Genomic DNA, 183,255 nt, shown 5'->3' on the forward strand with positions numbered 1-183,255 from the left:
CGTCCGCGTCCCGGTACAGCAGGGCTTCGGGCCGGCGCGCAGCCGAGGGCTTGCGCAGATTGTCGAGACGGCACAGCTCGCGGTTCGCCACCTTCAGCAGCTGCATCAGGCCGCGCGCGCTGCTGCCCTCGGCCCGGGCGCAACTGTCGAAGCGCGATTCCATATAGATCTGGCAGACGATCAGCTCGGTACTGAGGCAGGACTGGTTGTTCTCCTCGACCAGCTTGCGGATCGCCCGCAGGCGCGCCAGCTGCTCGTTTCGCGTATCCATGTTCGGCTCCTTGCAAACCCGGCAGTGCGATGGTCTCGCCGTCGGCGCCGGGCACGCTTGAGCAGACGCAAAGGCATGCGATATGGGTAAAACGCAAGACCTCGCCGTCCATTGCTCGCCCTCAAAGGAGGCCTGAATTCTCCTCCATTCATTTCCCCTTGGAATATTCTTATGGAGCCAAGCCGCGTCCGACCTTCCTGTCGGGTAATATCCGATCAGCGCTTTACTCAACCACACAACCGCCATGCCCCTCGACCTCACAGACACCCTCGTCGTCGGTATCTCCGCCACCGCCCTGTTCGACCTGGCCGAAGCGGATGCCGTCTACAAAGCCAAGTACGCGAAAAACCCGCAGAACGCCCTCGATGAGTACCGGGCCTACATGCTGGAGCGCGAAAACGAACCGCTGCGCGACGGCACCGGCATGCCGCTGGTGCGCGCCCTGCTCGGCCTGAACCGCTTTGCGCCATCGGAATCGAAGCCGTTGGTGGAGGTCGTGGTCATGTCGCGCAACAGCCCCGAGACCGGGGTCCGGGTCTTCAACAACATCCGCTCGCGCGGACTGCCGATCTCGCGCCACGCCTTTACCGGCGGGACCTCGGTGGTCGATTACCTGGATGCCTTCGCGGTCGACCTGTTCCTGACCACGAACGTCGAGGACGCGCAGCGCATCATCGACGCCCAGGCCTGCGCCGCCGCCGTACTCAAGCCGCCGCCGCATTCGGGCGATGCGCCGCTCGAAGACCAGGTGCGCATCGCGTTCGATGGCGACGCCGTGCTGTTCGACGATTCGAGTGAGCTGGTCTACAAGACCGAGGGCCTGGGCCGCTTCCACACCGTCGAGGACGAGAAGCAGAACGAGCCGATGAACGACGGCCCCTACGCCATCCTGCTGCGCAAGCTGGCCAAGCTGCAGGAGCGCCTGCCCTTCGGCGCGGATGCCTCGCCGGTGCGCATCGCCATCGTCACCGCGCGCAGCGCGCCGGCCGAGATGCGGGTCATCAATACCCTGCGCCACTGGGGCGTCTACGTGAACGAGATCTTCTTCCTGGGCGGGGTGCCGAAGTCGAAGGTGGTGAAGGCCTTCCGCGCCCACATCTTCTTCGACGACCAGGACCTGCACCTCGATCCGGTGGCCAGGCACGTGCCCTCGGGCCGCGTGCCCTACCGTTCGGACTCGCCGCTGTTTTCGCCGCTGCCGGCGTCCCTGGACATGACTGGCCTGGCCGACGATCCGCCGCTGCTGGTCGAGAAGGTCGAGACCAGCTGAGCGTTTGCGCGCACCTCGAAACGGGCGCTCGCCAGCATGCGCCCGTCCTGTCCCACCAGCTTCAGTTCATGCTTGCCCGGCACCGGCGCCCAGCCGCCGTCCACCGCGGCCTGCCCCACTTCTTCGCCGTCCAGCACCCACACGAGTTCCCTCCCGCCCTGGGCTAAAAAACGCACGCGCTGCAGCGCTTCCGGGATGTCGGGATCGAGCGCGATCAGGCTGGAGTCGGCCGGGTACACGATCTTCGGCTGGCGCTGCGACGGCGCCAGCAGCTCCACCGATGCGGTCTCGCTGCCGCGCACGAACCACTCGCTGCGCGGCGCCTCGACGGCCGGCGTGAAGGCGACCGTCTGCCGCACCAGGCCTGGAGGCGCGGACGGCGCGCGGCTCGGGCTGTCGCGGTGCAGATAGTCCATCAGGTCGCGCCACACCGGGGCCGCGCCGGACACGCCGGACACGTCCCACATCGGCTGCCCATCGAAGTTGCCGACCCAGACCCCGACCGTGTAGCGGCTCGACCAGCCCACGCACCAGTTGTCGCGCATGTCCTTGCTGGTGCCGGTCTTTACCGCGCTCCAGAAGCTGGTGGCGAGCTCGTTGCGCAGGCCGAAGGTCACGCTGCGGGCGCCGCGGTCGGACAGGATGTCGCCGACGATGAAAGCGCCTTTTTCATCGAGCACCCGGTGCTTGCGTTCCGGGACGCGTGCACGCAGCGTGACGCTCCCTTGAAGACCGCCGTTCGCCAGCGTCCGATAAGCGTTGGTCAGTTCGAGCAGGCTGACGTCGGCCGAGCCGAGGGCCAGCGAGTAGCCGTAGAAGTCCGCCGCCTCGGTCAGGCTGGAGAGCCCGGCTTCGCGCAGGCGCTCGTGGAAGCGCTCCAGCCCCGTCAGCATCAAGGTGCGCACCGCCGGGATGTTCAGCGAGCCGGCCAGGCTGGTGCGCACGCTCGCCACCTCGTGGTAGCGGCGGTCGTAGTTCTGCGGGACATACAGGCCGCCGACGGTCGGGATGTCGACCGGCGTATCGTCCAGCAGCGAGGCGGCGTGCAGCAGGCCGCGCTCGATCGCCAGCTCGTACAGGAAGGGCTTCAGGGTCGACCCCGCCTGGCGCAGCGCGGCCACGCCATCGACCTCGCCCGCGCCGCTGTTGGCGACATAGGCCAGGATCTCGCCGCTGTCGTTGTCCAGCACCAGCACCGCGCCGTCGCCGACGTTGCGGCCGGCCAGCTCGGCCAGGTGGCGGCGCAGGGTCATGGCGGCAAAGCGCTGCAGCTGGCCGTCGATGGTCGAGCGCAGCACGCGCGGACCTTTGCCGCCGTCCAGCAGCAGGCGCGCGAGCCGGGCCGGCGGCTGCTGGAAGGCCGCGCCCTGACGGCTCAAGGCCACCTCGACCTGCCATTCGATGGTGGCGCAGGGCGATGCCGCCTTCAGCTCGGCCGCCAGCGCGCAGGCGCGCCTTGCGACTTCGCGCACGGAGGCGCCCGGCGCGCGCAGCAGGCTGGCCAGGATCGCCGCTTCGCCGGTATCCAGGCCGGACGGCGCCTTGCCGAACAGGCCGCGCGAGGCCGCGCCAACGCCCTGCAGCTCGCCGCGGAAGCTGGCCAGGTTCAGGTAGGCTTCCAGGATCTGCTGCTTGCTCCAGCCGGCTTCCAGCTCGCGCGCGGCGAGCGCCTGGTCCCACTTCTGGCGCCAGCTGCGGCCCGCCGCGCGCGAGGCCAGCGCCGGGTCCAGCAGGCCGGCCAGCTGCATGGTGATGGTCGAGGCGCCGCGCAGGCGCGCCTGGCCGCCGCGCACGCGGAACAGGTTGTCCCAGGCCGCCTGGCCGACCGCCTGCAGGTCGATGCCGCCGTGCTCCATGAAGTGCTGGTCCTCGGCCTGCATCACCGCACGGCCCAGGCTGGGCGAGATTTCGGAAAGCAGAACCCAGGGCTGGCGCCGCGCCGCCATGTCGATGCGCACGCTTTCCAGCGGCTGGCCGTGGCGGTCGAGCAGCTGCGCCTCCGACGGCTGCCAGGCCGCCCTGACTTGCGCCGGCGTCGGCACCGCGGCGATCGCCGGCGCCGCCAGGACCGCTGCAAGCAGCAGGGCGTACCGTTTATTCACGGCCCCACCGCCACCGCCGCATTCGGCACTTCGCCGAACATCTCCGGGTTGTACATCGCCTCGACCCGCGTCACCGGCATGCTGAAGCGGCCTTCGTTATTCAGGCGCACCGTGTACTCGACGCTGAAGCTGCCTTTCGGGACGAACTCGTAGTAGGAGCGGAAGGCGCTCTGCGTCCGTTCCTGGAAGGCCGGCCACACCCAGCCGCGGGCACGCTCGCCCGAGGCCGCGATCTGGCTGTCGCGTCCCAGGCCGGTGCCGAGGATGCTGGCGCCGGCCGGGATCGGATCGTCGACCACGACCCAGGTCATGTCGGCCTGGGCGTCGATGTCGAGGCGCACGCGGTAGACGTCGCCGCGCGACCACTGGCCCCTGGTCTTCTGTTCGACCGGCGTGATGCTGCGGCTGATGCGATAGCCCGAGGACAGCGGCGCCTTCAGGGGAATCGCCGCCAGGCTGCGCACCGTGGCCCAGGGCTTGCCGCTGCCCAGCTGGCGCAGCTTCAAGGTCGCCGGCCCTTCCGGCCAGGCCTGCAGCAACGTGGACGGCACCGTGCCGGTCCAGGAGGCCCCGCCCAGCGTCAGCTGCGCCTTGCCTTGTACCGGCTCGGCTTCGTACTTGCGCGAGAAGGCATCGATCGCCACCACGCCCCAGGCGTTGGCGGTGGTCGTCTGCCAGCGGCCGTGCTGCTGGCGGCCCAGCGCGCCGCGCGCCAGGCGGCCGATGTCGGCCTGCCAGAAGGGGTCGTTCATTGCCGCCAGCAGCAGGCGGTTGGCATTCGCGTCCGTGGACGCCATCAGCCACCACCATTCGTCGCTGCGCTCGGTCGAGAAGCCCATCGTCGTGCCCTGCAGGTTCATGCGCGCGCGCAGCACCTGGCGCGCCTGGGCGAGCGCCTGCTCGCGCTGCGGCAGGCCGGCGCCGCGCATCAGGATCTGGTACCAGTCGAGCACCGCGGAGGTCGGCCACAGGTTCGGCTGGACCGTGATCGATTCGAGCAGCGCCGGCGCGACCTGCCCGCTGCGCGACAAGGCCTCCAGCGCGGACAGCTTGCGCACCGTGAGCTCGCCGCTGGCCAGCAGCGGCGGACGCGCGATCCGTCCCTGCACGAAGGACGTCAGCCCCGCTTCCATGCGCTGCTTCAGGTCTTCCGGGATTTCGTAGCCTGCTTCGCCCGTCAGCGACAGCACATAGGCGGTCAGGACATCGCTGCCCTGGTCCATGGTCGCGAAATACTTGACCAGGCCGTCGGCGTCAAGGTGGGCCGGCAGGGTCGCCACCGTCGACTCCCACAGCGCCTTGTCGCGCAGCGCCACCGAGCGCGAGGTGCGCTGCTCGAAGCAGGTGTAGGGATAGGCCTGCATGTAGTCGCGCACGCCGGGCAGGTCGCCGCCGAGGCGCGCCGTGAGCAGGGTCTGGATGCCGCCGCGGCCCGGCAGCGCATCGCCTGGACGCTGCACCGGCAGGGTCTTTTCGCCGTCGAGCTGGATCAGCGTGGCCTGCAGGGTGCGCACCGGCACGGCGGGGCTGACTTGCTGGCGGATGCGCATGCGGTCCTGCGCGCCCTCGCCGGCTGCACCTTCGACTTCCCACTGCAGGGTCTTGACGCCCGCCGGCGCCTGCACCGTCCAGCCTACCTCGCGCGACTCGCCCGGCGCCAGCCTCAGGTCCAGCGGCGCCAGCGCCTGTCCCCTGGCGCCGTCGGCGGCCATGCTGGCGCTCAGGCGCACCGCCAGTTCGCGCTGGGAGGCGTTGCGCACCGTGAAGCCGGCGCGGAAGGCGTCGCCCTCGCGCACGCTGGCCGGGAGGCCGGACAGCAGCATCAGGTCCTGGGTGGTGCGGATGTCGGCCGTGCCGGTGCCGAACAGTCCCGCGCCGCCGGCAGCGACCGCGACGATCCTGAAACTGCCCAGCGTGTCGTTGAGCGGCACCTGCACGCTGGCCTCGCCGTTCGCGTCCAGCGTCACCTTGCCCTTCCACAGCAGCAGGGTCTCGAACAGTTCGCGGGTGGCGCTGCGCCCGCCCCCGCCGCCGTGCGGGAAGGCCTTGCGGCCGAAGTGGCGCTTGCCGATCACCTGCATCTGCGCGGTCGCGGTCTGCACCTGCAGGCTCCGCTCGCGCATCATGGCCTCCAGCAGGTTCCAGCTGGTGTTGGGCATCAGCTCCAGCAGACCGGCGTCCACCGCGGCCAGCGCCACCTCGGTTCCCGCCGGCAGCTTGCGGCCGCCCGGCGCTTCGACCTTGATCTTCACGCCCGCCTGTTCGCGGACTTTATACACCTGGCGCTCCGTGCTCACCTGCACCTTCAGTTCGTGCGGCGCCCAGCCGACCTTGATCGGCGCGATCCCCAGTTTATAGGCCGGCTTGCCGAGGTCGACCAGCGCGGCCGGCTGCACGCCCGCCACGCGCCCGCGCACGACGAAGGCGGACACGAACACATTCGGCGCATAACTCGCCTTGACCGGAATGCGCACCAGCTGCTCGCGACCGGACAGGCGCCGCACATAGCTGTCGAGGATGCCCTCGCGCTCGACCGTCACCAGCACGGTCGCGTTGCGGAAGGGGCTGCGCACTTGCAGGGTGGCGGTGTCGCCGGCTTCGTAGCGCTTCTGCGCCGGCAGCAGGTCGATGCGGTCGTGGTCGCCGCCCGCGAACCACTGTTCCTCGTCGCCGCCGATCCAGACCTCGCGCTGGGTCGCCGCCACCCGTCCCTGGGCGTCGCTGGCGCGGGCGCGCAGGATCAGGTCTCCTTCCGCAGGCGCCTTCACGTCGCACGGCAGCAGGCCGCGCGCATCGGTGACGCCGCTGCAGGCCTCGCCGAGGCGCTTGATCTCGCTGCTGTGTTCATAGGCGTAGAAGCCGCCGACCAGACGCCGCCGGTGCGAGGTGGTCTGGCGCACGAAGAAATCGACGCCGACCGGCACGCCGGCTACCGGCTTGCCCGCCACGTCCAGCACCACGGCCTGGAATTTCACGGCGTCCTTCTTCAGCAGCCAGCCTTCCGGTTTCAGGCCGACCACCCAGGCGGACGGCCACAGCGCCACGCGCGCGGCCACCGTCGAGGTCTCGCCGTTCGCGTCCTGGTAGGAGAGCTCGGCCAGCAGGCTTTTCGGCTTGTCGAGCTGCGGCAGCCTGTCGACCGCGATGCGGGCGCCGCCGGCACGGTCCAGGTTCAGGGACTGGGTGCGCGCGGCTTCCAGCTGGCTGCCCTCCTCTTCGCTTTCCGGCGCCGCGCCTTCGCCCTCGTCCTCCTCCCCGCCCATGCTGCCCTGCGCCACCACGCCTTCCCTGACGTCGCCCAGGCCCAGGCTGAACTCCTCGTAGCCGGGAAACTGGATGCCGGTATCCTGGACCACGCTGCGCAGCTTGACCGGCGCCTGGCCGGCCGGGCCGCCTGCTAGAAAACCGACCTGTGCATCGAAGCTGACGCTGGACGGCGCCACCTGGGCATCAAGCGGCGCCTTCAATATCGCCTTCATGGTCGGCACGCGGAACTGCTCGACGCGGAAGGAGCCGGACAGCAGGCCGCCGACCAGCACCTCGTACACGCCCAGCTTCGCATCCTGCGGAATCTTCCATTCGCCCTGGGCGGCGCCGTTCGCGTCCCAGGCCAGGGCAAGTTCCGTCTTCTCGCCGCTGCCCTGGTGGACCAGGAAGGCCTTGGCCGGCAGCGCGGACTTTTCGGCGTCGGCATCGGCGTCAGGCCCGCGATTGCGCCATGCCTGGCCTGCGTCCGGGGCTTTGTCGCCGGCGCGCAGCATGGCGAAACCGGCCATGGTCTGGCGGCGCATGAAATGCTTCATGTGGACGGTCTCGCCGGCGCGCAGCAGGCTGCGGTCGAATACGGTGGCGGCGATGCGGCTGTCTTCGAAGCGCCCGCCGGCCGGCAGGTTGAAGCGCCAGTTCTCGATGCCGTCGTGCCAGTCGGACAGGGTAAACGTGAAGTCCTCGCCGCTGCGCGCCGTGATGAAGTAGTTATCCTGGCCTTTGCAGCGCGAGGGCGGCAGCTCCTTGCGGATGCGCGCGATGCCCTGGGCGTCGCTGGCGCCGCTCCACAGCAGGCGCGCCGCGCAGTCGCGCACCTCGACCTGGGCGCCGGCCACCGGCCTGCCCTTGTCGAGCGACGTCACCCACACCAGCGAAGACTGGGCGCCCAGCTTGAAGTGGGCGGCCAGGTTGGTCACCAGGGCCGCGCTGCGCACCCAGGCGGTGCGTCCTTTCGGGTTGAGCGCGGCGCCCAGGCGCGGGCTCTCCAGCTCCACCACGTAAAAGCCGGGATCACGCAGCGGGATGCCGATGACCTCGAAGGCGCGCCGCCCGTTCGGCTTGGGCAGGGTGAACCGCTGCAGCGTCTCCTTTTTCACGGCGCCGCCGGCGAACACGGAGACTTCCAGCTGTTTGCCGGACGGCTGCGAGGGCATCCAGCCGCCCCAGGGGCCGGACAGTTTGTGCAGCCAGTCGATGATCTCCTTCTCGCGTCCGGCCTTGAGCTGCAGCGCCGCGCCGCTGCTGCGCATGGTGCCGGCCAGCTTCGCTTCGACATTGCGCACCGTGACCGGCAGCATGCGGTCCCCTTTCGCTTCGAGGATGCCGAAGGGCGCCGCGAACTTGACCAGGGGCGGCGCCTCGCCGGTGCGCACCGGCAGCGGGAAGCGCGCGGCATTCACCAGCGGACGCCCGGCATCGTCCTTCAGCCCGGCCGGCAGGTGCAGGGTCAGGCTGGCCTGCTGCGGGAACGGGCCGGGCAGGCTGACCGTGCCGACGGTATTGGTCCTGTCCGCCTCCTTGCCCAGCGCCGCCGGATGGCGCTTGCCGCCCGCCTCTTCCAGGTAGATCGCACGCGCGTCCGCCACGGCGATGGGCGCGCTGAAGTTCACCCGCATCGGCAGGAAGGGAATGCATTGGGCGCGCGCGCTGACCCGCTCGCAGCTCAGCCTGGCGCTGAAATCCGGCCGGGTTTTATAAGCGAGCATCTGGTCGGTGGTGGTGGCGGCGCCGTTGGCGGCGGCGATGCCCGCGCCCCAGGCCAGCGCCAGCTTCGTATCGGCCGGCAGCGTGCGCTGGCATTGCAGCACCAGGAAGCGCTCCAGCTTGCCGGCCTTGTCGTCGGCCCGCAGCTGCGCGAGCGTCCAGGGTTTGCCGGGCGCCCGCGTTTCTTCATCCTGCAGGGTCCGCTGCAGCAGCCCGCGGCTGGCGAACAGCGCCTGCGCGCGCGCCTCGCCTGCCAGGATGCGCACGCCGATCTTTTCGGCGATGCCGTCGGCCTGGCACCAGGCATGCGCAGTGACCGAAGCCGGCGTGGCCGGCGCCGACAAGCCCAGCACGAAGGCCTGGCGCTCGTCGATGGATCCGCTGCCGTCGTAGGGCTGGCTCTGCAGCACGGCGGGGCCGCCGGTCATCAGCAGGAAGTCGCGCTTGCCCTCGACCGGCTGTCCGGCCAGGTCGCGCAAGTCCTTGCGCAGCTGGAAGCGGCAGCGCAGGGCGCCGGGCAGGTCGCGCTCGAAGTCGTAGACCCAGGTGCGCTCGTCGACCCAGCGCCCGGCGCCGGGAACCGGACAGTCGACCTCGATCGGCGCCGGTGCGCGCAGGTCGCCGAAGGGCACCATCGCCGCGCTGAAGCGGGCGGTGGCCTGGCGCACCTCGCGCACCGCGCCTTCGGGCGTGAATAATTCGATGGCCGTGCGCGCAGGCGGCGCGGGCGGCGGACTTTGCGCCCAGGCGCCGGCGTACCAGCACGTCAATACCAGGACCAGCACCTTCAGCAAGCTCATGCCACGCATCTCGTCTCTCCCGTCCGAAGCCAGCCGAGTCTTGCAAGATTGAATAGTACTGTCAACAACATTTACAAGAGGACAGCAAACGCGCCGGGAAAAGCGGTGCTGTCATGCACGCCATGCATAAATCACTATAAAATGCGTCAGTTATATTTCCGGTACGCATATGAGCCTCCCACTGATCCTGAACCTGGCCATCGCCCTCGCCGTCTGCGCCCTGCTGTTCGTCATGCAGCAGCGCCACGCTTCCTTCACCAAGCGCGTGTTCACCGGCCTCGGCCTCGGCGTGCTGGTCGGCGCCGGCTTCCAGTTGGCTTACGGGCTCGATTCCCCCGTCATCGCCCAGACCAATGCCTGGCTCGACGTGGTCGGCAGCGGCTACGTCAAGCTGCTGCAGATGATCATCATCCCGCTGATCATGGTCTCGATCATCCAGGCCATCCTCAAGCTGCGCGACGCCTCTTCGCTGGGCAAGATCAGCGCGCTCACGATCGGCACCCTGATGGTCACCACGGCCATCGCCGCTTCGATCGGCATCCTGATGGCCAAGCTCTACGGCCTCACCGCGGTCGGCCTGACCTCGAGCGCGGCCGAAGTCGCGCGCGGCGCCTACCTCGAAGGCAAGCTGGCGACGGCCCAGCAGCTGTCGCTGCCGAACACCATCCTTTCCTTCATCCCGGAAAACCCCTTCCTCGACATGACCGGGGCGCGCAAGACCTCGACCATCGCGGTGGTGCTGTTCTCGATCTTCATCGGCGTCTCGGCGACGGGCATCGCCGCCAAGCACGCGGACGTGTTCGAATCCTTCGCCCGCTTCGTGCACGTGGCCCACGTGATCGTGATGCGCATGGTGAGCCTGGTGCTGCGCCTGACGCCGATCGGCGTGTTCGCACTGATCGCCCAGGTGCTGGACAGCTCCAGCATGCAGGACATCCTGAAGCTGATCAATTTCGTGGCGGCCTCGTACAGCGCGCTGATCCTGATGTTCTGCGTGCATCTGCTGATTGTCTCCGGCGTCGGCCTGAACCCGTTGCGCTACGTGAAGAAGATCTTCCCGGTGCTGGCCTTCGCCTTCACCTCGCGCACCTCGGCCGGCAGCATCCCGATGAACGTGCAGACCCAGACCGCGCGCCTCGGCACGCCGGAAGGCATCGCCAACTTCGCCGCCTCCTTCGGCTCGATGATGGGCCAGAACGGCTGCGCCGGCATCTACCCGGCCATGCTGGCGGTGATGATCGCCCCGACCGTCGGCATCGATCCCTGGACCAGCGGATTCCTGCTGCCGCTGATCGGCATCGTCACCATCGGCTCGGTGGGCGTGGCCGGGGTCGGCGGCGGCGCCACCTTCGCCGCCCTGATCGTGCTGTCGGCGATGAACCTGCCGGTGGCCCTGGCCGGCCTCTTGATCTCGATCGAACCGCTGATCGACATGGGCCGCACCGCCCTCAATGTGAGCGGCTCCATCACGGCCGGCACCCTCGCCAGCCGCGTGCTGGGCGAAACCGACATGCGCGTCTTCAACAGCGACGCCGCGATCAACCTCGACGGCGACGAACAGGTAGCCTGAGCCCCCGTCCGCGCGCCAGTCCCAGGGCCAGGCCGGCCGCCAGCAGGGCGAAGGTCGGCGGCTCGGGCACGGCCGACACCAGGTCGAGCCGGACCGCCTGGCAGACGCCCGCCCGGCAAGCCTGGGCGGCGATCTGCTGCAGGTCGTTGATGGCGTTCGCGTCCGTGATGGTCCAGCCCGAGGCCGGATCGATCAGCGTGTTCAGGTCGACCATTTCGCCGTCTAGATAGAGGAAGGCAAATCCGGCATCTGCGCCGCTGGCCCAGCCGACCACCTGGCCCAGGTTGTTGATGTCGTTGGCACCACTGCTCCAGTTCGCCGGCACGCCTTCCAGCATGTGCATCTGCCCGTTCTCGTACAGGAAGGCGGACCTCGGGTAGATGTCGCCGGGGTTTCCCGGAAGCGAATCGACGCCGAGATAGCCCACCACCTGCCCGTTGTCGTTGATCGAGTTTGCCGCGCTCCAGGGCCCGCCCAGGTTGCCCAGGCCGGTCATTACCCCGTTGTGGTAGACGAAAGGATCCTCCGGCCAGTTGGGCGCACCGTGGAACATGTTCGCGGCGGCGCCGACGACATCGCCATGGCTGTTGATGGCGAAGGCACGGCTGCCGTCGCCGTAGGACAAGGTGCCCAGGTCGGTCAGGCTCCCGTTCGACCAGGTGAAGCCATGCCAGTAGGTGTCGTCGGGCGTCCTCACGAGCATCGAACCGGCAATCGTGCCGCTGTTGTTGATGCCGTAGGCCTGCATGGAATCGCCGCCGGAAATCGCGCTCATCGTGCTGCCGCTGTAGATGAAGCCATGGGCGAAGCCGTCGGCGTTTTCGGCATTGCCGACGACCTGCCCGAGATCGTTGATGGCGTTCGCGCCGCTGTTCGCACCGCCGAAGGTGCCGATCTCGGTCAGGACGCCGCCGCCATACACGAAGCCATGATAGGCCGAGCCCGTATACATCGAGCCGACCACCTGGCCCTGGTTATTGATGTCGCGCGCCCAGCTGTCGGCGCCGCCGACCACGGTGACCGCATAGCGAGGATCGGCCGACGCCAGCAAAGGCGCCGCCAGCGCCGCCGCGGCAATCAGGGACTGTAGAAATCGGGTACGACGCATGGGAGCCTCCGCCTGATGAATGGATGCCGGAGTATGGCGTGCAGCCGATGCGTGCGGCATGAGCACGCTCAGCGCGGAAGCGGATGAGGCGCATTCCTACATGCCCTTTCTCGCACACTGCCGGCTTTCGTTTTCAGCCGGAATCGTGCGCAGACGTCTTGCCGAATCCGTCTATGATCATGTCATGTCAAAATCACAAACAGGTTGGTGATGGATCAAAAGTGGCCTCAGGAAATCTGGCTGGTCAGGCACGGGCAAAGCGCCGGCAATGTCGCGCGCGATGCCGCCGAAGCAGCTGCCGGCTTGCGTGTGGATATTGCCGAGCGCGACGTCGACGTGCCCCTGTCCGCACTCGGCATGCAGCAGTCGCAGGCGCTGGGCGCCTGGTTCGGCGCCCTTCCCGAGCACACGCGGCCGAACGTCGTGCTGTATTCGCCCTATGTGCGCGCGGTCCAGACCGCCAAGTTCCTGATGGAGCGCCTCGACCGCGAAGACCTGCTGGCCGTGCACGCCGACGAACGCCTGCGCGAAAAGGAATTCGGCATCCTCGACCGCCTGACCGTGCGCGGCATCGCCGATCAATTTCCCGACCTGTATGAACAGCGCCGCCACGTCGGCAAGTTCTATTTCCGCCCGCCCGGCGGCGAGAGCTGGTGCGACGTCATCCTGCGCCTGCGCAGCGTGCTGGACACGCTCACCCGCGAATACTGCCGCGAGCGCGTGCTGATCGTCGGCCACCAGGTCATCGTCAACTGTTTCCGCTACCTGATCGAGCGCATGGACGAAGCCACGATCCTCGAACAGGACCGCCTGGGCGACGTGCCGAACTGCTCGGTCACCTCCTACGCCTTCGACCCCTCGCTGGGCAAGCGCGGCAAGCTGGCGCCGCGGCTGGTCAATTTCGTCGCACCGCTCGAAGCAACGGGTACCCCCGTCACCACCGGCAAGGATGTGCCGGCGGCGGCGAAGGCTTGAGGCGCACTTCATGACGCTGCAATCCAACGCCCGTCCGCGTGACCTCGATGCAAGCATGCTGCGCAGCTGGCCGCTGCCGATCCCTTCCCACGACGCCGACAAGGAAGAGCGCGGCCACGTGCTGATCCTGGGCGGCTCGCGCGAAATGCCGGGCGCCGTCATCCTGGCCGCCGTCGCCGCCCTGCGCGCCGGCGCCGGCAAGCTGACGGTCGCCACCGGCAACAGCGTGGCCCAGCTGGTGGCGCTGGCGATACCCGAGTCGCGCGTGCTGGGCCTGGCCGAGAACGAAGCCGGCGGTTTCACGGTCGAAGCGGTGGCCGCGCTCGATCCGCTGGCCGACCGCATCAACGCGGTCCTGATCGGTCCCGGCATGCAGGACGAGGAAGCCACCGCGCGCCTGGTGCACGCGCTGCTGCCGCGCCTGCACGGCACCGACACCAGCATCATGCTCGACGCCAACGCGATGGGCGCGATCCTGCATCCACCGGCCGGCGTCAACCCGCCCTTCCGCTTCGACGTTCCTGTACTGGTGACGCCGCACGCGGGCGAGATGGCGCACCTGACCGGCATCGCGAAGGAAGAGATTTCCGCCGGCGACGACCGCCTGGCCCTGGACATGGCGCAGCGCTGGAACGCGGTGGTGGCGCTGAAGGGGGCGCGCACCGTGATCGCCACGCCGGACGGCGAACGCTGGCAGCACGAAGGCGGCAACGTCGGCCTGGCCACTTCCGGCTCGGGCGACGTCCTGGCCGGCATCATCGCCGGGCTGGCGGCGCGCGGCGCCGGACTGGCCCAGGCCGCGGGCTGGGGCGTGGTGCTGCATGCGCGCGCCGGCGAACGCCTTGCGGCGCGGCTCGGCAAACTCGGCTACCTGGCGCGGGAACTGGCGGACGAGGTCCCCGCGCTGCTCGAACAAGCCGCCGGCGATACCGCCGACACGGCGACCAGACCATCCGGCAGTTTCGCCGGTGGAACGAGAGTGGAACGCTGATGGTTCGGCTCTCAATGATAAAGGTGTGCAATTCGGGAACCGGGAAGCGCCATGTCAGGTCTACCGGAGTCGAATTCGTCCACCACAATGGGGCCGCGTTCTGCGTCGGTTCCACCATGGTTCCTTGAGAGGCCGAAAGGTCCTGTTGGAACTAACCTGGCGTCGTCGACCCTCCAGCGCCTCACCTGGAGACGGCGGCAAAAAAAGTAGACGTGAACGAGGAGTAAAACAAATGAAAGCTCTTAACAACGCATCGAAGATCCTGTTTGCCGCAGCCCTGATGGCAAGCCTGGCGGCTTGCAAGAAAACCGACACCACCAGCACGACCGGCACCGGCGACACGGCGGCCACCGCGCCGAGCAGCACCTCGGGCACCAGCGGCACCGGCAGCACCGGCGCGGCGGGTGACACCGCCACCGGCACCGGCACCACGGGCACGACCGGCACCGGCACCACCGGCGCTACCGGCACCATGGGCGATACCGGCACCGGCGCAACCGGCACCGGCGCCACCGGTACCGGCACCACGCCGCCGGTCGACGGCACCGGCACCGGCACCGGCGCTACCGGTACGGGCACGACCGGCACCGGCACCACGCCTGCCACCGGCACCGGCACCGGCCATTAATTGCAGTCAAGCACGGCGCATTCGCAAAGGGCCTGGAACGGGTCCTTTGCAGCGGCGAAAAAAAAGGCCTGCGCGAGCAGGCCTTTCCATTTGCGGCGGTGCAACCGTGCTTATGCGGCCGCAGTCCCCTCGCGGCGGCCGGTCGCAAAGCGGCCCGCCTTGACGATCATGCGGAACACGAAGCGCACCATCACGATGGTCAGGATCGCTTCCACGAAGGTCATCACGAAGGCCGGCAGCGCCGTGAAGCGCAGCGCGCGGCGGCGGAACTTGGCGCCCATGCGGTCCTTGGCGATCTCGATGCTGTCGTAGAAGGTCGGCACGACCAGCAGGGTCAGCATGGTCGAGGTGATGGTGCCGCCGATGATGGCGATCGCCAGCGGACGGTAGAACTCGCCGCCCTCGCCCAGGCCCATCGCCACCGGCAGCATGCCGGCGATCAGCGCGAAGGTCGTCATCAGGATCGGACGCAGACGGGCGCGGCCGGCTTCCATCAGCGCTTCCTCGCGGTCCATGCCTTCGGCTTCGCGGGAACGCGCCGCATCCAGCAGCAGGATCGCGTTCTTCGCCACCAGGCCCATCAGCATGATGATGCCGATCAGGCTCATCAGGTTGATCGTCGAATTGCTCAGCAGCAGAGCCACGACCACGCCGATCAGCGACAGCGGCAGCGACAGCATCACGCCGCCCGGCGCCGTGAAGGAGCCGAACTGCATCACCAGGATCAGGTACATCAGGCCGATACCGGACAGCAGCGCGATCACCATCTCGGTGAACAGTTCCTGCTGGTCCTGGCCCATGCCGCCCAGCTGCAGGCCATAGCCCGGCGGGAAGTCCATGCTCTTGGCCAGTTTCATGGCGTCGGCGGTGACTTCACCGTTCGAGCGGCCCTGCACGTTGGCGGACACGGCGATGATGCGCTTGCCGTCCTTGTGCTCGATGGTCGACGGGCCCTTGCCCATGGTGATCGTTGCGATCTGGTCCAGCGGCACCAGCATATTGCTGCCGGTAACGGCGATCGGCAGGCGCTCGATGTTCTCGGTCGCCACCCGGTCGTCCGGATGCAGGCGCACGGCCACGTCGCGGGTTTCGCCGGTCGGGTCGACCCAGTCGCCGACTTCGATGCCGGCAAAGGCCACGCGCAGCGCGCTGGCGGCGTCGCCGACCGAGATGCCCATCGAGTTCGCCAGGCCGCGGTCGAGCACGATCTGCAGCTCGTCCTTCGGGTCCTGCTGCGACAGGCTGACGTCGACCGCGCCCGGCACCTGGCGCAGCTTCTCCATGTAGGCGGTGGTCAGTTCCATCAGCTTGCGCGAATCCGGACCGGTGAACTCGATCTGCACCGGCTTGCCGCCGCCGTTGTTCAGGTCGTCCTGGACCACGAACTCGGCGCCGACCAGCGGCTTGAGGCGCTCGCGCAGGTCGGCCGCGATTTCGGCGGCGCTGCGGGTGCGCTCGGTGCGCTTGCCGATGTCGACGTAGACGCGGCCGCCGCTGGCGCCGATGTAGTCGTTGGTTTCCTTGGTTTCCTTGATGCCGCGGGCGATTTCGGCCGCTTTTTCCATCTTCAAGTGCGCATATTCGACCGACGAGGATGGCGGCGTGCGCACGTCGATGGCGATGTTCTGCTGGTCGGACTTCGGCAGGAAGGACGAGCCGCCGAATTTCATGTGCAGGGCGATCGCGCCGACGAAGCTGGCGACGGCGATCACGGCCATCGACTTGCGGTGATGCAGCGCCCAGGCGATCACGCGGCCGTAGCGGTCGGCCTGGTGGTCGAACCAGACGTTGAATTTCGCCAGCGCCTTCGACAGGCCTTTCTTCGGCGCGTGGTGGTAGCCCGGCGGGTCGCCCCAGAAGGCCGACAGCATCGGGTCGAGGGTGAAGGAAATGAACAGCGACACCGCCACCGAGGCCGTCACGGTCAGCGCGAACGGGCGGAACCATTCGCCGGACATGCCCGGCATGAAGGCCACCGGAATGAACACGGCCATGATCGAGAAGGTGGTCGAGGCCACCGCCATGCCGATCTCGGCGGTGCCTTCGAGGGCCGCGGTGCGGCGGTCGGAACCGTTTTCCATGTGGCGCACGATGTTTTCACGCACCACGATCGCATCGTCGATCAGCACGCCGATCGCCAGCGACAGGCCGAGCAGGGTCATGAAGTTCAGCGTGAAGCCGCACAGCCAGACCGCGATGAAGGCGGCCAGCACCGAGGTCGGCAGCGACATCGCGGTGATCAGGGTCGAACGCCAGGAGTTCAGGAAAGCGTACACCACGAAGATGGTCAGCACGGCGCCCAGCACCAGCGATTCGATCACGTTGTTCAGGCTGTTCTGGGCGTTCTTGCCGCCGTCGCGCACGACTTCGATACGCGTACCCTTCGGCAGATCCTTCTGGATCTCGTCGACCATCTTGCGCACCTTGTCCGCCACGGTCACCGTGGAGCCGTCGCGGGTACGGGCGATCTGGATGCCGACGTTGTCGTTGCCGCTGCGGATCGACAGGCCGTCGACGTCGGCGAAGCCGTCCTTGATCTCGGCCACCTGGTTCAGGCGCACGATCTGCTCGCCGTTGCGCTTGACCACCACCTGCTGGAAGTCGTCCGGATGCTCGATGCGGCCCACCAGGCGGATGCTCTTCTCGTCGAGCACGCCGCGCACCTTGCCTACCGGGGCATTGGTGTTCTGGCGCTGCAAGGCGCTGGTGACATCGCCGACCGACACGTTGTATTCACGCAGCTTGTCGGCGCGCAGCAGGACCGACAGTTCACGCTTGAGCGAACCGTTGACGGTCACGGTGGACACGCCGTCGATGCTGCGGAAGCGGTCCGCCAGCACGTCCTCGGCCAGGCGCGAGATCTCGGCCTTGCTCTGGGTGCTGGACGACAGCGCCACGTTCATGATCGGCTGGGCCGACGGGTCGAAGCGGCGCAGGATCGGCTCGCGCATCTCGATCGGCAGCTTGTAGCGCACCGCCGCGATCGCATTGCGGATGTCGTCCGAGGCTTCGATGATGTTGCGCTTGAACTCGAACTGGATCCAGAACTGGGCCGAGCCCTCGTTGGCGGTGGAGTTCATCTCGTGCACGCCGGGAATGCTCTGCATCGACTTTTCGAGGCGGTTGATGATCTCGCGCTCGACCGTCTCGGGCGACGCGCCCGGATACGGAATCATCAGCATGATCGCGGGCATCTCGACGTCCGGGCTCTCGTTGACGCGCAGCTTTTTCAGCGCGAGCAGGCCCAGGCACATCATCATCACGATCAGCACGATCGTGGCGATCGGCTTCTTGACGCTAAAGTTGGAAAGGAACATGGTGGTTCGCCTTATTTTCCTTGTGCGCCAGGATTGCCGACGCTGGCCAGCGCCTGGGCCTGGGCCTTGGGCGCCGCCATCACGATCGCCTGGCCATCCTTCAGGCTCGAATTCGGTGCGCGCAGCACCAGGTCGCCGGCGGCGAGGCCGGATTTGACTTCGTAGGCGCCGGTGCGCTGGTCGCGCGCGCCGATCCCCAGGTCGGCCTTGACCAGCGACTTGCCGCCGGCGCCGATTTTCCAGGCGTAGGTATGGTCGCCGGACTTCACCAGCGCGCTCTCGGGCACCATCAGGACCGAGCTGGTTTCGGCGTCGATGCGGCCTTCGGCGTACAGGCCGGACACGCGCGGCTGCTCGCCGGTCAGGCCGACCAGCACCTCGACCTGGCGCGTCACTTCGTTCGCGGCCGGGTCGATGCGCTTGACCACGCCGGTGAACTGGCGGTCGCCATAGCCGTTGATGCGGTAGCTCACCCGCTGGCCCACCTTGACGGTGCTGATCTTGTCGGCCGAGACGCGGCCTTCGTAGCGCATCGAGGTCGGGTCGATGACCTTCAGCAGTTCCTTGCCGATGGCGGCGGTGTCGCCGGCGGAAACCTTGCGGTCGGAGACGATGCCGTCGAACGGCGCCCTGACGACGGTGCGGCCGACCTGCTGGCGCGCCGCGGCCAGGCGCGAGCGCGCGGCCGAGACTTCGCTCTGGGCGGTGTTGCGGCGCACTTCGGCGTCGTCCAGGGCCTGGGCCGAGGTCATGCCGGAGGCGCGCAGGGTCTTCAGGCGGTCCAGCGCGCGGGTCGACTGCTCGAAGGCCTGGTCGGCGGCGCGGACGGAGGCCTCGGCCGACATCAGGCTGTCGCGGATCGAGGTCTCGTCGAGCTTGACCAGCACGTCGCCGCGCTTGACCGGCTCGCCGTTCTCCTTCAGCACCTGCAGGACCACGGCCGAGACTTCGGCGCGCAGGTCGGCCTTGCGTTCCGGCTGAATCGAGCCGGTGATCACGGGACCCGAAGCGAGCGCATTGCTCTGCACCGTCAGCACGTCTTCCGGCTGGACCAGCAGCTGGACAGGCTTGCCATCTTTCTTGGCATCCGCCTGCGCAGTCGCAGTGGCCGGCTTGGCGGGTTCCTTGTCACTTTTGCCGCAGGCGGCAAGCGCCGAAGCAATGGCAAGGACGAGTAGGGTTTTGCGCAGCATTTCGTGGTTCTCCCGAGTGGACTCGCTACCTGTAAATATAAGAATATAAAAAGCCAGCGCGCAGTATCCGTGAGCCTGACAGGGCAGTCAATCGGCGATCGGCGGAGCGTGGTTTTCGAGGGATGAACTGCGTTTTTTGGCGATGAACTGCAGTTGAGCGGGGGTGAAATGCGTCCGGATGCGGACAGTTGGCGGACAGTGCGGACAGTGATGACGCTAATGGCAGATCGCGCAACTTGGATTCCCGCCTGCGCGGGAATGACGAGCCAACACCGTCGTCCCCGCGCAGGCGGGGATCCAAGTTGACGTTCAGCTTTACTTCACAAACAAGTGATACACCAGGTTCCCCATCAAAATCCCGGTAAGGATCCCCCCGCCGATCTCGACCAGGGTATGCCCCATGCGCTCGCGCAGCTTGCGGAAGCCGTCCCTGCCCTCGGACAGGCGGTTGATGGCGGCGGCCTGGCGGCCGACGTGCTGGCGCAGGCTGTTGGCGTCGATCATGACGATGAAGCACAGGGTGACCGCGACGCCGAACGCCGGATGGCTGATGCCCTCGCGCAGCGCGATCAGGGTCGCCATGCTGGTCACGGTAGCGCTGTGGTTGCTCGGGAAACCGCCGTTGCCGACCAGGTTGAAGGCCCAGGCGCGCTGGCGCGCACTGTTGATCAGGAATTTGATCGGGCCGACCACCAGCCAGGTCAGCAGCGGGGTCAGCAGGTAAGTGAAGTCCATGTGAGTTCCAATGTGTTATTACAAACGTAATGCCGGGCAGCATTATCGCAGAAGCGATGCGCCTGCCATACAGGGAAACCAGTATTATCCCGTCCAGTGTGGTTTATTAAGCAAGCTAGTACATAAGGAGAATTGAATGCAACATTTCAAGCTGTCTTTCGCAGTGACGGTGGTCCTGCTGGCGCTGGCCGCCTGGTGGGGCTACAGCCACGGCGGCGCCGGCGGGCTGGTGCAGGCCCTGTGGATCGCGGCGGTACTGGGCGTGCTTGAAGTGTCGCTGTCCTTCGACAACGCGGTGGTCAACGCCACCGTACTGCGCAACTGGAACGCATTCTGGCGCAAGCTCTTCCTCACGGTGGGCATCCTGGTGGCCGTGTTCGGCATGCGCCTGGTGTTTCCGCTCCTGATCGTGTCGGTGGCGACCGGGCTGGGCCTGGTCGACGTCTGGCACATGGCCGTCAACACGCCGGACGAGTACGCGCGCCAGCTCACGGCCCAGCACGCCGAGGTGGCGGCCTTCGGCGGCGCCTTCCTGCTGCTGGTCTTCCTCAACTTCCTGTTCGACGAGGAAAAGCAACTCCACTGGCTGGGCTGGATCGAAGAAAAGGTCGGCGAGTTGGGCAGCGAGGGCCTGGCCATCCTGCTGACCCTGGTCGCCGTGTTCGGCTGCATGAGCCTGATGCCCGAGCCGCAAAAGCTGCCGGTGCTGGTCGCCGGCGTGGTCGGCGTGATCGTCTACGTGGGCGTGGACTGGATCAGCGGCCTGCTCGAAGAGGAGGAACACGATCCCAAGGTCGGCAAGCTGATCTCGCAGGGCAGCATCGGCGGCTTCCTCTACCTCGAGGTGCTGGACGCCTCGTTCAGCTTCGACGGCGTGATCGGCGCCTTCGCCATCACCAACGACGTCGTCATCATCATGCTCGGCCTGGCCATCGGCGCGATGTTCGTGCGCTCGCTGACGGTGTTCCTGGTGCACAAGGGCACGCTGGACGAGTTCGTCTATCTCGAGCATGGCGCCCACTACGCGATCGGCATCCTGGCCCTGATCATGTTCGCCAGCGTCGAATACGAGATCCCGGAATGGTTCACGGGCCTGTCCGGGATCGCCTTCATCCTGGTGTCGCTGTGGTCTTCGGTGCGCCACAAGCGCCGCGAACAGCTCGAAACCAGCACCTAATCAAAAAGAAAGGAACATCATGGCGATCAGTCTGCAAAAAGGCGGCAACGTCAATCTGTCCAAGGAAGACCCGAGCCTGAAAAAGGTCATCATCGGCCTGGGCTGGGACCCGCGCGCCAGCGACGGCGCCACCTTCGACCTCGACGGCAGCGCCTTCATGCTGCGCGGCGACGGCAAGGTGCGCGGCGATGCCGACTTCATCTTCTACAACAACCTGCAGTCGAGCGACGGCTCGCTCAAGCACACCGGCGACAACCGCACCGGCCAGGGCGAAGGCGACGACGAGCGCCTGCTGGTCGAGCTGTCGCGGGTGCCGGCCGACGTCGAGAAGATCGCCTTCGCCGTCACCATCCACGAAGCCGACCAGCGCCGCCAGAACTTCGGCCAGGTGGCGCGCGCCTTCATCCGCTGCCTGAATGCGGACGGCGAGCGCGAGATCGCACGCTACGACCTGTCCGAGGACAGCTCGACCGAAACGGCGATGATCTTCGGCGAACTCTACCGCTACGGCAGCGAATGGAAGTTCCGCGCCGTCGGCCAGGGCTACAACGGCGGCCTTGGTCCGCTGGCCCGCTCCTTCGGCGTCAACGTGTAGGCGCATGCGCTTTTGACAATCCGCCCGCTCATCGGCAGAATGGGCGCGACTTCATTCACGCCCATCACTCACGCCCCTACCCCATGCCCTCGACCATTCCACGCCGCGCCAGTGTCCTGATTGCCTCCGTCCTCGTCGCCGCGATTGTGCTGTTCGCGCTGTACACGGCGCTCGTGCTGCACTGGTCGTATTCCGAGGGCGAACGCGCCGGCTACCTGCAGAAGCTGTCGCGCAAGGGCTGGCTGTGCAAGACCTGGGAAGGCGAGATCCTGCTGTCGAGCATGCCGGGCGCCATCCCCGAGCGCTTCGCCTTCTCCGTCCGCGACGAAGCCGTCGTCAAGCAGCTGCAGGCCGCCATGGGCCAGCGCGTGCAGCTCAGCTACGCCCAGCACGTCGGCCTGCCGACCAGCTGTTTTGGCGAGACCAGCTATTTCGTCGAGAAAGCCGTGGTCGGCGGCAACAATCCGGCGGCGCCGAATCCGGGCACTTGATACGCAAAAAGAATCAATAGCCGAGTTATCGATACTTTTTCATATCAGGTGATGCCATGAGAGGACGGGCTGCGGGATGTCTGCTGGCGCTGTGCGGTGCGCTCGGCGCCGCCCAGGCCTCCACCATCGTCGACTACACGCTGCTGCGTCCCGAAGGCCGGCGCCACTACCTCGTGGTGGAGCCGGACCGGCTGGCGCGCAGCAACCGCCCCACCGTGATCCTGCTGCACGGCCATGGCGCCTCGGCCGCCTTCATGGTCGGCCTCGAATCGTTCGGCCTATATAAGGCTCAGGACTGGATCCGCCTCGCCGAGCGCGAGCGCGTGATGCTGATCGCGCCGGACGGCATCAAGGGCGCCGACGGCAAGCAGGCCTGGAACGATTGCCGTGCGGACGCCGCCAGCAATGCCACCAGCGACGACGTCGGGTTCCTCGCCTCCCTGATCGACACCGCCGTCAACGAACTGGGCGCCGATCCGGAGCGCATCTACGTGTTCGGCAGCTCGAACGGCGGCGGCATGGTCTACCGGCTGGGCATCGAACTGGGGCCGAAGCTGGCCGCGATCGGCGTGCAGAGCGCGCTGATGCCGATGCAGAGCCGCTGCAAGGCGCCGGTGTATCCGATCTCCGTGTTCGTCTCGCACGGCACCGCCGACGACATCGCGCCCTACTACGGCGGCAAGGTCGGGCACTGGCTGCTGCGCGACCGCGGCAGCGGCGTCAGCGCCGACGAATCGGTGGCCATGTGGCGCCGCGCCGCCGGCCTGCCGGAAGCGCCGATGCGCTTCCGCCTGCCGCACCTGCAATCCTCGGACCCGACCTCGGCCACGCGCTATGTCTGGGGCAGCGACCCGGCCCGGGTGCAGGTCGAGTTCATGCGCATCGACGGCGGCGGCCACACGCACGCCTCCAAGGCCGAGGAACTGCCGTGGATCCTGCGCAAGCTGGTCGGCAACATGAACCACGACCTCGACACCGCCGAAGAGGCCTGGAACTTCTTCAAGGACAAGCGGACGACGGGCGTGCGCTGAGGCGCCGGCTGCGCCGCCTGCTTACGCTAGAGGCAGGCGCAATTCGCAGGCGAAGCTGCCGTCGGCCTCGGCGCGCCAATGGCGGGGATAGTATTCGGTGCAGGGCCGCGTGAAGTCGGCCGACCGGCCGCTGGCCGGCAGCCATTCGCGCAGCAGCCATTGCCAGGCGCCCGGCACTTCCCAGGCCTGGCCCGAGAACGCGGCCACCGCGTTGACGCCGCCCGGCAGCAGGGTGATGAAGACGCCGGGCGGCGCCGTGAAATCGGCATCCACCTCGACGCCCGCATCGTAGCGGCAGTCCTGCGCCGGCGTGACGGCCGGGTCGTCGTGGCCGATGCCGTAGGTGGCCGCGCCGAGCAGGCCCTGTTCCCGCAGCCAGGGGCGGAAAGCCGCCATCCAGAAGCGGCCGATCTCCGGTCCGTAGGGCCCGGTCTTGCGCATGGTGGCGATGCGCACCGGCGGCAGCGTGGCGATGTCGACCTTCATTTCCGACGGCTCCTCAAGAAAGCGGTGAGCCCATTCTAGGCGCGCCGCGCGGGCGCCCCAACTGGAAGATCCTACAGGTGGGTCAGCCGGAACTCAGCTTTCGCCGCGCTGCCTGGCCACCGCCTCGGCCAGCCGCGCCGCCGCCTGCTGCGCCGAAGGCAGCTGCGAGAAGCGCCCCAGCACCTCGCGCGCCAGGTCGGCCGATTCGGCGCGCTGCTTGGCCTCGGCCTGCAGGGCGTCGACCTGTTCGCGCAGCGCGCCCAGTTCCGCCACCTGCTCTTCCTGGCGGCCGGCTTCCAGTTCCACCAGGCGGCGCTTGGCTTCCATCATTTCCTGGGTCGCCTGCAGGGACTTGCGCTGCATGTCGGCGGCCTGCTGGGCGTGTTCCAGCAACGACCGCTGGGCTTCGCGCTTGTCGATGGCCGCCTGGGCCGCGGCCTGCTCGGCCAGCTCGCGCATCTTCGCCAGCTGGGCGTGCTCTTCCTCGGCCTTGGCGCGCGCTTCGGCAGCGGCGACGGCCGCGTGCTCGGAGGCGATGCGCGCCGCGGCGGCCTCGCTGGCGCGGGTGTCGAGCGCGGCCTGCTGGCGCTGGGCCGACAGCTTCTGCTCGAGCAGCAGCAGGGCTTCGCGGGCGGCGTCGGCGCCCGCCTGCTCGGCCGCCAGCAGTTCTTCGGCCAGGGCCTGCTGGCGGGCTTCGTGGCCGGCGCGTTCCGCCTGCGCGCGCGCCAGCGCGGCCGCTTGCGCGGCCGCGGCCCCGGCGTGCTCGGCGGCGGCGGCCGCCTCATGCTGCTGGGCGGCGGCGATCGCCTGCTCATGCTCGACCTGGCGCGCCGCATCCATCACGGCCTGGCGCTGGGCCTCGACCGCCGCCTGCTGCGCGGCCAGGCTGCGCTGTTCGTGTCCGGCCTGGGCGCGCAGCAGCGCTTCCCGTTCCTGCTCGGCGGCGATCCTGGCTTCGGCGGCGGCGGCCAGCGCGCGCTCGGCTTCCTGGCGCTGCGCCAGCGCGGCCAGCGCTTCCCGCTCCACGTGCACGCGTTCGCGTTCGGCGGCCGCCAGCGCTTCGGCTTCCCGGGCGCGGCGCTCGGCCAGGCCGGCGGCTTCGCGCTGCAGTTCCGCCAGTTCCGCCTCGTGGGCGAGGCGCGCCTGTTCGGCCGCGTTCTCGGCGGCTTTCGCCTGGGCCGCGGCGGCCGACTGGGCCGCGCGTTCCTCTGCCAATGCCCGTTCGCGCCCCTGCTGCTCGGCTTCCAGCGCCGCCGCTTCCAGCGCCTGGCGGTCGGCATCGGCGCGCTGGCGCGCCTGCTCGGCGGCGACGCGCTCGGCGTCCAGCCGGGCCTGCGCCTGGGCGGCTTCGTCTTCCTCGGCCTGGGCGCGGGCCAGGGCCACTTCGCGCAGCTTGCGGTCGGCTTCGATGCGGGCCTCGGTCGCGGCCAGGATCCGCGTTTCGGCTTCGCGCCGCGCCTCGAGCGCAGCGGCGGCGCGCTCCTCCAGGCGCTCGCGGTGGACCGCGGCGTCGCGCAATTCCTTCTCGGTCTGCAGGCGCATGCGCAGCGATTGCGCGGCGGTGCGTTCGTACTCGGCCTGGGCCACGGCGATCGCTTCGCGCTCCTGCTCGATGTGGGCCAGCGCCCTCGCCTCTTCCAGCGCCCTGGCCTCGGCCGCGGCGCGCGCAAAGCTGGAGGCCAGCGCGACCTGGTCGGCGCGCTCGCGCTGCAGCGCCAGTTCGAGCGCCTCGGCTTCCGCTTCGGCCAGCTTCTCGGCGGTCAGGCGCGCGGCCTTTTCGGCACGCTCGCGTTCGCGGGCCAGGATCGCGACCCTGGCGTCGGCGCTGGCGCTATGGCTGACCTCCTCGCGCGCCGCGTGCACGGCGGCGACCCGCTCGGCGGCCTGCAGGCGCGCCTGTTCGGAGTGCTGGGCCAGCTCGTCGGCCTGGCGCGCGGCGTGTTCCGCCAGTGCGGCGTCGCTTTTCGCCTGCTCTTCGGCGCGCCGGCGCGCCTCTTCCTGGGCGCGGGCCCGCGACTCGGCCGCCAGGCGGATATGGGTGTCGGCTTCCACACGTGCGCGCAGCTCGGCGGTTTCCTGGCGCATCGCTTCCAGGCGCTCGGCCGCGGCCCTGGCGGCGGCGCGCAGGGTGTCGATGCGGTCGCGGTTGGCCTCGATCGCCTCTTCCGAAGCCTGGGCGTTGGCCAGCGCGGCGGCCGCGGCTTCGGCGTCGATCGCCGCCCGTTCCTCGGCCAGGCCGCGGGCGCGCGCCTCGGCATGGGCGCGGTTCTCGGCCGCCACCGCTGCCTTGGCCTCGGCCTCGACCCGCGCGATGCCTTCCTTGATCGCGCGCTGTTCCAGGTGCTCGCGCAGCGGTTCCCGCATCTCCTCATTGAGCGGGGCCGCATGCTCGTGGGAACCGGGCAGCATGTCGATGGTGAAATCGGCGTCGTCTTTGTGGTCGGGATGGTCGGTCATGGCTTTTCGAGGGCGGACTAGGGCTTAGCGTGATTATGCGTCACGGCTGGAAATCCTGTCACGCCGAACACAGCGGCGTTTGCCCGCCAATTCAGGCGATCAAACCGGCCACAGGGGCGGCTCATCCATTAATGAGATCTGTTCCCGCAGCTCCAGAATCCGGTCCTGCCAGTAACGCTGGGTATTGAACCAGGGGAAAGCCGCCGGAAATGCCGGGTCGTCCCAACGCATCGCCAGCCAGGCCGAATAGTGGATCAGGCGCAGGGTCCGCAAGGCCTCGACCAGATGGAGCTGGCGCGGGTCGAAATCGCAGAAGTCTTCGTAGCCGGCCAGCACGTCGCCCATCTGGCGCACCATTTCCTGGCGCTCGCCCGAGAGCAGCATCCACAGGTCCTGTACGGCCGGGCCCATGCGTGCATCGTCGAAGTCGACGAAGTGCGGGCCGTCGCCGGTCCATAGCACGTTGCCGGCGTGGCAATCGCCGTGCAGGCGCAGCAGCGGCAGCTCGCCGGCGCGGTCGAAACAGCGCGCCACGCCGTCCAGCGCCTGGTCGATCACGCTGGCGTAGGCGCCCAGCAGTTCGTGCGGGATGAAACCGTGGCCCAGCAGCCAGGCGCGCGGTGCGCGGCCGAAGGTGTCGAGGTTCAGCGCCGGGCGCTGCCCGAAAGCTTTCAAGGCGCCGACCGCGTGGATGCGGCCGATGAAGCGCCCGGTCCACTCCAGCACCTTGGGGTCGGACAGCTCGGGCGCCCTCCCGCCGCGGCTGGGGAAGACGGCGAAGCGGAAGCCGCCGAACTCGTGCAGCGTGCGGCCGTCCAGCACCTCGGCCGGCACCACCGGCACCTCGGCCCGCGCCAGCTCTTCGGTAAACGCGTGTTCCTCGAGGATGGCGGCGTCGCTCCAGCGCTCGGGGCGGTAGAACTTGACCACCACCGGCTGGCCCTCTTCGCGGCCGACCCGGTAGACCCGGTTTTCGTAGCTGTTCAGTGCCAGCAGGCGGCCGTCGCCGCGCAAGCCCACGCTGTCGACCGCATCCAGCACCATCAGCGGATCGAGACGTGAAAAAGGATGTGTTGCCGTTTGATCTTCCATGCCGCCATTGTAAGGCCGGCGGCAGATGGGCGCACCATGCATTCAGTTTTGCTGAATTTATGCATCAGCCCGTTTCAGAAGGCCATATTTTTTCTATAAGGCATCGAATCGAGAATAAATTTGCCGGTTTTGACAGGGATTGCGCTTGCAGTGTGCGTGGACGTACCGAGAAATCGCCGGCCCCCGGGTGTCATGGAGGCCTGAACCCATTCTGGAGAAAACATGACAAGGACCGCCTTCACACTGAGCGCGCTCGCCGCCGCCCTCGCCTGCAACGCCGCCATGGCCCAGGACGCCGCCCAGCCGCCCAAGGCCGAAGCCCATATGCAGAAGGTGCTGGACGCCCTGAAATCGCTGAACGGCAAGCCGATCGAAACCCTGAGCCCGGAGGAAGCGCGCAAGCAGCCGACCCCGGCCGACGCGGTCAGGAAGGTGCTGGCCGACGAGAAGAAAAGCACGGCGCCGGAAGCGGGCGTGACGGTCAAGGACATGACGGTGCCGGTCGAGGGCGGCAGCATCCCGGTGCACATCTTCACGCCCGAGGGCAAGGGCCCGTTCCCGGTGATGGTCTACTACCACGGCGGCGGCTTCGTGATCGCCGATACCAAGGTCTACGAGGCCTCGCCGCGCGCGCTGGCGAAGATGGCCAAGGCGATCATGGTCGCGGTCGACTACCGCCAGGCGCCTGAACACAAGTTCCCGGCCGCGCCGAACGACGCCTACGCGGCCTACCTCTGGACCATCCAGCATGCGAAAGAATTCAACGGCGATCCGGCGCGCGTGGCGGTCGGCGGCGAATCGGCGGGCGGCAACCTGGCCACCGTGGTGTCGATGATGGCGCGCGATAAAAAGGCGCAGATGCCGGTGCACCAGCTGCTGGTCTACCCGGTGGTCGACAACGACATGAACAATGCTTCCTACCAGCGCAACGCGAATGCCAAGCCGCTCAACAAGGCGATGATGGCCTGGTTCTTCAAGCACTACCAGGGCGACCCGGCCAACGCCTACGCGCTGCCGATGAAAGCGGCGACGCTGAAGGGCCTGCCGCCGGCCACCATCGTCGCCGCCGAGATCGACCCGCTGCTCACCGAGGGCAAGGCCTACGCCGACAAGCTCAAGAAGGACGGCGTGAAAGTCGACTACAAGGAATACAGCGGCGTGACCCACGAATTCTTCGGCATGGGGGCCGTGGTGCCGAAGGCTAAGGACGCCGAGCAGTATGCGGCCGACGCCCTGAAGAAGGCCTTCGACGTCAAGCACTGATAGCGCAGCACGCAGCGACATTCACAGGTTTTCCGTTTGCGCGCCGACGGCTTCATGGTCCGTCCGCGCGCTTTTTTACGCCAGCCCGCCGCCGCAAGGGTTAAACTGGCGCCTTCAAAGAACGGAATCACCTGGAACACACATGCAACTCGAACAGCCCCTCAGCGACAAAGAATTCGACGATCTCGACAACTTCCTGCTGTCCGAACGCAGCCCGGAAGGCGCGATGACGATGGATACCCTGCACGGCTACCTGACCGCGATCGCGATCGGCCCGGAATCCATCATGCCGGCCGAGTGGCTGCCGCGCGTCTGGGGCGAGGACGGCGCCGCGCCGAAATGGAAGAACCCGAAGGAAGAGCAGCGCATCGTCAACCTGATCATGCGCTTCATGAACGAAGTGCTGATCACCTTCGAGGTCGCGCCCAAGGAATTCGAGCCGCTCTACGTCGAGCATGAAGTCGACGGCGAGACCCTGATCGACGCCGAAGCCTGGTGCTGGGGCTTCTGGGAAGGCATGGACCTGCGTCCCGGCGCCTGGGACGAAATCTGGGACTCGGAAGCCGGCGCCATGATGCGCCCGATCTACCTGCTGGGCGCCGACGAGATCGAGGAAAGCGAACTGCCTGAAGTCGAGGACCCGCGCCTGGCCCACAAGCTGGCGCTGGACATCGAAGCCAACCTGCCCGCCATCCACCGCTTCTGGCTGCCGCGCCGCAAGGCCGCGGTCGAAACCGTGCGCCACGAGCAGCCGAAGGTCGGCCGCAACGACGACTGCCCCTGCGGCAGCGGCAAGAAGTTCAAGAAGTGCTGCGGCGCCGAGCAGGCCTGAGCTCCGCTTTGACTTCCACCCTGCCCGTCATCACCGGATGCAGGGTGCAGAGGTCGTCGACACTCTCCCCTGGCGCAGCACCTGGCGCCAGCTGCGCCCCGGTTTCAGCTCGCCCGACTTGATGCCCGCCGCGGCCGCGCCGCCGTCTGTGAGCGACTTGCTGGTGGTCTCCTAAAAACCGGGGTCAGAGCCCGATTTTTGGAAATATTTTCCGAGATCTTGCCAAAATTGGGGCTCTGACCCCGGTTTGATTTTACGCAGTGTCCATCAGCTTGCCCTCGAACAGCGCCGCCAGCAAATCCGATTGGCTGACCACGCCGGCGAAGATGCCGCGGGCGTCCACCACCGGGATGTGGTGCAGGCCGCGGTTGCTCATCAGGGGCACCAGTTCCGCGATCGGGTCGTCCACGGCCACGGTCTGGACCTGGCGGTGCATGATCTCGACCACTTTGGCGGGGCGCTCGCCGCGCATGGAGAACAGGTGGCCGACCACGCCGCGCAGGCGTTCGCCCAGGGTCTGGTAGTCGTCCAGGCCCAGGTGGTGCAGGAAATCGTTCTGGCCGACCACGCCGACCACGTGCCCGGCCTTGTCCAGCACCGGCAGCGCGTGCAGGGCATGGCGGCGCAGCAGGGTCCAGGCATCAGGCAGCGGCATGCCCGGCCGCACCGTCACCGCATCCTTCGACATGATGGCGCCGCAGGTCACGACGCCGAAGCGGCGCCCGTAGGCCTGGGCTTCGGTCTCCAGCAGGATCTCTTCGAGGTCGTCGCGGCTGATGTCCAGCACCTGGCCGTAGCGCGCCAGCGCAGCGTCCAGGTCTTCCTTGGTGAAGCCGATGCGCGCGGTCGGCACCGGGTCGCGCGTGGCGTGCACGTTATTCAGCATCGACTGCTGGGTGTGCGGATAGCGCCGCCCGGTCAGGTTGTTGAAGACCAGCGCCACCAGCACGATCAGGGCCGAGTTCAGGCACACCGGCACGAAGGCGAAGCCGAAGCCGGCGGCGTGCACGGCCGGGCCGCCCAGCACCGTGGTCAGCGCCACCGCGCCGCTGGGCGGGTGCAGGCAACGCAGCAGGAACATCACCAGGATCGCCAGCGAGCCGGCCAGCGGCGCCGCCAGCAGCGGATTGCCGATCGCCTTGGCGCAGGCGATGCCGACCAGGGCCGAGATGGTATTGCCGCCGATGACCGACCAGGGCTGGGCCAGCGGGCTGGCCGGCACGCAGAACAGCAGCACGGCCGAAGCGCCCATCGGCGCAATGAGAGGCAACTGCGGGGCCAGCGGCAGGGTCGCCGTGCCGAGCAGGTGCATGCTGAGACCGGCGGTCAGCAGCAGGCCGATCAGGGCGCCTGCCACGGAACGCATCCTTTCGTGACGCGGGACGGTATTACGTTGCGGGACGAAGGCGCGCAACCAGTTCAATGCGTGATCCAAGATGGGACTTCTTCAAAAAATACATCACGATATGATATATTATTCGGCTCCTCCCTGCCAGCACACCGCCAAGTGAAGAAGCCCCTCGCCAAATCCGATTTCGCCGCCCTCTCCGAATTCCGCTACCAGATGCGCCGCTACGAGCACTTCTCGGAAAACGCCGTCCAGGCGGAAGGCATCACGCCGCTGCAGTACCTGCTGCTCCTGCACATCAAGGGTTATAAAAACCGCGAGTGGGCGACCATCGGCGAGCTGGCCGAGCGCCTGCAGGCCAAGCAGCACGGCGTGGTCGCGCTGGTGACGCGCTGCGAGGAAGCCGGCCTGGTCGAACGCCGCGCCAACCTGGATGACCGGCGCCGCGTCGAAGTGCACCTGCTGCCCGCCGGCGAAGACATTCTCACGCGCCTGGCCGAAGTCCACCGCGCCGAACTGCGCGCCCTGCAAGGCGTCTTCACGATTCCCAACCTGCCCTGACCGAGTCACGAAACCCGACATGTCCGTACCCCATCACCATCTACCCGAACGCCGCGACTTTTCCGGCGACCTGCGGCTGCTGCGCATCACGGCGATCGCCGCCGTCATCGGCGGCCTTGCCGTGCTAGCCGCCCACGTGCTGCTGCTGCTGATCCGCTTCTTCACCGACCTGTTCTTTTACCAGCGCTTCTCGATCACCGACCTCTCGCCCGCCAACCAAACGCTGGGCGCCTGGGTGATCGCCGTGCCCGTGATCGGCGGCCTGATCATCGGCCTGATCGCCCGCTACGGCACCGAACAAATCCGCGGCCACGGCATCCCGGAAGCGATCGAGGCGATCCTGTTCAAGAACAGCGCGATGTCGCCCAAGGTCGCGGTGCTGAAGCCGCTGGCTTCCGGCATCGCGATCGGCAGCGGCGGCCCCTTCGGCGCCGAAGGCCCGATCATCATGACCGGCGGCGCGATCGGCTCGCTGATCGCCCAGCACTTCCACCTGACCGGCGGCGAGCGCAAGTCGCTGCTGGTCGCGGGCGCCGTGTCCGGCATGACGGCGGTGTTCGGCACCCCGGTGGCGGCGGTGCTGATGGCGGTCGAGCTGCTGCTGTTCGAACTGCGTCCGCGCAGCCTGCTGCCGGTGGCCGTGGCCTGCGCGGTGGCCGGCTTCCTGCGCCCGCTGGCGATGGAAGCGGGTCCCTTGTTCCCGCTGCAGACCATGCCGGTGGCGCCGGTCGCCCTGCTGTCCTGCCTCGTTGCCGGCCTGCTGTGCGGCGCGCTGTCGTGGACCATGTCGACCATGCTCTACCGTGTCGAGGACTGGTTCCACAAGCTGCCGATCCACTGGATGTGGTGGCCGGCGCTGGGCGCGCTGGCGGTCGGCATCGGCGGCTATTTCCAGCCGCGCGCGCTGGGCGTGGGCTACGACGTGATTGGCGACCTTCTGCATAACCACCTGGCGATGGGCGCGGTGCTGGCCCTGCTGGCCGTGAAGTTCGTGATCTGGCTGATCGCGCTGGCCTCCGGCACCTCGGGCGGCGTGCTGGCGCCGCTGCTGATGCTGGGCGCCGGCCTCGGCTCCCTGCTTGCGCCTTTCCTGCCGGGCGCCGAGCCGGCCCTGTGGCCACTGGTGTTCATGGCCGCGACCCTGGGCGGCATGATGCGGGCGCCGGTGATGGCGGTGGTGTTCGCCTTCGAACTCACCCACGATGCCAACGCCCTGCTGCCGCTGCTGGCCGCCGCCGCCGGCGCCTACGGCTTCACGGTGCTGGCGATGGGCCGCTCGATCCTGACCGAGAAGATCGCCCGCCGCGGCCACCACATCTACCGCGAATACGGCATCGATCCGCTCGAACGCCACAGCGTGGCCGAGGTGATGACGGCCCAGGTGCTGAGCGTCGACGCCGGCGCCACGGTCGCGAGCGTGCTGGCCTCGCACTTCGGCGCCGGGCAGAAGCACCGCGGCTTCCCGGTCACGCGCGGCGGCCTGCTGGTCGGCATGCTGGACCGCGATGCGCTCGAGGGCCAGGCGATGGACACCAAGGTCGGCCAGCTGTTCGGCATCAACAAGCCGCCGCATGCGCTGGCCGGCGAAACCTGCCGCATCGTCGCCACCCGCCTGGCCGTGCATGGCATCGAGCGCCTGCCGGTGGTGGCCAGCGCGGCCGAACCGCGGCTGTTGGGCATCGTCAGCCGCAGCGACCTGATCAAGGCGACCGCCGGCCTGCATGTCGAGGAGCACGAGCGCCGCGTGCTGCGTCGCGTGCCGTTGACAAAGCCGCGCTGAGCACTGCGCCGGCTCCAGCTTTTTGCTGAACAATCATGTACGATAGGCAACACGCGCATCCGCGCGATTGCCTATTTTCACTTGAGGACAAGAACATGATGAAACCGCTCAAGCGCACCCTTTCCGCCGTCGCCGTCGCCGCGGCGCTCGTTTCCGCCGCCCACGCCGCGGCGCCGATGGTCAAGACCCCGGCCCCCGGCTTCTTCCGCGTGATGGTGGGCGACGTCGAAGTCACCCCGATCAGCGACGGCACCGTCGACCTGCCGATGGACCAGCTGCTGCGCCAGAAGCCCGAGCAGACCAGGTCGACGCTGGAAAAGAACTTCCTGAAAGTGCCGACCGAAACCTCGGACAACGCCTTCCTGGTCAATACCGGCAGCAAGCTGGTGCTGGTGGACACCGGCGCCGGCGCCCTGTTCGGCCCGACCCTCGGCAAGTTCGTGCAGAACCTGAAGGCGGCCGGCTACCAGCCGGAGCAGATCGACGAGATCTACATCACCCACATGCATGGCGACCACGTCGGCGGGCTGGCCCGCGACGGCCAGCGGACCTTCCCGAACGCCGTGGTCCGCGCCGGCAAGGCGGACGCCGACTTCTGGCTGAGCCAGGCGAACATGGACAAGGCGCCGAAAGAGAAGAAAGGCTCCTTCCAGGGCGCGATGGCCTCGATCAATCCCTACGTCCAGGCCGGCAAGTTCAAGGCCATCGACGGCAACGGCGAGCTGGCGCCGGGCATCTCGGCGGTGGCGGAACCCGGCCATACGCCGGGCCACACGACCTATGTGGTGGAAAGCAAAGGCCAGAAGCTGGTGCTGATCGGCGACCTGATCCACGTGGCCGCGGTCCAGATGGACAATCCGCAGGTCACGATCGGCTTCGACAGCGACGAAAAGGCCGCCGCTGCCTCCCGCAAGAAGGTGTTCGACGACGCCGCCAAAAACGGCTGGCTGATCGGCGGCGCCCACCTGCAGTTCCCCGGCCTGGGCCACCTGCAGACCCAGGGCAAGGGCTACCGCTGGGTGCCGGTCAACTACACCCAGATGCGCTGATACTCAGGCCTTCGTGGCGGCGGCCAGGATCGCCGCCAGCTTGTCCAGGTCGACCGGCTTGACCATATGATGGTCGAAGCCGGCTTCCAGGGCGGCGCGGCGGTCCTGCTCCTGCCCATAGCCGGTGACCGCCACCAGCAGCATCGCCCGGGTGCAGGGCTCGAGACGCAGCCTGCGCGCCAGCTCGTTGCCGTCCATCTCGGGCAGGCCGATGTCCAGCAGGCCCACGTCGGGGCATTCCTTCTTCGCCAGCGCCAGCGCGCGCAGCGAATCGTTCTCCACCATCACCTCGTAGCCGCAGGCTTCCAGCAGCATCGACAGCGTGGCCGCGGCGTCGACGTTGTCGTCCACCACCAGCACCCGCAGCGGACTGCTGTCCTGGGCCACGGCGCCGGCAGCGCCCGGCTCGACATCGCCGCGCGCCGGCTGCCGCATCAGCGGCAGCGTCACGGCGAAGGTGCTGCCCCGGCCCGGTCCCGGGCTGCCGCACTCCACCGCGCCGCCATGCAGCTCGACCAGGTTCTTGACCAGGGCCAGGCCCAGTCCGAGCCCGCCCTGCGAGCGGTCGGATGAGCGCTGGGCCTGGGCGAACAGCTCGAACACGCGCTCCGTCAATTCCTTCTCCATGCCGATGCCCTCGTCGCGCACCGACAGCACCAGGCTGTCGGCGCCCGCCTCGGCACGGGCTTCGATCTCGATGCGTTTTTCCTCGGGCGTGTATTTCGACGCGTTGTTGAGCAGGTTGGCCAGCACCTGCACCAGGCGCGCCTTGTCGCCGAGGACCGTGGCCTCGGGCTCGACCAGCCTGACCGCCAGCGACTGCCGGCGCGTCTCGAACAGCGGCCGCACCTGCTCGATGGCTTCGTCGACGATGGTGCGGGCCGATACCGGCGCGCGCGCCAGCGTCACCAGCCCGCGCGTGACGCGCGAGACGTCCAGCAGATCGTCGACCAGGGACGTCATGTGGCGCACCTGGCGGCCGATGATGGCGCTGCTCTGGCGCACGCGCTGCTCGTCGAGGCGGCCGATTCTCAGGAGGTCGGCCGCGGCGCTGATCGGCGCCAGCGGGTTGCGCAGCTCGTGCGCCAGCATGGCCAGGAATTCGTCCTTGCGCTGGTCGGCCGCGCGCAGCTTTTCCTCGGCCTGCTTGCGTTCGGTGATGTCGAGGAAGAAGCTGACCAGCCCACCGCCGCTGGTTGGATAGGCTCGCACCTCGTAATAGCGCTCGCTGCCGTCCGCCATGCGGTGCAGGTATTCGGCGCTCCCCGCTACCCGCTGGTCCATGACTCGGCCGTACATGCGCCCGAGTTCGGTGTCCAGTGCTTCCGGCCAGATGTCCCAGTGCTTGTGACCGATCACCTGCGCAGCGCTGCGGCTGCCCAGCCGCAAGCCTTCGGCATTCATCTGCAGCACGGTCCAGTCGGGCGCGATCAGGCCAAAGCCCTCGGCGATCGAATCGAGGATCAGCTGGCTGCGGTCGCGCTCTTCGCGCAGGGCTTCGTGGGCGCGCGCCAGGTCCACCGCGCTCCACAGGCGCTCGGACATGCTGCGCGCCAGCGCGATCTCGGCCTCGCTCCAGCGGTGCGGCTGCGCGTGCCCCAGCGCCAGGAAGGCCAGCAGGCGCCCGGCTTTCACCAGCGGCACCAGCAGGCTGGAACACACGCCCATCGCCGACAGGTAGGCCTGCTGGTAGGGCATGGTGCGCGGGTCCGTGCGGACGTCGGTGATCGCGATGACCTCGCCCGCGCGCCCGCGCGCCGCCACGTCCTCGCCGAAGGCGGCGATCGAGAAGGTCTTGCCGGACAGGGCCGAGCTGCCGCCGGCGGTCCAGTCGCGCTGCACGTAGAAGCTGGCGCGCGCCTCGTCGACTTCGCCGTACATCACGTGTCCGGCGTCCAGCTCGCGGCCCAGCAGCGCGCTGGCGGTGGCGATCGCCGCCTCGCTGGAGGTCAGCGGCCGCAGCGCGTCGGCCAGCGCCAGCTCGAAGGCGGCGCGGCGCTCGGCCTCGACGCGGGCGGTGGTCTCGATGCAGGTGCAGTACACGCCCGTGACCCTGCCATCGCCGTCGTGCAGGGGCGAGTAGGAGAAGGTGAAGTACGTTTGCTCGGTATAGCCCTTGCGCTCCATGGTGAGCGGCATGTCCTCGAAATAGGAGGACTGGTCGGCCATGGCGCGTTCGGCGATCGGCTCGAGGTCGGCCCAGATCTCCCACCAGACGCGCTGGAACTGTTCGCCGAAGGCGGCCGGGTGCTTGTCGCCGAGGATGGGAACGTAGGCGTCGTTGTACAGGAAGACCTGCTGCGGACCCCAGACCAGGAACATCGGGAAGGTCGAGCTGAGGACCATGGACAAGGCCGTGGCCAGCTCGGGCGGCCAGGACCCGGGCGGGCCCAGCGGAGAGGAATGCCAGTCGCGGGCGCCGAGGAGGCGCCGCGTCTCGCTGTCGCCGAGCCCGGCGGTAATGCGCAGAATGTCAGCCATGGCGGAATTATTCCACATTTCTTGTGAAATAATTCACAATTTCCATGCTACATTGCCGTATTTACAGTTTGATGAAGTGCTCGCGGTAGTAGCGCAGTTCCTCGATCGATTCGACGATGTCGGCCAGCGCGGTGTGCTTCTGGGCCTTCTTGAAGCCCGAGGCCAGTTCCGGCTTCCAGCGGCGGCACAGTTCCTTCAGGGTCGAGACGTCCAGGTTGCGGTAGTGGAAGAAGGCTTCCAGCTTCGGCATGCCGCGCGCCATGAAGCGGCGGTCCTGGCAGATCGAGTTGCCGCACATCGGCGATTTATTGGCCGGCACCCACTGCTTGAGGAAGGCGATCAGCTGCTCTTCGGCCTGGGCTTCGTCCACGGTCGAGGCTTTCACGCGGTCGATCAGGCCCGATTTGCCGTGGGTGCCCTTGTTCCAGTTGTCCATCTTGTCGAGCGTTTCGTCGCTCTGGTGGATGGCGAACACGGGGCCTTCGGCCAGGACGTTCAACTCGGCGTCGGTGACGACCACGGCCACTTCGATGATGCGGTCGTTGTCCGGATCGAGGCCGGTCATTTCCATGTCGAGCCAGACGAGGTTCATGTCGTTGGGGCGCGGGGTGACGGTCGGGGTTTGGGTTTCGTTGGCTTGTGACATAATCTGTACTTTGGCTATATTCAGTCGAGGTCAGAGCACAAGCGTGAAAACCGTGCTCTGACCCCGAGGGTAAAGCTTGCATTTTCTCACAGGCACACGATGGTTTCATTCGGGTTTTCGGTTTTGTTCGTCATTTTTTTCATGCTGACCCTGGTGTTGCGGTACTGGCTGGCCAGCCGGCATGTCCGCCACGTCCTGCGTCACCGTGATCGGGTGCCGGCCGAATTCGCCGGCCGGATCCCGCTCGCCGCGCACCAGAAAGCCGCCGACTACACGGTCGCCAAGACCCGCTACGGCATGGTGCACGCGGTGTGGAGCGGCCTGGTGCTGGTCGGCTTCACGCTGCTGGGCGGCCTGCAGGCGCTGTCGATCGCGCTGCTGCAGCTGACCGGGCCGGGCATGGCGCACCAGATCGGCCTGGTCGTGGCCTATGCGGTCATTGCCGGCGTGCTCGACCTGCCCTTCTCGTACTGGTTCCAGTTCGTGCTCGAACAGCGCTTCGGCTTCAACAAGATGACGCTCAAGCTGTGGCTGCTCGATGCCGTCAAGGGCACGCTGCTGGGCGCGGTCATCGGCCTGCCGCTGCTGTGGGTCGTGCTGACCCTGATGGACCGCACCGGCGCGCTGTGGTGGCTGTACGCCTGGCTGGTGTTCAGCGGCTTCCAGCTCTTGATGATGGTGCTCTACCCGACCGTCATCGCGCCGATGTTCAACAAGTTCACGCCACTCGGCGACGAGAGCCTGAAAAGCCGCATCGAGGGCCTGATGGCGCGCGTCGGCTTCGCCTCCAAAGGCCTGTTCGTGATGGACGGCAGCAAGCGCTCCAGCCACGGCAACGCCTATTTCTCGGGTTTCGGCGCCAACAAGCGCATCGTCTTCTTCGACACCCTGCTCGAGCGCCTGGCGCCCAGCGAGATCGAAGCCGTGCTGGCGCACGAGCTGGGCCACTTCAAGCTGAAGCACATCGTCAAGCGCATCGTGGTGGCGTTCGCGCTGTCGCTGGTGTTCCTGGCCCTGCTCGGCTGGCTGAAGAACCAGGTGTGGTTCTACACCGGCCTCGGCGTGCTGCCGCTGCTGGGCCAGAACAACGACGCGATGGCGCTGCTGCTGTTCATGCTGGTGCTGCCGGTGTTCACCTTCCCGTTCGCGCCGCTCACGTCCATCACCTCGCGCAAGCACGAGTTCGAGGCCGACGCCTTCGCCGCCAGCCACAGCGACGCGCGCGAATTGGTCGCGGCCCTGGTCAAGATGTACGAGGACAATGCCTCGACCCTGACCCCGGACCCGCTGCATTCGGCCTTCTACGATTCGCATCCGCCGGCTTCGATCCGCATCCGGCGCCTGCATGAAGCAGGTGCGCTGGCTGGCGCCGCCGGCATGGAGCCCGCATGAACACCGCCCTGCCCTTGAACGAACGCCACTGCACCCACGGCGCGCCGGCGCTGGACGATGCCGCCATCGCCGCTTTGCTGCCGCAGTTGCCGGACTGGCAGGCCGACGGCAAGCGCCTGGTGCGCGAATTCCTGTTCCGCGACTACCACGAGACCATCGAATTCGTGAACGCACTGGCCTTCATGGTCCACCGCGAAGACCACCACCCGGACCTGCAAGTCGGCTACCGCCGCTGCACGGCCGCGTGGACCACGCACTCGGCCGGGCACAAGCTCAGCGAGAACGATTTCATCTGCGCCGCCAAGGCCGACGCACTGTACGCGGGGCGGGCCGGCGCATGAACAAAACCACTGAACTGACCGGCACCATCGTCGCCGCCCACGGCCGCCACTACCTGGCCGACGTCGGCGGCGCGGCTTCGTCCGAATTCCTGCAGTGCGTCACGCGCGGCAAGAAGACCAACGTCGCGGTCGGCGACATCGTGCACCTGAAGCGCACCTCGGACAACCAGGCCGTGATCGAGAAGATCGCCGAGCAAACGACCCTGCTCTACCGCTCCGACCAGTACAAGTCGAAGCTGCTGGCGGCAAACGTCACGCGCCTGTTCATCGTCATCGCCACCGAGCCGAGCTTCGCCGACGACCTGGTCTCGCGCGCCCTGGTGGCCTGCGAGGCGGCCGGCGTCGAGGCCCACCTGATCCTCAACAAGGTCGACGTCGAAGCGCCGCTGGCGCGCGCCCGCGAGCGCGCCGGCCTGTACGCGAGCCTCGGCTATCCGCTGCACGAAGTCTCGGCCAGGACCGATCCGGCAGGCGCGGTGGCGACCCTGATGCCGCTGCTCGAAGGCGAGTCCTCGATCTTCATCGGCCAGTCGGGCATGGGCAAGTCCTCGCTGATCAACCTGCTGGTGCCGGACGCCGACATCGCCGTGCGCGAGATCTCAGAAGCGCTGGACACCGGCAAGCACACGACCACCTTCACGCGCCTGTATCGATTACCAGGCAGTGGCGGCGGCCAGATCATCGACTCGCCGGGCTTCCAGGAATTCGGCCTCTACCACCTGACGGAAGGCATGCTGGAGCGCGCCTTCGTCGAGTTCAAGCCCTTCCTCGGCGGCTGCAAATATTACAATTGCCGCCACCTGGCCGAGCCGCAGTGCGCCATCCTGACGGCGGTCGACGAAGGCAAGATCGCGAAGATCCGGCATGAGCTGTATGCCCAGCTGCTGCACGAGTCGGCCCAAACCTTGTATTGATCGAATATAATCAGGCAGATTCCCGCATTCCCGACATAACATGGCTGTCCAGACCCCCATCAAGCACTTCCTGCAGTTCTCCGACTTTTCCCGCGACGAGTTCGAGTACGTGATCGAGCGCGCGGCCGTCATCAAGCGCAAGTTCAAGGCCTACGAGGTCTACCACCCGCTGGTCGACCGCACCCTGGTCATGGTGTTCGAGAAGAGCTCGACCCGTACCCGTTTGAGCTTCGAAGCCGGCATGCACCAGCTGGGCGGCGCGGCGATCTACCTGAACACCCGCGACAGCCAGTTGGGCCGCGGCGAGCCGGTCGAAGACGCCGGCCAGGTCATGAGCCGCATGTGCGACATCATCATGGTGCGCACCTTCGGCCAGGAGATCATCGAGCGCTTCGCGGCGAATTCGCGGGTCCCGGTGATCAACGGCCTGACCAACGAACACCATCCCTGCCAGGTGCTGGCCGACGTGTTCACCTATTTCGAGCACCGCGGTTCCATCGTCGGCAAGACCGTCGCCTGGATCGGCGACGCCAACAACATGCTGTACTCGTGGCTGCAGGCGGCCGAGGTGTTCGGCTTCCACCTGAACGTGTCGACCCCGAAGGGCTACGACATCGATCCGGCCATGGTGAATACCAGGAACTACACCTTCTTCGAGAGCCCGTCGGATGCCTGCCAGGGCGCGCACCTGGTCAACACCGACGTGTGGACCAGCATGGGCTACGAAAAAGAAAATGCCGAACGCCTGAAAGCCTTCGACGGCTTCATGGTGGACGGCGCCAAGATGGCGCGTGCCGCACCCGACGCGCTGTTCATGCACTGCCTGCCCGCGCATCGCGGGGAGGAAGTGGCGGCCGAAGTCATCGACGGCCCGCAATCGGTGGTGTGGGACGAAGCCGAGAACCGGCTGCACGTGCAGAAGGCGCTGATCGAGTACCTGCTGCTGGGCCGCATCGAAGATAAATAAGGCATCACCCCTAGCTTGATCGTCAGGCCGGGCCCGATGCCCGGCCGGCTGACCATAAATCCCCTCCTCTCTCAATCACTGGAACTCCCATGAGCGACATTAAAAAAGTAGTCCTCGCCTACTCCGGCGGCCTCGATACCTCCGTCATCCTCAAATGGCTGCAGGATCACTACAACTGCGAAATCGTCACCTTCACCGCCGACCTGGGACAAGGTGAAGAGCTGGAACCGGCGCGCGCCAAGGCCATCAAGTTCGGCATCAAGCCGGAAAACATCTACATCGACGACGTGCGCGAAGAATTCGTGCGCGACTTCGTGTTCCCGATGTTCCGCGCGAACACCGTCTACGAAGGCGAATACCTGCTGGGCACCTCGATCGCGCGTCCGCTGATCGCGAAGCGCCTGATCGAGATCGCGAATGAAACCGGCGCCGACGCCGTCTCGCACGGCGCGACCGGCAAGGGCAACGACCAGGTGCGCTTCGAGCTGGGCGCCTATGCGCTGAAGCCGGACGTCAAGATCATCGCCCCGTGGCGCGAATGGGACCTGCTGTCGCGCGAAAAGCTGCTGAAGTACGCGGAAGACGCCGGCATCGAGATCGACATGAAGCACAAGAACGGCGGCGCGCCCTATTCGATGGACGCCAACCTGCTGCACATCTCCTTCGAAGGCCGCCACCTGGAAAACCCGAGCGCGGAAGCCGAGGAATCGATGTGGCGCTGGACCGTGTCGCCGGAAGCGGCGCCGGACCAGGCCGAATACCTCGACATCGAATACGAGCGCGGCGACATCGTCGGCCTGAACGGCGTCAAGATGAGCCCTGCCCAGGTGCTGACCGAGCTGAATCGCCTGGGTGGCAAGCACGGCATCGGCCGCCTCGACCTGGTCGAGAACCGTTACGTCGGCATGAAGTCGCGCGGCTGCTACGAAACCCCGGGCGGCACCATCATGCTGCGCGCCCACCGCGCGATCGAATCGATCACCCTGGACCGCGAAGTGGCGCACCTGAAGGACGACCTGATGCCGCGCTACGCTTCGCTGATCTATAACGGCTACTGGTGGGCGCCGGAGCGCGTCGCGCTGCAGACCCTGATCGACCACACCCAGCAGTCGGTGAACGGCTGGGTCCGCGTGAAGCTCTACAAGGGCAACGTGATCGTGGTCTCGCGCGATTCGAAGACCGATTCGCTGTTCGACATGAACATCGCGACCTTCGACGAAGACGGCGGCGCCTACAACCAGGCGGATGCGGGCGGCTTCATCAAGCTGAATGCGCTGCGCATGCGGATTGCCGCGAAGGCGCGTGCCAAGCGCGGTTAATTCGCCTTGGGTCCCCGCCTGCGCGGGGACGACGTCTATTGGAAGTGGAAATTGGCCGTCACGCTGGCCCAGCGCGGCGCGCCTGGCGTGTAGCGGTAGCCGCTCTTGTTGATGGCCGCCACATAGCGTTTGTCGAACAGGTTGTACACGTTCAGGCGCAGGTCGAGCCAGCGGTTCACTGCGTAAGACGCCATCGCATCCGCCACCCAGTAATCCTCGGTGTAGGCCGGCGTGCCGACCGCACCGTCGGTGCCACGCAGCAGGCGGCCCGAGTAGCGCGCGCCGCCGGCGATCTTCAGGCCGGAGGGGAAGCTGTAGGTGGTCCAGCTGGTGAAGGCCGACTTCGGCGTGTAGGTCAGCGCATTGCTGCCGTTGGCCGCGGTCAGCTTGCCGGCTTCGACGCTGGTGTCCATCCAGGTATAGCCGGCGCTGAGCGACCAGTTGCGCGTGATCTCGCCGATCGCGCTCAACTCGATGCCCTGCACACGCTTGCGGCCGGTCTGGTAGTACTTCAGGTCCACCGGGTCCTGCTCGACTTCGTTCTTGACCTCGGTGCGGAACAGGGCCGCGTTCAGACCAAGGCGCTTCTGCATCAGCTCCCATTTCGCGCCCAGCTCCGTGGTGGTGCTCACCTGCGGATCGAAGATCGGGTTCGATGCGCTGTTCGCGCTGGTGCTCAGGCTCAGGTTGGAACCCGGCGGCTGCTTCGAGTTGGCCCACAGCGCGTACACGCTCGTATTTTCCGACGGCTTGTACAGCAGCGAGAGCTTGCCGCTCACCAGGCTGTCCGCCAGTTCGACGTGGGTCGGAACCGGGGTCCCCACGGGCAGGCTCGGATTCGCCGCCGCGGTCGACAGCGCCACCGCATCGTAGCTGGTGTCGAAGTGGTCGATCCGCGCCGAAGCGCCCAACAGCCAGCGCTCGCCGATGCGGACGGTATCCAGCAGCCAGGCGGCCGCGGTCGTGGTCTCACCCTGCGTGCGGGCGCCGCTGCGCACCAGATTCAGGCCCGTGACCGGCGATGATGGCTCGGGGCGATACAGGTTAGCCGGCAGCAGCGTGCCGCCGCCCAGGTAGCTCCAGTTGCTCTGCTTCTCGTTGGCGAGATCGAGGCCCGACACCAGCGTGTGCTTCAGCGCGCCGGTGCCGAACTCCGTGGTCAGCGTGGTCTGGTTGGCGAGGATGGTGTTTTCCTGGTCCTTGATGGTGCGGGTGGTACGCGCCAGCGTCCAGCCTGAGGGATCGGCCTGCGCCGGCGTCAGGATGTTGGCGGTGTTGCCCATGAAGGCGCTGAGCAGGTAGAACTGCTTTGTCTTCCCGTAGCGGGTGGTGTTCTTCAGGCGCATGCCGCGGCTGAATTCGTGGTCGAGGATGGCGGTGAACATGTCGGCCCGCACGCGGTCGAAGTCCGACAGCGCGCCATAGAAATTCTTCGGATCGACGGTTGCCGCGTTGGCCAGCCAGGGGCGCTTGGGATCGGGGCTGCTGTAGCCGGGCAGGCCGATGGTGGGCACGCCGCCGTCCGGGCGGTTGTCCTGCCTGACGTGCAGGTAGTCGAGATAGAGCTGGGTCGGACCGCGCAGGCCGAAGGCGACCGAGGGCGCCAGCGCCCAGCGCTGGTCCTTGACCGCGTCGCGCGCCGGGTTGCCGCTGTCCTGGTCCAGCACATTGAGGCGCATGCCGATGCCGCGGCGGTGGTCCAGTACGCGGTTGAGGTCGACGGTGCCGCGCTTGCGTTCCGCGCTGCCGGCAACCAGGCCGGCCTGGCCGAAATTCTTGAGCTGCGGCTGCTTGGTGGCCAGGTTGATCGAACCGGTCGGCGCGCTGCGCCCGGTGTCGGTGCCGGCCGGGCCTTTCAGGACGTCGATCTGCTCGATGTTGAAGACGTCGCGCGAGACCGAGCCGATGTCGCGGATGCCATCCACGAACAGGCTGCCCGAGCTGTCGAAGCCGCGCATGTAGATGGCGTCGCCGGTATTCGTGTTGCCGTTCTCGCCGAGGAAGAAGGTGCCGACGCCCGGCGTGTTGCGCAGCGCTTCGGTCAGGGTCACCGCGCCCTGCTGCTCGATCAGCTCCTTCTTGATCACGATGACGGTCTGCGGGGTGTCGACCAGCGGCTGGGTGTATTTGGCGGACGAAGCCTGGTCCGCCTTGAACTCGTTCTCGCGTGCGCCGTGGACGTGGACGCGCTGCGGCGAGCCGCCCTCGGCGGCGCCGCCGGTGGCGGTGGCGGCGCCGTCCGCGGCTTGCGCGGCGAACGGCAGCATCAGCATGGCGAGGGCGGCGGCGGGACGCGGGGTGATGCGGTGTTTGCGGCTGGTGATCGGCTTGTTCATGGTGTTGTCGCTTGGTGTTGTTATGAATGGGTTAATCGAACGCCAGCGACTTTAACAAAACTTTACATGGAAGTAAACGCGAATCATTCTCATTATCGTTAATATTCAATATCGGCTTGTCGTGAGAAATGTGACCAAATGTTGTTGCGGTAGCGCATCATTGTTTCCCCATTATTCGATCGGGATGTTACATTCGGAGCTGGGCGCTATTCCCGTTGCATTCGGCTGCTCGACGGCCGACAACGCCGGGGTCAGAGCCCACCCGAATGAACCGGGCTCTGCCCCTGCGGAAACCGACCCTGCGGCTGCCCCCTCCGGCTGACATCCACCATGCACAACCTGAATATCAAGAAAAAACTGATGATCGGCTTCAGCGGCGTCGTCGCGATCATCCTGCTCATGCTGGTCCTGGCCTATAACAACTTCGCGCGCCTCTCGGAGGCGCGCCAGTGGGATCGCCATACGCTTGAAGTGCTGCTGGAGATCGACCATGTCTCCACCGCGGTGCTGCAGATCCAGAGCGCGACCCGCGGCTACGTCCTGACCGGCAACGAGACCCTGATCGCGCCGGTCCAGAACGAACACGAAAGCGCCCGCAGCCACCTGCGCCGCGCGTTCGCGCTGACGACCGACAATCCGGCCCAGAATGACCGGCTCAAGCAGGTCGAACCGCTGCTGAAGGCCTGGATGGAACAGTCGGTCGGCCCGCAGATCGAAATGCGCCGCAAGGCCGGCAAGGGGGGGCTGGCGCCGGTGACGGCGCAGGTCGAGACGACGGTGTTGTCCGGCACCGGCCACGTCGCCACCATGCGCCAGGTACTGGGCGAGATCGAGGCCGAAGAGAACCGCCTGCTGGCGCGGCGCAGCGAGGAGTCGAGCGCGCTGCGGCGTTCGATGGACCTGCTCCTGAGCCTGGGCACGGCGGTGAGCGTGCTGCTGGCGGTCCTGATCGGCACCCTGCTGGTGCGCGCCATCTCGCGGCCGCTGGCCAGCCTGAGCGAAGCCGCGCGCAAGCTCGGCACCGGCGTCCAGGGCGCGCGCGCCGACGTGGTCTCGCGCGACGAGCTAGGCGCGGTGGCGCTCGAATTCAACCGCATGGCCCAGGCCATCGAGGACAGCCAGGCCAAGGAACTGGCCGCCACCAACGAATTGCGGGCCAAGGTCGACGCGCTGCTGGAAGTGGTCTCGAAGGCCGCGCGCGGCGACCTGACCGGCAACGTGACGATCCGCGGCGAGGATGCCATCGGCCGCCTCGGCGAAGGCCTGGCGACCATGCTGGGCAACCTGCGCAGCCTGCTGAACAACGTGCAGCGCGCCGGCATCCAGGTGGCCAGTTCGGCGACCCAGATCGCGGCCTCCGCGCGTCAGCAGGAAGCGACCGGCATCGAACAGGCCCAGACCAGCGTCGAGGTGCTGGCCACCACCAGGGAGATCTCGGCCAACACCGCCCAGCTGCTGCGCACCATGGAGGAAGCGACCGAGGTGGCCGACTACACCACCAGCGCCACCGCCGACGCCCAGGACAAGCTGAAGCACATGGACCACACCATGCAGCAGATGGTCAACGCCACCGATTCGATCGGCGCCAAGCTGGCCGCGCTGTCCGAGAAAGCCAGCAACATCAACAGCGTGCTGACCACAATCACAAAGGTGGCGGACCAGACCAACATCCTGTCGCTGAACGCCGCGATCGAGGCCGAAAAGGCCGGCGAGGCGGGCCGCGGCTTCTCGGTGGTGGCGACGGAAATCCGCCGCCTGGCCGACCAGACCTCGGTCTCGACCTGGGACATCGAGCAGATGCTGAAGGAGATGCAGTCGGCGGTGTCGGCCAGCGTGATGGGCATGGACAAATTCGCCGAAGAGATCCGGCGCAACGTCGGCGAAGCGCGCCACGTGGCCGAGCAGCTGTCCGGCATGATGGACCAGGTGCGCAAGCTGGCGCCGCGCTTCGACATGGTGCTGCAGGGGATGCAGTCGCAGGCCGTGGGCGCCTCGCAGATTTCGGGCACCATGATGCAGCTGTCCGACGCCACGCAGCAAACGGTGGACTCGCTGAAGGCCACCAGCGAAGCCGTGCACCAGCTGCAGTATGCGGCCGGTGACCTGCAGCAGTCGGTCGCCACCTTCGCCGTGAACGAGTAAACGCCCCATGAAGGTGCTGGTGTTCCACATCGGGCGCGAACGCTATGCCCTGCCCCTCACCGCGGTGCTGCGGGTGCTGCCGGTGGCGCGCCTGAAGCCGCTGCCGGGGGCGCCGCATTACGTGCCCGGCCTGCTCGACCTGCACGGCGAGCCGGTGCCCGTGATCGACCTGTCGCGCCTGGCCGGCAGTCCGCCGGACGCCGTGCGCTACGACACCCGCATCTTGTTGGTCGACGTGCCGGTCCTCGGCAAGCTGCGGCGCCTGGGCCTGAAGGCCGAGCATGTGGCGGGCGTGTCCGATATCGCCGCCGCCTTGCGCGAGGGCGGCGTGGCGGCCGCGCCCTGGCTGGGTGCGGTGGCGGCGGGCGGCGCCGGCGAAGGCGGCGGCATGCTGCAGCTGATCGCCCCGGAGCGCCTGCTGGCGCCCGAGGTGGCCGCGCTCCTGTTCGGCGGGGCCGCGGCATGAACCTGCACCAGCTGCTCAGGAACGACACCGGCCTGGTGCTGCCGGACGAGGCGGTCGAACGCGCCGTGCGCGAGCGCAGGCTGCGGCTCGGCCTGTCCACGCGCGAGGACTACGCGCCCCTGCCCCGCACGCCGGAGTTCGAAGCCCTGGTGGATCTCGTGACCGTGCCCGAATCCTGGATGTTCCGCGACCCCGAGGTGTTCGATGCCGCGCTGCGCTTCGTCCAGCGCCGCCTGCTCAGCCATCCGGGACGGCAGCTGGCGATCCTGTCCCTGCCCTGCGCCGGCGGCGAGGAGCCGTATTCGATGGCGATGGCGCTGGCGCGCGCCGGCATCTCTCCCGCGCAGTGCCGCATCGACGCGCTGGACCTGTCGCAGGCCGCGATCGCACGCGCGCGCCACGGCCGGTACACGCGCAACGCCTTCCGCGGCGCCGACCTGGCCTTCCGCGAGCGCTGGTTCGACAGCGACGGCGGCGGCTACGTGATCGGCGAGACGCCGCGCCGCTACGTGCGCTTCAGCCAGGGCAACCTGCTGGATCCGGCCGTGCCGGCGCGAAACGCCGGCCGCTACGACCTGGTGTTCTGCCGTAACCTGCTGATCTATTTCGACGAGCCTGGGCGCGTCGCGGCGGCGGCCGCCATCCGCGCATTGCTGCTCGACGATGGCCTGCTGCTGTCCGGCTGCGCCGAGGCGCCTGCGTTCTGCCGCGGTGGTTTTGCACCGCAATCGCTGGGCGCCGCTTACGCGTTGCAGAAGCAGGCGCTGGCGACGGTGCGGCTTCGTCCGCGGCCGCCGCCACCCGTTGCGAACGCCAAGCGCCCGCGCGTGGACATGGCGCCCACGCCCACCCCGCCGCAAGCCGCAAGCCCGGCCGCCGTCACGGTCGGCCGCTTGATCGCGCAAGCCCGGCAGCTGGCCGACGCCGGCCGCCTGCTCGAGGCCGACCAGGCCTGCCGGGCGGCGCTGGCCCTGCAGCCCGAGCTGGCCGAGGCCTGGTTCCTGCTCGGCCTGATCGGCGACGCCGGCGGCGAGCCGCGCGCGGCCGAACGCCACCTGCGCCGCTGCCTCTACCTGCAGCCCGAGCACTACGAGGCGCTGTGCAGCCTGGCCCTGTTGCACGAACAGCGCGGCGAGGCCCAGGATGCGGACCTGCTGCGCCGGCGCGCCGCACGCGTGCACGCGCGCGGTGGCAAGCAGGGCGCCACGCGATGAGAAAAGGGGCCATCTTCGACCTGGCCGGCGATGACTGCTGGCGCCGCATCGGCGTGGCGGGCGACCGCAGCTGCGCCGAGCTGGAACGCCAGGTCCACTGCCGCAACTGCGGCGTGTATGCGGCGGCCGCCCAGCGCAATCTGCAGCGCCCGGTCGAGCAGGACTACCGTGACGCCTGGGCGCGCGAACTGGCCCTGCCCGAACCCGCCCCGACGCCCACCGACGCCGCCGCCATGGTGTTCCGCATCGGCGCCGAATGGCTGGCGGTGCCGGTGGCGCTGGCGTCCACCGTGGCGCCGCCGGCGCCGGTGCACCGCCTGCCGCACCGCGCGAACGGCGCCCTGCTCGGCGTGGTGAACGTCGACGGGCGGGTGCTGCCGGCGGTCTCGCTGGCGCCGTTGCTCGGCATCGATACCGCCGGCGTGCCGGCGCCGAGCGGCCGCCACGCCTTCGAACGCCTGCTGGTGCTTGCGCTGTCGAGCCATGGGGTCGCGCTGCCGGTGGCGGAAATGCACGGCATCCTGCGCCATGCATCGAAGGCCATGCGTGCGCCCGCCGCCACGCTCGGCCACCAGCCCTCGCCCCTGCTGGCCGGCGTGATCGCCGACGGCGCCATCGAGGCCGGCTTGCTGGACGCCGCCCTGCTCGAGCAGGCGATCGCGGGGGTGCTGCGATGAGCATCGACCACTTCGGCCAGGACCTGAGCAGCTTTTCGATGCTGGACCTGTTCCGCATGGAAGCCCAGGCCCAGGCGCGCGTGCTCACCGACGGCCTGCTGCGCAGCGAACGCGCGCCGGACGCCGCCACGCTGGAAGCGATGATGCGCGCCGCCCACTCGACCAAGGGCGCCGCCGCCATCGTCGGCATGGCGCCGATGGTCGACCTGGCGCACGCGATGGAAGACGTGTTCGTCGCCGTCCAGCAGGGCCGGCTGGCGCTGGGCGGCGCCGGCGTCGACGTGCTGCTCGGCGCGGTCGACCTGATGCGCGCGCTGGCCGGCTTGTCCGAAGCGGAGATGTCGGACGCCGGCCCGCATGCGGCCCGGGTGGAGGCCGTGCTGGCGGCGCTGGTTGCGCTGCAGGCCGATGTGGCGGCGGCGCCGGCGGTGGCGCCGCTCAGGCCCGCCGCCCCGGCCCCTGCGCCGCCCCTTGCGACCACGCCCGCAGCGGCGCCGGCGCGCGAGGCGCCCGCGCAGGTGCCGCGCAACGAACTGCTCACGCTGGCCGGCCAGGCCCGCCTGCACGCCGGCCGGCTGCGGCCCTGGGTCGATTCCCTGCAACGCTACAAGCGCCAGCAGCGTTGCGCGTTCGGCGCGATCGAACAGCTGAAGGACGCGATCGCCATGAACGGCGATCCGCGCCTGCTGGAACTGGTGCGCCAGCTGGACGAGCGGGCCGCCACCCTGCCCGGGACCCTGCAGCGCATCATCCTCGACGCCGAGCACTACGAGCGCCAGGCCACCGGCGTGGCCACGCGCCTGGTCGACGAAGTGCTGGCGCTGCACATGTGCCGCTTCGGCGACGGCCTGCACGGCCTGCCGCGCATGGTGCGCGACCTGGCGCGCAGCCTGGGCAAGGAGGTGCACCTCGACCTCAGCGGCGCCGACACCCTGGTCGACCGCGCCGTGCTGGTGCGCCTGGAGGCCCCCCTCAGCCAGTTGCTGCGCAATGCGGTCGACCACGGCATGGAAACGCCGGCCGAACGCAGCGCCGCCGGCAAGCCGCGCGCGGGCACGATCCGCTTGTCCGCCCATCACCGCGGCGGCATGCTGTCCATCGAAGTCAGCGACGACGGCCGCGGCGTCGACATCGAGCAGGTGCGCCGCGCCGCCCTCGCGCGCCGCCTGGTCCCGCCGGGCATCGCGCAAGCCCTGTCCGGCGCCGAGCTGATGGAATTCCTGTTCCTGCCCGGCTTTTCGCTGAAGGAGGACGCCAACGCCATCTCCGGCCGCGGCGTCGGACTCGACGTGGTGCATGAGATGGTACAGGCCCAGAACGGCACGGTGCGGGTGGAGTCGACGCCCGGCGCCGGCTTCCGCACCATCATCGTGCTGCCGGTCACCCAGTCGATCGTGCGCGCCCTGGTGGCAGAGGTGGCGGGCGAAGCCTATGCGCTGCCGATCGCGCGCGTCGAACGCGTGCTGCGCGTGCCGGCAAGCAGCGTGCAGGCGCTGTCGGGCCGCCAGTACCTCGAACACGAAGGCGCCCACCTCGGCCTGGTGGCCGCCGCGCGGGTGCTCGAACTGGGCGAAGCGGCTGCATCGGCCGCCAGCGGCGAACTGGCGGTGATCGTCATCGGCGGCGCCCGCGAGCGCTACGGGCTGGTGGTCGACGATGTGCGCGGCGAACAAAACCTGACGGTGCAGCCGCTCGAGCCGATGTTCGGCAAGCTGCGCGACGTCGCCTCGGGCGCCCTGCTCGACGACGGCTCCCCGGTGCTGATCCTGGACGTGCCGGACATGCTGCTGTCGATCGCGCGCCTGCTGGACGCCGGCGACTCGCTGCAGCCGGCGGCGCACGCGCAGGCGGCAAGCCGCGCCGCGCAGCAGGCCGCGCGCCGCATCCTGGTGGTCGACGATTCGCTGACCGTGCGCGAAATGCAGCGCAAGCTGCTGGCGGCGCGCGGCTACCGGGTCGAGGTCGCGCTGGACGGCGTCGACGGCTGGAACAGCGTGCGCGCCGGCGCCTTCGACCTGGTGATCACGGACATCGACATGCCGCGCCTGGACGGTATCAAGCTGCTCGAACGCATCCGCCAGGACCCGCGCCTGCAGCGCCTGCCGGTGATGATCGTGTCCTACAAGGACCGCCCGGAAGACCGCGCGCGCGGACTCGAAGCCGGCGCCGACTACTACCTGGCCAAGGGCGCCTTCCACGACGCCACCCTGCTCGACGCCGTGCGCGACCTGATCGGCGAAGCCCATCCGGAGACGCCACCATGAAGATCGGCATTGCCAACGATGTGCCGATGGCCGGCGAGGCCCTGCGCCGCGTGCTCAAGGCCAGCGGCGAACACGAAGTGGCCTGGGTCGCGCGCACCGGCCTCGACGCCGTGCGCCTGTGCGCCGACCTGCGGCCCGACCTGGTGCTGATGGACCTCGACATGCCCCTGCTCGACGGCGTCGAAGCGACCCGCCGCATCATGGCCAACGCGCCCTGCGCGATCCTGGTGGTGACCGCGCGCCCGCAGGACAATGTCAGCCAGGTGTTCCGCGCGCTCGGCGCCGGCGCCCTCGACGTGGTCGCCACCCCGGTGCTGCTCGGCCGCGAGGACGGCGGCGCCGCGCTGCTGGCCAAGATCGCCACCATCGCCAAGCTGGTGAAAGGGAATCCGGCGCCGTTGCCCGTGCCGGTGCCGGTGAACACTGCGCAGGTGGCGCGCCTGGTCGCGATCGGCGCCTCGACCGGCGGCCCGGCGGCGCTGGCGCGCCTGTTCGCGGACTGGCGCCCGCCGCCTGATACCGCCGCGGTGGTGGTCCAGCACATCGACGCCAGCTTTTCCACCCAGCTGGTGAAATGGCTGGGCGAGCAGACCTCGGCGAACGTCGTCGCGATCGGGGACGGCGACCACCTGGCAGGCGGCGTGGTGCAGGTGGCCGCCACGTCCGACCACCTGCGCCTGGCGCCCAACCACCGCCTGCGCTACGACGCCCATCCGCGCGACGCGATCCACAGGCCCTCCATCGACGTCTTCTTCCGTTCGGTGGCGCAGTATTGGGAACGCAAGGCCACCGGCGTCCTGCTGAGCGGCATGGGACGCGACGGCGCCGACGGCCTGCTGGCCATGCGCAGTGCCGGCCAGGCGACCATTGCGCAGGACGAAGGCACCAGCGCGGTGTATGGCATGCCGCGCGCCGCCGCCGAGCTGGGGGCGGCCCAGTATATTTTGCCGATCGGCAAAATTCCGGCCGCTTTATCGGCGCGGAGCGGTGGGACTACCTGAAGGCGCGGCCCCAGGCGCGCGGCGTCCGGTCCAGCCCTTTGCTACCATCTTCGGGTGACCAAGCCTGGGGGGTGCGATGAAGGATCTGGACAGTTTTCCCGTGACACGAAAATGGCCGGCGCAGCATCCGGACCGCCTGCAGCTGTATTCGATGCCGACGCCGAACGGCGTCAAGGCGGCCATCATGCTCGAGGAAAGCGGCCTGCCCTACGAGGTGCACCGCGTCGCCTTCGAAAAGCAGGAACAGACCTCGCCCGAATACCTGTCCCTGAACCCGAACAACAAGATCCCGGCCATCATCGACCCGAACGGTCCGGATGGACAGCCGCTGCCGCTCTGGGAATCCGGCGCCATCCTGCTCTACCTGGCGGAAAAGACCGGCCAATTGCTCCCGCCCGACGCGGCCGGCCGCATTGAAACCATCCAGTGGGTGATGTTCCAGAACGGCGGCATCGGGCCGATGTTCGGCCAGCTGGGCTTCTTCCTGAAATTCGCCGGCAAGGACTGGGAAGACAAGCGCCCGCGCGACCGCTTCGTCGACGAAGCCAAGCGCCTGCTGGGCGTGCTCGACCAGCGCCTCGAGGGCCGCGACTGGATCATGGGCAAGCGCTACACGATCGCCGACATCATGACTTTTCCGTGGGTGAACGGCTTGCAGTCGCTCGACGGCGCGCGCGAGCTGGTCGGCTTCGACAAGTTCGGCAACGTGGGGCGCGTGCTGCAGGCTTTCCTACAGCGGCCGGCGGTGAGCAAGGGGCTCAAGATACCGGCCGCGCCGGACGCATCAGGATAAGCACGCAAGCCAGCAGCACCAGATGGGCAGCGCCGGAATAAAAGGGCGCGACTGCGGGCTGCACGACATCCGAGCGCGCAAAGGTATCGAGCAGGCCGTTTGCCAGATTCCAGCCCCAGTGCAGGCCCACCGCCGCCCACAGCGTGCCGGTGCGGTACAGCGCCGCTGCATACGCAAGGCCGAAACAGAAGATCGTCAGCCACTCGACAGGCCCCTTGTGCAGCCGGTAGATGTGGTTCAGCACGAACAGCGCGGCGGACACCAGGATGAATGTCCAGCGCCCTGCCAGTTGCGGGAAGGCGCGCATCACGAGGCCGCGCGTCAGTATGTCTTCGGCCAGGGACGCAATGAAGCTCGAGAAGGCAAGAAAGGCCAGCGAACCCGCCAGCGCCATGCCAGGCGCGGCGTCGGCCCAGGCAAGGGTGTACACGCCGGTACGCGCGCCGATGGCGACTGTCGTGAATTTGGCGGCGATCGCCAGCACCAGACCGGTGCCCAGGAGCCGCCACCAGCCCGGCCGCGCGTCCAGGTACCACGCGCGCATGCCGCTGAAGCCGAGGCTGCGCGAGGCCCACCATGCGGCGAGGGGGAAGAGCAAGCGCAGCTCGTACATCCCGATGCCCTCGGGCAGCTGGTAGAACAGGAAAAGTACGGCGGCCACCAGCAGCAGGCGCATCGGGCTGGCCTGGGCCCCGCTCGCCGCCGGCAGCGGGAATTCGTGAAAAGCCATTCGGTTGTCTCTGGGTGAAAGTGAATTCGGGACGATAACACCCGGCTCGCCCAGCCATCCTGCCTTTGCGACAAACCCGTCGAATCGGCGGACAAAACCGGTCCTGTCCAGATCGAAACGCCGGGCGATCGATCAGACCATCACCGGCTCCGGCTCCAGCAGCACCCCGAAACGCGCCTGCACATCGGCCTGGATCGCGCGCGCCAGCGCCAGCACTTCGGCGCCGCTGGCGCCGCCATTGTTCACCAGCACCAGCGCCTGCTTCGGATAGACGCCGGCGCGGCCCAGCGCCTTCCCCTTCCAGCCGCACTGGTCGATCAGCCAGCCGGCCGCCAGCTTTTCGCTGCCGTCGGGCTGCAGGTGGTGGACCAGGTTGGGCCACGATTGCAGCAGCTGCGCGCAGTGCTCGCTTGAAACCACCGGATTCTTGAAGAAGCTGCCGGCATTGCCGATCTCCGCCGGGTCGGGCAGCTTGCGGCGCCGGACCGCGATGACGGCGTCGGCCACCTGGCGCGGGGTCGGTTCGGCGATGCCCTCGAGTTCGCGCGCCAGCTCGGCGTAGCGCAGGTTGGGCGCCCAGGCGCGCGGCAACGCGAAAGTGACGTCCAGCACGGCCAGTTGGCGGCCTTCTTCGTGCTTGAAGATGCTGTCGCGGTAGGCGAAGCGGCAGGCGGCGGCGTCCATGGTCCGCGTGGTCCCGCCGGCGAAGTCGAAGGCCGTGAGCGAGTGGAACAGGTCCTTGGTCTCGGCCCCGTAGGCGCCGATGTTCTGGATCGGCGAGGCGCCCACCGTGCCCGGGATCAGCGACAGGTTTTCCAGCCCGCCCAGGCCCTGCTCCAGGGTCCATTGCACGAAGCCGTGCCAGTTTTCGCCGGCCTGGGCGCGCACCAGGATGGCGTCCGGCGTTTCGCCGACGATCTCCTTGCCCGCCAGCGCCATGTGCAGCACCAGCAGGTCGACTTCATCGTGCGTGATCAGGAGATTGCTGCCGCCGCCCAGCACCAGGCGCGGCAATGCGGCCAGTGCCGGATCGGCGGCGAGCTGCGCCAGTTGCGCGGGATCCTCGACCCGCAGGTAGCGTCTTGCGCGGGCCGGAATGCCGAAGGTGTTGAATTGCTGGAGGGCGATGTCGTGTGCGATGGGCAGTGCTAGCATGGCTGGGTCCGAAGTTGGCCCGCTGATTATAGTGGGAAACTCGCGCCGCCGCGGCAGCGGTCCGTTACAATATCGCCATCTGTCACCCTATAAAAAAAGGAATTACGATGCCATCGTTTGACGTCGTCTGCGAAGCAGACATGGTCGAAGTGAAGAACGCCGTCGAGAACTCGAGCAAGGAAATCGAGACCCGCTTCGATTTCAAGGGCACCTCGGCCAAGGTCGAGCAGAAGGACAAGGAAATCACCCTGTTCGGCGATTCCGACTTCCAGATCTCGCAGGTGAAGGACGTCCTGCTGAACAAGATGACCAAGCGCAAGGTCGACGTCCGCTTCCTGGACGAAGGCAAGATCGAGAAGATCGGCGGCGACAAGGTCAAGCAGGTGATCAAGGTGCGCAACGGCATCGAGAGCGATGACGCCAAGAAGATCACCAAGCTGGTCAAGGAAAGCAAGATGAAGGTGCAGGCCTCGATCCAGGGCGAATCCGTGCGCGTCACCGGCAAGGACCGCGATGTCCTGCAGGAAGCCATCGCCATGCTGCGCAAGGATGTCCAGGATCTGCCGCTGGCCTTCAACAACTTCCGCGATTGAGTACGAAAAGCAGGATCGTTACCGCACGACCGTGCGGTAAATGGCCCTCTGTAAAGCACCTCTCCTGCGTTAAAATGGCGGGCGATTAGTCTATGGCTGTTAAGGAATGCAATGAAACGTGTAGATGATTTCCGCCTGCGCTTGGGTGGCAAGGAATATGTGCCCATCATGATCGGCGGAATGGGGGTCGATATCTCGACCTCCGAACTGGCGCTGGAGGCGGCGCGCCTCGGCGGGATTGGTCACATTTCCGATGCGATGGTGCCCGATGTGTCGGACCGCAAGTTCGATACGAGCTTCGTCAAGGAAAAGACCAAGCTCTACAAGTTCAACATCAACAACATGGACAAGTCGGCGGTCAAGTTCGACCTCGACCGCCTGGCCGAGGCGACCCGCCTGCACGTGGGCGCGACCATGCAGGCGAAGAAAGGCGATGGCCTGATCTTCGTGAACTGCATGGAAAAGCTGACCATGAATGCGCCGAAAGAAACCCTGCGCACCCGCCTGTCGGCCGCGCTCGACGCCGGCATCGACGGCATCACCATGTCGGCCGGCCTGCACCTGGGTTCGTTCGAGCTGATCAAGGACCATCCGCGCTTCCACGAAGCCAAGCTGGGCATCATCGTGTCCTCGGTGCGCGCACTGCAACTGTTCCTGCGCAAGGTCTCGCGCCTGAACCGCAATCCCGACTACATCATCGTCGAAGGCCCGCTGGCCGGCGGCCACCTCGGCTTCGGCATCGACGACTGGCAGCAGTACGACCTGCACACCATCATGGACGAGATCCATGCGTACATGAAGGCGGAAAACCTGGACATCCCGCTGATCGCCGCGGGCGGCATCTTCACCGGCAGCGATGCGGTGGGTTTCCTCGAAAAAGGCGCCGGCGGCGTGCAGGTGGCGACCCGCTTCACCGTGACCCGCGAATGCGGCCTGCCTGACGACGTCAAGCAGGAATACTACCGCGCCAGCGAGGAAGACATCATCGTCAACGGCGTCTCGCCGACCGGCTATCCGATGCGCATGCTGAAGCAGACCCCGGCGATCGGTTCCGGCATCCGTCCGGGCTGCGAGTCCTACGGCTACCTGCTGGACGCGACCGGCAACTGCGCCTACATCAACTCGTACAACCGCGAGGTGCAGGCGAATCCGGGCTCGAAGGACATCAAGGTCTTCGACAAGACCTGCCTGTGCACCCACATGCGCAACTTCAACTGCTGGACCTGCGGCTCGACCACCTGGCGCCTGAAGGACACGACCCACAAGCTGGCCGACGGCAGCTACCAGGTCCTGTCGGCAGAGCACGTGTTCAAGGACTACCAGTTCAGCGTCGACAACCAGCTCGCCCTGCCCCCGGCCGCCGACGCCGCCGCCTGATATTCTTCGCGGAACGGTTCCCTCCAACTGCTGTCCAACAGCGGTTGGCCTTGCATGAGGGAACCCGATGTTCGACACCGACCCGCCCGCGCGCGCCGTCTTCCTGACGGACGACGCGGGCAACATCATCACCTGGAACGCGGGCTGCGCGGCCCTGTTCGGCCTGCCCGCCGATAGCGTCCTCGGCCGTCCCGTCACCGGCATGTTCGTCGCCAGCGCGCGCGACGCCTGGACCGCCGGCTGGGCCGCCCTGGTCCAGCATCCCGAAGGCGCCGAGCTGAACGCCGACCTGCGCTGCTGCGAAAATCGGGTGTTCTCCGCCAGACTGGCACTGGCGCCGCAAATCGACGCCGCCGGCCGGCCGCTCGGCTGCGCCGTCGCCGTCACCACCGAATTCGAGCGCGGGGCGCCGGAATCCGAACACGTCGCCCGCACCCCACTGTCGGCCGTGGTCGACCTTTTCCCCGGCACCTTCTACGCCCTCAACCGCGAGGGCCGCTTCGTGCTGTGGAACCATAACCTGGAGCGCCTGACCGGCATGGCGCCGGAAGAGCTGGCCGCCGCGCGCGCGGCCGACCTGCTCGACCTGGAACAGCGGCCGAGGCTCAATGACGCCATCCGCCGCGTGCTCGACGAAGGCGAAGAGGTGAAGCTGGAAGTCGAGTACGTGGCGCGCAGCGGCAAGGAGATTCCGGTGCTGCTGTGCGGCACCCGGGTGCACTGCAACGGCGGCCATTACGTGTTCGGGATCGGCATCGACATCGGCGAACGGCGCCAGCGCGAGGAGCAGCTGAACCTGCGCGAACGCGCCCTGCACGCGGCCAGCAACGGCATCGTGATCGCGCGCAGCGACGGCCCGGACAGCCCGATCGAATACGTCAACCCGGCCTTCGAGCGCATCAGCGGCTACTCGGCGGCGGAAGTGGTGGGCCGCGACCCGCGTTTCATGGCCGCGCCCGGCATGGACACGAACGAGCGCACCGAGCTGCACGAGGCGATCGAAGCGCAGCGTTCGGTCAACGTGGTGCTGCGCAACCTGCGCAAGAACGGCGAGCTGTTCTGGAACGACCTGAACATCACCCCGGTCCACGACGAGTACGGCACGGTCACCCACTTCATCGGCGTCATCAACGATGTCACCGCGGCCATGCTGCGCACCGCCCACCTCGAACACGAAGTCAATCACGACCCGCTGACGGGGCTCGCCAACCGCAACCTGCTGTGGGACCGGCTGGACCAGGCGGTGCACATGGCGCAGCGCCAGAAGTCGCTGGTGGCGACCGTGCTGATCGACCTGAACAACTTCAAGACCATCAACGACACCCTCGGGCACGAAGCCGGCGATGTGGTGCTGAAGGTGGTGGCGCGGCGCCTGCAGGCCTCGGTGCGCGACAGCGACACGGTGGCGCGCATGTCCGGCGACGAGTTCGTGCTGGTGCTGGCCAACCAGCCCTCGCTGCGCTTTACGCTGCGCATGGTCGAGCGGCTGCGCCAGAGCTTCGCGATTCCGGTGTCCTTCAACGGCCGCGAGATCGCGGTCGGGGCCAGCGTCGGCGTCGCGCTCTACCCGCACGACGGCACCACCGCCACCGAACTGGTGCGTGCGGCCGACGTCGCCATGTACCACGGCAAGGGCAACGGCCATAACGACGTGCATTTCTTCTCGGCCGACATGCGCTCGAGTAACGACGCCAAGCGCAAGCTCGAGGAAGACCTGAAGCACGCGCTCGAGAACGACGAGCTGTTCCTGCTCTACCAGCCGCACGTCTCGCTACGCACCGGCAAGGTCATGGGCTTCGAGGCCCTGCTGCGCTGGCGCCACCCGGAACAGGGCGTGCTGCCGCCGAGCCGCTTCCTGGCCGAGGCCGAGGAAAGCGGTGTCATCGTGCCGATCGGCCGGCGCGTGCTGGACCATGCCTGCACCTTCGCCGCCCGGCTGCGCCACGGCGGCGTGCATGGCGTACGGGCGGCCGGCGTGCAGGTGACCGTCAACGTGTCCTACCGCGAATACAGCCAGGGCGACTTCGTCGACAAGCTGGCAGCCATGCTGGCGCACCACACCCTGCCCGCCGACAGCCTGCAGCTCGACCTGCAGATCGACGGCCTGCTGCGCAATCCCGGCCTCGGCCGCGACGTCGCCCGCCAGCTGCGCGCGCTCGGCGTCTGCCTGTCGGTGGACGGCTTCGGCGCCGGCCTGTGCGACCTCGCCTACCTGCAGCAGCTCGAAGCCAGCCAGGTCAAGCTGTCGCGCCACACCGTGCACGGCATCGCCGACGGCACCGGCGCCCTGGTGAAAAGCCTGATCGACATCGGGCACAACCTGAACATGGAGGTGGTGGGGGAAGCGGTGGAGACACGGCCGCAGATGGATTTCCTGAAGTCGCATGGCTGCGACCAGTTTCAGGGGATCTGGTTCAGTGAGCCGCTGGATGCGGATGCGGCGCAGCAGATGCTGAGGAGTCACCAGCCGGCGTAACGCTGTACCGCTGCATTCGCACGTCATCCCCGCGCAGGCGGGGATCCAAGTTTGCTTGCGTTACGTCTGCTTATGCAGAACTTGGGTCCCCGCCTGCGCGGGGACGACGTGCACCTGCTAACCTTCACTGGTAATGCGTTGAATCAGCGCCCCCAGCACATCCTCCGCCATCTCATTCGACACCTGGCAAGTCCCCGCATTCTCATGCCCGCCCCCGCCATACTCCAGCATCAGCGCGCCGATGTTGGTGTTCGCGCTGCGGTTCAGGATCGATTTGCCGGTGGCGAACACGGTGTTCTGGTTCTTCAGGCCCCACAGCACGTGGATCGAGATGTTCGTCTCCGAGAACAGCGCGTAGATCAGGAAGCGGTTGCCGGCGAAGATCGTCTTCTCTTCGCGCAGGTCCAGCACCACCAGGTTCTTGTGCACCTGGGCGCAGCGGCGGATCTGCTGCCTGCACAGCGCGTTGTGCTCCAGGTACAGCGCGGTGCGTTCGCGCACGTCGGGCAGCTGCATGATCTGCTCGATGCCGAGGGTGCGGCAATGCTGGATCAGGTCCATCATCAGCTGATAGTTCGAGATGCGGAAATCGTGGAAACGGCCCAGGCCGGTGCGCGCGTCCATCAGGAAGTTCAGCAGGTTCCATCCCTGCGGGTCCAGGATCTCCTCGCGCGAGAATTGTGCGGCGTCGGCCTTGTCGACGGCGTCCATCATGCCGCGCCAGGCCGGGGGGAAGGCGCGCGTGCCGCCGTAGTAGTCGTAGACCACCCGGGCCGCCGATGGCGCCCGGGGGTCGATCACGTGGTTCTCGCGGCGCCCGCCGATGCGGATGGTTTCCGAAAGATGGTGGTCGAAGGCCAGGTGGGCTCCGGCCACGTAGGGCAGATTGGTGGTGATGTCGCGCTGGCCGATCGCGATCTTCCCGTCCTGCATGTCCTTCGGGTGGACGAACAGGATGTCGTCGATCAGGTCCAGGTGCCTGAGCAGGACGGCGCAGACCAGGCCGTCGAAGTCGCTGCGGGTAACGAGGCGGTAGCGTTGAGGAACGGCAGACATCGGCTTTACCCTTTCATTTCATGAAGAACGAATAATGGGCTGGCGCGGCCAGAGCTTGGTTCATCATACCTTGCAGTTTTGCATCTTTCAAAGCTGCATTTGCACACTGCGCTGCAATCCAGGCTGCCGATCCTGCAGGCTGTCGCATTCCCCTGGCCATAGCGGCGGCACGGAATTAAAGTTGCAACATCCCAACAGTGATGCTGGGTCTAAAGAGCGGATATTCCCCTCTCAGCGGTTACACTTGCCAATTACGTTTAATCAAGAAGAGCTCCATGCAGACCCGGCGTTCGACCCAGCAATCTTTTTCCAACACCCTGTCGTGGCTCTACCACGCGTTCGACGCGGTCGCGACCTGGGTGACGCGCCTGTCTTGGTGGAAGTTCTTCCTGTTCGCCGCGCTGATGCTGGTGGCCGGGCAGATCCTGCAGGACGAGCTGTTCTCGGGCGGCGAAGAAGATCCGGTGATCGAACGCAGCGCGCGCAAGTCCGAGCCGGCCATCACGATCGACGACAGCGGCATCCGCATCAGTCCGCGCGCCAAGCGGCGCGGCAACGAGGAGGACGCGGAAGCCCGGAAAGCCGCCGAAGCGGCCGCCGAAGCGCTGTCCTCGAACGCCCTGAAGCAGGCCGAGCAAGCCGGCAAGGCCGCGGCCGAAGCGGAAAAGAAGGCGAACGAAGCGGCGAGGAACGCGGACGAGCTGGAGAAGAATGCCGCCGACGCTGGCAAGGCGGCCGGCGAAGCACCGCCCGCGACGCCCGCCACGCCCATTCCACCCGTAAACGGCAAGGCCATCGGCGCCAAGCTGGTGCGCGGTGCGAACGGCGGCGAAGTCCACATCGACCTGCCGCCGCAGATCGGCGAAGCGCTGTCCGACGCGATCGAGGCGGAAGTCGACGATGCCGCCGAAGCCAAGGCGCGGAGCTACCACAAGCAGGCCTCGACCTGGTTCACCAGCTTCGTCTGGCTGCTGGTGATGGCCTTGTTCGGCACCAAGGCCCTGATGAGCGGCAAGAAGCGCGCGGAAGCCGAGATGCAGAGCGCAACCCAGGCGGCCGAGCGCGAATCGATGCAGCGCCAGTTGTCGGAAGCGCGGATGGCGGCCATGCAGGCGCAAGTCGAGCCGCACTTCCTGTTCAACACCCTGGCCTCGGTCGAGCACCTGATCGAGACAGATCCGCCGCGCGCCTCGGCCATGCAGCGCACCCTGATCCAGTACCTGCGCGCCGTGATCCCGCAGATGCGCGACGCCAACCTGACCACCAGCCTCGGGCGCGAGGTCGACATGGTGACTTCTTATCTGAACCTGCTCAAGATGCGCATGGAAGAGCGCCTGACGGTCGAGCTGCAGATCCCGGACGGCCTGCGCAGCGCCGCCTTCCCGCCGATGATGCTGCAGTCGATGGTCGAGAATGCGATCAAGCACGGGCTGGAGACCAAGCCCGACGGCGGTCATCTGGCGGTGACGGCGGAAATCGCCGACAGCAAGCTGCGCGTGACGGTGGCCGACGACGGCGTCGGCTTCGGCGTGGTGCCCAGCAAGGGTACCGGGCTCGGCCTGTCGAACATCCGCGAGCGCCTCAAGCTGCTGCACGGCGATGCCGGCCAGCTGCACATCGCCGCGAATATCCCGAGCGGCGTGATCGCCACCATCGAAGTGCCATACCAACTGGCCTCCATGTAAATAATTGGGTATTGCCTGCTACCCGATTTCATTGAATAATCGTCATTCTTTCTTTTTCCTCTAGCCGCCATGCCTACAGCAATCATTGCCGACGACGAAAGACTGATGCGCGACCTGCTCCGTACCCGCCTGTCCCAGGTGTGGCCGGAACTGGAAATCGTCGGCGAGGCCAAGAACGGCGATGAAGCCGTGCAGCTGGTCGCCGCCCTGAAGCCGGACCTGACCTTCCTCGACATCCGCATGCCGGGCAAGACCGGGATGGAAGCGGCGCGCGACATCGGCGACGCCAGCCAGATCGTGTTCGTGACCGCCTACGACCAGTACGCGGTGGAGGCCTTCGAGCGCGGCGCCGTCGACTACGTGCTGAAACCGCCGGAGCCGGAGCGCCTGCAGGTCACGGTCGAGCGCCTGAAGGAACGCCTGGCCGCGCCAAGCGGCGCCGGCGCAAGCGCCACCGCCAACGTCAGCGACACCGTTACCGCCATGCTGTCGCAGCTGGCGGAGAAGATCGCCGCGCCGAAGCCGAAATACCTGCAATGGATCCAGGCCAGCATCGGCCAGGACCTGCGCATGATCCCGGTCGAGGAAATCCTGTTCTTCCGCTCCGACGAAAAATACACCTGCGTGCAGACCGAGAAATTCGAAGCGCTGATCAGGAAGCCGGTGCGCGACCTGGCCGACGAACTCGACCCTTCGCTGTTCTGGCAGATCCACCGCGCAACCCTGGTCAACGTCAACGCCATCGAAGGCGTGACCCGCGACATCCGCGGCCGCCACCTGGTCCTGATCAAGGGCCGCCCGGACAAGCTCGAAGTCAGCCGCAGCTTCCTGCATTTGTTCAAGCAGATGTAAATCAAGTCCTGGCGAAGCGCTGCCGAGTAAGGTAGATGCCGGACCCGCATCGCGGGTTGTTTTTTACTGGCATCCATGAATCGACAGCGCCTTCGTTCGACCGCCTGGGCCGCGACCTGCTTCCTGATCGGGCTCGCGGCGGGCCGCCGGCTGGGCTGCGAACCCTCCGGAGATCCAGACACCGTGCCGGCCAGCCGCCAGATCGTCCAGGACGCCAACGATGCCATCGTCTCCGCCGACGGCAGCTATACCATCGTCATGGCCAACCCGGCCGCCGCCGCGCTGTTCGGCACCACGGTCGAGGCCATGATCGGCAGCCCGCTGGCGCGCTTCGTCGAGTCGGCCAAGGCCGAGCCGGAAGAGCTGCTCGACTATTTCCGCGCCGGCAGCGGCCGCGCCGGCCGCCGCTCCACCGATTACGCCGTCACCGGCCTGCGCGCCGACGGCCAGCGCTTCCCCATCGAAGGCTCGATCTCGCGCGCCAACGAAGGCGCGCCCTTCTACACCGTGATCATGCGCGACGTCTCCGAGCGCAAGCGGGTGCAGGAAAAGCTGACGCGCTCGCACGACCAGTTGCGCCAGCTGTCGGCCGCGCTGCAGACCATCCGCGAAGAAGAGCGCACCCATATCGCCCGCGAGCTGCACGACGACCTCGGCCAGATCCTGGCCTCGCTGCGCATGGACCTGACCCTGCTGCAGCAGGCCGACGGCACCTCCGAGGACAGCCTGCGCCTGATGGCCGGCATGGAGCAGAACCTGCTGACGGCGATCGCCTCGCTGCGCCGCATCGCCACCAACCTGCGCCCGCGCGCGCTCGACGAAGGCGGGCTGTATTTCGCCCTCAAAGGCCTGCGCGACGATTTCGTCGAGCGCTACAACATCCCCACCACCCTGCTCGCCGACGAAGCCGAGCTGCGCCTCGACGACAGCGCCAGCACGGCCATCTTCCGCATGGTGCAGGAGGCGCTGACCAACATCGCGCGCCACGCCGAGGCCAGCGCCGTCACCATGAACCTGTTCCGCTCGAACAGCGAGCTCCTGATCACGATCCGCGACGACGGCCGCGGCATCCGCCCGGAAGAAATGGAGAAGGCCGAGTCCCTGGGCCTGATCGGCATGCGCGAACGGGTCTGGGCCATGAACGGCGAGATCAGCATCACCTCCGACGAGCCGCCCGGCACGCGGATCGACATCGTCGTCCCGGTGCACGGGCATACCGTTTAATCAATCTTTCGTTCTGTCATCAAACCGACATATCTCTTCGATAAGATGCGACGCGTTTCGACCTGTTTCGTCATCTACTTGGAGAGTTCTGAATGCAAGCCAAACGCCTGGCCGCCGCGATCGCGGTTACCTTCGCCGCCGCCACCCCGCTGTTCGCCGCCGCCCAGACCAACGTGACCCTCTACGGTATCCTCGATGCCGCCATTTCGTCCCAGGACACCGGCGGTCCGGAAGGCCGCACCACCGTGGTCAACTCGGGCAACCAGTCGAGCAGCCGCTTCGGCTTCCGCGGCACCGAGGACTTGGGTAACGGCCTGAAAGCCATGTTCAACCTGGAAGCAGGCACCGCGATCGATACCGGCGCCGGCGACACCGCGCTGTTCGGCCGCCGCGCCGTGGTCGGCCTCGAAGGCGGCTTCGGCAGCCTGACCCTGGGCCGCGAATACTCGCCGATCGCCGCCATCGCCGGCGCCAGCGACGCCTTCGGCCAGGGCTTCTACGGCAGCAACCTGTCGGCCTTCACCACCAACCGCCTGACCCGCCGCCTGGCCAACTCGGTCAACTACAAATCGCCGTCCTGGAACGGCTTCAAGCTGCTGGCCGCCTACGCCGCCGGCGAAGTCACCGCCGCCAACACCCCGTCGGGCGACCTGAAAGGCGTCGGCGCCGAATACACGCTGGGCGGCCTCTACCTGGGCGCGGCCTACCACACCATCAACCGCGTGCCGGCCGACGAAGACAAGGAAACGGCATTCGGCGCCGGCTACAAATTCGACCAACTGGGCGGTTTCGAGATCAAGGGCAACTACCTGAGCGCCGACCGCGAGGGTTCGGCCAAGTACAAGCAGGCCAACCTGGGCGGTGCTATGCCCTTCGGTCCGCACCGCGTGTACGCCAACTACCAGCGCCAGGAACAGGGCAATGCCCGCGGCAACAGCTGGGCCCTGGCCTACACCTACTCGCTGTCGAAGCGCACCAACCTCTACGCCAGCTATGCTTCGCTGGACAACAACGGCAGCGGCGTGTTCGGCCTGAGCTCGTCCTCGGTCACCATCGCGCCGGCCGCGACCTTGCTGGGCAAGGATCCGGATGTGTTCTCGTTGGGCTTGCGGCACAGCTTCTGATCGCCTAGCCTGAAATGAACGCGGCGGCCGGGAGTGACCCCGCCGCCGCGTTTTTGTGCTGTTGTACGCGTGGGCTCGGGGAGCCCACCCTACAAAACTACGTAGGGTGGGCACCCCGTGCCCACGCGTCGATTACACCGACATCATTTGAACTTGCAGGTCGCCACCCAGAAATACTCCCAGCGCGCCACCCGGATTTCCTTCGCCGCATTCGCCAGACGCTTGCGCAGCGCGCTATCGGTCGGATAACTCATCGGGCGTTCCACCCGCTGGCCATCTTCCGTGGTCACGATTTCGTAGGTATTGCCCTGCAAATCGGTGCGCGCCACCGTATTGCTGGTGCCTTCCACATAGATCTCGTCGACCAGCACCAGCAGCGCATCCTTGCCGGACGCCTTTTTCAGCTTCGCCAGGAAAGCATCCTGCTCATCGCGCTTCAGGCGCGACCAGCAGAACTCGGCGACCACCGCGCCGCAGCCGGCGACGCCGTCCGGGATGGCCGGCAGCACGCCGTCATCGCCGGTCAGGGTCAGGGTCTCGAGGCCGTCGGTCAGTTGCGCGACCTGCTCGCGCACGTCTTTCAGGTCGGCGTCGCGGTCCGACAGGCCATCGTCCTCGTCGTCCTCGTAGTCTTCGCCGTCGTAGTCTTCGTAATCGTCGTGTTCGTTATGATTCATGTTACAGCTCGTAGTTGTCGCTGGTCCCGCGCATTGCCGACTCGACCATCTTGCGGTTGAGCACAGGCGCGAGCAGCTCGATGAAAGTATAAATATAGCTGCGCAAGTAAGCGCCCTGCTTGATGGCCACCCGCGAGACGTTCATGCCGAACAGCTGGCCGACGGGGATGGCGCGCAGGTTGCGGTCGCGTTCCGGATCGAAAGCCATGCCGGCGATGATGCCCACGCCCATGCCCAGCTCGACATAGGTCTTGATGACGTCGGCGTCGATCGCTTCCAGCAGCACATCCGGTTTGAGGTTGCGCAGTTGGAAGGCGTGGTCGATCTTGCTGCGGCCGGCGAAGGCGGCATCGTAGGTGATCAGCGGGTATCCTGCAATCTCTTCCAGCGAAATTGCTTTCGAGCGCGTCAGCGCGTGTTCGTGCGGCACCACCAGCACGTGTTCCCACTGGTAGCAGGGCAGCGTGATCAGGCCGTCGACGGCGGCGATCGATTCGGTGGCGATGGCCAGGTCGGCCTGGTCGTTCTTGACCATGTCGGCGATCTGGCGCGGATTGCCCTGCAGCAGGGACAGGCGGACCTTCGGGAATTTCACCATGAAGGCCTGCACCACCTTCGGCAGCATGTAGCGCGCCTGGGTGTGGGTGGTGGCGATGGTGAAGCTGCCGCTGTCCTGGGCCGCGTATTCCTTGCCGATCCGCTTGAGGCTGTCGATCTCCTGCATGATCAGCTCGACGGATTCGAGCACCAGGCGGCCCGGCTCGGTCAGGCCGCGGATGCGCTTGCCATGACGGGTGAAGATGTCGACCCCGAGCTCTTCCTCGAGCTCGATGATGGCCTTGGAGACGCCCGGCTGGGAAGTGAACAGCGCCTTGGCGGCGTCGGTCAGGTTGAAGTTCTGGCGGACCGCTTCCCGGACGAAGCGTAATTGGTGTAGGTTCATTGCCCTTTTTATCTTAGAAGAAGCCTTGGCGACATTTTACAAGGATGCTTATACCTCAGGCTCATATAAGCAAATAAATTCTCAGTAGTTTGGAATAAGACGCCATTTTATTAAGATTCCACATAGTCTACCGACCCTGCGGATCCCAAACATGTACCGTTACGACCAATACGACCACCTCATCGTCCGCGAGCGCATCGCCCAATACCGCGACCAGGTCCAGCGCCGCCTCAACGATGAGCTGACCGAAGAAGAATTCCTGCCGCTGCGCCTGCAGAACGGCCTGTACATGCAGCGCCATGCCTACATGCTGCGCATCGCCGTGCCTTATGGACTTCTGTCGACCAAACAGCTGCGCATGTTCGCCCACATCGCCCGTACCTACGACCGCGGCTACGGCCACTTCACGACCCGCCAGAACATCCAGTTCAACTGGATCGAGCTGGAGCAGACCCCGGACATCCTGAGCGACCTGGCCTCGGTGGAAATGCACGCGATCCAGACCTCGGGCAATTGCATCCGCAACACCACCACCGACCAGTTCGCCGGCGTGGCGGCGGACGAGATCATCGATCCACGCCCATTCTGCGAGATCATCCGCCAGTGGAGCACCTTCCACCCCGAATTCATCGCCCTGCCCCGCAAGTTCAAGATCGCCGTCAACGGCGCCGTCGCCGACCGCGCGGCCATCGCCGTGCACGATATCGGCCTGACCGCGGTGCGTAACGAAGCAGGCGAAGTCGGCTTCAAGTTCATGGTTGGCGGCGGCCTGGGCCGTACCCCCATCATCGGCAGCGTCATCAAGGAATTCGTGCCCTGGCAGCACCTGCTGACCTACACGCAGGCAGTCATGCGCGTGTACAACCAGTTCGGCCGCCGCGACAACAAGTACAAGGCCCGCATCAAGATCCTGGTGAAAGCCACCGGTCCGGAAGAATTCGCGCGCCTGGTCGAACAGGAATTCGCCGACCTCAAGGACGGCCCGGAAACCCTGACCCGCGAGGAAGTGGACCGCGTCGCCGCCTACTTCAACCCGCCGCCGTATGCCCAGCTGGACGCCATCGATCCGCGCGCCGGCCATGAGGACAACAAGGCTTTCGCCAACTGGCTGCAACGTAACGTCAAGCCGCACAAGATCCCGGGCTATGCCTCGGTCGTGCTGTCGCTGAAGAAGACCGGCGTGCCGCCGGGCGACGCCACCGCCGAGCAGATGGACTTCGTGGCGGACCTGGCCGACCGCTACAGCTTCGGCGAACTGCGCGTGACCCACGAGCAGAACCTGGTGCTGGCCGACGTCGAGCAGGGCAAGCTGTTCGAGGTCTGGCAGCTGGCGAAATCGAAAGGCCTGGCGACGCCGAACATCGGCCTGCTGACCGACATCATTTCCTGCCCGGGCGGCGACTACTGCTCGCTGGCGAATGCGAAATCGATCCCGATCGCCGCCGCCATCGCCCAGCGCTTCGACGACATCGACTACCAGCACGACATCGGCGACATCGAACTGAACATCTCGGGCTGCATCAACGCCTGCGGCCACCACCACGTCGGCCACATCGGCGTGCTGGGCGTCGACAAGGACGGCGCCGAGTGGTACCAGGTGTCGATCGGCGGCGCCCAGGGCAATGAAGCGGCGCTCGGCAAGATCATCGGCCCGTCGTTCTCGGCCCAGCAGATGCCGGAAGTGGTGCAGCGGCTGCTCGACGTCTACCTGCGCGAGCGCGTCGAGGGCGAGCGCTTCGTCGACGTCGCCCAGCGCCTCGGCGTCGCGCCATTCAAGGAACATGTATATGCCACGCCGATTCCGACCGGTGAACTGGCTGTCGGAGAGGATCAATATGCCTGATATTCAACACCACGCCCAGATCATCAAGGGCCGCGCCGTGGTCGCCGACGACTGGCGCGTGCTGCGCCTGCTCGATGCCGAGACGCCGGAAAGCGTCGAGGTCCCGACCGGCAAAGTCATCGTGCCGCTGACGGTCTGGCGGGCGCAGCGCGAAAGCCTGCTCGGCCGCGCCGGCGCGAACGGCGAGATCGGCGTCTGGTTCGCCTCGGACGAACTGGCCACGTCCGCAAAGGACGACCTCGACCGGTTCGCCCTGATCGCCATCGACTTCCCGAAGTTCAGCGACGGCCGCGGCTACTCGATCGCCTTCAACCTGCGCAAACGCCTCGGCTACACTGGCGAATTGCGCGCGATCGGCGACGTGCTGCGCGACCAGCTGTTCCAGATGCAGCGCTGCGGCTTCGATGCCTACGCGACGCGCCAGGATCGCAACATCCACGACGCGCTGAAGGGCCTGACCGTGTTCTCCGAAACCTACCAGGGATCGGTGGACCAGGCGCTGCCGCTGTTCCGCCGCCAGCAGCGCGACGTGCCGCTGGAGCACAGCGACGTCGGCGCGGGCATCTGAGGGCAAGGAAAGCACATGAGCGACCTGCACACACGCGTGGAAGAAACCGGCAACATACTGGCCCGCATCGCGCGCGATTTCTCGCCCGCCGTATTCGCCTCCAGCCTGGCGGCCGAGGACATGGTCCTGACCGACCTGATCCTGAAGGCCGGCCTGCCGATCGGCATCTTCTCGCTGGAGACCGGCCGCCTGCACAAGGAAACCCTGGAAGTGCTGGACAAGGTCAAGGCCCATTACGGCTATGAGATCGAACTCTACCGCCCGCAGCCCGAGGCGGTCGAGGCCTACGTGGCGCAAAACGGCCTGAACGCCTTCTACGACCGCGTCGAGATGCGCAAGGAATGCTGCCGCATCCGCAAGGTCGAGCCGCTCGGGCGCGCCCTGGCCGGCAAGCGGGCCTGGGTCACCGGCCAGCGCCGCGCCCAGTCGAGCACCCGCGCCGAGCTGGCCGTGCAGGAAGACGACACGGCCCACGGCATGGCCAAGTTCAACCCGCTGGCCGACTGGTCCGAGCAGGATGTGTGGCAATATATCCGTGATAACAATGTGCCCTTCAACAGCCTGCACGAGCGCGGCTACCCGTCGATCGGCTGCGAGCCCTGCACCCGCGCGATCCAGCCGGGCGAGGACGTCCGCGCCGGCCGCTGGTGGTGGGAGAATCCGGAGTCCAAGGAGTGCGGCCTGCACCTGGTCGACGGCAAGTTAATTCGAATCAAATCCGTGGCGGCCTGAGCGCTTCCACTGCAAAACAGGCACAGCCATCATGACGACTTTTACTGATACTCCTGGGACCCTTGGCGACGTGAATGCGCGCCACCTCGATGCCCTCGAATCGGAAGCGATCCACATCCTGCGCGAAGTGGCGGCCGAATGCAGCAACCCTGCCCTGCTGTTCTCGGGCGGCAAGGATTCCGTGGTGCTGCTGCGCCTGGCCGAAAAGGCCTTCCGCCCGGGACAATTCCCCTTCCCGCTGGTCCACATCGACACCGGCCACAACTTCGACGAAGTAATCGCCTTCCGCGATGCGCGCGTGGCGGAACTGGGCGAGCGCCTGATCGTCGGCTCGGTCGAGGACTCGATCAGGAAGGGCACGGTGCGCCTGCGCAACCCGGCGACGGACTCGCGCAACGCGGCCCAGGCCGTGACCCTGCTGGAAACCATTGCCGAGCACGGCTTCGACGCCTGCATCGGCGGCGCCCGCCGCGACGAGGAAAAGGCGCGCGCCAAGGAACGCATCTTCTCCTTCCGCGACGAATTCGGCCAGTGGGACCCGAAAGCGCAGCGCCCGGAACTGTGGGACCTGTATAACACCCGCGTCCACGCCGGCGAGAACATGCGCGTGTTCCCGATCTCGAACTGGACCGAACTCGACGTCTGGCAGTACATCGCCCGCGAAAAGCTGGCCCTCCCCCCGATCTATTATGCGCACCAGCGTCAGGTGATCCCGCGCAACGGCCTGCTGGTGCCGCTGACCCCGCTGACCCCGGCCCGCGAAGGCGAAACGGTCGAAACGCAAACGGTTCGCTTCCGTACCGTCGGCGACATCTCCTGCACCTGCCCGGTGGCCTCGACTGCCGCCAACCCGCTCGACATCATCGCCGAAACCGCCATCACCCAGATCACCGAGCGCGGCGCGACCCGCATGGACGACCAGACCTCGGAAGCGTCGATGGAAAAACGCAAGAAGCAAGGATATTTCTGATGAACGCCGTCACCTCGAACGAACTGAATCACGCCGCGGACCAGAGCGGACAAGCCTCGCTGCTGCGCTTCATCACCGCCGGCTCCGTCGACGACGGCAAGAGCACCCTGATCGGCCGCCTGCTGTTCGACAGCAAGGGCATCTTCGCGGACCAATTGGCCGCCGTCTCGCGCTCGAAGCACAAGCGCACCGTGGGCGACACGATCGACTTATCCTTGTTAACCGACGGCCTGGAAGCCGAGCGCGAACAGGGCATCACCATCGACGTCGCCTACCGCTACTTCGCGACGCCCAAGCGCAAGTTCATCATCGCCGACACCCCCGGCCACGAGCAGTACACCCGCAACATGGTGACCGGCGCCTCGACCGCGGACGCCGTCATCATCCTGGTCGACGTCTCCAAGGTCAAACTCGGCGACGACGGCTCGGTAGAGCTGCTGACCCAGACCAAGCGCCATTCGACCATCGCCAGGCTGCTGCAGATCGAGCACGTGATCGTGGCCGTCAACAAGATGGACCTGGTGAACTACGACCAGCGCGTCTACGATCGTATCGTCGGCGCGTACACGGAGTTTGCGCGCAGCCTGGGCCTGAAGGACATCACCGCGATCCCGCTGTCGGCGCTGGCCGGCGACAACGTGGTCGAGCGTGGCGACAAGATGGCGTGGTACCAAGGCCCGACCCTGATCGAGCTGCTGGAATCGGTCAGCGTCTACGACGAAGCCCACGACGCGCCGTTCCGCTTCCCGGTGCAGCTGGTGGCGCGCCACAACGGCCACGAAGCGAACGACTTCCGCGGCTACATGGGCCGCATCGAATCGGGCAAGGTCTCAAGGGGCGACAAGCTGGTGGTGCAGCCCTCCGGCGTCGAAGCCACGGTCAAGGAAATCCAGACCTTCGACGGCAGCCTGCAGACCGCCGTGGCCGGCCAGTCGATCACGCTGCTGCTGAACGAATACGTGGACGTCTCGCGCGGCGACGTGCTGGCCGGGGCGGCGCAGCCGGCCACCCTGCTCAAGCAGGTGAAAGCCGACGTCTGCTGGATGGCCGACGAGCCGCTGGACCTGCGCCGCAAGTACTGGATCAAGCACGGCACCCGCCAGACCATGGCCAAGGTGAAGGCGATCGAGAACATCCTGGACGTGAATACCCAGCAGCGCCATGCCGCCGAGGGCCTGAAGCTGAACGACATCGCGCGCATCGAACTGACGGTGCAGCAGCCGCTGGCGGCGGATGCGTATGAGGATATTCGGGCGACCGGGGCGTTCATCCTGATCGATGAAGTGACGCACCAGACGGTGGCTGCGGGTATGATTCGACTGGACGCGTAACCCGTCGGCCCGTGAAGCATGAACGTCGTTCCCGTGAAGCATGAACGTCGTTCCCGCGAAGGCGGGAACCCAAGTTCTGCATGAGATAACGAGACGCGTCCAACCTGGGTTCCCGCCTCCGCGGGAACGACGATATCGAAGGAAGCTATGCCAGCGCTGGGCAAGGTATATCTAATAGGAGCCGGTCCCGGCGCAGCCGACCTCATCACCGTACGCGGCGCGCGCCTGCTGGCGCAGGCCGAGGTCGTGCTCTACGACGCCCTGGTCACCCCCGACATGCTGGAACTGTGCGCCCGGGCCGAGAAGATCTCGGTCGGCAAGCGCTCCGGCCAGCGCTCCACCGCCCAGGTCCACATCAATGAACAGCTGGTCGAGTGCGCGCGGCGCTACAAGATGGTGGTGCGCCTGAAAGGCGGCGACCCGATGCTGTTCGGCCGCGCGGACGAGGAACTGCGCGCGCTCGAGGAAGCCGGCATCGACGTCGAAGTCGTCCCCGGCATCACCACCGCGGTGGCCGCGGCAGCAGCGACCAGGCAGCCGCTCACCAAGCGCGGCGTGGCGCGCAGCGTCGCCTTTTTCACTTCCAGCACCGCGCCGGACGAGCCCGAACATGCCGCGCTTCCCGCGACCGACACCATGGTGCAGTACATGGGCGGACGCGAAGCCGCCGCCACCGCCGAGCGCCTGCTGGCGCTGGGCCGCCGTCCCGAACTGCCGGTGGTGGTCATCGAAAACTGCAGCCGTCCCGACCAGCGCATCCTGCGCCTGACCCTCGCGGACCTGGCGCACGGCCTCGAGACCGCCCACGGTCCGGTACTGGTGATGATCGGCGAAGCCTTGCAACGCCGCGTGCACCAGCGCCCCGATTAAGGTACGGGGTGTCCACCCCACGATAAGTTTTAGCCCAGCCAGGGCGCATAGCCGATCCCGTGCTCGATCGCGCCGATCACCTGCGCCTGGTTTTCCACGCTTTCGCTGAAGTCGACCAGCACTTCGGCGCGCAGCGCGATCTGCATGGCGTGCATCCAGAATTCGTAGCCCGAGGCGTCCGGCGTGCGGTGCAGCACATTCTGGTAGAGCGCCGTCAGGTACTGGGCGTCGCTCGTATTCGCGCCGTATAGGCTGGCGAATTCCGCGCTGTCGACGAAGCTGTGCGCCACGTTTTGCAGGCTGTTGCCCTTGTCCAGCGCCTCGATCCAGTAGCCCAGGCCGGCCTTGTCCGGGGTGCGGTTGAAGGCGGCCTGGTACAGGCGGTAGGCTTCGCCGGCATTGCCGTCGATGTCCAGCGCCACGTTCTGGTCGCTGAACTGCAGGCGCTCGACATTGGCCAGCGTGGTCGTACTGCCGTTGCTGTAGTCGTAGACCGAGACCTTGGTGCCATCGTTGGACAGCGAATACAGGCTGCGCTGGCTGCCGAAGAGCACCGTGTCGATTCCCTCCTTCCCATCCAGCAGGCCGCCGGCGCCGCTTGCCGCCATCACGTTGTTGCCGGCCGTCCCGACCACGCTGGACTGGGCCGGCACGCTGGGCGAGGTCGCCACGGGCGTACTCGGCGCCGTCACGACCGGGGCCGTCACAACTGGGGGCGTCACCACCGGCGGGATCACCACCGGCGTGGTCACGACAGGCGCAGGATTGCCGGCGCTGCTGCCCGCGGCCGACACCTCGGTGCCGCCCTGTACCGGGCCGGCATCCGCGCCCGCAACCGGAGCGCCGGCCGCCGGAGCGCCGGCCGCCGGAGCGCCGGCCGCCGGAACGCCGGCCGCGCTGTACACGCGCGCTTCGACCGACACATTGCCGCCCTGGCTGTCGACCCAGGCCGCGGCAAAGCCGCCGTTGGCCAGGGCCACCAGGTCGGGCCCGGTCTGGTCGCCGGCGCGCATCTGGTTGATCGCGAATTCCTGCTGATCGATGGCGCTGCCATCAAAGCCGAAGCGGCGGCCGAAGATGCCGGCGCCGTCGTAGTCGCCGCTCTCCGCCTGCCAGGCGACCACGAAGCTGCCGTCGGACAGCGCCGTCACCGCCGCGTCATAATGCCCGCTGCCGCCTGCCAGGTTGGCCTGCACCGGGGCGCCCAGCGCGTGGCCGGCGCTGTCGTAGACCTGGAAGAAGACGTCGCTGCCGGCGAAGCCGAAGGGCGCGTTGACGTAGCTGTCCCAGGCGACGACGACGTTGCCGTTGGCGAGCGTGGTGGCGTGCGGCAGCGGCGCGGCGGTCGCCAGGCTGGCGGCATAGCCGTCGCCGTTGACGACGAAGGCCTGGCCCGACGCGCTGGTGGCCGCGTAGACGTTGCCGTCGTTGATCTCGCCCCAGGACACGATGTAGCCGCCTGCTTTCAGGGCGGCGATGCTCGGGCTGAAGGCCGAGGACAGCACGCCGTAGACCTGCTGGCCGCCCGTCAGGCTGCCGTCCGCCGCCGCCTGCTGCACGTGGACCGTGCCGCCGCTGCGCCAGCCGAGCGCGAAGGAGCCGTCGGCCAGGGTGGCGACGGTGGGCATGGCGGCGTCGCCGCTGGCGCCGTTGTCGAGCACGTGCTCGGCGCCGGCGCTGCCGTTGGCCTCGACCACGCGGTAGGCGATGCGGTTTGCGCCGCCCTCGTTGACGGAATAGGCGACCACGAAGCGGCCGCCAGACAGCGCCGCCACCGCCGGCTCGCCTTCGATGCCGGCGTCGCCGTTCGGGGTCAGCGCGAAGGCCGTACCGCTGGCCGCGCCGCTTGCGTCGCGCAGCTGGGCCCACAGGCCGGCGCCTGCGCCGCCCGCCACCGTATCGCTGCCCTGCCAGACGGCGACGAAGCCGCCGGTCGAGAGCCTGGCCAGCGCCGGATTGGCGGTCCAGGCATTGGCGGCCGCGCCCAGCTTGATGTCGTCGCCGAAGCCCGTCAGCTCGTGGGTGGCGCCGTCCTGCACCGTGTAGCCCAGGGTGCGGGTGACGCCCTGGCCGGCGATCGGGTTGCCGTTGGTGTCGAGCTGGGCGCGGTCGTAGTAATGGACCGTCACTGCTGCCGACAGGCCGGTCAGCGGCAGCTTGCCGGCGTCGGCGATGACCAGGCGCGCCGCGTTGTCGGTGGCCGGATTGTAGGCAATCGAGAACAGGCCGGGCTGCGACTGGCTGTCGATCACCCAGCGCCCGCCGGTCAGGGAGCCGGTATCGACCGGGGACAGCAGGTCGACCACGGCGCCTGCCTGGAGGGTCGAGAACATGGTGCTGTTCTCGCCGATCAGGCTGGCCGGCGGGTTATCCGGGATGACCGTGTTGTCGGCACTGACCACGCTGCCGTCCGCCAGCTTGTAGTGGGCGCTGAAGGTGTTCGGCGTCGCCGTGTCGGCGCTGTGGTCGAGGAAGCGCCACAGCGTGCCCGCTGCCGGGACGTAGGCGCCCTGGCCGTCGACCGCCACCGCATAGGCGTTCCAGGTCTTGCCGTTGTCGAAGCTGTACTGCAGCTCGCCGCGTGTCAGCTGCTGCCCGAGGATGCTCGTAACGTCGAAGGACACCGCGCTCACCGCGCTCGACGCGGCGCCGGACGGCATGGTGGCGCCGGCATAGGTCCAGGTGGCGATGCCCCAGCTGGGGCGGACGTAAATCGTGGTCGAGGGAGTGGTCATGGTCGTCATCGAGAGCTACCGCGCGGCGGCGCGCGCGGCTCATGGATGACCATGATTCCCTACGGCAACTTGAAATGCAATGAGGAAATTACTTCCCGCACAGAAATATCGCCTGGAAGCAACAAAAGATTAGCCTGGAAACAATGGAGTTTGCAGAAAGAATTGCATCTGAAACAACGGAGTTAACGAACACGATAAGCTGTTAATGCGGCAACGAAGAGACGCAGTAGGCCGCCATCGCCGCCAGCACGGCCGGGTCTTCGCCGACCGCGGGCACGGTCGAAAACGCGATGCCGGGATGCGCCGCATGCAGTTCGTCGAGCAGGCGCGGCAGGTCGCGCAGCAGGTGCCCGCCCTGCCCCAGGAAGATGGGAACGATGACGATTTCGCGTACGCCCTGCGCAACCAGGGCCGCCGCTTCGTCCGGCAGGCTGGGCGTCATCAGCTCGAGGAAGGCCAGCGAGACGGCCAGGTCCGGCCTTTGTTGGGCGGTCAGGTCGCGCAGGCGCTGGAAGGGCGCCGCCCAGGATGCGGCGCGGGCGCCATGTGCGAACAGGATCAGGGCGCGTTCCATGGTGGATTCCTAATGCCGCTCGACCCAGCGCAAGGCCCCGAGCCCGAGCAGCAGATACAGCAGGCTTGGCGCCGCCGCCGTCATGAAGGCCGGCCAGGTCGACAGCATGCCGATGTGCGAGAACAGATTGTCGACCAACATGAAGCTCACGCCGAGCATGATGCCGATGAAGATCTTGAAGCTGACGCCGCCGCTGCGCACCTGCAGGTAGCCGAAGGGCAGCGCCAGCGCCATCATCACGAAAATCGACAGCGGGGCGATCAGCTTGCGCCAGAAGGCGATCTTGAAGCGTTCCGTCTCCTGGCGGTTCTCGGCAAGGTGGCGCGTGTAGACCGCCAGTTCGTTGGCCGACATGCGTTCCGGGTCCGAGCGCGACACCGACAGGATCTTCGGCGTGATCTCCGATTCCAGGTCGAGCGAGGCCAGCTTGCGCGTGCCGACGGCGGCGGTATCCTGGCCGAAGCGGTTCTGGATGGTCTGGCCGTTCGGCAGCGGCGTGCCCGGCGCCGGCAGGGTGCGGCTGTTGGTGAACTGGGTCTCGGTCACGTCCTGCAGGCGCCAGGTGTGGTTGCCGCTGAAGACGGCGCTGGCGGCCGTGATCAGGCTGCGCATGCGCATGCTGTTGTCGAACTCGTACAGACGGACGTCGAGCAGCTTGCCGTCGGCGCTGATCTGGCGCGCATTGAAGAAGCGCGAACCCGTAACGGGACCTTTCTGGCCGCCCTCGTGGATGGTGTCCTTGGTCCACATCCCGGAGCGGAATTCGGCCGACAGGGTCGCGCCCTTGGCCGACAGGCGCAGGCGCTCGGCCAGCGGCGCGGTGCGCGGCGTGATCAATTCGCCGAAGATGAAGGTGAGGACCACGAACACGATGCCGATCTTGAAAAGGATCCCACCCGCCATCCGGGTCGACATCGAGGATGCGCGCATGATCGTGAACTCGGAGGTCTGGGCGAACTGCGCCATCGTGTAGATGGTGCCGAGCAGCGCCGCGATCGGCATCACGCGGTACATGTTACCAGGCACCAGCATCAGCACGTAGAGCAGCGCGTGCTGGATCATGTAGCCGCCCTTGCCCACCGCCGGCAGCTCGCCGGTCAGGTCCATGAAGGCGGCCAGCGCCAGGAAGGCCACCAGCACGAAGGCCACGGCCTGGGCGATGTTGACGAAGAAGTAGCGTTCGAGGATCTTCATTTCGCGCCCTCCTTCACGGCGGCGCTCTGCAACAGGCGGCGGCGCTTCCAGGCATTCGCCAGCAACAGCGGATGCCAGCGGTGGTGGATGTTCAGGCGCCAGGCGAACAGGGCCAGCGCGGCCAGCAGCACCAATGCGTGCAGCGGCCACCAGGCCATGCCGAAGCCGACCTTGGCCTGCTTGACGGCCTGCTCGGCGGCCTTCGTCAGGTTCAGGTAGGTGAAGAAGATCAGCAGCGCCAGGATCAGGTTGGCGGAGGCGCCGGCGCGCGGGTTGACGAAGCCGAGCGGGATCGCCAGCAGCATCAGCACCACGCACATGATCGGCCAGGTGAGGCGGTACTGGAGCTCGGCGTCGGCATACGGGTTGCGCGGCATCGCGATCAGCGCCGCCGTCGACATGCCCTGCACCTTCAGGTCGCCCATCACCGGTGCCTGGGTCGCGACGCGCATGCGGTAGCGCTCGAACTCCATGGCCTGGAAGTCGGGCTTGCCCGGCGTGCCCTGGTAGCGGCGGCCGTTTTTCAGCACCAGGTACTGGCCGCCCTTGCCGTCAGGTTCGATCTGCCCTTCCTTGGCGACGACGGTGGTGGTGACGCCCTGGTCGACGGTGTTGACGAACACGTTCTGCACCACCGTCGACGAGCGCGCGGCCGAACTCTCGACGAAGAACACGCGGTCGGCGGCGGCCGATTCGCGAAACTGGCCGGGCGCCACGCGCTGCAGGTCTTCGCGCTTTTCGAAGCGCTCGGTGAACTCGTTGCTCTTGAGCTGGGCCCAGGGGATGGCCACCAGCGAGATGACAGCCACCAGGATCGCCAGGGGCAGGCTGAACACGAGCACCGGCGAGATCCAGCGCGTCAGCGACTGGCCGGAGGCAAACCAGACGACCATCTCGGAATCGCGGTAGCTGCGCGTGATCACGACCAGCACCGAAATAAAGCTGGTGAGGATCAGGATAGTTGGCAGATAATTCAGCACCGCAAAAGCGATGAGCGCAAGCACGTCGCCCGACGCCACCTTCCCGCCCGCGGCCTTGCCGAGAATGGAGATCAGGGTCCAGGTGACGAGAATGGAAAACAGGACGGTGAAGCTTGCGCCGGCCACGCTGGCCATTTCACGCTGTAGGGCGCGTCGGAAAATCATTCGATCGTTATAATTGCAGGTTAGGCACTAACAGGGAGAACCCAATGGACTTTAGCATAAAAGCATTCGACACAAAAAACACGCTGACGGCAGCCAAATCGGGCTGCATCGCAGTCGCTGTGTTCGAGAACAAGAAACTGTCGGAGGCCGCCAAAGCCCTCGACCTGAACGGCGAGATTGCTGCCGCCGTCAAGTCGGGTGACATCTCCGGCAAGGCCGGCACCACCCTGCTGCTGCGCGGCGTGGCCGGCGTCTCCGCCGCCCGCGTGCTGCTGGTGGGCATGGGCGCCGACGAAGCCGTGAGCGAGAAGAGTTTCGCCAGCGCCGTCACCAGCGCCCTGAAAACCTTCGCCACCCTCGGTGCGCAGGATGCCATTATCGCATTCCCGGTCGAGAATGTGAAAGAGCGCGACCTGGCCTGGTCCGTGCGCAGCATCGTGGTCGCCGCTGCCGACGCCGAATTCCGCACCGACGGCCAGAAGAGCAAGAAGGATCCGGCGCCGACCGGCGTGCGCAAGCTGGCCATCGCAGTCCCGCAGGCGACCCCGCAAGTGAAGGCCGTGCTGGCCCAGGCCCAGGCGATCGCCAACGGCATGGGCCTGACCAAGGAACTGGGCAACCTGTCGCCGAACGTCTGCACCCCGACCTACCTGGCGAATACCGCCAAGAAGCTGGGCGCCGACTACGGCTTCGACATCGAAGTCCTGGACCGCAAGCAGCTCGAAGCCCTGAAGATGGGCAGCTTCCTGTCGGTCACCCGCGGCAGCGAAGAGCCGCCCAAGTTCATCGTCCTGAAGCACAACGGCGGCAAGAAGAACGAAGCCCCGGTGGTCCTGATCGGCAAGGGCATCACCTTCGACAGCGGCGGCATTTCGCTGAAGCCGGGTCCCGGCATGGACGAGATGAAATACGACATGGGCGGCGCCGGCTCGGTGCTGGGCACCTTCCGCGCGATCGGCGAAATGAACCTCAAGCTGAACGTGGTCGGCATCGTCGCCGCCTGCGAGAACATGCCGTCCGGCCGCGCCACCAAGCCGGGCGACATCGTCACCGCGATGAACGGTCTCACCATCGAGATCCTGAATACCGATGCCGAAGGCCGCCTGGTGCTGGCCGACGCCCTGACCTACGCCGAGCGCTTCAAGCCGGCCGCCGTGGTCAATGTCGCGACCCTGACCGGCGCCTGCATCGTCGCCCTGGGCCACCACAATTCGGGCCTGTTCACCCGCCACGACGACATCCACAACGCCCTGGCCGACGAGCTGATGGACGCCGGCAAGCAGGCCGGCGACACCGCCTGGCGCCTGCCGATCGGCGAACAGTACAACGAGCAGCTGAAGTCGAACTTCGCCGACCTGGCCAACATCGGCACCCCGGGCGGCGCTTCGTGCACCGCGGCGGCCTTCCTGGAAAACTTCACCCGCAACTACACCTGGGCCCACCTGGACATCGCCGGCACGGCCTGGAAATCGGGCGCATCGAAAGGCGCGACCGGGCGTCCGGTGCCGCTGCTGACGACCTTCCTGTTGAACCGCGTGTAAAGCGGGCGTGTAAGCGGCAACGCAGACACAAATAAAAACGGACGCTTTACGGAGCGTCCGTTTTTTTGTCGCAACGCGATTTGTGACTGGGAATCAAAAGACCGGCGAGCCGGGATCCGCCGCATTGTTTTCGCCTTCGCCGGGCTTGGCCGGGTGCATGAACACCGTGATGACCGGCTGGTAGGCGTAGTTGCCGTTGACGTAATCCTGAAGACCGGCGGTATAGAGGATGTTGCCGACCAGGCGGTTGGCCTGGTAATTCGCCCCCCACCACTCCTCGGCGCTGCCGAGCTTGTCGCGCTTGCAGTAGACAGCCAGTGGCTTGCTGCTGCGAGTGATCGTCACGCGTCCAGGCGCGACCACGAACCAACGCCCGATGTCGTTGGCCAGCAGGCAGCCGACGCCGGCAACTTCGCGGTGCTCGAGGATGGCATGCACTTCCACCTGCTGGGTGGGCGCATCGAGTACATCGGCGCCGCTGCCGAAGACGCAGCCGGACAGGCCGATCGCCGCCGGGGCGACGGCGCGGAGAAAAAATCTGTTCATACGCTGTTTACGGCAGCGCCGGCGCGGACATGAGCGCGAAGCGCGGCAGGCGCGCCCCGTCCAGCTCGACCGTTTCGAAAAACACGTCCTTCGGCCGGACCCACACGCGCCCGTCCTCGCCCCGGTAAACCATCACCGGGGTATGGTCCGCCTCGAGCACGGCCTCGCAAACCAGCTCGTACACCCCGCCCTTGTAATGGCGGTAGCGCATCAGGTCTGTTCTTCGACCTGGCGGCTCTGGCTCTGGCTCTGGCTCTGGCTGTGGCTTTGGGACTGGCTTTTCTTCTTCAGGCTCTGGATGACCCGGACGATGCCCTCGATGCCGGCGTTCTCGTCGAGCTCGCTGAAGGCATCCAGCACTTCGTTCAGCACGCGGTTGCGCACCGAGGCTTCGTCGGCCAGCATGACCGGGACCTTGGGTTCAGCAGGTGCGAACTTCTGTGCCTGCTCGGCCTGCTGCGCGTCGACGGCCTTGGCGCCGTGCGCGAGCGCAGCCTGCCAGATCAGCCAGCGGCGCTGGGTTTCGTACACCAGGTACTCTTCCGGCTTGTCCTCACGGCGCCGGACAATGTGGCCATCGCGTTGGGCCCATGCTTCGAATGCTTGACGCATTGCTGTCCTTTATAAAAGCTGTGTGCAAATCCTGCTTGCGGGATCCGCGATCGTTACACACCTGCCAGCGGCCGGTAAATGTGCCGGCTTCGGCAACCCTATCAAAGCAATGAATTGCCAAGAAATACTTGACTTCAAAGAAATATGCAAATACTACAAGCTATATTGGCGTACTGCAACTTTTTCTTCCAAAAGGGAAAAGATACGTAATCGCCCCTTCTCTTGCCGCGATTGTTACATCTTGTCACAGTTCGGTAGAGTTCGCCAGAGCTGAGGAAATATATTTTTCTTATCAAGCAATAATTCTACGACATCAACGTTGCTTTCTCTACAAATTGTTGCAACCGTGCATAGTTTCTAATAGCAATATTTCATAAAAACAACAGCCCCGCTATCTGGTCTGGGAAACACTATGCTCTATGCGGCAACAGCATTTAAGCAAAATACATTCCTTCTTTCTATTTCTATTAAAAATCAATTACTTACTGACTAATGCGAGAATCCATCGCCGGGATTGTAAGCAATTCCGACAGAAGGTATGCCCCGGCCGCGATGCACTGTGGGAGGAATGGTACACAACAGTCTTTACGGATAGGTAGCCCAACAGCTTGCCAGTCAGTACACTGCTATCTTTACGATAAGCCGCTCAGCAATGAAAACCCATATTCCTTATCTCGATGGCTGGCGCGGGCTTGCCATCGTGTTTCTCCTGATCGGGCACTTCCTGCCAGTTCCTGGCCTGAACTTCGGCGCCATCGGCGTCAGCCTGTTCTTCGTACTGTCCGGCTTCCTGATGTCGAAGATCCTGTTCATCGAGAAGGCGCCCCTGCCAATCTTCTACAGGCGCCGCATTTCCCGCATCCTGCCCTCGGTCGTGGTCCTGCTGGCCGTGGTCTCTCTGACCTATCTGGTCACCGGGCGCAAGATCAGCGCCTACGAGCTCTTGTCCGCGGCAACCTTCACGAACAACTATTTTGTCGGCGCCGAGACCTGGACCATGCCGCTCGGGCATATCTGATCGCTCAGCGTCGAAGAGCATGCCTACATCCTGCTGTCGCTGCTGGCCCTGTCCTGCCGGGCCAGGAAGACCTCCGGCCTGGCCGAGCTCGGGATCACCGCCGGCGCCGCCGGCGTCATCGCCGTGCTGTACTGGTTCGCCTTCGGACAAAATGCGCCGAAAGGCCTGTGGCTGCATTCGGAAGTGATGGCCTTCGGGATCGTGGTGTCGGGCTTCCTGCTGCTTGCTTTCCGCGTGCGCCGGCCGGCCCTGCCCGCGTTCGCCGTGCCGCTGCTGGTCGTGGGGGGCATCTGCGCCTACTGGTGGCGCCTCCCGCAGGCCTTCATGCTGATCGCCGGCGGCGGCGCCTTCGCGCTGGCGCTCAACCTGCTGGACCGCAGCCCGGGCCTGTTCCGCACGATCCTCGAATTCCGGCCGCTGCGCCAGATGGGCGTCTGGTCGTTCTCGCTCTACCTTTGGCAGCAGCCCTTCTACATGCTGTATCACCGCGAAGGCCTGCCGCTGCTGCCGGCGCTGGCCGGTTCGCTGACGCTGGGCGTCGCCGCCTTCTACCTCGTCGAGAATCCCGCGCGCACCTGGCTGAACCGCGTGCTGACCAGCAAGATCGAGATCCCGCCCGACGAGGACGACGTGCCGATGCTGCAGCCCTGAGGACGGGGCGGCCGGCTGCCATGTAATAATGGCAGTCTTGCCATCTCCCTCCTCAAGCATTCATGAAATTAGCCACCTGGAACGTCAACTCCCTGAAAGTGCGCCTGCCGCACCTGCTGCAATGGCTCGCCGCCAATCCGGTCGACGTGCTCTGCCTCCAGGAGACCAAGCTCACCGACGACAAGTTCCCGGTCGCCGAAATCAAGGCGGCCGGCTACGAGGTCGCCTTCACCGGCCAGAAGACCTATAACGGCGTCGCCATCATCTCGAAGCATCCGCTGACGGACGTGGTGCGCAATAACCCGCACTTCCCCGACGAGCAGCAGCGCCTGATCGCCGCCACCGTGCAGGGCGTGCGCGTCATCTGCGCCTACGTCGTCAACGGCCAGGCGGTCGGCTCCGACAAGTTCGCCTATAAAATGGCCTGGCTGGCGGCGCTGCGCGAGTGGGTCAAGGAAGAGATGGCGGCGCATCCGGATTTCGCGATCCTGGGCGACTACAACATCGCCCCGGACGACCGCGACGTCTACGACCCGGTCGAATGGGCCGGCGCGATCCACTGTTCGGAACCGGAGCGCGCCGCGCTGGGCGAGCTGTTCGGCCTCGGCCTGGCGGACGCTTTCCGCCTGTTCGAGCAGCCGGAAAAGCTGTACAGCTGGTGGGACTACCGCATGATGGCCTTCCGCCGCAACCGCGGCCTGCGCATCGACCACATCCTGCTCTCGCCCAGCCTGGCGAAGCGCTGCACCGCCTGCATCATCGACCGCGAGCCGCGCAAGTGGGAGCAGCCTTCGGATCACACGCCAGTGATCGCGACGATCGCTTAGTTTACCGGCTTAGAACCTATCCCAGTAGGGAGGAGGAAGTTGATGACGATGCATGGCAAGCGCGGGCCAGGCGCGAGGAGGCCGCATGGCGAGCCATGCAACGACGAGCAACGCCGCACGCGCTTGTCAGGCGCGTCAGCAACGACTCATTCCCTACTGGGATAGGTTCTTAGCAGCGGCGGCATCTCCGCCGCATCCGCCGGCCTGGCGAACAGGTAACCTTGCGCCAGGTCGCAGCCATGCTCGCGCAGCAGCGCCAGCTGGGCCCCGGTCTCCACCCCTTCCGCCACCACCGACAGCTGCAGGCTGCCGGCGAGCGCCATGATCGCGGCGACGATCGCGCGGTCCTCGCCGCTGGTCTCGAGGTCGCGCACGAAGGCGCGGTCGATCTTGATCTTGTGGACCGGGAAGCGCTTCAGGTAGGCCAGGCTCGAATAGCCGGTGCCGAAGTCGTCGATCGACAGGCGGATGCCCATCGCCGAGATCTGCTCCAGCGTTTCCAGGGTCTGGCGGCCGTGCTGCATCAGCGCGGTCTCGGTGATCTCGAATTCCAGCATGGCCGCCTCGATGCCGGTGTCCTCCAGCGTGCGCCGGATCGCCGGCACCAGGCCGCGGTGCATGAACTGGCGCGCCGACAGGTTGACCGCCAGCGGCACCGGCGCCAGGCCGGCCCGGCGCCAGGCCACCGCCTGTTCGCAGGCGGCGCGGATCACCCATTCGCCGACCGGCACGATCAGGCCGTTCTCCTCCAGCATGGGAATGAAGTCGTCCGGCGCGACCAGGCCATGGTCCGGGCGGCGCCAGCGCAGCAGCACTTCCATGCCCTCCACCTTGCCGTCGCGGGTGGCGACGATGGGCTGGTAGAACAGCGTGAACTCCTCGCGCTCGAGCGCGCCGCGCAGGCTGGTCTCGAGCTCGAAACGGCGCGCCGCCGCCACGTTCATGCGCTCGGCGAAGAACTGGTAGTTGTTGCGGCCCGAGGCCTTGGCGTGGTACATCGCGGCGTCGGCCTTGCGCATCAGGGTCTCGACGTCCTCACCGTCGTCCGGGCACAGGCAGATGCCGATCGAGGGCGAGATGTGCAGGCTGCGGCCCTCGAAGGGCACCGGCTCGGCCAGCGCGGCGATGATCTTGTCGCCGACCAGCGCGCATTCGTCGAGCGTGCGCACGCCCGGCACCAGCACCACGAACTCGTCGCCGCCCAGGCGCGCCACGGTGTCGACCGCGCGCACCACCTTGCACAGGCGGTTCGCGACTTCCTTCAGCAGGTGGTCGCCGGTCAGGTGGCCGAGCGAATCGTTGATGGTCTTGAAGCGGTCCAGGTCGATGAACATCACGGCCAGCTTGCGGCCGTCGCGGCGCGCCGCCAGCATCGCCCGATCCAGGCGCTCGGACAGCAGCGCGCGGTTCGGCAGGCCGGTCAGGGCGTCATGGTAAGCCATGTGGTGGACCCGCGCCTCGGCCTGGCGGCGTTCGAGGATCTCGGCCTGCAGCAGGCGGTTGGCGCCGGCCAGCTCGGCGGTGCGCTCCTGCACCCGCACTTCGAGTTCGTCACGCGCGCGGCGCAGGGCGTCGGCCGCCTCGCGCTGGGCGGTCACGTCGTCGATCAGCCAGACGCTGCGGCCGCCGCGCTGGGCCATGTCGAAGGGCCGGCCCGACAGGCGCGCCCAGAAGCGCGTGCCGTCGCGCCGCTGCAGGTGGTATTCGGCCATGTGCACGCGGCCGGAAGCGAAATCGCACTGGGTCTGGCGGCGCGCCTCGTCCCAGCTGGCGGTGTCCGGATACAGCTCGCGCACGCTGGCGCCGTCGATCGCCCCGGCCTGGCAGCCGAACAGCTCCTCCATCTTGCGGTTGCAGCGCAGCGTGCGGCCGTTCTCGACCACGGCGATGCCGAGCACCGCGTTGTCGAGAATGGCCTGGTTTTCCAATACCGCGTTGCGCAGCGATTCCTCGTCGCACTTCTGGCGCGTGCGGTCCTCGATCATCCAGATCGTGCCCTGCGCCGGGTCTTCGCTGTTGATGGCGTAGCCGATCAGGCGCACCCACATCGGCGTGCCGTCCTTGCGCACCATGGTGCTCTCGGCCTGGAAGGGCTTGCCCTGTCCGAGCACGGCGTAGGCCTCGGCGCCCAGATAGCCGAAGGCCAGGTCGTCGGCGTACAGGATGCGCGTCAGGCTGCCGATCGCTTCGCCTTCCGCATAGCCGAACATGCGGTCGAAGCTGCTGTTGGCGCGCGTGATCACGCGGTTGCGTGTGAAGAAAATGCCGATCGAGGCGTTGGTCATGATCGCCTGCACTTCACGCAGCGCCTGGCGCGCTTCCGTCACGTCTTCCAGGATCCAGATCGTGCCGGCCTCGCGCGCCGTCATGTCCACCGCCCTGGCGCGGATGCGGCACCAGATCAGCGAGCCGTCGCGGCGGCGCAGCTGGATCTCGTCGCGCTCGAACAGCTCGCCCGAGGTCAGCACGCCGACAGCCTGCTCCATGAAGCCCTCGTACTGGGACTGCGATACGAAGAAGGCGGCGGGATCCCGCCCCACCAGCTCGTCGGGCTCGTAGCCCAGCATGTGGGCCATGCGCGGATTGCAGGACTTGACCATGTGCGGCAGGGTGACGACGATGCCGACCGGCGCGTGCTCGAGCACCACCGCCTGCTCCAGCTGGACGCTGCGCAGCGCGCCTTCCGCGCCGCGCGCTTGCCGGGCGCCCGGCAGCTCGCCGAACACGAAGGTCGCGCCGGCGATGCCGGCCGCGGGCGGCAGCGGACGCGCCCTCACCTCGACCGGGACTTCGCACCCGCCAGCGGCCAGCAGGCCGCGCCAGCGCCGTTCGCCGTCCGCCGCCAGCCCGGCCTCATGCCCGGCCTGCGGCCTGCTGCGTTCGCAGAACAGCGCCTGCAGCCGTCGCCCCTCCGGCGCCGCGCCGAACAGCCGCTCGAGGGCCTCGTTGGCCGCCCAAATCATCCCCTGCGCATCGCAGGCGCAGGCCGGCGCCGCCAGCAGCGCCAGCGCCTCGGCCACCATCGCCGGTTTGCTCGTTACTCGATCCATCCCTGTCCCATTTTGCGGGTCCGTCCGCCGGACCTCTTTTTCCGGGAAGAATCATAAACCAACAATCAGCAGTAAATATCAAACAAGCAAAAAAAAGCCCGCTGTGTTGTACGGCGGGCTCAGGGACGTGAGAAAGCCTTAGAAAGTGTCCCCGGGTACACGGACCCAGCCTTCCATCAGCACACGGGCGCTGCGGCTCATCACCGCCTTCTTGACGGCCCAATCGCCGCTTTGCGCATCCTGCTCGGCCTGGGCGCCGACGCGCAGGGTACCGGACGGGTGGCCGAAACGCACCGCTTCGTGGGCGCGGCCGCCGGCGGCCAGGCTGACCAGGGTGCCGGGAATCGCCGCCGCGGTGCCGATCGCCACCGCCGCCGTGCCCATCATCGCGTGGTGCAGCTTGCCCATCGAGAGCGCGCGCACCAGCAGGTCGATGTCCTGGGCGGCTACCCGCTTGCCGCTCGACGCCACATAATCCGCCGGCGGGGCGACGAAGGCCACCTTGGGCGTATGCTGGCGGCGCGCCGCGTCTTCCAGATGCGCGATCAGGCCCATGCGCATGGCGCCGTGGGCGCGGATCAGTTCGAACATCGCCAGCGCTTTCGGGTCGCCGTTGATGTCGTCCTGCAGCTCGCTGCCCTTGTAGCCGACATCCAGAGCGTTGACGAAGATGGTCGGGATGCCGGCGTTGATCATGGTCGCCTTCAGCGTGCCGACGCCCGGCACCTCGAGTTCGTCGACCAGCTGCCCGGTCGGGAACATCGAATTGCTTGCCCCAGCGCCGCCCTCGCCCTCCTCGGCCGCCGGGTCCATGAACTCGAGCTGAACTTCGGCCGCCGGGAAGGTCACGCCGTCCAGTTCGAAGTCGCCGGTTTCCTGGACCTGGCCGTTCGTCACCGGCACGTGGGCGATGATGGTCTTGCCAATGTTGGCCTGCCAGATCGTCACCGTGACCGTGCCGTTTTCCGGGATCCGGTCCGCGGGAATGAAACCGTTGCTGATCGCATAGGGACCGATCGCCGCCGACAGGTTGCCGCAGTTGCCGCTCCAGTCGACGAAGGGCTTGTCGATGGAGACCTGGCCGAACAGGTAGTCGACGTCGTGGCCGGGGCGGGTGGCCTTCGCCACGATCACCGTCTTGCTGGTGCTCGAGGTGGCGCCGCCCATGCCGTCGATCTGCTTGGCATAGGGATCGGGGCTGCCGATCACGCGCAGCAGCAGCTTGTCGCGCGCTTCGCCAGGAACTTGCGCGGCTTCGGGCAGGTCCTGCAGGCGGAAGAAGACGCCTTTGCTGGTGCCGCCGCGCATGTAGGTGGCGGGGATTTTGATTTGTGGTACGTGGGGCATATGTGTTATCCCTTGCCCGTCGTTCCCGCCTGCGCGGGAACGACGTTGATTAATCAAGCAGCGACTTTGGTCGTCGCCAAAAAGTCCTGCGCAAACCGCTGCAGCACGCCGCCGGCCTCGTAGATCGACACCTCTTCCGCGGTATCGAGGCGGCAGGTCACCGGCACCTCGACCGTCTCGCCATTCCGGCGGTGGATCACCAGCGTGAGCACCGCGCGCGGCGTGCGTTCGCCCACCACGTCGTAGCGCTCGCTGCCGTCCAGGCCCAGGGTCAGGCGGGTCGTGCCCGGCATGAACTCCAGCGGCAGCACGCCCATGCCGACCAGGTTGGTGCGGTGGATGCGCTCGAAGCCTTCGGCGACGATGGCTTCCACGCCCGCCAGGCGCACGCCCTTGGCCGCCCAGTCGCGCGAGGAGCCCTGGCCGTAGTCGGCGCCGGCGACCACGATCAGGGGCTGCTTGCGTTCCATATAGGTCTCGATCGCTTCCCACATGCGCGTGACCTGGCCTTCCGGCTCGATGCGGGCCAGCGAGCCCGCGCGCACGCTGCCGTCGGGATTGCGCACCATCTCGTTCTTGAGGGTCGGATTGGCGAAGGTCGCGCGCTGCGCGGTCAGGTGGTCGCCGCGGTGGGTCGCGTAGGAGTTGAAGTCCTCTTCCGGCAGGCCCATCTTGTGCAGGTATTCGCCGGCCGCCGAGTTCATCATGATCGCGTTCGACGGCGACAGGTGGTCGGTGGTGATGTTGTCGCCCAGGACCGCCAGCGGCAGCATGCCGGTCAAGCTACGCTCGCCGGCCAGCGCGCCTTCCCAGTAGGGCGGACGGCGGATGTAGGTGCTCATCTCGCGCCAGTCGTACAGCGGCGACACCGCTTCTTCCGTGGTTTCCTGGCGCGCGAACATCACGTCGTACACCTTGCGGAACTGCTGCGGCTTGACCGATTGCTCGACCACGGCGTCGATCTCGGCGTCGCTCGGCCAGATGTCGGCCAGGCGGATTTCCTTGCCATTCGCGTCGACGCCCAGCACGTCCTTCTCGATGTCGAAGCGGATCGTGCCGGCGATCGCATAGGCCACCACCAGCGGCGGCGAGGCCAGGAAAGCCTGCTTCGCATACGGGTGGATGCGGCCGTCGAAGTTGCGGTTGCCCGACAGGACGGCGGTCGCGTACAGGTCGCGCTCGACCACTTCCTTCTGGATCACCGGATCCAGCGCGCCCGACATGCCGTTGCAGGTGGTGCAGGCAAAGGCGACGATGCCGAAGCCCAGCTTTTCCAGTTCCGGCAGCAGGCCCGCTTCTTCCAGGTACAAGGCCACGGCCTTCGAGCCCGGCGCCAGCGAGGACTTCACCCAGGGCTTGCGCAGCAGTCCAAGCTTGTTCGCGTTGCGGGCGATCAGGCCGGCGGCGATCATGTTGCGCGGGTTGTTGGTGTTGGTGCAGCTGGTGATGGCGGCGATGATCACGGCGCCGTCCGGCATCAGGCCAGGCTCGTTCTCGACCTTGCCGGAGATGCCCTGGGCCGCCAGTTCCGAAGTCGGCACGCGCTTGTGCGGGTTGGACGGGCCGGCGATGTTGCGGACCACGGTCGACAAGTCGAACTGCAGGGTGCGCTCGTACTCGGCCTTCGCGAGCGTATCGGCCCACAAGCCGGTTTCCTTCGCATAGGTCTCGACCAGCTTCACCAGCTCGTCGTCGCGGCCGGTCAGCTTGAGGTATTTGATGGTCTGTTCGTCGATGGCGAACATGGCGGCGGTGGCGCCGTATTCCGGGGCCATGTTCGAGATCGTGGCGCGGTCGCCCAGGGTCAGGTTCGACGAACCTTCGCCGAAGAATTCGAGATAGGCGGAGACCACTTTCGACTTGCGCAGGAACTCGGTCAGCGCCAGCACGATGTCGGTGGCGGTGATGCCCGGCTGCGGTTTGCCGGTCAGTTCGACGCCGACGATGTCCGGCAGGCGCATGTACGAGGCGCGGCCCAGCATGACGCTCTCCGCTTCCAGGCCGCCGACGCCGATCGCGATCACGCCCAGCGCATCGACCATCGGGGTGTGCGAGTCGGTGCCGACCAGGGTGTCCGGGTAGGCGACGCCGTCGGTCACTTGCACCACGGGGCTCATGCGCTCGAGGTTAATCTGGTGCAGGATGCCGTTCCCCGGCGGGATCACGTCGACGTTCTGGAACGCTTTCTTGGTCCAATTGATGAAGTCGAAGCGGTCTTCGTTGCGGCGGTCTTCGATGGCGCGGTTCTTGTCGAAGGCGTCCGGGTCGAAGCCGCCGCACTCCACGGCCAGCGAGTGGTCGACCACCAGCTGGGTCGGCACCACCGGGTTGACCAGGGCCGGGTTCCCGCCCTGCAGGGCGATGGCGTCGCGCAGGCCGGCCAGGTCGACCAGTGCGGTCTGGCCGAGGATGTCGTGGCAGACCACGCGCGCCGGGAACCAGGGGAAATCGAGGTCGCGCTTGCGTTCGATGAGCTGCTTCAGCGAGGGCGCCAGGGCTTGCGGTTCGCAGCGGCGCACCAGGTTCTCGGCCAGCACGCGCGAGGTGTAAGGCAGGCCGTCCCAGGCGCCGGCCTGGATCTCTTCGACCGCGGCTTTGGCGTCGAAGTAGTGGAGATTGGTCCCGCGCAGGGGTTTGCGATATTGGCTGTTCATGATGTCGGTATTACAGAATGAGTTGTCGGTGCTGCTTGGCGTGATAGCGCCCGTCCAGCAGCAGGGCCTCCGGCTCGAGGCCGAAGGGCTGGAATCCGAAGGCGGCGTACAGCTGCTGCGCCTTGGTGTTGCCGTCGATGACCGTGAGCGAGATCTGCCGCACGTGTCCGAGCGCGCGCGCGTGCGCGAGCAGGTGTGCGACCAGCGCGCGGCCGATGCCCTGGCGCTGGCGCTCCGGGTCGACAGCCAGCGCTTTCAGCTCGGCCGCATGGCGGACCTTGCGGCCGTCCGGCATGCGCAGGCAGATCGCGCCGACCAGCCGCGCATCGCACTGCGCGCCGTCGAAGGCGCCGAACATGGTGTCGCCCGCCGTCGCCAGGCGCTTCTCGGCCCAGGACAAGGGCTGCCGCAAGGCGTCTTCGTAGTCCGACTGGAAGGCGAGCGGGAAGGCGCGCAGGGCGGCCAGGCGCAAGGCGCGGTAGGCGGCTGCGTCGGTGGGGGTGAGTTGGCGGATGGTCAGGTTCATCGTTATCCCGTCGTCCCCGCGAAGGCGGGGATCCAAGTTCTGCATTAGTTACCTAACACCCAGCCAACTTGGGTCCCCGCCTGCGCGGGGACGACGACAGTGGTCTATTTACTTACGCTCGGCCAGCGGCACGAACGTCAGGTCTTCCGGACCGACATAGTTGGCGCTCGGACGGATGATCTTGTTGTCGATGCGCTGCTCGATGATGTGCGCCGACCAGCCCGAGGTGCGCGCGATCACGAACAGCGGGGTGAACATCGCGGTCGGCACGCCCATCATGTGGTACGAAACCGCCGAGAACCAGTCCAGGTTCGGGAACATCTTCTTCACTTCCCACATCACCGATTCCAGGCGCTCGGCGATGTCGAACATCTTCATCGAACCGGCATCCGCGGACAGCTTGCGCGCGACTTCCTTGATCACCTTGTTGCGCGGGTCCGAGATCGTGTACACCGGGTGGCCGAAGCCGATCACGACTTCCTTGTTGGCGACGCGGTTGCGGATGTCGGCTTCGGCTTCGTCCGCGTTTTCATAACGCTTCTGGATCTCGAAGGCGACTTCGTTGGCGCCGCCGTGCTTCGGACCGCGCAGCGCGCCGATCGCGCCGGTGATGGCCGAATAGATGTCGGAGCCGGTGCCGGCGATGACGCGGCCGGTGAAGGTCGAGGCGTTGAACTCGTGCTCGGCGTACAGGATCAGCGAGGTGTGCATCGCCTTGACCCAGTCGTCGGAGGGCTTGAAGCCGTGCAGCAGGTGCAGGAAGTGGCCGCCGATCGAATCGTCGTCGGTTTCCACTTCGATGCGCTTGCCGTTGTGGCTGAAGTGGTACCAGTACAGCAGCATCGAACCCAGCGACGCCATCAGGCGGTCGGCGATGTCGCGCGCGCCCGGGATGTTGTGGTCGTCCTTCTCCGGCAGCGTGCAACCCAGCACCGAGACGCCGGTGCGCATCACGTCCATCGGGTGCGAGGCGGCCGGCAGCGCTTCGAGGGCGCCCTTCACCGCCTGCGGCAGGCCGCGCAGCATCTTGAGCTTGGCCTTGTAGCCTTTCAGTTCGGCGGCGTTCGGCAGCTTGCCGTGCACCAGAAGATAGGCGATCTCTTCGAATTCGGAAGTGTCGGCCACGTCCAGGATGTCGTAGCCGCGGTAGTGCAGGTCGTTGCCGGAACGGCCCACCGAGCACAGCGCGGTGTTACCTGCGGCGACGCCGGACAGGGCGACGGATTTCTTCGGCTTGAAGGTCGGGGTGTCGGTCTGGGTGGTCTGATCGGTCATCTCGAAAGTCTCCGTAATAAGATTATTTGGTTTTGTTCTGGGCAAACAGGGCATCCAGCTTCTGCTCGAAGCTATGGTAATCGATGCGGTCGTAGAGTTCGGCGCGGGTCTGCATGCTGTCTACCACGTTCTTCTGCGTGCCTTCGCGGCGGATGGTTTCGTACACGTTCTCGGCCGCCTTGTTCATGGCGCGGAAGGCCGACAGCGGGTAGAGCACGATGTCGACGTCGGCGCCGGCCAGTTCGTCCACCGTGAACAGCGGGGTCGAACCGAATTCGGTGATGTTGGCCAGGATCGGCACCTTGACCGCTTTCTTGAACTGGGCGTACATCTCGAGGCTGGTGATCGCTTCCGGGAAGATCATGTCGGCGCCGGCTTCGACGCAGGCGACGGCGCGTTCGATGGCCTTGTCCAGGCCTTCGACGGCCAGCGCGTCGGTGCGCGCCATGATCACGAAGTCGTCATCGGTGCGGGCGTCGGCGGCGGCCTTCACGCGGTCGACCATCTCGCCCTGGCTGACGATCTCCTTGCCCGGACGGTGGCCGCAGCGCTTGGCGCCGACCTGGTCTTCGATGTGGCAGGCGCCGGCGCCGGCCTTGATCAGCGAGCGCACGGTGCGGGCGACGTTGAAGGCCGATGAGCCGAAGCCGGTGTCGATGTCGACCAGCAGCGGCAGGTCGCAGACGTCGGTGATGCGGCGCACGTCGATCAGCACGTCTTCCAGGCCCGAGATGCCGAGGTCCGGCAGGCCCAGCGAACCCGCGGCCACGCCGCCGCCCGACAGGTAGATCGCACGGTAGCCGGCGCGCTTGGCCAGCAGGGCGTGGTTGGCGTTGATCGCGCCGATCACCTGCAGCGGGTGTTCTTCCTGCACGGCCAGGCGGAATTTGGCGCCTGCGGAGAGTTGGCTCATGGTGCTGTCCTTTCGTTTGATTCATTGAGCGGAGTATGGGCATATCAATGCAAACGCCGTGCCAGCTCTTGCGCCGCCCCGCCCTGGCCTGTTTTCAAGGACTTGGGCCCGTCAAGAGCCCTTCTTGGCGTTTCACATTGCAACATCGTTTCACAGTGAAACGCTCCGTGTTCAACACAGCTGTTCCGCTGGTACAGCCGGGTTCGCAAGCGTAGAATCCCTTGCGCAGTTCTCTTTTGACAACAACAACCACCAAGAGGATCCATGGGAGACATTCACAAGGCCAGCCTGCTGGCGACCCTGGTTGCGGCCTGCTTCGGCGCCCAGGCCGCCGACGTCGATGCCAACACCATCAACCGCATCGCCGACGAGGGCTATAACCGCGGCCAGGTCGTGAGCCTTGCCGCCCACCTGAGCGACCGCATCGGCGGCCGCATGACCAACTCGCCGGCCATGCGCCAGGCGGAAAAATGGACCCAGCAGATGTTCAGCACCTGGGGCCTGCAGAACGTCCACCTCGAAGGCTACGACTTCGGCCGCGGCTGGTGGATCGAGTCGGCGTCGGTGCGCATGACGGCGCCGCGCCCGCTGGCCCTGAGCGCGATTCCCGTCGCGTGGACGCCGCCGACCAAAGGGACCGTCAGCGCGCCGATCGCGGTCGCGCCGATCCGCCATGTGCGCGACCTGGCCCAGTACAAGGGCAAGCTGCGCGGCAAGATCGTGCTGGTGAGTTATCCGGACGCGCCGAAGGACGACACCGCCGCCACCTTCAAGCGCTTCGACGAGGCCGAACTGGGCAAGCTGTCGACCTACGACCAGCCGCACTACGATCCGGACGGTTCCTTCGATATGTATAAAAAATACTTCGAGCAGGCGCGCGAGATCGACCGCTTCATGGCGGCCGAAGGCGCGCTGGCGCTGGTCAAGATGTCCTACCGCGGCGGCGGCCTGGTGCAGGGCGAGGGCTATTTCCACCGCAAGGGCGAGACCGTGTCGCTGCCAGAAATCGAGATGGCCGCCGAAGACTACCGCCGCCTGGCGCGCCTGGCCAAGGTCGGCGAGGTGGAACTCGAGATGAACAACAATGTGCATTTCGACGACCGCGACATGAACGCCTACAACGTGCTGGCCGAGATCCCGGGCAGCGACCCGCAGGCCGGCTACGTGATGGCCGGCGCCCACCTCGACAGCTGGGTGGCCGGCGACGGCGCCGCCGACAACGGCGCCGGTTCGGTGGTGGTGATGGAAGCGGCGCGCATCCTCGCGCAACTCGGCGTGAAGCCCAAGCGCACGATCCGCTTTGCGCTGTGGAGCGGCGAGGAACAGGGCCTGCTCGGTTCCCTGGCCTACATCCAGAAGCACATCGCCACCCGCCCGCGCCCGAGCGACGCCGCGCATGCGAAGCTGCCCGAGTTCATGTGGGAGACCTACCCGATCACGCCCCTGCCCGGCTACAACGAGATGGCGGCCTACTTCAACCTCGACAACGGCTCGGGCAAGATCCGCGGCATCTACGCCGAGGGCAACTTCGCGGCGATGCCGGTGCTGCGCAGCTGGCTCGCGCCCTTCTCCAGCCTGGGCGCCGACAAGGTCGTGGCCAAGAAGACCGGCGGCACCGATCACGAGATCATGGCCGGCATGGGCCTGCCCGCCTTCCAGTTCATCCAGGACCCGCTGGACTATGGCTCGCGCGTGCACCACTCGAACCTCGACACCTTCGACCACCTGCGCACCGAAGACCTGCGCCAGGCCGCGGTGATCATGGCCACGGTGCTGCTGCAGGCGGCGGAGAGCGACACGCCGATGCCGCGCAACGTACTGCCGAAGCAGCCGACGCCGACCGATCCTTTCCTTTACAGGGATCCGGCGAAGGACTGAGCGCTTGACGTCGTCCCCGCGAAGGCGGGACCCAAGCTCAGCGGCGCTGCTGGAACACCAGCGTGTTGCCGCTGGGGTCGTCGATATACACTTCGCGGGTGCCCCAGGTCTGCTCCAGCGGGCCTTCGTGCACCGGCGATTCCGGCCGCACGGGCGGCCTGAAGCCGCGCGCGGCGAAGCTTGCGAACGCGGCATCCACGTCCTCGCACAGGACGATCGTGCTGGAGTGGCCATAGCGCCCTTCTCCCGGCGTCAGGTTCAGGTGCAGCTCATCCCCGCCGCGCCGCAGCCCCGCATAGAAGGGCTGGTCTTCGGGCCAGGTAAACTCAAGCGCGAAGTCGAGCACGCGCGTGTAGAACGCGATCGCTTCCGGCACGTCGCGCACCACCAGTATCGGTATCAGCATCGGTCCCTTCTCCTGAAAATAAAAAACCCGGAAGCCGCTGCCGGCCTCCGGGTTCAGTGTACGGCTATTTACCGGCTCAGTGGGCCGAAGCGGCAGCCGCCCCGATACCGGTCTCCGAACGCACTTCCTGCGCCTCGAAACCAGCCTTGTCGATCGCCGCACGCGGGCTCTTGTCGGTGACCGAGAACAGCCACACGCCGACGAAGCCGACGATCATCGAGAACAGGGCCGGCGAGGTGTACGGGAAGATCTCGGTCTTGTTGTGGAAGACGTCGACCCACACGGATTTCGACAGCACGGTCAGGCCCACGGCCGTGATCAGGCCCAGGAAGCCGCCGATGGTGGCGCCGCGGGTGGTGCACTTGCTCCACAGGACGGACATGAACAGCACCGGGAAGTTGGCCGAAGCGGCAATCGCGAAGGCCAGCGACACCATGAAGGCGACGTTGACGGTCTCGAACACATAGCCCAGCGCGACGGCGATGATGCCGAGGACGATGGTGGTGATCTTCGACACGCGCAGTTCGCTGCCCGGGGCCGGCTGGCCCTTCTTGATGACGGTGGCGTAGATGTCGTGCGAGACGGCCGAGGCGCCCGACAGGGTCAGGCCGGCCACCACCGCGAGGATGGTCGCGAAGGCCACGGCCGAGATGAAGCCGAGGAAGACGTCGCCGCCGACGGCGCTGGCCAGGTGCACGGCCGCCATGTTGTTACCGCCCAGGAGCTTGCCGGCCGCGTCCTTGAAGGCGCCGTTGGTACCGACCAGCACGATCGCGCCGAAGCCGATGATGAAGGTCAGGATGTAGAAGTAGCCGATCCAGGTGGTGGCCCACAGCACCGACTTGCGCGCTTCCTTGGCGCTCGGGACGGTGAAGAAGCGCATCAGGATGTGCGGCAGGCCGGCGGTGCCGAACATCAGCGCCATGCCGAAGGAGATGCCGGAGATCGGGTCCTTGATGAAGTTACCCGGGCCCATGATCGAGTCCTTCTTGCTGTGCACTTCGACGGCCTTGGCGAACAGCTGCTCCGGGCTGAAGTTGTACATGGCCAGCACCGAGAAGGCCATGAAGGAGGCGCCCGCCAGCAGCATCACGGCCTTGATGATCTGGACCCAGGTGGTGGCGGTCATGCCGCCGAACAGCACGTAGACCATCATCAGGATACCGACCAGCACCACGGCGATGCTGTAGTCCAGGCCGAACAGCAGCTTGATCAGCTGGCCGGCGCCGACCATCTGCGCGATCAGGTAGAACAGCACGGTGACCAGGGTGCCCGAGGCCGCGAACATGCGCACCGGCTTCTGCGCGAAGCGGTAGGCGGCGACGTCGGCGAAGGTGAAGCGGCCCAGGTTGCGCAGGCGCTCGGCCATCAGGAAGGTGATGACGGGCCAGCCGACCAGGAAGCCGATCGCGTAGATCAGGCCATCGAAGCCGTTGGCGAACACCGCGGCGGAGATGCCGAGGAAGGAGGCGGCCGACATGAAGTCGCCGGCGATGGCCAGGCCGTTCTGGAAGCCGGTGATGCCGCCGCCCGCGGTGTAGAAGTCGGAGGCCGAGCGGGTGCGCTTGGCGGCCCACTTGGTGATGAACAGGGTCAGGATGACGAACACCGAGAACATCGTGATCGCGGTCCAGTTGGTGGCCTGCTTGGTGGCCTGGCCCAGGTCGGGCGCGGCGATGGCGGCGTTGGCTGCGGCCAGCAGGGCCAGCGCGGAGGCGTTACGGATCGTGGTCTTCATGCTGCGCGCACCTTGGTCGGCTTGTTGGTTTCTGCAGCCTGGCCCGGCTGGCCGGCGGCGGCGTTGCGCTGGATGGCGTCGGTCAGCGCGTCGAATTCGCTGTTGGCGCGGCGCACGTAGATGCCGGTGACGACCACCGTGAACAGGATCACGAACAGGCCCAGGGGCACGCCCCAGGACATCACGCCCGCGCCGATGCGCGAACCCATGAATTCCTTGTCGAAGGCGTTCAGGCAGGTGAAGCCGTAATACACGATCATCACGGCCCAGGTCAGCATCCAGCCGTAGCGGGAGCGGGTCCTGACCAGCTTCTGGTAATTCGGGTCGCTTTTGACCCGTTGAACAACGTCTTGGTCCACTTTTAGTCTCCAATGGTTCTAATGATGCCTATTTGGTACAGGCTGATGGCGATCCTACGGGCCGGTGCTTACCCCATTCTTACGGCATGGACCGTATTTCGCGCCGGCACCGGCGTTTCACGCTGAAACATCGCGGTGCAAACTGCATTACACTTGCAACATGAGCCATCCCACCCGCAGCGCCCACGACGCCGTCGACAAGCCCGTGATCTGGACCGTTTCGGTCTCGCGCCTGTCCGACCTGTTCCGCGACATCACCCTCGAATACGACCACCTGGCCCAGATCGAGCCGCTGCACCTGGGCTTCGACGAAGCCGCGCGCCACATCCGCGAGCGCATGGCGACCGACCATTGCGACGTCGTGATCGCGGCCGGCTCGAATGCCGCCTACCTGAAGGGGCGGGTGTCGGCGCCGGTGGTGGTGGCCAAGGCCAGCGGCAGCGACGTGATGCAGGCGCTGGCGCGCGCGCGCAGGCTGTCGCCGCGGGTCGCGGTGATCAGCTACCAGCAGCCGATGCCGGAACTGGCCGAATTCACCGCCACCTTCGGCCTCGCCATCGCCGAGCGCACCTACGTGACCGAGGAAGATGCGCGCGCCGCCATCGCCGAACTGAAGGCGGACGGGGTCGAGGTGATCGTCGGCGCCGGCCTGATCACCGACCTGGCCGAGGAGGCGGGCCTGAAGGCGGTGTTCGTGTACTCGGCGGCCTCGATCCGCCAGGCCTTCGACGATGCGCTCGAGATGGCGCGCCTGACCCGGCTCGAATCCGGCCGCGGACGGCGCGGCGGCCCGGACCCGCGGCGCGCGCGGCGCGGCCTGAACGACCTGCGCGGCGAGTCGGCGGCCATGGAAAAGCTGCGCCAGACCGTGGTGCTGTATGCGCGCTCGAAGGCCACGGTGCTGATCCAGGGCGAGACCGGCAGCGGCAAGGAGCTGGTGGCGCAGGCCATCCACCGCGAGGGGCCGCACCGCGCTGCCCTCCGGCCCTTCGTCGCCGTGAACTGCGGCGCGATCGCCGAATCGCTGCTGGAATCGGAACTGTTCGGCCACGAGGAAGGCGCCTTCACCGGCGCGCGCCGCGGCGGCCATGCCGGCTTGTTCGAAGCGGCGAACGGCGGCACCCTCTTCCTCGACGAGATCGGCGAAATGCCGCTGGCCCTGCAGACGCGGCTGCTGCGGGTGCTTGAAGAGCGCGAGGTGATGCGGGTCGGCGGCACCCGCCCGGTGCCGATCGAGGTGCGCGTGATCAGCGCCACCCACTGCGATCTCGAGGCCCGCGTGCGCGAAGGCCGCTTCCGCGCCGACTTATACTACCGCCTGGCGGTGCTGCGCCTGGTGCTGCCGTCCTTGCGCGAGCGCCGCGCCGACATCCCGGCGCTGGCCGAATGGTCGCTGAAGAACGCAATGGCGGCCCTCAGCGCGCGTCCGCATCCGAACCTGGGCGCGGAGATCGCGGCCTGCGCCCCGGTCCTGCAAGCCTATGCCTGGCCCGGCAACGTGCGCGAGCTGCGCAACCTGATGGAGCGGCTGGCGCTGTTCCTGGCGGCCGAGCCGCTGCAGGCCCTGACCCCGGCGTTTTTATTGGCGGTGGCGCCGGAGCTGGGCCAGCTTCCCGCGTCCGTTCTGCCCGCCCCGGCCGCTTTGTCCTTGCAGCAAGTATCGGCGCAAGAGAACGTGGCCGAGGTCCTGGCCCGTTTCGGCGGCCAGCGCGAGGCCGCCGCGCGCCATCTCGGCATCAGCCGCACCACGCTGTGGCGGCGCCTGAAAGCTGGTCGCTGAGCAGCCGAACCGGCGCCGCAGCGCCATCGAAAAGGCTTAATATGGCTTAAATCGGGCGCCCGGAATCCGTCCTAAGATCACCCTTTTATCGACGGCCCGGCGCTCGCCCTTGCGCCCTATCGGAGGCATGATGAAAGCTTCGCAGCCCGCTCCACAGCCCGCGTCGGCGGCGGCAATTTTTTCGCTGATCGGCAACACCCCCTTGGTCGAGGTCACCCGGATGGACACCGGCCCCTGCCAGCTCTTCCTCAAACTCGAATCCCAGAATCCCGGCGGCTCCATCAAGGACCGCATCGGCCGCGCCATGATCGAGGCGGCGGAGCTGGACGGCCGCCTCAAGCCCGGCGGCACCGTGGTCGAAGCCACCGCCGGCAATACCGGCCTGGGCCTGGCCCTGGTGGCCCGCATCAAGGGCTACCGCGTGGTGCTGGTGGTGCCGGACAAGATGGCGGCCGAAAAGGTGCTGCACCTGAAGGCCCTCGGCGCCGAGATCCACCTGACCCGCTCGGACGTCGGCAAGGGCCATCCCGAGTACTACCAGGATTATGCGGCGCGCCTCGCCCGCGAGATCCCCGGCGCCTGGTTCGCCGACCAGTTCAACAATCCGGCCAATCCGCTGGCCCACGAAACCGGCACCGGTCCCGAAATCTGGGAGCAGATGAAGCACGAGGTGGATGCGATCGTGGTCGGCGTCGGCTCCTCCGGCACCCTGACCGGCCTGTCGCGCTATTTCGCCAAGGTGCAGCCGGATGTCGAATTCGTGCTGGCCGATCCGCAGGGCTCGATCCTGGCCGAGTACGTGCGCACCGGGCAGGTGTCGACGGTGTCGGGCTCCTGGGCTGTCGAGGGCATCGGCGAGGATTTCATCCCCGCGATTGCCGACCTCTCGCGGGTGCGCCGCGCCTACAGCATCGGCGACGAGGAAAGCTTCAACACCGCGCGTGCCCTGCTGCGCCAGGAAGGCCTGCTGGCCGGCTCGTCCACCGGCACCCTGCTGGCCGCGGCCCTGCGCTACTGCCGCGAGCAGAGCGTTCCGAAGCGCGTAGTCTCTTTCGTGTGCGACACCGGCACCCGCTACCTGACCAAGGTCTACAGCGACGGCTGGATGGTCGACCAGGGCCTGCTGCAGCGCCCGCGCACGGGCGATTTGCGCGACCTGATCGGGCGCCGCTACGACGACGGCGACGTCGTCACCGTGGCCCCGACCGACACCCTGCTGACCGCCTTCAACCGCATGCGCAGCGCCGACCTGGCCCAGCTGCCCGTGATCGACCGCGGCCGGCTGGTCGGGCTGGTGGACGAATCCGACATCCTGAAGCACGTCACCGACGAGCGCGAGCACTTCCAGGCGCCGGTCTCCGGCACCATGACGGCCGAGCTGCAGACCCTGCCGCCGTCCGGCAGCATGCAGCAGTTGCGCGAGATCCTCGACCGCGGCCTGACCGTGGTGATCGCGGAAGGCGACGGTAGCGACCGCCGCCGTTTCTACGGCCTGATCACGCGCTTCGACCTTCTCAACCATTTGCGCAGGACCCTCAAATGAGCAATAGCGATACCAAGCGCCACCTGGCCACCCGCGTCATCCACGGCGGCCAGGCGCCCGACCCCAGCACCGGCGCGGTGATGCCGCCGATCTACGCGACCTCCACCTTCGCCCAGGAGAGCCCGGGCGTGCACAAGGGCCTCGATTACGGCCGCTCGCACAACCCGACCCGCTGGGCGCTGGAGCGCTGCGTGGCCGACATCGAGAGCGGCGGCGCGGCCTTCGCCTTCGCCTCCGGCCTGGCCGCGATCGCCGCGGTGCTGGAGCTGCTGCCGGCCGGCTCGCACATCGTCGCCGGCGACGACATGTACGGCGGCACCTACCGCCTGTTCGAGCGCGTGCGCCGCCACAGCGCCGGCCACGAATTCAGCTACGTCGACCTGGCCGACCCGCTGGCCCTGGCCAATGCGCTGCGCCCTGAGACCAGGATGGTGTGGGTCGAGACGCCGACCAACCCGATGCTGAAGCTGGCCGACCTGCACGCCATCGGCGCGCTGTGCCGCGAGCGCGGCATCCTCAGCGTATGCGACAACACCTTCGCCAGCCCCATCGTCCAACGCCCGCTGGAGCAAGGCATCGATATCGTGGTGCACTCGACCACCAAATATATGAACGGCCATTCAGATGTCATCGGTGGGGTGGCGGTGGTCGGCCTTGAGCCGCGCCACCAGGCGCTGCGCGAGCGCCTCGGCTTCATCCAGAATGCGGTGGGCGCGATCCAGGGGCCCTTCGACAGCTTCCTGGTGCTGCGCGGTATAAAAACCCTGGCCCTGCGCGTGGAGCGCAGCTCGGCGAATGCGATGGAACTGGCGCACTGGCTGGAAGACCAGCGCAAGGTCAGCCGCGTCTATTATCCGGGCCTGGCCTCGCATCCGCAGCACGAACTGGCGCGGCGCCAGATGCACGGCTACGGCGGCATCATCTCGATCGACCTCGATACCGACCTCGCCGGCGCGCGCCGCTTCCTCGAACATTGCGAAGTCTTCACCCTGGCCGAAAGCCTGGGCGGCGTCGAGAGCCTGATCGAGCACCCGGCCATCATGACCCATGCGACCATCCCGCCGGCGCAGCGCGCCCAGCTCGGCATCGGCGATGGCCTGATCCGGCTGTCGGTCGGCATCGAGCATGTCGACGACCAGCGCGCCGATCTGGCGCGGGCGCTGGCCGCCGTCTGATTACCGTTTCAGCGCAGGAATCGCAGCCGGCTTCCAGGCCTTCACCGGCTGCTCCTTCAGCTTCTTCTCCAGCAGCTCGATGGCGACTTCGAGCTGGCGGTCGCGCCCGTTGAAGGTTTCGTTCGGCAGGTTGTCGACCTCGACGTCCGGGGTCACGCCCACGCCTTCGATCAGCCAGTCGCCGTCGCTCGAGAACTGGCCGTTCTCGGCGACGCGCGCCATGCCGTTGTCCGCCAGGCCGTTGCCGTCGCTGAGCCAGACGCCGGCGCCGGCGGTGCGCTTGCCCACCAGGGGCCCCAGCTTCAGGGCCTTGACGCCGGCGGCGAAGGTCTCGCCGTCGGAGTAGGTCAGCTCGTCCGTCAGCACCACCAGGTGGCCGCGGAAAGTGTTCTGCATGTTCGAGTAGGGCTGCTTGCCGTTCGAGGACCAGAAGGCCCAGGAGCGGCGCAGCAGCTTTTCGATGATCCAGCTGTCGATGTTGCCGCCGTTATTGCGGCGCACGTCGATGATCAGGCCTTCCTTGCTGATGTTGGCGTAGAAGTCGCGCGCGAAGGCGTTGATGTCGCGCGCCACCATCGCGCGCAGGTGCAGGTAGCCGATCTTGCCCTTCGAGGCCGTGTCGACTTGTTGCGCCCTGCCCTGTTCCCAGTCGGCGTAGCGCAGGCTGGCGTGGGTGGCCATCGAGACCGGGGTCACGATGAGGGCACGCGGCTTGGCGCCCGGCCTGGCGTCGGCGCTCTTCACGTTCAGCAGCACCTGCTTGCCGGCGGTGTCCAGCAGCAGGTCGGCGATGTCGCGCGCTTCCGCCAGCGACTTGCCGTTGACGGCCGTGATGATGTCGCCTTCCCTGACGTTGACGTCGGGCGCGGCCAGCGGGCCGGCTTCGGACGGCAGCTCCGGTTCGCTGCGGTAGACATGGTCGACGCGGTAACCGTCGGCCACGCGGCTCAGCACCGCGCCCAGGCTGGCCGGCGTGCCCTCGGCGGCGGCGCGGCGCACGTCGCCGGGACGGATCTGCGAGTGCAGCGCGCCGACCTCGCCGATCATCATGCCCAGCACGTCGTCCAGTTCCGCGCGGTCGGTCACGCGTTCGACCAGCGGCGCGTAGCGGGTGCGCACCGCGTTCCAGTCGATGCCGCGCATGTTGGCGTCGTACAGGAAGTCACGGTGCATGCGCCAGGCGTCGTTGAACATCTGCGTCCATTCCATGCGCGGGTTCGAGCTCACCGCCCAGTCGTCGATCTTGACCTTCGCCTTGCTGACATCCGCGGGCGCCTTGGCGGCGGCGTCGACGATCAGCATGTCGCCCGGCGTGCCCTTGGCCCAGGTGCGGTAGAACACGTGCTTGTGGTCGGTGGAGAGGCCGAATTCGCGCACGCTGGCGGCGAAGGTTTCCGGCTGCGGGCTGCTGCGCGCGATGGCCAGGGTCTTGAGCGTGCCCTTGCCGGCTTCGTCGTCGCCGGCTTCGAGCAGGTAGAGGCGCTTGTCGTCGACCGCCAGCGCGCGGTAGTTGCCCGGCGCGACAGGCACTTCGTAGAGGCGCTCGCGCAGGCCGGCGTAGACGATGGCCGGCGTCGGCGGCTCCGGCTTCGCCTTGGCGGAGGCATTGGCTGCCGCTGCCGCCGCCGCCACCGCCGCGCCCTTGGCGCTGTCCGGCTCTTCCGCGCCCGGCGATTTCACGGCCGCCTTGGCCGCAGCCTCCGGCGACTTTTCTTCCGGCCTGGTCAGCTCGTCTTCCGGCTTGAAGGGGAAGCGCAGGTCCGGCTGCAGCGCCAGCGCGAACACGCCGACGCGCTTGTCGAAGACCGGGCCCATGTTGCGGTCGCCCCAGACCGAGTTCTTGCCGTCCACGTTGAAGTGGCGCGCCGACAGGAAGTACAGCCATTTGCCGTCCGGCGAAAAGGACGGCGAGCTGGCTTCATAGCGGTCGGTGGTCACAAAAGAAATCGCGCGGCTCGCCAGGTTGAACATGCCGATCTGGTCGCGCCGCTCGCTGCTGCCCGCGCGCACGAAGGCCAGGTTGCGGCTGTCGGGCGACCACACCACCTGATCCGAACGATCCAGGCCCGCCTGGCCGGCGTCGTCGATGATGACATTGGTGCGCGCGGCCAGGTCGAGCAGCCAGGTGCGGCCCTTCTTGTCGGTGTGCGCCAGCCATTTGCCGTCCGGCGACGGATACAGGGCCGAGCGGTGGCTGGCGCCGTCCGTGGTCAGGCGCTCGCCGTGGCCGGAACCGTCGGCGGCGTAGCGCCAGATCTCGTTTTCGCCGCTGGTGTCGGCGATGGCATAGACCCATTTGTCGTCGTGGCTGAAGACGGCGCCGCGGGCGCGCGCGCCTTCCGGCACCGCGATCTCGACGCGGCGATGGCTGCCGGTACCGGCGATGGTCACGCGGCCGCGCGCGGTCAGCACGATGCGATCAAGCTTGCTGGCGACCTCGATGCCGGTCAGCGCGTCGAGCGGCGACTTCACGCGGCGCAGGCGCTGCTGGTCGAAGTCCGACACCAGGCTGGCGTTGAGAATCGAATCGCTGCCGCTGGCGATGTCGAACAGGTGCAGGTCGGCGCCCAGCTGGTAGGCGATGCGGCCGTCGCCGAGCGAGGCGGTGCGCACGTCCCAGGCCTTGTGGTGGGTGAGCTCGCGGCGGTCGCTGCCGTCCGGGAGCGCGCTCCACAGATTGTCGGCGCCGCCGGCATCGCTGATGAAGTAGAGGCGGCCCTTCCACCACATGGCGCGGCGGTTGTTCGAAGCATCGCCCTTGAACAGCGGCTGGGCCTCATTTTTCGCATGCAGGTCGAACCGCCACAGCTGGGCGTAGGCGCCGCCGCGGTAGGACTTCACGTTATCGTTGGTCATCGACAGACCCATGCGCGTGAAATAGACCGTGCGGCCGGCATCGTCCAGCACGGCGTCGTTGGCGTCGGCCAGCGGCAGCACGCGGCGTGTCAACTTGACCGGATCGAGCGTGGCAACCACGCGGCGCTTCGCTGGCCCGACCGGGTTTTCGATGCTGACCAGGACCTCGCCCTGCGCCGTCCAGCCGAGCACGGTCACGCCGCCGTTTTCGAAGGTGATGCGCTTGGGCAGTCCGCCTTCGATCGGCATCACATAGGCTTCCTGGGCGCCCTCGTAGGAAGCGACGAAGGCGACCAATTTACCGTCCTGCGAAATGGCGGCATGGGTTTCGCTCGACGGGTGGGTGGTCAGGCGCGTCGCCTTGCCCCCGGCAATCGACGTGCGCCAGAGATCGCCCTCGGCGGTGAACACGACCGTGTCACCGCGCACCGCGGGAAAACGGAAATATGGATCGGCGGCGCCGGCCTGCTGGCCGATGAGTGCGAGCGACAGCGCGAGGATGGTGCGGGAGGCGTTCATGTTCACTTAGGCAAGTTTGCTAGAGAACATGAGTTTGCCATAGTGAAACGCTGTACTGGCGTGCATACATGCAAAAAAGATTTTAGACCTTGAACGTCGCGACCACCTTCGTCAGCTGCTCAGCCTGTGCGCGCATGGTCTCCGCGGCCGCCGCGGCCTGCTCGACCATGGCGGCATTTCGCCGGGTGGCCTCGTCCATGTCGGCGACGGTGCGGCGGACCTGGGCGATGCCCTCGGCCTGCTCCGAGCTGGCGGCGTCGATGGCTTTCATCAGGTCGGCCACCTGCTGCACGCGGCCGAGAATCTGGCGCATGGTCGTACCGGCGCTGCCGGCGATGCCGGCCCCCGATTCGATGGCGCCGAGCGATGCCGCGATCAAGGTCTTGATCTCCTTTGCCGCCGCAGCCGAGTGCTGGGCCAGGCCGCGCACCTCGTTGGCGACCACGGCAAAGCCGCGCCCCTCGGCACCTGCGCGCGCCGCTTCCACCGCCGCGTTCAGGGCCAGGATATTGGTCTGGAAGGCGATCCCGTCGATCATCGCCGTGATGTCGCCGATCTTCGCGGCCGACTGGCGGATCGTGGCCATGCGCTCCACCATCTGCTCGACCGCGCCCGCCCCTTCCCTTGCGACGCCGGAGGCCGCCAGCGCCAGTTCGCTGGCGTCGTGCGCGTTCAGGTGGTTCTGCTGGACGGTTTCGAGCAGCTCGGCCATCGCCTTGAGCGTCGCGTGCAGGCTGCTGGCCTGGTGCTCGGTGCGCAGCGCGAGGTCGCGGTTGCCGGCGGCGATGTCGGCCGAGGCGTCGTCGATCAGGCGCGCGCTGTCCAGCACTTTCACGACCGTGGCCGAGACGCCGCCGGTCATGTGGTTCAGGGCGTCGAACAGGCGACCGATCTCGTCGCCGCGCGCGTGGCGGATGGTGGCGCCAAGGTCGCCGCGGGCGACGCGCTCGGCCAGCTGCACGCCTTCCTGCAGCGGCGCGACGATGCTGCGCGTGAGCAGCCAGCCGGCCGCACCACCCAGCAGCAACGCGGCGCCGCCCACGGCCAGCAGCAGCATGCGGCTGAACAGCGAGGCGCTGCCCGACGCTGCCGCCAGCGCGCGCGCCTGGCGGGTCTGCCAGGCCAGCAGCGCTTCGAGCGCCCTGGTGTAGGCCTCGAAGCCGGTAGCCATGCTGGTCGAGGCCAGCTGTTCGACTTCCTGGGTCTTGCCGAGATCCTTGGCCTGGAACACCTGCTTGCGCACCGCCAGCCAGGCGTTCTTGCGCTGCGCCGCCTGCGCCGCCAGCCGGCGCTCCTCCGCGCTCGAAGGCATGGCCTTGAGACGCGCTTCGAGCGCGGCTTCCTCCTCGTCGCCCTGGGTCAGCTGGGCCTGGAAGTAGTCGCCGGCCTCCAGGCTGTCGCTGCGCGCGATGGCGCCGGCGCGGACGCCGTTCAGGCGCGCCATGCCCAGCAGTTCGGCGCTGAGCTGCTGGCTGGCCAGCCTGTTGTCGACCAGGTCCTTCGTCAGCGCGTCGGCGGCCCGCATGCGCCACAGGGCGACGACGCAAATGACGACGATGGCGGCGGAAACGGCGGCAAAGGCGCCGATGATCTTGGTACCGGTCTGGATCCTGGAGAGGCGCATGGTGGCGTGGGCGGAAGCGAAGATGGCGGCAGTATAGGATTGCCACATGACAACTTCATGACCGCGCCCCGGGCCAGGATGACAGGCGAAAAAAAGCCCCGCACTGGGCGGGGCTTCCGGGATTACTCGATCTCGACCGTCTCGACCGGCTCCGGCGGCGGCGGGACGTCGCCTTCCGGGAACTCGAGGAACACGTCGTCCTTCTCGTTCAGGTCCACCGTCACGCGTCCGCCGTTGGTCAGGCGGCCGAACAGCAGCTCGTCGGCCAGCGCCTTGCGGATCATGTCCTGGATCAGGCGCGACATCGGACGGGCGCCCATCTGCGGATCGAAGCCCTTCTTGGCGAGGAACTTGCGCAGCTTCTCGCTGAAGACGGCTTCCACCTTCTTCTCGTGCAGCTGCTCTTCCAGCTGCATCAGGAACTTGTCCACGACGCGCAGGATGATTTCCTCGTCCAGCGCGCGGAAGCTGATGATCGCATCCAGGCGGTTGCGGAACTCCGGCGTGAACATGCGCTTGATGTCGGCCATCTCGTCGCCCGCCGCCTTCGAATCCACGAAGCCCACCGAGCGCTTGGTCAGGCTTTCGGCGCCCGCGTTCGTGGTCATGATGATGATCACGTTGCGGAAGTCCGCCTTGCGGCCGTTGTTGTCGGTCAGCGTGCCATGGTCCATCACCTGCAGCAGAATATTGAAAATGTCCGGATGGGCTTTTTCAATTTCATCCAGCAGCAGCACCGCGTGCGGCTTCTTGGTGATGGCCTCGGTCAGCAGGCCGCCCTGGTCGAAGCCGACATAGCCCGGCGGGGCGCCGATCAGGCGCGACACCGCATGGCGTTCCATGTACTCCGACATGTCGAAGCGCACCAGCTCGATGCCGAGGATGAAGGCCAGTTGCTTGGCCACCTCGGTCTTGCCGACGCCGGTCGGACCGGAGAACAGGAAGGAGCCGATCGGCTTGTCCTGCTTGCCCAGGCCTGCACGGGCCATCTTGATCGCGGCCGACAGCGCTTCGATGGCCGGGTCCTGCCCGAACACCACGTTGCGCAGGTCGCGGTCGATGGTCTGCAGCTTGCTGCGGTCGTCCTGGTTGACGGTCTGCGGGGGGATCCGCGCGATCTTCGCGATGATGTCCTCGATTTCCGTCTTGCCGATGGTCTTCTTCTGCTTCGACTTCGGCAGGATGCGCTGGGCCGCGCCGGCTTCGTCGATCACGTCGATCGCCTTGTCGGGCAGGTGACGGTCGTTGATGAAGCGCGCCGCCAGTTCCGCCGCGGTGGAAAGCGCCGACGACGAGTACTTCACGCCGTGGTGCTCTTCGAAACGCGACTTCAGGCCGCGCAGGATCTGCACGGTCTGCTCGACCGAAGGCTCGTTGACGTCGACCTTCTGGAAGCGACGGCTCAGTGCATGGTCCTTCTCGAACACGCCGCGGAATTCCGTGAACGTGGTCGCGCCGATGCACTTCAGCTGGCCGTTCGCCAGGGCCGGCTTCAGCAGGTTGGACGCATCCAGCGTGCCGCCCGAGGCCGAACCGGCGCCGATGATCGTGTGGATCTCGTCGATGAACAGGATGCCGTTCGGCGTGTCCTTCAGCTGCTTCAGCACCGCCTTCAGGCGCTGCTCGAAGTCGCCGCGGTACTTGGTGCCGGCCAGCAGCGCGCCCATGTCCAGCGAATACACGACGGCATTCTGCAGGATCTCCGGGACGTCTTCCTGGACGATGCGCCAGGCCAGGCCTTCCGCGATCGCGGTCTTGCCGACGCCCGCCTCGCCCACCAGCAGCGGGTTGTTCTTGCGGCGGCGGCACAGGATCTGGATCACGCGGTCGACTTCTTCCTCGCGGCCGATCAGCGGATCGATCTTGCCGTCGGCAGCCGACTTGTTCAGGTTCTGCGTGAACTGGTCCAGCGGGCTTTCCTTCGTCGCACCTTCGACCTGCGCTTCTTCCACGCCTTCCGACGCCTTCTGGCTGTCGATCTGCTGGTCCTTGCGCACGCCGTGCGAGATGAAATTGACCACGTCGAGACGGGTCACGCCCTGCTGGTGCAGGTAATAGACCGCGTGCGAATCCTTCTCGCCGAAGATCGCCACCAGCACGTTGGCGCCGGTGACTTCCTTCTTGCCGTTCGAGGCGGATTGCACGTGCATGATCGCACGCTGGATCACGCGCTGGAAACCGAGCGTCGGCTGGGTATCGACCTCGCCCGTGCCGGGCACGGTCGGGGTGTTGTCGCCGATGAAATTCGTCAAGGTCTTGCGCAGATCTTCGATGTTGACCGCGCACGCACGCAGGACTTCAGCGGCCGAAGGGTTGTCGAGCAGCGCCAGCAGCAGATGTTCGACCGTGATGAACTCGTGCCGAGCCTGCCGCGCTTCGACAAAGGCCATATGTAAAGAGACTTCCAATTCCTGCGCAATCATACTTCCTCCATCACGCACTGCAGGGGATGCCCCGCCTTGCGCGCATGCGTTAATACAAACTCCACTTTGGTACACGCTATATCTTTGGAAAACACACCGCACACCCCTTTACCATGGCGATGTACGGAAAGCATGATCTGCGTCGCCGTCTCGCGATCCTTATTGAAGTACTCCTGGATGATGGCGACCACGAACTCCATGGGGGTGTAGTCGTCATTCAGCAGCGCCACCTGGTACAGGGGGGGTGGCTTTACGGTCTGCCGCTCCAGCAGCTGTTCGGTATCGTGCTTGGTTGCCATAAGAGTATTCTAAGATGCTTTCGCTGTTCGTGCGTACGTTAACAATCAGGGACAATCAGGGTAGTTTCCTGTGCGATCCCATGTGCTTTCCATCTTACGCGTTTTCCCTGCTGCGCGCAGATGGCGCCCCGATTGCAAAAATCAAGACCTTGTTCCAAAGCAGTAGTGAAAGTTTTTACAACACGCGTTCAAAACCGCTTGACTTACAAGATTATTGCAACAACAATGCAGTTATTGACATGTACTTATGTACTAGTTGATAAGAAGTGAGCAGGCTGAGGAGGGGGCAAGAAGCTTCTTGCTTTTATGGCTCGTGTGATTCGTTTTTCAAATCGAAGGTTATTTTATGGCAACAGGTACTGTGAAGTGGTTCAATGATTCCAAAGGTTTTGGCTTCATCACCCCAGATGACGGCGGCGAGGATTTGTTCGCGCACTTCTCCGCAATCAATATGAACGGTTTTAAGACCCTCAAAGAAGGTCAAAAAGTCCAATTCGAAGTCACGCAAGGCCCTAAAGGCAAGCAAGCTTCCAACATCGTCGGCGCGTAAGCATTCGCCGGGAAGCAAAAAGCCCCGCTTCGGCGGGGCTTTTTTTATGCCGGCGCGGCCTGCTTCCGCCGCGCCCTCCTCTCACATGTTCTCGATCATGACCTCGCCGAAGCCCGAGCACGACACCTGGGTCGCGCCTTCCATCAGGCGCGCGAAATCGTAGGTCACGCGCTTCGAGGTGATCGCCTTTTCCATCGAGCTGATCAGGAGGTCGGCCGCTTCCGTCCATCCCATGTGGCGCAGCATCATCTCGGCCGACAGGATCAGCGAGCCCGGGTTCACATAATCCTTGCCCGCATACTTGGGCGCGGTACCGTGGGTGGCCTCGAACATCGCCACCGAGTCCGACATGTTGGCGCCCGGCGCGATGCCGATGCCGCCAACCTGGGCCGCCAGCGCATCCGAGACATAGTCGCCGTTCAGGTTCAGGGTGGCGATCACACTGTACTCGGCCGGGCGCAGCAGGATCTGCTGGAGGAAGGCGTCGGCGATCGAATCCTTGACCGTGATGTCGCGGCCGGTCTTCGGATTCTTGAACTTGCACCACGGGCCGCCGTCGATCAGCTCGGCGCCGAACTCCTTCTGCGCGAGCGCATAGCCCCAGTCGCGGAAACCGCCTTCCGTGTACTTCATGATATTGCCCTTGTGGACCAGGGTCACCGAGGGCTTGTCGTTGTCGATCGCATACTGGATCGCCTTGCGCACCAGGCGCTCGGTGCCTTCGCGCGAGACCGGCTTGACGCCGATGCCCGAGGTCTCCGGGAAGCGGATCTTCCTGACGCCCATCTCGTTCACGAGGAAATCGATGAGCTTCTTCGCGCCCTCGGATTCGGCGGCCCATTCGATGCCGGCGTAGATGTCTTCGGAGTTCTCGCGGAAGATCACCATGTCGGTCTTCTGCGGTTCCTTCAGCGGCGAAGGCACGCCGGCGAAGTAGCGCACCGGGCGCAGGCAGACATACAGGTCCAGCTCCTGCCGCAGCGCCACGTTCAGCGACCGGATGCCGCCGCCGACCGGCGTCGTCAGCGGGCCCTTGATCGACACCACATATTCCTTCACCGCGGCCAGGGTCTCGGGCGGCAGCCAGACATCGGGGCCATAGACCCGGGTCGACTTCTCGCCGGCGAAGATCTCCATCCAGCTGATTCTGCGCTGGCCGCCGTAGGCTTTCGCTACCGCCGCGTCGACCACCTTCAGCATCACCGGACTGATGTCCACGCCGGTGCCGTCGCCCTCGATGTACGGAATGATGGGCTGGTCAGGTACGTTCAGCGAGCAATCCGGGTTGACGGTGATTTTCTTGCCTTCGGCGGGCACTTGAATATGTTCGTACATCGTGGGGTCTCCGAAATACAATATCGATGATTGCTATTTTGCTCTAAAAACCTCTTCCATGTCCCTCATCTTATTCAACAAGCCATTCCAGGTCCTTTGCCAGTTCAGCGCCGAAGACGGCCGCGCCTCGCTCGCCGACTATATCGATATCCCGAACATTTACCCCGCCGGCCGCCTGGACGCCGACAGTGAAGGCCTGATGCTGCTGACCGACGACGGCAAGCTGCAGCACCGCATCGCCCATCCTGACCAGAAGGAAGCCAAGACTTATATCGTGCAGGTGGAAAGCGTGGCCGAGCCTGCCCTGCTCGCCCGCCTGCAGGCGCCGCTCGACCTCGGCGACTTCATCACGAAACCCTGCCGCGCGGTACGGATCGCCGAACCCGGATGGCTGTGGCCGCGCAACCCGCCGATCCGGCAGCGCCAGGACAAGCCGACCAGCTGGATCGCGATCACGCTCGAAGAGGGCAAGAACCGGCAGGTGCGGCGCATGACGGCCGCGGTCGGCCTGCCGACCCTGCGCCTGGTACGCATGAGCATCGGCCCCTTCTCGCTGTCCAGCCACCCGCTGATGCCGGGCGAATGGATGGAAGTGCCGGCCGAGGCGGTAGGCACTAGAAAATAAACAATTTCCCAAAACCGGGGTCAGACCCCGCAAAACCGGGGTCAGACCCCGAATTTTGGCAACTGCCTAGGAGCTTTTTCCAAAAACCGGGGTCTGACCCCGGTTTTTGGTAATTGATCAACGAAAAAAACCCGCCGGACCTGGGGTCGGGCGGGTTTTTCATCCTGCAGAACCTGCGCGGCAGAGGCCGCGCGGTGGTGTCGCTTAGGCCGACAGGGCCTTGATAGCGGCAGCCAGGCGGCTCTTGTGGCGAGCGGCCTTGTTCTTGTGGATGATTTTCTTGTCAGCGATGCTGTCGATGGTCGACACGGACTGCTGGAAGATGGTGGTCGCAGCGGCCTTGTCGCCAGCCTGGATGGCCTTCTTGACAGCCTTGATCGCGGTGCGCAGGGTCGAGCGCTGAGCCGAGTTGTGAGCGTTTTGCTTAACTGCTTGACGAGCGCGCTTACGCGCCTGTGCGGTATTTGCCATGGAATTTCCTAATCGGTGTAAGTTGCGTCCGCAAACACCTCAAACGATTAGTGTCTGCCAACTGAATTCAATACAGCCCTCGATTATAGCGAAGGTTTCATCGCAGGGCAATTCCAAATTCATACTCGCGTCCGCTTTTGCCCGGAAAAAGCCACGTCCGACAGTTTCCGTGGGCTATTGCCCAGCTATAATCGCGGGCTATGAACCTACTCCGAACCCTGGCAGCCATCTCGAGCATGACGATGGTTTCCCGCCTCACCGGCCTGCTGCGCGACACCCTGTTCGCCCGCGCTTTCGGCGCCAACCCCTACACCGATGCCTTTTATATAGCATTCCGCCTGCCCAACCTGCTGCGCCGCCTGTTCGGCGAAGGCGCCTTCTCGCAAGCCTTCGTGCCCATCCTGGCCGAGTACAAGACCCAGCAAGGCGAAGCGGCGACCAGGAGCCTGGTCGACCACGTCGCCAATACCCTGGTCTGGGCGACCGTGCTGGTCAGCATCGTCGGCATCGTCGGCGCGCCGCTGATCCTGATGGGTATCGCCAGCGGCCTGGACGGCGACGGTTTCGACAAGGGCGTGGTCATGACCCGCCTGATGTTCCCCTACATCGCCTGCATGTCCTTCGTGGTGCTGTCGGGCGCCGTGCTGAATACCTGGCGCGAATTCAAGATCCCGGCCTTCACGCCGGTGCTGTGGAACCTGTCCTCGATCTTCTTCTCGCTGTTCCTGGTGAAGTATTTCGAGGTGCCGATCTATTCGATGGCGGTGGCCGTGATGGTCGGCGGCGTGGCCCAGATCGCGATCCAGATTCCGGCCCTGAAGCGCATCGGCATGCTGCCGCGCCTGTCCATGAATCCGCTGGCCGGCCTGAGCGACCCGGGCGTGCGCCGCATCCTCAAGAAGATGGGGCCGGCCGTGTTCGCCGTTTCCGCAGCCCAGATCAGCCTGCTCATCAACACCAACTACGCCTCCAACATGGGCGGCGGCGCGGTCTCGGTGCTGCAGTACGCCGACCGCCTGATGGAATTCCCGACCGGGATCCTGGGTGTCGCGCTCGGCACCATCCTGCTGCCCAGCCTGTCGAAGGCCAACGCCGACGGCGACATCGCCGAATACTCGGCCCTGCTCGACTGGGGCCTGCGCCTGACCCTGCTGCTGGCCTTGCCCGCCGCGGTCGGCCTGGCGGCCCTGTCGACGCCGCTGATCGCCACCCTGTTCAACTACGGCGCGTTCAAGGCCGCCCACGTGGCCGCCGCCACCGCGCCGCTGATGGCCTATGCGGTCGGCCTGCTGGGCATCATCCTGGTCAAGATCCTGGCGCCGGCCTTCTACGCGCGCCAGGACATCCGCACCCCGGTGCGCATCGCGATCGGCGTGCTGGTCGCCACGCAGCTGATGAACCTGGTCTTCGTGCAGGTGCTGGGCATGGGCGTGGCCGGGCTGGCGCTGTCGATCGGCATGGGCGCCTGCCTCAATGCCCTGTTCCTGTACATGGGCTTGCGCCGCCGCCAGATCTACACCCCGCACGCCGGCTGGCTGCCCTTCTTCGTGAAGGTCGTGCTGGCGACCGCGCTGATGGGCGCCGCCGCCTGGTTCAGCCAGGGACAGCTGGACTGGGCGGCGCTGCGCGCGCATCCTGTCCTGCGCATCGGCGCCCTGCTGCTGATCATCGGCCTCAGTGCGGCGGTCTATTTCGCGGTGCTGTTCGCGCTGGGCTTCCGTCCGCGCGACTTCATGCGCCGCGCGAAGTCGTAAAACGCCCCACGAGGGCCTTGAACGCCAGGGGGCGTCAACGCCGGTTGGCGTCGCGCGCTTCCTTGTCCTTGCGCTCCTGCTCGTCCCTGGCGTCCTTCTCGTCGTCGCCGGAGCCCGAGTCCTCGGACTGCGGCGGCGGCTCCGGCGGCTCCGCCGGCGAAGGTTTCATGGTGTCCGGATTGCCGCGCCCCGGGAACAGCGTGGGCGGCTCCGACGGCGCCGGCGGCTGGCCCGGCGCTGGCTGGCCAGGCTGCCCGAACAAACCCGGCTGACCCGGCTGTCCCTGCACTGGCTGACCCGCCTGCCCCTGCACCACGCCCTTCCCGGTCGCCGCGAACTTCCAGTCCGCGAGGTGCTCGCGGTTCTCCAGGTTCTGGAAGCGCGCGTCGAAGTTCGCCTGCTTCAACGGCTTCGATTGCGACAGGCTGTACACGGCCAGCACCCCGCTGCCGCCGCTGCCATCGATGCCGCTTCCCTTGTTCAGCCAGACGATGCCCCACTCGGCCTTGCCGGTGATCGGGTCGACGAAGATCTTGCGCAGGTGGCGGCGCACGCCGGGCACGCGCGGGTCCTTCAGCAGCGCTTCCAGCGAAGGCGGCTGGGGCGGCTGGCCGCGCGGCGTCGCTTCCGCATAACTGGTCAGCGCGGCGCTGAACGCCGCGCCGATCTCCAGCAGCTCTTCCTCGGCGGCGGCGCGCCGCAACAGCGCGTCGGCCTTCAGGGTGGCGGCGCCCACCAGGCCGATGATCGCCACCAACACGATCAGGCCGACGTAGGTGAAGCCGCCAGCGCGGCCCGCCCTGAACCGAGGCCGCGCCCTTACCATTCCGAATACGGCTTGCCGTTGCGCCCCTTGCCCTCGGCGCCGCTGTGCAGGTCGTAGACGCCGCCACGCGACGAATCCTCGGGCGGCACGATGACCCAGCTGGTATCGCTCTCCGCGATCGGATCGGCCGGCAGATGGGGCAGGTATTTTTTCTCGACCAGCTGCTCCAGCGATTCCGGATAGCGCCCGGTGTCGGCATAGAACTGGTCGATCACGGCGCGCGTGGTGCGCAGGTTCTCGGCCAGGATGGTCTCTTTCGTCTTGTCGACGCTGGGGAAGAAACGCGGCACGGCCAGCGTCAGCAGCAGGGCCACGATGCCCAGCACGATCAGCAGTTCGATCAGGGTGAATCCGCGATTGCGCTTCATGTGCTCACCACCGGCTGTAAGGAATGCCGTTCAGGCCTGCCCTGCCCGACAGCGAATACACATCGTACACGTCGTCGCCCTCGCGCGGCTCTTTGGCCTCGCTGGCGTAGCTGCGCTTGCCCCAGGTCTGGGCGTCGTCCAACGCCGCATCGGCGGCGAAGGGATCGCGCGGCAGGCGGCGCAGGAAGTAGATTTTGGCCTTCTTCGGATTGCGCTGGTCGACCACGCCGTCCACCAGCAGCTCGAGCTTCGGCGGATAGCCGGTCGCGCCGACCGCTTTGGCGATGCGGCCTTCGTCGCTGGCCTTTTTATACGCGTCGATGGCCAGGCGGATCTCGCGCAGGGCCAGGCGCAGGTCCTGCTCATGGCGGCGCTGCACGGCCATGCTGGCGGCCGGCACCACCATCGCCCCCAGCAATGCCAGGATGGCGAGCGTGACCAGCAGCTCGATCAGCGTGAAGCCGCGCGCGCGACGCATCATTGCCTGGCCGGCAGCGGCGTCAGGTCCGGTTGCGGGACCGGCACCGCCTGCACGCCCGGCGCCGGCGGCAAGGCGGTCGCGGGGTTCGACGGCGGCGCGGCCGGGGGCTGTCCGCCCATGTTGACGCTGGTGGCCGGGACCATCGCCGGCGCCGGCGGCTGCGCCACGGCCGGCACGGGCGGCTGCGGACGGCCCGGCAGCGCGGCCGGCAGGCGCACCGTGCCGTCCGGACGGCGCCGGAAGCTGGCCTCGGTGCCGGCGTTGAACTCGGCGGCGTTGGCGGCCGGACGCTGGATATTGCGCACCAGGTGGGGCGTGATCGACAGCACCACCTCGGTCTTGTCGCGGGTGTCCAGGCGGCTGCCGAACAGGCGGCCGATGATCGGCAGGTCGCCCAGGCCCGGCAGGTGGGACGCGCTGCTGCGTTCGTCGTTCTTGATCAGGCCCGCCAGCACCTGGTTCTCGCCATCCTTCAGCTGCAGCATGGTGGCGGCCGAGCGCGTGCCGATGCGGTAGGCGGTGGTGCCGCTCTTGGTCTCGATGGTGTCGACCAGGGTGCTGGCCTCGAGCGAGATGCGGATGCCGATCTCGTTGTTCAGGTAGATGGTGGGCTCGACGTTCAGGGTCAGGCCGACGTCGACGTAGTTCACCGACTCGGACGCGAAGCCGCCCACGCCCGAGGAGATGGTGGTGGTGATGGTCGGCAGCTTGTCGCCGATGACGACTTTGGCCTTTTCCTTGTTGCGCACGCGGATGCGCGGCGCGGCCAGGGTGTTGGCGTCGCCGTCGGTTTTCTTTGCCGAGATCACCGCCGAGACCCCGGACACGCCGATGTTCCCCGAGTTCAGGCCGCGCAGCTGGTCGATCGTCAGCGGCACGTCGCCGACGTTCTTCAGCGGCGCGAACGACAGCGCGGTCGGCCAGTCGACGCCGAGGTCGAGCAGGCGGTTGCGCTGCACTTCCAGCACCTCGACGTCGAGCACGACCTCGGGCTCGGGCACGTCCTGCAGCTGCACCAGCTGGGTGGCCAGTTTGACCGCTTCCGGGCTGTCGCGCAGGATCACCAGGTTGAGCTTTTCATCGACCACCACGTCGCGCGATTTCAGGATCGTCTTTAGCGTGTTGGCGATGCTCTTTGCCTCCGCATTCGCCAGGTAGAAGGTCTTCACCGTCATCTCCTGGTATTCCTTCTGCTTGGCCGCCACGTTCGGGTAGATCAGGATGGTGTTGCCGTCCATGACCTGGCGCTCCAGCTGGTTGGTCATCAAGAGATAGTAGACGGCCGATTCGACGGTGCTGTTCTTCAGGAAGATGGAGGCGCGCTGGTCGGTCTTGACGTCCTTGTCGAACAGGAAGTTCAGGCCCGAGTGGCGCGCGATGACTTCGAAGATCTGCTTGATCGGGGCGTCGCGGAACTCCAGGCTGATCGGCGTGCGGAAGGCCGCCGCCAGCGCCGCCTCGGCGGGCGCGGCGGCGTTCTTTTCGTTGACCTCGGCCAGCAGCTGGCGCGCCGGCTCGTGGCTCGGGCGCTCGCTCAGGATCGCGCCCAGCTTCTGGCGCGCGGCGTCGTAGTCCTTGCGCTCGATGGCGGCGCGCGCATCCTCGAACAGCACGGCATGGCGGCGGTCGGCCTCGACCTGGCGCAGGCCGGCGCGGGCGCGGTCGTTGACCGGATCGATGGCCAGCACGCGCTGGTAATTCTCCAGCGCCGGCTGGACCTTGCCGTCGGCGATGTCGCGGTCGGCCCGGGTCAGCATGCGGTTGGTGGCGCCGTCGCGTGCGCGCAGCCAGGCCGTCTTGTAGGCGGCATTGGCCGGATCGGCGGCCACCGCTTCCTGGTACTTCAGCAGGCCGGCTTCGACCTGGTCCTGGGCCACCAGCGCATTGCCCTCGCGGTAGGCCACCTGGCCGGCACAAGCCGAAAGCAGCACGGAGACCGCCACGCAGAGGGCCAGATTCATCGACGGACGAGGCATCACTCGAACACTCCAATATTGAGCTGCTGAACGGTGTTCAGCGGCAGGTAAGTCAGGGTCAGCACCGGCGGCGCGATGGCGTCGACCCGGTAAGTGCCGTCGATCAGGGTCTTGTCGCGCACGACGTAGGTGCGGTCGCCGCGCGCCAGGTAGACCTCCCAGACGCCGTCGGCCACCGACTTGCCGATGAAGCTGAAGGGCAGCGGCGGCGCGCTCGGCGGCGGTGGCGGCGGCGCAGGCTGAGGCGGCGGCGGGGGCGGCGTCCAGTCCTGGCGTCCGAAGACGCCATTCCCGGCCTGGCGGAACTGGGTGTCGCTGTCGCCGATCAGGACCTCGCGCCGGACCAGGGCCAGGATGGGCGCGCCGCCGGCGGGTGCAAGGCTGGAGACCAGGACCGGCGCAGGCGCGGGAACCAGCGTGGCGGTGCGCGCAGCGGGTGTGCGTTCGACCGCCTCGGCCACCTCGGTGGCGGGGCTGCGGTCCCCGAACAGCACCAGCAGCGCGGCGCCGGCCAGGGCCGCGCCCAGCACCAGATGGCGCGGCTTCATGGCGCGTCCTTCAAATAGAAGGTCAGGCGCAGCCGCGCTTCGACGGCCGGGTCGCCGATGCTGTCGCGGCGGAAGCTGACGTCGTCCAGCGAGGCGAAGGGAATCGCGCGCAGCACGCCAAAGGCGAACCGCCAGATCGCGCCGTAGCTGCCCTTGACCGGCAGGTTGACCTGGTAGGTGCTCAGGCGCGCGTTGCGGTCGTAGCCGGTCTTGTATTCGCCCTGGCTCAGCGACAGGCCGTTCTTGGCCGCCAGCGTGAACAGGGTCTTGACCTGCTGCTCGGCGTAGCGGCGCGGTCCCAGCGCGGCGTAGAAGGCGTCCAGGCTGTCGGCGGACGGCGCCGGCGCAGCCGCGGTGGACGGTGCTGCCGGGGCCGCAGCAGAAGAGGACGCAGCCTGGCGTGCCGCGCGCGCCGCCAGCAGGGCCTCGCGTTCGGCGTCCAGTTCCACGTTCGCATGCAGGGTCCAGGCCAGCCCGGCGGCGCAGGCCAGGAAGACCACGGCGCCGCCCGCCGGCAGCGGATTCGCGCGCAACGCCAGCTGCAGGCGCAGCGCCAGCGGGCCAAAGGACAGCTGTTTCATTGCGCGGGCCTCCATCGGGCGTCGAGCTGGAAGCGGATCGGACGGTTCGGGTCCTGCTCGTTGATCTCGTGGCGGGCCAGGCTGACGGCGCTGAACCAGTCGCCCTTCTGCAGCTGCTCGACGTAGGCGATCATGTCGTCACTGCTTTTCGCCTCGGCGGTGATGCGGACCGTGCTGCGGCGCGCGTCCGGCTCCAGCGCCAGCAGCGCGATGCTGGCCGGCGTGCCCGCCTGCACCGCGTCGTGCAGCGCGCGCCAGGGCAGGTTCAATTGCAGCACGGCGGCGTTCACGGCATTCGCCTGGGCCTCGGGTACGGGCGCACGCACGGGGGCCGGCGCCGCCCGGGCCTGCGCCTGGGTGCGCACCTGTGCCTGCGCCTGCGCGCGCAGCAGCGCGACTTCGCCCTGTTCGCGCCGCAGTCCGGCGTGGGCGCCGGACTGCGCCATGGCGACGACGAACACGATCCACAGCACGACCCAGCTGTGGCGCGGCGTGCGCAGGATGCTGCGCGCCAGGCTGGGCGGCGCGAAATCGATGTTCACCTTTTTCATGGCGCCCTCCCCGTCATCGCCAGCCGAGCGCTGTCGGGCCACAGCGGATCGAGTTCGTCCTCGAACAGCGTGCAGGCGAACTTCAGGCGCCCGGCGCTGCTGGCCCAGGCCTTGGGCGCGGGCCCGCAGACCTGCAGGCGTTCCGGCCGGCCCAGGCCCACCCGCAGCGCTTCGCGGGCGACGTGGCCTTCCAGCCAGTCGCGGTCGGCGCCTTCCGGGATCGGCGCGGTGCGCACCGCCGCCAGCAGCGCGCCGTCGAAGGCGGCCACGCTCAGCACCCCGCCGTGCACCACCCCGAACCAGGCGCCGGGACGGCGCATCGAACGGTGCTGGTTCAGCGCGGCGACGAATTGCGGCGCGACCTCGACCAGGCGGAAGCCCGAGCCGGCGGCGGCCTGCTGCAGCTGCGCCAGCAAGGCCTGCGGCACGGCCGACGCCAGGAAGGGCCGGGTGGCGCTCCAGTCGGCGCGGACCTGCCAGCCGGCCGGGCTGGCGCCGAACAGGGCCCGGTAGCGCAGCGCGCAGGCGGCCTCCAGGTCGGCCATGCGCGCCGCGCCGGGCGGCGGCGCGACCTGCCACAGGCGCACCAGCTCGTCGGACAGCACCACGCGCAAGGCCCAGCCTTCGCGCTCGTGGTCCGCCAGCATCCGTTCGGCTTCGCGCAACGCGGCCTCGACATTGTTTTCCTTGAAGCGCGCCTGCGCCAGCAACCGGGCGCGCTCGTGCGGCCAGATGCTGGTGCGCACCAGCGCCAGGCCGTCGGGCGCGAGGCCCAGCCGCAAGGACTGTCCGAACCACTTACGCATGCAGGGTCACCCGTTTGATTTCTTCGATGGTGGTGGCGCCGCGCTTGACCAGGTCGAGCGCCGCCAGGCGCAGGCTGCGCGTGCCGTTCGCCGCGGCGGCGGCCTTGATGCGGCGGATCGGCTGTTTGTCGACGATCAGCTCGCGGATCTCGTCGTTCAGGGTCAGGATCTCGGCGATCGAGCGGCGGCCTTTATAACCGGTGCCGCGGCAGTCGCCGCAGCCCTTCCCGCGCATGAACAGGTAGTCGCCCACCTCCTCCGGCTGCAGGTGCGCGGACGCCAGCTCGGCGCTGTCCGGCTCGTAGGGCGTGGCGCAGTGCGGGCAGTTCATGCGGATCAGGCGCTGGGCCCAGATGCCGTTCAGGGCGGAGACGAAGGCGTAGGGGTCGATGCCCATGTGGGTGAAGCGGCCGAACACGTCGAACACGTTGTTGGCGTGGACCGTCGTCAGCACCAGATGCCCGGTCAGCGCCGACTGCACCGCGATTTCCGCGGTCTCGCGGTCGCGGATCTCGCCGACCATGATCTTGTCCGGGTCGTGGCGCAGGATCGAGCGCAGGCCTTTCGCGAAGGTCAGGCCCTTCTTTTCGTTCACCGGGATCTGCAGGATGCCGGGCAACTGGTACTCGACCGGATCCTCGATGGTGATGATCTTCTCGCGCCCGTTGTGGATCTCGGTGAGGGCCGCGTACAGGGTCGTGGTCTTGCCCGAGCCGGTCGGCCCGGTCACCAGCAGCATGCCGTAGGCCTCCTGGGCCAGGCCGCGCAGGGTCGCCAGCGAAGGCGCGTCGAAGCCCAGCGCCTCGAGCGTCAACGCGCCGTAGGACTCGATCATGGCGCGCTTGTCGAGGATACGGATGACCGCGTCCTCGCCGTGGATGCTGGGCATGATGGAGACGCGCAGGTCGATCTCGCGCCCGCCGGATTCGACGCGGAAGCTGCCGTCCTGCGGGATGCGGCGCTCGGCGATGTCGAGTTCCGCCAGCACCTTCAGGCGCGAGATGATGTGCTCGGCCAGCTCGATGCCGCCGACCGAGGCCGCGTGATCGAGCACGCCGTCGACGCGGTATTTGACGGCCAGGCCGCCGGCCGTGCTCTCCAGGTGGATGTCGGAGGCACCGGCCTTCAAGGCGTCGTACAAGGTCGAGTTGACCAGCTTGACCGCCGGGCTGGCGCCTTCCGAGACCGAAGCGAAGGACAGCATCGTGGCGGCCTTGCCGTCGCGCCGCCCTTCATTGCTGTCGCCGACCAGCGTATCGACCGCGCGCGCCGATTCCTCCTGCTTGCCCAGGTAGGCCTGGATGTCGGCGGCCAGCGCCAGGCGCAGGTGCAGCGGGCGCGCCGCCGTGCAGCCGGCCTGCGCGGCGAGCCAGGTTTGCAGATCCAGGTCGAAGGGGTCGGCGATCACGCCGGTCAACGGGCCTTGCGCATCCCGCAAGAGCACGCAGTTGCGCGCCATGGCATGCGCCAGCGGCAGCAGGTCAAAGGCCGGCTGCTGGCCGAACATCTCGAGCGTCTCCATGACCGTCAGGCCGAAGGGCTCGGCCAGCTGGCGCACGATCTGGCGCGGCTCCTGCCCGGACAAGGCCTGCAGCTCCTCGACCAGCGAGCGCTGCGACTGGCGGCTCTGCGCGCGCGCGCGCGCCAGCAGGCCAGGGTCGAACATGTCGACGCCTGAAACGCTCACGACATGTCTCCGGCAAGGTCGAAAATCGGCATGTACAGCAGCACCACGATGGCGCCCACCACCAGGCCGATGGCGGCCATCAGCAGCGGCTCGAAGGTGCGCGTGAAGCGGTCGATCCAGCGCCCGATCTCGCCGTCGTAGAAGGCGGCCGAGCGGGTCAGCATCGGTCCCATCTCGCCGGTGCGCTCGCCCACGCGCAGCATGCGCAGCGAGATCGGCGTGGTCAGGGCGTTGGCCTCGAAGGCGTCCGACAGCGGCCGCCCGGATTCGATCGCGCCCTTGGCCGCGCGCAGGCCGGCGCGGATGCCGGGCGAGACCATGCCTTGCACGGTCTCGATCGCGCTCACCAGCGTGATGCCGCCTTCGTTCAGCATGCCCAGGGTCAGGTAGAGGCGCGACAGTTCATACACGCGGGCACGCTCGCCGATGCCGGGCAGCTTTGCCAGCAGACGCGCCGCGCCGCCCTCGCGCAGCACGCGGCGGATGCCGAAGACGGCCAGCGCGATGAGCGCGCCGAAGGACAGCAGCAGGCCGCCGGCGTGACGGCCCGCGAACTGGCCCCACTCCAGCATCAGGCGCGACATCCACGGCAGGTTGCGCCCGGCGCCCTGGTAGACCTCGGCGAAGCGCGGCACCACATAGGACATCAGGAAGATCGAGACGCCGCCGCCCACCAGCAGCAGGATCGCCGGGTAGATGGAGGCGCTGACGATTTTCGCGCGCACGGTGTCGATGCGCTGCTGGTATTCGATATAGCGTTCGAGCGCGCGCGGCAGGTCGCTGGTGCCTTCGGCGGCGCGCACGATGCCGACGTAGAGCGGCGGGAACAGGGCCGGCTGCTCGGCGAGTACGCCGGAGAAGCGCTTGCCCTCGCGCAGGCCGGCCAGCAGGCGTTCCAGCACGGCGCGGGTGGCGGGACTGGCTTCCTTTTCCAGCAGGGCCTCCAGGCCTTCGACGATGCCCAGGCCCGCGGTGAGCAGGGCCAGCAGCTCCTGGCTGAACAGCACCAGCGACAGCTTGCCGCCGCCGCCGCGCCGGAATGCGAAGCCCGCCGCGCGCGCCGGTTCGACCGCGCTCACATACAGGCCGCGCGCCTCGACCTGGCGGCGCGCGTCCGCCTCATCCGAGGCGTCGACGACCACGCTGGCGATGCTCATGTCGGGAGCGAGAGTGCGAACCGCGTACTGCACGGAAGATGCTTACTGAGAGCTGATGTCGGCCGCTTCGCCGGCGCCGCCAGGCTGGCCGTCCTTGCCCAGCGAGACGATCTCGTACTCGCTCTTGGCGCCGGGCGCGCGGTATTGATATGCATGGCCCCAGGGGTCGGCCGGCACGCCTTTCTTCAGGTAGGGGCCATTCCATTTGCCGGCGGCGGCGGGCGGCGCGGCCATCAGGGCATTCAGGCCTTCCTCGGTGGTCGGGTAGCGGCCGACGTCGAGGCGGTAGGTGTCGAGGGATTTTTCGAAGGCTTCGATCTGGGCGCGCGTCACGGTGACTTCGGACTTGCCGAGCTGCGAGAAATACTTGGGACCGACATACGCGGCCAGCAGGCCGATGATGACGATCACCACCAGCAGTTCGAGCAGCGTAAAACCTGCGCGCCGGTACAGCTTTGCAACCATTCCTACTCCTTTGTGCCTTTGTGCCGTAGAGAAGCTTAGCCGTGCAAGGCTACCATGCGCCTAGACGCACAGACAATTTCTTTTTATGAATTAAATCAAGAGCCCCCAACAAAGGGGTCAGCGCGCTTCGGGGAGTCCTCCGGAGCCCGGCTGGCAGGTACCGGCGCGGCAGACCGCGCCCGGGTCCATCAGGAACTGGCAGGTCGAGACCCTGCGGGACGCGGCATTGGCGGCGCGCCGTTCTTCCTTGTAGCGCTCGCCGAGGGCCTGGATCTCGGCCTGCGAGGTGCTTGCCGAGGACCAGACCAGGTAGCTTTCCGGACCGCCGCAGGCGCGTGCGCCCAGCGGCAGCGAATGGCATTGGGCGTCGCTGGAGCAGCCTGGCGTGCCGGCCAGGGCGCGGATGCGGGCCAGGGTGTCGCTTTGCGGCGCTTGCTGTGCTTGCTGCGCTTGCGGCGCCGCGGTGGTGCAGGTGGTGCAGGCGGTGCAGGCAATCAATAGTAAAAGGATCAGGGTTCGCATCCGGCCATCATGCGCTGCAAGCCATGCCAGCGTCAACCGTGCATTTGATGCGTACAAGAAAATCCTTTCGGGATCAACGAACGCCACCATATGCACAGGCTGATGACGCTTTGTTCAAATATTATTTTGCCGAACTCATCTATAGCCGGATGTTCGCTTGTGCGTTCGGCATCAAACGGAAGTTATCTTTATTGATATACTTCGTGCTAACATTTTACGCAGAATCAGCAGCATCGCAAGCCGCGCATCCGCGCTTCCTCCAACGAAAAAGGTCAGCATATGAACAAGTCCACACTTCGCGGCGGTGTACTCGGGCGCGTGCTCGGCGCCGCCATCTTCGCCCTCGCTTCGGCAAGCGCGGCCCAGGCGGCTGTCATCACCTTCGAAGGCCAGACCGGCCCGGCGTATAACGGACGCAGTTTCCAAGAAGATGGCTATACGGTCGCCTTCGAGGTCCTGGGGGGCATGACGGATCCAGGCTCGGTGCTGGTCGGCCGCTTCATCGACGGCAGCGTTCCGGCTACTTGCGCGCCCAGCATCTGCCCGACGAACAACCCGACCACCTATTTCGACCTGTTCAACAGCGGCCTGATCGACATCATCGCGGCGCCGACGGGATCGACCTTCCGCTTCACCAGCCTGGATGCCAGCTTCATCGCCACGCCGGGCGTGGCTTACCCTGCCATTCCCGCCGCACTCCAGATCATCGGCCTGCGCGCAGATCAAACCACGGAAACGATCCAGTTCAATATCCCGGACACCATCGCATTCCAGACCTATGACGCCGCCGATGCCGACCTCTTGCGAAGCACGATCGACGGCGCTACGTTCGCGATGACCGACTTCGTCGAGATCGCCATCATCGGCTTCCGCTGCGACGAAAACTTCTTCTGCTCCGGCCTGGACAATGGGCCGGGCGAGATCGGCGTCGACAATATCGTCCTGTCGGACCTGCCGGTGAACCCGGTGCCAGAACCGGCCACCCTGTCGCTGCTGGCCTTCGGCCTGCTGGGCCTGGGCGCCCGCATGCGCCGCCGCCACTGACAAACCAGCCTGCCGCAACATTGCCGGCGCAGCCCGCGGCACCGTCCGCGGGCTGCGCCGGCATCCTCCCCGCCTTCCGTCTTTCCGCTTGTTGATGTCCTAGCACAAGTTCCCGCTTGTGGGAAATTGTTCAATCAACTATTCAAGAATCTGCATGGATAAAGTCGCTTCCGTGCGACGTTGCGTCAATGCATCAAAAATTTCCGCAAGGATATTTCCCTGATCATCGCCGATCTCCGTCTATTTCAAGACAAAAATCTTTCTATATTTCAATATTTGCACTAAATTAACTAAAAAAATGTTGAGTTGCGGAAAATTTCCTGTCTACAATAGCTCATCTGTTGAACGCGACTTTTTCCGCACCATGAAACTTCACGCCATCCGTTCCGTCTCCGCCCTCTGCATCGCCGTGATCCTCGCCGCTTGCGGCGGTGGCCAGGCCGACCAGCCGACCCAGACCGCCGCCGCAGTGATCGTGTCCGGACAATCGGGCGCCTCGGCCCAGGTCGCCAGCAGCACGATGCCGCAGCCGGATTGCGCCGCCGACGGCTGCAAGGGCCTGCGCATCATCGACGGCAACGCCGAAGCCTACCGCTACGACGCCATGCGCCGCGCCCAGCTGGAAGCGGCAGCCGGCAACACCAACATCTAAGCTGATCTAAGCTGCTTCGAGCAGACGCAGTTCCAGGCAGCGCGCCAGTGCGTGCGCGCGATTGCCGACACCCAGCAGGCGGTAGATCCGCTGCAGGTGGTTCTTGACGGTCAGGGCGCTGATCCCCAGCAGCTGGGCCATCTCCCCGTTACTCTTCCCCTCGCGCAGCCAGCCGACAATCTCGGCTTCGCGCGCGCTCAGCGGTCTTGCCGGCGCGCCGGCGCCGCGCGTCTCCGGCGACGGCAGGCGCAGCAGCGCCAGGTGCAGATGCGCCAGCAATAACTCCAGGAAATAGGCATGGCGCGGTCCCGGCCGCATCGGCAGGCCGAACAGCACGAACACGCTCGCGCCCTCGGCCGTCGTCCCGGTGCCATGCACCAGCACGCTCTCGAAGCCGGCGTCGCGCAGCTCGTTGCCGAAGCCGCCCAGCACGCCGGCCTGGCGATTCCCGCCTTCCGCGGCGACGTCGGCCATGGCCGGCAGCCGCGCGCCCTGCAGGCAATGGCGGGCGATGCGCAGGGCCAGGCCGTCGCGGCGGTCGGCCAGCAGGCTCTCGCGCTGCGGCGCCAGCACGGTCGCATGCAGGCATTCCATCCGCCGCAGCGCACCCGAGGGCGCGAACTGCAGCGCCACCATCACCTGGTGCGGCAACAGGGTCTGCAGCTGGCCCTGGGTCCACAGGAAGAACTGCCGCATGCTCACGACCCGCAGGCCGGATTCGATGGTGCGCAGCAGGTATTCCTGCTCCTGCCGGCTGAGGATGACGACCGGTTCCAGGGACGGGCTCAAGCGGCGCCGGACCAGTCGGCGCGCGCGTTCCAGGCCACGAAGCGGTAGCCGGTGCCGCGCACGGTTTCGATGTGCTCCTGGTGGCCGCTGGGCTGCAGCGCGCTGCGCAGGCGGCCGACATGGGTGTCCACGGTGCGTTCGTCGAGCACGGCGTGGCGGCCCCACACTTTATCCAGCAGCTGCGAGCGGGTGTGCACGCGCTCGGGATGGTGCATCAGGAAGTTCAGCAGGCGGAATTCGACGGGCCCCAGCGCCACCTGGCGCGAGCCGGCGATCACGCGCTGGGTGCCGGGATCGAGGCGCAGACCGGCCATCTGCACGGTTTCGCTTGACACGTGCGGCACGCGCCGCCGCAATACCGCGCCCATGCGCGCCAGCAGCTCGCGCGGATTGAAAGGCTTGGTGAGATAGTCGTCGGCGCCGGATTCCAGCGCCAGGATCTTGTCGTGCTCCCCTGCCCGGCCCGACACCATGATGATGGGCAGCTCGCGCGTCCTGGCCTGCGCGCGCAGGCGCCGGATCAGCGCCTCGCCGGTTTGCCCGGGCAGGTCCCATTCCAGCAGGAGCATCTCGGGCAGGCTGTATTCCATCAGCACCAGCGCCGACTCGGCGTCGAGGCAACTGGCGGCCTCGTGCCCGGCGCTGGTCAGGTTCAGCTCGAGCAACTGGCGGATGGCGGGATCGGGTTCGACCACGAGAATGTGTGCAGCCATGGGCTAATTATGCATAGGTCTATCTGCGGGACTGTGCTGGATTTTAATATGCACCAAGCAAGATCAACTGAACAATATGATTTGCTTTGAGAATTGATATGTTTGGCGAATAAATCGTCAAAGGGCGGGAGCCCTAGAGGGAAGCGGGCTCCACCCGTTTTGGGTAGGCCCCGGGACGGCGGGGGAAAGTGGTGAAAAGGATACAAAATAAGCCGCCCGCCCTCGCGGACAGGCGGCTTGCTCAGGACCGGGACCCAGTTCAGGCGCGGCGGCGCAGCGTGAAGCCGAGCAGTCCCAGGCCGGTGAGCATCAGCATCGCATCGGCCGGCTCGGGCACGTCGGCCGCCACCGAAATCGTGGCCAAGTCGCTGCCTGCCAGGCCGATCGGCTGGCCGGGGCTGACATCGAACTGCGCGATGTCGGCGGTCAGCGGGTCCAGGTAGAGGAAGCCGCCGTCGAGCAGGGCAACCTGGAACAGGGCGCCGGCGATGTTATCGGCGATCTGGTCGAAGCTGACGTCGAAGCTGAACTGCCCGCCGAAGTTCGCCCACAGCGCGAACTCGTTCCAGCTGCCGGTACTGCCGACGGTGGCGCCGGCCGTCGAACCGGTGGTGTTGTCGGTGTACACGGCGCCGCTGAAGTCGCCGGTGAAGTGGCTCAGCTTGGCCGTGGTGGTGGCGGTGTCGCCCTGCCCGACGATCAGGAAGTCGAGGTAGCCGCTCTTGCCGGCCAGGGTCGTGGTGTCGACATCGACGTGATAAGTCGGACCCGCCACTGCGGCGCCGCCGACCAGGCTCAGGGCCATCAGCGCACGCGCCAGGAGTTTTTTAATGTTGAACATGATGCGATTTCCTTAGAAAGTGCCGCTGAAAAGCTTGGCCGTGTAGGCGATCAGCGCCTTGGACGGATTGGTGAAGGTCACCGGGACGGTGACGGTCGCGCCCGGCGCGATCGAGGCGTTGGACAGCGAGATATACGGCGAGCCGCCCTGGATACCGGACTGGTTGTCGAGGGTAACGCCTGCCGTCAGGCCGTCCAGCTTGAACTGCAGCGGTCCCCGGATCGCCGCGCCGCTGGTGTTCGTGAACGTCACCGTGCCGGTGTATTTGCCGGTAGTGCGGTTCACCGCCAGGCCGGACTTGGCAACCGACACGCTGCCGCTCACGTCCACGAATACCGGCGCCAGGTTCAGGCTGACCAGCACCGGATCGTGGTCCGAGGCGCGGAAGGCATTGTCCACGTACTCGTCGTCCGGCTTGCTTTCCTTGTTGTAGTCGATGATCTGCGGTTCGTCGGCATTGTTATGCCATTCGGTCACGCCGGCCACTTGCCCGTCCAGCGAGGCGGTGGCCAGGGCGTGGTCGAGGTAGCCGACCGTGTCGTCGAACTGGAAGGAATACGGCATGCCGTTCGGGCGCACGAAGCGTTCCAGCTCGTTCACCAGGCCATTGTCGGTCAGGTAGGCGATCGGATCTTCGTGGCCGTAGGAGTTGAAGTCGCCGACTGCCAGCACGTCCGGGTCGCCGGCGTTCGCGATCACGGCCGGGATGAAGTAGCTCGCCAGGCGCTTCGCCTGCAGGATACGGGTGGCGTTGAAGCAGCCCTGGCCGTCGCCGCTGTCGGCGTCGCCGACGATGCCGCCGCCGCAGCTGCCCTTCGACTTCAGGTGGTTGACGATCAGCGAGAACCTGGCGCCGTTGGCGTTGACCTTGAAGGTCTGGGCCATCGGCGGGCGGTTGTTGACGCTGTCGCCGTCCGACATGGCGCCGCCCACCGGGGTCAGCTTGCCCGGCTTGTAGATCATCGCCACGCGGATTGCGTCGGTGCCGGTGGTGGCCGGCTTGCGCACGTAATCATAGGCCGGGCTGCCGATCGCGGCGTTCAACGCGCCCACCAGGTATTCCACGGTGGTGTCGCCGTTGTTTTCGATTTCCATCAGGCCGACCGCGTCGGCGTCCATCGCCTTCAGTTCGTTGACGATCTTGTTGCGCTGGCGGATGAATTCCGCGGTGCTGTCGGCGCCGCGGCAGTTGGCGGCCTTGGTGGTGCTGCCGAGCGTGCAACCCTTGCCGGTGCCGCCCCAGGCGTCGGTGCCGTCGGTGAAGGTGGTGAAGAAGTTCAGCACGTTGGCGCTGGCGACGCGGACGTTGCCCGGCGCGACCGTCGGCGCCGCTTCGCGGGCGTTGCTGCGGTTGAACACCGGGGTCTCGGTCGGCTGCAGCTTGTACCAGGCGCCGCCGCCGCCGATCGCGCCGAAATCGATCACGCCGGTCAGGCCGTTGACGCTGTCGCCGGTACGCAGGGTGCCGTCGGTCAGGTAAGGGATGGGGTTCGGGGTGCTGAAGATGCCGTCGTCCAGCACCAGGGTGTCGCGCTGGTAGGAAGCGGCCAGGGCGACGGCATCCGCGCTGCCCGGACGGTAGCGGTTGGTCGGGGTCTCGTGGCGGGTGCTGCCCAGCACCACTTCGCCGCGGTCGCCCAGGTTGTAATTGCCGTTGACGAAGAGCGGGCCGCTGAAGCTGACCAGCATGCCTTCGTACTGGCTCAGGTCCTCGTCGCCGAGGCGCACGTAGGTGACGGGGACCGAGGCGCCGCTGCCGAGCACGCTCACTTGCGTCACATTGCCGAATTCGGTGAAGGTACGGGTGGCGCCGGAGGGCTTGTATTCGGTCACGGTGCCGGACACCTTCACCAGGTCGCCGACCCGGGCCGCGGTGGGGGCATTGAACACGTAGATCGCGTCCGAGGTGGTCGGATCGCCGTCGCCGGCCGGGTCCTGGATGAAGAAATTGCCGTCGCTGAGCTTCTTGGTGATGACGCCGGTGGTGGTCTGCACCGTGCCGGCGTAGGGGCTGGTCAGGCCGCTGCCCTGGATCTGGGAAATCGTGTGCTCGCCCGACAGCGCCACGTTCACCGTGCAGGTGGCGGTCTGCTTGCCGTTGCCGAAGGTCACCGCGACCGGATAGATGCCGCTGGGGACGCTGGCGTCGACCGTCAGGGTCACCGAGGCGCTGGCGCCGATGCCGCCGGCAGCCGTGAAGCCGCTCAGGCTGATGCCGGGCACTGCGGCGCTGGTGATGTCCGCCTGGCTGACGATACCATCCGGATCGCTGGCTTGCAGGAAGCCGGTGGCGGCGGTGCCGGCGCGGCCGCCAATGCTGGCCGGGCAGTTCGGCACGATCGGCTTGTCGACCGGGGCGATGACGCCGCAGGCATGGATCGGCGACGCCGAATTGCGCGCCACCGGGGTGCCGGCCGTGAAGTCGCCGGCATTGTTATCGGTATCGGTACAGCCACCATCCTTACGCACCCCGGCCGTGCTGTTGGTCAGCTGCGGGACTGGGCCGGTACCTTCCCAGGCGGAGACCGTGTTGGCGCCGCTGGTGGGACCGAAGCCGACCAGGTCCACCAGGTCGCCGGAGACTGGAGCGCTGCCCGATAGTGCGTCCTGGCTCTTGACCAGAGCCACCTTGCCGTAGCTCGCCGACATCGCGATCGAGGCGGAGAGATCGGCGGCAGGCAGCGCCACGCCGGCCCCGGCGCCGGCGCCTTCCTGGATCAGGAAGTACTGACCCGGCTGCAGCAGGACATCGGTGGTGATCTTGGTGAGAGTCCACGTACCACCGCCCGTCGACGCGTACTGGACGCTCCATCCCTTCAGGTTGACCTCGGCGCCGCTGCGGTTGAAGAGTTCGATGAAATCGTTCTTGTAGACGGCGCCGCTATTGCCGCCGCCGCCGTAGACCTGGCTGATGACGACGTCGGCGCCGGGGCCGGCAAAAGCCGGCGCGGCAAAAGCGGCCAGCAGTGCCGCAAGCACGGTCAGGCGACCTGGAGTTTGGATGGATGGACGATGAGTCATGTGGTTTCCCAAGGGGTGGATGCGCAATTTGTCAGTGAGACACTTAACAAAATGGATAGTAAATGCACAAATTGACAACATCATGACCACGAATTAGTCCGTACGGACCAATTCGCTATGATCTTCGCATCCCTGGGACAGGAAAGCGTCTTCAGCGCGGCCGTTTGCGGTAAGGCGCGGCCAGCGGTTCGCCGATGAACAGGCCCTGGGTGGGCCAGGCGACGCTCTTCCAGTAGGCTTCGATCGCGCTATTGCCTTGCACGTAGTGCTTCAGCAACACGGTCGGGTTGGGGAATTTCTGCCAATAGTTGCAGGGTTCGCTGACCGAACCGTAGCTGGCGGTGGCGCCCGCCTCCAGCCAGCGCAGGCTGCTCATCTGCCCGTCTCCCAGCAGGTCGCCGCCAAGCGAGGTCAGGTGGTCGGCCAGGGCGCCGGGCACGAAATGCAGGGTGTCCAGCTTGTCGACCTGGGCCATGCCGGTCTCGTAGATCATCACGTCCCTGGCGCCCTCCAGCACATCGCCCTGGATGGTCCTGGTGCTGAGTTTCCTGGCCTCGATGCGGCCGGGCGGCGGGAAGAAGCCGGCGCGCGAGTTGCGCGCCTTTTCGGAGGTCACCAGGTAATAGGCGGTGGCCGGCACGATGCGGAACCCGGCCGAGGCGCCGCGGTCGATCAGGGCCTTGGCGTCCGCCACCGATTCGGTCGGCAGCAGCATGGACAGGCGCAGCTGGAGGTCGGTAAAGGGCCGCGTCGACCTGGAATTGAAATACGGACTGGAGCGCCCACTGGCGCAGGTCTTCGCGCACTGGGAGCCGTCGAAGCCCAGCGTGTAGGCGCCGGTGATCGAATTGCAGTCGACCATGTAGGGCGCGGTCCAGATCATCAGTACGGCCTGGACGTCCGGGCCCAGGCGGCTGTCGATCTCTTCCTTCAATTCCCGGAAGCGCCCGATGCCGATGCCATGCGGCTTGTCCGGAATGCTGACGTGGACCACGTTCGCTGCCGGAATGCCGCGCCGCTTGCGGTAGTACTCGCCGATCTTGACGCTGTTCGGCTCGGCGTCGTTGATGACGATGGCCAGCTGGGCCGGCTGCAGGCTGGGCGCGCTGGTGAACTGGGCGCGGGCGCCGGCGGCGGTGGCCAGCAGCAGGAGGGTCAGGAACAGGCGTCGGATCGAAGTCATCGGCAAAGTGAAAGTCGAAAAAAAGGGAGCACGACGGCTCCCTTTCATGATGCCACAATTGTAATGCGAACAATTTACGCCAGACGCTGCGCACCTTTGCGCTGGCGCCAGCGCAGCATGCCGCCGACCACCCCCAGCCCGGCCAGCAACATCGCGCCCGAGGCGGGCTCGGGCACCGGCGCGATGGCGAAGATCTCCATCGCATTCACGTTCACGGTCTGGCCGAGCAGGCTGCCATCGATGATGCTGACGCCCTCGTTGTCCGGGTTTCCGTAGCTCAGCTGCCAGGACAGTGCGTGGGTCAGGTCGTTGTTGACCAGCAGGTCCGGGCCGGAACCGAACACGGGGCCGAACAGGATGTCGTTATAGGTCTGGCGCTGGCCCTGGCTGGGCAGCTCGAAGCTGGTCGGCACCTGGCGGTAGACGGCCGGCGTGGTGAAATTGAAGATGAAGGCGGTGCGCTGGAAGTCGCGCTCGGTTTCGTGCCAGCCGTCGGTGGACGACCAGCTTTGCGGGTTGTAGCCACCCACCAGGAAGGTCTGGCCGGCCGTGTTCGTCACTTCGATCAGGGTGAAGGTGGCGCCCTTCCCGTCCGCCGCCTGGTGGAAATTGACCGAGGTATCTCCCGGGCGCAGGGTGTAGACATTGTTCAGGTTGAACTCGCCGGCGCCGAGCCAGCGCTCGAGCTGGGCATGGCGGCCGTCGTCCAGCAGGCTGGAGCCGCCGGTGATATCGCCGGCGCGCGCCGCGCCGCCCGCGCCGGCGATGACGAGCAACACGCTGCCCGCCGCAATGATCCTTTTCATGGCTGCCTCCCAACCAGTTCTGGACCAAGCATTGTATGCCCCTCGCATGATGATGAACGCACGTTAGGCGGCCGGCGGAAAAAGGAAACGCCGCCGGCGCTGTTGCGCGGGCGGCGTGAGATGACGCGAACGAAGCTTCGGGTTCAGGCCCGCCGCTCAGGCGCGCTGGTACACGTCCTCGAAGCGCACGATGTCGTCTTCGCCCAGGTAGCTGCCCGACTGCACCTCGATCAGGTGCAGCGGCAGCTTGCCCGGGTTTTCCAGGCGGTGGGTCATGCCGATCGGGATATAGGTCGACTCGTTCTCGGCCAGCAGCTTGACGTTGTCGCCGCAAGTGACGCGCGCGGTGCCCGACACCACCACCCAGTGCTCGGCGCGGTGATGGTGCATCTGCAGCGACAGCTTTTCTCCCGGCTTGACGCAGATGCGCTTGACCTGGAAACGCTCGCCGGCGTCGATGCCTTCGTAGAAGCCCCACGGACGATACACCCGGGTGTGGTACAGGTGCTCGGTGCGCTCCTGGACCTTCAGGTGGTCGACGATGTTCTTCACGCGCTGGACCTGGTCCTTGTGCGCCACCAGCACCGCGTCCGGGGTTTCCACCACGACCAGGTCCTTGACGCCGACCACGGCCACGATGCGGCTCTCGGCGCGCACCAGCGAGTTGCTGACGCCGTCCAGGTAGACGTCGCCGCGCTGCACGTTGCCGTGGGCGTCGGCCTGCTGGACGTCGGCCAGGGCCGACCAGGAACCGACGTCGCTCCAGCCGATGTCCGCCGAGACCACCACGCCGTCACGGGTGTGTTCCATGACCGCATAGTCGATCGAGTCCGACGGACAGGCCGTGAAGGCTGCCTCGTCCAGGCGGCAGAAGTCGAGGTCGCGGTAGGCCGCGTGCATGGCCTGCTCGGCCGCCCTGGCGATCTCCGGCGCGTGCTGCTCGATCTCGGCCAGGAAGCGGTCGGCGCGGAACATGAACATGCCGCTGTTCCAGTAGAAGCCGCCATCGGCCACGAAGCCTTCGGCGGTATTGCGGTCCGGCTTTTCGACGAAGCGCTCGATCTTGAAGCAGTCGTCGACGCCCGGCAGCGGCTCGCCGCGGCGGATGTAGCCGTAGCCGGTTTCCGGCACGCTCGGCACGATGCCGAAGGTGGCCAGCGAACCGTTCTGCACCAGCTCGAAGGCGCGCTCGACCGCCTGGCGGAAGGCTTCGTTCTTTTCGATCACGTGGTCGGCCGGCAGTACCAGCATGATGGCGTCCGGATCGTCGGCGACCAGGTGGCGCGCGGCCGCGGTCACGGCCGGGGCCGTATTGCGGCCGACCGGCTCGAGCAGGATGCCGCTCGGGCTGATGCCCACCTCGCGCAACTGCTCGGCGACCAGGAAACGGTGTTCGTTGCCGCAGACAACCAGCGGCGCCATCAACCCCGGCCAGCCGCGGACCCGCAAGGCGGTTTCCTGCAGCATGGTCTTGTCGGTGACCAGCGGCAGGAGCTGCTTCGGCATCGAAGCACGCGAGAGCGGCCAGAGGCGGGTACCGGCGCCGCCGGAGAGGATGACTGGATAAATTTTCATGCGCTAATTTTCTCTAGATTGGAATCTGTCTCTTCCGCGCTGTCTTTGCGGCGGCTGCGGCGGCGATCGCGGGCGTTCAGCCATTCGTCCGAGCTGTATTCGGACGAATGCTTCATCTCGCCGGCGCGGTCGATACTGTAGTCCTTGAACACGATCATTTCGTGCAATGTCACATCATTAAGAACACGAGTATATTCGAAAAGCACCGAGCGGACGACTTCCGCGCCTTCGCAGATGTGGCTGCCATGGCCGATCCAGGTCGGGCCGATGATGGTCGAACCGGCTTCGATCTTGACGCCCGAGCCGATGTAGACCGGGCCCTTGATGGTGGTGCCGCGCCAGTCGATGCTGGTGTTCAGGCCGGTCCACAGGCCCGGCTCGATCTCGATGCCGGGCACGTGCATGTGGTTGACTTCGCCGGTCAGCACGTTCTGCAGCACTTCCCAGTAGTCCGACACGCTGCCGATGTCCAGCCAGTTGAACGGCCGACCCTGGGCATAGAAAGGCATGCCCTTCTCGGCCAGCAGCGGGAACAGCTGGGAGCCGATGTCGAACTCCACGCCGGACGGGATCAGGTCGATGACTTCCGGCTCGAAGATGTAGATGCCGGTGCTGATGAAGTTGGACAGCGCCTCTTCCTGCTTCGGCTTTTCCTGGAACTGGGTGATGCGGCCGTTCTGGTCGGTGACCACCACGCCGTAGCTCGATACCTTGTCCCAAGGCACTTCCTTGGTGATCACGGTGGCCATCGCGCCCTTGCGGCGGTGCTCCAGCAGGGCCGCCTTCAGGTCGAGGTCGATCAGGGCGTCGCCGCACAGGACCACCGTGGTGTCGTCGAAGAAACCGCCGAATTCCTGGATCTTCTTCATGCCGCCGGCCGAGCCGATCGGCACGGCCACGACTTCGCCGTCTTCCTTGGTGTAGCCTTCGAAGGAGTAGCCGATCTGGACGCCGAATTGTTCGCCCTCGCCGAAGTATTCCTCGATCTTTTCGTGCAGGTGGCTGACGTTGACCATGATCTCGGAAATACCGTGCTTGCGCAGGTGTTCGATCAGGTAAGCCATGACGGGCTTGCCCAGCACGGGGATCATCGGTTTCGGCAGGTCATAGGTCAGCGGACGTACGCGGGTGCCTTTGCCTGCTGCAAGAATCATCGCTTTCATGGTTCGGTCCTCATGCTTATTTTGGGGTAGTTTGGTAGCGCCAGGAGTCGGCGCACATTTGCGCGATGTCACGCTGCGCCGTCCAACCGAGTTCCTCGCGGGCGTGGGTCGGGTCGGCGTAGCACTTCGCGATGTCGCCGGGGCGACGGTCTACGATCTGGTAGGGAATCGGCTTGCCGCAGGCCTTTTCGAAGGCATGGACCATTTCCAGCACGCTGTTGCCGTTGCCGGTGCCGAGGTTATAGGTATGCAGTCCCGCGCCCTGGACCAGCTTGTCCAGGGTCTTGACGTGGCCGATGGAGAGGTCGACCACGTGGATGTAGTCGCGCATGCCGGTGCCGTCCGGGGTCGGGTAGTCGCCGCCGTACACCGACAGCTTCTCGCGCTGGCCGTTGGCCACCTGGGCGATATACGGCACCAGGTTGTTCGGAATGCCGTTCGGCTCTTCGCCGATCAGGCCGCTCTCATGGGCGCCCACCGGATTGAAGTAGCGCAGCAGCGCGATGCGCCAGTCCGGCTCGGCTTTGAACAAGTCGCGCAGGATGTCTTCGATCATCAGCTTGCTGCGGCCATAGGGATTGGTGGCCGACAGCGGGAAGTCTTCCTTGATCGGCACCGAGGCCGGGTCGCCGTAGACGGTGGCCGAGGACGAGAACACCAGGGTCTTGCAGCCGAACCTGGCCATGGTCTCGAACAGCGCCACGCTGCCGGTGACGTTGTTGTCGTAATAGCGCAGCGGCTGCGCCACCGATTCGCCGACCGCCTTCAGGCCGGCAAAGTGGATCACGGCGTCGATCTTGTGCGCGCCGAAGGCGGCTTCCAGCGCCGCGCGGTCGCGGATGTCGCCGTGGACGAACTCGAAGGATTTGCCCGTGATCTTTTGCACCCGTCCCTGTACCGAAGGGTCGGCGTTGGACAGGTTGTCGAACACCACCACGTCGTGGCCGGCGTTCTGCAGTTCGACGACCGTGTGCGAACCAATGTAGCCCATGCCGCCTGTAACGAGAATTTTCATGAGTGCTCTGCTTTCTTAAAGAATATGTCTATCTGCCCTGCCTGAGCTCTTTCAGGAACAACCGCAGGAACGCCATGTCCTCGATGAAGTAGCGGCGGAACATCCGGCGCGGCTCCTGCAGGAAGCGGTAGAACCATTCCAGGCCCGATTTCTGCATCCACACCGGTGCACGCTTCACCTGGCCGATCGCCACGTCGAAGGTGCCGCCCACGCCCATCGCGAATGGAATCTTCATCTCGGCCTGCCAGCGGCCGAGGAACTGCTCTTTTTTCGGCGAGCTGATCGCCACGAACAGCAGGTCGGGTCTGGCGTCGCGGATCTGCTCGACCACCTGCGCCTCTTCCGCCTCGCCCTTCCAGTAGCCGTTGCGGTAGCCCGCCAGCACCAGTCGCGGATACCTGTTCCGGTAGGTCAAAGCGACCTTGCTCACCACTTCTTCCTTTGCGCCCAGCAGGAACACCCGCCAGCCCTTCTCGCCCGCCCGGCGCATCAGCGCCTCGAACAGGTCGACGCCGGCGACGCGCTCCTTGAGCGGCTTGCCGAGCAGGCGCGAGGCCCATACGACCGGCATGCCGTCGACGTTGATGAGGGCGCAGTCGTTGATGATCTGCCTGAGCTCGGGATCGTGGCTGGCCTTGACCAGCTTGTCCACATTTACCACCACATGCTGATGGGGCCGTCCTGTATGGATGAAACCCTCGATGGTGTGCAGTGTTTCCTCCATCGACAGGTTGTCAATGGAGCACCCCATCAGTGTGATGCGTTCGCTCATTTGATCATCCTTTTCTACTCATTCGGGTACTTTCGCCAGCTCATTTGCCAATACGGCGACGATACGTTCAGCCGCCTTGCCGTCCCACAGGTGCGGCCGGCGGCCCTGCTTGCCTTCGCCGCGCAAGACCTTGCGCGCCTCGGCCATGATGACGGCCGGATCGGTGCCGGCCAGCACGTTCGAGCCTTCGTCCACGGTAACGGGACGCTCGGTGTTCTCGCGGATCGTGACGCATGGCACGCCCAGCGCCGTGGTCTCTTCCTGCAGGCCGCCGCTGTCGGTCAGCACGACCGCCGCGTCCTTCCACAGGTTGAGGAAGGCCATGTAGGCCTGCGGGCCGGCCAGGGTGATGTTCGGGCCCAGGTCGATGCCGAATTTCTCGATGTTGGCGCGGGTGCGCGGGTGCACCGGGAAGATCAGCGGCAGCTCGGCCGCGATTTCCTTCAGCGCGCCGGCGATGCGGGTGAAGGTCGCGGCATCGTCGACGTTGCTCGGGCGGTGCATGGTGACCACGCCGTAGCGCTGGCCGGCGTCCTGGCGCGCTTTCTTGAACGCGCTGGTCTCGAAGCCGGAGGTGTCGGTGTGGGCCAGCTTGTCGGCCTGGTAGAGCACGTTGTCGACCATCACGTGGCCGACGTAGTGCACGGCGGAATCCGCCTTGCCTTCGCGTTTCAGGTGTTCCAGCGCGGCCGGTTCGGTGACGAAGAACCAGTCCGAAATGCTGTCGGTGACCAGGCGGTTGATTTCCTCGGGCATGGTCATGTCGCCCGAGCGCAGGCCGGCCTCGACGTGGGCGACCGGGATGTTCAGTTTCTTGGCGACGATCGAGCAGGCCAGCGTGGAATTCACGTCGCCCACCACCAGCACGGCGGCCGGGCGCTCGCTCTGGCACAGCTCTTCGAAGCCGACCATGATCTTGGCGGTCTGCTGGGCATGGCTGCCGCCGCCGGCGGCCATGAAGACGTCCGGTTGCGGAATGCCGAGTTCTTCGAAGAACACGTCGTTCATGTCGCGGTCATAGTGCTGGCCGGTATGGATGATTTTATAGGACAGCGTTTTTGGTTCCTGAGCCTGCAGCGCGCGGACGATCGGAGCGATCTTCATGAAATTGGGGCGGGCGCCCGCGACCAGATAAATAAGCATGAAACTGTTTCCCTAGTAATTAGTATGTGAACAACACTGCGGACAGCGGGGTATTAAAAAAACGTTATTGTAAACCTGCACTCGACCGGGACGGCGGACGATACGGTGCTGATCTTGAGCACGTCGCAAGGCTGCCTCGATTCGTAGCTGCGCGAATACCAGCCCAGCGGCGGATTTTCGTTGGCGCGCACCAGTTCCAGCTTGAGGTCGGCGCCATGGGCGTGCATCTGCAGGGCGAAGCGCTTGCCGCGCACGTGCAGGCCAGAACTGTCCAACCGGACACTCAGGCCCGGGGCGAAATGCCAGAACAGCTCGACCTGGTGATGTTTTTTCGCCGAGAACTCATCCTTCACCACCAGGCTCGCGCTGGCGGCGTCGAAGCGCACGCTGCGCATGTGGCGCACCGGATCGGCCAGGCGCTCGTAGCCGTCGTGCGAGCCGCGGAAATCGAATTCGTGCGGCGACTGCGGCATGCGCTCGATGCTGGCCCTGGCCTTTTTCAGCCACATGAAGCGCCCGCCCGACACCGACTGGTCGAGGCCGTCGATGCGCACCGTGTTGTGGGCCGAAGTGCCGCGGAAATAGTCGCGCCACTTGTGCTCCTGCCAGTATGAATAGGTGCCCGGATCGACCAGGCATTCCTCGCCGCCGACCGACAGGTTCAGCGCCAGCGCGTCCGCGTGGCCGTGGGCGGCGATACCCAGGTAGCCCAGCGGGCCGCAATCGACCATGCCCTTGATCTCATTGGCTTCGCCGAAGTGGGAGCCGAACAGCAGGTAGCCGCCGTCCGGGAAGGCCCAGCCGGTCCCGGATTCGTGCGGATCGGCTTCCGGGCGCTTGCCCGGCAGGGTGTGCAGCAGCCAGCGTACGCCGATGTGCTCGCTGACCCAGTTGCTGTCATGCTTGTGCAGCACGGCGTCGCCGAGGGCCAGCAACTGGGCCGCGCGGTCGCTGCCGGGGGCGTCCATGCGGAACACGATGCCGTCGTCGGCATCGCCCACCATCGGCACATTGCCGCCGACGTCGCGCACCGAGCGCAAGAAACGCAATGCGCGTTGCAGGCTGGTCCAGTAGGCGCGCGAGAAGGGCTGGCCGCAGGCCTGGCCGACCAGGCCGGCCACGAACAGGAACTCCGACGAGAAGATATGGTAGGCGAAGGCCTGCTCGCGGTTCACGCCATCGCGCGAGAACTGGGCCTGGGCTTCGTGTTCCAGCTCGCGCCGGGCCTGCTCCTGCCAGGCGCCGGACGACTTCCAGCAGGGCCAGATCGAGGCGCCGACGTAGAGGCCGGCCAGCTCGCCGATCAGGTGGTTGTTGGCCGATGAGTGGCGCGACAGGTGGCGCGAAATCGCCGCGCAATGGGCGTGGATGGAATCGAGCCAGTCGGCGCGCAGGCGCTCGCCGTCCTCGCCGGCGAACAGGCCACTGCCCTCGCCGCCGATCAATTGCCAGACCAAAGCCCAGTTGATCAGGCGGATGCCCAGCTCCAGCGAGCTGGTCCAGTTGGGGCCGGTGAGCGGCGGGCACTGGTCGAGCCAGCTGCGCAGCTGGTGGTGCAGCGCATGCAGCCAGGCGGCGTCGCCCGTGCTGGCCCAGGCCTGCGCCAGACGTGTGAAGTGCAGGTGGCGGTTCAGTTCCCACACGTGCTTGATGTCGCCGACCAGCTCGCGGTTGGTGATGGCGATGTCGCCGGCGTAGACCGAGGGGCCGGTGACGCCGCTTTCCGGGTCGCGGTTCCAGAACGGCGGCATGCCGACGTCGAAGCGGCGGTTCGCGAACAGGACCACGTGGCCGGCGCAAATGCTGTCGGCGTCGGCCAGCAGGCTTTCCTTTTCGAGCGCGGACATGGCGGGCGCGGACGACACGCTGAAGGTGCGGGCCCGCGGCAGCGGCGGCGCGGCGCGCGGACGCACCCGTTTCGCCACGCCTTTCGCCGCCGCCTGCTGGATCCGATAGCCGACCTCGGCCATCGACATGCATCGCAAACGGTTCACCAACCAGGTCACGCCTGTCGCCTCGCTCATCATTGAGTCCCCGCCAGTTCACGGTAGAGGGCGGACAGCTGGCCGCACACTACCTCGGTTGAATAGTGCTGCTCGATTGTGACGCGCGCGTTTCGTGCGAGCCTTGCGCGCAGTGCTTCATTGCCCAGGACCTGCTCCAGCTTGCCCGCCAGCGCCGCTTCGTCGCGCGGCGGCGCCAGCAGGCCGTTGTCGCCGTCGACGATGGTTTCCGGGATGCCGCCGACGCTGCTGGCGACCACCGCCCTGCCCGCGGCCATCGCTTCCAGCATGGACATCGGCAGCCCTTCCGCATGCGAAGGCAGGCAGAACACGCTGGCGCGCGCCAGTTGGGCGTCGCGCTCCCTGGCGCCGAGCCAGCCGGGCAGTTCGATACGCTCGCCTATGCCGAGCTCGGCCGCCTTGTTGCGCAGGGCATCGGCATCGCCCTCGCCGCCGAACACCAGCCTTAGCGACGGAAACCTTGCCGCCAGCAAGGCCCCGGCGCCCAGCAGCTCGAACACGCCTTTCGACGCTTCCAGCCGGCCCAGGAACAGGATGCGGCCCGGCTCCCCCTGCACGCTGGACGCCGGCGGCAGCGGCACGGAATTCGGCACCACCGCCACCCGCGACCCGGGCGCGAAGCCGCGCACGAAACCGGCCCAGCCGTTCGACAGCGTGATGACCACCGAGCTGGCTTCCAGCGTGTGGCGGATCCAGCGCCGCATCAGCGCGCCGGCTTCGACGGTCGCAAACTGGCGGAAGCCGCCGCCATGCAGGTGAAATATGGTCTTGCAGCCCGCCAGGCGGGCGATCAGCAGCACGATGGACTTGCGCAGGAAGCTGGCGCCCGAGGCCGCGTGCACATGCACGACCGACGGACGCCGGCTGAAACAGGCCAGCAGGGTCTGCCAGAAGCCCGACAGCGCGCTCCTGGCCTTGACGGCGGCCGAGCCTTCGCGGTGGGTGGCGACATAGCGCACCCGCTCGCGCTCGAACAGGCCATCCTGGCGCAGCACGGAGATCACTGCGGCGACCCCGCCCCTGCCTTCCAGCGCGGTGCCGACCATCAGGACGCGTGGCGCGGAATGCTTCAAGCGCGCATCCCCATTCCCATCCCCCTCGCCGTCGTTTGCTGTTGCAACAAATTACACGCTCTTATTAATAGGGCAATGTTTCGATCATACATCATGAATTTCCCGGGGTGCGCACAGTTCACCGTCTTCTTCGACGACGACGAACTCGAATTTGCCGTTGCGTCCGCGCGGAATGGCCTCGACTTTCTGCACGCCGACCTCGACGCCAGGTACGCGCAGGAGGAATTTGGCGATCATTGCCTGCGTATCCGCCTCGCTCCAGCCCTCGGTCGTGACGACTCTGAGCAGGAAGCGGCCGTTGCCGCGGTACGACACCTGCCCCTCGACCAGGTGGCGGTCGTGGCCCTGGAAGATGCGGTCCAGGCGGCCGATCAGGCGGCCGTCCGGCAGCGTGATGACTTTTTCCTGGCGTCCCAGCACGGTCTTGATGGTCGGGAACACGCGGCCACAGGGGCAAGGATCTTCCCCGGGGACCACTGTGTCGCCGGTGCGGTAATGGACCAGCGGCATCGCCAGGTTGTTCAGGCTGGTGCCGACCAGCTCCCAGGCGCCTTCCTTGTCCGTCTCGAGCAAGGCCACGCCGCTGTAGTCGGTGATCACGTGGTAGCTGCCGTGCTCGCAGCTGCCGATGGCCGCTACCCGCTCCGACTGGCCGTACCAGTCGAACACGCGCACGCCGAAAGCCTGCTCGACCGCCGCCCGCACCGCCGGCTCCATGGTTTCCGACGAGGTCATCACGCCGCGCAGCTTGCGGCCGCCGTAGCGACGTCCGCGCGCGTTCAGCCAGGCGGCCAGCGCCGCGATCGAGGATGGGTAGGCGTGGATCACGACCGGCTCGAAGGCTTCCAGCGCGGCGATGTAGGCGCCGATCGTGTCATTCGACAGGTGGTACGAGGACATCATCAGCATATTGGCGACCCAGTCGCGGCACCAGTAGCGGCCATCCGGCGGATGGTCGGCGCAGACGATGTCGCCGCGGATCCAGGCGCGCCGCTGCATGGGCCGCCAGCCTATCCAGCGCATCTGGCGGTAGACGAAGCCCTCCTCGCGCACCATGTTGCCGAGCGACTGCACGATGCTGAGCGGGGTGCCCGAAGTGCCGCTGGTCTTGATGGTGGCGCGGATCAGGGAACCGAAACGGCGCGGACGCAGCAGGCGTTCCGGATGCTGGCGCAGGTCCTGCTTGGTGAGCAGCGGCGTGTCCGGCGCCAGGCGCGGCAAGGTGAAGGGATCGCCGTCCAGCGGCACGCTTGCCTTTGCCGCGCGCTGCGCCACGTAGCGGGCCAGGTGCTCGCGCGAACGCTCGTTCCTGGCCAGGGCCGGGTAGACGAAGGCACGCCCCCATATGTTGCGGACCAGTTCACGCCCGAGCGAACGCAGGGAAAACTTGAGCGACCGGGTCCACGACATCAAGGCTTACTCCATCAGGATCTTCTTATAAGTTCGTGCAACATTTCGGCCGAGAATATCATAGGTGCGGTGGCTCTTTACGTACGTTGGGCCACGCATCGCGAACTGCCCGGCGCGTTCCGGATTGTTCAATAATTCGAGGGTGGCGTCGGCGAAAGCACCGGCTTCCATGGGCACGCACAGCCCCGCCCCGCTCTGCTCGATCACCAGCTTTTGGTCGGGAATGTCGTTGGCCACGCTGGGGATGCCCAGCGCCAGGTACTCGACCAGCTTGGTCGGCGAAGACACGTCGAACAGGGCGCCGCGCGGGATCGGCGACAGCCCGACCTCGGCCCGTACCGCATAGCCGAGCGCCGTGCGCTGGGGCAGCCAGCCGGTCAGCAGCACGTGCTCTTCCAGGCCGCGGCCGGCGATCTCGCGGCGCATCCAGGCCATTTCGTCGCTTGACGGCGCATCGCCGGCGATCACCAGCAGGGTCTCGGGCATGGCCTCGCGTAGTCGTGCCGCGACGTCCAGCAGGAAATCGGACTTGCGCGACTGCGCGATGCGCCCCAGGTAGAGCACCACGCGGCGGCCATCCAGGCGTGCATCCCCGACCGGGGCGACGGTGGCGCGGTCGAACAAGGCGGCGTCGACGCCCATCGGCACCGCCGTCATGCGCGCGCGCTCGACACCTTTCGCGGCCAGCCAGTCGGCCATCGCATCGCTCTGCACGAAGATGTGGCGCGCGCCCGGCAGCACCAGTTGATAGATCGCGATGCGCGAGGCCCAGGCGCGCAGCGCGTGCGCGGCCCATTTCAGGCGTCCCTTGACGCCCCGTTCCCGGCGCGCGATGTCGTCGCGGCGCACCTCGAAGCCTTCGACGATGGGAAAGGACATCCAGTAGACGAAAGGCACACGCAGGAGCGCCGCCATCACGCGGCCCAGCACGCCGCTGGCGATCTTGTCGCGCACCTGCAGGCAATGCGGACGCTGCTTGCGCAAGGCGCGCCACAGGCCGACCAGGTCCCACAGGGGCGAGCAGACGCTGGCGAAGCGCGAGCGCAGGCTGCCCACCACGTGCATGCCGCCGGCCGGCCAGGGCGAAGCCGGCGCCTCGCTGCCGCCCTGCCCCACCAGCTCGGTGTGCACGCCATAGCGCGGCATCTCGGCGCCGAACAGGGTCAGGACGTCCGCGCGGATCGGCGGCAAGGGGTCGCGGACGATGAAGGCGATCGACAGCGGGGAGTCGGGCGATGGGCTCTGCATGCGCCGATTCTAACGTAGGGTGGGCACACCGTGCCCACGCGGGAGGCAAGCGTACACTGTTATCCTACTCCTGCCGCAACTCATCCCACAGTCATGGAACTCCCACCCCGACAAGCCCTCATCCAGCTGATGCTGCAGCTGCAGCGCAACGGCCTGGCCCTGTCCCAGGCCTACGCCGCGCGCCAGACCGCGCTCGAACTGGAAAAGGTGGTGACCGTGGAAAGGCTGTCGTCGATGGAGGGCGTCACGACCTCGCTGGCCGTGATCGCCGCGCTGGAAGCACTGGTGGAGGAACACCGGAAGCTGGTCCAGCAGTGGCTGGTCGAAGCGACCCGCCAGCTGGTGCCCGTGCTCGAGGAGCATCCGGAAGACCAGCGCAAGGCGATCTCGGACGGCTTGACGGCGGCATTGCAGGCCCAGTTGCAGCACCAGCACCTCAGCCTGCAGGCGCGCGGCGAATGGATAGACGCGGCGCGCACCATCTTCCGGCTGGCGCAGCGGGCACGCGAGCGCGATCCGCGGGTGGCGCGTTCGCTGTTCGCGGACGAGGACGACTTCGAGGAGGCCGAGCGCCAGGGCGAGCGCATGGATGCGGCGTCGGCGGTGGAGCACCGCCTGCGGGAACAACTGGCGGCGCGGATGCGCGCGCGGCTGGCGCAATTCCAGCCGCGCTGACGGGACTTAGTTGACGGTGATGGTCTGGCTGCCGATGGTGACCGCGCGGCTGGCGCCGCTGGCCGCGATCTTGACCGCCGGACGCTTGCAGCCGACGTCCATCAGGACCAGGAACTCGGCAACCGACTTGCCGTCGTTCTTCAGGTAGAAGGCGCCATGGGCTTCGGTCACGCCGGCTTTCGGGGCCGGGCCGGTCCAGGTGGCGAAGGGCGCGTTGCCGTTCAGGTCGCGCAGGCAGACCGATTGGCCGCCGGCCGAGATCTTCACGCTCGACGGGCTCTCCACCGTGAACGCCACCGGGGCGTGGACGTTGAACTCGTAGGTGTGCGGGACCACCGCCGACAGCTTGTCGCGCACCAGCATCGCATCCTGGCCCTTGATGTACCAGATCTGGCGCTTGGCCATGGTTAGCTGGCCGGCGTAGGCCGGGGTCGCATCGCCTTCGGCAAAGTCGTAGCTGCCGTTCACCGACCAGCCGGTGATCTTGCCGTTGCGCTGCAGCTGCTCGCGGTAGCCGTCCACCAGCTGGCCCTTGCCGCCGTCGAAGGTGACGGCGTTCTGCGATTTGGTCTGGTGGTACCAGTCCAGCCACTGCGGCGAGCCGTACCAGTCATACCAGCCGGCCTTGACCAGCAGCGGCTGGCCGGCCACCGACAGCAGCAGGCCGTTCTGGTCGCCGTGGCTGTGGTTGAAGGAACCGTAGGGGCTCGACTTGAAGTAGAAGGAGCTGCGGTTGGTGTTGCCGATATCGCTGTGGATCGCGACCCAGCCGGTGCTCGGGTAATACGCCTCGTTCGACGGCGGCGAGAACACGGTGTTGCCGGCGATCGGCATCGGGTACGGCGCTTCCAGCACCTGCATGGCATCCTCGAGGCCGCTCAGCTTGGACTGGTACCAGTTGGCGCGCGGGTTGACCATGCGCTGTGCAAAAGCGCGGAACACGCGCGGATCCGGCTTGGTCTCGGCTCCGTCGCCGAAGGCGTGGATCTTGGCGCCCGGCGGGGTCAGCATCATCGCGAAATCGAGGAAGCCCAGGGTCCAGGGCTTGGCGTACATGTTCACGCCGGTGGCCTGGTTGATCGAGTCCCACAGGGCGACCATGTAGGCGGCCGCGTACTCGGCGTAGGCGGTGCCGTTGGCGTAGCCGCCTTCCGGGCCGGCCCAGGGCGACGGGTTGTTGACGTAGGCGCGGAAGCAGAAGTCGAACCACTTCTGCGCGTCCGGGATGTCGCCCAGCGACAGGCTCGAGATCAGCGACATGAAGATCATCAGCGTGTTGCCGTGCGAGTCGAACGGGAACTGGTCAAGGCGGCCGTTGTCGCCGGCCAGGCTGTTGTACATCTCGTTGGTGCGGACGCGCACGACGTCCAGCCAGCGGTTGCGGCGCGCGCCGTCGAGGTCGCCCGGCAGCATGTCGATGGTCTTGATCAGCGACAGCGCGATCTGGCGGGTGGCCTGGTCCTGGTTGGCGTAGCTGGTCGGGCCGCTCGGCGTCAGGGACGCGAGCTGGTCGCCGCGCTTGATGGCCTCGGTCAGGTAGATCGGGTCCTTCTTGATGCGCCACAGCAGGGCCGCGGCTTCCATCTGGCTGGTCGCTTCGTTGATCTTGTTGCGGACGTCGGTCTGCTGGGCGGCCATCTGCGCGGTCAGCGGGGCGCCGATGACGATCGGCCAGCGCGCATCGCTCAGGTCGGGCAGCGCACCCGCCTGCAGCTTGACGACGTTGGTCAGGCGGCTCAGATAAGGCTCGAGCTCGGTCTTCTTGGCGGTGTTCCAGGTCGAGTACGGCGTGGTCGTCGACGGCAGCGAGCGCGGGCGGGCCTTGGCCAGGATGCGCGCGCGCAGGGTGGCGTTATCCGGCACTTCGAAGGCGACCGACTTGCTGGTGATCGCGAAGGAACGCGGGCTCGACCAATCGGTCGAATTTGCCGGGCGCACGCGCCAGGTGTAGTTGCCGAGCGCCAGGGCCTTGGTCGGCAGGTACCAGTTACGGTCGACGGTGGCCTTTACCGGCGAACCGCCGACCGGGGTGATCTCGATTTCATAGCTGGCCGGGCCGGTCGCGTAGCGCGCCCAGGCAAAGCCCGGCGGATTCTGCGCCTGCACCTGGCCATTGGCCGGGGCCGGCTGGACGACCAGGGGATCGGTGGATTGCGCCCAGTCGGCACGCGCACTGAACGAGCAGAACAGCGACGTCAGGGCGACCGCGAGGACGATTCCTTTCCGATGAAATTTCATGTGGGAGCTCCGAGAATATTAACTAAGACTTACAAGAGATGGCCCGTCGGCGTGGCGCCAGGCGTATTCGGCGACGCGCGCTTTTCGTGAGCAAGAAGCGCTGTCCGGTTCCGAATTATAGTACCGCACATCAATTGATTTGCGGAAAAATTCCCTTAGAAATCAAAGATTTTTCTCGTCCATCGCGAAAATCCAACGAGCGTAACGACAAGTTTGCAGAGGCAATATTTTCAAAAATGCCAAGTCAGTTTTTTAACTGAAAAGACTGTTTTGAAACTAAAAGAGCAAATTGCCAAACTTGTCATCCATACCACAAGTCACTGTTCAATAAGACGCTCAATGCGCCGCTTCCGCGCGCAAGGCCCGCATCCGTTTCATGTAACGCAGGCAGTAGATGCCGAAGGCCAGCGGCGCCTGGCTCATGTAGCGGCGCCGCACCTGGAATTCTTCCTGGCGCGCCTTGATCTTGTTGGCCGAGGACACGCTGCCGGCGTGGTCGCGGAACACCGTCAGCGGGCGGTCGACCGTGGCCGGCCTGGCAACCTGGCCCAGGCGCAGCCACAAATCGATGTCCATCGCGTACTTCAGCTTTTCGTCGAACATGCCGACCCGCCCGAAGGCGCTGCGGCGGATGAACACGGCCGGGTGCGGTACCGAGGCGCGCCCCGCGGCGAACGAGCGGTAAGTAAACGGCAGCACCGGATATGGCGGAATCAGTTCGCCGTCCTTCAGCACCTGCACGCTGCCGAACACCCAGTCGACCCGCTCCCTGGCGAAGCGCTCGGCCACCGTGGCCAGCACGTCGTCGGTGGCGTAATAGTCGTCCGAGTGCAGGTGCGCCACGTATTCGCCGGTGGCCGCCTCGATCCCCTGGTTCATGGCGCGGCTGATGCCGCCGCCGACGTCGCGCAGCACGCGCTTGCGGCCCGGGTAGGCGGCGATCAGCTCCAGGGTGCCGTCGGTGGAGCCGCCGTCGACGAAGATGTGTTCGACGTCCTGGCAGGTCTGGCGCTGCACCGAGGCCAGGGTGTCGGCCAGGGTGGCGGCGCTGTTCCAGGTGCAGGTGACGATCGAGAAGGTCGGCTTGATGTGCGTATTATTCTGCATAGAAGTCCAGTATCCGGGGGATGGCGTTTGAAACGTCCATGGGGAAGGAAGCCGGGAGCGGCACCGTCACTGGCGCACGTCCCAGCAGCTCGGCCAGCCGCCCCACCAGGCGCGGCATGGTTTCGGCCAGCTGCAACTGGCCGTCGTAGTATTGGTAAGCCGCCAGCTCCGGCGTGCCGCCGCGCGCCAGCGCCAGGCATTGCTTGCCCAGGGCCAGCGCCTCCAGCACCGTGGTACCGCAGGGCTCCTCCCACACCGAGGGAATCACCAGCACGTGGCTGCGCGCCGACCTGCGGATCACCTCGTCGTAGCCGCGCCAGCCGAGGAAGCGGATCTGCGGGCCCGCGTATTTCTGCTCGAGCCGGGGCCGCAGGGGACCGTCGCCGATGATGCTCACGCGCGCATGCGCGGGCAGCCAGCCCTGGACCTGGGCCAGGAACTCGCCGAAGCCTTTACCCGAATCGATGCGCCCGACCAGCAGCACCTCGCCCTGCTCCACCTCGCCAGGGGCGGCGGCGCGCTCGCGCAGGTAGGGATAGCGGATGAAGTTGTGGATCACGCGGGCGCGCGACAGGTCGGCGCCCGGCACCGCGCGCAGGAAGGCGCGGCGCAGGAAGTCCGACACGAAGATGGTCTTGTGGCGCGAGAAGGAATCGGCCGTCTCCGAACGGTAGCGCCGCACCGCCATCCCGGACACGGAACGCCGCAGCGCGTTCGGGGTCGGATGGATGCAGGCCGCGCAATCGCGCGCGTCCATCGTGGTGCAGACGTGTTCCTGTTTAAAACGCAGGTGGATCACGCATTCGCTGCCCTGGTCGTGCCGGGTCTGCACGAAGTTGACCTCGCGCGGCACGTAGCGCCCCGCCATCGGCAGGTGGCCGTGGTAGTGCACGACGTCGTACCTGGCCGCCTCGCGCAGCAGCGCGCGCGCGATGGTGCGCGCGAACCAGGGGCGCTTGACCGGGTTGAAGAAGCCCAGCTGCGATTCCTTCCAGCCGGGCCGGGAAAAATCGAAGCCCGGCAGCAGGCGGCCGTTGAAGCCGATCTCCTTGCTGCCGTCCGCATGAAAGCGGTCGCTGCGCCCCATGATGTCGACGTCGTGCCCCTGCTCCAGCAGGGCGTTGGACAGGGTGACCACATGCTTGCCCAGGCCGCCGATCTGGGCGCCCGGCAAGTCTTCGGAAACCATCAGGATCTTCACACAGGTTTCCTCATCGATAAAAATCCTTTCACGCGCGACCAGGCGAGAATCTTGTCGTCTTTCTCGATCACGAACAGGGCGCCCCAGGCGAACAGCAGCGCCATCGTCAGCAGCACCAGCAGCACCAGGTCGAGCAGGCCGCGACCGAACAGGCGGTTGCCGGCGCCGGCCACGATGGCGACCAGCCCGACCCCGAACACGCTGGGCAGATAGGCCTGGCGCAGCAAATCGGCCAGTCTGGCCGGCACCGTGCGCCCATGCACCGCGGCCAGGAAGCTGCTGGTCAGGAGGATCGAGGCGATCAGGTGGCCCCAGGCGGCGCCTTCGATGCCCCAGCCGTCCACGCCCAGCCAGACCAGCACCAGGCCGAACAGCGCCCGCGCCAGCGCGAACATGCCGGAGTAGCGCGGATGGCCCATGCCGTCGTTGACCAGCGAAGGCAGGCTGGTGAGCGAGTCGATGAATTGCGACAACGCCATCACGGAAAGGACGACCTGGCCGGCGCGCGCGAACTGCGGCCCCATCCAGTAGAACAGGATCTGGTACGAAAACGCCGAGACCAGCACCAGCACCGAGGCGTTCAGGAACACCACGTAGCGGCTCGCCTTCAAATACAGCATGCGCAGGGAGTCCAGCTCGCCGCGCGCGGCCAGGGCGCTGGTGGCCGGGAAGAACACGCTGGACAGGCGGAAGCTCAGGCCCAGCACGCGGTTGGCCAGGGTCGAGGCCACCGTAAAGTAGGCCAGGCCGGTCACGCCCACCAGGGCGCCGATGATGAGCTTGTCCGCATAGGCATACGAGAGCGTGGCGAAGCGGCTCAGGAAGGAATAGGCCGAAAAGCCGAGCAGGCCGCGCCGGATCGCCGGCCCCGGCGTGCGCCAGGCCAGGCCGGGCAGCAGGCGGCGGATGCAGCGCCACAGCACCGCGCAATTGATGGCGCTGGCCACCACCCGCACCAGGATGACTTCGAACAGGCCGTAGCCCAGCATCAGCACGGCGACCGTCAGCAGCGGCACGCAGGTGCCGAACAGCATCTCGACGCGGCTGGCGATGTCGTAGCGCATCAGCGCCTGCGGAATGCTCTGCAGGTAGCTTTGCAGCTGGCCGAGGAAGAAGCCGAGCGCCGCCAGCTGCAGGGTCCTGGTCGCCTCCGCCACCAGGCCGGGCGCCACCGTGAACACGCGGGTCACGAAGAAATGCGCGCCGAAGAACAGGCCGAGGCCGCCCGCCACCCCCAGCAGGGTGTAGACGGACAGGCCGAAGAACACGGTCTCGTCGATGCGCTCGCGCTCTTCGGGCCTGTCGCGGTTGGCGTTGAAGGCGGCGATGTACTTGACGGAGCCGGCGGTGACGTTGATGTCGATGACGGCGAAATAGCCGACGATGGCGGTGACCAGCGAATACACGCCATAGCTGGCGTCGCCGAGGCCCTTTACCACGAGCGGGACCGTCCCCAGGGCGACCAGGGCCGGAATCATGGCGCCGAGCAGGTTGGAAAAGGCGTTACGTAGCAGGCTCAGCTTCATCCTCGGCTAACCTCGAACCGCGACCTGCGCCGGCGCCAGCTTGACGTGGTGGCGCTTCTTCCTCTCCGCCGCCACTTCGACGGCCGACTGCGCGCGGCACACGGCCATCGCCACGTAAGGCAGGGCCAGGCAGATCGCCAGCATCTGGGTCGTGCGAACTTGCGGGAAAGGCGTGCCGACCAGCAGGTCGGGCAGCATGAAGGCCAGTCCCGCCGCGCCGGCCGTGGCCAGGCCCAGCATCTCGGGCGAGACCGTGCGCAGGGCGCGCCGCGCGAAAGCGCAGAAGGCCCAGATGGTGCCGCCCAGCAGGATCAGGCCCGGCAGGCCGGCTTTCAGGGCGATGTGCAGCACGCCGCTGTGCAGGAACAGGCCGCCGTCCGGATTCGCTTGCCAGGAGATCTGCTGGTAGCCGGTGTAGCGGCCCCAGGTGCCGATGCCGGTGAAGGGATGCGAGATGAAGTCGGCCAGCGCGAACTTCAGCTCCATCACGCGCTCGCTCTCGGCGCCGAAGCGGTGCGACTGCATGTCGAAGAACAGGCTGGACAGGCCGTGGCCCGCGCCCTTGGTCTGGCCGAGGCGCTTGAGCGCCGCGTACAGCAGGCCGGCGCCGACCACCGGCGCGCCCAGCGCCAGCAGGTGGATGCGGCGGCGCATCGGGAAGCGCATCATGATGATCAGGAAGGCCAGCACGAAGCCGATCCAGGCGCTGCGGCGGTAGGACAGCACCACGCAGATGGCGGTCGCGCCCAGGGTCGCCCACTCCACCAGGCGCCAGAAACTCGAACGCTGGGTCTTGACGATCTGGAACAGGTTGACCGCGGCGATCGCGAAGGCCACCGTGCACAGCAGGCTGTCGTTGATGTCGAAGAAGGTCAGCTTGATCTTGATCGCATTCATGTTGGCGTACACGTTGTTCGGGTCGCCACCGAAGGCGGCCCAGCGCGCCAGGCCGAACATCGCCCGGCCGAGGCCGGCCAGCATGATGAAGCGCGACAGCTCGATCGCATCTTCGCGGGTGCGGAAGCACAGCAGCAGCAGCGAGACCAGCGGCGCCATCCAGATAATGTTCGAGAAACCCGACACGGCCAGGATGTCCTGCAGCTTGATGCCGGCGAACAGGCCGACCGCCAGATGGCCGACCAGCAACAGGAACCAGGCCAGGAACCAGGAGCGCAGGCTGCACGGCGGCGCCGGATAACCCTGGAAGGTGGCCGATACGCGGGCGCAGCACCAGAAGGCCAGCATCATCCAGAACAGCAACGGGAACAGCAGCATGCCCGAGCCGCGCGTATAGATGCCCGGCGAGGAGATGGTCGACAGCGAGCCGTAGCTGGTCGAGTTCATCAGGAAGAAGACCAGCATGTAGCCGTAGGCCAGCCAGCGCGGCCGCACCATCCCGACGCCGGCCCCGATCACCGCCATCACGCACAGCAGCGCGACGATGATGAAAGGCAGCGAGGTATACAGGTAGAGGGTCAGGTTCTGCATAGCAAGCCCTTATCCGTGCGTGGTGGCGGCGCCCAGCAGCCGGGCCCTGCCGTTCTTGTCGAGGGCGCCCAGCATCTCGTTGACGAAGCGGTCCTGCAGCGCGTATGCGCCGGCCTCGTCCGTTCCCAGGGTGGAGACGCGCACCAGCATGCCGTCCGGGATCCGGCCCGACAGGCCGTACATGAGGCGCGACATTTTCTGCTCCACGCCGGACATCACGGCCTTGTCGCCGATCGTGACCCAGTAGGTGATCGGCTCGTTGCGCGTGTTCTGGCGCGCCACCAGGCGCTTGACCGGCACCGTGCCGTAGCCGGTCGCCAGCTGGTCGGTCCGGTCCTTGAGCATGTCGAAGCCCTGGGCCACGTAGCAGACCTCGGGCAGGTGCAGCTGCAACTGCTTGCTCTGGTCGCCGCCGTAGGCGATCGACAGCATCACCCGCTGCCCCTGCGCATTCACATAGGTGCGCGACAGGGTCTGGTCATACAGCGCCGCGATCATTTCCTTCTGCGAGGGCTCGGGCGCCAGCGGCACCACGCTGGCGTCGACGGTCCAGCCGGCGAAGCGGGTCGGGATCATGGTGTCGAGGCTGAAGTTGGCCTGGGCGTCGGCGATCTTCTGCTTCGGTGTCAGGGCCGCGGTCAGGGCCGTGGTCCCGGCCATCGCCAGGCCCAGCACCACGCTGGCGACGAATCTGCGGTTCATGCGGCCCTACCTTTCTCAATACCGTGCAAACGGTGCCGGATAGTCCACTGCAGGGCCGAGTCGATGGACAGGATCAGCACCAGCGCCGTGACGAACAGCACCATGCCGGCAAAGCCGTGCAGGAAGCCCTGCCCCGCCGCGTCGCCGTAGTAATAAGTGATCAGGGTCAGCACGATCACGCGGATCACGTTGGCCGAGAAGGAAATCGGGATGATGAAGATCGCCAGGCCGATATTCCGGAAGGCGGACGGATGGCGCATCAGGTTCAGGTAGAACAGGCCAAGCGCTTCCAGAGTCAGCAGGGTCTGCAGGCCGGCGCAGGCGTCCGCCACCAGCAGCTGGTACTGGCCGATCTGCAGGATCACGCCGGAGCGGCTGATCGGGTAGCCGAAGGCAAACAGGATGTGCTCGGTGGCCCAGGACACGGCCATCTTCATCGGCATCGTTACCGCGGCCACGAATTCGCTGGGCAGCGGCACCATGAAGATCATGAAGAAGAAGGGGAACCACAGCACGCCCAGCGCGCGGGAGCCGCGCTTGACCAGCAGCACCGCCATCATCACCAGGATGATGGACAGGACTTCCAGCATCAGGATCTTCTGCGAGCGGCCCAGCGTGTGGCACAGCAGGCCGAACACGAGGATGGGCCAGCCGGCCCAGCTGGCGCGCGGCGGCGTGGTGGCGGCCAGCATCTCCGGCCATTTGCGGTAGATCAGCCACAAGGCCAGGCCGAAGATGATCGGGCCGTGCCCCTGCTCTTCGCCGACCCAGGCGCCGGTGAACAGGTCGTAGAAGGTCGGCACGAACAGCACGGCCAGGCCCAGCAGCACCGGCCACCATTCGGGCAGTGCGGCACGTATCTGCTGCATCGAACGGATGGCCAGCGTGTTCATCTCAGAACTCCATCACCACCGAGCCGAGGATCTCGCAGCCGGCGTCGACCAGCTGCTCGGCGGTGCGGCCGATGTGCGAGATGCGGGTGTAGTTCTTGCGCGTGACCAGCAGCGCGCCGCCGGCGCGGCTCGCCACCGCCACCGCGTCGACCCCGGCCTGGAAAGGCGGCACGTCGTACAGCACGATGTCGTAGCGGGCCTCGAGCTGGGTGTTGAGATTGCGGAAGCCTTCGCGCGCCAGCAGTTCCTGCGGGTTCGGCGGCAGGGTCCCGGCCGGCATCACCGACAGGTCGACGAAGGCCGGCACGCGGGCGATCACGTCGAGGTCGGCGCGCCCGGCCAGCAGGTCGGACAGGCCGGCGCGCGGCTTGATCGCGAACGCATCCTGCTGGCGCGGGGCGCGCAGGTTGGCGTCCACCAGCAGGGTCTGCTCGCCCAGCTGCGAAAACACGATCGCCAGGTTGGCGGCGAACAGCGCCGCGCCGTCGTCCTGGTCGACGCCGACGATGGCCAGGGCGCGCCGTCCGCGTGCGAACCAGCGCAGCATCAGCTGGCTGCGGATCGCGCGCAGCGATTCCACCTGCGGCGAGAACGGCTCGTAGGCCGCGATCAGTTTCGGCGACAGGCCGGCCTGACCTTTCTGCAGATAGGGATAGGAAAACTGGCGCGCCAGCATCTGCTGGATATCCTCCTCGCTCACCAGGCCCAGGCGCACGGCGGCTTCGCCGAAGCGGATTCCGGTTTCCTTCTGCATGCGCAGCACGCGCTCCGCATCTTCGGGATTCAGCTTGCCGGAATCGAGCAGCAGCGCGCCCATGCTCATTTCGGCGGCGTGGTCGGCGGGGACGGCGGATAGCATCGGAGAATTCATGGTCGGTCCTCGGTCAGTTCAGCCGCAGCAGGCGGCGCGAGTTCATCAGCGAACGGATGCCGCCGGTGCGGGGTCCTGCCTGCTTCCATTCGATGGTGCCCAGCACCGGGATGCCCAGCATGTCCTTGACGTCGCTCGGCGAGCGCACCGGGCGGTTCAGCAGTTCCAGCAGCAGGGCCAGGCCGACGCCCAGCACGGTGCCGGCCAGGATGCCGATCAGGGTATTCAGCAGCACGCGCGGGCCGGCAGGCTCGGTCGGCGGCACGGCCGGGTTCAGCAGCGAGATGTCGGACTGCTCGGACTGGGCCTCGATGCGGGTCTGGGAGAAGCGCTGGGAAGCGGCGTCGAAGGCGCGCTGGGCGCTGTCGAGGTCCTTCAGCAGCACGCCGAGTTCGTCGCGGGCGCGGTTCAGCTCCAGCACCTTGGTCTTTTGCTGGGCCACGGCTTCGCGCAATTCGGATTCGCGGGCGCGCAGCACCTGGGCGTTGGCGCCGACGCTGCGCGACACGGTGCCGAGGGCGGCGTTCAGCTCGCCGCGCACCTTGTCCAGCTCGGCCTTGGCGGCCATGTAGCTCGGGTGGTTGCGGCCGTAGCGCTGCGCGGTGTCGGCGAACTTGCCTTCGGCGGTCGCCAGGTTGGCGCGCATCTGCTGGATCAGGGCGTTGTTGGCCACGTCCGGCGAAGTCAGGGCCGAGCCGGCGGCGGCCTGGCGCGAATTGCCTTCCATGGCGGCGGTCTGGGCCTGGACCAGCTGGCCGGACAGTTCGTTCAGGCGCGACAGCTCGACGTCGACGCGGTTGTTGTCCAGGCTGACGATGCCTTTCTCCTGCTGGTATTTGGACAGGCGGGCCTGGGCGGCTTCGAGGCTGTCGCGCAGCTGCTTGGTCTGTTCATTGAAATAGGACGATGCTTTCTTGGCCGGCTGGGTCTTGAGCTGGACCGAAATCTTCTCGTACTCGTCGGCGAAGGCGTTGGCGACCGCCGCCGCGAAGCGCGGATCGGCGCCCTTGAAGCTGATCTCGACCACCGAGGATTCGCGCGAGGGCACGATCTCGAGCTTCTTCAGCAGCAGGTCGGCCAGCCAGTCGCGCACCGAGCCCTGGCCGCCGGTATCTTCGTTGAACTGCTTGACGACTTCCGCGCTGTTGGCCATGTGCAGCGCATCGACCACCCGCAGCGCCACGTTCTTGCTGCTGATGATGTCGATCTGGGTAGCCATGTAGCCAGGCAGCAGCTGGCCCGGCATGGTCAGGCCGGTCAGCGGATCCACGCCCTTGTAGTTCAACAGAACGGATGCTGTCGCCTTGTAGGTCTTGGCCTGGATCAGGCTGACCCCAAGGGCCAGCGCAACCGTGACCAGCAGGGTCGTCAGAATGATCTTCTTCCGTGCGAGCAAGATCAGCAGGAATTGATGGACGTTCATGTTGAACCTTTTTAAAACGGGGTGGAACGAAAAACCCTGTAAAGCAAAGACAAAAGACTTCAAAAACTGAACAAAAACATTCAAACAAATATCAGCACACCCACTGCGTATCGGGGCCTCGAGAAACCGTAGCGAGCAGGGCTCAGTTCTGGCCGAGAAGCGCAGCCGTACTTACGGTACGGTGAGCATCGCAGGCCGGAAATGTGCCCGCGCAGTAGGTTTATCGAGGCCCCACCACATCATTAGAACCAGGACTCTTTTACGGTGATGACGTCGTCGGTCTGCACCAGATCATCATTCTTCACATCGATCGTATGCGCCACGCCGCTCGCATCCTTGCGGGTCACGCGCAGGCCGCGCTGGGTGCCGCGCTGGGTCAGGCCGCCGCCGGCCGACAGGGCCTGCTGCACGGTCATCGCACGCTCGATGCGGAACGGGCCCGGACGGTTCACTTCGCCGGTGATGTAGGCGCGCGGGGCGCGCTCGACGAAGATGATGTCGCCGCCGGCGACTTCGTAGTCGCGGTTCAGTTCGCCCTTGCGGACCATGTCGACGATGTCGATGGTTTCGCGGGTGGTGGTGCCGTTACGGGTGCGCACCAGGGTAACCATGTCGCTTCCTTCTGCGTTGGCGCCGCCGGCAATCGCAAGCAGGTCGAGCACCTTGCGCTTACCTTCGATCGGATAGCGGCCCGGGCGGTTGACCTGGCCCAGGACCGACACCTGCTGGCTGGCCAGCGTGGTGATCAAGAGGTTGACCTGGGCCTTCTTCAGGTAGCCGCCTTTCTCCAGCAGCCCGCCGATCTTTTTCTCGGCCTGCTGGGTGGTCAGGCCGCCGACCTGCACCTCGCCCAGCAGCGGGAAAGTCAGGCTGCCGGCTTCCGAAACGCGGGTCTCGGTGGCCAGGTCAGGGCTGCCATAGACCGAGGCCTTGACCACGTCGCCCGGGCCGAGCACGACGTCGGCCGCGTTGGTAAAGCCGGCGGCGAGCGCCAGGGTTGCTGCGATCATCCAGTGTACGAGTCGTTTCATTTTTGGTCCCTCTTTTTGATCAATGTTGAACGCATCACTTCAGCCCGGCGACGCCGCGGTCCAGCGCTGCCTTGTCGGTACTCGCCTCGGCGCCTGGCGCCGCGGCCGGGGCCGCGGCATTCGGCGTGGCGACGCCCGGCGCGCCGCCATTCTGGTCAGCAACCGGCCCCGCGTCGGCGCCCGCCACCGCGCTGGTCGGGGCGGCGCCCGCCGGCAGGGTCGGCGCGGATTTCGGATCCGGCATCATCGACTTGTTGATGTATTCGATCTTGGCGTCGGCGCGCAGGCGCTGCAGCTCGGCATTGGCCACTTCCTTGTTCTTCTTGTTGACGAGGAATTGTTCGATCTGCGGACCGGCGACGGCCAGCGTGACCGGCGCGTCCTTGACCTCGGTCACGGAAATGAACATGGCGCGCTGGCCCTCCTTGACCACGAACAGCTGTCCCTTCGGCATGCCGAGCAGCTTGGACGACAACTGCGGCGGCACGTCGGCGGTGCTGCGGGTGATCTGGGTGCGGCCGTACTTGATCTTGTGCGCGTCCATCCACACCGCGACCTCTTCCAGCGACTTGGCGCTGTCGGCCGCGGTGCGGACTTCAGGCGTGAGGTCGTTGGCGCCGATCACGATTTCGCTCATGCTGAATTGCTTGCGGTTGGAGAAGAATTCCGGATGCGCGTTGAAGTAGTCTTCCACCTCTTTCGCCGAGGGCTTGTTCGTGTTGCCCACGCGCTTTTGCAGATAGGCCTGGGCGATGATCAGCGACTTGGCGCGGTCGATCGCCTGCATGACCTTGGGATCGCGGTCCAGGTTTTCCTTGGCCGCCGCCTCCTGCAGCAGCTGGCGGTCGATCAGGACCTGCAGCAATTGCTTGCTGGCGGTGTCCTGCTGGGCTGCCGTGACGCCGGCGCGCTGCAGCTCCTCGTTCAGCTGCAGCACGGTGACTTCCTCGCCGTTGACGCTGGCCAGGGCTTGTCCCGGTTTCTTTTCCTTTGCCTTGTCGCCGCATGCGCTCAAGCTTGCCGCAACCAGGATCAGCGCGGCGCACAGCACGCGCTTCGGAGTGGAGGGAGCAGATGTCGTTTTCATGGCAGCCAGGTGGTGTGTCTTCACTTTAGTTTCCTCGGGTTGGTGGAACTCTTTTTATGCAGCGAGGTCAGAATCTCTTCTGGCCCAGTCTGCTACTGATGCATTCTGGGTGCCGCACGCTTGGGGCTCTGTTCGTCGCCTAACACTCAACCTTAGGCTTGTGCGGCGCCCGCCGGATCAGGCCGCGGCCCGATTCTGTTGCGCTTCCATCAGTTCGACGAAGGCGGCATATGCGCGTTTCAGGCCTTCCTGCAGCGGCGTGCTGGCCTGCCAGCCGAGCTGCTTCAGCTTCGAGACGTCCAGCAGCTTGCGCGGCGTACCGTCCGGCTTGCTAGTGTCGAAGGCGATGCGGCCGCGGTAGCCGACGGTGTCGCCCACCAGGCGTGCCAGGTCGGCGATGGTGACGTCCTGGCCGGTGCCGACGTTGATGTGCGAGTGCATCGGGTCGGTGTGCTTCGCGTAGGTGTCATGGTCGAGGTTCATCACGTGGACGCAGGCCGCCGCCATGTCGTCCACGTAAAGGAACTCGCGCATCGGCTTGCCGCTGCCCCAGATCACGACTTCCGGCGCATTGCTCACCCGGGCTTCGTGGAAGCGCCGCATCAGGGCCGGGATCACGTGGCTGTTTTCCGGGTGATAGTTGTCGCCAGGACCGTAGAGATTGGTCGGCATCACGCTGCGGTAGTCGGTGCCGTACTGGCGGTTGTAGCTTTCGCACAGCTTGATGCCGGCGATCTTCGCCATCGCATAGGGTTCGTTGGTCGGCTCCAGCATGCCGCTCATCAAGTACTCTTCCTTGATCGGCTGCGGCGCCATGCGCGGATAGATGCAGGACGAGCCCAGGAACAGCAGCTTCTGCACGCCGTTGACCCTGGCTTCGTGCACGACATTCGCCTGCACCATCATGTTGTCGTAGATGAAATCCGCCGGATAGGTGTTGTTGGCGTGGATGCCGCCCACTTTCGCCGCGGCCAGGTAGACCTGGTCGATGCGCTCGGTGCGGAAGAACTCGCGTACCTGGGCCTGGTCGGTCAGTTCCAGTTCCTTGTGACTGCGGGTGACGATATCCGTGTGGCCTTGCGCGCGCAGGATGCGCACGATGGCCGAGCCAACCAGGCCGTTATGGCCGGCGACGTAGATGCGAGGCTGAGTATTCAACGTTCACTCCAGTGAAATTGCAACGTCGTAACCATGCGATGCCAGCAGCTTGTGGCGGCGCGCCTTGTCCAGGTCGGCCGCCACCATTTCCTGCACCATCGCTTCGAAACTGGTGCGCGGTTCCCAGCCCAGGCGCGTGCGCGCCTTGCCCGGGTCCCCCAGCAGCGTTTCGACCTCCGTCGGGCGGAAGTATTGGGGATCGACCGCGACGATTGCTTGCCCTATCGCAACCCCTGACGCTTTATCGCCGCTGACGGAAGCGATCACGCCGCGTTCGTTCACGCCCTCCCCCTGCCAGGCGAGTTCGATGCCCAGCTCGCGCGCGGCGAGCTCGACGAAGTAGCGCACCGAATACTGGCGCCCGGTGGCGATCACGTAGTCTTCGGGTTTGTCCTGCTGCAGCATCAGCCACTGCATCTCGACGTAGTCGCGCGCATGGCCCCAGTCGCGCATCGCATCCAGGTTGCCGAGAAAGAGCTGCCGCTCCAGGCCTTGCACGATGTTCGCCAGGCCGCGCGTGATCTTGCGGGTGACGAAGGTCTCGCCGCGGCGCGGGGATTCGTGGTTGAACAGGATGCCGTTGCAGGCATACATGCCATAGGCTTCGCGATAATTGACCGTAATCCAGTAGGCGTAGAGCTTGGCCACCGCATACGGGCTGCGCGGATAGAAAGGCGTGGTCTCGCGCTGCGGGGTTTCCTGCACCAGGCCGTAGAGTTCGGAGGTCGAGGCCTGGTAGAAGCGGGTGGTCTTCTCCAGGCCCAGGAAGCGGATCGCTTCCAGCAGGCGCAGGGTGCCGATGCCGTCGACGTCGGCGGTGTATTCCGGCGACTCGAAGGAGACCGCCACATGGCTCATCGCGCCCAGGTTGTACACCTCGTCCGGTTTGACCTCGCACATGATGCGGTTCAGGTTCGAGGTATCCGACAGGTCGCCGTAGTGCAGGAAGAAACTCTTGTTTTCGACGTGGGGATCCTGGTAGATGTGGTCGATGCGCTCGGTATTGAACAGCGAGGCGCGCCGCTTGATCCCGTGGACTTCGTAGCCCTTGGCGAGCAGCAGCTCGGCGAGATATGAACCATCCTGCCCGGTCACTCCTGTGATCAGCGCTTTTTTCATGATCTGGCGTGCCCTTCAAAATATTGCATTCTCATCAATTATTCTACGCAGCCCAACCGGACCCGCAAGCGCCGATCCGTTTGAATGCGTCCCTTTAAGTTACGGTTAAGGTCAAAACGCGTTCTCGCGCGTCAGCACCACCTTGACCGTCTTCAACACGATCCACAGGTCCAGCCACAAGGACCAGTTGCGCAGGTAGTCGAGGTCGTACTGGATGCGCGCTTCCATCTTGTCCAGCGTGGCGGTTTCACCACGCAGGCCATTGACCTGGGCCCAACCGGTAATGCCCGGCTTGACCTTATGGCGCAACATGTAGCCCTTGATCAGCTTGCGGTATTGCTCGTTGTGCGCGACCGCATGCGGACGCGGCCCGACGATGCTCATGCGTCCCTGCAGCACGTTGACGAACTGCGGCAACTCGTCCAGCGAGGTGCGGCGCAGGAAGCCGCCGATCTTCGTCACGCGGGCATCGTTCCGCTGGGCCTGCAGCACGGCGGCGCCGTTGTCCATCACCGTCATCGAGCGGAACTTGTAGACCATGATCTCGTCGCCATACAGGCCGTAGCGGCGCTGGCGGAAGATCACCGGGCCCGGCGAGCTGATCCGCACAGCGGCGGCCACCACCAGCATCAACGGCGCCAGCAGCAGCAGGATCAGCGAGGCCAGCACGATGTCGGAGGCGCGCTTGATGGTGGAGTTCAGGCCCATGAAGGGCGTCTCGCAGATGGCGATCACCGGCATGCCGCCGACGTTGTCGAAGCGCGCCTGCATCAGGTCGAAGATGTAGACGTCGGGCAGGAAATACACCGAGGCCGTGGTGTCCTGCAATTCGTCGATCAGCTTGCGGATGCGCGGCTGGGCCGAGATCGGCTGGCTGATGAAGATCATCTTGGTGCCGTGCTCGCGCACGTATTGCGCCAGTTCCTCGGTCTTGCCCAGCATCGGGTAATGCATGGCGGAGGGAATGCGGTCGTCGGTGCGGTCGTCGAAGAAGCCGCGCACCGCCATGAACAGGTTCGGATGCTGCTCGACCACGCGCGCGAATTTCAGGCCGACATCGTTGACGCCGACCACCACCACCGAGCGTACTTCCTTGCTGCGGCCCGGCGAGTTGGCCATGCGCGCCGCGATGTGGCTGGTCAGCAGGATGGCCGGGGTGGCGATCGCCCAGCCGATCAGCACACGCTCGTCGTAGAAGTACTTCAGCCCGCTCGACGAGCCGAGGAACCACAGCACGGCCAGGGTCACGGCCCAGCCGAACACGGTATCGCGCGCGTAGGCCCACATGCGCCCGCTGCGCCAGGTGCGGTAGGGATCGATGTGCTGGTACACGGCCGACGAGATGAAGAAGGCCAGGATCATCAGCACCAGCATGTAGCCGGAGAAGGGTTCGTGGAAGACCAGCGCGGACAGGTACAGCGTGCCCATGATGATCAGGGGATCGAGCACCCGCTGGAAAAACGATATCAGTGGTATGTCATTGACCGTCATGGGAGCCTTGCAAAAGCCTCAGAACTGGGCGTTGGCCGTCAGCGTCACGCTGTTCGACTTGAAGCTGCCAGTGCCGAGGGCCGCGGAGCCGCTGCGCGCCTGGTGCGCGACCCCGCCCTGCACCTGCAGCATGGGGCGCGGATGCCAGGTCGCGCGCAGGGTCTGGGTGCGGACCGAGTCGCGCAGGTTGTCGGAGCCGTTGAATTCGCGGCGCGCGCTGTAGTTGCGGCGCTCGACCATGGCGTCGGCATTGACCGAGATCTTGGCCGTCGCATCCCACTGTGCGCCGAGCTTGGCGCCGGTATTCTGGGTATAGCTGACCAGGGTGCTCTCCAGCGGGGCGAAGTCGCGCCAGACCGAGGCCGTATAGATCGTCTTGCCGCGCGGCTGCCAGGTGGCGTCGATCTTGCCGGCCAGGCCGCTGGTCCTGCCCTCGCCGAAGGAGGCCTGGTTGCGGCGCGTGTAGCCGACCAGCGCATCCAGCGTGGTCGAGCCGGTCGCGATCCATTTCACGCGCGCCTTCAGCTCGTCCTGGCTGAAACTGTCGTTGAAGGTGAACGGGCCGGTCGGGCGGGGGAAGGGATACTTGCCCTTCACGTGGCGCGCCACCAGGCCGACCGTGCTGCCGCTGCGCGGCAGGTAGTCGAGCTCGACTTCGGTGGCGTCCTCGGTGCGGTTGTTGAAGCGGTTGCTGATCGCTTCGTAGGTGTACTTGTCGGTCTGGAAGCCGGCGCGCACCCGCCACGCCGAATGGAAGCGCCAGGCGCCTTCGGCATAGCTGGTGCGCACGCGGCGCAGGTTGCGCTCGCTGCTGCTGAAATCGGTGTACGGCGCCAGCACCTGTTCCATCGTGGTGCCGATCCTGCCCTCCAGGTGATTGCCCAGTTGCCATGCCCAATTGGCCTGCAAGTCCTTGCCATCGTAGTCGAGCTGCTTGAAGTGGTCGAAGTTGGTCTTCGACAGCTTGGCCACGAGCGTGATGCGCTGACGGCTATAAGTCTTGTCGAAGATCAGACCGCCTTCACGCGTCCACCACGAATCCGCGCGCGTGTTGTCGAACGCAGGCTGGCCGTCGGGAATGCGCAGCAGGTTGTCGTCGTGGCCGTAAGCGACGCCGCCATACACATGCAGCGCATCGTTGGGGCCGGCCCCGGCCGGGATGGCGGCGAAGGCGGAAAAAACCAGGAGAGCAAGGCGACGCACGCGGGTATTCAACATGATTGTTTGTCTTCTTAAGTTAAATGCGCTGGACGGATTTACCAGTACGACCAGTTGCCGGTCCGGACGACCCAGAGTCCCAGCAAGCCGTTGGTGACGGCATGCGCGAGGATTGGCGACCACAGCGTGCGGTGGCGCATGTACAGCAAGCTGTAGGCCGCGCCCGCGACGATGCCGGCCAGCCACAGGTTATGCTCGAAGCCGAACAGCAGAACGGTGATGATGAAGCTTTTGAAGCCGAGTTGAGATGGCTCAACTGACTCGAAATCGGGTGCGGCAATCCAGCGCATCAGGAAAGAGCGCCAGAACAATTCTTCCATCAGGGGCACGACCAGGGCCGCACCGAAGATGCGGATCGACACCAGCAGCCAGTCGATCCGGCCCTGGCGCTGCGGATCGAAACCGGAGGGAGAGCCGATGATCATCCAGTCGGCGTTCAGGCTGACCCACAGGACCAGCACCACCACGCCGGTGGCGAGCGCGGTCAGCGCTTGCGTGGCAGAAAGGCGGAAAGGGCGGAGTTCGTGATACTGGCGCCAGAACAGCGCCAGCAGCAGCGCGACGGCTGCGATCTTGAGGGGGTAGAGCCAGAGCAGGATCGAGGGAGCGACGCCCAGGCGTTCGAGGACGTCGCCGGCGACGATGAAAAACAGATAGGCCGCGAAAGGCAGGATGCGGGCCCAGGCCGCACGGTTGAACATGGGCGCATCGGCCGGCAGGGCTGCCGCGGCGGGTGGAGCGATGCCGTCTTCATGTTCAGTCATGTCTCTCCATTCCCGCAAGCCCGGGCCTGCGCATCCAAGAGCCCCGAATAAGCGACTGCGCGTTGCCCTGCCGGTCTGCGATGCTCGCTGTACTTTCGTACAGCTGCGCTTCTCGACCAGCATGGCTGCCGCTCGCTACGGTTCTTCGAGGCTCTTTAGCGAGCCATGCTACTCCCCCCTGGCGCGCGCCTCAAGGCGCTCCCAGCGATCCAGGGTATCAAGCAGCAAGTCCTCGATCTCCGCGAAACGTGCGTTGATTCTGCGCGCATCGGCGGGATTGGTCTTGTAAAAGTCTGGCGAATTCAGCTGGGCCGTGATCGCCGACTGCTCGTCTTCAAGACTGGCGATGAGCTGCGGGAGTTCCTCCAGCTCTCGCTGTTCCTTGTAGCTCAACTTTACCTTCTTGCTGGCGGCGTTCTGTGCGCTGGATGACATTTCATTCGTTTTGGGCGAAGTCGTCTTTACAGCAGGCATCGGGGCCGCCGCCGGCGCCTTCGCCGCCTCGGCTTTCACGCGTTCCCAGTCGCTGTAGCCGCCGACGTATTCGCGCCACATGCCCTGCCCTTCGGAAACGATCACCTCGGTGACCACGTTGTCCAGGAAGGTGCGATCGTGGCTGACGAGGAAGACCGTGCCGCTGTATTCGGCCAGCAGTTCTTCCAGCAGTTCCAGGGTGTCGATGTCGAGGTCGTTGGTCGGCTCGTCCAGCACCAGGCAGTTGGCCGGCTTGGCGAACAGGCGCGCCAGCAGCAGGCGGTTGCGCTCGCCGCCGGACAGCGATTTCACCGGCGAACGCGCGCGCTCGGGCGCGAACAGGAAGTCGCCCAGGTAGCTCATCACGTGCTTGCGCTGGCCGTTGACCTCGACCCAGTCGCTGCCCGGGGAGATGGTGTCGGCCAGGCTCGCTTCTTCGTTCAGCTGGGCGCGCATCTGGTCGAAGTAGGCGACGTTCAGCTTGGTGCCGAGCTTGACCATGCCGCTGTCGGCCGTTTCCTCGCCCAGGATGATCTTCAGCAAGGTGGTCTTGCCGGCGCCATTCGGGCCGATCAGGCCGACCTTGTCGCCGCGCAGGACGATGCCGCTGAAGCCTTCGATGATCACCTTGTCGCCGTAGGACTTGGCGACGTTTTCCAGTTCCGCCACGATCTTGCCGGAGCGTTCGCCGCTGCCGACGTCGAGCCTGACCTGGCCCTGCTGGTCGCGGCGCGCCGCGCGCTCGAGGCGCAGTGCTTCCAGGCGGCGCACGCGGCCTTCGTCGCGGGTGCGGCGCGCCTGCACGCCCTTGCGGATCCAGACTTCTTCCTGGGCCAGCACCTTGTCGAACTTGGCGTTCTCGATCTCCTCGATCGCCAGCAGTTCCTTCTTGCGCTCCTGGTACTTGCTGAAGTTGCCCGGGAAGGACAGCAGGCGACCACGGTCGAGCTCGATGATGCGGGTGGCGACGTTGTCCAGGAAGCGGCGGTCGTGGGTGATGAACAGCACCGAGCCGCGGTATTCGCGCAGCAGGCCTTCCAGCCACTGGATCGAGGTGAAGTCGAGGTGATTGGTCGGCTCGTCCAGCAGCAGCACGTCCGGTGCGGACACCAGCGCCACCGCCAGCGCGACGCGCTTCTGCATCCCGCCCGACAGCGTGCCCATCTGCGCTTCGCCGTTCAGGCCCAGGCGGTCCAGCGTGGTCTCGACCTTGTTGCCGATGTTCCAGGCATCGGTTGCATCGAGCTTGACCTGCAGCTCATGCATGCGCTCCATGACCGCATCATCATTGCCCTGCCCGAACTGGCCGGTCAGGGATTCGTACTCGGCCAGCATCGCCTTCTGCTCGCCCATGCCGCCGGCGACGGCGTCGAACACGGTCATGGCCGGGTCGAAGCTCGGCTCCTGCTCGACGTAGGCAATCTTGAGGCCTTGCTGCATGACCAGCAGGCCATCGTCGAGCTTCGAGCGGCCGGAAATGATTTTCAACAGCGACGATTTGCCGGTGCCGTTGCGGCCGATGAGACCGACGCGCTCACCGGCTTCGATGGAGAAGTCGGCGTGGTCGAGCAGTGCGACGTGGCCGAAAGCCAGTTGTGCGGAGGATAGGGAGATGACAGCCATGATCGTGTGCGGCAAAGAAAGAAAGGCGCATTGTACCGACTACGGGCCCCACACTTCCAATATATGGCCAATCCTCGGCTATAATTGCGGGCGGTTCACGATCCCGGCCTGTTTTGCAGGGTCCGCTCGCCGAATCGCAGAGTCCTCCCCGTAGTACAATGGATAGTACGCGCGCCTCCTAAGCGTGAGATACAGGTTCGATTCCTGTCGGGGGGACCAGTTTCCGGCTGCTTTGCGCCCGCAAAGCCTAGTTTTCCGTGCCGGGTCGCTCCATCATCTTCTTGATGGTCGCTTTCATCATTTCCGCTGAACGGTCACGCTGCTTTCCTGGTTTTCGCTTAACAATAAATACCAGCAACAGCAAGGACTGCGTCAAAATGTAGCGTTCACGGATCGAATTTCGATTCGGATACACTCCCATGACGATGTCGTCGATGAGTTCCTGTACCGGACTGGGTTTCATGATGAGTCTTTGTAGAAATCACGCTTTTCCCTCTAGCATCTGCGTCGCTTCTGCCCTTTGTTCGTTGCGAACTGTTTTTCTTTCGTTTGGCATGGTCGACAAACAGGTCGAATAAGTCATTCTTCATCGCGTACAAAACCAGTTCCGAATCCGACGACAGCAGCAGCTTCTCCAGGATGTTCGATTTGTGCGCACTGACTGTTTTCACACTGATGCCCAACTCGACGCCGATGGTCGAGGTTCGCCTTCCAATTGCTATACGCTTGAGGATTTCAAGCTCGCGCTGCGTCAGACGCGACAGGGAACTCATTCGACTGAATGATTTGGCATTTGCCGCAATAAGCGATGCAATTTCCTGCGACACATATAACTCGTTGGCGGCGACATCATGAATTGCTCGCAGAATATGATCCTGCGGGCAAGTTCGACATAATATCGCCCGGGCCCCCATCTGTAGCGCGGCTTGCACATCAGCAATACTTTTCCCCAAGGTTATCGCAACCAGCTTGCGGCTCTTCCATTCCGAAGAGACGGCAATATAACCGGCCTCGTCACGACAAGCCAAAGGCAACAGGATGACTGTGACGCCGTCCCGCACCGCTGCACCTGCCGCAAGGGCATCTTCCATAAAGCAAGCCTCTCCCGCAAGCCGGATTTCCTTCTGTTTCAGTGCGAGGGACTTCATACCCTCTCGAAGTAGCAAAAGACTGCTTGCCACAATTAAATTTATCATTATTTTCCTTTTTTGTTATTGGAAATATTCTTGACATCCAAACCGGCGACCGTATTCCGCCCCACGGAATCGCGCCCCAGCCCAATAACATATTTTGTGCAATTTAATTAAAAAATAGAAATTACCAGCCTGCAATAATTGTGCTTGCAAGCAGACTGGACTAATAAACTCATCCTAGTCCCTTTTTTTCCGAAAAATGCCGAACGTTGTTTTAATATCTAACTATATTTACGGAGATTTCTCTTGAATATTGAACAGCTTCCACAATGTGCAATTTCATTGACCGCGGAAACTTTTCTCAAATATTTCACGACTGGCGGCCAACAAGTCATCGAAGACATAGGAGCAAAAAAAGTTCATCAGTTAACTACTGATCTAGATCAAACGAATCTCCGCTTTTCCATTTACCTTAAACCGATCGATTCTAAAGGTCATTATCTTTTCGGAAATTCTAGAACCAAAAATCGATAACACATCCATTCGCGCAAGTGGCGCCACTTACCGATTTTTTTCTGCAGGCTATAACATGAAAAAAGCGTTAATCACTGGGATAACGGGACAGGATGGTTCTTATCTTGCCGAGCTACTACTGAGAAAGGGATATGAGGTTCACGGGATACAACGACGCGCTTCCTGTTCGAACACGAGCCGGCTCGATCATCTATGCAACGAATATCGTGACGGCGCCCAAGTGTTCCGCCTGCACTACGGCGACCTCAGCGATGGTCCCAACCTTACCCGCATCATCGGAGAGGTCGAGCCGGACGAACTGTACAACCTGGGCGCGATGAGCCACGTCGCCGTGTCCTTCGACTGCCCGGAGTACACGGCGGATGTCGACGGTATCGGCGCCTTGCGCCTGCTGGAAGCGATCCGGGTGCTTGGCCTCGCGGAGAAGACGCGCTTTTACCAGGCTTCGACATCCGAACTCTTCGGCCTGGTGCAGGAAACCCCGCAGCGCGAGACCACGCCTTTCTATCCGCGCAGCCCTTACGCGGTGGCCAAGCTGTACGCCTACTGGATCACGGTCAATTACCGCGAAGCCTATGGGATGTATGCCTGCAACGGCATCCTGTTCAACCATGAGTCCCCGCGCCGCGGCGAAACCTTCGTGACCCGCAAGATTACGCAAACGCTGGCGTATATCGCCCAGGGCATGGAATCGATTTGCTACCTCGGCAACCTGGATGCGCTGCGCGACTGGGGCCATGCGCGCGACTATGTCGAAATGCAATGGCTGATGCTGCAACAAGACAAACCGCAGGACTTCGTCATTGCAACCGGCCGCCAGTACTCGGTGCGGCAATTCGTCGAAATCACCGCCGCGGCGCTGGGCATGACGATCGTATGGAGCGGCGAAGGCGTCGACGAACAAGGTGTCATCGCCGCGATTCACGGCGACAAATGCGACGGCGTCCAGATCGGACAAACCATCGTCGCCGTCGATCCCCGCTATTTCCGGCCAACCGAAGTCGAGACGCTCCTCGGCGATCCTGGCAAGGCGCATGCAGCGCTGGGATGGCGGCCACGCACGGACGTCGAAGCCATGGCCCGTGAGATGGTCGGCCATGACTTGCAGAATGCGCGGCGCAAGCGCCTCCTCAGGTCGCGCGGACTCGATGAAGAACTCGATGGGAGCAAGCGATGAATACGTATCAAGACCGCATTTTCGTTGCCGGACATGCAGGTCTGGTCGGCTCGGCAATCAAACGGGTGCTGCAAGGCAGGGGATGCAGGAACATCATCACGCGCAGCCGCGCCCAGCTCGACTTGACCGACCAGGCGCAGGTACGCGCCTTTTTCCAGACAGAAAAGGTCGACCAGGTCTATCTGGCTGCCGCGAAGGTGGGTGGCATCCATGCAAACAACACCTACCCTGCGCAGTTCATTTACGAAAACATCATGGTGCAGGCCAATGTCGTGCATGAAGCGTGGCGTGCCGGCGTCAGGCGACTGCTGTTTCTGGGCTCCTCATGCATCTACCCCAGAATGGCCGAGCAGCCTATCCGCGAGCACTACCTGATGAGCGGCTCCCTCGAGCCGACCAACGAGCCCTATGCCATGGCCAAGATTGCCGGCATCAAGCTGTGCGAGAGCTATAACCGCCAATACGGGACGGATTTTCGCAGCGTCATGCCAACCAATCTCTATGGCCCCGGCGACAATTTCCACCTGTACGACAGCCATGTGATTCCAGGACTGCTGCGGCGCTTCCATGAAGCCAAGCTGGCCCGCGCAAGGGAAGTCGTGATCTGGGGCACCGGCAAGCCGATGCGCGAGTTCCTGTACGTCGACGACATGGCGGCGGCGAGCGTGCATGTCATGGAGCTCGAACGCGAGACCTACTGCGCACATACCGATCCCATGCGGTCACATATCAATGTCGGCAGCGGCGAAGACATCACCATCGAGAATCTGGCCCGGCTGGTCGGTGACACCGTCGGTTACCAAGGCGAGATCGTCTTCGACAGCAGCAAGCCCGACGGTACGCCGCGGAAGCTGCTCGATGTCTCGAAGCTGAAGGCGCTGGGATGGGTCGCTTCGACGCCGCTGGACCAGGGCCTGCGCCTTGCTTACCAGGCTTTCCTGCGTACCCAGTATCCCGACGATCGATATGGTGAACGATATGACTTCCAACGACAGCACGCTGCACGCGAGATTGCGTAACCAGGCCAGGATGGACGAGCACGCCGCCGGCACGGCGCCCGAGTTTGCCCTCGACGGATCCGGCGATGAATTGAAAACCTATTTCAGGGTACTGCTCGACAGCCGCTGGCTGATCATCGCGGTCGCGCTGCTGGTCACCCTGGCGGGAAGCTTGTATGCGGCCAGCCGCGATGCCGTCTATGAAGCCAATCTTGTCGTCCGCGTGGAGGAGCCCAGCCCGAACGCGACCAAGAACGTCCTCAGCGACGTCGCGTCCTTGTTCGAGACGAAGAAGACGACGATGGGAGAAATGGAGGTGTTGCGGTCACGCAAGGTCATTCTGCCAGCCGTGCGCAAGCTGCATCTCGACATCATCGCCGAGCCCAAACGTTTTCCCCTGCCGGGACTGGTGCAAATGCTGTCCAGGGGCGGCCTGCCGGAACCGGGACTGTTCGGCCGCGGCGGCTACACCTGGGGCGATGAACGCATCGAGGTCCAGACGTTTTCGGTTCCCCCTGCCCTCCTCAACCACCGCTTCGTGATCACTGCAATGGACGGCCGGCAGTACCGCGTCGAAGATGGGGTCTCAGGCGCCTGGACCGGCACGGTCGGCCGCACGATGACGGTCAACAGCCCTCTCGGCGCCATCGATCTCGCCATCAGCCGGCTGGATGGCCGGCCAGGCGCACAATTCTTCCTTGTCCGGATCCCGGAGCAGACGGTGGTCAATGCCATCCAGAAAGCGCTCGGCGTCAACGAGATGGGCAAGCAGTCCGGCATCATCGAAGTGACGCTGCAGGGAGACGACCCGGTCCAGGTCAGCGCGGCCTTGAACCAAATCGCGCAGGAATATACACGCCAGAATCTTGCGCACGACACCGAACAGGCCCAAAAGTCGCTCGCCATCCTCGAACAGCGTCTGCCTCTGCTGAAACGCGAGCTGCAAGCATCGGAGTCCGCCTACAACGCCTTCCGACATCAGAAGGGGACCGTCAACCTGGGCGAGGAAGCCAAGCTCAAGCTGCAACAATCGGCCGCCGCCGCCGCCAAGCGCTTCGAATTGCTGCAGAAGCGTGGCGAACTGCAAACCCACTTGAGCGATCAGCATCCTGCGATGCTTGCCTTGAACGAGCAGTTGTCGGCGGTCGAACGCGAGCTCGACACCAGCGGCGGCGCCATCCGCGCGCTGCCCGGGCTGGAGCAGCAGGAACTGAACCTGACCCGTGACATCAAGGTCAATACCGACCTGTACGCACAATTGTCCAACACCGCGCAACAGCTGCGCATCCTTGCCGCCAGCAAGCTGAGCAATGTCCAGCTTATCGATGCCGCCGCGGTGCCGGATGTCCCGGTCAAACCGAATCGCCCGATGATCGTCGGCATTGCCAGCCTGCTGGGACTTCTCCTGGGAACGGCGGCCGCATTCGTGCGGCGGGCATGGCGCGACGGTGTCGACAGCGCGCAACGCATCGAACATTCGCTGCACGCCAAGGTGGTGCTGGCGGACATCCCGCACAGCAGCCAGCAGAAACGCCTGAGCCGCCAGGCTGGCCTCCGCTCGGACGCACTGCCGCTGCTGGCCAGCGTGGCGCCGGGGGATCCGGCCATCGAAGCCTTGCGCAGTTTCCGCGCCGCCTTGCAGTTTGCCATGCCCCATCTTCGAAATAACATCGTGATGATCACCGGCCCGACTGCCCACCTGGGCAAATCCTTTGTCGCCGCTAACGCCGCCGCCGTCGTCGCGGCCAGCGGCAAGAAGGTCTTGTTGGTCGACATGGACCTGCGCAACGGGCATTTGCACCGCTATTTCGGGGAGAGCCACAATGAGGGACTGTTCGAGGCGATCGCCGCCGGCGATGAGCCGGGCCGGGGCATACGCCGGCAGGTGCTCGAGAATCTCGATTTCATCCCGACCGGAACCGGTGCGGCCGGGCGTCACGAATTTCTCATGCAGCGCGATCTCGACCTCTGGCTCAGGTCCGTCAGCGTGCACTATGACCTGGTGCTGATCGATGCGCCGCCGGTGCTCGCCGTGGCCGATCCAGCCATCATCGGCGCCCATGCAGGCGCAGTCTTTCTGGTGGCACGCGCAGGCGTCAGCACCGAGGAGGAAATCGCAGCCTCGGTGAGCCGGCTGAACCAGGCCGGCATTTCGCCGGAAGGCATCATCTTCAACGACAGCAAACTCCGGCGCCAGATCCCCGACTACTCCTACAGTGTGGCGCCGGCGCGGATAGGCTGGACTGGCCGGACGTCTGGATAAGGACGATCCATGGCGATCTCGGCTTGGCAGGCACTACGCTGGAATTACCTCGGCAACCTCAGCCGGGGCCTGGCGCAATTTCTTGTCGGCGTGCTCCTTGCACGCCTGCTGGGTCCGGAGCCTTTCGGTATCGTCGCACTGGCATGGATGATCGTCGGCCTGGGCAGGCTGGTCGCCGACCTCGGCTTCGGCGCCACGCTGGTGCAAAGGGCGACGCTGTCGGAGCGCGACCTGCGCTTTGTCTTCACCCTGCAGATGGCATTCGCGGTGCTGTTGACGGTGCTCGGCTGGATCGCGTCCGGCGCCATTGCCGCCTACTTTGGCAAACCGGAAGCGGCGCAGGTGTTGCGCGCCATGTTCTGCCTCTTCATCATCGACTGCCCCGGCCAGACGGCGGCGGCCATGTTGCGCCGGTCGCTCGACTTCAAGAAAGTGCAGCAGGTCGGCATTGCCAGCTACCTGAGCGGCTATCTGCTGGTCGGCATTCCGGGCGCATGCCTGGGCTTCGGCGTATGGAGCCTGGTTGCGGCGCAGCTGACACAGTCCGTACTCTGCACCTTTCTCCTGCTGCGCGGCGCGCCGGTGCCGCTGAGGCCATGTCTGCGCTGCGAGACGCCGGGCATCGCCAGGTTCGGCTTGCAGGTCACCGCCGCCAACCTGAGCAGTTGGGCAATCAGCAACCTCGACACAGCCTTCGTCGGGCGGGCTTTCGGTATTGCAGAAGTCGGCCTGTACAGCCGTGCCTTGAGCCTGCTGAACATGCCGATGAGTATCATCGCCACCGGATTCCAGGGCGTTTTGTTCGCTGCCTGTTCGCGCCATCAGGACGATCTTCCGCGGGTACGCCGCATTTATCTGGAAACCAGCGCCGCCGTCTCACTGGTCTGCGTACCGCTGTTCGCCACGGCGGCGGCGATTCCGCGGACCCTGATACTGGGCGTCTATGGGGGAGCATGGGAGGCCGCGATTCCGCTCGTGACGCCGCTGGCGCTCGCGGTCCTGGTCAATGCGCTGCTCGCCATCCAGGGTCCGATCCTCATGGCCGGCAACCGGGTCGGCGCGGAACTGCGCAACCAGGCCTGCACGGCCCTGCTCTTCGTTCCCGCGCTGTGGTTCGCCTCGCATTACACCCTGGTCTTCACTGCCTGGACGGTACTCGCCACCTATATCCTCCGCTGGATGCTGTTGACGATGTCGACCCTGCGGCTGACCGGCGCCACTTTGCAGGATTACCTGCGCAGCCTTTGCTTTCCGGCTCTGTTCGGACTCGCAGTGGCGGTGGTCGCGGCGCTGACCGACTACGCCCTTGCACCGCTCCCCGCGTTGCCGAGACTACTGGGGGTAGCCGGCATGGCGGCACTGGCATCGCTGGCGCTTGCCCAGCACTTCGGCGCTGGTTTCCTGACAAACAGCATGAGCAGCCTGGTGAACGTCGAACAGCTTGCCCTGCCGATCAAAAAGTTCCTGAATATCTGAGGAGACCGCCTTGAAACATGCTCTTTTCATCGTCAGTCTGTTGGATGGCAAAGGTCCGACCGGCGTCGAGAAGCATTTCAACGACATGCTGCACCAGGCCCGATGCCACGAGATCGACGCCGAGCTCGTCGCACCATATCCCCGCCGTGGGATCGCCAGGAAAGGCGCGGCCATGGCGGCGCGGATGATAGGCACTTTCGATCGGGAACGCGCTGCAATCTTCGATGCCTGGATCGAAACGAAGACGCTCGAACGCAAGCTCGCCGGCATCCTGCCCCGCTACGCAGCACTGGGCCGCACGATTACCCTGTGTGCTCAGGATCCGCTGAGCGCCCTGGCTGCCTTGCAGGTCAAAGCCGGGCACGACTGCAGAGTCGTCATCGTCATCCATTACAACGTGTCGGTGGCCGAGGAGATGTTCCTGAAAGGCGAGACGACGGTGCAGGGACCGCTCTGGAACTTCGCCTTCCGCACGGAGCGCCAGGCTCTCGCCAGGGTCGACCAGATCATCTTCGTGTCCGAATTCATGCGCAAGCTGACCTTGCAGAGGATGCCCGAACTGGACAGCGTCTCCCACACCGTCATCCCGAATTTCATCGCGGATTCGCCTGCGTCCGAGGCCGTCACCAGCTTCGACGCCGACCTCATTTCCATCGGCACGCTCGAGCCGCGGAAAAACCAAGTCTTCCTGCTGCGTGTCCTTGCACGGGCTGCCCAGCTCGGACACCGCTACACCCTCACGCTGGTCGGTAACGGCCCGGAGGCCGGCCGGCTTCAGCAGCAGGCTGCCGAACTCGGCGTCGCCGGGCAAGTGCACTTCGCCGGCTTTTGCAAAAACGCCGGCAACTTGATCGTGCGGCACCGGGTGCTGGCGCACGCCGCGCGCATCGAAAACATGCCAATCACGCTCATCGAAGCCCTTGCTGCCGGACGGCCTATCCTCGCACCTGCCGTCGGCGGCATCACCGAAATCTTCGACCACGGCGTAGAAGGTTATCACTGGCCCCTGCAGGACGTCGACAGCGCCGCCGCGCTGCTGATCGAGCTGTTGGGCAGACCGGACATCTATGCCAGCTTTTCACAGGCGGCGCTGGTGCGCTACCGGAGCAAGTTCGATGGCGACCTGCTGGTATCGCACTGGCTGACCACGATCCTCAACTCGCATGGGTCGAGCCACACGGGCTGGCAAAAGACCTGGCGTCCGATGCCTGCCCTGGATCGCGATCCAATGGCACAAGCATGAGCGGCTCCGGGGATGCGATGACAAGTATCGAAATCCTCAGCAATTCAGACAGCGCGGGCGGCGCCAGTCGCGCGGCCTACCGCCTGTACCGCGCCTTGCGCTCATGCTCCACCGACACGCGCATGACGGTCGCCGACAAGCAGACCGACGACTGGGGGGTGAGCGGCCCCGCCAACGTGCTCGAGAAAGCGAAGCGCTATCTGCGGCCCAGGATCGCCGGCCGGCTGGCGGCACTGCAGCGGACCGGCAATCCCGGTGCCCATTCGCTGAACCTGCTGCCCTCGAACATGGCGGCGCGCATCAATCGCAGCGACGTCGACCTGGTCAACATGCATTGGATTGGCGGCGAGTCGCTGTCCATCGAGGACATGGGGAAAATACGCAAGCCGCTGGTGTGGACCTTCCACGACATGTGGGCCTTGTGCGGCGCCGAGCACATCAGCGACGATGGCCCCGACGCACGCTGGCGCACCGGCTATTTCCCGCACAACCGGCCGGCCGGCGCATCGGGCCTGGATCTCGACCGGTACACCTGGAACCGCAAGCGCAGCGCCTGGAAACAGCCGCTGCAGGTCGTGGCGCCCAGCCGCTGGCTTGCCGATTGCGTCAAGCAGAGTTTCCTGATGAAGGACTGGCCGGTCAAAGTGATTCCGAACGTGCTGCAAACGGATGTTTTCAAGCCGCTCGACCGCGGGCATAGCCGCCACGCGCTGAACCTGCCTGCCGACCAGGACATCGTGCTATTCGGCGCGCTGGGCGGGACCCGGGACGTGAACAAGGGTTACGATCTTTTGCTGGACGCACTGAACGTGCTGGCGGCAGATGGCGCCCGGGTATCGTGCGTGGTATTCGGGCAAGGCGAACCGCGGCGCGCCATGCCGGTGCCGTTTCCCGTGAAATGGATGGGGCATGTCAGCGACGACACGACGCTGGCATTGCTGTACAGCGCCGCGGACGTCATGGTCACGCCGTCGCGGCTGGAAAACCTGCCGCAATCCGCCACCGAAGCGCATGCCTGCGGCTGTCCGGTCGTCGCCTTTCATTGCACCGGCCTGCCGGAAGTTGTCGAGCACCAGGCCACCGGCTATCTCGCGCACGCTTTCGACGCCGCGGACCTGGCGCGCGGGATCGCCTGGGTACTCGGACCGCCCGATCTGCGCGCGCGCCTGCGCGCGGCGGCGCGCGACAGGGCGCAGCGATTGTGGTCGCCGCAAGCCGTTGTGCCGGCCTATCTCGAGCTCTATGCCTCGGTCATCGAAGCCAGCCGGCGGAAGGCGACTTGAATCATGACGCATGCGATCTTCACGCCCTTGCTGTGCATGACCGTGTTTGCCTTCCTGGCCGCCGCCGCCGGATGGCTTGCGGCCAAGCCGGTCCATGCCGCGGCCCTGCTTCTCGGGCTCGTCTTCCTGGATGCACTGCACTTGCCGCTGGTCGTCAATTTTGGACTGTCCTTGTATCCTGAAGACCTGTTTTTCCTCATCCTGGCGAGCGCATGCATGGTGCGCTTCTGCCTGTTCGCCAGCCCGCGCGCGGTGCCCTGGCCATGGTGGGTCCTCGGCATGATCCAGCTGGGACTTGCCGTGTGGGGCGTGAAATCGTATGGAACCTCGGCCGGCGTCGACGCGCGCGGGCACTTCTATCTCTGGATCACCCTGGTCTTCTTTGCCTCGGTGCGCTGGTCCGACCGCATGGTTTCGCGCATCGTCGACCTGTGGATCGCCTGCGGCGCCGGCCTTTGCATGCTTGCCATCTACCGCTGGGGCTATTCCGCCCTCGATCCACGGTATGCCGAGGAGATCATGGCCTACGACACGACCGGCGTGCGCTTCAGAGTCATCAGCTCGGCCTCCACCCTGGTGATCGCAATCGGTAGCCTCGGCCTGCTGTTCCGCATCATGCGTGGCCGCCTGCCACTGCCGCTATGGCCGCTGCTCCCCGTCCAGCTGGCGGCCATCGCGGTGCTGCAACATCGTTCGGTGTGGATCAGCCTGTTCGTCGGCGTCGCTTGCCTGATGCTGGTGCGGGCCAGCGGCGGCAAGCGGATACGCGCCCTGCCCCTCCTGGGCGTGGTGCTGGTCCCCTTGGTTCTCGTATTCGCGCTTCCGGCGGACAACAGCGTCATCGCATCGGTCCGGAGTTCCGCCGACCAGGCGGTCAGCACGAAAGAAGGCACCATGGTCGGCCGGGTCGTCTATTGGGACGAATTGATGGCCAAATGGCTGGGTGCCGGTATACCAACCTATCTTGTCGGCCAGGCTTATGGCGGAGGGTTCAGCCCGAGCGAGCTCGACGACGGCACGAAGATGGATATGGTGCCGCACAACCATTTCCTGCACATCTTATTTAGAGGCGGCGTCATCGGGCTGCTGGCCACCCTCTGGGTATTCGGCAGCGCCTGGCGCGCGGCCTTCGCCCGCACCCGCCAGGGCGATCGCTACTGGGCGCATTTCCTGCTAGCCGCAATGTCGGCGCTGTACGCCTATTACATCCCGTATTGGGCAAATTACGACAGCGGACTGCTGCTTGGCCTGGCGATCGGCTATCTGCGCAGCCAGCGCCAGGCGCCGATGCCGATTGCCCCATCGCGCACCGTTCCACGTTTCGCAGCGCCGCGTTTGCCGGCGTCTTTCCGCATCGGCGGCCCGTGAAAGGAAATGCCATGGAACACCCTGCTCCCGACGGTGCCGGCAACTTCCCTGCCTGCAGGCTCGCGGTCGTCCTCTCCTGCTTCAACCGGAGGCCGAAAACACTCGAGGCCATCGGCTGCGTGCTGGCGCAGACTGCGGCGCGCAACACCGTGCTCGACTTCTTCGTCACCGACGACAACAGCACCGACGGTAGCGCCGAGGCCATCCTCCAGCTCCATCCGGCCACCCGCCTGTTCAAGGGTGACGGCAAGCTTTTCTGGAATGGCGGCATGCGCCTGGCATGGGACCAGGCGCTCAAGGGCGATTACGATTTCTACCTGTGGCTGAACGACGATACCTTCATGTTCCCGCATGCCCTGCAGCAGCTGCTCGACACGCATGCACGCTGCCTCGGCCGCCACGGACGTGCCGGCATCGTGATCGGCTCGACGTGCGACGATCAGTGGCGCACCAGCTATGGCGGCGAACGGCAGCGCAGCCGCTTGCGCCCCCTGAGCCTCATGACCATCCCGGTGAACGGAGAAATCCAGTCCTGCGATACCTTCAACGGCAACTGCGTGCTGGTATCCCGGCATGCCGCGGCGATCCTCGGCAATCTCGACGGGCGATTCGTTCATGCCATCGGCGACACCGATTACGGCTTACGTGCGAAGCAGGCGGGCATCCCGATGTGGGTCATGCCGCATTTCGCTGGACGTTGTGTCAACGACCACACGGTAGCCGGCAGCTTTTCCGATCCCGCCCAGCCCTTGCGGCTCAGGCTCAGGCAGGCGCTCGGTCCCAAGGGACTGCCGTGGAAGCCCTGGCTGGTTCTGTGCCGGCGCCATGCCGGTCCCTTATGGCCGGCCTACTGGCTCTGGCCCTACCTGAAGATCCTCGCCACCTCGGTCCGGCCCGGCAGGACAGTCATGAAAGGACGATAAGTTGATGAATATCGTGCTCGTGACCAATGGCCCGGTGCCATACCGTATCCCTGCGCTGAACGAATTGGCGGCCATGCCGGACGTCAGCCTGCATGTCATCTTCTGCTGCGGACGCGAACCCAATCGGGAATGGAATTTGCCGGCCATCGAATTCCGCTGTACTTATCTGCGCGAACGCGTCGTCAAGTTCAAGGATCGGTTCATTCATAACAACCCGGATGTCGTCGCAGCCTTGCGCCAACTACAGCCGGACATCGTCATCACCACGGGCTTCAATCCTACCCACCTGTATGCGTTCCTGTATGCGTGGCTGAAGCGCATTCCACATGTCGCCATGACGGATGGCACGCTCGATTCGGAAAGAAGCCTGTCGCTGGTGCACCGCAGGATCAGGCATCTGGTGTATGCGCGCTCGAGCGCATTCGTCTGGGCCAGCAGCGGCGGACAAAAGCTGTACGCGAGTTATGGTATCGCCGAGAATCGCTGCTTCCAGGCCTGTCTCTCCGTGGAGAACGCGCGGTTTTCGGAGACCGAGCCCTTCAGCCACGGCAGCTTCGATTTCATCTTTTGCGGCAGGCTCGAGCGGATAAAAAATCCCTGCTTCGCCCTGGACGTGGCCAGTGCCGTCGCAGGCAGGCTTGGCCGCAAGACCCGAATCCTGTTCGTGGGCTCGGGCAAGGAGGAACAAGCGGTCAAGCAGCACGCGACTGCCAATGCAGGCGCAGTCGACGCTGTGTTCCACGGGTTTGCAAGCCAGGAAGCGCTACCGGCCCTGTACCGTTCGGCCAGGGTTTTCCTGTTTCCCACCAGTTGGGACCCATGGGGCGTCGTGACCAACGAAGCCTGTGCCGCAGGCTTGCCGGTACTCGTTTCGCCGCACGCCGGCGTAGCGGGAGAACTGGTGCTCGACGGTGAAAACGGCTATGTGTGCGATCTCGATGTCGGCCGCTGGTCGGATCGCGCCTGCACGCTATTGAGCGATCCCGATTTGTATACAGCCTTTTCCAGGCGAAGTCATTCGCTCGTTGGCGAGTACACGTTCAGCAGAGCGTGCCAGGGACTGGCTGACGCGTGCCACTATGCAGCAACGCAGAGTGTGGGACAGGACAAGGCCATGCGACGGCAGTAAGCTGGGACATGCGTTAAGCGGCAGGAGTTGATATGGCGGCAGTATTCACTTGCTCGATAGATGACGGCAATCCATTGGATGTGAAGATGGCGGAACTCTTGTGCAAGCATGGTTTGAATGGCACGTTTTTTGTCCCGATTTTCAATCGCGAGGGACCGCCCGTATTGAGCAAATCGCAATTACTGGAGATGTCAGCGCGGTTTGAAATCGGCTCGCATACCCACGACCATTGCTATTTAAAAGATATGTCCTTGCGGGATGCAAATGAGCAGATCATTTCAGGCAAGTGTCACCTCGAGGATATGGTCGGACATTCCATCGATGGATTTTGTTACCCTGGCGGAAAGTTTCTGCAACGCCACCTCAGTTTGGTGAAAGCCGCCGGCTTCATGTATGCAAGAACCACCACCAACCTGTGTATCGACCCCGGTACTTGTCCCTTCGAGGTGCCGACCACCATTCAGTTTTATCCGCATTCGAAATCCGTTTATCTTCGCAATTTCCTGCAATCTGGACATTGGGATAAGCGCGCGCATGGACTCTACCTTGCCCTGCTGACAGAAAACTGGATAGAACGGGTGTATGCGTTGTTCAATTACTGTTGCGAGCGTGACGGTGTGTTTCATCTCTGGGCGCATAGCATCGAAATCGATCAACTCGACGCCTGGAAGCAGCTTGACGGCTTTCTCGCTTACGTGGCCAGTCGGATAGCCCGAGAAAACCGTCTCAGCAACCGTCAATTAGCCGAACGCGCTCTCTACCCTTAGTCTTCATCTCGAGCTCCCGGTCCATGCATGGCACCGGGTCTGCTTCGCACTCCCTTTTCCCTGCACATCGATCTGGCGTACCGCGGATCGATGACAGCGGCATTCCCGATAAGTTTTCAAACAGTTAATTCCACGCTCACACGCGCTAGGATGCATGCCGCATCGCAATTATTACGTCTGTTTACCTGAAACAACAGCTCCACGGAAACTTATATTCGTCTGGAATTACTATAAGAAATTTAACAGCTTAAAAAATAATTGAACGTTATCGAAATTCCTCCTGCAACAACTTTTTCTTATTGAACAGGGGAACTTTTTATAGCGTTCAATGTTTTCCGCACGTATTATTCGCCCATCGGAAACAAAATTGATCCAAACATGATGTTTCAGAGGAAACTCAACAGGGATCAATATTTCGATAGAAGTTCGCCGCACATCGACGCAAACGCATCATGTGCAATCTATCAAATTTTCCATTCAGCATTCTTCTTGCAAGAGTGATTACTGTTAGGGCTCATCAGGATTCAATATGCAGCTGAAAAATATTTGCACTACCCGTTCGTCGACGTTCACCCGCCTCTTCATCGCATCAGCACTCAGCTCCGGCCTCGCCGCCTGCGGCGCCGGCTCCACCCAGGACAATGCAGGCGCCAGCGCCGCAGCCGGCGCTCCCGCTTATGCAGCAACGATCACCGCCTCGACCTGGACCCAGTGCGCCACCGAAAACGGCACCTGCTCCTTCACCGGCACCCAGCAAGTTCGCTACGGCGCAAGCACCGGTTATGTGTACAAGACCATGACCGGCCCCGTGCAGTGCACGAACAGCGTGTTCGGCGACCCGGCCCCGGGCGTCGGCAAGACCTGCGCAGTCATGCCGGTCGCTACCACGACCCCGCCGGCCACCACTGCCACCACCTGGACCCAATGCGCGACTGAAGGCGGCACCTGCTCCGTACCCGGTACCCGCCAGGTCCGCTATGGCACGACCGACAAATGGGCATACAAGACGGTGACCACCTCCGTCGTCTGCGGCAACTCGGTCTTTGGCGACCCGGCCCCGGGCGTCGGCAAGACCTGCGCCTATTCGAGCGATACCTCGGGCACCACCACGCCCACCACGCCGACGCCGGCGCCGACCCAGCCGTCGACCACCGTGCTGCGCCTGCCGACCAGCGTCGCCAACGGCAGCACTGTCAGCCTCGAATGCGGCAAGACCTACCAGGGCACGCTGGAACTG

Annotated in this window: 149 protein-coding genes, 1 tRNA gene and 1 pseudogene (1 of these 151 cut by a window edge); 65 read left to right on the forward strand and 86 right to left on the reverse strand. The window is 66.0% G+C overall.

What is annotated here, in order from left to right; all coding sequences use genetic code 11:
• A protein-coding gene (locus ACFPO9_RS18720; protein WP_379773312.1) for a lysozyme family protein crosses the window boundary here: on the reverse strand, positions 1-271 show its 5' portion. 239 nt of this gene lie to the left of the window's left edge; only the first 271 of its 510 coding nucleotides appear in the window; its start codon is at positions 269-271; its stop codon lies beyond the left edge, outside the window.
• Between the two features lie 244 nt (positions 272-515).
• On the opposite strand from ACFPO9_RS18720, the gene ACFPO9_RS18725 reads away from it, so the two are divergent.
• On the forward strand, positions 516-1,541 hold the full coding sequence (locus ACFPO9_RS18725) for a 5'-nucleotidase (protein WP_379773315.1): 1,026 nt from the start codon (positions 516-518) through the stop codon (positions 1,539-1,541).
• Here the strand turns inward: ACFPO9_RS18725 and pbpC are convergent.
• Both pbpC and ACFPO9_RS18735 read right to left on the reverse strand, forming a co-directional pair.
• Positions 1,436-3,643, reverse strand: a complete 2,208-nt coding sequence (gene pbpC, locus ACFPO9_RS18730; protein WP_379773318.1) for a penicillin-binding protein 1C — start codon at positions 3,641-3,643, stop codon at positions 1,436-1,438. The two genes, ACFPO9_RS18725 and pbpC, sit on opposite strands and share 106 nt — an antisense overlap.
• On the reverse strand, positions 3,640-9,414 hold the full coding sequence (locus ACFPO9_RS18735; RefSeq protein WP_379773320.1) for an alpha-2-macroglobulin family protein: 5,775 nt from the start codon (positions 9,412-9,414) through the stop codon (positions 3,640-3,642). The genes pbpC and ACFPO9_RS18735 overlap by 4 nt, the downstream gene beginning before the upstream one ends.
• A gap of 169 nt (positions 9,415-9,583) precedes the next feature.
• On the opposite strand from ACFPO9_RS18735, the gene ACFPO9_RS18740 reads away from it, so the two are divergent.
• Complete coding sequence (locus ACFPO9_RS18740; protein ID WP_379773323.1) at positions 9,584-10,984, forward strand: L-cystine transporter; 1,401 nt, start codon at positions 9,584-9,586, stop codon at positions 10,982-10,984.
• On the opposite strand, the gene ACFPO9_RS18745 is transcribed toward ACFPO9_RS18740, so the two are convergent.
• A complete protein-coding gene (locus ACFPO9_RS18745) occupies positions 10,953-12,092 on the reverse strand; it encodes an HAF repeat-containing protein (RefSeq protein WP_379773326.1) in 1,140 nt (379 codons plus the stop codon). The two genes, ACFPO9_RS18740 and ACFPO9_RS18745, sit on opposite strands and share 32 nt — an antisense overlap.
• A 210-nt stretch (positions 12,093-12,302) precedes the next feature.
• Here ACFPO9_RS18745 and ACFPO9_RS18750 point away from each other — a divergent pair, with 210 nt between their 5' ends.
• The 3 genes from ACFPO9_RS18750 (at position 12,303) to ACFPO9_RS18760 (ending at position 14,686) form a co-directional block, all read left to right on the forward strand.
• Complete coding sequence (locus ACFPO9_RS18750) at positions 12,303-13,067, forward strand: histidine phosphatase family protein (protein ID WP_379773329.1); 765 nt, start codon at positions 12,303-12,305, stop codon at positions 13,065-13,067.
• Between the two features lie 10 nt (positions 13,068-13,077).
• Positions 13,078-14,058 carry an NAD(P)H-hydrate dehydratase gene (locus tag ACFPO9_RS18755; RefSeq protein WP_379773332.1) on the forward strand — a complete coding sequence of 327 codons (981 nt, stop codon included), beginning with the start codon at positions 13,078-13,080 and terminating at the stop codon, positions 14,056-14,058.
• A gap of 232 nt (positions 14,059-14,290) precedes the next feature.
• Positions 14,291-14,686, forward strand: coding sequence for a hypothetical protein (locus tag ACFPO9_RS18760; protein WP_379773335.1), 396 nt, complete (start codon positions 14,291-14,293; stop codon positions 14,684-14,686).
• A 110-nt stretch (positions 14,687-14,796) separates the two neighbouring features.
• Here the strand turns inward: ACFPO9_RS18760 and ACFPO9_RS18765 are convergent, their stop codons facing one another.
• The 3 genes from ACFPO9_RS18765 to ACFPO9_RS18775 form a co-directional block, all read right to left on the reverse strand.
• Entirely contained in the window at positions 14,797-18,003 is a 3,207-nt protein-coding gene (locus ACFPO9_RS18765) for an efflux RND transporter permease subunit (RefSeq protein ID WP_379773337.1), read from the reverse strand.
• Positions 18,004-18,014: 11 nt separating this feature from the next.
• Positions 18,015-19,196, reverse strand: a complete 1,182-nt coding sequence (locus tag ACFPO9_RS18770; protein ID WP_379773340.1) for an efflux RND transporter periplasmic adaptor subunit — start codon at positions 19,194-19,196, stop codon at positions 18,015-18,017.
• A 315-nt stretch (positions 19,197-19,511) separates the two neighbouring features.
• Positions 19,512-19,931: a divergent PAP2 family protein gene (locus tag ACFPO9_RS18775; protein ID WP_379773343.1), complete on the reverse strand. Its 420-nt coding sequence runs from the start codon at positions 19,929-19,931 to the stop codon at positions 19,512-19,514.
• 136 nt (positions 19,932-20,067) lie between these two features.
• On the opposite strand from ACFPO9_RS18775, the gene ACFPO9_RS18780 reads away from it, so the two are divergent.
• The 4 genes from ACFPO9_RS18780 (at position 20,068) to ACFPO9_RS18795 (ending at position 23,225) form a co-directional block, all read left to right on the forward strand.
• Complete coding sequence (locus ACFPO9_RS18780; protein WP_379773346.1) at positions 20,068-21,108, forward strand: DUF475 domain-containing protein; 1,041 nt, start codon at positions 20,068-20,070, stop codon at positions 21,106-21,108.
• A gap of 19 nt (positions 21,109-21,127) precedes the next feature.
• Positions 21,128-21,703, forward strand: coding sequence for a TerD family protein (locus tag ACFPO9_RS18785; RefSeq protein ID WP_230027983.1), 576 nt, complete (start codon positions 21,128-21,130; stop codon positions 21,701-21,703).
• Between the two features lie 83 nt (positions 21,704-21,786).
• Positions 21,787-22,194 (forward strand): hypothetical protein, encoded by a 408-nt coding sequence (locus tag ACFPO9_RS18790; RefSeq protein ID WP_379773348.1) that lies wholly within the window; start codon positions 21,787-21,789, stop codon positions 22,192-22,194.
• Positions 22,195-22,250: 56 nt separating this feature from the next.
• Entirely contained in the window at positions 22,251-23,225 is a 975-nt protein-coding gene (locus tag ACFPO9_RS18795) for a CE1 family esterase (protein WP_379773351.1), read from the forward strand.
• 21 nt (positions 23,226-23,246) lie between these two features.
• On the opposite strand, the gene ACFPO9_RS18800 is transcribed toward ACFPO9_RS18795, so the two are convergent.
• The 3 genes from ACFPO9_RS18800 to ACFPO9_RS18810 form a co-directional block, all read right to left on the reverse strand.
• On the reverse strand, positions 23,247-23,711 hold the full coding sequence (locus ACFPO9_RS18800) for an AraC family transcriptional regulator (RefSeq protein WP_379773354.1): 465 nt from the start codon (positions 23,709-23,711) through the stop codon (positions 23,247-23,249).
• Between the two features lie 93 nt (positions 23,712-23,804).
• Positions 23,805-26,168 carry a coiled-coil domain-containing protein gene (locus ACFPO9_RS18805; RefSeq protein WP_379773356.1) on the reverse strand — a complete coding sequence of 788 codons (2,364 nt, stop codon included), beginning with the start codon at positions 26,166-26,168 and terminating at the stop codon, positions 23,805-23,807.
• A 99-nt stretch (positions 26,169-26,267) separates the two neighbouring features.
• Positions 26,268-27,260 (reverse strand): serine/threonine protein kinase, encoded by a 993-nt coding sequence (locus ACFPO9_RS18810; protein WP_379773359.1) that lies wholly within the window; start codon positions 27,258-27,260, stop codon positions 26,268-26,270.
• 222 nt (positions 27,261-27,482) lie between these two features.
• Here ACFPO9_RS18810 and ACFPO9_RS18815 point away from each other — a divergent pair, with 222 nt between their 5' ends.
• On the forward strand, positions 27,483-28,523 hold the full coding sequence (locus tag ACFPO9_RS18815) for an alpha/beta hydrolase (protein WP_379773362.1): 1,041 nt from the start codon (positions 27,483-27,485) through the stop codon (positions 28,521-28,523).
• 142 nt (positions 28,524-28,665) lie between these two features.
• Positions 28,666-29,355, forward strand: a complete 690-nt coding sequence (locus ACFPO9_RS18820; RefSeq protein WP_379773364.1) for a UPF0149 family protein — start codon at positions 28,666-28,668, stop codon at positions 29,353-29,355.
• Between the two features lie 253 nt (positions 29,356-29,608).
• On the opposite strand, the gene ACFPO9_RS18825 is transcribed toward ACFPO9_RS18820, so the two are convergent.
• The gene (locus tag ACFPO9_RS18825; RefSeq protein WP_465263312.1) at positions 29,609-30,790 is read right to left on the reverse strand and encodes an HPP family protein; all 1,182 of its coding nucleotides are present in this window, start codon (positions 30,788-30,790) and stop codon (positions 29,609-29,611) included.
• A 129-nt stretch (positions 30,791-30,919) separates the two neighbouring features.
• Between ACFPO9_RS18825 and ACFPO9_RS18830 the strand changes: the two genes are divergently transcribed.
• The 3 genes from ACFPO9_RS18830 to ACFPO9_RS18840 all read left to right on the forward strand — a co-directional run bounded on the left by ACFPO9_RS18830 (position 30,920) and on the right by ACFPO9_RS18840 (position 34,093).
• Positions 30,920-31,264, forward strand: coding sequence for a MarR family winged helix-turn-helix transcriptional regulator (locus tag ACFPO9_RS18830; protein WP_379773705.1), 345 nt, complete (start codon positions 30,920-30,922; stop codon positions 31,262-31,264).
• Positions 31,265-31,283: 19 nt separating this feature from the next.
• On the forward strand, positions 31,284-33,044 hold the full coding sequence (locus ACFPO9_RS18835) for a chloride channel protein (protein ID WP_379773370.1): 1,761 nt from the start codon (positions 31,284-31,286) through the stop codon (positions 33,042-33,044).
• A 98-nt stretch (positions 33,045-33,142) separates the two neighbouring features.
• Positions 33,143-34,093 (forward strand): MBL fold metallo-hydrolase, encoded by a 951-nt coding sequence (locus tag ACFPO9_RS18840; RefSeq protein ID WP_379773707.1) that lies wholly within the window; start codon positions 33,143-33,145, stop codon positions 34,091-34,093.
• 3 nt (positions 34,094-34,096) lie between these two features.
• Here the strand turns inward: ACFPO9_RS18840 and ACFPO9_RS18845 are convergent, their stop codons facing one another.
• Complete coding sequence (locus tag ACFPO9_RS18845) at positions 34,097-36,574, reverse strand: hybrid sensor histidine kinase/response regulator (RefSeq protein WP_379773372.1); 2,478 nt, start codon at positions 36,572-36,574, stop codon at positions 34,097-34,099.
• Between the two features lie 61 nt (positions 36,575-36,635).
• Positions 36,636-37,220, reverse strand: a complete 585-nt coding sequence (gene orn / locus ACFPO9_RS18850; protein ID WP_379773375.1) for an oligoribonuclease — start codon at positions 37,218-37,220, stop codon at positions 36,636-36,638.
• 99 nt (positions 37,221-37,319) lie between these two features.
• On the opposite strand from orn, the gene ACFPO9_RS18855 reads away from it, so the two are divergent.
• From ACFPO9_RS18855 to ACFPO9_RS18875, 5 genes are all read left to right on the forward strand, one after another.
• A complete protein-coding gene (locus ACFPO9_RS18855) occupies positions 37,320-38,612 on the forward strand; it encodes a M48 family metallopeptidase (RefSeq protein WP_379773376.1) in 1,293 nt (430 codons plus the stop codon).
• Complete coding sequence (locus tag ACFPO9_RS18860) at positions 38,609-38,953, forward strand: 4a-hydroxytetrahydrobiopterin dehydratase (protein ID WP_379773379.1); 345 nt, start codon at positions 38,609-38,611, stop codon at positions 38,951-38,953. Before ACFPO9_RS18855 ends, ACFPO9_RS18860 begins: the two co-directional genes overlap by 4 nt.
• Entirely contained in the window at positions 38,950-39,867 is a 918-nt protein-coding gene (gene rsgA, locus ACFPO9_RS18865; RefSeq protein WP_379773382.1) for a ribosome small subunit-dependent GTPase A, read from the forward strand. Before ACFPO9_RS18860 ends, rsgA begins: the two co-directional genes overlap by 4 nt.
• Before the next feature lie 40 nt (positions 39,868-39,907).
• Positions 39,908-40,834, forward strand: coding sequence for an ornithine carbamoyltransferase (gene argF, locus ACFPO9_RS18870; protein WP_379773385.1), 927 nt, complete (start codon positions 39,908-39,910; stop codon positions 40,832-40,834).
• 89 nt (positions 40,835-40,923) lie between these two features.
• On the forward strand, positions 40,924-42,153 hold the full coding sequence (locus ACFPO9_RS18875; protein ID WP_379773388.1) for an argininosuccinate synthase: 1,230 nt from the start codon (positions 40,924-40,926) through the stop codon (positions 42,151-42,153).
• Between the two features lie 35 nt (positions 42,154-42,188).
• Here the strand turns inward: ACFPO9_RS18875 and ACFPO9_RS18880 are convergent, their stop codons facing one another.
• Positions 42,189-44,489, reverse strand: coding sequence for a catecholate siderophore receptor Fiu (locus ACFPO9_RS18880; protein ID WP_379773390.1), 2,301 nt, complete (start codon positions 44,487-44,489; stop codon positions 42,189-42,191).
• Positions 44,490-44,819: 330 nt separating this feature from the next.
• Here ACFPO9_RS18880 and ACFPO9_RS18885 point away from each other — a divergent pair, with 330 nt between their 5' ends.
• The 7 genes from ACFPO9_RS18885 to ACFPO9_RS18915 all read left to right on the forward strand — a co-directional run bounded on the left by ACFPO9_RS18885 (position 44,820) and on the right by ACFPO9_RS18915 (position 53,046).
• On the forward strand, positions 44,820-46,631 hold the full coding sequence (locus ACFPO9_RS18885; protein WP_379773393.1) for a methyl-accepting chemotaxis protein: 1,812 nt from the start codon (positions 44,820-44,822) through the stop codon (positions 46,629-46,631).
• Positions 46,632-46,638: 7 nt separating this feature from the next.
• Positions 46,639-47,097 carry a chemotaxis protein CheW gene (locus ACFPO9_RS18890; RefSeq protein ID WP_379773396.1) on the forward strand — a complete coding sequence of 153 codons (459 nt, stop codon included), beginning with the start codon at positions 46,639-46,641 and terminating at the stop codon, positions 47,095-47,097.
• Positions 47,094-48,311, forward strand: coding sequence for a CheR family methyltransferase (locus ACFPO9_RS18895; protein WP_379773398.1), 1,218 nt, complete (start codon positions 47,094-47,096; stop codon positions 48,309-48,311). The genes ACFPO9_RS18890 and ACFPO9_RS18895 overlap by 4 nt, the downstream gene beginning before the upstream one ends.
• Positions 48,308-48,988: a chemotaxis protein CheW gene (locus ACFPO9_RS18900; RefSeq protein WP_379773401.1), complete on the forward strand. Its 681-nt coding sequence runs from the start codon at positions 48,308-48,310 to the stop codon at positions 48,986-48,988. The genes ACFPO9_RS18895 and ACFPO9_RS18900 overlap by 4 nt, the downstream gene beginning before the upstream one ends.
• Positions 48,985-51,252, forward strand: a complete 2,268-nt coding sequence (locus ACFPO9_RS18905; RefSeq protein WP_379773403.1) for a hybrid sensor histidine kinase/response regulator — start codon at positions 48,985-48,987, stop codon at positions 51,250-51,252. The genes ACFPO9_RS18900 and ACFPO9_RS18905 overlap by 4 nt, the downstream gene beginning before the upstream one ends.
• Positions 51,249-52,253, forward strand: coding sequence for a chemotaxis-specific protein-glutamate methyltransferase CheB (cheB, locus tag ACFPO9_RS18910; protein WP_379773405.1), 1,005 nt, complete (start codon positions 51,249-51,251; stop codon positions 52,251-52,253). The genes ACFPO9_RS18905 and cheB overlap by 4 nt, the downstream gene beginning before the upstream one ends.
• 76 nt (positions 52,254-52,329) lie before the next feature.
• Positions 52,330-53,046 carry a glutathione S-transferase family protein gene (locus ACFPO9_RS18915; protein ID WP_379773407.1) on the forward strand — a complete coding sequence of 239 codons (717 nt, stop codon included), beginning with the start codon at positions 52,330-52,332 and terminating at the stop codon, positions 53,044-53,046.
• Here ACFPO9_RS18915 and ACFPO9_RS18920 read toward each other — a convergent pair.
• Both ACFPO9_RS18920 and murB read right to left on the reverse strand, forming a co-directional pair.
• Positions 53,012-53,776 carry a CPBP family intramembrane glutamic endopeptidase gene (locus tag ACFPO9_RS18920; RefSeq protein ID WP_379773410.1) on the reverse strand — a complete coding sequence of 255 codons (765 nt, stop codon included), beginning with the start codon at positions 53,774-53,776 and terminating at the stop codon, positions 53,012-53,014. The genes ACFPO9_RS18915 and ACFPO9_RS18920 overlap by 35 nt on opposite strands.
• A 132-nt stretch (positions 53,777-53,908) precedes the next feature.
• A complete protein-coding gene (gene murB / locus ACFPO9_RS18925) occupies positions 53,909-54,931 on the reverse strand; it encodes a UDP-N-acetylmuramate dehydrogenase (protein WP_379773413.1) in 1,023 nt (340 codons plus the stop codon).
• A 107-nt stretch (positions 54,932-55,038) separates the two neighbouring features.
• Here murB and ACFPO9_RS18930 point away from each other — a divergent pair, with 107 nt between their 5' ends.
• From ACFPO9_RS18930 to ACFPO9_RS18940, 3 genes are all read left to right on the forward strand, one after another.
• Positions 55,039-55,524 (forward strand): YajQ family cyclic di-GMP-binding protein, encoded by a 486-nt coding sequence (locus tag ACFPO9_RS18930; RefSeq protein ID WP_379773415.1) that lies wholly within the window; start codon positions 55,039-55,041, stop codon positions 55,522-55,524.
• A 111-nt stretch (positions 55,525-55,635) separates the two neighbouring features.
• Entirely contained in the window at positions 55,636-56,901 is a 1,266-nt protein-coding gene (locus ACFPO9_RS18935; protein WP_379773418.1) for a nitronate monooxygenase, read from the forward strand.
• 67 nt (positions 56,902-56,968) lie between these two features.
• Positions 56,969-59,377 carry a sensor domain-containing protein gene (locus ACFPO9_RS18940; protein ID WP_379773421.1) on the forward strand — a complete coding sequence of 803 codons (2,409 nt, stop codon included), beginning with the start codon at positions 56,969-56,971 and terminating at the stop codon, positions 59,375-59,377.
• Between the two features lie 117 nt (positions 59,378-59,494).
• Here the strand turns inward: ACFPO9_RS18940 and ACFPO9_RS18945 are convergent, their stop codons facing one another.
• Positions 59,495-60,433 (reverse strand): exopolyphosphatase, encoded by a 939-nt coding sequence (locus ACFPO9_RS18945; RefSeq protein ID WP_379773423.1) that lies wholly within the window; start codon positions 60,431-60,433, stop codon positions 59,495-59,497.
• Positions 60,434-60,708: 275 nt separating this feature from the next.
• Here ACFPO9_RS18945 and ACFPO9_RS18950 point away from each other — a divergent pair, with 275 nt between their 5' ends.
• From ACFPO9_RS18950 to ACFPO9_RS18965, 4 genes are all read left to right on the forward strand, one after another.
• Positions 60,709-62,118 carry a sensor histidine kinase gene (locus tag ACFPO9_RS18950; protein ID WP_379773426.1) on the forward strand — a complete coding sequence of 470 codons (1,410 nt, stop codon included), beginning with the start codon at positions 60,709-60,711 and terminating at the stop codon, positions 62,116-62,118.
• A 69-nt stretch (positions 62,119-62,187) separates the two neighbouring features.
• Positions 62,188-62,970, forward strand: coding sequence for a LytR/AlgR family response regulator transcription factor (locus ACFPO9_RS18955; protein ID WP_379773428.1), 783 nt, complete (start codon positions 62,188-62,190; stop codon positions 62,968-62,970).
• Between the two features lie 75 nt (positions 62,971-63,045).
• Entirely contained in the window at positions 63,046-64,194 is a 1,149-nt protein-coding gene (locus ACFPO9_RS18960) for a PAS domain-containing sensor histidine kinase (RefSeq protein WP_379773431.1), read from the forward strand.
• A gap of 92 nt (positions 64,195-64,286) precedes the next feature.
• A complete protein-coding gene (locus ACFPO9_RS18965; RefSeq protein WP_379773434.1) occupies positions 64,287-65,318 on the forward strand; it encodes a porin in 1,032 nt (343 codons plus the stop codon).
• 143 nt (positions 65,319-65,461) lie between these two features.
• Here the strand turns inward: ACFPO9_RS18965 and ACFPO9_RS18970 are convergent, their stop codons facing one another.
• Positions 65,462-65,995: a hypothetical protein gene (locus tag ACFPO9_RS18970; RefSeq protein WP_379773437.1), complete on the reverse strand. Its 534-nt coding sequence runs from the start codon at positions 65,993-65,995 to the stop codon at positions 65,462-65,464.
• A gap of 1 nt (position 65,996) precedes the next feature.
• Entirely contained in the window at positions 65,997-66,938 is a 942-nt protein-coding gene (locus ACFPO9_RS18975) for a CysB family HTH-type transcriptional regulator (RefSeq protein WP_379773440.1), read from the reverse strand.
• 151 nt (positions 66,939-67,089) lie between these two features.
• On the opposite strand from ACFPO9_RS18975, the gene ACFPO9_RS18980 reads away from it, so the two are divergent.
• The 6 genes from ACFPO9_RS18980 to cobA all read left to right on the forward strand — a co-directional run bounded on the left by ACFPO9_RS18980 (position 67,090) and on the right by cobA (position 73,252).
• Positions 67,090-68,781, forward strand: a complete 1,692-nt coding sequence (locus tag ACFPO9_RS18980; RefSeq protein ID WP_379773443.1) for a nitrite/sulfite reductase — start codon at positions 67,090-67,092, stop codon at positions 68,779-68,781.
• A complete protein-coding gene (locus ACFPO9_RS18985) occupies positions 68,774-69,349 on the forward strand; it encodes a DUF934 domain-containing protein (RefSeq protein ID WP_379773446.1) in 576 nt (191 codons plus the stop codon). The genes ACFPO9_RS18980 and ACFPO9_RS18985 overlap by 8 nt, the downstream gene beginning before the upstream one ends.
• A gap of 15 nt (positions 69,350-69,364) precedes the next feature.
• Positions 69,365-70,081, forward strand: a complete 717-nt coding sequence (locus tag ACFPO9_RS18990; protein WP_379773449.1) for a phosphoadenylyl-sulfate reductase — start codon at positions 69,365-69,367, stop codon at positions 70,079-70,081.
• Between the two features lie 31 nt (positions 70,082-70,112).
• Positions 70,113-71,051: a sulfate adenylyltransferase subunit CysD gene (gene cysD, locus ACFPO9_RS18995; RefSeq protein WP_379773452.1), complete on the forward strand. Its 939-nt coding sequence runs from the start codon at positions 70,113-70,115 to the stop codon at positions 71,049-71,051.
• Complete coding sequence (locus tag ACFPO9_RS19000; RefSeq protein ID WP_379773454.1) at positions 71,051-72,382, forward strand: sulfate adenylyltransferase subunit 1; 1,332 nt, start codon at positions 71,051-71,053, stop codon at positions 72,380-72,382. The genes cysD and ACFPO9_RS19000 overlap by 1 nt, the downstream gene beginning before the upstream one ends.
• Before the next feature lie 147 nt (positions 72,383-72,529).
• Positions 72,530-73,252, forward strand: coding sequence for a uroporphyrinogen-III C-methyltransferase (cobA, locus tag ACFPO9_RS19005; RefSeq protein WP_379773456.1), 723 nt, complete (start codon positions 72,530-72,532; stop codon positions 73,250-73,252).
• A 29-nt stretch (positions 73,253-73,281) separates the two neighbouring features.
• Here the strand turns inward: cobA and ACFPO9_RS19010 are convergent, their stop codons facing one another.
• The 4 genes from ACFPO9_RS19010 to lptF all read right to left on the reverse strand — a co-directional run bounded on the left by ACFPO9_RS19010 (position 73,282) and on the right by lptF (position 78,900).
• Positions 73,282-75,987, reverse strand: a complete 2,706-nt coding sequence (locus tag ACFPO9_RS19010) for a DUF4214 domain-containing protein (protein ID WP_379773459.1) — start codon at positions 75,985-75,987, stop codon at positions 73,282-73,284.
• A gap of 202 nt (positions 75,988-76,189) precedes the next feature.
• Entirely contained in the window at positions 76,190-76,561 is a 372-nt protein-coding gene (locus ACFPO9_RS19015) for a sirohydrochlorin chelatase (RefSeq protein ID WP_379773462.1), read from the reverse strand.
• A 9-nt stretch (positions 76,562-76,570) separates the two neighbouring features.
• Positions 76,571-77,755 (reverse strand): LPS export ABC transporter permease LptG, encoded by a 1,185-nt coding sequence (gene lptG, locus ACFPO9_RS19020; protein ID WP_379773465.1) that lies wholly within the window; start codon positions 77,753-77,755, stop codon positions 76,571-76,573.
• Positions 77,752-78,900, reverse strand: coding sequence for an LPS export ABC transporter permease LptF (lptF, locus tag ACFPO9_RS19025; RefSeq protein ID WP_379773468.1), 1,149 nt, complete (start codon positions 78,898-78,900; stop codon positions 77,752-77,754). Before lptF ends, lptG begins: the two co-directional genes overlap by 4 nt.
• Positions 78,901-78,944: 44 nt before the next feature.
• Here lptF and ACFPO9_RS19030 point away from each other — a divergent pair, with 44 nt between their 5' ends.
• The gene (locus ACFPO9_RS19030; protein WP_379773471.1) at positions 78,945-80,441 is read left to right on the forward strand and encodes a leucyl aminopeptidase; all 1,497 of its coding nucleotides are present in this window, start codon (positions 78,945-78,947) and stop codon (positions 80,439-80,441) included.
• Between the two features lie 93 nt (positions 80,442-80,534).
• Here ACFPO9_RS19030 and ACFPO9_RS19035 read toward each other — a convergent pair whose 3' ends face one another.
• From ACFPO9_RS19035 to ACFPO9_RS19045, 3 genes are read right to left on the reverse strand one after another with little or no spacing between them, the layout of a single operon-like run.
• Complete coding sequence (locus ACFPO9_RS19035; protein ID WP_379773474.1) at positions 80,535-80,987, reverse strand: hypothetical protein; 453 nt, start codon at positions 80,985-80,987, stop codon at positions 80,535-80,537.
• Between the two features lie 7 nt (positions 80,988-80,994).
• Complete coding sequence (locus ACFPO9_RS19040; RefSeq protein ID WP_379773477.1) at positions 80,995-81,198, reverse strand: DUF1653 domain-containing protein; 204 nt, start codon at positions 81,196-81,198, stop codon at positions 80,995-80,997.
• Complete coding sequence (locus ACFPO9_RS19045; protein WP_379773480.1) at positions 81,198-81,599, reverse strand: hypothetical protein; 402 nt, start codon at positions 81,597-81,599, stop codon at positions 81,198-81,200. Before ACFPO9_RS19045 ends, ACFPO9_RS19040 begins: the two co-directional genes overlap by 1 nt.
• 652 nt (positions 81,600-82,251) lie before the next feature.
• Here ACFPO9_RS19045 and ACFPO9_RS19050 point away from each other — a divergent pair.
• The 3 genes from ACFPO9_RS19050 to xth all read left to right on the forward strand — a co-directional run bounded on the left by ACFPO9_RS19050 (position 82,252) and on the right by xth (position 84,095).
• On the forward strand, positions 82,252-82,617 hold the full coding sequence (locus ACFPO9_RS19050) for an acyltransferase family protein (protein ID WP_379773483.1): 366 nt from the start codon (positions 82,252-82,254) through the stop codon (positions 82,615-82,617).
• 123 nt (positions 82,618-82,740) lie between these two features.
• The gene (locus ACFPO9_RS19055) at positions 82,741-83,268 is read left to right on the forward strand and encodes an acyltransferase family protein (protein WP_379773486.1); all 528 of its coding nucleotides are present in this window, start codon (positions 82,741-82,743) and stop codon (positions 83,266-83,268) included.
• Positions 83,269-83,330: 62 nt separating this feature from the next.
• Complete coding sequence (gene xth / locus ACFPO9_RS19060) at positions 83,331-84,095, forward strand: exodeoxyribonuclease III (protein ID WP_379773489.1); 765 nt, start codon at positions 83,331-83,333, stop codon at positions 84,093-84,095.
• Between the two features lie 146 nt (positions 84,096-84,241).
• Here xth and ACFPO9_RS19065 read toward each other — a convergent pair whose 3' ends face one another.
• The 6 genes from ACFPO9_RS19065 to prpB form a co-directional block, all read right to left on the reverse strand.
• Positions 84,242-87,145 carry an EAL domain-containing protein gene (locus tag ACFPO9_RS19065; RefSeq protein WP_379773492.1) on the reverse strand — a complete coding sequence of 968 codons (2,904 nt, stop codon included), beginning with the start codon at positions 87,143-87,145 and terminating at the stop codon, positions 84,242-84,244.
• 138 nt (positions 87,146-87,283) lie between these two features.
• Entirely contained in the window at positions 87,284-88,492 is a 1,209-nt protein-coding gene (gene prpF / locus ACFPO9_RS19070) for a 2-methylaconitate cis-trans isomerase PrpF (RefSeq protein WP_379773494.1), read from the reverse strand.
• Positions 88,493-88,545: 53 nt separating this feature from the next.
• Entirely contained in the window at positions 88,546-91,146 is a 2,601-nt protein-coding gene (gene acnD / locus ACFPO9_RS19075; RefSeq protein ID WP_379773496.1) for a Fe/S-dependent 2-methylisocitrate dehydratase AcnD, read from the reverse strand.
• A 10-nt stretch (positions 91,147-91,156) separates the two neighbouring features.
• On the reverse strand, positions 91,157-91,672 hold the full coding sequence (locus ACFPO9_RS19080; protein WP_379773499.1) for a GNAT family N-acetyltransferase: 516 nt from the start codon (positions 91,670-91,672) through the stop codon (positions 91,157-91,159).
• A gap of 108 nt (positions 91,673-91,780) precedes the next feature.
• On the reverse strand, positions 91,781-92,947 hold the full coding sequence (prpC, locus tag ACFPO9_RS19085; RefSeq protein ID WP_379773501.1) for a bifunctional 2-methylcitrate synthase/citrate synthase: 1,167 nt from the start codon (positions 92,945-92,947) through the stop codon (positions 91,781-91,783).
• A gap of 22 nt (positions 92,948-92,969) precedes the next feature.
• On the reverse strand, positions 92,970-93,860 hold the full coding sequence (gene prpB, locus ACFPO9_RS19090; protein ID WP_379773504.1) for a methylisocitrate lyase: 891 nt from the start codon (positions 93,858-93,860) through the stop codon (positions 92,970-92,972).
• 264 nt (positions 93,861-94,124) lie between these two features.
• Between prpB and ACFPO9_RS19095 the strand changes: the two genes are divergently transcribed.
• Complete coding sequence (locus tag ACFPO9_RS19095) at positions 94,125-95,738, forward strand: M20/M25/M40 family metallo-hydrolase (RefSeq protein ID WP_379773506.1); 1,614 nt, start codon at positions 94,125-94,127, stop codon at positions 95,736-95,738.
• A 37-nt stretch (positions 95,739-95,775) separates the two neighbouring features.
• On the opposite strand, the gene ACFPO9_RS19100 is transcribed toward ACFPO9_RS19095, so the two are convergent.
• The 3 genes from ACFPO9_RS19100 to ACFPO9_RS19110 all read right to left on the reverse strand — a co-directional run bounded on the left by ACFPO9_RS19100 (position 95,776) and on the right by ACFPO9_RS19110 (position 98,241).
• The gene (locus ACFPO9_RS19100; RefSeq protein ID WP_379773508.1) at positions 95,776-96,144 is read right to left on the reverse strand and encodes a glyoxalase superfamily protein; all 369 of its coding nucleotides are present in this window, start codon (positions 96,142-96,144) and stop codon (positions 95,776-95,778) included.
• Between the two features lie 76 nt (positions 96,145-96,220).
• Positions 96,221-97,882 carry a cation acetate symporter gene (locus ACFPO9_RS19105; RefSeq protein ID WP_379773511.1) on the reverse strand — a complete coding sequence of 554 codons (1,662 nt, stop codon included), beginning with the start codon at positions 97,880-97,882 and terminating at the stop codon, positions 96,221-96,223.
• Positions 97,879-98,241, reverse strand: coding sequence for a DUF485 domain-containing protein (locus ACFPO9_RS19110; RefSeq protein WP_379773514.1), 363 nt, complete (start codon positions 98,239-98,241; stop codon positions 97,879-97,881). Before ACFPO9_RS19110 ends, ACFPO9_RS19105 begins: the two co-directional genes overlap by 4 nt.
• 160 nt (positions 98,242-98,401) lie before the next feature.
• On the opposite strand from ACFPO9_RS19110, the gene prpR reads away from it, so the two are divergent.
• The 3 genes from prpR to ACFPO9_RS19125 all read left to right on the forward strand — a co-directional run bounded on the left by prpR (position 98,402) and on the right by ACFPO9_RS19125 (position 102,739).
• Complete coding sequence (gene prpR / locus ACFPO9_RS19115) at positions 98,402-100,021, forward strand: propionate catabolism operon regulatory protein PrpR (RefSeq protein WP_379773517.1); 1,620 nt, start codon at positions 98,402-98,404, stop codon at positions 100,019-100,021.
• A 127-nt stretch (positions 100,022-100,148) separates the two neighbouring features.
• Positions 100,149-101,564, forward strand: coding sequence for a pyridoxal-phosphate dependent enzyme (locus tag ACFPO9_RS19120; RefSeq protein WP_379773519.1), 1,416 nt, complete (start codon positions 100,149-100,151; stop codon positions 101,562-101,564).
• The gene (locus ACFPO9_RS19125) at positions 101,561-102,739 is read left to right on the forward strand and encodes a trans-sulfuration enzyme family protein (protein WP_379773521.1); all 1,179 of its coding nucleotides are present in this window, start codon (positions 101,561-101,563) and stop codon (positions 102,737-102,739) included. The genes ACFPO9_RS19120 and ACFPO9_RS19125 overlap by 4 nt, the downstream gene beginning before the upstream one ends.
• Here ACFPO9_RS19125 and ACFPO9_RS19130 read toward each other — a convergent pair whose 3' ends face one another.
• From ACFPO9_RS19130 to clpS, 4 genes are all read right to left on the reverse strand, one after another.
• Positions 102,740-106,114 (reverse strand): S41 family peptidase, encoded by a 3,375-nt coding sequence (locus ACFPO9_RS19130; RefSeq protein WP_379773523.1) that lies wholly within the window; start codon positions 106,112-106,114, stop codon positions 102,740-102,742.
• 82 nt (positions 106,115-106,196) lie between these two features.
• Entirely contained in the window at positions 106,197-107,786 is a 1,590-nt protein-coding gene (locus tag ACFPO9_RS19135; protein WP_379773525.1) for a methyl-accepting chemotaxis protein, read from the reverse strand.
• 74 nt (positions 107,787-107,860) lie between these two features.
• Entirely contained in the window at positions 107,861-110,161 is a 2,301-nt protein-coding gene (gene clpA, locus ACFPO9_RS19140; protein ID WP_379773528.1) for an ATP-dependent Clp protease ATP-binding subunit ClpA, read from the reverse strand.
• Positions 110,158-110,460: an ATP-dependent Clp protease adapter ClpS gene (clpS, locus tag ACFPO9_RS19145; protein WP_027864722.1), complete on the reverse strand. Its 303-nt coding sequence runs from the start codon at positions 110,458-110,460 to the stop codon at positions 110,158-110,160. The genes clpA and clpS overlap by 4 nt, the downstream gene beginning before the upstream one ends.
• A 346-nt stretch (positions 110,461-110,806) precedes the next feature.
• Between clpS and cspE the strand changes: the two genes are divergently transcribed.
• Entirely contained in the window at positions 110,807-111,010 is a 204-nt protein-coding gene (gene cspE, locus ACFPO9_RS19150; RefSeq protein ID WP_036165387.1) for a transcription antiterminator/RNA stability regulator CspE, read from the forward strand.
• Between the two features lie 81 nt (positions 111,011-111,091).
• On the opposite strand, the gene icd is transcribed toward cspE, so the two are convergent.
• Entirely contained in the window at positions 111,092-112,345 is a 1,254-nt protein-coding gene (gene icd / locus ACFPO9_RS19155) for an NADP-dependent isocitrate dehydrogenase (RefSeq protein WP_379773532.1), read from the reverse strand.
• A 58-nt stretch (positions 112,346-112,403) separates the two neighbouring features.
• On the opposite strand from icd, the gene ACFPO9_RS19160 reads away from it, so the two are divergent.
• A complete protein-coding gene (locus ACFPO9_RS19160) occupies positions 112,404-112,970 on the forward strand; it encodes a pseudouridine synthase (protein WP_379773535.1) in 567 nt (188 codons plus the stop codon).
• Positions 112,971-113,174: 204 nt separating this feature from the next.
• On the opposite strand, the gene rpsT is transcribed toward ACFPO9_RS19160, so the two are convergent.
• On the reverse strand, positions 113,175-113,441 hold the full coding sequence (gene rpsT, locus ACFPO9_RS19165; RefSeq protein ID WP_047823157.1) for a 30S ribosomal protein S20: 267 nt from the start codon (positions 113,439-113,441) through the stop codon (positions 113,175-113,177).
• A gap of 200 nt (positions 113,442-113,641) precedes the next feature.
• Between rpsT and murJ the strand changes: the two genes are divergently transcribed.
• On the forward strand, positions 113,642-115,195 hold the full coding sequence (murJ, locus tag ACFPO9_RS19170; protein ID WP_379773538.1) for a murein biosynthesis integral membrane protein MurJ: 1,554 nt from the start codon (positions 113,642-113,644) through the stop codon (positions 115,193-115,195).
• A 34-nt stretch (positions 115,196-115,229) separates the two neighbouring features.
• On the opposite strand, the gene ACFPO9_RS19175 is transcribed toward murJ, so the two are convergent.
• The 12 genes from ACFPO9_RS19175 to ACFPO9_RS19230 all read right to left on the reverse strand — a co-directional run bounded on the left by ACFPO9_RS19175 (position 115,230) and on the right by ACFPO9_RS19230 (position 125,163).
• Positions 115,230-116,021: a type II secretion system protein gene (locus ACFPO9_RS19175; protein WP_379773540.1), complete on the reverse strand. Its 792-nt coding sequence runs from the start codon at positions 116,019-116,021 to the stop codon at positions 115,230-115,232.
• Positions 116,015-116,389, reverse strand: coding sequence for a type II secretion system protein (locus ACFPO9_RS19180; RefSeq protein ID WP_379773543.1), 375 nt, complete (start codon positions 116,387-116,389; stop codon positions 116,015-116,017). The genes ACFPO9_RS19175 and ACFPO9_RS19180 overlap by 7 nt, the downstream gene beginning before the upstream one ends.
• Before the next feature lie 4 nt (positions 116,390-116,393).
• Positions 116,394-116,870, reverse strand: a complete 477-nt coding sequence (locus tag ACFPO9_RS19185; protein ID WP_379773545.1) for a type II secretion system protein — start codon at positions 116,868-116,870, stop codon at positions 116,394-116,396.
• Positions 116,867-118,846, reverse strand: a complete 1,980-nt coding sequence (locus tag ACFPO9_RS19190; protein WP_379773709.1) for a secretin N-terminal domain-containing protein — start codon at positions 118,844-118,846, stop codon at positions 116,867-116,869. The genes ACFPO9_RS19185 and ACFPO9_RS19190 overlap by 4 nt, the downstream gene beginning before the upstream one ends.
• Complete coding sequence (locus ACFPO9_RS19195; protein ID WP_379773547.1) at positions 118,846-119,394, reverse strand: hypothetical protein; 549 nt, start codon at positions 119,392-119,394, stop codon at positions 118,846-118,848. The genes ACFPO9_RS19190 and ACFPO9_RS19195 overlap by 1 nt, the downstream gene beginning before the upstream one ends.
• Entirely contained in the window at positions 119,391-119,975 is a 585-nt protein-coding gene (locus tag ACFPO9_RS19200; RefSeq protein ID WP_379773549.1) for a hypothetical protein, read from the reverse strand. The genes ACFPO9_RS19195 and ACFPO9_RS19200 overlap by 4 nt, the downstream gene beginning before the upstream one ends.
• Complete coding sequence (locus ACFPO9_RS19205) at positions 119,972-120,526, reverse strand: PilN domain-containing protein (protein WP_379773551.1); 555 nt, start codon at positions 120,524-120,526, stop codon at positions 119,972-119,974. Before ACFPO9_RS19205 ends, ACFPO9_RS19200 begins: the two co-directional genes overlap by 4 nt.
• On the reverse strand, positions 120,523-121,332 hold the full coding sequence (locus tag ACFPO9_RS19210) for a hypothetical protein (RefSeq protein ID WP_379773554.1): 810 nt from the start codon (positions 121,330-121,332) through the stop codon (positions 120,523-120,525). The genes ACFPO9_RS19205 and ACFPO9_RS19210 overlap by 4 nt, the downstream gene beginning before the upstream one ends.
• Positions 121,325-122,998, reverse strand: coding sequence for a GspE/PulE family protein (locus ACFPO9_RS19215; protein WP_379773711.1), 1,674 nt, complete (start codon positions 122,996-122,998; stop codon positions 121,325-121,327). The genes ACFPO9_RS19210 and ACFPO9_RS19215 overlap by 8 nt, the downstream gene beginning before the upstream one ends.
• A 17-nt stretch (positions 122,999-123,015) precedes the next feature.
• Positions 123,016-124,209, reverse strand: a complete 1,194-nt coding sequence (locus ACFPO9_RS19220) for a type II secretion system F family protein (protein ID WP_379773556.1) — start codon at positions 124,207-124,209, stop codon at positions 123,016-123,018.
• 9 nt (positions 124,210-124,218) lie between these two features.
• Entirely contained in the window at positions 124,219-124,641 is a 423-nt protein-coding gene (gene gspG / locus ACFPO9_RS19225; protein ID WP_379773559.1) for a type II secretion system major pseudopilin GspG, read from the reverse strand.
• A gap of 117 nt (positions 124,642-124,758) precedes the next feature.
• A complete protein-coding gene (locus ACFPO9_RS19230; RefSeq protein ID WP_379773562.1) occupies positions 124,759-125,163 on the reverse strand; it encodes a hypothetical protein in 405 nt (134 codons plus the stop codon).
• A gap of 279 nt (positions 125,164-125,442) precedes the next feature.
• On the opposite strand from ACFPO9_RS19230, the gene ACFPO9_RS19235 reads away from it, so the two are divergent.
• Positions 125,443-126,207 carry an NF038120 family PEP-CTERM protein gene (locus tag ACFPO9_RS19235; protein WP_379773565.1) on the forward strand — a complete coding sequence of 255 codons (765 nt, stop codon included), beginning with the start codon at positions 125,443-125,445 and terminating at the stop codon, positions 126,205-126,207.
• 364 nt (positions 126,208-126,571) lie between these two features.
• Complete coding sequence (locus ACFPO9_RS19240) at positions 126,572-126,859, forward strand: hypothetical protein (protein WP_379773567.1); 288 nt, start codon at positions 126,572-126,574, stop codon at positions 126,857-126,859.
• Between the two features lie 6 nt (positions 126,860-126,865).
• Here the strand turns inward: ACFPO9_RS19240 and ACFPO9_RS19245 are convergent, their stop codons facing one another.
• From ACFPO9_RS19245 to ACFPO9_RS19315, 15 genes are all read right to left on the reverse strand, one after another.
• A complete protein-coding gene (locus ACFPO9_RS19245) occupies positions 126,866-127,648 on the reverse strand; it encodes a LuxR C-terminal-related transcriptional regulator (protein ID WP_379773570.1) in 783 nt (260 codons plus the stop codon).
• Positions 127,645-128,361, reverse strand: a complete 717-nt coding sequence (locus ACFPO9_RS19250) for a winged helix-turn-helix domain-containing protein (RefSeq protein ID WP_379773572.1) — start codon at positions 128,359-128,361, stop codon at positions 127,645-127,647. The genes ACFPO9_RS19245 and ACFPO9_RS19250 overlap by 4 nt, the downstream gene beginning before the upstream one ends.
• Positions 128,362-128,620: 259 nt before the next feature.
• Positions 128,621-129,202: an NF038129 family PEP-CTERM protein gene (locus tag ACFPO9_RS19255; protein ID WP_379773578.1), complete on the reverse strand. Its 582-nt coding sequence runs from the start codon at positions 129,200-129,202 to the stop codon at positions 128,621-128,623.
• A gap of 12 nt (positions 129,203-129,214) precedes the next feature.
• A complete protein-coding gene (locus tag ACFPO9_RS19260) occupies positions 129,215-132,223 on the reverse strand; it encodes an ExeM/NucH family extracellular endonuclease (RefSeq protein WP_379773580.1) in 3,009 nt (1,002 codons plus the stop codon).
• Positions 132,224-132,374: 151 nt separating this feature from the next.
• Positions 132,375-133,406: a TIGR03790 family protein gene (locus tag ACFPO9_RS19265; protein WP_379773583.1), complete on the reverse strand. Its 1,032-nt coding sequence runs from the start codon at positions 133,404-133,406 to the stop codon at positions 132,375-132,377.
• Positions 133,407-133,480: 74 nt separating this feature from the next.
• A complete protein-coding gene (locus ACFPO9_RS19270; protein ID WP_379773586.1) occupies positions 133,481-134,212 on the reverse strand; it encodes a PEP_CTERM-anchored TLD domain-containing protein in 732 nt (243 codons plus the stop codon).
• 156 nt (positions 134,213-134,368) lie between these two features.
• Complete coding sequence (locus ACFPO9_RS19275) at positions 134,369-135,787, reverse strand: mannose-1-phosphate guanylyltransferase/mannose-6-phosphate isomerase (RefSeq protein WP_379773589.1); 1,419 nt, start codon at positions 135,785-135,787, stop codon at positions 134,369-134,371.
• The gene (locus ACFPO9_RS19280; protein ID WP_379773591.1) at positions 135,784-136,950 is read right to left on the reverse strand and encodes a sugar phosphate nucleotidyltransferase; all 1,167 of its coding nucleotides are present in this window, start codon (positions 136,948-136,950) and stop codon (positions 135,784-135,786) included. Before ACFPO9_RS19280 ends, ACFPO9_RS19275 begins: the two co-directional genes overlap by 4 nt.
• Positions 136,951-136,966: 16 nt before the next feature.
• Entirely contained in the window at positions 136,967-137,965 is a 999-nt protein-coding gene (galE, locus tag ACFPO9_RS19285) for a UDP-glucose 4-epimerase GalE (protein WP_379773593.1), read from the reverse strand.
• 28 nt (positions 137,966-137,993) lie between these two features.
• On the reverse strand, positions 137,994-138,737 hold the full coding sequence (locus ACFPO9_RS19290; RefSeq protein WP_379773595.1) for a WecB/TagA/CpsF family glycosyltransferase: 744 nt from the start codon (positions 138,735-138,737) through the stop codon (positions 137,994-137,996).
• 18 nt (positions 138,738-138,755) lie between these two features.
• Complete coding sequence (gene wecB, locus ACFPO9_RS19295) at positions 138,756-139,880, reverse strand: non-hydrolyzing UDP-N-acetylglucosamine 2-epimerase (protein WP_379773598.1); 1,125 nt, start codon at positions 139,878-139,880, stop codon at positions 138,756-138,758.
• 53 nt (positions 139,881-139,933) lie between these two features.
• Positions 139,934-141,904 carry a heparinase II/III family protein gene (locus ACFPO9_RS19300; protein ID WP_379773600.1) on the reverse strand — a complete coding sequence of 657 codons (1,971 nt, stop codon included), beginning with the start codon at positions 141,902-141,904 and terminating at the stop codon, positions 139,934-139,936.
• Positions 141,904-142,977, reverse strand: coding sequence for a glycosyltransferase family 4 protein (locus ACFPO9_RS19305; protein ID WP_379773603.1), 1,074 nt, complete (start codon positions 142,975-142,977; stop codon positions 141,904-141,906). The genes ACFPO9_RS19300 and ACFPO9_RS19305 overlap by 1 nt, the downstream gene beginning before the upstream one ends.
• Before the next feature lie 84 nt (positions 142,978-143,061).
• Complete coding sequence (locus ACFPO9_RS19310) at positions 143,062-144,387, reverse strand: phenylacetate--CoA ligase family protein (protein ID WP_379773606.1); 1,326 nt, start codon at positions 144,385-144,387, stop codon at positions 143,062-143,064.
• Positions 144,388-144,393: 6 nt separating this feature from the next.
• Positions 144,394-145,635 carry a glycosyltransferase gene (locus ACFPO9_RS19315; protein ID WP_379773609.1) on the reverse strand — a complete coding sequence of 414 codons (1,242 nt, stop codon included), beginning with the start codon at positions 145,633-145,635 and terminating at the stop codon, positions 144,394-144,396.
• A gap of 93 nt (positions 145,636-145,728) precedes the next feature.
• Here ACFPO9_RS19315 and ACFPO9_RS19320 point away from each other — a divergent pair, with 93 nt between their 5' ends.
• The gene (locus ACFPO9_RS19320) at positions 145,729-146,310 is read left to right on the forward strand and encodes a hypothetical protein (RefSeq protein ID WP_379773611.1); all 582 of its coding nucleotides are present in this window, start codon (positions 145,729-145,731) and stop codon (positions 146,308-146,310) included.
• Between the two features lie 6 nt (positions 146,311-146,316).
• On the opposite strand, the gene ACFPO9_RS19325 is transcribed toward ACFPO9_RS19320, so the two are convergent.
• The 17 genes from ACFPO9_RS19325 to ACFPO9_RS19405 form a co-directional block, all read right to left on the reverse strand.
• Complete coding sequence (locus ACFPO9_RS19325; protein WP_379773613.1) at positions 146,317-148,548, reverse strand: heparinase II/III domain-containing protein; 2,232 nt, start codon at positions 148,546-148,548, stop codon at positions 146,317-146,319.
• Positions 148,549-148,884: 336 nt separating this feature from the next.
• Complete coding sequence (locus ACFPO9_RS19330) at positions 148,885-149,655, reverse strand: glycosyltransferase family 2 protein (RefSeq protein WP_379773616.1); 771 nt, start codon at positions 149,653-149,655, stop codon at positions 148,885-148,887.
• Positions 149,645-150,856, reverse strand: coding sequence for a glycosyltransferase family 4 protein (locus tag ACFPO9_RS19335; protein WP_379773619.1), 1,212 nt, complete (start codon positions 150,854-150,856; stop codon positions 149,645-149,647). The genes ACFPO9_RS19330 and ACFPO9_RS19335 overlap by 11 nt, the downstream gene beginning before the upstream one ends.
• Positions 150,853-152,382 (reverse strand): oligosaccharide flippase family protein, encoded by a 1,530-nt coding sequence (locus ACFPO9_RS19340; RefSeq protein ID WP_379773622.1) that lies wholly within the window; start codon positions 152,380-152,382, stop codon positions 150,853-150,855. The genes ACFPO9_RS19335 and ACFPO9_RS19340 overlap by 4 nt, the downstream gene beginning before the upstream one ends.
• A gap of 6 nt (positions 152,383-152,388) precedes the next feature.
• On the reverse strand, positions 152,389-153,870 hold the full coding sequence (locus ACFPO9_RS19345; protein ID WP_379773625.1) for an O-antigen ligase family protein: 1,482 nt from the start codon (positions 153,868-153,870) through the stop codon (positions 152,389-152,391).
• Between the two features lie 9 nt (positions 153,871-153,879).
• Positions 153,880-154,572, reverse strand: a complete 693-nt coding sequence (epsI, locus tag ACFPO9_RS19350; RefSeq protein ID WP_379773627.1) for an exosortase-associated protein EpsI, B-type — start codon at positions 154,570-154,572, stop codon at positions 153,880-153,882.
• Entirely contained in the window at positions 154,569-155,465 is an 897-nt protein-coding gene (xrtB, locus tag ACFPO9_RS19355; protein WP_379773629.1) for an exosortase B, read from the reverse strand. The genes epsI and xrtB overlap by 4 nt, the downstream gene beginning before the upstream one ends.
• Position 155,466: 1 nt before the next feature.
• Positions 155,467-156,336: a chain length determinant protein tyrosine kinase EpsG gene (gene epsG / locus ACFPO9_RS19360; RefSeq protein WP_379773631.1), complete on the reverse strand. Its 870-nt coding sequence runs from the start codon at positions 156,334-156,336 to the stop codon at positions 155,467-155,469.
• Between the two features lie 13 nt (positions 156,337-156,349).
• The gene (epsF, locus tag ACFPO9_RS19365) at positions 156,350-157,759 is read right to left on the reverse strand and encodes a chain length determinant protein EpsF (protein ID WP_379773634.1); all 1,410 of its coding nucleotides are present in this window, start codon (positions 157,757-157,759) and stop codon (positions 156,350-156,352) included.
• Between the two features lie 242 nt (positions 157,760-158,001).
• Positions 158,002-158,790 carry a polysaccharide export protein EpsE gene (epsE, locus tag ACFPO9_RS19370; protein ID WP_379773637.1) on the reverse strand — a complete coding sequence of 263 codons (789 nt, stop codon included), beginning with the start codon at positions 158,788-158,790 and terminating at the stop codon, positions 158,002-158,004.
• Between the two features lie 34 nt (positions 158,791-158,824).
• Complete coding sequence (locus ACFPO9_RS19375) at positions 158,825-159,901, reverse strand: EpsD family peptidyl-prolyl cis-trans isomerase (RefSeq protein WP_379773640.1); 1,077 nt, start codon at positions 159,899-159,901, stop codon at positions 158,825-158,827.
• 153 nt (positions 159,902-160,054) lie between these two features.
• Positions 160,055-161,035 (reverse strand): GDP-L-fucose synthase, encoded by a 981-nt coding sequence (gene fcl / locus ACFPO9_RS19380; protein ID WP_379773643.1) that lies wholly within the window; start codon positions 161,033-161,035, stop codon positions 160,055-160,057.
• A 3-nt stretch (positions 161,036-161,038) separates the two neighbouring features.
• The gene (gene gmd, locus ACFPO9_RS19385) at positions 161,039-162,154 is read right to left on the reverse strand and encodes a GDP-mannose 4,6-dehydratase (RefSeq protein ID WP_379773646.1); all 1,116 of its coding nucleotides are present in this window, start codon (positions 162,152-162,154) and stop codon (positions 161,039-161,041) included.
• 111 nt (positions 162,155-162,265) lie between these two features.
• Complete coding sequence (locus tag ACFPO9_RS19390; protein ID WP_379773649.1) at positions 162,266-163,645, reverse strand: undecaprenyl-phosphate glucose phosphotransferase; 1,380 nt, start codon at positions 163,643-163,645, stop codon at positions 162,266-162,268.
• An 18-nt stretch (positions 163,646-163,663) separates the two neighbouring features.
• On the reverse strand, positions 163,664-164,863 hold the full coding sequence (gene epsL / locus ACFPO9_RS19395; RefSeq protein ID WP_379773651.1) for an XrtB/PEP-CTERM-associated polysaccharide biosynthesis outer membrane protein EpsL: 1,200 nt from the start codon (positions 164,861-164,863) through the stop codon (positions 163,664-163,666).
• Between the two features lie 38 nt (positions 164,864-164,901).
• On the reverse strand, positions 164,902-165,627 hold the full coding sequence (locus tag ACFPO9_RS19400) for a CAAX prenyl protease-related protein (RefSeq protein ID WP_379773654.1): 726 nt from the start codon (positions 165,625-165,627) through the stop codon (positions 164,902-164,904).
• Positions 165,628-165,795: 168 nt separating this feature from the next.
• Positions 165,796-167,724 carry an ATP-binding cassette domain-containing protein gene (locus ACFPO9_RS19405; RefSeq protein ID WP_379773657.1) on the reverse strand — a complete coding sequence of 643 codons (1,929 nt, stop codon included), beginning with the start codon at positions 167,722-167,724 and terminating at the stop codon, positions 165,796-165,798.
• A 144-nt stretch (positions 167,725-167,868) separates the two neighbouring features.
• Between ACFPO9_RS19405 and ACFPO9_RS19410 the strand changes: the two genes are divergently transcribed.
• Positions 167,869-167,943, forward strand: a tRNA-Arg gene (locus tag ACFPO9_RS19410).
• Between the two features lie 167 nt (positions 167,944-168,110).
• Here the strand turns inward: ACFPO9_RS19410 and ACFPO9_RS19415 are convergent.
• A complete protein-coding gene (locus ACFPO9_RS19415) occupies positions 168,111-168,872 on the reverse strand; it encodes a LuxR C-terminal-related transcriptional regulator (protein ID WP_379773660.1) in 762 nt (253 codons plus the stop codon).
• Positions 168,873-169,446: 574 nt separating this feature from the next.
• Here ACFPO9_RS19415 and gmd (ACFPO9_RS19420) point away from each other — a divergent pair.
• From gmd (ACFPO9_RS19420) to ACFPO9_RS19470, 11 genes and pseudogenes are all read left to right on the forward strand, one after another.
• The gene (gene gmd / locus ACFPO9_RS19420; RefSeq protein WP_379773663.1) at positions 169,447-170,568 is read left to right on the forward strand and encodes a GDP-mannose 4,6-dehydratase; all 1,122 of its coding nucleotides are present in this window, start codon (positions 169,447-169,449) and stop codon (positions 170,566-170,568) included.
• Complete coding sequence (gene fcl / locus ACFPO9_RS19425) at positions 170,565-171,587, forward strand: GDP-L-fucose synthase (protein ID WP_379773665.1); 1,023 nt, start codon at positions 170,565-170,567, stop codon at positions 171,585-171,587. The genes gmd (ACFPO9_RS19420) and fcl (ACFPO9_RS19425) overlap by 4 nt, the downstream gene beginning before the upstream one ends.
• Positions 171,547-173,829 (forward strand): GNVR domain-containing protein, encoded by a 2,283-nt coding sequence (locus tag ACFPO9_RS19430; protein ID WP_379773668.1) that lies wholly within the window; start codon positions 171,547-171,549, stop codon positions 173,827-173,829. Before fcl (ACFPO9_RS19425) ends, ACFPO9_RS19430 begins: the two co-directional genes overlap by 41 nt.
• A gap of 9 nt (positions 173,830-173,838) precedes the next feature.
• Positions 173,839-175,305, forward strand: a complete 1,467-nt coding sequence (locus tag ACFPO9_RS19435) for a lipopolysaccharide biosynthesis protein (protein ID WP_379773670.1) — start codon at positions 173,839-173,841, stop codon at positions 175,303-175,305.
• 10 nt (positions 175,306-175,315) lie between these two features.
• Entirely contained in the window at positions 175,316-176,548 is a 1,233-nt protein-coding gene (locus tag ACFPO9_RS19440; protein ID WP_379773673.1) for a glycosyltransferase, read from the forward strand.
• 17 nt (positions 176,549-176,565) lie between these two features.
• Positions 176,566-177,831 (forward strand): glycosyltransferase, encoded by a 1,266-nt coding sequence (locus ACFPO9_RS19445; RefSeq protein ID WP_379773676.1) that lies wholly within the window; start codon positions 176,566-176,568, stop codon positions 177,829-177,831.
• 3 nt (positions 177,832-177,834) lie between these two features.
• Positions 177,835-179,199: an O-antigen ligase family protein gene (locus ACFPO9_RS19450; RefSeq protein WP_379773678.1), complete on the forward strand. Its 1,365-nt coding sequence runs from the start codon at positions 177,835-177,837 to the stop codon at positions 179,197-179,199.
• Between the two features lie 11 nt (positions 179,200-179,210).
• The gene (locus ACFPO9_RS19455; protein ID WP_379773681.1) at positions 179,211-180,122 is read left to right on the forward strand and encodes a glycosyltransferase family 2 protein; all 912 of its coding nucleotides are present in this window, start codon (positions 179,211-179,213) and stop codon (positions 180,120-180,122) included.
• Positions 180,123-180,126: 4 nt separating this feature from the next.
• Positions 180,127-181,251, forward strand: a complete 1,125-nt coding sequence (locus tag ACFPO9_RS19460) for a glycosyltransferase family 4 protein (RefSeq protein WP_379773683.1) — start codon at positions 180,127-180,129, stop codon at positions 181,249-181,251.
• A 32-nt stretch (positions 181,252-181,283) separates the two neighbouring features.
• The gene (locus ACFPO9_RS19465) at positions 181,284-182,018 is read left to right on the forward strand and encodes a polysaccharide deacetylase family protein (RefSeq protein WP_379773686.1); all 735 of its coding nucleotides are present in this window, start codon (positions 181,284-181,286) and stop codon (positions 182,016-182,018) included.
• Positions 182,019-182,547: 529 nt separating this feature from the next.
• A pseudogene (locus tag ACFPO9_RS19470) lies at positions 182,548-183,255 on the forward strand (hypothetical protein); the annotation flags it as partial.

The organism is Massilia aerilata, assembly GCF_042656905.1.
GTDB lineage: Bacteria > Pseudomonadota > Gammaproteobacteria > Burkholderiales > Burkholderiaceae_D > Telluria > Telluria aerilata.

Excerpts from the sequence above, each read along its gene's own strand:
- ACFPO9_RS18725 (WP_379773315.1), top strand. The coding sequence starts at position 516 with ATGCCCCTCGACCTCACAGACACCCTCGTCGTCGGTATCTCCGCCACC.
- ACFPO9_RS18735 (WP_379773320.1), bottom strand. The coding sequence starts at position 9,414 with ATGAGCTTGCTGAAGGTGCTGGTCCTGGTATTGACGTGCTGGTACGCC.
- ACFPO9_RS18740 (WP_379773323.1), top strand. The coding sequence starts at position 9,584 with ATGAGCCTCCCACTGATCCTGAACCTGGCCATCGCCCTCGCCGTCTGC.
- ACFPO9_RS18745 (WP_379773326.1), bottom strand. The coding sequence starts at position 12,092 with ATGCGTCGTACCCGATTTCTACAGTCCCTGATTGCCGCGGCGGCGCTG.
- ACFPO9_RS18750 (WP_379773329.1), top strand. The coding sequence starts at position 12,303 with ATGGATCAAAAGTGGCCTCAGGAAATCTGGCTGGTCAGGCACGGGCAA.
- ACFPO9_RS18755 (WP_379773332.1), top strand. The coding sequence starts at position 13,078 with ATGACGCTGCAATCCAACGCCCGTCCGCGTGACCTCGATGCAAGCATG.
- ACFPO9_RS18760 (WP_379773335.1), top strand. The coding sequence starts at position 14,291 with ATGAAAGCTCTTAACAACGCATCGAAGATCCTGTTTGCCGCAGCCCTG.
- ACFPO9_RS18765 (WP_379773337.1), bottom strand. The coding sequence starts at position 18,003 with ATGTTCCTTTCCAACTTTAGCGTCAAGAAGCCGATCGCCACGATCGTG.
- ACFPO9_RS18770 (WP_379773340.1), bottom strand. The coding sequence starts at position 19,196 with ATGCTGCGCAAAACCCTACTCGTCCTTGCCATTGCTTCGGCGCTTGCC.
- ACFPO9_RS18775 (WP_379773343.1), bottom strand. The coding sequence starts at position 19,931 with ATGGACTTCACTTACCTGCTGACCCCGCTGCTGACCTGGCTGGTGGTC.
- ACFPO9_RS18780 (WP_379773346.1), top strand. The coding sequence starts at position 20,068 with ATGCAACATTTCAAGCTGTCTTTCGCAGTGACGGTGGTCCTGCTGGCG.
- ACFPO9_RS18785 (WP_230027983.1), top strand. The coding sequence starts at position 21,128 with ATGGCGATCAGTCTGCAAAAAGGCGGCAACGTCAATCTGTCCAAGGAA.
- ACFPO9_RS18790 (WP_379773348.1), top strand. The coding sequence starts at position 21,787 with ATGCCCTCGACCATTCCACGCCGCGCCAGTGTCCTGATTGCCTCCGTC.
- ACFPO9_RS18795 (WP_379773351.1), top strand. The coding sequence starts at position 22,251 with ATGAGAGGACGGGCTGCGGGATGTCTGCTGGCGCTGTGCGGTGCGCTC.
- ACFPO9_RS18800 (WP_379773354.1), bottom strand. The coding sequence starts at position 23,711 with ATGAAGGTCGACATCGCCACGCTGCCGCCGGTGCGCATCGCCACCATG.
- ACFPO9_RS18805 (WP_379773356.1), bottom strand. The coding sequence starts at position 26,168 with ATGACCGACCATCCCGACCACAAAGACGACGCCGATTTCACCATCGAC.
- ACFPO9_RS18810 (WP_379773359.1), bottom strand. The coding sequence starts at position 27,260 with ATGGAAGATCAAACGGCAACACATCCTTTTTCACGTCTCGATCCGCTG.
- ACFPO9_RS18815 (WP_379773362.1), top strand. The coding sequence starts at position 27,483 with ATGACAAGGACCGCCTTCACACTGAGCGCGCTCGCCGCCGCCCTCGCC.
- ACFPO9_RS18820 (WP_379773364.1), top strand. The coding sequence starts at position 28,666 with ATGCAACTCGAACAGCCCCTCAGCGACAAAGAATTCGACGATCTCGAC.
- ACFPO9_RS18830 (WP_379773705.1), top strand. The coding sequence starts at position 30,920 with ATGCGCCGCTACGAGCACTTCTCGGAAAACGCCGTCCAGGCGGAAGGC.
- ACFPO9_RS18835 (WP_379773370.1), top strand. The coding sequence starts at position 31,284 with ATGTCCGTACCCCATCACCATCTACCCGAACGCCGCGACTTTTCCGGC.
- ACFPO9_RS18840 (WP_379773707.1), top strand. The coding sequence starts at position 33,143 with ATGAAACCGCTCAAGCGCACCCTTTCCGCCGTCGCCGTCGCCGCGGCG.
- ACFPO9_RS18845 (WP_379773372.1), bottom strand. The coding sequence starts at position 36,574 with ATGGCTGACATTCTGCGCATTACCGCCGGGCTCGGCGACAGCGAGACG.
- orn (WP_379773375.1), bottom strand. The coding sequence starts at position 37,220 with ATGTCACAAGCCAACGAAACCCAAACCCCGACCGTCACCCCGCGCCCC.
- ACFPO9_RS18855 (WP_379773376.1), top strand. The coding sequence starts at position 37,320 with ATGGTTTCATTCGGGTTTTCGGTTTTGTTCGTCATTTTTTTCATGCTG.
- ACFPO9_RS18860 (WP_379773379.1), top strand. The coding sequence starts at position 38,609 with ATGAACACCGCCCTGCCCTTGAACGAACGCCACTGCACCCACGGCGCG.
- rsgA (WP_379773382.1), top strand. The coding sequence starts at position 38,950 with ATGAACAAAACCACTGAACTGACCGGCACCATCGTCGCCGCCCACGGC.
- argF (WP_379773385.1), top strand. The coding sequence starts at position 39,908 with ATGGCTGTCCAGACCCCCATCAAGCACTTCCTGCAGTTCTCCGACTTT.
- ACFPO9_RS18875 (WP_379773388.1), top strand. The coding sequence starts at position 40,924 with ATGAGCGACATTAAAAAAGTAGTCCTCGCCTACTCCGGCGGCCTCGAT.
- ACFPO9_RS18880 (WP_379773390.1), bottom strand. The coding sequence starts at position 44,489 with ATGAACAAGCCGATCACCAGCCGCAAACACCGCATCACCCCGCGTCCC.
- ACFPO9_RS18885 (WP_379773393.1), top strand. The coding sequence starts at position 44,820 with ATGCACAACCTGAATATCAAGAAAAAACTGATGATCGGCTTCAGCGGC.
- ACFPO9_RS18890 (WP_379773396.1), top strand. The coding sequence starts at position 46,639 with ATGAAGGTGCTGGTGTTCCACATCGGGCGCGAACGCTATGCCCTGCCC.
- ACFPO9_RS18895 (WP_379773398.1), top strand. The coding sequence starts at position 47,094 with ATGAACCTGCACCAGCTGCTCAGGAACGACACCGGCCTGGTGCTGCCG.
- ACFPO9_RS18900 (WP_379773401.1), top strand. The coding sequence starts at position 48,308 with ATGAGAAAAGGGGCCATCTTCGACCTGGCCGGCGATGACTGCTGGCGC.
- ACFPO9_RS18905 (WP_379773403.1), top strand. The coding sequence starts at position 48,985 with ATGAGCATCGACCACTTCGGCCAGGACCTGAGCAGCTTTTCGATGCTG.
- cheB (WP_379773405.1), top strand. The coding sequence starts at position 51,249 with ATGAAGATCGGCATTGCCAACGATGTGCCGATGGCCGGCGAGGCCCTG.
- ACFPO9_RS18915 (WP_379773407.1), top strand. The coding sequence starts at position 52,330 with ATGAAGGATCTGGACAGTTTTCCCGTGACACGAAAATGGCCGGCGCAG.
- ACFPO9_RS18920 (WP_379773410.1), bottom strand. The coding sequence starts at position 53,776 with ATGGCTTTTCACGAATTCCCGCTGCCGGCGGCGAGCGGGGCCCAGGCC.
- murB (WP_379773413.1), bottom strand. The coding sequence starts at position 54,931 with ATGCTAGCACTGCCCATCGCACACGACATCGCCCTCCAGCAATTCAAC.
- ACFPO9_RS18930 (WP_379773415.1), top strand. The coding sequence starts at position 55,039 with ATGCCATCGTTTGACGTCGTCTGCGAAGCAGACATGGTCGAAGTGAAG.
- ACFPO9_RS18935 (WP_379773418.1), top strand. The coding sequence starts at position 55,636 with ATGAAACGTGTAGATGATTTCCGCCTGCGCTTGGGTGGCAAGGAATAT.
- ACFPO9_RS18940 (WP_379773421.1), top strand. The coding sequence starts at position 56,969 with ATGTTCGACACCGACCCGCCCGCGCGCGCCGTCTTCCTGACGGACGAC.
- ACFPO9_RS18945 (WP_379773423.1), bottom strand. The coding sequence starts at position 60,433 with ATGTCTGCCGTTCCTCAACGCTACCGCCTCGTTACCCGCAGCGACTTC.
- ACFPO9_RS18950 (WP_379773426.1), top strand. The coding sequence starts at position 60,709 with ATGCAGACCCGGCGTTCGACCCAGCAATCTTTTTCCAACACCCTGTCG.
- ACFPO9_RS18955 (WP_379773428.1), top strand. The coding sequence starts at position 62,188 with ATGCCTACAGCAATCATTGCCGACGACGAAAGACTGATGCGCGACCTG.
- ACFPO9_RS18960 (WP_379773431.1), top strand. The coding sequence starts at position 63,046 with ATGAATCGACAGCGCCTTCGTTCGACCGCCTGGGCCGCGACCTGCTTC.
- ACFPO9_RS18965 (WP_379773434.1), top strand. The coding sequence starts at position 64,287 with ATGCAAGCCAAACGCCTGGCCGCCGCGATCGCGGTTACCTTCGCCGCC.
- ACFPO9_RS18970 (WP_379773437.1), bottom strand. The coding sequence starts at position 65,995 with ATGAATCATAACGAACACGACGATTACGAAGACTACGACGGCGAAGAC.
- ACFPO9_RS18975 (WP_379773440.1), bottom strand. The coding sequence starts at position 66,938 with ATGAACCTACACCAATTACGCTTCGTCCGGGAAGCGGTCCGCCAGAAC.
- ACFPO9_RS18980 (WP_379773443.1), top strand. The coding sequence starts at position 67,090 with ATGTACCGTTACGACCAATACGACCACCTCATCGTCCGCGAGCGCATC.
- ACFPO9_RS18985 (WP_379773446.1), top strand. The coding sequence starts at position 68,774 with ATGCCTGATATTCAACACCACGCCCAGATCATCAAGGGCCGCGCCGTG.
- ACFPO9_RS18990 (WP_379773449.1), top strand. The coding sequence starts at position 69,365 with ATGAGCGACCTGCACACACGCGTGGAAGAAACCGGCAACATACTGGCC.
- cysD (WP_379773452.1), top strand. The coding sequence starts at position 70,113 with ATGACGACTTTTACTGATACTCCTGGGACCCTTGGCGACGTGAATGCG.
- ACFPO9_RS19000 (WP_379773454.1), top strand. The coding sequence starts at position 71,051 with ATGAACGCCGTCACCTCGAACGAACTGAATCACGCCGCGGACCAGAGC.
- cobA (WP_379773456.1), top strand. The coding sequence starts at position 72,530 with ATGCCAGCGCTGGGCAAGGTATATCTAATAGGAGCCGGTCCCGGCGCA.
- ACFPO9_RS19010 (WP_379773459.1), bottom strand. The coding sequence starts at position 75,987 with ATGACCACTCCCTCGACCACGATTTACGTCCGCCCCAGCTGGGGCATC.
- ACFPO9_RS19015 (WP_379773462.1), bottom strand. The coding sequence starts at position 76,561 with ATGGAACGCGCCCTGATCCTGTTCGCACATGGCGCCCGCGCCGCATCC.
- lptG (WP_379773465.1), bottom strand. The coding sequence starts at position 77,755 with ATGAAGATCCTCGAACGCTACTTCTTCGTCAACATCGCCCAGGCCGTG.
- lptF (WP_379773468.1), bottom strand. The coding sequence starts at position 78,900 with ATGATTTTCCGACGCGCCCTACAGCGTGAAATGGCCAGCGTGGCCGGC.
- ACFPO9_RS19030 (WP_379773471.1), top strand. The coding sequence starts at position 78,945 with ATGGACTTTAGCATAAAAGCATTCGACACAAAAAACACGCTGACGGCA.
- ACFPO9_RS19035 (WP_379773474.1), bottom strand. The coding sequence starts at position 80,987 with ATGAACAGATTTTTTCTCCGCGCCGTCGCCCCGGCGGCGATCGGCCTG.
- ACFPO9_RS19040 (WP_379773477.1), bottom strand. The coding sequence starts at position 81,198 with ATGCGCTACCGCCATTACAAGGGCGGGGTGTACGAGCTGGTTTGCGAG.
- ACFPO9_RS19045 (WP_379773480.1), bottom strand. The coding sequence starts at position 81,599 with ATGCGTCAAGCATTCGAAGCATGGGCCCAACGCGATGGCCACATTGTC.
- ACFPO9_RS19050 (WP_379773483.1), top strand. The coding sequence starts at position 82,252 with ATGAAAACCCATATTCCTTATCTCGATGGCTGGCGCGGGCTTGCCATC.
- xth (WP_379773489.1), top strand. The coding sequence starts at position 83,331 with ATGAAATTAGCCACCTGGAACGTCAACTCCCTGAAAGTGCGCCTGCCG.
- ACFPO9_RS19065 (WP_379773492.1), bottom strand. The coding sequence starts at position 87,145 with ATGGATCGAGTAACGAGCAAACCGGCGATGGTGGCCGAGGCGCTGGCG.
- prpF (WP_379773494.1), bottom strand. The coding sequence starts at position 88,492 with ATGCCCCACGTACCACAAATCAAAATCCCCGCCACCTACATGCGCGGC.
- acnD (WP_379773496.1), bottom strand. The coding sequence starts at position 91,146 with ATGAACAGCCAATATCGCAAACCCCTGCGCGGGACCAATCTCCACTAC.
- ACFPO9_RS19080 (WP_379773499.1), bottom strand. The coding sequence starts at position 91,672 with ATGAACCTGACCATCCGCCAACTCACCCCCACCGACGCAGCCGCCTAC.
- prpC (WP_379773501.1), bottom strand. The coding sequence starts at position 92,947 with ATGACCGATCAGACCACCCAGACCGACACCCCGACCTTCAAGCCGAAG.
- prpB (WP_379773504.1), bottom strand. The coding sequence starts at position 93,860 with ATGAGCCAACTCTCCGCAGGCGCCAAATTCCGCCTGGCCGTGCAGGAA.
- ACFPO9_RS19095 (WP_379773506.1), top strand. The coding sequence starts at position 94,125 with ATGGGAGACATTCACAAGGCCAGCCTGCTGGCGACCCTGGTTGCGGCC.
- ACFPO9_RS19100 (WP_379773508.1), bottom strand. The coding sequence starts at position 96,144 with ATGCTGATACCGATACTGGTGGTGCGCGACGTGCCGGAAGCGATCGCG.
- ACFPO9_RS19105 (WP_379773511.1), bottom strand. The coding sequence starts at position 97,882 with ATGAAGACCACGATCCGTAACGCCTCCGCGCTGGCCCTGCTGGCCGCA.
- prpR (WP_379773517.1), top strand. The coding sequence starts at position 98,402 with ATGAGCCATCCCACCCGCAGCGCCCACGACGCCGTCGACAAGCCCGTG.
- ACFPO9_RS19120 (WP_379773519.1), top strand. The coding sequence starts at position 100,149 with ATGATGAAAGCTTCGCAGCCCGCTCCACAGCCCGCGTCGGCGGCGGCA.
- ACFPO9_RS19125 (WP_379773521.1), top strand. The coding sequence starts at position 101,561 with ATGAGCAATAGCGATACCAAGCGCCACCTGGCCACCCGCGTCATCCAC.
- ACFPO9_RS19130 (WP_379773523.1), bottom strand. The coding sequence starts at position 106,114 with ATGAACGCCTCCCGCACCATCCTCGCGCTGTCGCTCGCACTCATCGGC.
- ACFPO9_RS19135 (WP_379773525.1), bottom strand. The coding sequence starts at position 107,786 with ATGTGGCAATCCTATACTGCCGCCATCTTCGCTTCCGCCCACGCCACC.
- clpA (WP_379773528.1), bottom strand. The coding sequence starts at position 110,161 with ATGATTGCGCAGGAATTGGAAGTCTCTTTACATATGGCCTTTGTCGAA.
- clpS (WP_027864722.1), bottom strand. The coding sequence starts at position 110,460 with ATGGCAACCAAGCACGATACCGAACAGCTGCTGGAGCGGCAGACCGTA.
- cspE (WP_036165387.1), top strand. The coding sequence starts at position 110,807 with ATGGCAACAGGTACTGTGAAGTGGTTCAATGATTCCAAAGGTTTTGGC.
- icd (WP_379773532.1), bottom strand. The coding sequence starts at position 112,345 with ATGTACGAACATATTCAAGTGCCCGCCGAAGGCAAGAAAATCACCGTC.
- ACFPO9_RS19160 (WP_379773535.1), top strand. The coding sequence starts at position 112,404 with ATGTCCCTCATCTTATTCAACAAGCCATTCCAGGTCCTTTGCCAGTTC.
- rpsT (WP_047823157.1), bottom strand. The coding sequence starts at position 113,441 with ATGGCAAATACCGCACAGGCGCGTAAGCGCGCTCGTCAAGCAGTTAAG.
- murJ (WP_379773538.1), top strand. The coding sequence starts at position 113,642 with ATGAACCTACTCCGAACCCTGGCAGCCATCTCGAGCATGACGATGGTT.
- ACFPO9_RS19175 (WP_379773540.1), bottom strand. The coding sequence starts at position 116,021 with ATGGTAAGGGCGCGGCCTCGGTTCAGGGCGGGCCGCGCTGGCGGCTTC.
- ACFPO9_RS19180 (WP_379773543.1), bottom strand. The coding sequence starts at position 116,389 with ATGAAGCGCAATCGCGGATTCACCCTGATCGAACTGCTGATCGTGCTG.
- ACFPO9_RS19185 (WP_379773545.1), bottom strand. The coding sequence starts at position 116,870 with ATGATGCGTCGCGCGCGCGGCTTCACGCTGATCGAGCTGCTGGTCACG.
- ACFPO9_RS19190 (WP_379773709.1), bottom strand. The coding sequence starts at position 118,846 with ATGCCTCGTCCGTCGATGAATCTGGCCCTCTGCGTGGCGGTCTCCGTG.
- ACFPO9_RS19195 (WP_379773547.1), bottom strand. The coding sequence starts at position 119,394 with ATGAAGCCGCGCCATCTGGTGCTGGGCGCGGCCCTGGCCGGCGCCGCG.
- ACFPO9_RS19200 (WP_379773549.1), bottom strand. The coding sequence starts at position 119,975 with ATGAAACAGCTGTCCTTTGGCCCGCTGGCGCTGCGCCTGCAGCTGGCG.
- ACFPO9_RS19205 (WP_379773551.1), bottom strand. The coding sequence starts at position 120,526 with ATGAAAAAGGTGAACATCGATTTCGCGCCGCCCAGCCTGGCGCGCAGC.
- ACFPO9_RS19210 (WP_379773554.1), bottom strand. The coding sequence starts at position 121,332 with ATGCGTAAGTGGTTCGGACAGTCCTTGCGGCTGGGCCTCGCGCCCGAC.
- ACFPO9_RS19215 (WP_379773711.1), bottom strand. The coding sequence starts at position 122,998 with ATGTTCGACCCTGGCCTGCTGGCGCGCGCGCGCGCGCAGAGCCGCCAG.
- gspG (WP_379773559.1), bottom strand. The coding sequence starts at position 124,641 with ATGGTTGCAAAGCTGTACCGGCGCGCAGGTTTTACGCTGCTCGAACTG.
- ACFPO9_RS19230 (WP_379773562.1), bottom strand. The coding sequence starts at position 125,163 with ATGCGAACCCTGATCCTTTTACTATTGATTGCCTGCACCGCCTGCACC.
- ACFPO9_RS19235 (WP_379773565.1), top strand. The coding sequence starts at position 125,443 with ATGAACAAGTCCACACTTCGCGGCGGTGTACTCGGGCGCGTGCTCGGC.
- ACFPO9_RS19240 (WP_379773567.1), top strand. The coding sequence starts at position 126,572 with ATGAAACTTCACGCCATCCGTTCCGTCTCCGCCCTCTGCATCGCCGTG.
- ACFPO9_RS19250 (WP_379773572.1), bottom strand. The coding sequence starts at position 128,361 with ATGGCTGCACACATTCTCGTGGTCGAACCCGATCCCGCCATCCGCCAG.
- ACFPO9_RS19255 (WP_379773578.1), bottom strand. The coding sequence starts at position 129,202 with ATGTTCAACATTAAAAAACTCCTGGCGCGTGCGCTGATGGCCCTGAGC.
- ACFPO9_RS19260 (WP_379773580.1), bottom strand. The coding sequence starts at position 132,223 with ATGACTCATCGTCCATCCATCCAAACTCCAGGTCGCCTGACCGTGCTT.
- ACFPO9_RS19265 (WP_379773583.1), bottom strand. The coding sequence starts at position 133,406 with ATGACTTCGATCCGACGCCTGTTCCTGACCCTCCTGCTGCTGGCCACC.
- ACFPO9_RS19270 (WP_379773586.1), bottom strand. The coding sequence starts at position 134,212 with ATGAAAAGGATCATTGCGGCGGGCAGCGTGTTGCTCGTCATCGCCGGC.
- ACFPO9_RS19275 (WP_379773589.1), bottom strand. The coding sequence starts at position 135,787 with ATGAAAATTTATCCAGTCATCCTCTCCGGCGGCGCCGGTACCCGCCTC.
- ACFPO9_RS19280 (WP_379773591.1), bottom strand. The coding sequence starts at position 136,950 with ATGAAAGCGATGATTCTTGCAGCAGGCAAAGGCACCCGCGTACGTCCG.
- galE (WP_379773593.1), bottom strand. The coding sequence starts at position 137,965 with ATGAAAATTCTCGTTACAGGCGGCATGGGCTACATTGGTTCGCACACG.
- ACFPO9_RS19290 (WP_379773595.1), bottom strand. The coding sequence starts at position 138,737 with ATGAGCGAACGCATCACACTGATGGGGTGCTCCATTGACAACCTGTCG.
- wecB (WP_379773598.1), bottom strand. The coding sequence starts at position 139,880 with ATGCTTATTTATCTGGTCGCGGGCGCCCGCCCCAATTTCATGAAGATC.
- ACFPO9_RS19300 (WP_379773600.1), bottom strand. The coding sequence starts at position 141,904 with ATGAGCGAGGCGACAGGCGTGACCTGGTTGGTGAACCGTTTGCGATGC.
- ACFPO9_RS19310 (WP_379773606.1), bottom strand. The coding sequence starts at position 144,387 with ATGTCGTGGACCCGGTCGCTCAAGTTTTCCCTGCGTTCGCTCGGGCGT.
- ACFPO9_RS19315 (WP_379773609.1), bottom strand. The coding sequence starts at position 145,635 with ATGCAGAGCCCATCGCCCGACTCCCCGCTGTCGATCGCCTTCATCGTC.
- ACFPO9_RS19320 (WP_379773611.1), top strand. The coding sequence starts at position 145,729 with ATGGAACTCCCACCCCGACAAGCCCTCATCCAGCTGATGCTGCAGCTG.
- ACFPO9_RS19325 (WP_379773613.1), bottom strand. The coding sequence starts at position 148,548 with ATGAAATTTCATCGGAAAGGAATCGTCCTCGCGGTCGCCCTGACGTCG.
- ACFPO9_RS19330 (WP_379773616.1), bottom strand. The coding sequence starts at position 149,655 with ATGCAGAATAATACGCACATCAAGCCGACCTTCTCGATCGTCACCTGC.
- ACFPO9_RS19340 (WP_379773622.1), bottom strand. The coding sequence starts at position 152,382 with ATGAAGCTGAGCCTGCTACGTAACGCCTTTTCCAACCTGCTCGGCGCC.
- ACFPO9_RS19345 (WP_379773625.1), bottom strand. The coding sequence starts at position 153,870 with ATGCAGAACCTGACCCTCTACCTGTATACCTCGCTGCCTTTCATCATC.
- epsI (WP_379773627.1), bottom strand. The coding sequence starts at position 154,572 with ATGAACCGCAGATTCGTCGCCAGCGTGGTGCTGGGCCTGGCGATGGCC.
- xrtB (WP_379773629.1), bottom strand. The coding sequence starts at position 155,465 with ATGAACACGCTGGCCATCCGTTCGATGCAGCAGATACGTGCCGCACTG.
- epsG (WP_379773631.1), bottom strand. The coding sequence starts at position 156,336 with ATGAATTCTCCGATGCTATCCGCCGTCCCCGCCGACCACGCCGCCGAA.
- epsF (WP_379773634.1), bottom strand. The coding sequence starts at position 157,759 with ATGAACGTCCATCAATTCCTGCTGATCTTGCTCGCACGGAAGAAGATC.
- epsE (WP_379773637.1), bottom strand. The coding sequence starts at position 158,790 with ATGAAACGACTCGTACACTGGATGATCGCAGCAACCCTGGCGCTCGCC.
- gmd (WP_379773646.1), bottom strand. The coding sequence starts at position 162,154 with ATGAAAAAAGCGCTGATCACAGGAGTGACCGGGCAGGATGGTTCATAT.
- ACFPO9_RS19390 (WP_379773649.1), bottom strand. The coding sequence starts at position 163,645 with ATGACGGTCAATGACATACCACTGATATCGTTTTTCCAGCGGGTGCTC.
- epsL (WP_379773651.1), bottom strand. The coding sequence starts at position 164,863 with ATGTTGAATACCCGCGTGCGTCGCCTTGCTCTCCTGGTTTTTTCCGCC.
- ACFPO9_RS19400 (WP_379773654.1), bottom strand. The coding sequence starts at position 165,627 with ATGACTGAACATGAAGACGGCATCGCTCCACCCGCCGCGGCAGCCCTG.
- ACFPO9_RS19405 (WP_379773657.1), bottom strand. The coding sequence starts at position 167,724 with ATGGCTGTCATCTCCCTATCCTCCGCACAACTGGCTTTCGGCCACGTC.
- ACFPO9_RS19415 (WP_379773660.1), bottom strand. The coding sequence starts at position 168,872 with ATGAAGTCCCTCGCACTGAAACAGAAGGAAATCCGGCTTGCGGGAGAG.
- gmd (WP_379773663.1), top strand. The coding sequence starts at position 169,447 with ATGAAAAAAGCGTTAATCACTGGGATAACGGGACAGGATGGTTCTTAT.
- fcl (WP_379773665.1), top strand. The coding sequence starts at position 170,565 with ATGAATACGTATCAAGACCGCATTTTCGTTGCCGGACATGCAGGTCTG.
- ACFPO9_RS19430 (WP_379773668.1), top strand. The coding sequence starts at position 171,547 with ATGACTTCCAACGACAGCACGCTGCACGCGAGATTGCGTAACCAGGCC.
- ACFPO9_RS19435 (WP_379773670.1), top strand. The coding sequence starts at position 173,839 with ATGGCGATCTCGGCTTGGCAGGCACTACGCTGGAATTACCTCGGCAAC.
- ACFPO9_RS19445 (WP_379773676.1), top strand. The coding sequence starts at position 176,566 with ATGACAAGTATCGAAATCCTCAGCAATTCAGACAGCGCGGGCGGCGCC.
- ACFPO9_RS19450 (WP_379773678.1), top strand. The coding sequence starts at position 177,835 with ATGACGCATGCGATCTTCACGCCCTTGCTGTGCATGACCGTGTTTGCC.
- ACFPO9_RS19455 (WP_379773681.1), top strand. The coding sequence starts at position 179,211 with ATGGAACACCCTGCTCCCGACGGTGCCGGCAACTTCCCTGCCTGCAGG.
- ACFPO9_RS19460 (WP_379773683.1), top strand. The coding sequence starts at position 180,127 with ATGAATATCGTGCTCGTGACCAATGGCCCGGTGCCATACCGTATCCCT.
- ACFPO9_RS19465 (WP_379773686.1), top strand. The coding sequence starts at position 181,284 with ATGGCGGCAGTATTCACTTGCTCGATAGATGACGGCAATCCATTGGAT.